Below are 169,928 nucleotides of genomic sequence, written 5' to 3' on the forward strand. Positions count from 1 at the left end.
ATCCTGCTGGCGCGCCAGGTGGGTGTGGGCTACATCATCGTGTTCCTGAACAAGTGCGACATGGTCGACGACAAGGAACTGCTCGAGCTGGTCGAAATGGAAGTGCGCGAACTCCTCGACAAGTACGAGTTCCCTGGCGACGACACCCCGATCATCCATGGCTCGGCCAAGCTCGCCCTCGAAGGCGACAAGGGCGAACTGGGCGAGGGCGCCATCATGAAGCTGGCCGAAGCGCTGGACAACTACATCCCGACGCCCGAGCGCGCTGTGGACGGTACCTTCCTGATGCCCGTCGAAGACGTGTTCTCGATCTCGGGCCGCGGCACGGTCGTGACCGGCGCTGTCGAGCGCGGCGTGATCAAGGTCGGCGAGGAAATCGAGATCGTCGGCATCCGTCCGACCGTCAAGACCACCTGCACCGGCGTGGAAATGTTCCGCAAGCTGCTCGACCAGGGCCAGGCCGGCGACAACGTGGGCGTGCTGCTGCGCGGCACGAAGCGCGAAGAAGTCGAGCGCGGCCAGGTGCTGTGCAAGCCCGGCTCGATCAAGCCGCACGTGCACTTCACCGCCGAGGTGTATGTGCTGTCGAAGGACGAGGGCGGCCGTCACACGCCGTTCTTCAACAACTACCGTCCGCAGTTCTACTTCCGCACGACGGACGTGACCGGCGCCATCGAGCTGCCCACGGACAAGGAAATGGTCATGCCTGGCGACAACGTCAGCATCACCGTGAAGCTGATCAACCCGATTGCGATGGAAGAAGGCCTGCGCTTCGCCATCCGTGAAGGCGGCCGCACCGTGGGTTCGGGCGTCGTGGCAAAGATCCTCGACATCTAAGCCGGGCACAAAGAGTTCCGGAGGGGTATAGCTCAATTGGCAGAGCGTCGGTCTCCAAAACCGAAGGTTGTAGGTTCGATTCCTACTGCCCCTGCCACCTAGGTGGCATCCCGCAGAGCCTGCCGCACACCGGTGGGAAGCTCGAAAAAGCCCATCGTGACCCGATGGGCTTCGGCGTCTCAAGAGGCGCATTGAATTGAAGGCCGCAGGGCCACAGGAAACCAGCCGAACATGGCCACTTCTCAAATCGAAACCGTGAGCACGGGCGCCGACAAGGCCAAGCTGGCTGCGGCAGTGCTGCTGGCAGTGGGCGCCATCGTTGCGTTCTACCTGCTTGCGCGCCACGGCTCGCTGGTGCAATGGGGCGCGCTGCTGCTCGGTCTGGCCGCCGCTGTGGGCGCCTTCGGCAGTTCGGAGAATGGGCGCCAGCTGTGGGCTTTTGGCCGCGACTCCTGGCGCGAAGTCAAGAAGGTCGTCTGGCCGACCCGCAAGGAAGCGATACAGATGACGGCCTATGTGTTCGCCTTCGTGGCGGTCATGTCCGTCTTCCTCTGGCTCACCGACAAGACGCTCGAATGGGTGTTTTTCGACCTCATTCTGGGCTGGAGAAAATAAATGACAGACGACGCAGTTGAAGAAACCACGCCGGGCGGCGCCGAAGAGGCGCCTGCCTCGTTGCTGCCTCCCGCCGCCAACCCCGACCTGCGTTGGTACGTGGTGCATGCCTATTCGGGCATGGAAAAGGCCGTCGAGCGCAACATCACCGAGCGCATCAACCGCGCCGGCATGCAGGACAAGTTCGGCCGCATCCTGGTTCCGACCGAAGAAGTGGTCGAGATCAAGAACGGCCAGAAGCGCACTACCGAGCGCCGCTTCTTCCCGGGCTATGTGCTGGTCGAGATGATCATGGACGACGAGAGTTGGCACCTGGTGAAGCACACCAACAAGGTGACGGGTTTTGTCGGTGGCGCCAAGAACCGCCCGGCCCCGATCTCGCAGAAAGAGGTCGAGGACATCGTTAGCCAGATGCAGCAGGGCACCGAGAAGCCGCGCCACAAGGTCGAGTTCACCGTGGGTGAGTTCGTGCGCGTCAAGGAAGGCCCGTTCACCGACTTCAACGGCACCGTCGAAGACGTCAACTACGAGAAGAGCAAGGTCAGCGTGTCGGTCATGATCTTCGGCCGTGCGACGCCCGTGGAGCTCGAATTCAGCCAGGTCGAAAAGACCTGAGTCCCTGCTGGCCTGCGGGCCAGAACCGTTTTCCGGCTGCGCGCTTGTCCGACTCGGCGCGCGGCCTTGACAGAAGAGTCGTTCAACCCCGGGGAGCCGCGGCCGATGCCGAGGCGATATCACCCGCAAGGAGCAAAGCATGGCGAAAAAAATCGTCGGCTTCATCAAGCTGCAAGTGCCAGCTGGTAAGGCCAACCCGTCACCACCGATCGGTCCCGCACTGGGCCAGCGTGGTCTGAACATCATGGAGTTCTGCAAGGCGTTCAACGCGCAGACCCAGAGCTACGAGCCGGGTCTGGCGCTGCCGGTGGTCATCACCGCCTTCGCCGACAAGAGCTTCACCTTCATCATCAAGTCGCCGCCGGCCGGCGTCCTGATCAAGAAGGCGATCAAGCTCGACAAGGGCTCGGCACGTCCGCACACCGACAAGGTCGGCAAGATCACGCGCGCGCAGCTCGAAGAAATCGCAACGACCAAGATGAAAGACCTGACCGCGGCCGACATGGACGCAGCAGTTCGCACCATCGCCGGTACGGCCCGCTCGATGGGCGTGAATGTGGAGGGCGTGTAATGGCCAAGAACACCAAGAAGCAGAAGTCGCTCGAAGGCAAGGTCGACAGCACCAAGCTGTACCCGTTCGGTGACGCGATCATCCTCGTCAAGGAAGCCGCCACCGCCAAGTTCGACGAATCGATCGATGTGGCCGTGCAGCTCGGCATCGACGCGAAGAAGTCGGACCAGGTCGTGCGTGGCGCCGTCGTGCTGCCCAACGGCACCGGCAAGACCAAGCGCGTGGCCGTGTTCGCCCAGGGCGCCAAGGCCGATGAAGCCAAGGCCGCCGGCGCCGACATCGTCGGCATGGACGACCTGGCTGCGATGGTCAAGGCGGGCGACATGCCTTTCGACGTCGTGATCGCCGCGCCTGACGCGATGCGCGTGGTCGGTACGCTCGGCCAGATCCTCGGCCCGCGCGGCCTGATGCCCAACCCGAAGGTCGGCACCGTGACCCCGGACGTCGCCACGGCCGTGAAGAACGCCAAGGCCGGCCAGGTCCAGTTCCGCGTCGACAAGGCCGGTATCGTGCACGGCACGATCGGCCGCCGCTCGTTCGACAACGACAAGCTGCAAGGCAACCTTGCAGCGCTGATCGACGCGCTGGTCAAGGCCAAGCCCGCGACCAGCAAGGGCGTGTACCTGCGCAAGGTGGCTGTGTCGTCGACCATGGGCCTGGGTGTCCGCGTGGACACGCAGACCATCTCGGCGAGCTGATGAGATTGGCTCCGCCCCTGGCCTGACGGCGAGGGGCGGGGCGAATGTGGTGGGTCGCGGCGGCTTCGGTTGCCGTGGGCCATCCAAGACCGCTGGCGTGCAGGGTGCCTGCACTTAATGGCCGGACCTTTTGTCCGGCGGCCAGCGCAGATGGCGATCCCGCTGCAAGGATTTGTTCCGAAACAGTTGGTCGCTGCATGTAGCGCGATCCGAGGCCCCGGCCGAAGGTCGCATTAAAAGGAGTAGACCTTGAGTCTGAATCGCAGTGAGAAAGAAGCGGTCGTCAGTGACGTGACCAGCCTCGCCGCTAAAGCTCAAACGCTCGTGATGGCGGAATACCGTGGCATCACGGTGGCCGATATGACCAAACTGCGCAGCGAAGCTCGCAGCAAGGGTGTGACCCTCAGCGTGTTGAAGAACACGCTGGCACGCCGTGCTGTCGCTGGTAGCGCATTCGAAGTCATCGGCGACCAGATGACCGGCCCGCTGATCTATGGCTTTTCCGAAGACGCAGTGGCCGCCGCCAAGGTGGTGGCCGATTTCGCGAAGACCAACGACAAGTTGGTGATTCGCGGTGGCGCATTCGGCGGCAAGGCCCTGGACGTCGACGGCGTGAAGCAACTGGCCAACATCCCTTCCAAGGAAGTGCTGCTGGCGCAATTGCTGGGCTTGATGCAATCCCCGATTTCCCGGACCGCCCGCGTGCTCGCGGCACTGGCCGAGAAGCGTGGTGGTGGCGAAGCTGCACCCGTTGCCGATGCACCGGCAGAAGCGCAAGCGGCGTAAGCCTTGCGTTTGAAAAATTCAACCCAATTGTTAGGAAACAAAAATGGCATTCGATAAAGACGCATTTCTGACCGCGCTCGACAGCATGACGGTCCTGGAACTCAACGACCTGGTGAAAGCCATCGAAGAGAAGTTCGGCGTGAGCGCCGCTGCAATGGCCGCTCCGGCCGCTGCGGGTGGCGGTGCTGCCGCTGCTGCCGCCGAAGAGCAGACCGAATTCAACGTTGTGCTCGCCGAAGTCGGCGCGAACAAGGTGTCGGTCATCAAGGCCGTGCGCGAAATCACCGGCCTGGGCCTCAAGGAAGCCAAGGATCTGGTGGAAGCCGCTCCCAAGGCTGTCAAGGAAAGCCTGTCGAAGGCTGACGCCGAAGCTGCCAAGAAGAAGCTGGAAGAAGCCGGCGCCAAGGTGGAACTGAAGTAATTCAGTCCCCCTAGAGGGCTGGAGGCGCCTGGAAAGGCCCTCCAGCCTTTGCCGCTTTCAGAGCGCACTCAAAAACCGCCCCTCAAGGCGATTTTTGAGTGTTTTCTGACCCCGACTGCAGAAGACCCCTTGGTTCGGGCGATGTGCAACGCATCGCCGTCCGCCAACGGCTGGTAGTGGCCAGCCGCCAAGCAGTGGTGCCTCGGCACCGCTGACAAGTCGCTGAAGATCTCAAGCTCCGGAGCTCTCATGGCCCAATCGTCCGCGTACAGTTACACCGAACGCAAGCGCATCCGAAAAAGTTTCGGTAACCGCGATAGCGTCGTCGAAATCCCCTACCTGCTGCAGATGCAGAAAGACGCGTACACCGCGTTCCTGCAAGCCGGCATCGCCCCCAAACAACGCACCGTCGAAGGCTTGCAGGCCGCGTTCGACGCCGCGTTCCCGATCGTCTCGCACAATGGTTTTGTCGAGATGAAGTTCCTCGAGTACAACCTCGCGAAACCCGCCTTCGACGTGCGCGAGTGCCAGACCCGCGGCCTGACCTTCGCCTCGGCCGTGCGCGCCAAGGTTCAGCTGATCATCTATGACCGCGAGTCGTCGACTTCGCAGTCGAAGGTGGTCAAGGAAGTGAAGGAACAAGAGGTCTACATGGGCGAAGTGCCGCTCATGACCGACAAGGGTTCGTTCATCATCAACGGCACCGAGCGCGTGATCGTCTCGCAGCTGCACCGTTCGCCCGGCGTGTTCTTCGAACACGACAAGGGCAAGACGCACAGCTCGGGCAAGCTGCTGTTCTCGGCTCGCGTGATTCCCTACCGCGGCTCGTGGCTCGACTTCGAATTCGACCCGAAGGACATGCTGTACTTCCGCGTCGACCGCCGCCGCAAGATGCCGGTGACGATCCTGCTGAAGGCCATCGGCCTGAACCCGGAATCGATCCTCGCGAACTTCTTCGTGAACGACAACTTCCGCCTGATGGACAGCGGCGCGCAGATGGAATTCGTTCCCGAGCGCCTGCGCGGCGAAGTCGCGCGCTTCGACATCACCGACAAGTCGGGCAAGGTCGTGGTCGCCAAGGACAAGCGCGTCACCGCGCGCCACACGCGTGAACTCGAGCAGTCGGAAACCACGCACATCAGCGTGCCTGAAGACTTCCTGATCGGCCGCGTGATCGCACGCAACATCGTCGACGCCGATTCCGGCGAGATCCTGTCCAAGGCCAACGACGAACTGACCGAAGCGCTGCTGAAGAAGCTGCGCACGGCCGGCGTGCAGGACATCCAGGTGATCTATACCAACGAACTCGACCAGGGCGCGTACATCTCGCAGACCCTGCGCATCGACGAGACGGTCGACGAATTCGCCGCGCGCGTGGCCATCTACCGCATGATGCGCCCCGGCGAGCCGCCGACGGAAGACGCGGTGCAGGCCCTGTTCCAGCGCCTGTTCTACAACCCGGACACGTACGACCTGTCGCGCGTGGGCCGCATGAAGTTCAACGCCAAGGTCGGCCGCGACGAATCGACCGGCCCGATGGTGCTGACCAACGAGGACATCCTGGCCGTGGTCAAGATCCTCGTCGACCTGCGCAACGGCAACGGCGAAGTGGACGACATCGACCACCTCGGCAACCGCCGCGTGCGCTGCGTCGGCGAACTGGCCGAGAACCAGTACCGCACCGGCCTCGCGCGTATCGAGAAGGCCGTCAAGGAACGTCTGGGCCAGGCCGAGCAAGAGCCGCTCATGCCGCACGATCTGATCAACAGCAAGCCGATCTCGGCCGCGCTGAAGGAATTCTTCGGCGCCTCGCAGCTGTCGCAGTTCATGGACCAGACGAATCCGCTGTCCGAAATCACCCACAAGCGCCGCGTGTCGGCCCTTGGCCCGGGCGGTCTGACGCGCGAGCGTGCCGGCTTCGAAGTGCGCGACGTGCACGTCACCCACTACGGCCGCGTGTGCCCGATCGAAACGCCCGAAGGCCCGAACATCGGCCTGATCAACTCGCTGGCCCTGTACGCCCGCCTGAACGAATACGGCTTCATCGAGACGCCGTACCGCCGCGTGGCCGACAGCAAGGTCACCAACGAGATCGACTACCTGTCGGCCATCGAGGAAGGCAAGTACGTGATTGCCCAGGCCAATGCGGCCCTGGACAAGGACGGCAAGCTGACCGGTGACCTCGTGTCGGCGCGTGAAGCCGGCGAATCGATCCTGGTCGGTGCAGAGCGCGTCCAGTACATGGATGTGTCGCCCGCGCAGATCGTGTCGGTGGCCGCATCGCTGGTGCCGTTCCTCGAGCACGACGATGCGAACCGCGCGCTGATGGGCGCCAACATGCAGCGCCAGGCCGTGCCCGTGCTGCGCCCCGAAAAGCCGATGGTCGGTACCGGTATCGAACGCGTCTCCGCGGTCGACTCGGGCACCGTGGTCACGGCAACCCGTGGCGGTATCGTCGACTACGTCGATGCGACCCGTGTCGTGGTGCGCGTGAACGACGCCGAAGCGGCTGCCGGTGAAGTCGGTGTGGACATCTACAACCTGATCAAGTATCAGCGTTCGAACCAGAACACCAACATCCACCAGCGTCCGATCGTCAAGCGCGGCGACAAGATCGCCAAGGGCGACGTGATCGCCGACGGCGCATCGACCGACCTCGGCGAACTGGCCCTCGGTCAGAACATGCTGATCGCGTTCATGCCCTGGAACGGCTACAACTTCGAAGACTCGATCCTGATCTCGGAACGCGTCGTGGCTGAAGACCGCTACACCTCGATCCACATCGAGGAACTGGTGGTGATGGCGCGCGACACCAAGCTCGGTGCCGAGGAAATCACGCGCGACATCCCGAACCTGGCCGAGCAGCAGCTCAACCGCCTCGACGAGTCCGGCATCATCTATGTCGGCGCCGAAGTGCAACCGGGCGACACGCTCGTGGGCAAGGTCACGCCGAAGGGCGAGACCACGCTGACGCCTGAAGAGAAGCTGCTTCGCGCCATCTTCGGCGAGAAGGCTTCCGATGTGAAGGACACCTCGCTGCGTGTGGACCAGGGCTCGCAAGGCACCGTGATCGACGTGCAGGTGTTCACCCGCGAAGGCATCACGCGCGACAAGCGCGCCCAGCAGATCATCGACGACGAACTCAAGCGCTTCCGCCTCGACCTGAACGATCAGCTTCGCATCGTCGAAGCCGACGCGTTCGATCGTATCGAGAAGCTGCTGACGGGCAAGGTCGCCAACGGCGGCCCGAACAAGCTGGCCAAGGGCACCAAGCTCGACAAGGCTTACCTGTCGTCGGTCGAGAAGTTCCACTGGTTCGACATCCGCCCGGCGGACGACGAAGTGGCGTCGCAGCTCGAGTCGATCAAGAACTCGCTCGAGCAGACGCGCCATAGCTTCGACCTCGCCTTCGAGGAAAAGCGCAAGAAGCTCACGCAGGGCGACGAGCTGCCCGCGGGCGTGCTCAAGATGGTCAAGGTCTACCTGGCCGTCAAGCGCCGCCTGCAGCCCGGCGACAAGATGGCCGGCCGCCACGGCAACAAGGGTGTTGTCTCCAAGATCGTTCCGGTCGAGGACATGCCCCACATGGCCGACGGCACGCCGTGCGACATCTGCCTGAATCCGCTGGGCGTGCCTTCGCGGATGAACGTGGGCCAGGTGCTCGAAGTGCACCTGGGCTGGGCCGGCAAGGGCATCGGCCAGCGCATCGGCGACATGCTGCAGCAGGAGGCCAAGGTGGCCGAGCTGCGCAAGTTCATGGAGCAGCTCTACAACGGCTCGGGCCGCAAGGAAGACCTCAGCCAGCTGAGCGACGGCGACGTGCTGGAGATGGCGGCCAATCTGCAGACCGGCGCGACCTTCGCGACGCCGGTGTTCGACGGTGCCTCGGAAGAGGAAATCCGCGGCATGCTGAAGCTCGCCTACCCGGACGATATCGCCAAGCTCAAGGGCCTGACCGACACGCGCACGCAGGCCTACCTGTTCGACGGCCGCTCCGGCGACCAGTTCGAGCGTCCCGTCACCATCGGCTACATGCACTTCCTGAAGCTGCATCACCTGGTGGACGACAAGATGCACGCGCGCTCGACCGGTCCGTACTCGCTCGTCACGCAGCAGCCGCTCGGCGGCAAGGCGCAGTTCGGCGGCCAGCGCTTCGGTGAGATGGAAGTGTGGGCGCTCGAAGCCTACGGCGCCGCTTACGTGCTGCAGGAAATGCTGACCGTGAAGTCCGACGACGTGCAAGGCCGTACCAAGGTGTACGAAAGCATCGTCAAGGGCGAGCACACCATCGAAGCCGGCATGCCGGAGTCGTTCAATGTGCTGGTCAAGGAAATCCGTTCGCTGGGCCTCGACATCGAGCTCGAGCGTTCGTAATCAGAAGAGGAAAGAGTCACATGAAATCGCTACTCGACCTGTTCAAGCAGTTCACACCCGATGAGCATTTCGATGCCATCAAGATCGGCATGGCTTCGCCCGAGAAGATCCGTTCGTGGTCTTTCGGCGAGGTGAAGAAGCCCGAGACGATCAACTACCGCACGTTCAAGCCCGAGCGCGACGGCCTCTTCTGCGCCAAGATCTTCGGCCCCATCAAGGACTACGAGTGCCTGTGCGGCAAGTACAAGCGCCTGAAGCACCGCGGCGTGATCTGCGAGAAGTGCGGCGTCGAAGTCACGCAGACCAAGGTGCGCCGCGAGCGCATGGGCCACATCGACCTGGCCGCGCCCTGCGCGCACATCTGGTTCCTGAAGTCGCTGCCGTCGCGCCTGGGCCTCGTGCTCGACATGACGCTGCGCGACATCGAACGCGTGCTGTACTTCGAAGCCTACGTGGTGACCGACCCCGGCATGACCCCGCTGAAGAAGTTCAGCATCATGTCCGAGGACGACTTCGATGCGAAGCGCAAGGAATACGGTGACGAGTTCATCGCCAAAATGGGCGCCGAAGGCATCAAGGACCTGCTGGAGGGCATCGAGCTCGACAGCGAGATCGAGAAGCTGCGCGGCGACCTGACCGGCTCCGAAGTCAAGGTCAAGAAGAACTCCAAGCGCCTGAAGGTGCTCGAGGCCTTCCGCAAGTCGGGCATCAAGCCCAACTGGATGGTGCTCGAAGTGCTGCCCGTGCTGCCACCGGACCTGCGTCCGCTGGTGCCGCTGGACGGCGGCCGCTTCGCGACCTCCGACCTGAACGACCTGTACCGCCGCGTCATCAACCGCAACTCGCGTCTGCGCCGCCTGCTGGAGCTCAAGGCTCCGGAAATCATCGCGCGCAACGAAAAGCGGATGCTGCAGGAAGCAGTCGACTCGCTGCTCGACAACGGCCGCCGTGGCAAGGCCATGACGGGCGCCAACAAGCGCGCGCTCAAGTCGCTGGCCGACATGATCAAGGGCAAGAGCGGCCGCTTCCGCCAGAATCTGCTGGGCAAGCGCGTCGACTACTCGGGCCGTTCGGTCATCGTGGTGGGCCCGACGCTCAAGCTGCACCAGTGCGGCCTGCCCAAGCTGATGGCGCTCGAGCTGTTCAAACCCTTCATCTTCTCGCGCCTCGAAGCCATGGGTATCGCCACCACCATCAAGGCGGCGAAGAAGGAAGTCGAATCCGGCACGCCGGTGGTCTGGGACATCCTGGAAGAGGTCATCAAGGAGCACCCGGTCATGCTGAACCGTGCTCCGACGCTGCACCGCCTGGGCATCCAGGCCTTCGAGCCGATCCTGATCGAAGGCAAGGCGATCCAGCTGCACCCGCTGGTTTGCGCGGCGTTCAACGCCGACTTCGACGGCGACCAGATGGCCGTTCACGTGCCGCTGTCGGTGGAAGCGCAGATGGAAGCCCGCACGCTGATGCTGGCCTCCAACAACGTGCTGTTCCCGGCCTCGGGCGAGCCCTCGATCGTGCCTTCGCAGGACGTGGTGCTGGGCCTCTACTACACGACCCGCGACCGCATCAACGGCAAGGGCGAGGGCCTGATCTTCTCCGACATCGGTGAAGTTCAGCGCGCACTCGACGCCAACGAGGTCGAGCTGACCGCCAAGGTCGCTGTGCGCATCACCGAGTACACCAAGAACAAGGAAACCGGCGAATTCACGCCGTCGACCTCGCTCGTGGACACCACGGTGGGCCGTGCGCTGCTGTCCGAGATCCTGCCCAAGGGGCTGCCGTTCTCGAACATCAACAAGGCGTTGAAGAAGAAGGAAATCTCCAAGCTCATCAACATCTCGTTCCGCAAGTGTGGCCTGAAGGAAACCGTGGTGTTCGCAGACAAGCTGCTGCAGAACGGCTTCCGCCTGGCGACCAAGGCCGGCATCTCGATCGCCATCGACGACATGCTCGTGCCTGCCGAGAAGCACGGCATCATCGAGCGCTCCGCCAAGGAAGTGAAGGAGATCGAGCAGCAGTACGTCTCGGGCCTGGTGACCTCCGGCGAGCGCTACAACAAGGTGGTGGACATCTGGGGCAAGGCCGGCGACGAAGTGTCGAAGGTGATGATGGCCAAGCTCTCGAAAGAGAAGGTCATCGACCGCCACGGCAAGGAAGTCGAGCAGGAGTCCTTCAACTCCATCTACATGATGGCCGACTCGGGCGCTCGCGGTTCCGCTGCGCAGATCCGCCAGGTGGCCGGCATGCGGGGCCTGATGGCCAAGCCCGACGGTTCGATCATCGAGACGCCCATCACCGCGAACTTCCGCGAAGGCCTGAACGTGCTGGAGTACTTCATCTCCACCCACGGCGCCCGGAAGGGCCTGGCCGACACGGCACTGAAGACCGCGAACTCGGGCTACCTGACGCGTCGCCTGGTCGACGTGACGCAAGACCTGGTGGTCACCGAGCAGGACTGCGGCACGCACGGCGGCTACCTGATGCGCGCCATCGTCGAAGGCGGTGAAGTGATCGAGTCGCTGCGCGACCGAATCCTGGGCCGCTCGGCTGCGGACGATGTGCTGCATCCGGAAAACCGTTCGGTGCTGCTGAAGGCCGGCGAGATGTTCGACGAAGACAACATCGAGGTCCTGGAGGCCGAGGGCGTCGACGAAGTCAAGGTCCGTACCGCGCTGACCTGCGAAACCCGCTTCGGCATCTGCGCGACCTGCTACGGCCGGGACCTGGGCCGCGGCGGCCTGATCAACATCGGCGAAGCCGTCGGTGTGATCGCGGCGCAGTCGATCGGCGAACCGGGCACGCAGCTGACGATGCGTACGTTCCACATCGGTGGCGCGGCATCGCGTGCGGCGGTGGCCTCGAGCGTCGAAGCCAAGTCCAACGGCGTGATCGGCTTCAACGCCACGATGCGCTACGTGACCAACAGCAAGAACGAACTGGTGGTGATTGCACGTTCGGGCGAGATCGTCATCCATGACGAACACGGCCGCGAGCGCGAGCGCCACAAGGTGCCGTACGGCGCGACCCTGGCCGTCAAGGCCGACCAGCAGATCAAGGCCGGCCACGTGCTCGCCAACTGGGATCCGCTGACGCGCCCGATCATCACCGAGTTCGCCGGCAAGACGCAGTTCGAGAACGTCGAGGAAGGCCTCACGGTCGCCAAGCAGGTGGACGAAGTGACCGGTCTGTCGACCCTGGTCGTGATCGACCCGAAGCGCCGCGGCGCTGCCAAGGTCGTGCGCCCGCAGGTGAAGCTCATCGACGCCTCCGGCGCCGAAGTGAAGATTCCGGGCACCGACCACTCGGTGACGATCGGCTTCCCGATCGGCTCGCTGGTGCAGATCCGCGACGGCCAGGACGTGGGCCCCGGCGAAGTGCTGGCGCGTATTCCGGTCGAAGGCCAGAAGACGCGCGACATCACCGGCGGTCTGCCGCGCGTTGCCGAGCTGTTCGAAGCCCGTTCGCCGAAGGACAAGGGCATGCTGGCCGAGATGACCGGTACCGTGTCGTTCGGCAAGGAAACCAAGGGCAAGATTCGCCTGCAGATCACCGACCCCGAAGGCGGCGTCTACGAAGAGCTCGTGCCGAAGGAAAAGAACATCCTGGTGCACGAAGGCCAGGTGGTGAACAAGGGCGAGAGCGTGGTGGACGGTCCGGCGGACCCGCAGGACATCCTGCGCCTCTTGGGTTCGGAAGAGCTCGCGCGCTACATCGTGGACGAAGTGCAGGATGTGTACCGCTTGCAGGGTGTGAAGATCAACGACAAGCACATCGAGGTGATCGTTCGCCAGATGCTGCGCCGCGTCGTGGTCGACAACATCGGCGAGACCAGCTACATCTCCGGCGAACAGGTCGAACGCAGCGAAATGCTCAACACCAACGACGCCCTGCGCGCCGAAGGCAAGATCCCCGCGACGTTCACGAACCTGCTGCTCGGTATCACGAAGGCGTCGCTCTCGACCGACTCGTTCATCTCGGCTGCGTCGTTCCAGGAAACGACGCGCGTGCTGACCGAGGCCGCGATCATGGGCAAGCGCGACGAACTGCGCGGCCTGAAGGAAAACGTCATCGTCGGCCGCCTGATTCCCGCAGGCACCGGCATGGCCTACCACCAGGCACGCCGGGCCAAGGACGCGATGGATGACGCCGAGCGCCGCGCCATCGCCGAGTCCGAGGCCGCCGAGCTGGCGGGTTCGACGAGCGATGAGTCCACCACGGCCGACGCCAGCGAAGGCGCCGCGTCCGAATAACGGGTTAGCATCGCCGGCATGACCGGTATCCGACGCCCCCCGACCGATCCGGCCGGGGGGCGTTTTCATTTGTTGAGCACCTTGCTTGTTGTTGCTGTTGCTGTCGTGAAGCGTCGTTGTCGATGAGCCTCCTGCCCGATTCATTCGCTGCCTGGGTCGTGCTCGCTGTGCTGCTGTTCTGGTTCGTGGGTGCCTACAACCGGCTCGTGCGCCAGCGCTCGGCCGTGCTGCAGGCCTATGCCACGCTCGATGCGGCGCTGCGCCGGCAGCTCGACTTCGTCCAGGCCCGCATCACCGAAGGCGCGCACGAGAGCGCGCACCCGGGCGCTTCGTCGGGCTCTTCTTCGTCTTCTCCTTCTTCTTCCGCGCCGCCGGCCTTTTCAGCCGCCGTGGCGCCGCTGCAGGCCGCCACCACCCAGCTCGCGACCTTGCTCGGCGCGACCCGCGTGCGGCCGCTCGATCCCGGCGGCATGGCGGCGCTCGGCACTGCGCTGCAGGTGCTGATCGGCGCCTGGCAGCGTCAGTATCCGGACGCGGTGACCGTCTTCGATGCCGACGGCACGCTCTCGCGGCCCGTGCCGCTGTTGCAGGACGGCGCGGCCGCGGTTTCCGTCACCGCCGCGGAGCCGATGGCCTGGCCCGAGCCGTCGGCCGCGGCCGAGATTGCGCGCGGCCAGTTCAACCTGGCGGTGGCGCAGTACAACGCCGCGATCATGCAGTTCCCGGCCGTGCTCGTGGCCTGGATGGTGCGGCTGCGTCCGGCCGCGCCGCTGCTCTGAGGTCGCAGCCGCCCGCACCGCGTGGAACTCCGTATCCTTTCCTTCTTCTATTGATTCGCGGGGCGCAGCGCTTTCAGCGCCGTGCGCCCGCCCGTTACGATCGCTCCAACTTGGCAGACCTACCTTCCGACCTTTCAGCCGATGCGGTCCCGCCGGGGCAGCAGCCCCCGCTGTGGCGCCAGCTGCAATTGACCGCAGCCGCGCTCGCGTCGATCCGCGCCGGCAGCTCGGGCACCGTCGCGTTCGAGTCCGTCGAGCCGGCCCTGCGCCCGGGCGTGCAGGCGCTCGGCTTCCAGGTGCTGCGCTGGCTCGGCCGCGCCGAGGCGCTGCGCCGCCATCTGGCCAAGCGCACACCGCCGCCGTTGCCCGACGCGCTGTTGTGCACCGCGCTGGCGCTGGCCTGGGATGCGCAGCATTCGCCCTACGAACCCTTCACCCTGGTCGACCAGGCCGTTGAGGCCGCCAAGCGCAACCCTGCCACGCGCGCACAGGCGAGCTTCATCAATGCCTGCCTGCGGCGTTTTCTGCGCGAGCGCGACGAGCTCGTCACCGCCACCGACCATGAGCCCGTGGCGCAGTGGAACCATCCGCGCTGGTGGATCGAGCGTCTCAAGCGCGACCATCCGCGCGAGTGGCAGCGCGTGCTCGCGGCCGACAACGCGCAGCCGCCGATGACCTTGCGCGTCAACCTGCTGAAGACCAGCGTGGCCGCGTACCAGCTGGCCCTGGAGGCGGTCGGCCTGTCGGCCGTGCCGGTGGGCGCCGCCGGCCTGCAGCTCGCGCGCGCGCGGCCCGTGCACCAGCTGCCGGGCTTTGCTGCTGGCGAATGCTCGGTGCAGGACGCGGCCGCGCAGCTCGCCGCGCCGCTGCTGCTCGAAGGCATGCTGCCCCCGGCCGGTGCTTCCAGTGCTGCCGCACCGCTGCGCGTGCTCGACGCCTGCGCCGCCCCCGGCGGCAAGACCGCGCACCTGCTCGAGCTGGCCGGCCCCGTGGCCGTCGAGGTCACCGCGCTCGAGGTCGACGCGGCGCGCGCGCGCCGCATCGACGACACCCTCGGCCGGCTCGGCCTCTGCGCCAACGTCGTCGTGGCCGACGCCTCGCGCCCCGCCGCCTGGTGGGACGGCACGCCCTTCGATGCGATCCTGCTCGACGCCCCCTGCACCGCCTCGGGCATCGTGCGGCGCCATCCCGACGTGCGCTGGCTGCGCCGCGAGAGCGACACCGCGCAGCTCGCTGCGCAGCAGGCTGCCTTGCTTGCCGCGCTCTGGCCCCTCGTCCGGCCCGGCGGCCGGCTGCTCTATTGCACCTGTTCGGTGTTCAGGGAAGAGGGTTCGCAACAAATCGATGCGTTCCTTGCGCACAACACCAACGCCCGATTGGCGGGTTCGCCCGGCCATTTGCTCCCCCAAAGCGGGGCGATTGCCCGCGCCGTCCCGGACAATCCCTCAGGTGACCACGACGGCTTCTTCTACGCCCTGCTTGAAAAACAACGCCCGCGCTGAAGTCCGCGGCCGGCGGCGTGCACTGGCGCCCCTGGCCGCGCTGTTCCTGGCCTGGGCGCTGCTGGCGCTGCCGGGCTGGTTGCCGCTCGACGCGGCCGCGCAGGTTCGCGCCGCCCCGACCGTCACGCAGATGCGCCTCGAACAGGCCGACGACGGCGTCTACCTGACCGCCGCGGTGCAGTTCGAGCTGCCCGCGCTGGTCGAGGAGGTGCTCGACAAGGGCATCGCGATCTACTTCCTCGCCGAGGCCGAGGTCGTCCAGGAGCGCTGGTACTGGACCGACCGCAAGGTCGCCCAGGTCACGCGCCACATGCGGCTCGCATACCAGCCGCTCACGCGCCGCTGGCGGCTCAATGTGTCGCCTGTGCCGATCAACGGCACCGCGGGCTTCGGCGTCTCGCTGAACCAGAACTTCGACAGCCTCGCCGACGCCATGGAGGCCGTCAAGCGCGTCGGCCGCCTGCGGCTCGGCGATGTCGCCGACATCGGCGATGAGGCGGCGCACCAGGTCATGTTCCGTTTCCGGCTCGACACCTCGCAGCTGCCGCGTCCGTTCCAGATTGGCGTGGTCGGCCAGGCCGACTGGAACATCGTGGCCGAGCGCAGCGCCCGGCTGCCGGTGGAGAAGCAGCGGTGAGCATCGGCAAGCCGCGCAGCGCCGCAGCGGACACGCCCGCCGCGCGCCGCTCCCGCGCCCTGCGCTGGGCCGTCAGCGTCGGTGCCGCGCTCGTCACCGCCATCGGGCTCGTGCTGATGTTCCTGCTCGCGCAGGCCACCAACAACCGTGCGCTCTACGAGCGCTACTACGTGCGGCTGTTCGGCATCAACGTCGTCGTCGCGGTGCTGCTGGTGCTCGTGATCGGCTGGGTCGCGTTCCGCCTGCTGCGGCGGCTGCAGCAGGGCAAGTTCGGCAGTCGGCTGCTCATCAAGCTCGCGGCCATCTTCGCGCTCGTGGGCGTGGTGCCGGGCGCACTGGTCTACGTGGTGTCCTACCAGTTCGTCGCGCGTTCGATCGAGAGCTGGTTCGACGTCAAGGTCGAAGGCGCGCTCGATGCCGGCCTCAACCTCGGGCGCGCCACGCTCGATTCGCTCTCGGACGACCTCGCCGCCAAGACCCGCGTGGCGAGCGCCCAGCTGGTGGAGGTGCCCGACGCCAGCGCCGGCCTCGCGCTCGAGCGCATCCGCAACCAGCTCCAGGCCAGCGACGTCGCGCTCTGGACGCAGACAGGCCAGCTGGTGGCCAGCGCCGGTACCTCGCGCTTCCAGCTCAGCCCTGAGCGGCCGACCATTCAGCAACTGCGGCAGGTGCGCGCCGACCGTGTCGTCGCGCGCATCGAAGGGCTCGACGAAACCGCCGCACCCGGCGCCAGCCTGCCGCCGGCCAGCGTGCGCGTGCTTGCGATGGTGCAGCGCCCCGGCTTCGACTTCGACACCGCGCCGCGCTTCCTGCAGGTCACGCAGCCGCTGCCGCCCGCGGTGGTCGCCAATGCGCTCGCCGTGCAGGAGGCCAACCGCGAATACCAGGAGCGTGCGCTTGCGCGCGAGGGCCTGCGTCGGATGTACATCGGCACCCTCACGCTGAGCCTCTTTCTGGCGGTGTTCGGCGCCGTGCTGCTCGCGGTGCTGTTCGGCAACCAGCTCGCGCGGCCGCTGCTCGTGCTGGCCGACGGCGTGCGGCAGGTGGCCGCCGGCGACTTGCGCCCCACCGCCGTGCTGCAGGGCAAGGACGAGCTCGGCGGCCTCACGCGCTCGTTCGCCGTCATGACCCAGCAGCTGTCCGACGCGCGCGGCGCCGTCGAGAAGACCATGGGCCAGCTCGACGCCGCACGCGCCAACCTGCAGACCATCCTCGACAACCTCACTTCGGGCGTCATCGTGCTCGACGCCAGCGGCACCATCCTGTCGACCAATCCCGGCGCCACGCGCGTGCTGCGGGCGCCGCTGGCTGCCTATGAAGGCATGCCGCTCGCCGGCGTGCCGGGCCTCGCCGAATTCGGCCAGAGCGTGCAGCAGCAGTTCGACGAGTTCCAGGTCGAGCGCCTGCAGCACGGCCTCGACCACTGGCAGCATGCGTTCGAGCTGCATGCCTCCGGCAACGACCTGCCGCCGCACCAGGACAGCGCGATCAACATCGTCGCGCGCGGCGCCGAGCTGCCGGGCGCTGCGCGGCTGCTCGTGTTCGACGACATCTCCGAGATCGTCTCGGCCCAGCGCGCCCAGGCCTGGGGCGAGGTCGCGCGTCGCCTGGCCCACGAGATCAAGAACCCCCTCACCCCGATCCAGCTCTCGGCCGAGCGGCTCGAGATGAAGCTTTCGGGCAAGGTCGCGCCGCCCGAGCAGGCCGTGCTCGTCAAGTCGGTCAAGACCATCGTCGACCAGGTCGACGCCATGAAGCGGCTCGTCAACGAGTTCCGCGATTACGCGCGTCTGCCGGCGGCCGACCTCAAGCCGGTCGACCTCAACGCGCTGCTCGTCGACGTGCTCCAGCTCTACCACGCCGAGAACGCCTCGGTCGCGCTGCATTCCGAGCTCGACGAGCGCTGCCCGCCCGTTCGCGGCGACGCACAGCAGATCCGCCAAGTCATCCACAACCTGCTGCAGAACGCGCAGGACGCCGCCGAGTCCGCCGCCAGCACCGCCGGCCGCGCCGGCGAGGTCGTCATCCGCACCCGCGTCGGCGATTCGGGCCAGCGCGTGCGCCTCACCGTGCAGGACAGCGGCCCCGGTTTTGCCGAGCACATCCTCAAGCGCGCCTTCGAGCCTTACGTCACGACGAAAACTAAAGGTACAGGTCTTGGCCTCGCCGTCGTCAAGAAGATCGCCGACGAGCACGGCGCGCGCATCGAGCTTTCCAACCGCATTGTCGATGGGGCTGTAGCGGGGGCCCAAGTCTCGCTATCATTCGCAATGGCAAGCGGCTCGCAAACAGCGGTCGCTCACACCGAAGATCCGAATTCTTCCGCCACCTGAGCGCCCGCGAACGCCGCCGCGCGCAGGCGGTGGACGATGAACCGATCGACGGGCGTACCGACACACCTTGCAGATACCGGCGCAGACAACAAGCAGCACTCATGGCAAACATTCTCGTGGTCGACGACGAGCTGGGCATCAGAGACCTGCTCTTCGAAATTCTCAATGACGAGGGCCACAACGTGGAGTTGGCGGAAAACGCCTCCGAAGCGCGCGCAGCGCGCCAGCGCGCCCGGCCCGACCTGGTGCTGCTCGACATCTGGATGCCCGACACCGATGGCGTGACGCTGCTCAAGGAATGGTCGGCCGCCGGCCTGCTGACCATGCCCGTCATCATGATGAGCGGCCACGCCACCATCGACACGGCGGTCGACGCCACGCGTATCGGCGCCTTCGCGTTCCTCGAAAAGCCGATCACCATGCAGAAGCTGCTCAAGAACGTGGAGCAGGGCCTCGCGCGCGAGAACGCCCGGCGCGTGGCCGCCGGCATCGTACCGCCCGCCAGCGGCACCAGCCAGCCGGTCGCGATCACCACCACCGGCGACAGCCTGCTGATGGCCTCGCTCGCATCGGTTCCCGTGCCCGACGCCGGACCGCAGTCGACCCAGAGCTTCGACCTCGACCGCCCGCTGCGCGACGCGCGCGACGGCTTCGAGAAGGCCTACTTCGAGTTCCATCTCGCGATGGAGAACGGCTCCATGACCCGCGTCGCCGAGAAGACCGGCCTCGAGCGCACCCATCTGTACCGCAAGCTCAAACAACTTGGGGTCGATCTTTCAAGAGGCCGCAGAAGCGCTGTATAATTTAGGGCTGCACACCAAGGCCCGGTAGCTCAGTTGGTAGAGCAGCGGATTGAAAATCCGCGTGTCGGTGGTTCGATTCCGCCCCAGGCCACCACTCTTCTAAGCCCTTGATTCTTAACGGAATCAGGGGCTTTTCAGTTTGTGGTGCTTCGTCGGCCCCGCGCTACGCCCGCGTCATGCTCGCCGACAGCGCCGCCTGCGGCAGATACGCTCCCGCCCCACGCAGCGTCTCCACCAGCACCCGCGTGTCGAGGTCGCAGGCCGGCTGCCCGGTCGCGATCGCCTGTGCCGCGGCGGTGCCCACCGCCTGGCCCATCATGTAGGCGGCCGACTGGGCGCGGATCGAGCCGTGCACCTTGGTGTCGCTCGAATGGCAGCGCCCCGCGACCCAGAGGTTCTCCGAGCCGCGCGGCACGAGGATGCTGTACGGAATGCCGACGCAGCCGCCGAGGCCGAGATTGTCCTTGCCGTGAAAGTCCTTCATGAAGCGCTCGTACTCGGCCTTCGAGGTGTCGGTCGGATGCACGTCGGTCGGGCGGTTGTACACGGCGATCTGGTCGGCGAACTGGCGGCGGTTGCGAAAGTCTTCGATGCCGAGCTCGAACTCCCCGACGATGCGGCGCGAGTCGCGCACGCCCATCACGGGCGCGGTGGTCAACAGCTCGATGTCGGCGCAGCCCGGCACGTACTTGCGATAGAAGTCGAGGTACTCCACCGCCAGCTTGCGGCCGAACACCATGCCGTCCGACAGGCTGCGGTTCGACAGCGGATTGAGGTTGAAGACATGGCCGGCGTTGAGCGTGGCGGTGCGCTCGCCGATCTTGTTCATGCCGGGCATGAAGCGGTCTTCCTGGGTGAACTGGCCGTCGTCGATGGCCTGCGGCAGCAACTCGCTCTTGGTGCGGTTCTTCACCGCGTCGATGCCGCGCCAGTCGGTGCCGTAGGCCGGGTCGTCCCAGTGCATGCCGCCGATCAGCGAGCACAGCGTGCTCGGCGCGACCGAGTCGGTGTCGCGCAGCACCACCTTGCATTCGACACCCGCAAGCGCGGCGAGTGCGGCATCGCCGGTGGCATCGACGAAGGCCTTGGCCTTCACGTAGCGCAGCCCTTCGACGTTGCTGAGCACCACGCCTTCGATGCGCCTGCTGTCGCCATCACTCGCCTGCATCTCGGCCTCGACCACGCGCGTGAAGAAGCGCAGTTCCACGCCGGCCTGCAGCGCGAAGTCGTCGAGGATGCGCTTGAGGTGCTCGGGCTTGAAAGGCACCCAGCGGTTGAGCTGCGCATTCAGGAACTCCGGCACCACGTGCGGGCCGAAGGCCTTCTGCGTCCACATGGTCTCGAGCAGTTCTTTCATGAAGCCGCCGACCAGCATGCGCTCGCCGTCCGCCACCGGCCCGAACGACGCCACCAACCCCGAGGTGCCCATGCCGCCCAGGCAGCCGGTCGCTTCGACCAGCAGCGTGCGCAGGCCGAGCCGCGCGCCGCACACGGCGGCTGCGGTGCCCGCGGGGCCGCCGCCCGCCACCACGAGGTCGTACTCGGCGTCATCGACCGGGATGCGGCGGGCAAAGGAATGGGTCTTGCTGTCGTTCATGGAAAAAAAGGAGGAAGGATGGAAGGAAATCAGTTGACCGGCGCGCCGAGCGGCTTGGTGATCGCGGCAAAGCGCCGGATCTCGTCCTGGATGAAGGCCTTGAACGCGTCGGGTCCCTGGGGCGCGACGTCGATGCCCATTTCGGCGAGCGCCTTTGCGATGTCGGGCATCGCGAGCACCGCGCCGATATCGCTGGCGAGCCGCTCGGCGATGGCGCGCGGCACGCCGGCCGGCGCGACGAAGCCGGCCCAGTTGACCGCCTCGTAGCCCGGCAGCGTCTCGGCGATGGTCGGCCAATCGGGGAAGAGCGGGCTGCGCTTGGCGCTGGTCACGCCAAGCACCTTGAGCTGGCCGGCCTTGATGAAGATGTCGGCCGAACTCGCGACCGAGAAGCCCATCGGAATCTGTTTGCCGATGATCTCGGTGTACATCTTGGCCGCGCCGTTGTAGGGCACGTGCTGCAGCTGGATGCCGGCCATGTGGTTGAGCATTTCTCCCGCGAGCTGCGCCGAGGTGCCGATGCCGTTCGAGCCGAAGGAAATGCCATCCGCAGGTGACTTCTTCGCGAGCGCGATCAGCTCGCGGATGTTGCTGGCCGGAAAGTCCGCCGCGGCGACGAGCGCCACGGTGTAGTAGCCCACGCGCGCAATCGGCTGCAGGTCGCGCACGCTGTCGTAGGGCAGGTCCTTGCGCTGCACCGCATTGATGCTGAGCGAACTGCCGAGCAGGCCCAGCGTGTGGCCGTCGGGTGCGGCGCGCACGGTCGCCTGGGTGCCGATCACCACGCCGCCGCCGGGCTTGTTCTCGACCAGCACCGACTGCTTCCAGCGCGCCTCGAGCTTCTCGGCGAACAGGCGCGCCAGCCGGTCGGCCGCGCCGCCGGGTGGCTGCGGCAGGTAGATGCGCACCGGTTTGCTCGGAAATCCCTGGGTTGGTTGTTGCTGTTGCTGCTGTGCGTGCAGCGTGGGTGCGAGCGCGAGCATCGCTGCGGCCTGCAGCAGGCTGCGCCGCGTCGCGCCGTGGCGGGGGGGCATCGTCCTGTCCATTCGTCTTGTCTCCGGCTTGTTCTTCGAGCGAGACCATTGTTCTGCCGCGTTTCCCGCGCCACAAATGAAAAGACGTGTCCAGGCCTTAACCTTCGGTTATGTCCTTCAACGAGCCTTTGCAATGAACCTGCGCCACATGGAAGTCTTTCGCGCCGTGATGCTGACGGGCAGCGTCAACGGCGCGGCCGAGCTGCTGCATGTGTCGCAGCCCGCGGTGAGCAAGCTGCTCGCGCATGCGGCGCGGCAAGTGGGGCTCACGCTGTTCGAGCGCGTCAAGGGCCGGCTCGTGCCCACGCCCGAGGCGCAGCAGCTCTACCAGGAGATCGAAAGCCTCTGGCGCGGCGTGGAGCGCGTGCGCGACGTGTCGCGCGCGCTGGCCGAACCCGAGACGGGAACGCTGCGCCTCGCGGTGTCGGCCAGTCTCGCGTCGTGGCTCGCGCCGCGCGCGGTCGCGCTGCTGTACGAGCGCTTTCCGCGGCTCCGGAGCCGCATCGAGGTGCTGGTCTCGCCGATCATGGTCGATGCGCTGCTCGAGCATTCGGCCGACCTGGCGATCGGGCTGCTGCCCAATGCGCATCCCAACCTGGTGACGGTCAAGAGCTATCAATGCGGCCTGGCCTGTGCGATGCGCGACGACCATCCGCTTGCCGCCAAGGCGGTGATCACGCCGGCCGACCTGCGCGGCCATCGCGTGATCACCTCGCCGGCCGGCACGCCCTATGGTCAGAGCCTGCACCGGGCCTACGGCAAGTCCGCGCCGCAGCTGCGGCTCGACATCGAGGTGCGCTCCGCCACCACGGCCTGCTGGTTCGCCCAGGCCGGTGCGGGCATCGCCGTGGTCGACCGCACCGCGGTGGCGGGCCAGTCGTTCAGCGGGCTGGCGGTGCGCCCGTTCAAGAGCAGCGAAAAGCTCGAGGTGCGCATCATCCGCAACCGCTACCGGCCGATGTCGGTGGTGCAGGCGGCGTTCTGCGCCGCGTTCGAGCGCGTGTGGAGCGAGGCCTTCAAGCCGCAGGCCCCGGCGCCGCGCGCAACGGCACCGGTGCGCTAACCGGCCTGCAAGACCTCGGCCGCGGCGTCCAGCAGGTCGTCGGGATGCAGCATCGACTCGCGGGCCAGCCGTGCGGTCTCGTACTGGTGCAGCGTGGCGCGCAGCCGCGGCGTGGTGGCCAATGCCTTCCATACCGGTGCGAGCGATGTGTGCGGCGGCGCCGGTTCGCCGCGCCCGATGCGCTGCGCAAACGCGAGGCTCGCGGGCTCGCCCAGCAGCACGGCCTTGCTTGCCGCGCTCAGCAGGGCCTGCGGCTGCGGCTCGGCCTGCGCGGGGCAGCAATAGATCACGTGCGGCGGCAGCGCATGGCCGTGCGGACGGAGACGGCGCAGCGAGGCGCCGACGATGTGCGTGGCGCCATCGTCCGACGCGAAGGCATAGGCCGTGCCAGGATCCGCCTGCGCGAGCCGCTGCAGTCCGCGCAAGAGGCGCGGCAGGTCGGCGCTGACGGCCGCGGGCGAGGCCTTGATCTCGGCCAGCAGCACGAGCTCCGCGGCGCCCTGCTGCGCATCGGCGCTGCGCACGATCGCGGCGTCCCATTCTTCCTTGGCCTTGCTCGCTGCGCCCGGAAAGCCGCCCGGCGTGCGCAGGCTGCGGACCACGCGGAAGCTGCCGCTGTCGCCGGCTGCAACGCGTTGGTTCATCAGGTCGGCGATGCCGCGCAGCGCCTGCACGCCGGCATGCTCGGCCATCTCGCCTTCGCGCGCCGAGGCGCGGCCCTGGGCCGCGGCCGCATCGCTGCCGGCCAGCGGGCCGCGCCGCTCGCACAGCGCACGGTAGCGCTGCACGGCGTCGACGCGCAGCAGTTCGTCGCCGCGCACCAGTCGCTGCAGCGCGGCGTTCGCTGCCCGGAGCTCATCGGGCGCGGGCAGGGCCGCCATCGCCTGCGCGAGCTGCGCCCAGTCGCCGGCACCGGCCAGGGCATGCAGCTGCGCCAGCGCGTCGCGCGAGGCACCGGCCGGCATGCGCTGCAGCTTGCCGGGATGGGCCACGGCATCCACGGCGCTGCGCACCGTGCGCAGGTCGGCCGCGCGCTGCCCTGACAGCCGCACATGGTCGCGCACGTCGCGGTCCTGCGCCTGCAACACCGCTGCCTTGAATGCCGGGTCGCCGCGGTCGGGCGCAAGCGCCTCTTCGATGAGGCGGGCCAGCGCGCGTGTGAAGAGCGCCTCGGCCTGCGCGGGCGAGGGCAGCTGGCTTTCGCTCGCGGTGCGCACGGCCGCGATCGCAAAGGCCAACGCCGTTGCGGGGCCGGCCGCCTCGGCGGCTTCGGCATTGGCCGGCAGCGGCGGCAGGCGGAACCTGCGCGGTGCCGCCGCCAGCGCGGCCAGCAGAAGGGTGTCGAGTGGCTGCTCCAAGATCGGTCCGGAAGGGCTGAGGGCTGGCAGGCCGGGAAGAAAAAATCCCGGAACCGGAAGCATCGCACGCGCGGTGGGCCCGGCAACGCGGGGGGCTTCCGTTGCTGCTTCAAACAGACACTTTTTGGTTACACTTCGGCCTCCCATGCGCGCACGCCGCTCCTTCCTCCATCGCCAGGCCACCATGCTCCTCATGGTGTTCTCGCTGCTGTTCGCACAGCTGGCGCTGGCGGGCTATGCCTGTCCGACCGAGGCCGAGGCTGCGGCAGCGATGGAACTGGCGATGGCCTCGGGCGAACCCTGCCAGGGCACCGACACGGCGCAGCCGGTGCTGTGCCACCAGTACGACGCCGACATGTCGCTGTCCTTCGAACCGGTGAAGGTCGCCACGCCGTCGCTGCCGGCCATCGTGCAGGTGCTGGCGCTGCCGCTCGTGCTGGCCGCCGAAGGCGATGCGCTGCCGGCACAGGCGCGGCCCGAGGCGCAACATCCACCGCCCGACCCCGTCTTTCTCGCGACCCGCAGACTGCGGGTCTGACACCTCCGTCGACTGACCGTTGCCGGCGCGGCATGTTCGCGCGCCGGCGAATGCCTCGTTCGTCCACGGAGTTTTCATGTCCTTTTCTCTTTCGCGCGCGGCCGTCCTGGCCGTGGCGCTGCTGCCGGGCATTGCGCCGGCCGCACCCTTGTCGCTCGAGGCTGCGCTGCAGCTCGCGAGCCGGCGCTCCGAAACCGCCCGCGCCGCCGAGGCCGGCCTTCAGAGCGCCACCGAGTCCGCGCATGCCGCGGCCCAATTGCCCGATCCCACGCTGAGCCTGTCGCTGCAGAACCTGCCCACCGAGGGCGACAGCCGTTTCCACACGGCGCGCGAGCCGATGACGATGAAGCGCATCGGCATCCGCCAGGAGTGGGTGTCCGCCGACAAGCGCGCCGCGCGGCAGGCTGCCGCCGATGCCTCGGTCGGGCGCGAACGGGTGCAGTTGCGGGCGGCCGCCGCCGCTACCCGGCTGCAGACCGCGCTCGCGTATGTCGATGCCTTCTATGCCGGCGAGACGCTGAAGCTCGCGATGCTGGCCCAGCACCACGCCCATGAAGCCGTCGAGGCCTCGCGCGCGCGCCTCGCCTCGGCCGCGGCAAGCAGCCAGGAGGTGCTGGCGCTCGCGGTGGCGAGCGGCGGGGCGGAAGACGGCGTGGCCGAAGTCCGGCAGCGGCAGGACGCCGCGCGCATCGCGCTGCAGCGCTGGACCGGCGTGCCGCCCGATGCGCTGGCGGCGCCGGGCGTCCTGCCGACCCTCGCCGAAGAGGCCTATGTGGCGCGGCACCCGGCCGTGGCCGCGATGCGGCGCGAGGCCGAGGTGGCCGCGCGCAAGGCGGCGGCCACCGCTTCGGAGCGCGCACCCAACTGGACCTGGGAACTCGCCTACGGCCAGCGTTCCGGACGCGCCGACATGGTGTCGGTGGGCGTGAACATTCCGCTGCGCCTCGCGCCCGCCGAGCGCCAGGACCGCGACACCGCGGCCAAGCTGGCACTGGCTGGCAAGGCCGAGGCCGAACTGGCCGAAGCGGTGCGCGCGGCGCGTACCGAATACCGCACGCTGCAGGCCGATGCCGAGCGCCTGCGGCAGCGCATCGCGCGTTACCGCACGGCCGCGCTGGCTCCGGCGCAGCAGCGCATCGCCGCGGCCACCGCGGCCTACGGGGGCGCCCAGGGCAGCCTCGCGGCGCTGTTCGAGGCGCGCCATGCCGAGGTCGAGGCCGGGCGCCGGCTGCTTGCGCTCGAGCGCGAACTCGCGAGAACCCAGGTCCAACTGGCCTTCTGGCCGATCGATGCCGAGGAGGCGCAATGAACACCCAAGACAACCAGAACCAACCCAACGGCAAGCGCAACCGCGTCGTGGGCCTGTCGCTCGTCGGCGTGCTGCTGCTGGCATCGGGCGGCGCCTTCTACCTGGGCCGCCGCACCGCCCCGCCCGCGGAGGCGCCGATGGCCGCTGCCGCAGCGCCCGAAGCCGCTGCCATGCCGGACGAACGCAAGGTGCTCTATTGGCACGACCCGATGGTGCCCGGCCCGCGCTTCGACAAGCCCGGCCCGTCGCCGTTCATGGACATGCAGCTGGTGCCCATGTATGCCGACAACGGCGACGCGGAGGGCGGCGTGAAGATCAGCGCCGCCGTGCAGCAGAACCTCGGCATCCGGGTGGCCGAGGTGCGGCGCGTCAAGCAGGCGTCGACCTTCGATGCCGTGGGCACGGTGCAGTTCGACGAGCGCCTTGTCGCCGCGGTGCAGACCCGGGTGGCCGGCTATGTCGAGCGGCTTTCGGTGCGCGCGCCGATGGAGCGCGTGCGAAAGGGCCAGGCGCTCGCGACGGTGTTCGCGCCCGACTGGCTCGCGCCGCAGAACGAGTGGCTCGCGCTGCGTCGCGCGGGTGCACCGGCCGAGTTGGTCGCGGCGGCCCGCGAGCGCCTGCAGGCCCTGTCGATCCCGGCCGACCTGGTCCGGCAGAGCGAGAAGGCCGGCACCGCGCAGGCGCGCTACGTGATCGCCGCGCCGGTCGACGGTGTGGTGGCCGAGCTCGGCGTGCGTGAAGGTGCCGCGGTCACGCCCGGCATGACGCTGTTCCGCATTGCCGGCCTCGGCAAGGTGTGGGCGGTGGCCGAGATTCCCGAAGCGCAGGCGGTGCGCCTCGCGCGTGGCCAGAAGGCCACCGCCACGCTGCAGGCCGACGCATCGCAGTCTTTCGAGGGCACGCTCGACGAGATCCTGCCCGAGATCCAGCCGGCCTCGCGCACCCTGAAAGCGCGCTTCGAGGTCGCCAACACCAGCGGGCGCCTGGTGCCCGGCATGCTGCTGCGGCTTGCGCTGTCGGGGCCGTCCGTCAGCCGGCTCGTGGTGCCGACCGAAGCGGTGATCCGCACCGGGCGGCGCGCGGTCGTGATCGTGCGCAATGCGAGCGGCGCCTTCGCGCCGCGCGAGGTGACGCTGGGCATGGAGGCGGGCGATGACACCGAGGTGCTGTCGGGCCTGGCCGAGGGCGACCAGGCGGTGGCCAGCGGCCAGTTCCTGATCGACTCCGAGGCGCGGCTGCGTTCGGTGCTTGGCAACATGGCGGCGCCCGCCGCTTCGCCGCCCGAGGGAGAGAAGCGATGATCGCGGCCCTGATCCGCTGGTCGGTCGGCAACCGCTTCCTGGTGCTGATCGCCACCGCCTTCCTCGTCGCGGCCGGCTGGTGGTCGGTGGTGCACACGCCGCTCGACGCGCTGCCCGACCTGTCGGACACGCAGGTGATCATCCGCACGCCGTACCCCGGCAAGGCACCGCAGGTGGTCGAAGACCTCGTCACCTATCCGCTGACCACCACCATGCTCAGCGTGCCCGGCGCCAAGACGGTGCGCGGCTATTCGTTCTTCGGAGACTCCTTCGTCTACGTGCTGTTCGACGACGACACCGATCCCTATTGGGCGCGCTCGCGCGTGGTGGAATATTTGAACCAGGTGCAGAGCCGGCTGCCCGCGGGCGCGAACGCGGCGCTCGGCCCCGACGCCACGGGCGTGGGCTGGATCTACGAGTACGCGCTGGTCGACCGCAGCGGCACGCGCGACATCGGCCAGCTGCGTGCGCTCAACGACTGGTTCCTGCGCTTCGAGCTCAAGACGGTGCCCGACGTGGCCGAGGTCGCGAGCATCGGCGGCATGGTGCGCCAGTACCAGGTGGTGCTCGACCCCGACCGCATGCGCGCGTTCGGCATCGCGCAGCAGACCGTGGTCGAGGCGCTGCAGAAGGCCAACCAGGCCGCGGGCGGCTCGGTGGTGGAGGCGGCCGAGGCCGAGTACATGGTGCGTTCGCGCGGCTACCTGCGCTCGCTCGACGACTTCCGCACCATCCCGATCGCACTGGCCGGCAGCACGCCGGTGCTGCTGCGCGACGTGGCGAGCGTGCAGGTCGGCCCCGAGATGCGCCGCGGCATCGCCGAGCTCGACGGCGAGGGCGAAGTCGCAGGCGGCGTGGTGATCATGCGCTCGGGCAAGAACGCGCGCTCGACCATCGAGGCCGTGAAGGCGCGGCTCGAAGCGCTCAAGCCGGGCCTGCCGCCCGGCGTGGAGATCGTCACCACCTACGACCGCTCGCTCCTGATCGACCGTGCCGTCGACAACCTGCGCGGCAAGCTGGTCGAAGAGTTCATCGTCGTCGCGCTGGTCTGCGCGGTGTTCCTGTTCCACCTGCGTTCGGCGCTGGTGGCGGTGGTGGCGCTGCCGATCGGCGTGCTGGCCGCGGCCATCGTCATGCACTGGCAGGGCGTCAATGCCAACATCATGTCGCTCGGCGGCATCGCGATCGCGATCGGCGCCATGGTCGACGGCGCGATCGTGATGGTCGAGAACCTGCACAAGCACATCGAGGCCTTCGAGGCCGCCGAGGGGCGCGTGCCCGACGCGGCCGAGCGTTGGCGGCTCGTGGCGGATTCTTCGGTCGAGGTGGGGCCGGCGCTGTTCTTCTCGCTGCTGGTGATCACGCTGTCGTTCGTGCCGGTGTTCTCGCTCGAAGCGCAGGAGGGGCGGCTGTTCTCGCCGCTGGCCTTCACCAAGACCTACGCCATGGCGGCGGCCGCGGGCCTGTCGGTCACGCTGATCCCGGTGCTCATGGGCTACCTTGTGCGCGGTCGCATTCCGCACGAGGCCTCGAACCCGGTGAACCGTGTGCTCATGGCCGCCTACCGGCCCGTGCTCGAACTCGTGCTGCGCTTTCCCAAGGGCACGCTCGTGATGGCTGCGCTGCTGCTGGCCTCGACGGCGGTGCCGCTGTCGCGGCTCGGCGGCGAGTTCATGCCGCCGCTCGATGAGGGCGACCTGCTCTACATGCCGTCGGCGCTGCCGGGGCTGTCGGTCTCGAAGGCGGCCACGCTGCTGCAGCAGACCGACCGGCTCATCAAGACCGTGCCCGAGGTCGAGCGCGTGTTCGGCAAGGCCGGCCGCGCCGACACCGCCACCGACCCGGCGCCGCTCGAGATGTTCGAGACCACGATCCGCTTCAAGCCGCGCTCGGAATGGCGCGCAGGCATGACGCCCGAGCGGCTGGTGGAAGAGCTCGACCGTGCGGTGAAGGTGCCGGGGCTCACCAACGTCTGGGTGCCGCCGATCCGCAACCGCATCGACATGCTGGCCACCGGCATCAAGAGTCCCGTCGGCATCAAGGTGGCGGGCACCGACCTGGCCACCATCGACGCGATCGCCACGCAGATCGAGGCCGCGGTGAAAGACGTGCCCGGCGTGTCGTCGGCGCTGGCCGAGCGGCTCATCGGCGGGCGCTACATCGACGTCGAGGTCGACCGGCTCGCGGCCGCGCGCCACGGGCTCTCGGTGGCCGACGTGCAGGCCGTGGTCGCCACCGCGGTCGGCGGCGACAACGTCGGCGAGGTCGTGCAGGGGCGCGAGCGCTATCCGATCAACGTGCGCTACCCGCGCGAATTCCGCGATTCGCTCGAGCGCCTGCGCGACCTGCCCTTCGTGACGCCGCGCGGCGCGCAGCTGCTGCTCGGCGACGTCGCGAAGATCGAGGTCACCCAGGGCCCGCCGATGCTGCGCAGCGAGAACGCGCGGCTCTCGGGCTGGGTGTACGTGGACGTGCGCGGCCGCGACCTGCGCTCCGTCGTCGGCGCGATGCAGGCCGCGGTCGACAAGGCGGTCCAATTGCCCGCGGGCTATTCGGTGTCGTGGTCGGGCCAGTTCGAGTACCTCGAGCGCGCGACCGAGCGGCTCCAGCTCGTCGTTCCCCTGACGCTCGCGGTGATCTTCGTGCTGCTCTATCTGCTGTTCCGCTCGTTCGGCGATGCCGCGCTCGTGATGGCGGCGGTGCCGTTCTCGCTGGTCGGCGGCTTCTGGCTGGTGTGGGCCATGGGCCACGCGGTCTCGGTGGCCACGGCGGTGGGCTTCATCGCGCTCGCGGGCGTGGCGGCCGAGTTCGGCGTGGTGATGCTGGTCTACCTGCAGAACGCGCTCGCGCGGCGCCTCGAGGCCGGCGAACCGATGAACCGCGACACGCTGCTCGAGGCGATCCGCGAGGGCGCCGTGCAGCGCGTACGGCCCAAGGCGATGACGGTTGCGGTGCTGATGGCGGGGCTGCTGCCGATCCTCTGGGGCAGTGGCACCGGCTCCGAGGTGATGACGCGCATCGCGGCGCCGATGGTGGGCGGCATGGTCACCGCGCCGCTGCTGAGCATGCTCGTGGTGCCGGCGGCGTGGTACCTCATGCGCTCCCGCGGCCTGCGCGCGGCGCGCCTGGACCGGGCCTTGAAACTGCACGCGCCCGTCATGGAGTGAGTCGATTTGTCCCTTGCGCGATCCGCGCAGGGGGCGAAGAATCGCGTCCATCCGGAGCCGGAGCGGACGCGACCTTCGCCTACGCCGCCTTCCGGTGAACCCGCGCCCTGCGCGGCCGCGTGCGATGTTGTTGTCGTGGCGGCCGTCGGGGTTCACGGAAAGGTACAGCTGCATGGATGCCCTCCTGCTCGCGCGGATCCAGTTCGGTTTCACGATCTCGTTCCACATCATCTTTCCGGCGCTCACCATCGGGCTGGCCAGCTACCTGGCGGTGCTCGAGGCGTTGTGGCTGCGCACCAAGCGCGAGGTCTACATCGACCTCTACCAGTTCTGGATCAAGGTCTTCGCCGTGGCCTTCGGCATGGGCGTGGTGTCGGGGCTGGTGATGGCCTACCAGTTCGGCACCAACTGGAGCAACTTCTCGCGCTTTGCAGGCGGCGTCACCGGGCCGCTGCTCGCCTACGAGGTGCTCACGGCCTTCTTCCTCGAAGCGGGCTTCCTCGGCGTGATGCTGTTCGGGCGCGAGCGCGTGGGGCCGGCGCTGCACTTCGTCTCCACGCTCGCGGTGGCGGTCGGCACGCTGGTCTCCGCGACCTGGATCCTGGCCTCCAACAGCTGGATGCACACGCCCCAGGGCCACGAGATCATCGACGGGCGCGTGGTGCCGGTCGACTGGTTCATGGTGATCTTCAATCCCTCGTTCCCGTACCGGCTCGCGCACACGGTGGTCGCCTCGTACATCGCGACCGCGCTCATGGTGGCGGGCGCCGCGGCCTGGCACCTGCTGCGCGGCAACGACAACACGCGCGTGCGCACCATGCTGTCGATGGCGCTGTGGATGCTGCTCGCCGCGGCGCCACTGCAGGCGGTCATCGGCGACCAGCATGGGCTCAACACGCTCGAGTACCAGCCCGCCAAGCTGGCCGCCATCGAGGGGCATTGGGAGCGCACGCCCGAAGGCGAGGGCGTGCCGCTGATCCTCTTCGGCTGGCCCGACATGGCGGCCGAGACCACGCGCTACGCGATCGAGATACCGCGCGCGGGCAGCCTGCTGCTCGCGCACAGCTGGGACGGGCAGATTCCCGCGCTGAAAGACTTCGCGCCCGAGGACCGGCCCAATTCCACCATCGTGTTCTGGACCTTCCGCGTCATGGTCGGCCTGGGCGTGCTGATGATCGCGCTGGCGTTCTGGGGCCTCTGGCTGCGGCGCGGCGCGCGCGTCTATGCAAAGCGGGGCTTCCTTCGCTTCGCGCTCGCGCTGTCGCCGGCCGGGCTGGTGGCGATCCTCGCGGGCTGGTACACGACCGAGATCGGGCGTCAGCCCTGGATCGTCTACGGCCTCATGCGCACGGCCGATGCGGTGTCGCCGCAGCATTCGACGGCGCAGGTCGGCTTCACGCTGCTGCTGTTCGTGGTGGTGTACTTCGTGGTGTTCGGCGCGGGCACGGCCTACGGCCTGCGGCTGATCGCCAAGGGCCCCGCCGGCGACGAGGCCGAGCGACCGCCGCGCGGCGGACCGGGCGCACCGCGCACCCCCGCGCGACCGCTGTCGGCCGCAGCCGAGGAAGAAGACCACGCCGCCGCCAGCGCGGCGCACACCACCGAGGACGGCCGCCATGGGCATTGATCTCCCCCTCATCTGGGCCGTCATCATCCTGTTCGGCATCATGATGTACGTCGTGATGGACGGCTTCGACCTCGGCATCGGCATCCTCTTTCCGTTCCTGCCCGCCAAGGAAGACCGCGACGTTCTGATGAACACCGTGGCGCCGGTCTGGGACGGCAACGAGACCTGGCTCGTGCTCGGCGGCGCGGGGCTGCTGGCGGCCTTTCCGCTCGCGTACGCGGTGATCCTCAGCGCCTTCTACCTGCCGCTGATCCTGATGCTCGTCGGGCTGGTGTTCCGCGGCGTGGCCTTCGAGTTCCGCTTCAAGGCGCGCCCCGGGCGGCGGCGCTGGTGGGACCATGCCTTCATCGGCGGCTCGGTCACCGCGGCCTTCTTCCAGGGCGTGACGCTCGGCGCCTTTCTCGACGGGCTGCCGGTGGTCGACGGCAACTATGCGGGCGGTCCGTTCGATTGGGTCTCGCCGTTCTCGTTCTTCACCGGCGCCGCGCTGGTGGCGGCCTATGCGCTGCTCGGCGCGACCTGGCTCGTGATGAAGACCGAGGGCCGGCTGCAGACGCGCATGCGCACGCTCGCGCGGCCGCTGGCCTGGCTCATGCTGGCCGTGATCGTCGCGATCAGCATCTGGACCCCGCTCGCGCACGAGGCGATCGCGGCGCGCTGGTTCAGCTTTCCGAACCTGCTGTGGTTCGCGCCGGTGCCGACGCTGGTGGCGCTCGTCACATGGCAGTTGCTGCGCACGCTGCGCGGCGAAGGTCATGCGGCGCCGTTCGTGCTCACGCTGGCGCTGCTGTTCCTCGGCTACACCGGGCTCGGCATCAGCCTGTGGCCCAACGTGATCCCGCCCGACATCAGCATCTGGCAGGCCGCGGGCCCACCGCAGAGCCTGGGCTTCGCATTGGTCGGCGCCTTGCTGATCATTCCCGTGATCCTGATGTACACCGCGTGGAGCTATTGGGTGTTCCGCGGCAAGGTGCGCCACGGCGATGGCTACCACTGAGCGCCGCTGGCTGCGCCGCTTCGGTTGGCTGTTCGCGATCTGGCTCGCGAGCGTGGGCAGCCTCGCGCTCGTCGCGCTGGCCTTTCGCTGGGTGATGCGCGCCGTCGGGTTGACGGCGTAGCCGCCTAGCCGGAGTGCGCTGGCGCGGTGCGGCGACGGATCTCGCTCTGCAGTGCGCGCTGTCCCGCGGCGAGCGCGGCTTCGTAGGTGTCCGCGGGATCGAAGGCGTCGCGGAGCACCCGGGGGTTGCCTCCGTTTGCATCCGTTTCGAGCAGGCGCCAGACATAGGAGCCGACAGCCGGCTCCTCGACGATGAGTTCGATGGGCTGTGTCATGGCGTCAACATGCACCGAACGGCGCCCCCTGTCTGTAGGCCGGGTTCGACGGCTGCGTGCGCGGTCACCCTGGACGCCTCGCACCGCGCAGGCGCAGCGCGTTCGCGATCACCGAGGCCGAACTCAGGCTCATCGCAAGCGCCGCCACCATCGGTGACAGAAGCCAGCCCGTGAACGGAAACAGCACGCCCGCGGCCAGCGGAATGCCGAGCGCGTTGTAGAGGAACGCGAAGCCGAGGTTCTGCTTCATGTTGGCGATGGTCTGCTCCGAGATGCTGCGCGCCTCGGCGATGCCGCGCAGGTCGCCCTTGACCAGCGTGACCTGGGCGCTGTTCATCGCCACGTCGGTGCCGGTGCCCATGGCCACGCCGACGTCGGCCCGGGCGAGCGCGGGCGCATCGTTGATGCCGTCGCCCGCCATCGCGACGATGCGTCCCTCGCGCTGCAGCCGCTCGACCAGCGCCAGCTTGTCGGCCGGCTTGACTTCGCCGTGCACCTCGCCGATGCCCAGCTTCGACGCCACCGCGCGCGCCGTGGTGAGCCCGTCGCCCGTCGCCATGATCACGCGCAGGCCCGAGGCCTGCAGCGCCGCGAGCGCCTCCGCGGTGGTGGCCTTGACCGGGTCGGACACCGCGAGCAGGCCGGCGAGGCGATCGTCGACCGCGAGGAACATCACGCTCGCGCCTTCGCGGCGCAGCGTTTCGGCCTGCGGCTCGAGCGCATCGACCGCCACCCCGAGCCGGTCCATCAGCGCCGTGTTGCCGAGCGCGAGCCGGCGGCCCTCGACGCTGCCGCTCACGCCGATGCCGCTTTCGGAATCGAAGCCGTCGGGCGCGGTGAGCCGCAGGCCGCGCTCGCGCGCCGCCGCCACGATGGCATGCGCAAGCGGATGCTCGCTGCCCTGGTCGAGGCTGGCCGCGAGGTGCAGCACCTCGTCGTCGCCGAAGCCGGCAGCCGCCGCCGTGCGTTCGAAGCGCGGCCGGCCTTCGGTTAGCGTGCCGGTCTTGTCGACGATGAGCACATCGACCCGGCGGAAGTTCTCGATCGCGGCCGCGTCGCGGAACAGCACGCCACGGGTGGCCGCCTTGCCCGTGGCCACCATGATCGACATCGGCGTGGCCAGGCCGAGCGCGCAGGGGCAGGCGATGATGAGCACCGACACCGCATTGATGAGCCCGTGGGTCCAGCTCGGCGCCGGCCCGAGGAAGCCCCAGGCGAAGAAGGTCGCCACCGCGATGCCGATCACGGCCATCACGAACCAGCCCGCCACGTGGTCGGCCATGCGCTGCATTGGCGCGCGCGAGCGCTGGGCCTGCGCCACCATCTGCACGATGCCCGCGAGCACCGTCTGCGAGCCGACCTTTTCCGTCTGCATCACGAGCGCGCCGTGGGTGTTGAGCGTGGCGCCGATGAGCTTGTCGCCGGCGCGCTTGCCTACCGGCAGCGGTTCGCCGGTCAGCATCGATTCGTCGACCGCGCTCTCGCCCTCGACCACCACGCCGTCCACCGGCACCTTCTCGCCGGGGCGAACGCGCAGGCGGTCGCCGACATGCACATGCGCGATCGGGATGTCTTCCTCGGTGCCGTCGGCACCGATGCGCCGCGCCGTGCGGGGTGCGAGCCCGAGCAGCGACTTGATTGCGGCCGAGGTCTGCGAGCGCGCCTTGAGTTCGAGGATCTGGCCCAGCAGCGTGAGCGAGACGATCACCGCCGCTGCCTCGAAGTACACCGCCACACGGCCCATCGACATGAACGACGCGGGAAACACCTGCGGCGCCATCGTGGCCACCACGCTGTAGGCGAAGGCCGCAGCGGTACCCAGGCCGATGAGCGTCCACATGTTGGGGCTGCGGTGCGCCACCGACTGCGCGGCCCGCACGAAGAAGGGCCAACCCGCCCACAGCACGATCGGCACCGAGAGCACCAGCTCGATCCAGCTCTGCGTGGCCATGTCGAACCACTGCAGGCGGTGCCCGGCCATCGCGAGCACCGCCACCGCGACCGTGAGCGGCAGCGTCCAGAAGAAGCGGCGCTGGAAGTCGCGCAGTTCCGGGTCGCCCTTGCCGTCGCCGTCCTCGTCCAGGCTCGGCATCTCGGGTTCGAGCGTCATGCCGCACTTTGGGCAGTTGCCCGGGTGATCCTGGCGGACCTCGGGGTGCATGGGGCAGGTGTAGACCGTCCCCTCGGCCGCGGCCTCGGCCGGCGCTTCGCGGTGTGCTTGCGGGCCGTGGTGGCGATGATCGTGGTGATCGTGGTGGTGCGTACCGTTCATTCGAGTGCTCCTGCTGCGGAAGAACGCCAGTCTCCACCTTGACATGGTGTGAATGTCAAGCGCCCGAAGGGCCTCCGCGCGAGGTCCGCAGCGCGCGTGCGCTACACTCCGCGCCGCTTGCAGCCGTGTCCAGCGCTGCGCCGTCATTGGCAACATGACGAGAACAAACCAAAGGAAATTTCAAGTGAACCGTATCGAACTGGTCGAAAAGATCGCCACCGCCCACAACGTCAGCAAGGCAGAAGCCGCCCGCATCCTGGAGACCGTCACCGGTTCCATCATCGCCGCCGTGAAGAAGGGCGACCCCGTGCAGCTCATCGGCTTCGGCACCTTCAAGCAAGTGGCCCGTGCCGCACGCACCGGCTTCAACCCGCAAGCCGGCGCCAAGATCAAGATCGCCGCGCAAAAGGTGCCGAAGTTCGTGCCGGGCGCTGCCTTCAAGGCCGCGATCGACCCGAAGGCTGCGAAGCGCAAGGCCGAGAAGGCTGCGGCCAAGCCCGTCGCCAAGAAGGCCGCACCGGCCAAGAAGGCTGTCGCACCGGCCAAGAAGGCTGCCGCGCCCGCCAAGAAGGCCAAGAAGTAATTGGCACGAACGCAGCCGCTGCTGGCTGCGCGCCAAAGAAAACGGCCCCTCGGGGCCGTTTCTTTTTTGGCCGCGCCTCAGCCGAGGCTGGACATGCGCGCGAGGATCAGGTCGTGCAGCGTCTGCGCCGCCACCGACAGGCTGCCTTCGCGGCGCTGCACGAGGTAGATGGTTCGCGTCAGGCCGGGCAGCGGCAGCGGCCGGGTCACGAGCGTGTCGCGCCGGAAGTGGAACAGCGTGAGCGCAGGCACCACGCTGATGCCGATGCCGGCCTCCACCAGGCCCATGACGGTGGCCAGGTGCTCGACCTCGAACACCGCGTTGAGCCTGAGCGGATGCAGCGCGGCATCGAGCGACTGGCGCACGCTGCTGTTGCGTGCCATCTGGATGAAGGGCCACGGCGCCAGCTGCCTGGCGGTGAGCCGCGACACCGTGGCGAGCGGATGGTCCTTGCGGCACACCAGGTGGAAGCGGTCGTCGCAGAGCTTGCGCCCGCGCAGGTCGCTCGCCGCGGCCGCGCCGGCACCGGTGGCGGCGAGCGCGAAGTCGGCCTGGTGGTTGCGCAATTGGGCGATGCAGGCGTCCGACAGCGCATCGTGCAGCTCGACCGTGATGCCCGGCCAGGCCTGCATGAACTCCGACAGCACGGCCGGCAGCCAGCCCGCCGCGAGCGAGGGCAGGGCCGCGATGCTCACGCGGCCCTTGCGCCGCTCGGCATGGTCGGCCAGGTCGCCGATCGCGTCCTGCATGTCGTCGAGCAGCCGGCGCGCCGAGGGCTCGAACAGGCGGCCCTCGGGCGTGAGCTGCACGCTGCGGGTGTCGCGGTCGAACAGGCGCGCGCCCAGGGTTTGCTCGAGCGTGCGGATCAGGGCGCTGAACGCAGGCTGCGACAGGTGGCAGGTCTGCGCCGCGCGCGTGAAGTTGCGCTGGTCGGCCAGCGCCATGAAGGCGCGCAGCTGGCGGGAAGAAAGGTCGGGCGCGGACATCGGCGTGCGTGCGTGCGGGGGATCGGAAGGGGGGCGGTGCGCAACGGAAATTCAGGCCTGTCGATGGTAGGCCCGTGCCCTGGACGCAACATGCATTTGTGCGTGTCGACCGCCGCTGGCGGAAAATCGGTGATTCTGTAAAAAAATTGTGACTTGAAGCACTTTTCGGCATCATGATCCGGGCGATGAAGTCCGGCGCAGCACCTCTGGCCTGGCGGCATACCCTCGGGGTGCATGTTGCCGCTCTCTTTCTGGCTATCGCGGCGACGAGCAGCGGGGCGCAGCCGTCTGCGCCCGCGCCTGTGCCGGCATCCGCGTCCGCCCCTGTGCGGCTGCGCATCGTCGGCGGCTTGGGCGGCCTGAACCAGTACACGCGCCACGAGGCGCGCTTCTGGAACGAGGATCTGCGGCGGCTGAGCAACGGCAAATACGACGCGTCCATCGTTGCGTTCAACCAGGCCGGCGTCCCGGGGCAGGAGATGCTCAATCTCATCCGGATCGGTGTGATCCCGTTCGGCACCGCGCTGCTGAGTCAGGTCAGCAACGAGTACCCCGAGCTGGGGGCACCCGACATCGCGGGCCTGAATCCCGACATGGGCACGCTGCGCCGGGTCGTCGCTGCTTTCCGGCCGTACCTCGAACGCACGCTGCGCGAACGGCACGGCGTCGAGTTGCTGGCCGTGTACGCCTATCCGGCCCAGGTGATCTTCTGCAGGCAGCCCGTGAAGCAGCTGTCCGACCTGGCGGGACGGCGCGTGCGCGTCTCGGGCAACACCCAGGCCGACTTCGTCCGCGCGCTCGGTGCGGTGCCGGTGTTCACCGAATTCACCGAGGTCATCGCCAACATCCAGTCGGAGAACACCCAGTGCGCCATCACGGGCGCGATGTCAGGCAATGCGCTGGGGCTGCACAAGGTGACCCAGTCGCTCTACACCATGCCCCTCAGCTGGGGCATCGCGGTGTTCGGCGCCAACGCCGACGCATGGAGCACGCTGCCGCCCGAGCTGCAGGCGCTGCTGCGGCGAGAACTGCCGAAGCTCGAGGCGGAAGTCTGGCGCGAGTCGGAGCGCGACACCGGCCACGGCATCGCCTGCAACACGGGCGCGGACGCCTGCACCTCGGGCAGCAAGGGGGCGATGGTCGAGGCCCGCCCGTCGGCCGAGGACGACAAGCGTCGGCGCGAGATCTTTGCCGGCACCGTGCTGCCGAAATGGCTGCAGCGCTGTGGCGGGACCTGCGTCGAGGTCTGGCAGCAGACCATCGGCCCCCTGGTCGGCATCAAGGCGCCAGTCGGCCAGTGAACAAGCCGCTGCCCAGCCGCATCACCAGTTTCGTCGTCGGCGTGGCGGGGCTGTTCCTCATGGCCGTCGTAGCGGTGGCGGGCTTCATGACCTGGCAGCTGCGCGAAAGGGCGATCGGCGAGGCCGAGGCGCATGCGGTGCAGTTCATCAACGCCTCGGAAGCGGCGCTCAATCGCGGGCTGCTCGGGGTGGACGTGCTGCTCGCGGGATTCGGGCAGTTCCTGCGCAAGTCGAACGAGGCCACCGTGGCGCGCGACATCGCCCAGCCGGAAACTGCGCAGCTGATCGAGAACGTGGTGCGCCAGAGCCTGCTGGTGCGGTACGTCGCTTTTCTGACGCCGGAGGGCTCGGTGGTGGGTTCGTCCGACCGCCGGGGCGCGGGGTTGACCGTGCATCTGCCGGAGCGCTTTCTGAAGGAGATCCTAGACCGGCCCGGCTCGATGCTCGCCATCAGCACGCCCACGGTGAGCCCGACGACCTCGCAGCAGGTGCTGTTCTTTGCGCGCGTGCTTCGCCTGGACGACGGCAGCAGGCTGGTCGCGGTGGCCGAGGTGCAGGTCTCCATGCTCACCACCGTGCTTGCGCAGGGCGCCAGCATCCGGGGGCTCGAGGTCACGCTGGAGCGCGAGGGCGGCCGGCTGCTCGCCAGCATTCCGCCGCGCGACGACCTGGCCGGCCGGACACTGATGCCGATCCTCACCGAGCAGGCGAGCGACGGGCACCCCCGGCGCATGACGTCGCGGCTCGGCGGCAAGCCGGCCATCGTGGCGGCGCGTCCCGGGCTCTACCGGAACCTGGTGATCGTCGCGAGCATTCCGCTCGACGCGGCGCTCGAGGGCTGGCGCCGGGAGCGCAACGTGATCATGAGCGCAGCGCTGGCCTTTGCGCTGCTGATCCTCGGCATCGGCTATTTCGCCATGACGCAGCTGCGGCGCCAGTGGCGCGCCCGCACGGAGCTGGTGCGCTCGAAGGCAACGCTCGACCAGGCGCTCGAATCGATGGTCGACGGCTTCGTGCTGCTCGACCCGCAGGACCGCGTCGTCACCTGGAACCGCCGCTTCGTCGACTACTTCCCGTGGGCCGAGCCCCAGCTCGCGCCGCTCGTGCCGTTCGAACGCATCGACGAGGAGAACGCCCGTCACCTGCTCGCGCAGAACGACCAGGAGCTCACGATGCTCAACGGCCAGGTGATCCTCGAGGTGAAGAGCCCCACGCCTGACGGCGGTATGGTGTGCGTCTACCGCGACGTCACCGAGAAGAAGCGCCACGTCGCCGACATCCTCGAGGGCAAGGCACAGCTGCAGGCCACGCTCGACGCGCTGCCCGACGTGCTGCTCGAAGCCGGCATCGACGGCCGCTGCTACCGCTTCCATTCGCCGCGCCGCCCCAAGCCGTCGATCAAGGTGCGCGAGCCGGTGGGCAAGCTGATGTCGGACCTGCTGCCGAAGAATGCCGCCGCCGAGGTGATGGTGGCGCTGCGCGATGCCTTCGAAACCGGCTTCTCGTCGGGGCGGCAGTTCGAGAACCGCGCGGCACGCGGCACCACCTGGTTCGAGATTTCGGTCTCGCGCAAGCTGATCGGCGAGGGCGCCGCCGCGCGATTCATCGTCATCCTGCGCGACATCACCGAGGCCAAGCTGGCCGCACGCGAGATCGAGCACCTGGCCTTCTACGACATTCTTACCGGCCTGCCGAACCGCCGGCTGCTGCTGCACAGGCTGCAGTCCACGGTCGACGCGAACGTCCGGCGGTCGCGCCATGGTGCGCTGCTGTTCCTTGACCTGGACGACTTCAAGACGCTCAACGATGCGCTCGGCCACGCCACCGGCGATGCGCTGCTCAAGCAGGTGGCCGTGCGGCTGCAGGACTGCCTGAGCGAAGGCGGCACGGTCGCGCGGCTCGGCGGCGACGAGTTCGTGGTGCTGCTCGAGAACCTGAGCGACGATGGCGCCGTGGCGGCCATGCAGGCCAATGCGGTCGGCGAGGCCGTGCTCGCGAGCATCAACCGCATGTTCCAGCTCGACGACCACCAGTACCACAGCACCTGCAGCATCGGCGCCGTGGTCTTCAGCGGCGCGAACCAGTCGCTCGAAGACCTGCTCAAGCAGGCCGACATCGCGATGTACTACGCCAAGTCCGCGGGCGGCAATGCGCTGCGCTTCTTCGAGACGGCGATGCAGACGGCGATCACCGCGCGCGCGACGCTCGAGAGCGAGCTGCATGCGGCCATCCAGGGCGAGCAGTTCGTGCTGCACTACCAGAGCCAGGTCGCGGCCGACGGCCGCATCGTGGGCGCCGAGGTGCTGATTCGCTGGGAGCATCCGGCACGCGGCCTGGTGCAGCCCGGCGGGTTCATCGAACTCGCGGAGGAGACCGGCCTCATCGTGCCGATCGGCATGTGGGTGCTCGAGACCGCCTGCAGGCAGCTCGAGTGCTGGCGCCACGACCCCAAGCGCAGCCACCTGCGGCTCGCGGTGAACGTGAGCGCGCGCCAGTTCCGCACCGACGATTTCGTCGACCGCGTGCGCGACGTGCTGCACCGCACCGGCGCCGACCCGACGCGGCTGGAGCTCGAGCTCACCGAGACCCTGCTGCAGGAGAAGGTGGCCGACACCATCGAGAAGATGCAGGCGCTCGCGGCGCTGGGCGTGCGCTTCTCGATGGACGACTTCGGCACCGGCTATTCGTCGCTCTCGTACATGACGCAGCTGCCGCTCAACCAGATCAAGATCGACAAGTTCTTCGTGCAGAAGGTCGGCGTCGACCCGAAGGTGCAGATGATCATCCAGGCCATCATCGGCATGGCGCGCAACCTCGACCTCGAGATCGTCGCGGAAGGCGTCGAGACCGAGGCGCAGTTCGCGTTCCTTCAGGCTGCGCATGTCGAGATGTTGTGCCAGGGCTACCTGTTCAGCAGGCCGGTGCCGCTCGCGCAGTTCGAAGCGCTGCTTGACGTCGAGATGGCGGGCTGAAGGCCGCCGCCCCAGCACATCGAAGCCCCGACCATGCCCGCCCGCCGCTTCCACCTGCCCCGGCTCAGCCTGCGCGCGCGCATGTCGGCGGGCGTGGCGGCGTTCGTCTTCCTCACGGCGGTGGGGGTCACCGCGGCGGCGCTGTACCTGGTCAAGCGCAGCATGCAGGCTGCCATCGTCGACGAGGAGTTCGAGCGCATCTCGCAGATCGCCGATGCAGTGGACCAGAAGTTCCGCGCCCGGCGCACTCTGCTGAAGACCTTCGGCGACAGCATCGAGACCCACCGCCTCCAGGGCGCCGCAGGGCTGCAGGATCTCCTCGTGCAGCACAGGGCGCTGAAGGAGACCTTCGACAACATCGCGATCGCCGACCGCGCGGGGGAGATCGTGGCCAACTTCAACGGCGCGCACCAGATCGGCAAGGCCAACGTGGCCGACCGCGAGTACTTCGAGCGCACCGTGGCGGGCAAGGCCGGCGTGATCTCGAAGCCCTTTCGCAACCGCATCAACGGCCTGCCGCAGATCGCGATGACCGAGCCCGTGCTCGACGCGGCGGGGGAGGTGGCCTTCGTCATCTCGGCCTTCGTCAACCTCAGCGCGACGAACTTCCTCGGCGAGCTCGCGAACGTGCGCTTCGGCGGCAGCGGCTACATGTTCATCACGAGTCTCGACGGCATCGTCATCGACGACCCCGACGAGTCCCGGCTCCTGCAGCATGCGGTGGACGGCGGCGCCGACAGCGAGGCGCTCGGGCGCGCGCTCGCGGGCTTCGAGGGCACCTTCGAGGCGCCCGACCGCGGCGGTACACCCGGGCTCTATGCCTTCAAGCGCATCCGCGAGACCGACTGGGTGCTCGGCGCGATGTATCCGCGCGAGGAGGCGTTCTCTCGCATTGCGCAGGTCGAGCGCTTCGCCTGGCTCGGCACCTTCCTGCTGACGCTGCTGGCCGGCGGTTTCGCGTTCGCCGCCTCGCGCGCGCAGCTTGCGCCTCTCGCGCGGCTGCGCCAGCACATGCAGGTCTCGCGCACCGCCGACGACTACGCGCCGATGAAGGACGCGCCGCCGAAGGACGAGGTCGGCGACCTGTCGCGCACCTTCGACCTGCTGATGCAGGAGCGCCAGGCCTCGCAGCAGAAGCTGGCCGAGAGCGAGCGCTTCCTGCGCGACGTGACCGACCACCTGCCGGCGGTGGTGGCCTACTTCGACCGCGATGACCGCTGCCTGTTCGCCAATGCGGCCGGGCTCGCGATGCGCGGCCGCACGCACGCCGACATCGGCCGCATGACGATGCGCGATGCGCTGCCCGACGCGGTCTACCGCCAGCTCGAGCCGCAGATCGCGAAAGTGCTCCAGGGCACCCCGTCGCGCACCGAGGGCACCTACGAGCGGCGTGGCAGGGAGGGCTTCTTCGAATGCCACCTGGTGCCCGACCTGCGCGACGGCGGCGAACTCGCCGGCTACTACGTGATGACCTTCGACGTCACGCAACGCAAGCTGGCCGAGATGCGCAGCGCCGAAAGCGAGCGGCGCCTGCGCGGCCTCACCGACGGCGTTCCGGCGCTGCTGACCGAAGTCGACCGCGACGAGCGCGTGGTGTTCTGCAACGGCAGGTACCGGACCTGGCTCGGCGTGGAGCCCGACGCGCAGGTGGGCCGCCCCTTGCGCGATGCGCTCGGCGAGGCGCAGTACCTGCAGCGCAAGCCGTTCCTCGTGCGCGCCTTTGCGGGCGAGGTGGTGAGCTTCGAGCAGCCCGCCAGCCTGCTGATCGGCGAGCGCATCCTGCAGACCACCTACCTGCCGCACATGGACGCCGAAGGCGCGGTGGTCGGCCTGTACATCCTGGCCAACGACGTGACCGAACTCAAGCGCCAGCAGATGCAGCTCGACGCACTGGCGCGCGAGGATGCGCTCACGGCGCTGCCGAACCGCCGCTCGTTCGAGGAGCACCTGCGCGATGCCATTGCGCGCTCGCGGCGCTCGGGGCTGCCGGTCTGCCTGCTGTTCCTCGACGTCGACTACTTCAAGACCATCAACGATTCGCTGGGCCATGCAGCCGGCGACGCGGTGCTGAAGGAGTTCGGCCGGCGACTGCGCCAGAGCGTGCGCGAGACCGACATGGCGGCGCGCTATGCGGGCGACGAGTTCGTGATTCTGCTCGAGGCGGTGTCCGATCCGGCCGACGGGCCACTCGTGGCGGGCAAGGTGCTGGCGGCGATGCGGCCGGCGTTCGAGCTGCCGAGCCGAAGCCTGCAGGTCACGACCAGCATCGGCATCGCGGTGTCGGAGCCCGAGGAAGACTTCGTCTCGCTGCTGGCGCGCGCCGACACGGCGCTGTATGTGGCCAAGAAAGAAGGGCGCAACCGCTTCATGCTGGCCGCGCCCCGGTCGCCTTCGCCCGACGGCACCCCACGGTGGCCGCGCCAGGAGTCGACGGGCGCATGAAGCGCGTGGAGAGCGATTTGCGCCTTGTCCTACGCCGAAAGCATCGGTGCCTGCCTAAATTGACGCCACCGTTGCACGATGGCGAGCAGGATGCCTGTCGCCCCGACGCACGGACCCTGGAGGAGAAAGCGCAATGACGGATTTCGGCGGCGGGAGTGCCCCCTTGAGCCAACGCACTCTGACCGACGCCGACTTCCGGCTGATGGTCGATACGGTCGTCGACTATGCCATCGCCGTGCTGGACCCCGGCGGCATCGTCATCAGCTGGAACGACGGCGCCCGCCTGCTTAACGGCTACGAGGCGACCGAGGTGCTCGGACGCCATTTCTCGCTCATCTACCCGAGCGAGATGCTCGACCAGAATCTGCCCGAGCAAGAACTCGAGACCGCGCGCGAGGCCGGCCGCGTCGAGCAGGAAGGCTGGCGCCTGCGCAAGGACGGCACGCGCTTCTGGGCCAGCGTCGTCATCACGCGCATGAACGGCAGCAACGGCGAGGTGCGCGGCTTCTCGTTGATCTGCCGCGACCTGAGCGAGCGCCGCCGGCAGGACGAGATGCTGCGGCTGAGCGAGGAGCGCTTTCGGCTGCTGGTGGAGGGCGTGAAGGACTATGCGATCTTCATGCTCGACCCGGGCGGCCACGTCGTGAGCTGGAACCTCGGCGCGCAGAAGAACAAGGGCTACGAGGCCGCGGAGATCATCGGTCAGCATTTCTCCAAGTTCTATCCGCCCGAAGTCGCTGCCACCGGCTGGCCTGAACTCGAATTGCGAAATGCGCTGCGCGACGGCCGCTTCGAGGACGAGGGCTGGCGCGTGCGCAAGGACGGCAGCCGCTTCTGGGCCAGCGTGGTGATCACCGCGCTGCACGACGCGAGCGGCCGGCATCGCGGCTTCGCCAAGGTCACGCGCGACCTGACCGAGCGGCGCCGCGTGACCGCGCTCGAGGATGAAGGGCGGCGCGTCACGAACTTTCTCGCGATGCTCGGGCACGAACTGCGCAACCCGCTCGCGCCGATCTCGAACGCGCTCGAACTGCTCAAGCGTGAGAAGACCGAATCGGCCGTGGTGCTCCACACCCGCGACATCATCGGGCGGCAGCTGCGCCAGATGACCCGCCTCGTCGACGACCTGCTCGACGTGGGGCGCATCACCAGCGGAAAGGTCCATCTCGAGAGCAAGCCGCTCCGGCTGCGCGACGCTGTCGCGCAGGCCATCGAGGCGGTGCGGCCACTGATCACGAGCAAGTCGCAGACCCTGCATTTCCCCCGCGGCGAGGCCGACCCGTGGATCGCCGGCGACAGCGCGCGCGTCATCCAGATCGTGAGCAACCTGATCCACAACGCGGCCAAGTTCACCCAGAGCGGCGGCAACATCCATGTGTCGCTGACCCAGGCCGGGAGCGATGCCGACATCAGCGTGCGCGACGACGGCCCGGGCATCCAGCCCAAGGACCTGCAGCGCATCTTCGACCTGTTCGTGCAGGGCGAGCAGGACGTGGCCCGGTCGCAGGGCGGTCTGGGCCTGGGGCTCAGCCTGGTGCAGCAGCTGGTCACGCTGCACGGCGGGCGCGTCAGCGCGTTCAGCACCGGCCGGGCCGGCGAGGGCAGCGAGTTCGTGGTGCAGTTCCCCGCCACGCCCGCTCCGGCGACCACGCTCGAATCCGAGCCGCGGCCCGTGGGCGAGCAGCGGGTGCTGGTGGTGGACGACAACAAGGACGCCGCGGAGACCATGGCGCTGCTGCTGGAGGCACTGGGCTACCGGTCGAGCATCGCGCACGATGGGCTCAGCGCCATCGAAGCGGTGAAGGCGCAGGACCCCGACGTGGTGCTGCTGGACATCGGCCTGCCCGATCTGAGCGGCCACGAAGTGGCGCGGCGGCTGCGCGCCGAGCTGGTCAATCCGCCGGCGCTGATCGCGATCACCGGCTATGGGCAGGCGAGCGACCGCGACACCAGCCTCGAGGTGGGCTTCAAGGCCCACATGACGAAGCCGGTCGACGTCGACCGGCTTTCGGCGCTGCTCGAGCGCCTGCTGGCGCCCAAGGCAGGCGGCGCGGGCGGGTAGCCGGGCTCAGCCCGCGTGCGGCGGCTCGACCGGCAGTGCGCGCTTGTGTGCGCTCTTGCGGTGCGTGGCCAGGATGATGTCGCGCGCCGCGGCCGCCACGGGCTTGCCTTCGAGGAAATCGTCGATCTGCTCGTAGCTGACGCCGAAAGCGTCTTCGTCGGGCTTCTGCGGCACCAGCGATTCCAGGTCGGCCGTGGGCACCTTGAAGACCAGTTCCTGCGGCGCACCGAGCTGCTGCGCGAGCGCGCGCACGCGGCGCTTGTTGAGCCCGCTGAGCGGCGTCACGTCGGCCGCGCCGTCGCCGAACTTGGTGAAGAAGCCCATCAGCGCCTCGGCCGCGTGGTCGGTGCCGACGACGATGCCGTCGTGCGCGCCGGCCACCGCGAACTGCGCGATCATGCGCTGGCGCGCCTTGATGTTGCCGAGCACGAAGTCCTCGTGCCCGGGGTCGCGGAACCCGAGCTCGCCGGCCTTCACCGCCGCGAGCATGGCGTCGGCCGCGGGCCGGATGTCGACCGTGAGCGTGCGGTCGGGCGCGATCACCGCGAGCGAGCGCTGCGCCTCGGCTTCGTCCTTCTGCACGCCGTAGGGCAGGCGCATCGCGATGAACGTGGCCGCATGGCCCTCGGCGCGCAGGCGCTCGACCGTGCGCTGTGCGAGGCAGCCCGCGACCAGCGAATCGACGCCGCCGCTGATGCCGAGCACCAGCGCCTTCAGGCCCGTGCCGCGCAGGTAGTCGGCCAGAAACGTCACGCGCCGCTCGACTTCGGCCGCGGCATCGAACACCGGCACCACGTTCAGCGCCGCGATGATCTCGCGCTGCCTGGCGTCCACGGCAGCAAGTTCGCCATCACTCATGATCTGCTCCTTCGTCTGTGTGCAAGCGATTAGAAATCCACCAGGCTCAGGCCGATGCTCAGCACGGTGCGCCGGCGGTTGTAGTCCACCAGCGTATCGCCGTAGCCGTGGAACAGCTGCGTGTGGAAGCGCAGGTTGCTCTTGGTCGGGTCGCCGATGGCCTTGAGCCATTCGAGCCGCACCGAGCCGCGGCCGCTGTCGCGCAGGTTGTGGCGCACGGTGATGCCGAGCGTGTTGTCGCGGTCGAGGTTCCAGCGGCCCGTGACCTCGGCGCGGCCGATGTAGCTCGAGATGTCGGGGTTGTCGTCCTTCTCGGCACCCTCGGAGAGACGCTGCCAGATGCGTCCCGTGATGTTGAAGCGGTCGCCGAGCTCGGCGCCGCCCATCAGGTAGACGCGGTTCCAGCTGCGCGACAGCGGCAGGCTCTGGCCGTTCGACTGGTGCACCAGGCCCACGCCCGCATAGCGCCAGCGCCAGCCGCCGGGCAAGGCGAAGTCGAGCGGGTACACGTACATCAGCTCGGGTTCGTGGTCGGTGGTGCGGAACGGGCGCGAGAGCTCGCCGTTGAAGAGCTGCCAGGTCGACTGCTGCGAGTAGGCGAACCACAGCGAGTCCTTCCGGGCCGGGTCGTTCTGCGTGAGCAGGCCCTGCGCGAGCTTGGTGCGCACCGACAGGCCGATGCGCATCTCGTGGGCCTGGTAGGCCACGGGCGTGCCGGTGTGGCCTTCGGACGGCGAGGTGGGCACGTCGGGCTTGCTGGTGGCGGCCGAGGCGGACACGTTGAGCGGGCGGTAGCCGCGGAACACGAAGGTGCCGCAATCGCTGCCGGTCTCGAGCTCCCAGAAGCGCGACAGGATCGAGTACTGGCGGTCGCGGCAGCCCTCGCTGGTGGCGACCGAGACCACGCGCGTCGCCGGCATCGAGGCATCCACCGGGGTTCCCGGCTGGGTGCTGGCCAGCACCGGCGGTGCCACCGGCACCGACACCGCCGGCAGCGTCTGCTGCTGCGCCCAGCGGTCGAAGCAGGCCAGGCGCGCCTCGTTGTTGGTGCCGAGCGCGGTGCACTGCTGCCAGGTCAGCTGCGCATCGGCGAGCGGGCTCGCCGGCTTGTCGACGGCCTGCGCGCCGGCAAGCGTTGCCGCGAAGAGGCCGGGCACCAGCAGCAGGCCGGCGGTGAAGGGGGGGCGGTGGCGATGGGGGAGGGGTTTCATTTTTTCTCTGCGGTCCGTTCCGTCTTGGTGAGCGTGAAGGGATGGGTGCTGTCGTCGTCGGCGTTGCGCCATGTGCCGGTGAACTCGCGGCCGCACGAGGCTGGCCGGAGCGTGCCCGACCAGACGCCCGTGATGCGGCGGCCGTCGCGCGATTCGTCGATCGCGAGCGTGCCTTCGTCGTCGACGTCGCCCGCGAGCTGGGCCACCGAGGCGTCGGCGCGCGTGACGGTGCCGCGCACGCCGGCGTATTCGGGATGGCGGTCGAGCCGCACCGAGGCCGTGCCGGCCTGGCCGTCGAAGCGGGCCTGCCAATCGCCGTAGAGGGCGTCGACCGGCAGTTCGCGCGCGGTCGCGGGGCAGCCGGGCGGCGCTCCTGGCGCGGCGCAGCCCGCTGCGAGTGCGGCCGCGGCCAACAGCGCAAGCATCCGCTGCGGCTTCATGGCGCGGCGGCAGCGGCCGCGGCGGCCGCTGCGCTGTCCTGGGCCTTGCGCGCGAACTCGGCGCGCAGTGCCTTGAGCTTCTCGCGCGGGTCCTCGCGCGTGGTGGCCTTGTCCAGGCCCATCTCGGCGATGAAGCGGCTCGGCACGCAGGGCACCATCTCGCGGCCTTGCTTGCGCTTCTTGGTCCAGCTTACCGCCAGGCTGTGCTGCGCGCGCGTGATGCCCACGTACATGAGGCGGCGCTCTTCCTGCAGCCGCTGCAGTGTCTCGTCGCTGACCTTCAGCTGGCGGCCGTTGTCGTCCTCGAGCTTGAACGGCAGCAGCCCCTCGGTCACGCCGATCAGCATCACGTGCGGCCATTCGAGGCCCTTGGAGGCGTGCAGCGTCGAGAGCGTGACCACGTTCTGGTCCTGCTCGCGCTCGCTGATGGTCGACAGCAGCGAGATGGTCTGCGCCACCTCGAGCAGGCTCTTGCGCTCGGTCTCGATGTTGCTGTCGGCGCCCGAGGTGTCGTCGATCGTGCCGCCCGCACGCAGCGACATCCAGTCGACGAACTCCATCACGTTGGTCCAGCGCGCGGCCGCGGCCTGCTCGCTGTCTTCGCCGTCGTAGAGGTGCTGCTCGTAGCCGATCTCCTTGAGCCACTCGAGCATGAAGGTGCGCGAGTCCTCGGCGCCCATGGTGCGGCGCGCGCGGTATTCGAGGTCGTTGATGTAGCGGCCGAACTCGTGCAGGCCATCGAGCGCGCGCTTGGGCACCACGCTCGGCAGCGACGGGCTGAACAGCGCCGCGAACAGGCTCAGCTTGTACTGGCTCGCGAATGTGCCCAGGCTCGCGATCGTGGTGTGGCCGATGCCGCGCTTGGGCGTGGTGATGGCGCGCAGGAACGCCGGGTCGTCGTCGTTGTTGACCCAGAGGCGGAACCAGCCGCAGAGGTCCTTGATCTCGGCGCGGTCGAAGAAGCTCTGGCCGCCCGAGACCTTGTAGGGGATCTGCGCGCGGCGCAGCGCCTGTTCGAGCACGCGCGCCTGGTGGTTGGCGCGGTAGAGGATCGCGAAGTCGCGGAACTCCTTGTACTGCTTGCCCTGCGTGGTCGCATCACCCGCGCGCAGGCTCACGATGCGTGCCACCGCGCGCTCGGCCTCGTGCGCCTCGGAGTCGGCATCGACGATGCGCACCGGCTCGCCTTCGCCGAGCTCGGAGAACAGCGTCTTCGGGAACAGCTTCGGGTTCGGGCCGATCACGTTGTTGGCCGCGCGCAGGATCGCGCTGGTCGAGCGGTAGTTCTGTTCGAGCTTGATGACCTTGAGCGTCGGGTAGTCGACCGGCAGCCGGCGCAGGTTGTCGAGCGTGGCACCGCGCCAGCCGTAGATCGACTGGTCGTCGTCGCCCACCGCGGTGAAGCGGCCGCGCTCGCCGGCCAGCGCCTTGAGCACTTCGTACTGCGTGGCGTTGGTGTCCTGGTATTCGTCCACCAGGACGTGGCCCAGCGCGGCCTGCCACTTGGCGCGCACTTCATCGAAGTCGCGCAGGAGCTTGAGCGGCATGCCGATCAGGTCGTCGAAGTCGACGCTCTGGTAGGCCGTGAGCCGCTCTTCGTAGCGCCCCATGATGCGCGCGGTGATGCGCTCGTTGTCGTCGGCCGCGGCGGCCTCGGCCTGGGCCGCGGTCAGGCCCATGTTCTTCCACTTGCTGATGGTCCATTGCCAGATGCGTGCGGTGGCCGCATCGGTGGTGCCGCCCGCATCCTTGAGGATCTTCGTCACGTCGTCGCTGTCGAGGATGCTGAACGCCGGCTTCAGCCCGAGCACGGCGCCGTCTTCGCGCATCATGCGCACGCCGAGCGCGTGGAAGGTGCAGATCACCACCTTCCGCGCGTCGCGCCCGATCAGCTCCTTGGCGCGCTCGCGCATTTCGCTCGCAGCCTTGTTCGTGAAGGTGATCGCCGCGATGCGCTTGGGTTCGAGCCCGGCCTGGATCAGCCGCCCGATCTTGTGCGTGATCACGCGCGTCTTGCCCGAGCCCGCCCCCGCCAGCACGAGGCAGGGGCCGTGCATGTAGTTGACAGCTTCTTGTTGGGCGAGGTTGAGACCGGAGGACATGGAGCGTGGGAACCGACGAAAGGCCGCAACGGGAATGGCGGCGCGAAAGCGGGCAATGATACGGGCCGGCGCCATCCGCCACAGCGTCCGGAGTTCACCATGCGGGACGCGGCGACAATCGCCTCCGTGCTGCAGATCTTTCTCGTTACCTTTCCTTTCTTCGCCCTGATCGCGGCAGGCTATGGCGCTGCCCGAGCAAGAATCCTGCCGCTCGACGCGATTCCAGGCCTCAACACCTTCGTGCTGTATTTCGCACTGCCGTGCATGCTGCTGCGCTTCGGCGCGGACACGCCGATCGGGCAATTGCTCGACGGCAGTGTGGCACTGGTCTGGGGCGTGAGCGCGCTGGCGGTGGTGGCCGGCGTGGTGCTCTTCACGCGCAACACCCGCATCGGCTGGAACGACGCCTCCTTCGGCGCGCTGGTCGCGGCCTTTCCCAACACCGGCTTCATGGGCGTGCCACTGCTGGTGGCGCTGCTCGGCGCCCAGGCCGCGGGCCCGATGATCATCACCATCGCCTTCGACCTGGTCGTGACCTCGTCGCTGTGCATCGCGCTCTCGCGCCTGGACGGCGCCGGTGCCGGGCACCACGGGCCCCGGCCGGCGGCGCGGCAGGCGCTGCGCGGGGTGCTGGTCAATCCGATGCCATGGTCGATCCTGCTCGGCGTGCTGCTGTCGGCCGCGGAGTGGCGCCTGCCGGGGCCGGTCGACCGCACCGTGGCCATGCCGGCGGATGCGGCGTCGCCGGTGGCGCTCTTCACCATCGGCGCGGTGCTGGCGCGCTCGGCGCTGCTGGCGCGCGAGCATGGCGCGAGCGCGGCCGTGGCGGCGGCCATGGGCACGCGGTCCGCGCCGCGGGCCGAGGCGCCGCTGGCCGATGTGGCGCCGGTGGTGCTGGTCAAGCTGATCGTGCACCCAGTGCTGGTCTGGCTGGTCGCGCAGGGCGCCGTCGCGCTCGGGTTGCCGCTCTCGCAGCCGGCGCTGATGGTGATCGTGCTCGTGGCGGCGCTGCCGAGCGCGAGCAACGTGTCGATGCTGGCCGAGCGCTTCGGCGCCGACAACGGCCGCATCGCGCGGATCATTCTCTGGACGACGGTCGCCACCTTCTTCAGCTTTCCGCTCGCGGTGAGCCTGCTGCGCTGAGCCGCCCCGCGCCGCCGCGTCGGCCATTCGGCCGGGCTGTTGTTACCACTTCGGATGAATACTTGAGTTTGCTAATGTGCTGATAGAGTGGTGGCGAATCAATGGATGAATGGGTAGCAACATGGCCGTACTTGTTCGAATCCTGCTTTGGCTGGCCTGGGCCGGCGCTGCCGGATGGGCGTGGCATGCCGGGGTGCTCGGCGCCGGCACCGCGCTGGCGCTGGGCGCTTTGAGCCTGGTGGTGTTCGCCTGGCCGGGCAGCATCGTTCGGCGCCGCGGCGGCGGCGAACTGCGCTACGTCGACATGGGAAAGCACTAGCGGACGCTCAGATGCTGTGCGGATCGACGTCCACCAGCCAGCGGATCACGCCCTTGCCCTGCGGCGTGCGTCTGAGCGCATGCAGCAACGGCTGCCATTGCGCGAGCAGGCGCTGCAGCGCGGCGCGTGACGGGCTCTCGATCAGCATCTGCGCCCTTTCCACATTGGCGACGCGCTGTATCGCGAGCGGCACTGCGGGGTAGCGCACCACGCGATCGGCGCCCTCTAGCGCCTCGGCGGCTTCGTTTGCGGCATTCAGGAAGGCCTGCGCGGCTTCCTGCGTGCGCGCGTCGGCGCGCAGCAGCGCCTGGAAGGCGAACGGCGGCATGGCGGCGGCGGCGCGCTCCTCGAGCTGCTGCGCCGCGAAGGCCGCGTAGTCGTGCCGGCGCAGCGCGGCAAAAAGCGGATGCTGCGCATGGTGCGTCTGGATCCACATCTCGGCCGTGCTGCCCTGCGCTGCAAGGTAGGCGGCGTCGCGGCCGGCGCGTCCCCCCGACTGCATCAGCAGGCTGAACAGCCGCTCGGGCGCGCGGAAGTCGCTCGAGAACAGCGCGCCATCGGGGTTCACGGCCGCCACCAGCGTGATGCGCCGGAAGTCGTGCCCCTTGGCGATCATCTGCGTGCCGACCAGCACGTCGACCTCGCCCGCATGCACGGCCGCGAGCTGCGATTCGAGCGCGCCCTGCTTGCGCGTGCTGTCGGCGTCGATGCGCGCGATGCGGACAGGGCTGCCGTCGGGCCGCCGCACCGCGGCGAACAGTTCGGCCAGGTGCTCCTCGAGCCGCTCGGTGCCGCGTCCGACCGGCGCGATGTCGGGATTTCCGCAGGACGGGCAGGCGTGCGGCACGCGTTCGGTGAAGCCGCAGTGGTGGCAGCGCAGCGTGCGGTCGATCTTGTGGAACACGCGGTAGGCGCTGCAGTGCGGGCATTCGCTCTTCCAGCCGCAGTCGGCGCAGGCCAGCACCGGCGCATAGCCGCGCCGGTTGAGGAACACCATGCTCTGCTCGCCGCGCGCAATGCGCTGGCCGATGGCGTCGAGCAGCGCGGCCGAGAGCACGGTCTTCGGCGGCTGCAGGTTCATGTCGACCAGCCGCACCGCGGGTAGCTCGCCGGTGCCGATGCGCGACGGCATCGCCAGCCGCACATAGCGCCCGCCCGGGTCGTCGGCCGCGGCGGGCCGGCTCTGGTGCCAGCTTTCGAGCGAGGGCGTGGCCGAGCCGAGGATCACCTTCGCGCCCTCTCGCTGCCCGCGCCATACGGCGAGGTCGCGCGCCGAGTAGCGCGCGCCTTCCTGCTGCTTGTAGCTCGGGTCGTGCTCCTCGTCGACGACGATGAGCTTCAGGCCGGGCATCGACGCGAACACCGCCATGCGCGTCCCGAGCACGATGCGCGCGGCCCCGCCGTGCGCCGCGAGCCAGCTCGCGAGCCGCTGCGGATGCGTCATGCCGCTGTGCATCGACACCACGGCCTCGTCGCCGAAGCGGGCCTTGAAGCGGGCCTCGAGCTGAGGCGTGAGGTTGATCTCGGGCACCATCACGAGCGCCTGCGCGGCGGGGTCGGCCGCCAGCAGGTCGGCCACGCAGCGCAGGTAGACCTCGGTCTTGCCGCTGCCGGTGCTGCCGACCAGCAGGAAGGTGCCGCTGCCTTCCGCGAGGCGGGCCAGCGCCGCCGCCTGCTCGGCGCTCAGCGCGACCGGGTGGGCGGATTCGGCCGTGCTGGCCACCGGGCCGGCCGCGCTCCGGCGCTTGAGCCGGCGGGCCAGCTGCGTGGTGCTCAGGTCGCGCAACTGCGGCGGCAGCGCCGCCAGTGCGATTTCGCCGATCGAGCGCTGGTAGTAGCGCGCCGCGAAGCCGACCAGGTCGCGCCAGGCATCGCCGAGCGGCGCCAGCCCGTCGAGCGCGGCGCCGACGGGCTTGAGCGCCATGCCGCTGTCGCCGTCGCGCGCGGCGGCCGCCTCCCAGACCACGCCGAGCACTTCGCGCCGGCCGAGCGGCACCCGGACCAGCGTGCCGGGCACGAGCGGCGCGGCGCTGGCGTAGCTCAGCACATCGCCGAGCGCGCTGTGCGCCGGCGTCTGCACTGCGACGCCGACCTGCCACTGCAGCGGCCCGTCCGCCGTGGCCGTCGTCATCGTCGAATCCCGCTCCGGGGGTGGGCTGGCGTTGGAGATAGGCCGTTCTCTCTGCGTAAGTTTGTTAAGGCTACTTGGAGCAATGCTGCTTAAGTGATTGATTTTTCAGTGCTTTGGCAGTCATCCAGAGTTTCTGTGGATAACTTTGTTGACAACCGGGCTCAACACGTCGCCGAGCCTTGCAGATCAAGGCTCCGGCTGGAATGCCCGTAAAAAAAGCAAAACTCGAAACCTATATGAATCAACCACTTAGAGGCACTATCCGCTGGAGGCAAAGTAGAAGCCGGCCCAAAAAATCTTGCGCAGTGCAACACGCGTTTTGTGCATAAGTCAGGTCCGCCGACCGCTTTTTTTGCTTGACAAACCGCGTCGGGCAGGCTTTTCGGGCGGTCCCGCGCGGCCCCTCGGCATCGCCTGGGAGCGCGTGGTTCCGGGATTGTTACTTGCGCAGGGCGCGCGACTGGCTGTGGACCGCCTGCACCAGCGCGGACACATGCTCGGGCGGCGTGAACTGGCTGATGCCGTGGCCCAGGTTGAAGATGTGCGTCGGGCCCGGCTGCCGGCGGTCGGCGTGCGGTTGGCCGAAGGCCTGCAGCACCTTGGCCACCTCGGCCTCGATCTGGGCGGGCGGCGCGAAGAGCACGTTGGGGTCGATGTTGCCCTGCAGGGCCTTGGCCTTGCCGTCGTTGTCCTCGCCGACCTGCCGGCGCGCGGCCGAGAGGTTGACGGTCCAGTCGACGCCGAGCACTTCGCAGTCGAGCGCGCGCATGGCGTCGAGCCAGAGCCCGCCGCCCTTGGTGAAGACGATGCGCGGGACGGGCTGGCCGTCGGCGCCGTTGCGCTTCAGCCCGGCGAGCACGCGCGCGGTGTAGGCCAGGCTGAACTCCTGGAACGCGCCGTCGGCGAGCACGCCGCCCCAGCTGTCGAAGACCATCACGGCCTGGGCGCCGGCGTCGATCTGGGCATTGAGGTAGGCGGCCACGGCGTCGGCGTTGACCGCGAGCACGCGGTGCATCAGGTCGGGCCGCCCGTAGAGCATGCTCTTCACGAGCCGGTAGTCGCTCGAGCCCGCGCCCTCGACCATGTAGCAGGCGAGCGTCCAGGGGCTGCCCGAGAAGCCGATCAGCGGCACGCGGCCGTCGAGCGCCTTGCGGATCGAGGCCACGGCATCGAACACGTAGCGCAGCTTCTGCAGGTCGGGCACCTCGAGCGCCGCCACGGCGGCTTCGTCGCGCACGGGGCGCGCGAAGCGCGGGCCTTCGCCCGCCTCGAACGACAGGCCGAGGCCCATCGCGTCGGGCACGGTGAGGATGTCCGAAAAAAGGATGGCGGCGTCGAGCGGATAGCGCGCGAGCGGCTGCAGCGTGACCTCGGTGGCGTAGTCGACGTTGGTCGCCAGCCCCATGAAGCTGCCGGCCTTCGCGCGGGTGGCGACGTATTCGGGCAGATAGCGCCCGGCCTGGCGCATGAGCCAGATGGGCGTGTGGTCGGTGGCCTGGCGCCAGCAGGCTCGCAGGAAAGTATCGTTTTGCAATGGGGCGAAAGGCATGCCCCGATTGTCGCAGGGGCGGCAGGCCCGGCCCGCCCGGGGCGGATCAGGTCTTGTACTTGACCGAGCAGCCGTAGGGCCGCGTCGAGGCCATGGAGATCGGCTTGCCGCCGAAGACCTCGCCGAGCGCCTGGTTCACATAGTTCGTGGCGGTCTTGATGTCGTCGGGCCGTGCCGACGCGATGCTGTCGATGCCGCCCGCATACACCAGCATGCCCTTCGGATCGATGATGAAGATGTGCGGCGTCGTGCGCGCGCCGTAGGCCTGGCCGATCACCCCGTCCTCGTCCATCAGCACCGCGGTCGGCGCTGCCTTCTGCGACTTCATCCAGGCGTCGAGCGCCGCGGGCTGCAAATAGTCGCTGGCGGCGCGTTCGGTGGAATTCACGGCCAGCCAGACCACGCCCTTGTCGGTCGCCGCCTTCTGGGTGGCGGGCATGTTGCCGCCGCCGTAGTGCTTGCGCACGAAGGGGCAGCCCGGATTGGTCCACTCGAGCACCACGAACTTGCCCGCGAAATCCGACAGCTTGTGCTTGTTGCCCGCGGTGTCGACGGCGACGAAGTCGGGCGCCTGCTGTCCCACGGCGGGCGCGGCGAAGGCGTGGTTGCCCATCAGGAAGGTGGCGCCCAGCGCAACCGCGGCGGCCACGACGGCGCGCCGCGAAGCGCGGCTCAATGCGGCACGGGCCTGGCGCGCGGCGCGCAGGGAGCGAGAGTCGGACGATGGCGAAGGGGACATGGCCAGCTTGAACTCCATATGAAAAAACGAAACGACGGCGACAGCTTAGAGCGCTTTGCTCATGTGCATGTGACAACCCATGTCAGTGGCGCCCGGCCGCCCGAAGGCACTGACGCGCCCCCTCGGGGGGCAGCGGACCGCGCGAAGCGGGGGAGCGTGGGGGCGTTTCATCATGCACCGGGTCATCAAAGTGCGGCGAGTGCGGCGCGCACCTCGTCCTTGCCGAGGATCTCGGTCAGGATGACCGGCGGCCGGCCCGGCGCCTGCAACACGTAGAGCGGCACGCCGCTGCGCCCGAGCGCGGTCAGCGCGGCCGTGATGGCGGGGTCGCGGCGCGTCCAGTCGGCGCGCAGCATCGCCACGTTGCGGCGGTCGAAGTCGGCCAGCACCTCGGTATCTGCGAGCGTGGTCTTCTTGTTGTACTGGCAGGTCACGCACCATGCGGCAGTGAAGTCGATGAACACCGGCTGGCCCGCCCCGTTGAGCGCCGCCACGCGATCGGCCGACCACGGCTGCCAGCGCTGGCCCTCGCCGGCCGACGCCAACTGCTTCGCGGGCTCCACCGTCTGCAGCACGTTGGGTCCGATCGCCGCGGCGAGTGCGGCCGTCAAGGCGACGAGCACCGTGGCGATCACCATCCGAGTGCGGCCGCGCAGCGTGAGCGCCCAGACGACTGCTGCCAGGCACACCAGCAGCGCGAGCAGCGTGCCGGCGCCGTCGATGCCGCTTTGCTGCCCCAGCACCCAGACCAGCCAGGCCACGGTCGCGAACATCGGAAACGCGAGCAGCCGGCGCAGCGTGTCCATCCAGGGGCCGGGCGCCGGCAGCAGGCGCGCCACGGCCGGCACGAAACCCGCCACCAGGTACGGCAGCGCGAGCCCCAGGCCCAGCACCGCGAACAGCAGCAGCGCCTGCGCCGCCGGCAGGCCGATCGCGAAGCCGAGCGAGGCGCCCATGAAGGGCGCGGTGCACGGCGAGGCGATCACCACGGCCAGCACGCCCGAGAGAAAGTCGTTCATGACCGGGTGCCTGGCCTGGGCCGTGCACAGCGACGACGGCGCGACATGGCCGAACTCGAACACGCCCGCGAGGTTGAGCCCGAGCAGCGTGAACAGCGCGGCCAGCGCCGCCACCACGGCCGGCGACTGCAGCTGGAAGCCCCAGCCGAGCTGGGCGCCCGCGGCGCGCAGCGCCAGCATCGCTCCGCCGAGCGCCAGGAACGAGAGCATCACGCCCGCGGTGTAGGCCAGGCCCGCGGTGCGGTGCGCGCTGCGGTTGCCGGCCTGCCGCGTGAAGCCCAGCACCTTGATGGCCAGGATCGGGAACACGCAGGGCATGAGGTTCAGCAGCAGGCCGCCGAGCAGCGCGCCGAGCAGCGCGACCGCGAACGTGGCGGCGGGCTGCGGCGCCGGGCCGGTCGGTGCCGCGACCGTACTGCTGCGGGATGCCGCGTCGGCCGCGTTGGCGGCGAGCGCGGCCTGAAGCGCCGGCGAAACCTCGGCGCGCGGCGCGACCGCCGCAGGCCAACTGCCGCTGACGGGGGCCTCGGTGCGCCAGGCGACGGGCTGGCCCGCCGTGCGGTCGGACTCGGCGAGCGCCACCACCAGCGGCAGCGTCGAGGGGCTGGCGCTGCGCTGCTCGGCGAGCGGCACGGTCGCGGTCCAGCTGCCGTCGTCCTGCCAGCGCTGGGTCCAGTCCTTGCCCTCGACCGCGGCGGTGTGGATCAGTTCGGGCGTCTCGGGAAAGAACGCCAGCGTCTTGCCCCGCACCGCGGCGGGCAGGCCTTCGAGGCGCACTTGCAGGGTGTTGCCGCGGACCTCGACGGCACCCTGTTGGGCCAGAGGCCGCGGCTCGGCGGCGCGGGCGGCATCGAACGCGGGCTTGTTCAGCGCGGTCGAGCCGCGCAGCGGCAGCGCCAGGCTGAACTCGCCTTCCTCGGGAATGCACTCCTTGCGGCAGACCAGCCAGCTGGCCTTGAGCCGGATGTCCATGGCCTGCGCCTGGCTGCCGAAGGCCAGCGGCGGCTGGAAGGTGCTTGCCACCTCGAGCGGCACCGGCAGCAACACCGTGCCTTCGTAGCCGTAGTTGGCCAGCGTGCCGATCGGGATCTTGCGCGGCACCGGCCAGGCGATGTCACCGGCCGAGACGCCGGCTGGCAAGGTCCAGTTCAGTTCGGTGGGCAGGCCCGAATCGCCGGCGTTCTTCCAGTAGGTGTGCCACTCGGGCTGGTGCGTGATCTGCAGCCCGATCCAGACCGGCGCGCCGGGCGACACGCCGTCGGGCGCATGCGCGACCAGTTCGGCACGCACGTGCGGGGTGGTGACGACGGGGCCGGGGTTGGATGCCAGCTGCGCCGCGGCCGGCAGCCAGGCTGCGGCTGCCGCGATCAGGAATGCAGCGGAACGGAAGAAACGGGGAAGGATCATGCCGTCAGTCGGAGCGGGCCGGGGGTGCGAAGTTCCGGAGACCGGCGCCGGGTGGCGGTTTCAGCGTCATGCGGCCCAGCCCAGCACCACGCGGCGGCTGTTGGCGCTCTTCTTCTCGATCTTGGTCACCACCACCGCGCCGATCTCGGCGGTGTTTGCCACGTGCGTGCCGCCGCAAGGCTGGAAATCGATCTGCGCCTCGGCCTCTCCGCCGATGCGGATGGTGCGCACCGTGCCGGTACCGCGCGGCGGCTGCACGCTCATGCTCTTGACCAGCGCCGGGTTGGCGTCGAGTTCGGCGTCGGTGATGGCCCCCACGGCGAGCGGATGCGCCGCGGCCACGAGCCGTGCGAGGCCGGCGGTCAGCGCTTCCTTGTCGAGCGGGTCGGTCATGTGGAAGTCGATGCGCGCGTAGTCGGGCGTGATCGAGCAGCCGTTCACCGGCACCGGCACGAGGTGGCAGAGCAAGTGGCTCGCTGTGTGGAAGCGCATCAGCCGGTGGCGGCGCGCCCAGTCGAGGCGGGCGGTCACCGTGTCGCCGGGCTTCAGCGCGGCCAGCAGGCCGGCCTGTTCCGGCGCGGGCACGTGGACGATCTCGCGCGTGGGCTGGCCCTCCGCGTCCTTGCCCTTGCGGGTGTCGGCGATCGCGAGTTCGCGGCCGTCGGCCAGCACCAGCACGCCGGCGTCGCCAGCCTGCCCGCCGCCCAGGGGGTAGAACACGGTGCGGTCGAGCACGATGCCGGCCTCGTCGATGCGCAGGATGCGGGCGTCGCAGGCGCGCAGGTAGGCGTCGGCTCGGAACAGGTCGTCGGTCATGCGGCCGATGGTAGCGGCGATGCGCGCATGGGGTGCGCCCACGCCAGAAAGCGCCCACGGCCGACAGCCGGCGGCGAAGTCGTCCGCATGATCGGGCGGCATGCGGCCATGGTGCCGAGACAACCGAGGATCGCGTATGCGCATGACGAAAAAGCTACCGAAGAACATCGCCCTCGCCCCCGCCTGCGTGGCTTCGCTGGCCGCGGTGCTGGCACTGGCCGGCTGCGGCGAGGCCGCCAAGCTGCCGCCCGAAGCCACCGTCGGCGCGCAGCCGAAGCTGGCGGAGCCCAACAAGACGCTGATTCCCACCGTCAACGTGGCCGAGGCGATCGGCTGGACCGACACCGCCGCCCCCAAGCCCGCCGCCGGCCTGCGTGTCGCCGCGTTCGCGCGCGGGCTCGAGCATCCGCGCTGGGTCTACACGCTGCCCAACGGCGACGTACTGGTGGCCGAGAGCAACAAGCCGCCCAAGCCCGAAGGCAGCGATGCCGGGGGCCCGATGGACAAAATCCGCAAGTGGGTGATGGGAAAGGTCATGGGCCGCGCGGGCGCCAACGTGCCGAGCCCGAACCGCATCACGCTGCTGCGCGATGCCGACGGCGACGGCGCGGCCGAGGTGCGGCAGGTGTTCTTGTCGAACCTCAAGTCGCCCTTCGGCATGGCGCTGGTGGGCAGTGAACTCTTCATCGCCAATGCCGACGCGCTCGTGAAGGTGCCCTACACCGAGGGCCAGACCGCCGCCGGCGGCACGCCCACCGAGGTGACGCCGCTGCCCGCGGGCATCAACCACCACTGGACCAAGAACGTGATCGCCAACGCCGAGGGCACCAAGCTCTACGTCACGGTCGGCTCGAACAGCAACATCGGCGAGAACGGGCTGGACGCCGAAGAGGGCCGCGCGGCGATCTGGGAGGTCGATGCGAAGACGGGCGAGAAGCGGCTCTTCGCGACCGGCCTGCGCAACCCCAACGGGCTGGCGTGGGAGCCTTCGACGAAGGCGCTCTGGACCGTGGTCAACGAGCGCGACGAGATCGGCAGCGACCTCGTGCCCGACTACCTGACCTCGGTGAAGGAGGGCGCCTTCTACGGCTGGCCGTGGAGCTACTTCGGCAACACCGTGGATGCGCGCGTCGAGCCGCCGAACCCCGAGATGGTCGCCAAGGCCATCGCGCCCGACTATGCGCTCGGTTCGCACGTGGCCCCGCTCGGGCTGGTGTTCTCCGACGCGCGCGGCATGCCGCCCGCGTTCGCGAGCGGCGCCTTCATCGGCGAGCACGGCTCCTGGAACCGCAAGCCGAAGTCGGGCTACAAGGTGGTGTTCGTGCCGTTCGCCGACGGCAAGCCGAGCGGGCCGCCGGTCGACGTGCTCACGGGCTTTCTGTCGGCCGACGAGAAGGCGCAGGGCCGGCCGGTGGGCGTGGCGCTCGACAAGGGCGGCGCGCTGCTGGTGGCCGACGACGTGGGCAACGCGGTCTGGCGCGTGTCGCCCGCCAACTAGGGCTGGCGGCGCGCGGAAGACAGGCGCGGCACCAGCTGCGCCTCGGGCCCGTCGACGCGGCGCTGGCCGGTGTCGCCGCGCAGGTGGTCGAACAGCAGCGCAATGGCCTGCTGCGCCACCTGGTCCAGGTGCAGGTCCACGGCCGTGAGCGGCGGCACGCAGGTGCGCGCGCGCAGGCCGTCGTAGCGCGTGGCGACCATCACGTCGTCGGGAATGCGCCGGCCGGACGCCAATACCGCCTCGACCGTGCCCGTGGCGAAGGCGTCCACCGGCACGCAGAAGGCATCGATGTCGGGATCGGCCGCGAGCAGCGCCAGCGCGGCCTCGCGGCCGCCGTTCTCGCCTTCGGCCTCGTCGACCAGCGACAGCAGCGGCACCTGCCCCTGCGCGGCGGCGAACGCCAGGTACGCCGCGCGGCCCTCGAGGTACGAGTTGCGCTGCGCCGAACCCAGGATCATCGCGACCTTGCGTGCGCCCTGCGCGTGCAGGTGGTCGAGCAGCAGCGCCGTGGTGCGGCCCGAATGGATGTCGACGTAGGGCGGCAATGCCGGCGCGCTGTCGTCCTCGGCATCGCCGGCGGCCGGCTTGCCGATGGCCACCACCGGCAGGCCACGCCGCTGCAGGTAAGCCAGGTTCGGGTCGCCCGCCGAGGGCTCGATGACCAGTGCGCCATCCACATCGAGCAGCTCCATCGGCACGCGCCCTTTCTCCATCGGCGGCGCCAGCACCAGCGCCAGCCGGCGGTCGAGCGCCTCGGCCGCCGCGACGGCCGCCACCTCCATCAAAAAGCCGAGCCGCGACGGCCCCCCCGCCACCGCGAACGGCATCGACGACAGCAGCACGATCATGTGCGCCTCGCCGGTGCGCAGCCGCTGCGCATTGCGGTTGGGCCGGTAACCGAGCTTCAGCGCCGCCTGCTCGACGCGCGCCCGCGTTTCCGCGTCGACCTGGCCCCGCGCGTTGAGCGCATGCGAAACGGTCGTCGGCGACACGCCCGCTTCGCGCGCCACGTCCTTGATGTTGGCGCGCGGCGATGGATGGGTATTCATCCCGTTGACCTTTTCAAAAAGCGGTGATTCAATTCCCAAATCGTTTTGGGGCGCGTTGCCACCGGAATGTACTTCACCCGCTTCGGCGGCTTTTTTTGCCAGTGCACCCAAATCGATTTGGGCGCGGTCCAGGTTCAAGGATTCCGTCATGTCCCGTGTTCCCGATGCCTCTGCTGTGCTTCCCGCCGCGCCCGCGGCCGCTCCGGCCGCCATGGTCCCTGCCACCCCAGCCCCTGTGGATGCGATGTTGCCGTTGTCCCAATTGCTGCTGTTCGGCCTGCAGCACGTGCTGGTGATGGCGGCCGTGCCGATCACCTCGGTGTTCCTGGTGGCCAAGGCGCTCGGCCTCGACGCGGCGCTGACGGTGAACCTGATCAGCGCCACCTTCCTGCTGTGCGGCATCGGCACGCTGCTGCAGTCGTTCGGGCCGTGGAAGTTCGGCGCCCGGCTGCCCTTCGTGATGGTGCCCGGCGGTGCACCGATCGTGATGTTCGTGACCATCGCCCAGCAGCGCGACCTGCAGACCGCCTCGGGCGCGGTGATCCTCACGGCGCTGTTCTACTTTCTGGTGCTGCCGGTGTTCGCGCGCTGCCTGCGCTACTTTCCGAAGATCGTGATCGGCACCTTGCTGCTGCTGGTGTCGATCAACCTCGTGAAGGTCTACGGCGGCATCATCGCGGGCAAGGCGGGCTCGGCCACCTTCGCTGATCCGGTGAACATCGGCCTGGCGCTCGCGACCATCGGCTTCACGGTGCTGTTCGCACGGGTGTTCAAGGGCACGCTCGGCCAGCTCGCGGTGCTGCTCGGGCTCTTGGCAGGCACGCTGCTGGCGGCCGCCTTCGGGCTGATGGATGCCAGCAGCGTGGCGACGGGGCCCCTCTGGAGCGCGCCGACCCTGCTGCCGTTCGGCATGCCGCGCTTCGACATCGTGGCGGCCGTGCCGCTCCTGATCTTCAGCATCATCTCGATGGTCGAGGCCACCGGGCAGACGGTGGCGGTGGCCGACGTGGTGGGCCGCAAGATCGACCCGCGCGACGTGGTGCCGCGCACCATCCGCGGCGATGCCGTGGTGTCGCTCGCGGGCGGGTTCTTCGGCACCTCGATGATCATCACCAGCGGCGAGAACATCGGCATCGTGCGCGCCACCAACGTGCGTTCGCGCTACGTGACGGCGGCTGCGGGCGTGATCCTGATCCTCATCGCGCTGTCGGCGCCGCTCGGCCGGCTGGCCGCCGCCATTCCATCGGCCGTGGTGGGCGGCACCGCGATGGTGGTGTTCGCGATCATCGGCACCATGGGCATCGACATGCTGCGCAAGGTCGACTTGCACGAGCGCGGCAACATGTTCGTGCTGGCCGGCGCGCTGACCATGGGGCTGCTGCCGATCCTGGTGCCGGGCCTGTACAGCCGCTTTCCCGACACGCTGCAGCTGGTGCTCGGCAATGGCCTGGCGATGGGCTCGCTGACGGCAGTGGTGCTCAACATGGTGTTCAACCGCGTGCATGCCGACGGCGTCGAAAGCCCCGCGGAAGCGCCCGCGCCGCGCTGAGATGAACCCACCCCGTCCCTCGCGCACTTCGTGTCGCTCGACTCCCCCTCAAGGGGCGCACCCGGCGGCCCGGCAGAGCCGGTTCCACGGGTGCCCTGGCATCGGGCCTTTTAATTTTTCCGTTACTGCCTCTTCCCCACCATGTCTCCTGAACTCGACGCCGCGCTCTTCGCGGCCGACGAGCTGCTGCTCGTTCCCGACCACCTGATGCTGCGCGAGGGCCCGACGACCGGCCATGCCGTGCGCATCGAAGGCGGCCGCTTTCGCGATGTCGGCCTCGCCGACGCGCTCATCGCGCGCCATCCACAGCTCACGCCGCTGCACCTGCCCGGCAAGCTGCTGATGCCCGGCATGATCGACGCGCACCACCACCTCACGCAGTCCTTCGGCAAGTCGCTGGCCTATGGCGAGCCGTCCGAGATCTTCCGGCGCGTGTGGGTGCCGCTCGAGGCCAGCCTGGACGACGAGTTCGTCTACATGGCGTCCAAGCTCGCGGCGCTCGAGTCGCTGCGCGGCGGCTTCACCACCGTGTGCGATGCGGGCACGCGCGCGCCGGGCGACATCGGCGCCGTGGCCACTGCCGTGCAGGAGGCCGGGCTGCGCTGCGTGCTGGGCCTGATCTGCAACGACGGCGGCAACGACAGCAGCGCGGCCGACCGGCAGGCGATCCGCGCGCAGGCCGCGCAGTTCCTGCAGCGCTGGTCCGATGCGCCGCTGGTGCATCCCTCGCTCGCGATCTCGGTGCCCGAGGCCGCCTCCGACGAGATGCTGGTGGCGGTGTCGGCCCTGTGCGCCGAAGCCAGCACCGTGTTCCAGACCCACGTGAACGAACACCTCGCCTCGGTCGAGCGCTCGGTGGTGCAGCGCGGCCGGCGCCCCCTCGAACTGCTGGCGCAGTTGGGCGCGCTCGGGCCGCAGGTGCTCATCGCGCACGGCACGCTGGTCACGCCCGCCGAGCTCATGCTGCTGCGCGACACCGACACCGCCGTGAGCTACAACCCGGTCGCGAGCCAGTGGAAGGGCAACGCCGTGGCACCGGCCAACCTGATGGCCGCCCTGGGCATCCGCTTCGGGCTGGGCACCGATGCCACGCGCAGCGACGCCTTCCGGCTGATGGACGCGGCCGAGGCGGCGCAGAAGCTGGCGTTCGGCATGGCGATCGGCGATGCGTCGAGCGGCGGTGGCTGGACCTGGTTCGACCATGCGACGCACGAAGGCGCGCGCGCAGTCGGCCTGGGCCACCTGACCGGCGAGATCGCCGTCGGCAAGGCGGCCGATTTCCTGGTCATCGATGTCGACACGCCCGAGATGTGCACCTCCGTCGACCTGACCTGGGACCTCGTGCGCCTGGGCAACCGCGACCAGATCACGGCCGTGTTCGTCGACGGGCGCCTGCGCCTGTGGCAAGGCTGGCCGCCCGACTGGGACGCGCGCGCGCTGCAGCGGGAGCTGGCGCGCGTGGCCCATGCGGCCATGGACCGCGCGCCCATCGTGCGCCTGCATCCGCCGGCGGCCGAGCACCGGCGCCTGGCGGCGGCTGCCGGCATGGGACGGAATCCACAGTGAGCACGCAGCATCTCGTCCTCGTTTCGCTTGCCGTGCTGTTCGCCGCCTTCGTGCAGGGCGCGACCGGCGTGGGCTTTGCGTTGATCGCCGCGCCGGTGATCGGCATCGTGCGGCCCGACCTGCTGCCCGTGTGCGTGCTGGTGCTGATGCTGCCGCTCAACCTCTACGTGCTGTGGCGCGAGCGCGGCGCCGTCGACCGCATCGGCGCGGGCTGGATCAGCGGCGGGCGCGTGGTCGGCACGGCCGGCGGGCTCTGGGTGCTGGCGGCGCTGAGCGCGACGCACCTGTCGCTCTTCGTCGGCATCTCGACCATCGCGGCGGCACTGGTCACCTTGATGATGCCGGCCTTCTCGCCGGGCCGCACCGCTTTCGTGTCAGCGGGCCTCATCACCGGCGTGACCGAGACCGCGACCGGCATCGGCGGCCCGCCACTGGCGCTGGTCTACCAGCACCAGCCGCCGCCCACGATGCGATCGACCATCGCGCTGTGCTTCCTGGTCGGCGAACTGGTGTCGCTGGCCACGCTGATGGCGATGGACCGCATCGACGGTGCGCAGCTCGAGGCGGCGGCGCTGCTGTTGCCCGCACTCGTCGTCGGCGCGGTGCTCAGCCGCATGGTGCACCGGCGGATCAATGGCCGCCTGCTGCGGATCTTCGTGCAGGTGTTCGCGATCGTCTCGGGCGCCGCGCTGCTGCTGCATTCAATCTGAGGCGATGCGCGCGACACGCGCGATGCGGTAGAGCCGGTGGCGGCGCTGCGCATGGCCTTCGGGCACGCCGGGGTGGTCGAAGGCGCCGACCCGGTCCTCGTGCATGCCGATGCGCTCCATCACCGCGGCCGAGCGGACATTGCCGGCGGCCGTGAACGCGATGATCTCGTCGAAGCCCAGGCGATCGAAGCCCACCTGCAGTGCGCCGCGCGCGGCTTCGGTCGCGAAGCCCTGGCCCCAGGCATGGCGCGCGAGCCGCCAGCCGATCTCGACGCAGGGCGAGAAGGGCAGCGTCGCCAGCGGTCGGTTGAGGCCGGTGAAGCCGATGAATTCGCCCGTGGCTTTTTGTTCGACCGCCCAGAAGCCCCAGCCCTGCTCGGCGATGCGTGCCGCGATGCGAGCAGCCATCGCATCGCTGTCGGCGCGCGTGGGCAGCGGCAACAGGAAGGCCATCACCTGCGGATCGGCCGCCATGGCGGCGAACGGTGCGAGGTCGCTCTCCCGCCATTGGCGCAGCCGCAGCCGCTCGGTGTCGAATTCGATGATGGGGGGTCGGGTGAGCTCGGCCATGCGGCCGATTGTGCGCAGATCAGAACCCGGCCAGCACCACCTTGCCCTGCGCCTTGCCGCTTTCGATCAGCGCATGCGCGCGTTGAAGGTTCGCGGCGTTGATGGTGCCGAAGCTCGCATTCGCCGTGGTGCGGATGCGGCCCGCGTCGACCAGCGCGGCCACCTCGGCCAGCAGTGCGCCTTGCGCGGCCATGTCGGGCGTCTCGAAGCGCGAGCGCGCGAACATCATTTCCCAGTGCAGCGAGATCGACTTGGTCTTGAGCGGCATCGCGTCGAGCAGCTTCATGTCGTCGATCACCGCGAGCTGGCCCTGGGGCTTGAGGCTTTCGATGATCTGCGCGTAGTGCTGCTCGGTCTGGGTCAGGCTCGCGACCATGTCGACCTGGCCGATGCCCGCGGCCTGCAGCTCCGCGGCGAGCGGCTTCGAATGGTCGATGACGGCATGGGCGCCGAGCGCCAGGCACCAGGCGCGGGTCTCGGTGCGCGAGGCGGTGGCGACCACGCGCAGCTGCGTCAGCTGGCGCGCCAGCTGGATCAGGATCGACCCCACGCCGCCGGCGCCGCCCGTGACCAGCAGCGTCTGGCCGGCACCGCCGCCCCTGGGCACGCGCAGGCGGTCGAACAGCAGTTCGTAGGCGGTGATGGTGGTCAGCGGCAACGCGGCGGCCTGGGCGTCGTCGAGGCTCTTCGGCGCGAGGGCGACGATGCGTTCGTCCACCGTGTGCAGCTCCGAATTGGCGCCGGGCCGCACGATCGAGCCCGCGTAATACACGCGGTCGCCGGGCTGGAAGTTCTTCACCTGCGCGCCGACGGCCTCGACGGTGCCGGCGGCGTCCCAGCCGAGCACTTTGGCCTGGCCTGCCTCCGGCGCGCTGTTCTTGCGGACCTTGGTGTCAACGGGGTTGACCGACACCGCCGCCACGCGCACCAGCAGGTCGCGCGGGCCGGGCACGGGTGCGGGCAGTTCGATGTCCTGCAGGGCGTCGGGATGGTCGATGGGAAGGGGTTGGTGGTAGCCGATGGCTTTCATGGGAGGACCTTTTTTGTGCGTGAACAAACGATGCCTCGACTGTAGGATCGCAATCCTGCTTTGATAAGCAGGGTGGAACTACCAACACTTTCAAATGAAGATTGAAAATCTGTCGGACTTGCAGGTGCTTGTGCAGACCGCGCGCGGCGGCACGCTCACCGCCGCCGCCCATGCGCTCGGCATGACGCCCGCGGCGGCCAGCGCCACGCTCAAGCGGCTCGAGACGCAGCTCGGCGCGCGCCTGTTCGAGCGCTCGACACGCGCCATGCGGCTCACGCCGCAGGGCCAGACGCTGCTCGACTATGCGGTGCGCGCCTTCGAGCTGCTCGACGAGGGCGAGTCGCTGGTCACGGCCGACCGCGGCGAGCTGGTCGGCACTTTGCGCGTGGCCGCGCCGTCCGACCTCACGCGCAGCACGCTGCTGGCCTGGTTCGACGAATTCCTTGCGCTGCACCCGGGGCTGCAGCTCTCGCTGTCGGTCGGCGACCGGCTGCTCGACGTGATGCGCGACGAGGTCGACGTGGCGCTGCGCTACGGCACGCTGGCCGATTCGCGGCTGGTGGCGCGGCCCTTTGCCCAGACCAGCCCGCTGCTGACCGCTTCGCCCGACTACCTTCGGCGCCATGGCGCGCCGGCGACGCCGCACGACCTGGTGCACCACAACTGCTTGACCTTCGACCGCGGCGGGCGCCGCCATCGGATCTGGCGCTTCGTGCAGAACGGGCAGTGGACCGAGGTGCGCGTGAAGGGCGACCGCAGCGCCGACGATGCCTCGCTCGCGCGCGAATGGGCCGTGGCGGGGCGCGGCGTCACGCTGAAGTCGGCGCTCGACGTGCGCGACGACATCGCAAGCGGCCGGCTGGTGCACCTGCTGCCCGACTGGGGCACCGAGCCCTATCCGCTGCATGCGCTGCTGCCGAGCGGGCGCTTCGTGCCGGCGCGCGTGCGGGCGCTGGTCGACTTTCTCGCGCTGAAGTTCGAGGCGCTGCCGCCCGTCAGATCATCGGCGTGACGGCCCCGTCCATCGCGAGGATCGCGCCCGTGATGTAGCTCGCCTTCGGCGAAGCGAGAAAGACCACCGCGTTGGCGATCTCCTCGGGCGTCGCGATGCGGCCGAGCGGCAGCCGGCCGGTGGCGCGCTGCAGCGCTTCGTCACTGTCGATGCCCTGCAGCCTGGCGTCGGCCTTCATGCCTTCCTGCAGGCGCTCGGTCAGCGTCAGGCCGGGGTTCACCGCGTTCACGCGCACGCCCTTGGCCGCATAGGCCGCGGCCATGCCGGCGCTCACGAGCATCAGCGCCGCGTTCGCCGCGCCGCCGGCCATGTGCACCGGGCTCGCGACCTTGCCGCCCTGGCCGATCACGTTGACGATCGCGCCGCGGCCACGCCGGCCCATGCGCTTCACGACCGGGTCGATCATGTGGATGTAAGTGAAGTACTTGGCGTCCATCGCGGCATGCCACGCGTCGGCGTCGAGCTCGTCGGGTGGCGTGCGGCGCGCGGCGCCGGCCGAGTTGACGAGCACGTCGACCGGACCGAAGGCCTGCTCGGCGGCGTCGAGCGCGGCCATGGCGCCTTGCGGGTCCTTGAGGTCGGCCGCATGCACCGAGATGCGGCCCTCGGCCTGCGCGAAGCCGTCGCCCAGCGTCCTGCGGCCCTGTTCGAGATTCTGCGGGTCGCGCGACACCAGGCTCACGCGCGCCCCCTCGCGCAGGAAGCCCAGCGCGCAGGCCAGGCCGATGCCCTTGCTGCCGCCGGTGATGAGAACGTGCTGGTCCTGTAGCTGGAGATCCATGGCGTCGGTCCTTGAGAATTGCGAGGAATGCCGGGCGATTGAATCACCACCGCGAGATTCCTGCAGGCCCGCGGCTCGGCACCGGCCCGGCCTAAGATCGCGGCATGAACGCTTCCACCGTTTCCCTGCCCCGCTTCTGGGCCCAGCTCACCACGCGCGACTTCGCGGCGCTCGATGCGGCGTCCACGGTCGCCGTGCTGCCGCTCGGCGCGACCGAGCAGCACGGCCCCCACCTGCCGCTGGGCGTGGACACCGTGCTGGCCGACGGCATCGTGGCCGCGGCGCTGCCGCTGCTGGCGCCGGCGCTGCCGGTGCTGTTCCTGCCGACGCAGCAGGTCGGCCTGAGCCCCGAGCACGCCCGCTTCGCGGGCACGCTCACGCTCTCGGCCGAAACGCTGATCCGGGTGTGGAACGAAATCGGCGCCGGCGTGGCGCGCGCCGGCGTGAAGAAGCTGGTGCTGTTCAACGCGCACGGCGGCCACGTCGGCGCGATGGACATGGTGGCACGCGAGCTGCGCGCTGCGCATGGCCTCATCGTCTACAGCGTGAGCTGGTTCAACCTGCCGCTCGGCGATGCGGGCGCGCAGTTCAGTGCCGCGGAGCATCGCTTCGGCGTGCATGCCGGTGAGATCGAAACCTCGATGATGCTGGCGCTCGCGCCGCAGTCGGTGCGCATGCAAGAGGCGAAGGACTTCGGCTCCACATCGGCCGAGCGCGCCGCGGGCTACGCGATCCTGGGCAACGGCAAGAGCGCCAAGCTCGGTTGGGCGATGGAAGACTACAACGCCGAGGGCGCGGCGGGCAATGCCGCCGCGGCCACGGCGGCCAAGGGGCAGCAGGTGGTCGAAGCGGCCGCGCAGCAGTTGGCCTTGCTGCTCGCGGAGGTGTCGCGGCTGCCGCTGGACACCGCGAACACGGGGCCGCTGCCTTAGCGCGCCTGCAGCACCTCGGCGAACATGTCCGAGTCGACATTGCCGCCGGTCAGGCAGATCCCCACCCTTTTGCCGCGCCAGCGTTCTTGCTGCTGCAGTGCGCCCGCGAGCGCCGCGGCCCCCGCGCCTTCGGCCACGTTGTGCGTGTCGCTGAAGAGGATGCGCATCGCCGCGGCGACTTCATCGTCGCTCACGGTGATCACGTCGTCGGCTTCGCGCAGGATCACGTCGACGGACTCGGGCACGGGCGTGCGGCAGGCCATGCCGTCGGCCAGCCGCGTCGTCACCGGCGACTCGAGCGGCCGGCCCGCGCGGAACGAGTCGCGGTAGGCCGTGGCATGCGCGGACACCACGCCGATGAGCTTGGTCGGCACGCCGCAGTGGGCCCGCGCCGCCGCCGCCCCCGCAAAGCCCGAGCCGAGGCCGATGGGCACGAACAGCACGTCGGGCGGCGCATCGGCCAGCGCGCTGAAGAATTCGACGTACGCGGTCGCGACGCCGCGCACCAGCTCGCGGTGGAACGAGGGCACGCGGTGCAGGCGGTCGCGCTCGGCGAGCAGGGCCGCGTGTTCGGCCGCGGCCTGGAAGTCGTCGCCGTGCTCGACCAGCTGCACGCCGAGCGCGCGCATGGCGGCGTTCTTCTCGCGCGAGTTGCCGTGCGGCACCACGATGGTGGCGGCGATGCCATGGCGCCGCGCGGCGAAGCCGACCGACTGGCCGTGGTTGCCGCGCGTGGCGCTGATCGCATGGCGCACGTCGGGCTGCTCGCGCGCGAGGGTCTCGAAGTAGGTGAGGCCGCCGCGGATCTTGAAGGCGCCGGCCGGCGTGTGGTTCTCGTGCTTGGCCCAGACGGTGCAGCCGAGGCGCTCGGCGAGCAGCGGCCAGGCGTACTGCGGCGTGGGTGGCATGGCGGTGCGCACGGTGCCGAGCGCGGCCTCGATCTCTTCGCGGGTGAACCTCATCGTGCGGACCGTCTTTCTTTCTTTTCGGCTACTTGCGTTCGGTCAGCGCCACGCGCACGGCCATGGCCGCCAGCACGCTGCCCATGATGTAGCGCTGCGCTCGCAGCCAGCCCGCGCTTTGCGACAGCACGGCCGTGATGCCCGCGGCGCCGAGGATCATGAGCGTGTTGACCGCCGCGCTGCTCGCGATTTGCGCCGCGCCGAGCTGCAGGCTCTGCAGCAGCACCGAGCCGCGCTCGGGATGGAGGAACTGCGGAAAGAACGAGAGGTAGAACATCGCCACCTTCGGGTTCAGCAGGTTGGTGAGAAAACCCATGCGGAACAGCTTGCCCGGCGAATCGGCCGGCAGCGCGCGCGCCGCGAAAGGCGCATGGCCGCCGGGCCGGACGGCCTGCCACGCGAGCCACAGCAGGTAGGCCGCGCCCGCGAGCCGGATCGCGTCGAACGCGAGCGGCACGGCGAGCAGCAGCGCGGTGAGGCCGAGCGCGGCCGCGAACAGGTGCGCGAGGAACGCCAGCAGCACGCCGCCGAGCGAGATCAGCCCCGCACGGCGGCCCTGCACCAGCGTGCGCGACACGCAATAGATCATGTTCGGCCCGGGCGTGAGCGCCAGCACCGTCGAGGCCAGCGCGAACCAGGCGATTTCGGTCAGGGTCAGCATCTCAGGTTCCTTCCGATCGAAGCGTGACTGCGCCACGCGGGGTGTCGAGCACGGCCACCAGGTCGGGCGCGCCGGGCTGCACGGCGAACCCTTGCATGCCGATGGCCGCGAGCGCCGCGGCAAGATCGGCCGCGCGCGGATGCGTGGCCGCGAGCGAGCGCATCGCCAGGCCTGAAGCGGGCATCGCGTCGGTGGGGTGAACCGACCCCCACTCGATCAGCGTGGGCAGCGCGCCATAGAAGAGCCGCTGGCCGTCGTCGCGCACGGTGATCTGCCATTCGAGCCGCCCAGCGGGCGTGTCGCGCGAGGCCGCGAGCAGCGGGCCGCGATCGATCGGCAGGCGCTCGTTGTGGGCCAGCGCCTGCAAGGCGAGGCGTGCGTCGGGCACGCTCGCGACGAAGTGCACGAGCCGCGGCCCGTGCTGCACCAGCGCGGCCTGCAGCACCGGATCGTCGAGGTCGAACCAGCGCCGCGTGCCGCGCCGCGAGGGCTTCTTGTCGGGCTCGATGGCGATGATCTCGAGGTAGGCCCGCGGGAAAGCGTCGCTCGCGATGTTCAGCAGCCGGTTGTGCGTGCCCATGAGCGGGTGCGAACCGCCCGGCCCGGGCGTGACGCCGAGCGTCGCTTCGCACCAGGCCACGCCCTCGGCCAGCGAGGCGGCGGCGATCACGAGATGGTCGAGGCGGGCTTGCATGATGGAGATAGCGCCTAGAGCGTGACCTGCCCGTCGATGCAGGTCACGGCGTCGCCGCCGACCCACACCGTGCCGTCGGCGTCGCGCTCGATGTGCACCCGGCCCGCACGGCCCAGGCACTGCCCCTGCGCGGCGAGGTAGCGCGCGGGCATGAGGCCGTCGGCGATCAGCCATTCGGCCAGGCCCGCGTTGAGGCTGCCGGTCACCGGGTCTTCTTCCACGCCGAGGGGCGCGGCGAAGGCGCGCACCTCGAGATCGATCTTCGCGCCGTCGTCCGCATCGGCCCGCGCCGGTTGCCCCGCATCGCGCCGGCCGCCGAAGGCACGTGCCTCGCGGTTGGAGCGGCCGATCAGCATGGCCTCCTCTTGCCCGGCAGGCACGCCCGCCACGCCGACCTTCACGCCCAGCTCCTTGAGCAGGCGGTGGTCGGGCGCGAGGCCGAGCACGGTGTCGGCGTCGTTGAGCAGCAGGCCGAACCAGACCGGCCCGTTGTCGAGCACCTGGGCCGCCACGATCTGCTGTGCCTTCAGGCCGAGCGCCCCCGCCACCTTGGCCAGAAGGCTCGGGCTCGGCGCGCTGCGCGCAAGCGGCGGCGCCGCGAAGGCCAGGCGCTCGCCCTCGTGGCGCAGCGGCACCAGGCCCACCGCGCATTGCTGCACGATGCGCCCCGCCGCGCGCGGCTTGCCACCGGCCTGCAGCCAGGCGTGGCAACTGCCGATGGTGGGATGGCCCGCGAACGGCAGCTCGCCGCCGGGCGTGAAGATGCGCACGCGGTAGTCGGCCGTGGGCTCGGTGGGCGGCAGCAGGAAGGTGGTTTCGGACAGGTTCGTCCACTGCGCGAAGCGCTGCATCGCGGCGTCGTCCAGGCCGCTGCCGTCGAGCACCACCGCAAGGGGGTTGCCGCGCAAGGGCTTTGCCGTGAAGACGTCGACTTGCTTGAAGGGGCGGGATTTCATCGTCGGATCCGAAGGGGGCATGTCATTCGAGGCCCAGGTCGAGCACGCCGCGCGCGCCTGGCCGGGAGAGCAATTCGCCGTACCAGCGTTCGAGGTTCGGCCAGGCCGGCCGCTGGTAGTCGAGCGGCGGCAGGCCGAACCAGCGGTGGGCCTCGCAGCCGATCGGGATGTCGGCCATGGTGAAGCGCTCGCCCGTCATGTAGGGCTGGCGCGCCAGGTGCGCGTCGAGCCGCGCGAACAGCGCCTCGCTCGCGTACACCGAGGCCGCGATCAGCGCCGGGTCGCGCTCTGCCGGCGGCGTACGCACCCATTGCACGAAGGCATCGCGGCTCGCGCGGTTGAGCATGGTCTGCTGCCAGTCCATCCAGCGTTCGGCGTCGAAGCGCGCCGGCAGTTCGCTGGGGTAGAGCGTGCCGTGCGAGTGCTTGGCGCAGAGATAGCGCACGATGACGTTCGATTCCCAGAGCGTCACGCGCTCCGCGCCCTCGCCGTCGTCGATGGTGGGCACCGTGGCATTGGGATTGATCGCGAGGTATTCGGGCGTCTGCACCACGCCGGACAGGCCACCGGCCTCGGTGCGCTGGAAGTCGAGCCCGAGCTCCTGTGCGCACCAGACGACTTTGCGCACGTTGATCGAACTGATGCGGCCCCAGATATTGAGCATGGTGTTCAGCTTCCTTGGACAGGTGTGGCGGACAGGGAGGAGGGCATGGAAGGACGCTCGAGCAGCAGCAGGCGAATGGCCAGGCCGACCATCACGAGCGCAAGCAGGACGCGCTGGAATTTTTCAGCCCCCGGACGGCGCTGCAGCCATCGGCCAACCTGCCCGCTGCATGCGCCGAGCAGCGTGTTGAATGCGAGCGCGGCAGCCGAGAGCATGACGCCGAGCTGCACCAGTTGCAAGGACACGCTGCCGCGCGCCGGGTCGACGAACTGCGGCAGGAACACCATGAAGAACAGCAGCGCCTTCGGATTGACCAGGTTGTTGAAAAAGGCCATGCGCACGATGCGTGCGAAGGCGGAGGTCCGCACGCGCGTGCCGGCGGGCAATCCGCGGTCGTTGTTGCTGCTGCTGCGCAGCGACTGCAGCGCCAGCCACAACAGGTACAGCACACCCGCATAGCGCAGCAGGTCGAACGAAGGCGGCCATGCCGCCACCAGCGCGGTGACGCCGGTGGCGGCAAAGAGCGTGTGCACCAGGTCGGCCGACGAAATGCCGAGCGCCGCCGCAAATCCGCCGCGCGGCCCGTGCGCCACGGCGTGCGAGAGCACGAAGGCCATGTTCGGCCCGGGCGACAGGAACAGCGCGAGCACGGCCAGGAGGAAGAGCGCGAGCGTGGCGAGGCTGATCATGGCGTGACCTGCAGCAATGCGTCTCTCAGGCCGCTGCGGCTGCGGTTGTCGCAGCCTGCGGCAGGTACGGCGCGATGTTGCGCATGGCCTGCGCCACGTAGTCGTCCTTCTCGCCCACCGGCGCGACATAGTGCAACGCGCTTCTTGCCGCCTCGACGCCTTCGCTGCGCGCGATGAGCCAGGCCGCGAGGTAGGGCGCCGACAGGCATCCGCCCGCGGTTGCCACGTTGCCGCTCGCAAAGAAAGGCTGGTTGAGCACCTCGACGCCAGCTTCCTGCACCCACGGCTTGGTCGTGAGGTCGGTGCAGGCAGGCACCGTGCCCAGCAGCCCCAGCTTGGCGAGCAGCAGCGTGCCGGAGCACTGCGCGCCGATCAGCTGCCGCGTGGTGTCGAGCCGGCGCAGCACGCCCATGATGGCGGGATCGGCGGCGATTTCGCGCGTGCGGATGCCGCTGCCCACGAGCACCGCCTCGGCCTCGCAGGCGGCCTCGAGTGTCGAGGTCGCGTGCAGCGTCACGCCGTTCATCGAGGTGACCGTGGCCGAGGGGGAGGCCAGCGTCACACGCCAGCCCGGGCGCTTCACGCGGTTGAGCACGCCAAGCGCGATCAGCGAGTCGAGTTCGTTGAAGCCGTCGAAGGTCAGGATGGCGATGTGCATGGCTCTCAGACCGGTTCGGGCGCCAGCGTGCGTTGGGTGCCGAGCGCGGCGAGTTCTTCGCGCAGCACGGCAGCGAGCGCGGCGATCGCGGTGTCGATCTCCTCGACGCTCGCGGTCACGAACGACAGCCGCAGCGTGCGCGGATCGCCCTGGCCCGCATAGAACGGCGCGCCCGGCACGAAGGCCACGTTGCGCTCCACCGCCTTGGGCAGGAGCGCCACGGTGTCGATGCCCTCGGGCATGCGGGCCCAGAGGAACATGCCGCCCAGCGGGGCGTTGAACTTCACATCCAACCCCGCCATCTCGCGCGTGAGCGCGGCCAGCATCGCATCGCGCTGGCGCTTGTAGAGCGCGCGGATGGTCGGCACGTGGCGATCGAGAAAACCATCCTTCATCACTTCGCAGACCATGCGCTGCGTGAAGATCGGCGTGTGCAGGTCGACCGCCTGCTTGGCCTGCAGCAGCTTCGGGTAGATGGCCTTCGGTGCCACCAAAAAGCCGAGCCGCAGCCCGGGCGCGAGCACCTTCGAGAACGAGCCGAGGTAGATGCAGCCTTCGGGATTGCGCGCGGTCAGCGGCAGCGGCGGCGCCTCGTCGAACCAGAGTTCGCCATAAGGGTTGTCTTCGACGATCGGCAAGCCCGCCGCGGCAGCCGCGGCCGACACGGCCGCACGCCGCGCCTCGGTCATGGTGCGACCCGTCGGGTTCTGGAAGTTGGGCAGCAGGTAGACGAAGCGCGCCGCATCGTCGGCACCCGGGCGCGCTTTGGCGATCAGGTCGTCGACCACTACGCCGTCGTCGTCGCTCGCCACGCTCACCGGCGTCGGCTCCATCGGGCCGAAGGCCTGCAGCGCACCGAGGTAGGTGGGCGTTTCCACCAGCACGCGGCTGCCCGGGTCGATGAGCGCCTTGGCCACCAGGTCGAGGCCCTGCTGCGAACCGGTGGTGATGAGCACCTGCGCGGGATCGACGTTCCACGGCAGCATGTCGGCCACCGCCTGGCGCAGCGGCGCATAGCCTTCGCTCGCGGCATATTGCAGCGCCGCCTGGCCGTCGTTGTGCAGCACCTCGGCGCAGGCATCGGCAAAGGCCTGGATCGGGAAGGTCTTGGGCGAAGGCAGGCCGCCGGCCAGGCTGATGATGCCGGGGCGCTCGGTGACCTTGAGGATTTCACGCAGCACCGAGGGGTTCATCTTGGCGGCGCGGGCGGCGAGTTTCCAGTCCATGGGGTTCTTCTTTCAGGCAGAGGGTATGCGGTGCGGATTCAGGGTGTGGCGGTGCGCGCCGGGCTGGCGATGGCGGGCTGCGGCTGCGACAGCCGCTTGCCGAGCACGACGGTGCAGACCACGGCGGCGGCGAAGCCGAGGGTGACCACGTCGAGCGGTTCGCCCAAGAGCGGGATGGCCGCGAGGATCGAGAGGAAGGGCTGCAGCAGCTGGGTCTGGCTCACGCGCAGCGCGCCGCCGAGCGCGAGCCCGCGGTACCACGCGAAGAAGCCGATCCACATCGAGAACACGCCGACGTAGACGAAGCCGGCCCAGGACGACGCGGCGATCGGGGTCTGCGGCCACAGCACCAGCGTGGCCGGCAGCGTGACCGGCAGTGCCATCACGCAGACCCAGCAGATCACGCGCTCGGCGCCGAGCGAGGGCGTCACCTGGGCGCCGTAGATGTAGCCGACCGATGCCGCGATGACGGCGCCCACCAGCAGCAGGTCGGCCCATTCGAAGCCGAAGCCGTGGCCCTGCTGGGCTGCACGCAGCAGCGAGAACAGCACCACCAGGACGCTGCCAGCGATGGCGCAGAGCCAGAAGCCCAGCCGTGCGCGCTGGTGCAGCACCCAGGCCGCGACGGCCGCGGTCACGAGCGGCAGCAGCGCCGTGACCACCGCCGCGTGGCTGGCCGTGACCACGCGCAGCGCATAGCCCAGCAGCAGCGGATAGCCGATCACGTTGCCGAGCACGGCCATGCCGAGCGGCTTCCACTGGTGCGGCGCCGGCCGCGGCGAGCGCGTGGCAAGCAGGAACACCGTCGAGAGCAGGCCCGCGAGCGCGGCCCGCCCGAGCGTGACGAACCAGGGCGACAGCTGGGGCGCCTCCTGCGTGCCGGTGGCAAGCCGCGTCATCGGCAGCGTGACCGCGAACAGCGCCACGCCGATCACGCCGAGCCACATGCCGAGCGTCTCGTCCTTGATGGCGGGCCGCTTCATACGCCGAGCATCCACCCGGCGGTGAGCACCAGCACCAGCGCCATCGCGCGGTTGAACCACAGCAGGCGCCGGCCCTTGGCAAGCCAGCCGCGCAGCAGCGCACCGGCGAGCGCATAGACGAAGTTGCTGGCGAAGGCGTAGACCACCATCACTGGCGCCACGATCGCGAAGCGGCCGAGCGGATCGGGCTGGCCCGCGATCCAGCCGGCCACGAGCGTGAGCGCGAGCAGCCAGGCCTTGATGTTGACGAACTGCAGCATCACGCCCTGGCCGAAGCCGATCGACAGGCTCTGGCCGTCGGCCTTGCCGAGGGTGGCGCTGCCGCTGAGCTTGTAGGCGAGCCACAGCAGGTAGCCGATGCCGAGCGCCTTGATGGCGAGCCGCAGTGACGGCACCGCGACCACCAGCGCGCCGATGCCGGCTGCCGACAGCACCAGCAGCAGCGTCCAGCCGACCGGCACCGCGATCACGAAGCGCATGGCGCGCGGCAGGCCGCCGTTGGCTGCGAGCGCGGTGGAGAGCGTGGTGTTGGGCCCCGGCGAAAAACTCATCGCGGTGGCCAGCACCAGCAATGCGGTGAATTCTTGCCAGTTCATTTCTTACACTCTAAACTTTGGGACCATTACAGTTCCAATACAGTTATGCACACATGCGCTGACACTGTATTGGTCTTCCCATCGACACAGGCGCCGCGCAGATGTTGACACGAACCCCCACCCAGTCGCTGACAGGGCAATTGGCCGACCGGCTGGCGGAGCGCATCCGCACACGGCTGCTGCCGCCCGGTGCGCGCCTGCCTTCGGTGCGCGAATGCGCGCGCCAGCAGGGCGTGAGCCCCTACACCGTGGTCGCCGCCTACGACCAGCTGCTGGCGCAGGGGCTGATCGAGGCGCGCCGCCAGCGCGGCTTCTATGTGCGCGATGCGGGGCCCGCCCAGGACGCCCGCTCGGCCAGCGTGGCGCCGAGGGTCATGCAGATGATGGGATCGCGCGTGCCGGCCGACGCGAGCTCGCTGATCCGCAGCATGTTCCACCGGCCGAGCGACAAGCCGCAGCCCGGCATGGGCGTGTTTCCGCCCGACTGGATGGCCTCGACCTTCATGCCGACGGCAGTGCGCCGCATGACCAACACCGCGGCGCTGCAGGAACTCTCGCTGCAATACGGCGAACCGTCGGGCGATGCCGCGCTGCGACGCAGCCTGTCGAACCGGCTCGTCGGCATCAACGTGCCCGCGGCGCCCGACCAGATCGTGACGACGGTGGGCGCCACGCATGCGCTCGACATCGTGAGCCGCACTCTGCTGCGCGCGGGCGATCCGGTGATGGTCGAGGAGCCCGGATGGGCGCTCGAGTTTGCGCGGCTCGAGGCGATGGGCATGCGCATTCTTCCGGTGCCGCGCCGCGCCGACGGGCCCGACCTCGAGGTGATGGCCCAGTACTGCGCGCTGCACAGCCCCAAGCTCTTCGTGAGCGTGAGCGTGCTGCACAACCCGACCGGCTACAGCCTCACGCCGGGCAGCGCGCACCGGATTCTGAAGCTCGCCAACGAGCACGACTTCCACATCGTCGAGGACGACACCTACAGCCACCTCGCGCCCGAGCATGCGACGCGGCTCTGCGCGCTAGACGGGTTGCAGCGCACCATCTACGTCAGCGGCTTCGCGAAGATCCTCGCGCCCAACTGGCGCATCGGCTATCTCGCGGCCTCGGCCGAGCTGAAGGATCGGCTGCTCGAGACCAAGCTGCTGGCCACGCTGACCACGCCCACGCTGTTCGAGCGGGCCTTGTCGTGGTGCATCGACCAGGGCCAGCTGCGTCGGCATTCGGAGCGTGTGCGCATCCGTCTCGACGGGGCACGCGGGCGCGCGGTGAAGCTTGCGATGGCGCACGGCTGCCGCTTCGCGTCGGAGCCCGCGGGGCTGTTCGGCTGGGTCGACACGGGCGTCGACACCGACGCGCTCACGCAGCGCATGCTCGACCAAGGCTACCTGCTGGCGCCGGGTTCGCTGTTCCATGCGCGGCGTCCCCCGAGCACGCTGATGCGCATCAATTTCGCGACCTCGCAGGATGCGGCCTTCTGGAAGGTGTTCAGCAAGGTGCGCGCGGAGCTTTGACCCGTGCGCAACGCTTGTCCGCGCGGGCGAAAAGGCCGTGCGTTGGAGTAAGCTGGCACCACAGGACAACCCCTTCGGAGACCGCCTCATGAGCAACGCCAGCCAGCCCTTCGATTTCAGCCAGTTCGTCCCCGGGTTCGACTTTCTGAAGAACCTCGCCGGGGGCGGCGCAAACCCGGCGGCCGCCCCCGGGCTGCCGAGCCTGGCGAGCTGGGTGGCGCCCACGCTGAGCGTGGAAGAACTCGACAAGCGCATCCAGGAACTCAAGACGGTGCAGTACTGGCTCGAGCAGAACGGCCATGCGCTGAAGGCCACGGTCCAGGCGCTGGAGGTGCAGAAGATGACGCTCTCGACTCTGCGCGGCATGAACGTGCGCATGGAGGACATCGCGAGCGCCTTCTCGAAACAGGCGGCCGCGGAACCCGCTGCCGCCGTGCCCCGGTCGGTAGCGGCAGAGCCTGCGGCGGGGGCCGATGAAGCGCCGGCGCCCGGCGTGGTCGATCCGATGCAGTGGTGGGGCTCGCTGACCGAGCAGTTCCAGCAGATCGCGAACTCGGCGCTGCAGGACGCGGCCCAGCTCAAGGTGCCCGCCATGGCGCAACCGATGGCCGATGCGGTCGGCAAGGCCATGCGCGGCAGCCCGTCCGCAACAACGCAGAAACCCGCCGCCAGGACGGCCGCTGCGAAGAAAACCCCACCCAAAAAGACGCCCACCGCCACGCGCAAGCGAACCACCGGCGGGCGTTGATCTCTTACATGCTCTCCTTCGAGAAAAAGAACGGAAGGCACGCACCATGAAACTGTTTCCTTCCGGCCACGCCACCCATCCGCAATGGCGCATGGCCGCCGGCCTCGTGCTGGCGCAGCTGCGCGCGCAGATGGCGCTGCCCGAATACGCCCCGTCGCCGACGCTCGGCCTGCTCTACATCACCGATCACTACGCCTCGGACGCGCAGGAGATCCTCGATCACCTGAGTGCCGAGCTGCCCGAAGTGACCGACTGGTCGGGCACGGTCGGCGTCGGCGTGGCGGCCAACAACGCCGAGTACTTCGACGAGCCCGGCCTGAGCCTCATGCTGTGCGCGCTGCCGAGCGACCAGTACCGCGTGTTCTCGGGCGTCGCGCCGCTCGGCAGCTCGGAAATGAGCGGTTTCGAGGCCCATACCGCGCTCGTGCATGCAGACCCCGCGACACCCGACTTGCCCGAACTGATCGGTGAAATGGCGGGCCGCACCGACACCGGCTACCTGTTCGGCGGGCTGTCGTCGGGCCGGGCCGGCGCGCTGCAGTTCGCGGTCGGCGGCAACGGCAACATCCGCGGCCATGGCGCCGCGGGCGGCGTGTTCTCGGGCGGGATGTCGGGCGTGGTGTTCGGCGAGGGCGTGCGGCTGGTGTCGCGCGTCACGCAGGGCTGCCAGCCGCTGCGCGCGGGGGCCGGGCGCGAGCGCGTGATCACCGAGGCCGACGGCAACCTGCTGCTCAAACTCGACGGCGAGCCGGCGCTCGACGTGCTGCTGGCGGAGCTGCAGGTGTCGCTCGAACGGCCGCAGGAGGCCATCGACGCGGTGCGCAACACGCTGGTGGGCCTGGCCGATGCGGGCAGCGACGGCATCCGCCGTACCGGCGACCTGGGCGCCGACGTGCTGGTGCGTCACATCATCGGGCTCGATCCGACGCGCCGCGGCGTGGCGATCGCCGACGTGGCCGAAGCCGGCATGCGGCTGAGCTTCTGCCGCCGCAACGCGCAGGCCGCGCGTGCGGACCTGATGCGCATCTGCGCCGAGATCCGCGAAGAGCTCGAGCCCGAGGAGCAGACGCTGGCCACCGCGCGCGCCGTGGCGGCCGGGGAGGCCGAGGCCGCGCCGCATCCGGCACGCCGCATCGCCGGCGCGGTGTACGTGAGCTGCTCGGGGCGCGGCGGTCCGCATTTCGGCGCACCCGGCGCCGAGCTGCAGATCGTGCGGCATGCGCTCGGCGACGTGCCGCTGGTCGGTTTCTTCGCGGCCGGCGAGATCGCGCGGCACCGGCTGTATGGGTACACCGGCGTGCTGACGGTGTTTGCGGCCGCCGACTGAACGCCGAAGTCCGTGTTCGGTCGGCCCTGGCTCAGCCCACGGCCGCCGCCATGACCCCGTGCGCCGGCCGCGGCATTCCCGTGAACGCGAAATCGACTTCGGGCGCGAGCCCGGTCACGATGCGCGCGATCGATTTGCCCGATCCGCAGGCATGCGTCCAGCCCAGCGTGCCGTGGCCGGTGTTGAGGTACAGGTTCGGCAGCTTCGTCTTGCCGATCATCGGTACGTTGCTCGGCGTCGCGGGGCGCAGGCCGGTCCAGAACTGCGCTTGTGTGGTGTCGCCGGCGCCGGGGAACAGTTCTTCGACGCGCCGCACGATGGCCTCGCAGCGCACGCGGTTCAGGTCGCGGTCGTAGCCGTTGAGTTCGGCCGTGCCCGCAATGCGCAGGCGGTCGCCCCCCTCGGCGCCCGGCGAGGTGTAGCGCGAGAACACGAGCTTGAATTCGTCGTCGGTGAGCGAGACCTGGTGCGCCTTCGAGGCGTCCTTGACCGGCAGCGTCACCGAGTAGCCCTTGGCCGGATAGATCGGCAGGCGGATGCCGAGCGGTGCCGCGACGAGCGGGCTCAGCGAGCCCATCGCGAGCACGAACGCATCGCCGCCGATGCGCTGGAAGCGGCCTTCGGGGTCGGTCGCCTCGACATGGTCGAGCCGGCCGCCGGCCTCGCGCAGCGCGGTCACCGTGTGGCTCATGAGGAACTTCACCCCGGCCGCTGCGGCGAGCCTGGCGAGTTCGCGCGCAAAGAGGTTCGCATCGCCCGACTCGTCTTCCGCGGTGTAGGTGGCGCCGGCCAGCTTCGGCCGGATGTGCGCGAGCGCGGGCTCGATGGCCACGGCCTCGTCGGCCGAGATCACCTGCCGCTCGCAGCCCAGCGCGCGCATCTGCTTGGCCGGCGCGAGGGCGGCATCGAACTCCTTCTGGGTCGTGTAGAAGTGCAGGATGCCTTGCGTGCGCTGGTCGTACGCCAGACTGGTGTCGCGGCGCAGCTGCTGCAGCACCTCGCGGCTGTAGGTGCCCAGCCGCACGATCTGCTCGATGTTGTGCCGGGTGCGCGCCGGTGTGCATTCGCGCAGGAACTGCAGGCCCCAGAGCCACTGGCGCATGTCGGCGCGCACGCGGAACAGCAGCGGTGCGTCTTCCTTGCCGAGCCACTGCAGCACCTTGAGCGGGGCGCCCGGATTGGCCCACGGTTCGGCATGGCTGACGGAGATCTGCCCGCCATTGGCGAAGCTGGTTTCTGCGGCCGGCGTGGCCTGCCGGTCGATCACGGTCACATCGTGGCCGAGCTGTTGAAGGTAATAAGCCGAGGTCACGCCGAGCAGGCCGGCGCCAAGAACGATCACGCGCATTTCAGGTACTTCTTTCGAGGTGCGCTTGGATGGCGGCGGGGTCGCTGTGCTTTGCATAGCGAGCAACCGGACGATCGCCGTCCAAGTTGCCGCTCCCCCTGTCCTCGGTACCTGAGAGATTCACCCGCTGCGCCCGCAGCGGGTTTGCTCCTTCGGCGCGTCACGCGGGGTGACGTCTCTCCAGACGGCGTGTCAGTTGGTGCAGTACAGGCCTCTTCGGCCGACCTGAGCGTTTATGGGAGTTTGCGCCTTCGGTGGGACAACGCATGTTGTCCGCTCTCCTGCAGTGGCGCGATTGTATGCGGGCGGCATGATCGCCCTGGCCCGATGGGATAATCGCCTGTTCAATCGCCGGGTGGCGATCGTTCCATTTCAGCAGGGGACTCCATGATCCTGGTAACCGGCGGCGCCGGCTTCATCGGCGCCAATTTCGTACTCGACTGGCTCGCGCAGAGCGATGAACCGGTCGTCAACCTCGACAAGCTGACCTACGCGGGCAACCTCGAGACGCTCGCCTCCCTCAAGGGCGATGCCCGGCACATCTTCGTGCAGGGCGACATCGGCGACAGCGCGCTCCTCGATCGCCTGCTGGCCGAACACAAGGTCCGCGCGGTGGTCAACTTCGCCGCCGAATCGCATGTGGACCGCTCGATCCACGGCCCCGAGGACTTCGTGCAGACCAACGTGCTCGGCACCTTCCGGCTGCTCGAGTCGGTGCGCGGCCATTGGAACGCGCTGCCGGCCGACCAGAAGGCCGCGTTCCGCTTCCTGCACGTGTCGACCGACGAGGTCTATGGCTCGCTCTCGAAGACCGATCCCGCCTTCACCGAAGACAACAAGTACGAGCCCAACAGCCCGTATTCGGCCAGCAAGGCCGCGAGCGACCACCTTGTGCGCGCCTGGCACCATACCTACGGCCTGCCGGTGGTCACCACCAACTGCTCGAACAACTACGGGCCGTTCCACTTTCCCGAGAAGCTGATCCCGCTGATGATCGTCAATGCACTCGCCGGCAAGCCGCTGCCGGTGTATGGCGACGGCATGCAGGTACGCGACTGGCTCTACGTGAAAGACCACTGCAGCGCCATCCGCCGCGTGCTCGAAGCCGGCCGACTCGGCGAGACCTACAACGTAGGCGGCTGGAACGAGAAGCCCAACATCGAGATCGTCAACACGGTGTGTGCGCTGCTCGACGAACTGCGCCCGCGCGCGGACGGCAAGCCCTACAAGGAGCAGATCAGCTACGTCACCGACCGTCCCGGCCATGACCGGCGCTATGCCATCGACGCGCGCAAGCTCGAGCGCGAGCTCGGCTGGAAGCCGGCCGAGACCTTCGACACCGGCATCCGCAAGACCGTCGAGTGGTACCTGGCCAACGGCGAATGGGTGCGCAACGTGCAAAGCGGCGCCTACCGCGAATGGGTCGAGAAGCAGTACGACACGAAGGACGCTGCATGAAGCTGCTGTTGCTGGGCAAGGGCGGACAGGTCGGCTGGGAGCTGCAGCGCAGCCTGGCGCCGCTGGGCGAACTCGTCGCGCTCGACTTCGACAGCACCGAGCTTCACGCCGACTTCAGCCGGCCCGAGCAACTCGCCGAGACGGTGCGCAAGGTGCGACCCGATGTCATAGTGAATGCGGCGGCGCACACGGCCGTCGACAAGGCCGAAAGCGAGCCCGAGTTCGCGCGCAAGCTCAACGCCACCTCGCCGGGCGTCGTGGCTGAGGCGGCGCAACAGGTTGGGGCGCTGATGGTGCATTACTCGACCGACTACGTCTTCGACGGCAGCGGCAGCACGCCCTGGAAGGAAGACGATGCGACCGGCCCCTTGAGCGTGTATGGCCGCACCAAGCTCGAAGGCGAGCAGCTGGTGGCCGCACACTGCGCGAGGCACCTGATCTTCCGCACCAGTTGGGTGTATGCGGCGCGCGGCGGCAACTTTGCCAAGACCATGCTGCGCCTGGCCAAGGAGCGCGACAAGCTGACCGTCATCGACGACCAGTTCGGCGCGCCGACCGGCGCGGAGCTGCTGGCCGACCTGACCGCGCATGCGATCCGCGCGACCTTGCAGGACCCCGCCAAGGCGGGCCTCTATCACGCGGTGGCTGGTGGCGTCACCACCTGGCATGGCTATGCGCGTTTCGTCATCGAGCAAGCGAAGGCGGCCGGCGTCGAGCTGAAGGCGGGGCCCGATGCGGTCGACCCCGTGCCCACGAGCGCCTTCCCCACGCCCGCCAGGCGTCCGCACAACTCGCGCCTCGACACCACGAAGCTGCAATCGACCTTCGGCCTGCGGCTGCCGCCATGGCAGGACGGCGTGGCACGCATGCTGCGCGAGACGCTCTGAACACAAGAAAAGGGAAAGAAGACCCAACAATGACCACGACGACAAAACGCAAGGGCATCATCCTGGCCGGCGGCTCCGGCACCCGCCTGCATCCCGCCACGCTCGCGATGAGCAAGCAGCTGCTGCCGGTGTACGACAAGCCGATGATCTACTACCCGCTGAGCACGCTGATGCTCGGCGGCATGCGCGACATCCTCATCATCAGCACGCCGCAGGACACGCCTCGTTTCCAGCAGTTGCTGGGCGACGGCAGCCAATGGGGCCTGAACCTGCAGTACGCGGTGCAGCCCAGCCCCGATGGTCTGGCGCAGGCGTTCATCATCGGCGAGAAGTTCGTGGCCAACGAGGCGAGCGCGCTGGTGCTGGGCGACAACATCTTCTACGGGCATGACCTCGCGCATCTGCTCTCCGGTGCCGATGCCAAGGACAAGGGCGCGACCGTCTTCGCCTACCACGTGCAGGATCCTGAGCGGTACGGCGTGGTGGCCTTCGACGCCGAGGGCAAGGCCAGCAGCATCGAAGAGAAGCCGGCCAAGCCCAAGAGCAGCTACGCCGTGACGGGCCTGTACTTCTACGACAACCAGGTGGTTGACATCGCCAAGGCCGTGAAGCCGAGCGCGCGCGGCGAGCTGGAGATCACGGCGGTCAACCAGGCCTACCTCGACATTGGCCAGCTCAACGTGCAGATCATGCAGCGCGGCTATGCCTGGCTCGATACCGGCACGCACGAGAGCTTGCTGGAGGCGGGGCAGTTCATCGCGACGCTCGAGCATCGGCAGGGGTTGAAGATCGCGTGCCCCGAAGAGATCGCCTGGCGCAACGGGTTCATCGACCGCGAGCAGCTCGCGCGACTCGCAGCGCCGCTGCAGAAGAATGGCTACGGCAAATACCTGAACCACCTGTTGGCCGAGGAGGTGCGCTCGTGAAAGCAACGCCCACCGCGATTCCGGAGGTGCTGGTCATCGAGCCGAAGGTGTTCGGCGATGCGCGCGGCTTCTTCTACGAGAGCTTCAACGGCAAGGCGTTCGACGAGGCCGTCGGGCGGCACGTCGAGTTCGTCCAGGACAACCATTCGCGCTCGGCCAAGGGGGTGCTGCGCGGGTTGCACTACCAGATCCAGCAGCCGCAGGGAAAGCTGGTGCGTGTGGTTCGGGGCGCGGTGTTCGATGTGGCGGTGGACATCCGCAAGTCGTCGCCGACCTTCGGCAAGTGGGTGGGTGTGGAGCTCAGCGAAGACAACCACAGGCAGTTGTGGGTGCCTGAGGGGTTCGCACACGGGTTCCTGGTGCTGAGCGAGACGGCGGAGTTTCTGTACAAGACCACGGATTACTACGCACCGGCGCATGAGCGTGCGATCGTCTGGAACGATCCGGACCTGGCAATCGAGTGGCCCGACGTCGGCCTCGCCCCGCAACTCTCGGCCAAGGATCAGGCCGCATCGAGGTTCGAGCGGGCCGAAGTCTTCAGCTGACGACAGCGTTTGCCGCGCTGGCCTTTGCCGCCAGAAGCATTCGCGCGAGCGTTTCTTCGAGTTCCGGCTCTTCCAGCGAAGCCCCGTGTCGGGCCAGCAAAGCTTGCAATTTGGAAGGGTCGCCGCAAAGGCGGTGGACTTCGTTGGCTCTGACGAACGCTGGATTGACCTCGAGACGGGGATTGTGCGAAGTCATCCGGGCAAGGGTCTCGACCACCTGCCGCAGAGAATGTGGGCGACCGGAGCAGATGTTGTAGGCCTCCCCGGGCTCACCGTAAGCGATCAGCAGCAAGTAGGCGTCGCAGACCATCTGTACGTCGTTGAACTCGCGCTCCACATCGAGATTGCCCAAGGCGATCGACGGCGAGCGTGCGGCAAAGTGCAGTGCCAGCTTCGGAATCAGGAAGTGGTCGTCTTGTCCCGGGCCGGTGTAGTTGAAGGGGCGCGTGATCACCAGATTCAGGCGATCACGATACGTCCTCGCCATGCACTCCATGGCCAGCTTGCTCGTGCCATAGTGGTTCACCGGTGCCGGCAACTGCTCTTCGCGAATGGGCGACTGCGCCGTGTTGCCGTAGATGTTGGCACTGCTGGCCAGAAGAACCCGGGTCGGAGGTGCCGGCAACTGCACCAGCGCATTCAACAAGTTGGTGGTGCCGACGACATTGACCGCGTAGAAGGCGGCATCGTTGGCGTGCCCGACGAAGCTGATGGCAGCCAGATGCACGACGGCTTCGGGCGCAATCTGCAGCACTTCCTCAAGCACGGAGTCACTCTGCGTCAGGTCGGATTCCAGAGGGCAGATCGTGTGGCCCGCTGCAACGGCCCGTTCGGCAAAAAGGCGGCCGGTGAATCCGTGGGCGCCGGTCAGCAGGATTCTCAAAACGAGAAGCCCTGGGTGTTGCGGCGGATGTCGGCCTCGACCATCATCTGGCAGAGTTGCTCGAGCGTGGTGGCCGGCTCCCATCCGAGTTTGGCCTTCGCCTTGGCGGGGTTGCCGATCAGCAGTTCCACTTCGGCCGGGCGATAGAACTTGGGATTGATGCGCATCGCGGTCTTGCCCGTGGAGACGTCGACGGCCGTCTCGGCTTCCCCGCTACCCTTGAATTCCACCGTGATACCTGCGCCCTTGAACGCCATCTGCACGAAGTCCCGCACCGTCTCGGTGCGATTGGTGGCGAGCACGTAGGTGTCGGGTTCGTCGATCTGCAGCATGCGCCACATGCCTTCGACGTATTCCTTGGCAAAACCCCAATCGCGCTTGGCGTCGAGGTTGCCCAGTTCGAGCACGTCGAGTTTGCCGAGCTTGATCTTCGCTACGCTGTCGGTGATCTTGCGCGTCACGAACTCTCGTCCGCGCAGCGGGCTTTCGTGGTTGAACAGAATGCCGCTGCAGCCGAAGATGTCGTAGCTCTCGCGGTAGTTGATCGTCATCCAGTGTGCGTACAGCTTGGCAACGCCGTAGGGGCTGCGTGGATAGAAAGGCGTTTCTTCCACCTGGGGGATAGCTTGAACTTTCCCGAACATTTCGGAAGTCGATGCCTGGTAGAAGCGTATCTTGGGGTTGACCAAGCGAATGGCTTCCAGCAGATGCAGTGCGCCGATACCCGTGATATGCGCGGTTGCGGCTGGTTGGTTAAAGCTCACCCCCACGAAGCTCTGCGCTGCGAGGTTGTAGACCTCATCCGGGTTGGCATCTTTTAGCAGCGTGATCGAGCTGCCCAGGTCCGTGAGATCGTATTCAACGAGATGCAGATCCGGATTGTCCTGAACTCCAAGCTCTTCGAGCCGCCAGAAGTTGACGGAACTCGTGCGACGGTAGGTGCCGTAGACCACATAGCCCTTGGACAACAATAGTTCTGCCAAATAGGCTCCGTCCTGGCCGGTTACGCCCGTGACAACTGCGCGTTTTTTCATCGGGATTCTCTTTCTACTGAATGACTGGACGGCGCAGATCGCTCTTGCGGTGCGCATATAGGGTTGGTTTCATTAGCTGCCCAAGAGCGCAGACTTGAATTCTTCGGCACTCTGTTGCCACGTCAAATACGGCATTGTCTCCGAGCGCGGGTGCCGATCCTGCCTGAAGAGCGCGAGCCATTGGATCAGGGCAGCAGCAAGATCCTCACTCGTCATGCCATCAAAGTAGAACGCATGATCCGCCGCGACCTCCCTGAAGACTGGCAAGTCTCGCACCACGATGGGAAGTTTGTGCATCGCTGCTTCGATCAAAGGCAAGCCGAATCCTTCACCCTCGGATGCAAGAAGCAGGCAGTCGCAAGTGTTGTAAAGCTGCTCCAAGTGAGCGTCACTGAGGCTCTCGAGCCAAAACAACTGCTTATCGCGCTGGGGGTGCTGTCTCAGGCGTGTGACGAGCGCGTCGACCATCCACCCTTTCTTGCCGACGATGACGAGGTTGGCTTGATGTCCCTCACGCCAAAGCTGCTCGAAGGCGCCAAGGGCTTGTTCGTGGCCCTTGCGAGGCTCGATCGTGCCCACCATTAGAAAGCTCGGAGACGATGTTGTAATCGAGGCGAGTGGCGGGGGTTGCTCGGTCACAGGCATGTCCGTAGGGAGCGATGAAGAAGAAATGTCTGCACCGAGGCGGAACGTGCGCACCTTGAGCCCTGCGGCGAGTCGTTCGGGCGAATGCGCCGACAGCCATGCAGTGAACTCAGCAGCCACAGCCTTCGAGATGGCAAGCACCCCATCGCTCTGCGCGACGGCGGTCAACCAGCGTTCGTGCACCTCCTTGGCGCCTTGGAGGAACCGGTGCTCCAGCAACATCGGCAAGAGGTCGTAGATCACAAATTTCACTTGGACGCCGATTTGCCGCAGTTCCTGGAAAAAACTGGTCTGCTCCGGGACGATGTGCGGCTGCAGGTCGAGGCCGACGAAGACATCACATTCTCTGGCGTCGATGGGCGCATCTTGCAGGGGCTCGTGCGAACAGCCCAGGAGCCGCAGCGAGAAATTGCGAGCGTAGCTGTAGCCGCGCTGGCCTCTCAAGGCGTAAACCGGCTCGATGCGGTATCCCTCTGGCGGACTCTCGAACAGTGCTCGCAATAAAGACTTCACCAAACGCTGAATGCCGCTTTGCCGGTCCTTTTGCGCCAGCTCCGACACATCGATGAAGAGTTGGCGTTTGGGCGCGGGAAGCGGCAAAGCGCGCGCGATGCTGCGAGCTGATTCAATCAGGCTACTTTCGGAAAGAGCGGGATCAGCGGCAATGGACCTGATCAAGCCCGCGCGCCCATTTGCGGCTTCGACAGCGAATACTTCAATGGCTTCGCAATAGGCGCGCGCGCAAGAAGCCGGCGCATGGGCCGTTTCGATCTGGCGCCGAGCGTTCGTGCCGAGCGTTCTCGCAAGGCCGGGTGAATGGCGTAGCTTTTCCAGCGCCTCAACAAGCGCTGCGTCGGAAAACTCGTCATTCAACATCATGACTGCGTCATTTGGTAGAAATGCCATTGACCCGTTGGCATTCACCACAGTCGGAACTCCCCGGCTCATCGCATCTAGCACGGTGCCCGAGGTTTCGCCGCGCGACAAGGTGCGCAGTTGCACCGCAGCATCGGCCGCGCTCAGATAGCGCTGAAAAGTTTCAGAGTCGGCCCATCCGGTAATGCTGATCCTGGCCCCTGCGGCGCTGGCGATCGCCTGTGCCAGCCTTTGGCCATATGGCTCCTTGTTGTTTTCTCCCACAAATACAAGCCTGCAGTTGGGATCTGCCGCCAACGAAGACATCTTCCATGCGTCGAGCAAGCGGTCGTTCATTTTCGTTGGTCCGAGGAGGCCAAACGCGCAGACCAGGAACTCTTCGGGCGCCAAGCTCAGTTCCGCACGGGATCGAGCTCTTGCAATTTCAATCGAGCCAGGTGCTACCCGCAGATGCGGGATAAGCGCCCACTTGCTGGCGAGCTGACTTCCGAACCATTCATTCGCCAACTGGATCGAGTACGGGGAGTGAACAATCACGCCGTTCGCATGACGAAGGACATCGAAATTGCATGGGTATTTGAAGACGACATCTCCAGGGTCGCGCGCGTTCTGCCGGTCGGCCACTGCGCCGTAGCCGTGCGATTCGTACAGCGCGCGCGTCCAAGCGAAGGCCTCACCGCCTGCAATTTCGCGGTGCGCTTGAACGCCGCTCAGGTAAAAATCGTGCAGCACGACCACGCCCGGGATATCTTGAAGCAGCCCGAACATGTGTTGGTGAAACTCCGAGTTTCCGAAGTGATAAAGAACGCGATCAAAATTCGGCGCATGGTCGCGAAACGACGCGACGCTACGAACTGGAAATGCAGTAGGCATCTCGCGCCTGTCCACAGCAGGGAGGTCTGTGATGAGCTCGATGTCGTAAAACTCCGCGAGCGCAGGCAGCAGCTCGGCGCTGTAGGCCGCGATGCCGCTGCGTTCCGGCGGTAGTGGCGATACATAAGCCAGGCGCGGACGAGACTTGCCGGTCGAGCGGTGCGCGTTCCTCGCGATATCTGCCTTGGACTCGTGCAATTCTTCGAGAGCTGCGATTGCACGCCTTGCGGACTCGTCCCACGAGAATTTCTTGGCTTGCTGCTTCCCATGCTCGATGAGCGCATTTCGAAAACTTGCGTCGCTGAGCGCCTGTGCCATCTTTGCGGCGATGGCTGCGTCGTCGCGTGGATCAAACAACGCGTCGCTCCACCCGATGACTTCCGGCAAGCTCGACGTATTGGCCCCGATCACGGGGGCGCCACAGAGCATCGCCTCCAGCGCGGGCAGACCGAACCCTTCGTGCCATGACGGAAAAACGAAGAGCGCGCAAAGGTTGTAAAGATCGACCAGGTCCCTCTCAGACACGAACCCCGTGACTGCAACGTCATCGTCGGTCAGGCCTTGTCGTCTAGCAAGATCAAGGAGTGCTGCGCGATCCTCTTGGCGGGCGGAGCACACGATGGCGAGTTGATGGGTCGAACGCACTGCCGGGGGTAGCATGCCGAATGCGCGGATCAGACCTTCGATGTTCTTCCGATGGTCAATCCCACCGGTGTACATCACAAAGGGCTTGTAGAGGCGGTACTGCGAGCGCAGTTGCTCGTTGCGTTCCTGCGGGACAGCGATCTTCGTGAAATGGTCGCTTGCTGCTGTCGACACATTGACGCATGCATCGGGATCCAAGCCCAAGTGCGCGATGCCTTCCTGCCTTGAAGACTCTGAGATGGCGAGCCAAAGGCTCGCTCTCTTCATTGCCTCCACTTTTCGCATGTACCACTCGCGTACCGATGGGTTGTCGAGGTACGGGTGTGGGTTGATCAGCGGAATGAGGTCATAGAGGGTGACACTTGCCGGGGTCTTCGCGAATCGGCCAATACTGGTAACTGATGCATCGCCCAGCCCCTCGAAGAGGCTCGAGACGTGCACCGTGTCCGGCCTCAGGCTGGCAATAAAAGCTTCATAGAGCTTCTCGTTGGCGATGACGTCACCCGAGGTCTTGGCAGCTGGTGCTGGTTGTGCAGCCGGGAACCATGTTTTGATGCGTGCAGGCTCCATCAGCCCTGCGAAGGCCGCCTTGATGTCCTCTGTAGCCTCTGGAAAGCCGCCATTCAGTGCAATCAGGAGCTCATGGGTACCTGCTTGGCGTGCCATTGCCTGAGCCAGCGACAGAGAATACCGTCCGATACCGCGATGGCGACTGCCGGTCGATTGAGCCCCTTGAAGGTCTATGACGATACGCATCAGATGGACTCCGATCGTTGTGTTCGCTGCTGGATTCGAAGTTGCCGAAAAATCAGCGCCGTGTCTGGAGACATTGAAAGGGGGGGGGCCATGGACGTCGGCTGCGCAGAATTTGGCGGGGCCAGCATCGCTCGCAGGCGGTTCCGCAGCGAAGGAGTCCAACGTAAGACGAACATGGCGCATCGCTTCAGTGACGGATGCCGTCTGGCAGCAATTGCCGCAATACGCACCGCGGTCTTGATGCGACGCTTGATTCCGCTGCGTAGCCGGCCTTCGGCAATGGCTGTCGCGAGTCGGCGAAGCGAGGTGTTCGCAGCGGCAAGAGCCCTCGCTTCCGCCTGGGTCGCGCGGTCGCTTGCATGATTCGCCATGGTTTCCGCGAAGCTGGCGCGCTCTTCTGCACGAATGGCGCGGGCCTCATTCCGGGCGGCCTCGGCATGAGCTTCGGAGGCACGCGCTGCCGATCGGAGGGAATTTGCTTCGGCCTCTGAGGCGCGCGCCTGCACTCGAGCAAGCTCGGCCCGGGCCGCTTCGAGTTGTGCCGCATGGCCTTCCTGCGCGACCCGGTATTCAGCGACCAATGCGGCACACCAGACACTCGAGCGACTGAGTTGCACGTTGTCGAAGACGTTTGGAGGTGTTTGCAGCACAGGAACCAGCTCAGCATGTTCCCTGGCGACATAAAAACGATTGAGCCCGTCGAAATAGGCAAACTGATAGCCTGCGTCCGTCAGTATCCGGTCTGAGGCTTCGTACCGGAGTTCTGTCGATAGGGGGACCGTCGCTTCGATGAGGATGATCCAAGGTCTGAACGCAGCATGATCCCAGCCCCGGAGCACGTTCTCCTCGAACCCTTCCACATCAATCTTGAGCCAATGCACTTGCTTCCCAGTGAGAGAGGCCAATGCCGTGCGCATGGGCAGCATGGGAGTCTGGATGGTCTGGCTGGTGAACCCGTGCTGCACTTGGAGCTTCTTCGCGTGGGCTTCCACGCCGGTGCTGAGGCCCGTACCCGGAACCACGTAGAGATCGAGAATCCCTGCTTCGTCCCCGAGTGCGACCTGCAGCACGACTTCGTCAGGCCGGTCCTGCCTGAGCAATTCCGCATAGTGCGGAACCGGCTCCACATGTACACCCCGCCAGCCTTGCTCATAGAAGGCCTTGCTGACCGAGTCCACCACGGGATGCTGGGCCCCGACGTCGACGTAGACGCCGGATTGAACATGCTTCAACGCCCGCCAGAGCATGACGTCTTCGAAATTCTGCGCGTATGAGGTGAAGGACTGGGGGCTGTTTTTTTGATTCATGTACTACTTGCGACTCCATCGCTCTCCGCTAGCGAGAAGACTCGCGCGCCGCGCTTACCTTCATATTTTATGTGGTGGGAAGACTGATTTTTGGCATGATTGCGCGCCCACCAACAAAGCGCCCCACGATGAGTTACGTTTTCATGAATGCCTTCCGTGATGCAAGGCCTTGATTCGCTGCGTGGTCTCGCGCGCCGGGGGCTCAAAGCCGTTTTTTGGCTAGTGACCCCGTGGCGCCTGCGCCAGAGGCTGCAGTTCTTGCGCGGAAGGAGGGCCGGTGAAAAGAGAGTTCAGGCACTGGCGAACCTAATCAACCAAGAGCGACAGCGATTGGAAGCGCTGCAGCAAGGCGGCGCGACGAGCTGTCGTTCTGCACTGAATGTCTACGACATCCAGGATGTATTCGACGCCTCGGGATTGCCGCGCGAGCAGGTGTTGTGGCCTCCGGTTGACGCGACATCCATACGGGACCGGTACGTTGCGGCACGTTTTCTCATTGATGCTTTCCGTCGCCGCAAAGATCTGCGGGAGCGGTTCCCCTACGCATTTTCCGACGCGACCAGCGGAGGCTTCGCGGCATGGCTGGCTGGTGCTGAAGCACGCCGGGACCTGGGACTTGTGCCTGAAAGCGCCGAGCACTTTGTTGCACTTTTTTCCGATGACTTCGCTGCGAGGGCGAGACAGATTTTTCTGGCAAGCGGTGAAGTTCGTGCGGCGTTGCCGCATGGGCTGCTCCCGTCGGGCAGTCGCACGCTCTTTCGATGGTTCATGCAGCACGGGTTGCCTGCCAGTGCACTGGAGCCCGAGGAAGTCTGGTGGCTGTTCCTGCAGGCACAAGAAAATCCGCAGGCAGAGGTGCTGCGCGCCTTCTTGTTTACACCAGACTGGCAACGACGCTTTCCCGATGCGTTGACCGTTTTCGGGTGGCCTCGCTTCGCGGAGTGGCTCAACAGAACCTATGGCGACGGCAGTGTCTCACTGCCTCTGTCCGCCATATCCAGTCTTCCCGAGCCGGCCGCGCAGATTCTGGTTGCATACCAGGCGCGCGCCGAATGGCAGAGCGCTCACCCTGAGGCGATGTCCAACAAAGCATCTGCAATGGCGCTGCTGGAGTGGCTCGCTTCCAGTGACGGTGCGCGCGTGGAGCCTCCGGCGCGCGAGTGGTGCGCTGGTTTGGACAAGGAGGCGCTGGCCTCTCGTTTGCTGGAAAGCCGTGTCACGGTGATCGGGCACTTCTGCTACCCCTCGGGACTGCGCGTGTCGGTGGAGGCCATGGTCGGGGCCATGGCGTCGGCCGGCGTTCGAACATCTCTTCGGGATATTAGGACCGACGCCCGGGATGACCCTCATCACGTTCAGTTCGATGGGCTTGAGTCGGGCGATATCACGATCATCCACGCGCAGCCCGAGCCCTTTTTTGCTGAAGCCTATGTGAGAGCGGATCTTGCAGAGCGCACGCCTCGAACGTATCGCATCGCCTACTGGTATTGGGAGTTCGACTCGATCCCCGAAGCCTGGTGTGACCAGGCCAGGAATGTCGACGAGGTTTGGACCGCGACCGAGTTCATCGCGCGGGGATTGCGCCAACGCTTGTCGGTCCCGGTGCGAACGCTTTTTCCAGGCGTCGCACTCGCTCCGTTTCAGGTTCGTGATCGGTCGCATTTCAATCTGGAGGCAAATCGCTTCACGTTCCTGTTCACCTTTCATATGGTGAGCGTGATGGAACGCAAGAATCCGTTGGGGCTCATTCAGGCATTCAAGATGGCTTTTCGCGCCCATGAGCCTGTCGCCCTGATGCTCAAGACCTCTTTCGGAGATCGACACCCTGAACAGTTCAATGAACTGTGCAAAGCGGCGGCCGACATGCCATCCATCACCATCATCGATCAAGTTCTCAGTTCCGACGAGGTCCTATCGCTCATGCATGTGTGCGACGCCTACGTCTCGCTACATCGCAGTGAGGGTCTCGGGTTGACGATGGCAGAGGCGATGCTGATGGGAAAACCGGTGGTCGCGACAGGCTTTTCCGGCAACATGGATTTCATGACAAACGACAACAGCCTCCTCGTGCCCTATGAGCGAGTGAAGCTCGGCCGACCCATTCCTCCCTACAGCGCGGATCTGGAATGGGCTGAGCCGTCCGTGGAGGAAGCGGCCCGCTTGATGCGACGCTTGTATGAGGATCAGGAGTGGGCGCGTGAGCTTGGCGCGCGCGGCAGATCGTCGGCGGAAACCAATCTGTCTCTCCGGGCCGCGGGCGAGCGTTTTGCCGCCCGTGTGGAGGAAATCAGGACGCTACGGCGTTTTCGGAACTGAAGCTCGCCATATCGTCCGTGGCTCGGACGATCCTTCCGTGCTCCATGTAGATCACACGATTGCATTCCTTGGCGATCAACGCGGGCGAATGGGAAGCAAGGACCAGGATGCCCGATTTGGCCACCACGTCCTTCATGCGTTTTTCCGCCTTCTCCGTAAACTCCGCATCGCCTACCGACAGCCACTCGTCCATCAGCAGGATATCGGCCTCGACACTGGTCGAGATCGAGAACGCGAGGCGCATCAGCATGCCGGTGGAGTATGTGCGCACGGGCATGTTGACGTATTGGCCAAGTCCGCTGAACTCGCAGATCTCGGGGATGAGCCGGTCGATCTGTGCCTTGCTCATGCCCATCACAAGTCCGCGCAACATGATGTTCTCGACGCCCGTGGCGTCTACCTCAATGCCAAGTGCAGGATCAATAAGGCTTGCAACCGTGCCCTGGCGCGTGAGTTCGCCCGCGGATGGCTCATAGACGCCCGCGAGCGTGCGCAGCAGGGTCGACTTGCCAGCGCCGTTGTGGCCCACCAGGCCCAGTCGGTCACCGCTCTTGAGTTCAAGTGTGATCCCGCTGAGTGCTTGCACCACGGTAACGCCCGTCTCCTTGCCGAAGCGTCCACCAGTGACCGAAGCTGCAAGGGTCTTCTTGAGCGATGCAGCACCTGCGCCGTAGATGGGGAAATTGACGGCGACGTTTTTGAGGGAGATAGATGCCATGGATCAGAGCCAGTAGACAACCCGGCGACGGTATTTGGAGAACAGCGTCATGGAGCCCACGAGGCACACGGCCGTCCATACAAAGATTCCCAACCAGCTGTGAAGTTCAGCCATGCCGCCCATCAGCGGGGTCCGCAGGAGGTCCAGCATCTGCGCGAAAGGATTCCAGAGGATGTACTGAGCACGATCCGGCAGACTTTCCGGCAACCAGAAAACCGGCGTGAGAAACATCAGCATCTGCATCACGCTGGTCACGATCTGAGTGACGTCCCGGTAGCGCGTGCAAATGAGGCCGAGCAGCAATCCCAGCGCGTGCGCATTGATGATCATGATCACGAAGGCGGGCAGCACGAGCAACGCAGACCAGGACAGCGAAATACCGGCCCAGAGAGCGACCGGAATGTAGAGCACGATGTGGTGAGCGAACTGGATGAGGTTGCGCGCGATGCTGCGCCAGACGAAAAGGCTGACCGGAAAGTAACCTTGCTTGAGATAGTTCGCGGAGCCCACGAAGGCATTGCACGCATCCGTCACCATGCTCGAGAAAAAGCCCCAGAAGATGATACCGAGCGCAAGGTGGGGGAAAAACTTGGACAGTTCCGTGCCGAAGAGTGAGCTGTACAGCGGCCCCATGCCGCCGATCATGGCGCCCATGCTCAGCGTCAGCCAGAGCGGCCCCAGCATCGAGCGGCGGTAGCGCAGCACGATGTCGAACCAGGCCAGGGTCCACCAGATATCGGTTCGGCGGGTACCTTCCCACCAGTCGGAGAGAGCGCTGCGATGAAGATTGGATTGAACTTGACTCATGCGCGTCCGTAAGTGTCCGCGAGGCGCACGATGTCGTCCTCGCCAAGATAGGCGCCGCATTGGACTTCGATGAGCACAAGCTCTTCGTCGCCGTTGTTGATGAGGCGGTGCTTCTCTTTCAATGGGATGTAGCGGTACTGGCCGGGAAGCGTCACATGTTCGGTGTCGCCGATCTGCACGATGCCGCGCCCTTGCACGACAACCCAGTGCTCCGCACGGTGATGATGGTACTGCAAGGACAGCGACTCTCCCGGCTTGACGGTGATCCGCTTAACCTTGTAACCCTCTTCTTCCTTCAGCGACGCATACGTGCCCCACGGCCGATGAACCACCGCCGGCAGCTGCACGGACTCGTGGCCACGCGACTTGAGGATGTCGACGGCTCGCTTGACTTCCTGCGCGCTGTTCTTGTGCGCGACCAGCAACGCGTCGGGGGTGTCGACGATCACGAGATCGCGCACGCCCAGCGTGGCGACCAGCTTGGGAATGTGGCTGTCGACCTGCACGTGGGTACCGGTGGTGTCGATGGCCACCACATCGTCCGGCAGGAAGGTGTTGCCGTTCGCGTCCGGCGTGTGGGCCAGGGCCACTGCCGGCCAAGAGCCGACATCGCTCCAGCCGAACTTGGCCGGCACCACGTGGACATTGTCCGCGGGTTCCATGACGGCGTAGTCGATGCTGATGTCCGGCTGCAGGCCGAAGGCGTGCAGATCGAAGTCGATCGTGCGCTCGGCGCTGGAGGTTGAGGATTTCAACGCGTTCCGGGCCGCTGCAAGCAATTCGGGGGCATGTCGCTCGAAAGCCGAGACGATCGCGTCCGCGGTGAAGCAGAACATTCCGCTATTCCAGTAGTACCGGCCCGTGGCGAGGTACTCCTGCGCCGTGGCGAGGTCCGGCTTCTCTACAAAGCGTTTGGCTGGCTGGCTCTCTCGGGAAACCTTCGCCACCTCGACGTAGCCGAAGCCGGTTTCCGGTGCGGTCGGGCTGATGCCGAAAACCACCAGCGCGCCCTGGGTGGCCAGGCGGAATGCCTGGCGGGCGCTGGCGACGAAGGCCTCGACGTCGGGGACGAGGTGATCGGCCGAGAGCACCAGCATCACGGTATCGCCACCGAATTGCTCGATGCATCGCAGTGCTGCCAGCGCGATCGCCGGGCCTGTGTTGCGCCCCTTCGGCTCGAGCAGCAGGGTGGCCTCGGGTGGGTCCGGCATCTGCCGCAGAACGTCCTTCGTGAGAAAGAGATGATCCTTGTTGGTGACGATCATCAAGTCACCGGTGCCGCAGGCCTGCCCTCGCTCGATCGCTTGCTGCAGCAGCGTCGATCCGCCCAACTGCATGAAGGGCTTCGGGAACGTCTGTCGCGACGCCGGCCAGAGCCGGGAGCCCGCTCCCCCTGAGAGCACAACGGAAAGGACGCGCATTTGTTCTTGGTGGGGTGTGAAGAAGCGATAATTTTACCGGCCCCGTCCTGGAGCCCTCGTAACCTTTGGAAGCCGTTGATCGCCCGTCATGCCCAGTAAGCCCGTGCTGCCTTCGGCGCCGTCCCGTCAACGGCGAGGTGAGGCTGCCACGGCGTCGAGCAATGCCCAGCTGCAACGGCAGATCAGCTTGCTGGAGGTGAAGGCCACGGCCCTCGAGGACGAGTTGCAGGCCATGCGGCGGTCGACGAGTTGGCGCCTCACCGCTCCGTTGCGGTGGCTCGGCGGCCTTCGTCGGCGCATGCGGGGGCAGGCGGATGCGCCGCCCGTGCAGCGTGGCACCTACGCCGACTGGATCGCCCGCTACGACACCCCCAACACAGTGCGGATGTCCGCGCAGGTGGCATCGTTGTCGATGCAGCCACGCCTGGCAGTGCTGGTCGGCCACAGCCCGGGCGACACGGCCATGCTGCGCGCCACCTTGGGCTCCCTGGACGCGCAGGTGTATCCCGCGTGGGATTGGCACCTGGTTTCGCCTGCCCCCGTCGGCGAAGAAGCGCAGATGCTTGCCATCTCCTCCTCTCGCTTCAAGCCGGGCGCGCCCGCCGGCAGCGATTGGATCGTCTGGCTCGAGCCCGGTTGTGTGTTGCCGCCGCATGCGTTGTTCTGCCTGGCAAGCGACATCTGCGCGCATCCCGACGTACGCTTGCGCTATGCCGATGCCGACGCCATCGATCTCGGTACCCGGGAGCGAAGCCGACCCGAATTCAAGCCCGACTGGAATACCGACCTGTTCCTCGCGCGCAACCTGCTCTCGCCGATGGGCGCGGTCGACGCAGCCCTGTTCGAGGAGGCCGGCGGCATCACCGACAAGCTCGATGCGGTGCATGCGTTCGACTTGGCGCTGCGTTGCGTCGAGCGCATCGTGCCGGCGCAGATTCGCCACATTCCGCGCATCCTGAGCCATTCGGCCGCGCCTTACGTGCCGCCCGACGTGGCGCCGCTCGCCGCGTTCCTCGCGCGCACCGGCATCGCGGCCGTCGCAGAGCCCACGCCGCACGGCTTGCGCACGCGCTACACGCTGCCCGTGCCGGCGCCGCTCGTTTCGATCATTGTTCCCACGCGCAATGCGGTGGCGCTGGTGCGCCAGTGCGTCGAGAGCATCGTGCTCGAGACGGCTTATCCCAACTACGAGATTTTGCTGGTCGACAACGGCTCGGACGATGCCGAGGCGCTCGCCTACTTCGCCCAACTCGCGAGCCAGCCGGGCTTCACGGTGATCCGCGACGAGCGGCCGTTCAACTATTCGGCGCTCAACAACGCTGCGGTTGCGCATGCGCGCGGGGATCTGGTCGCGCTGCTCAACAACGACATCGAGGTCATATCGCCACACTGGCTGCATGAAATGGCGTCTCTGGCCATGCAGCCCGGGGTGGGGGCGGTAGGCGCAAAGCTGCTCTACCCGGACCTGACGATCCAGCATGGCGGCATCGTGCTGGGCGTTGGCGGCATCGCGGGTCATGCGCACAAGCATTTGCCTTCAACGGTGCCCGGTCACGGCGGCCGGGCGCAGCTCGCGCAGGCTTTCTCCGCGGTCACCGCCGCCTGCATGGTGGTGCGCAAGGCGCTCTATGAGCAGTTGGGCGGCCTTGACGAACGGAATCTCGGCGTCGCTTACAACGACGTCGACTTCTGCCTTCGTCTGCAAGAGGCGGGTTACCGAAACGTCTGGACGCCATATGCAGAACTGCTTCACCACGAGTCTGCAACGCGGGGGCTCGAATCCGCCGCCTCGCAGGAGCGGCTCGCGCGGGAATCGACGTGGATGCGCTCGCGGTGGCCCGCGCTCATTGCCGCCGATCCGGCCTACAACCCCAACCTGTCCCTCGATACGGAGGACTTCGACCTCGCATGGCCTCCACGGAACGATATGCTGCCGACCAGCCCATGACAGTGCCCGCTCCGCTCTCCGTTTCCGTCGCGCTGTGCACCCACAACGGCGCGCGCTTCCTGCGCGAGCAGGTGCGCAGTATCTGCCTTCAGACCCTGCCACCGGTGGAAATCGTGCTGTCCGACGATGCCTCGACCGATGGTTCGGTGGACGTGGTGCGCGCGGCAGTGGCCGAATGCGCCGCCGAACGCCCCGGCCAGCCTGTGGTGCTGCGGATCTTCGAGAACCGACCCGCGCTGCGCGTCGTGAAGAACTTCGAGCAGGCGATCGGTGCTTGCACCGGCGACCTGATCGCACTGAGCGACCAGGACGACGTCTGGGTGCCCGACCGGCTGGCGCAGATGGCCGCCAGCTTCGCGCAGGACGAGCGCCTGGTGCTGCTGCACACCGATGCGCGCCTCGTCGATTCGCAACGCCGCGACCTCGGCCAGACGCTTTTCCATGCGCTCGAGGTCACGCCCTCGGAGATCGAGGGCGTGCACACCGGCCGCGCCTTCGACGTGCTGCTGCGGCGCAACCTCGTGACCGGCGCCACCACCGTCTTTCGCCGTTCGCTGCTGGCCGACGCGCTGCCGCTGCCGGTGGAATGGGTGCACGATGAATGGCTGGGTATCATCGCCTCGGTCACGGGACGCGTCGAGCTGCTCGAGCAGCCGCTCATCGAGTACCGCCAGCACGAATCCAACCAGATCGGTGCGCGCCGCGATACCTTCGCGGAGAAGGTCCGCAAGGCGCTGGGCTCCAGGGGCACTCTTCATGTCGAGCGGGCGGTCAAGGCCGAACTTTTGCTGGCGCGACTGCTGCAGTTCGGTGACCGCATTCCCCCCGAGATCATCGAGAAGGTACGCGGCAAGATCGTGCATCAGCGCTTTCGCGCCGCGCTGCCGGCTTCGCGGCTGGCTCGCTGCGGTCCGATCTTCCGCGAAGCCATGACCGGGCGGTACGACAAGTTCGGCCGCGGCGTGCGTGGCGTGGTGCGCGACCTTTTCGAATCCGTATAGCCGCCATCAAGACCGCGTCAGTCGCAAAAACAATGACTCCCACGAACCCTTCTCCCACTCCAACCGCTAGCGGCCAGGCCACTTTGCCCACTGTGGTGGTGGTCATCCCGTTCTACAACGGCGCCGACTTCATCGAACGCTCGGTCCGAAGCGTCTTCGAGCAATCGGTCCCTGCGAACGAAGTCATCGTCGTCAACGACGGGTCCCGGCCGGAGGAACGCGCGGTGCTGGACGGGCTCGCGTTGCGCTACCCGTTCCGCATCATCGACAAGGAAAACGGTGGCCAGGGCTCGGCCCGGAACGCGGGAGTCCAAGCCTCGACTTCCGACTACATCTGCTTCCTTGATCAAGATGATTTCTACCTGCCCAACCACATCGAGACACTGGCGTCGTCGATCCCGCCTGGCGACCGGCTGTTTGGCTTCGTCTATGCCGACCTTTACGAGGCCGATGCCGACGGGAACGTGATCCGCACGGGCGTGGTCAAGGAGCACGCGACGCATCCGAAGCGCAACATCAATGACTTGCTGCGCCATGACATGTTCGTGCTTCCATCGGCTACGCTGGTGAGTCGCAAGGCCTTCGAGGCGGTGGAGGGGTTCGACCCGCAGTTCATGGGGTTCGAGGACGACGATCTGTTTCTTCGCATCTTCCGCGCCGGCTACAGCAACTATTTCGTCGACAAGGCGGTCACCGTGTGGTGCATCCATACCGCGAGCACGTCCTTCGGCATCCGGATGATCCGCAGCCGCTTCAAGTACTTCAAGAAGCTTGTCGCGATGTTTCCCGACGAGCACCAGCGCGGCCGCTACTACTTCCGCGACTTCCTGATCCCGAGATTCCAGCCGTACTTCGTCAACCATGCGATCGAATCGATCAAGAACGACGACCAGTACCGAGAGGAAATGAGCGCGATCCTCAACGAGTACGGCGCGATGGTGCTGGCCAATCCCTACGTCGGGCGCAAGAAGAAGCTGCGGCTGCGGCTCACGCTGTTCCTGCTTGCGCACTGCCCGCCCGCCGCAGTGCGCCTTGTCGGCGCCGTCACGCGCCTGCCGGTCATTCGCAGCCTGCGGCGCCTGTACGCCTAGCGGGCCGGGGCCGTTGCCGCGGGGCTCGGCTTGGGGGGCGTCGTTATCGCCGGATCGATGTAGGTCGCAAACCGGCGCACATACTCGGCCCGCAGATGGCCCGCGTCCTTGTAGATCGGCGTCGCATCGGCGTCCGCCCGCGTACACCAGTCCTTCTGGCAAAGCGTCGGGATAGGGTCGATCACGGTCACGCCGGCGCGCAGCGCCATCTGGCGCATCCGTTCGTGCAGCGCTTTCTGGGCCGAGACCCATGGCGCAGTGGGCGTCATGCGTCCCACGCGCATGCTGCCGAGCCGGCCGCCCTGGATGAACTCCTCGGGACCGAAGCCTTCGCCGACAGGGTTGTCCAGCACCAGGTACACCTGCTTGTGCTTGGCCAGGTTCGTCATCACCGCCTCGAGCATGTTGAGCGCAAAGTCCGCGCCGCCGCCGCCCATGAAGCGGCGCTTGGTCGTGCCGTCGAAGTAGTAGTAGCGGTCGGCCTCGGCGTTCGCCGCATTCGGCTTTCCGGTTTCCGAGAAATAGCAGTTCCAGCAGCCGCCGAAGACGACCGCGTCGAACCTGTCGCTGATGGCCAGGCGCATGCCGCCGTCGCGACGCTCGGCGCAGAGCTTGTTCTGCTCGTCGATGACGTTCGGGATCGGCGGGCATGCACCCCATGTCATGAACGACAGCGAATCCAGCGTCTCCGGCGCCATCTTGCTGAGCGCCACCGCGCGCGGCCCGTACTGCTCGATGTGGCTGTCGCCGAACAGCAGCACGCGGCGCTTGCCGCTGCCGATCTGCTGCAGCACCTCGCCGTCGACCTTGATCGGGCTGAGGCCGTCCGGATAGGCCCAGTCCTTCGCCGCCGCCGCGGTCTTGTTGAAGTAGGGGTCACTGTGCCGTCCGACGTAGTAGCGCGTGGTGGCAAGCAGGCCAAGCACCACGAAGCCCGCCATCGCGGCGACCAGGGCGGCGGTCACCACCGGGTTCTCGGTCTTGCGGGTGTGGCGCTCGACGAAGCGGTAGGTCAGCCAGGCCAGCACGAAGGACGCCACCAGCATGAGCGCGCGGATGCCGTCGGACGGCAGCTTGCCTTCGAGAATGCGCGCGTAGGCCAAGAGTGGCCAATGCCACAGGTAGAGCGGATAGCTGATGAGGCCGATCCACACCATCGGCCTGGAGGCGAGCACGTAGCGGTTGATCACCCCCGTCGGCCCGGCCGCGATGCAATAGAAGGCGCCCAGCGTCGGCAGGATCGCCCAGAAGCCTGGAAACGCCTTGCCGCCGCGGATGTAGACGAGCCCCAGCACGATCAGCACCACGCCGGCGATCGACTGCGCATGCCGGCCCCAGCCCGGTTTCGGCGGTGGCCGGTGCAGGCGCATGTAGGCGAGCATGCCGCCGATCATCAGTTCCCAGAAGCGCGACAGCGGCGAATAGAACGCGGCCGTGCGGTGGCTGTGGATGGTCGTGACGTTCAGCAGGAACGACGCCGCCGCCACCGCGCCCACGACCCAGAGCACGCGCCATTTGCGCTTCCAGGCCAGGCCCAGCAGCACGGGCCAGAAGATGTAGAACTGCTCCTCGATCGCGAGCGACCACAGGTGCAAGAGCGGCTTGGTCTCGGCCGCGTTGTCGAAGTAGCCGGCCTCGCTCCAGAACGCGAAGTTCGACACGAAGCCCGCGCCCGCGGCCACGTGCTTGCCGAGCTGCTCCCACTCGTGCGGCAGCAGCGAATACCAGCCGAAGGCGAAGCTGGCCGCCAGCACCAGCACCAGCGCCGGGAAGATGCGCTTCACGCGCCGGGCATAGAACTCGCGGTAGCTGAAGCCCTCGCCCTCGAAGCTGCCCAGGATGATCGTCGTGATCAGGAAGCCCGAGATGACGAAGAAGATGTCGACGCCGATGAAGCCGCCCTTGATCCACTGCGGGAACGCGTGGTAGCCGAGCACCGAGAGCACTGCTACGGCGCGCAGGCCGTCGATGTCGGGCCGGTATTTGGGATGCAGCAGGTGCGGTTGCGCCTGCGGGAAAGTCGGGCTGCTCGTGGTCGTCATCGTCGGTCGGTGGGAGGGAGAAGCGCCACGGATCGGGGCTTTCCTGCCCCGGATTGTCTTCGCAAACGCGAGATGTGTTTTTTTGTCAGCCCTGGCGCGGCCGGGCGCGCAGGTAGCGCCAGAACGCCGCCGAGGTCCAGACCTTGAGCAGGCTGGTCACGTGCCAGTAGAGGTGCTTCCTGCTGCGGCGGCTCGCGCGCTGCGCTTCGTGGCGCGCGAGCAGGTCTTCGCCGACCTGCAACCGCCAGCCGGCCAGCTGGGTGCGTGCGCAGATGTCGAAATCTTCCCCGTACATGAAGAAGCGCTCGTCGAAACCGCCGATCTGCCGGTAGGCGTCGCTGCGGAACAGCATGAACAGGCCCGGAATCCACGCCGGCACCGCCGGTCGCACGTAGCCCGGGCGGCGCCGCGTGAGGATCTCGCGCGGTGTGATGATCGCGCGGTGCTGCTCGGGGGCGTCGTTGCCGGGCTCGAGGATGCGCGGCGTCAGGAGGCCGGCGTCGGGCGCGGCCTGCGCGAGCAGCGGAGCGAGCACGTCGGCGTCGAAGCGGATGTCGGGGTTGAGCACCAGGAACCAGGGCGTTCGGCAGCGTTCGAAGGCCTGGTTGTGGTTGGCGCCGAAGCCCAGCCGTTGCGCATTCTCGATGCGCTCGAGCGGAAATCCCCAGTCCAGCCCCGCGAGCAGGTCGGGCTCGGGGATGTTGAGCGTGAGCACCACCTTGGCAATCGAGCCCTGGCTGAAGCGGTCGAGCTGGTCGAGCAGCGGACGCACCAGCGCGAGCTGGCCGTGGCTGACGATCGAAATGGTGATCGGGGGGGAGGGGGAGGAGGGCGCTGGCATGGTCTAATTTCGCTCGGGAATTCTAGGGTTCCCTCCACACCCCCATGATTGCCCTGATCGTCATCAGTTTCTTCGTCTCCGCCATCGCGGTCCAGCTGTTCATGCGCCGCGCGCGCCGGCATGCGCGGCTGTATGGCGCCGACATGCCCCAGCGCTTCCACAAGGGCCATGTCCCGCGGCTCGGTGGCGCGGGCATCTTGTTCGGCATGGGCGTGGCATGGCTGGCCGCAGGCATCACCGGAACCGATCCGTTCAACGTCGCCTGGCCCGTCAAGGTCTCGATGCTGACGCTGCTGTGCATCCTGCCCGCGGTCATCGGCGGCATCGTCGAGGACGTCACGCAGAACGTGAAGGTGCGCTACCGGCTCGCGCTCACCATTGGGTCCGCGCTGCTGGCCTGCTGGGTGCTGGGTCTGGGCCTGGCGCGCACCGGCATCGAGGCCGTCGACCAGGGGCTTGCACTGGTGCCGTACGGTGCGGTGCTGTTCGCGGCGCTGGCCATCGGCGGGCTGCCGCATGCCTTCAACATCATCGACGGCTACAACGGGCTCGCCGGCACCGTGGCGGTGCTGGTGTGCCTGGCCATCTCGCACGTGGCGCTGCAGGTGGGGGACAGGCAGCTCGCGGCCATGGTGATCTGCCTCGTCGGCGCGACCTTCGGCTTCCTGATCTGGAACTATCCGCGCGGCAAGATATTCGCCGGCGACGGCGGCGCCTACGTCTGGGGCATGGTGATCGCCGTGGCCTGCGTGACGCTGGTGCAGCGCCACCCCGTCGTCTCGCCATGGTTCCCGATGCTGCTGCTCATCTATCCGGTGTGGGAGACGCTGTTCTCGATCTACCGCAAGCTCGCGCGCGGCCAGTCGCCCGGCACCGCCGATGCGCTGCATTTCCATCAGCTGATTTTCCGCCGCATCGTGCGCGTGGCTTTCGCCGACGACGAGGCCCGGCAGCTGCTCGCCCGCAACAACCGAACCTCACCGTACCTGTGGATGTTCGCCGCGCTCTCGGTGGTGCCGGCGGTGCTGTTCTGGAACAACACGGTCGTGCTGATGGCGTTCTGCCTGCTGTTCGTCACCACCTACGTGGGTGCGTACCTCATGATCGTGCGATTCAAGGTGCCGCGCTGGCTCAGGCCGTGAGCGAAGCGGCCGCGGCCAGCGGCGCGCCGGTTTGCGCGAGAATTTGAAACCTCTTCGTCTTCCTCTTCTTCATCGACCCCCGTTTTGGAGCCTGCCCGCCCATGACCGATCCCGTCCTCAACATCCCCCCGCGCGACAAGGCGGAGATCCTGGCGCAGGCGCTGCCGTACATCCGCAAGTTCCACGGCAAGACCATCGTCATCAAGTACGGCGGCAACGCCATGACCGACCCCGCGCTGCAGGCCGATTTCGCCGAGGACGTGGTGCTGCTGAAGCTGGTGGGCATGAACCCGGTGGTGGTGCATGGCGGTGGGCCGCAGATCGAGGCGGCGCTCAACCGCCTGGGCAAGAAGGGCAGCTTCATCCAGGGCATGCGCGTGACCGATGCCGAGACCATGGAAGTGGTCGAGTGGGTGCTGGCCGGCGAGGTGCAGCAGGACATCGTGGGCCTGATCAACCAGGCCGGCGGCAAGGCCGTGGGCCTCACCGGGCGCGACGGCGGCATGATCCGCGCGCAGAAGCTCAAGATGGCCGACCGCACCGATCCCAACCTGCAGCATGACGTGGGCCAGGTCGGCGACATCGTCGCGATCGACCCCAGCGTGGTCAAGGCGCTGCAGGACGATGCTTTCATTCCGGTCGTGAGCCCGATCGGTTTCGGCGAAGAGAACGAGAGCTACAACATCAACGCCGACGTCGTCGCCGGCAAGCTCGCCATCGTGCTCAAGGCCGAGAAGCTCATGCTGCTGACCAACACGCCCGGCGTGCTCGACAAGAATGGCAAGCTGCTCACCAACCTGAGCGCGCGCGAGATCGACGAGCTGTTTGCCGACGGCACCATCTCGGGCGGCATGCTGCCCAAGATCGAAGGCGCGCTCGATGCCGCCAAGAGCGGCGTGAACGCGGTGCATATCATCGACGGCCGCGTGCCGCACGCGATGCTGCTCGAGATCCTGACCGACCAAGCCTACGGCACGATGATCCGCGCACGCTGATCCGCGTGCGCGCCCGCTGCCGGCTGTTCAGGCCCCGGCAGCAGCGGCGGGCTTGCGGCCCAAGAACTCGAAGCCTGCGGCGCCCACCTCCTGGGCCGACTGCGGCAGCTTCTCGAAGTCGGTCCAGAGCGGCGTCTCGCGCCGCGACGGGTCGCGCCACAGGTCCACCAGCTCGCCCGCGGGGGCGCTGCGGAAGCGCTCGGCGGCTTCGTCGGACAGGTTGGCGCGCAGCGCCTGCTCGCATTCCGAGGCCAGCCAGCTGATCGAATGGTTGGGGCAGAAATTCTCCGACACCTTGATCCGTTCGGCCTCGAACGCCTGGAACCACTGCGCCAGTCCATAGCGGGTGCAGTTGAAGAAGTGCCACGGTCTTTCGTGCAGCGGCTGCATGAACGCGGTGCGAACCAGCACTTGGCCGCCCGGCTTCAGCACGCGCAGGAGTTCCGCGGCCACCTTCTGCGGCTCGCGGTAGTGCTCGAAGGCGTTCATGACGATGGCAGCGTCGAAGACCTCGTCGTCGAACGGCAGCGCATGGGCGTCTGCCACCACGTCCGTGTGCCTGAACAGGCTGTATTCGACCTCGACCACGTTGCCGAGCTTGTTCTGCGAACCTCCGCCGCTCAGGTTCAGGACCCAGCCCCGGGTGTTTTTTGCCAGCGCCAAGGCCTCGCTTGGCAACGCGTTGCTGACATGGTCCGCAGGCTTCACCTCGGGCTCGCCGATCTCTTCGCACAGAACCGGACGCCCCTCGACGATGGGCCAGGTCCTCCAGCCGTCCACGGTCACCAGTGCGCCTTGTCCGGCGTCGAGGGCCAGCTTGAGCCCCGTCTTGGGACAGCGAAGGATCGGCAACAGCGTTTGAAGCCGCGTCTTCGCGGCGTCGTCGCTCAGCGCCACCTGCAGCGCCGGTGGTTTGCGCGCAAGCCGCTCGTCGATCAGCGACACCCAGGGATGCTCGGCCTTGAAGTTCTCGATCAGCCGCTGGTAGTTCTGCGGGACCGTCGTCTCGGCCCGGAGCATCGAGCCCGCATGCACGCGGTAGTCCGCGAGCGTCTGCGGCTCCCAGAACCCACGCTGGCCCTGCTCTGCGAGCCGACACCAGAAGTCGTAGTCCTCCCACCCGTGGCGAACGTGGTTGTAGCCACCGACGATCGCCCACGCTTCCTTCGAGACGAGCGCCATCGCATCGACATAGTTGCCGGCCACGAAGCGCTGCGGTTCGTAGCTGGCGTCGCCGAGCAACGCGCTGGAGGCGCCGAAATGCTGGATCGTCGGATAGACGAACGCGACCCGCTCGGCGCGGATGGCGCGGCGCAGTTCCTCGCAGCATTTGGGCCGCAGCCGGTTGTCCGCGTCCAGCGGCAGCACATAGGGGCTGTCCGCCAGTTGAAAACCCGCATTGCGCGTCAGCCCCAGGCCGCTGTTCGAGGCATGCCGGGCGACCACCACGCGGTTGAAGCGCGCAGCGTGCTGCCGGACCCATGCCAGCGCGATTTGCAGCGAATCGTCGGTCGAACAGTCGTCCACCACCACCAGGTCCAGCACGGCCAGCGTCTGGGCCCGGACGGACTCCAGCGCCTCGACGATGAACTGCGCGTAGTTGTAGAGCGGAATGACGACTGAGACCTCGGAAGTCTCGATCTCGTCGGCCCTGTGCTCGAACACCACGTCGAGCGGCATCAGCACGGGCCGGCGAACTGGCGTGGAGCGAATGTGCGCATCGAGCGCGAAGGCCCGCGCGGCCAGCGCATCGCCCTGCAGCTGGTCGAGCACGCGGCCGAACTGTGCGGCGCGCTGCAGCGGTCCGTACGAGGCCATGGCCCGCAGGAAGGCCGCCGAGCTCACCTTGGCGCGCAGCGCTTCGTCTGAAACCAGGGTCGAGAGGCAGTGGTACCAATCGTCGGCGGTGGCAGCCAGGAAGCCCGTCGCGCCGTGTTCGATCGCTCGCCTGAAGGGCCCGGTCGGCGATGCGATGGTCGGAACATCGACCAGCGCCGCCTCGAAGAATTTCAGTTCGCTCTTGGCTTCGCAGAACGGGTTGCCGAACTCCAGCGGCGCGATGTTGATGTCGAAGCGCGCGATCTCGCACGGCAGCGTTTCCAGCGTCTGGAAAGGTCGCCATTCGATGCGGTGCTCGAGGCCCACCATCGCGGGGTATTCCTCCACGTCGACCAGGCGCATGCCCGAAGCGGTCTGGAAGAGCACCAGGCGGCACCGTTCGTTCTCCCGCAGCACGCGTGCAATGGCCTCGATGGCCAGCCCCAGGTCGCGCTGGTGCGTTCGCGATCCGCCGGCATAGCCGATCCGCACTAGATCGTCGATCCGTGCGCTGCGCCACTGCCGTGCGCTGCGCCGGGACAGCGCCAGGGTCTGGTCATCGAAACCGTTGGCCAGCACATGGGTGGTCTTGCCGGCCCAGCGCATGTGGTAAGCCAATTCCTGGGTGCTCGCCGTGCACACGTCGGCCGCGAGCATGGCCCGGCGCACGCTTGCAAAAAGCTCGCGCACCGCGGCTTCCGGATGGGCGTTCGACCGGATGCCGTCGATTACCTTGGTGTCGGCCAGGTCCGGTTCGATCATCAGGTCGTCGATGTCGAACACCACCTTCTTGCCTTGGGCGTGCATCAGCTCGACGGCTTTCTCGAGGGCGGGGCTCCACGGGGTGCGCCAGAGGATCATCACGTCGTGCCGCGAGGTCAGCTCGAGCCGCGACGCGAGCTCATCCTGCCGGACCCACTCGGCCGGGACCCCGTTCATGCGTGCCGCATCGACATGCCGCGCGACGCGGTACAGGTGCCCGGGCGTGTCCGCCTCACCCGACACATAGAAGATCGAGAACACCCGGCTGGGCAGCGGCGCACGCGCCGGCTCGGCTTCTTCGACGCCGAGCAGACCGGCACGCCGCCCCTCCTTTGCACCGACCAGCGTGTAGTGGAGCAGCGGATTGAAACCTGCGGCGTCCGGGTAACGGGCCGCGTATTCAGTGCCCGAGAACCACGGGCCGGGGTTGCGCCCTTCGGCCGCGCCGTGGGTCGCGTAGTGCTCCGCGGGGTCGGTGCCGGCCGATGCGACATCGGGGTAGGTCTGCAGGTACCAGTCGCGGTCGAAGTAGGGCGAGAACCGGATGATTTCCACCGCGCCGAGATCGACGGGTCGGCCCGAAAGCCGGCGGGCCAGCAACCGCAGGCGCCTGCGCATCTTGGCCTTCACGCTCAGTGCGGGGTCGCCCCGCAGGCGTGCGAAATGCCTCGTCAGCGATTCGATCCGGTCTTCCTTCAGGTCGGCGAGGTGCTTCCAGGCCAGGGCGGTGCGCTGCTGCAGGCTCTTTGCTTCGCTGCTTTCCTTCAGCTCGCTCGCCAATTGCGCCACGAGGTTCCGCAACTCGGCCACGCGCCGGTTCGCCTGCTCGTGCGCGAAGCCCGTCGCGCGGGCGGCGGCTTCCGCCTGGGCGGCCTTCGCCTCCGCGTCGCTGGCCTGCCTGTTCAGGGCCTCCAGCCGCGCGGCCTTGTCTGCGACTTCCTGGGACAGGGCGTCCAGCTGGCCTTCGGCGCTGGCGCGGGCTTCGGCCTCGGCGAGACGGGCAGCCGCCACCTGGGCCAACTCCGCTTCGATCGGCGCGCGCTGGGCATTGGCCTCATGCAGGCGCTGATGCAGTTCGGCCGAACCGAGCTGCTCGCGGGTGGCGACGAACCAGCGCGTCCCGAGGTGCGAGAAGCGGGTTCGGGCAGCGTCCGCGCGTTCGCGGTCGAGGTTGCACAGCGCCATGGCCGCGGCCGGTGCGCGATCGCCGACCGCGAGCACGCCGAGCCCGTGGCCGTGCAGGAACTCGAAGGAGGGATAGTGCCGCGCCTGTTCGGCAAAGAAGCGGAAGACGCCGAAATTGCCGCTGCGCACATTGGTGTCGTGGAACAGCACGACGGCCTTGTCCGACAGCTTGGGAAGCCAGGTCTCGAAGTCGTGCCTGACCGCCTCGTAGGTATGGAAGCCGTCGATGTGCAGCAGGTCGACGGAGCCATCGGCGAAGTACGGCAGCGCATCATCGAAGGTGGACTTGAGCAGCTCGGAGAAGGCGCTGAAATGCTTGTCGTGAAAGTCGCGAAGCTCGTGGTAGACCTGCGCATCGAAGTGCCCGGCATGTGCGTCGCCGGCCCAGGTGTCCACGGCGTAGCAGCGCGTGGCCGACTTGAGCCGGGCCACGGCCTCGCAGAATGCCGCATACGACACCCCGTTGTGCGTGCCCAGTTCCACCAGCAGGCCCGGCTTGCATGCGGCCACGATCCAGAACGCGAACGGCGTGTGGGTCCACCAGGCGCTCGCCTTGCCGAGCAGGTGGGGTGTCCAGAAGAGCGGGTCGAGCACCGGATGGGTCAGCACGTCGAGCGACTTGTCGACCGTGGGAAGGATGAGGGTGGGTTCTTTCATTTTTCTGCCGGACGCATCCGGACCTCCGCGAGAGAATCAATCGATGAAGCCGCTGCGCGCCGCTACGTCAGCGCGCGAGCTGCCACGGCTGGCCGACACTGGTGGCGAGGTGCGCACCCGTGAGCCAGTCGAGCTGGACGTTCGGGTTGTGATACGGGTCGTGCTCGAAGCGATCGATCCATTTGGTGCCGGCGTGCGCCTGCTCGGATCGCGCCCGGCGCTGCCTTTCCTCGGACACGTGGTCATGCCCGCGCGAGGCGCTTTCCAGGTGCAGCAGCGAGGCAAACGGCGTGCAGATGTTGCGGTAGCCCGCGTCGCTCACCTTCAGGCACAGGTCGATGTCGTTGTAGGCGACCGGCAGGTGCTCGCTGTCGAATCCGCCCACCTGCTCGAACACCGTTCGACGCACCGCCAGGCAGGCCCCGGTGACCGCCAGGTAGTTGCGCGTGCCCGCGAGCCGCCCTTCCATGCCGGTCTCGGTGGCGCCGTCGGTACGGCAGACGTGCATCGCCAGCGGGCCGCGCTGCAGGATGACGCCGGCGTGCTGCACCGTGCCGTCGCCATAGAGGAGCTTCGCGCCCACGCAGCCGATGTCCGGGCGCATGACCTCGCCAACCATCTCCCTGAGCCATCCACCCTCCAGTATCTCGATGTCGTTGTTCAGGAAGAGCAGCACCTCGCCCGTCGCGTCTTGCACGCCCGCGTTGTTGATCGACGAGAAATTGAACGGGCCGGGCACGCGAAGCACGCGCACACGCGGGTCGGCGCGGAGTTCGGCGAAGAGCGCAAAGGTCGCCGGCTCGACGCTGTCGTTGTCCAGGATGATGACTTCGAAATCGGGATAGTCGGTCTTGCCCAACAGGCCGTCCATGCAGGCTCTCACCAGAGAGGCGCGGTCGCGTGTCGGGACCAGGACGCTCACGCGCGGGGCGGGCTCCGGCAAGGGGCGGCGCACATGGTTGACGAATTGCGCGATCGGCGAGGGCAGCACCTCGACCGCCACGCCGGCCTGCGCGAACGCTGCCTGCGCCGCCACCTGCCGGGCCGCGGCGGCATAGGCCTCGACGGCGCGATGGGCTTCGGCCGCATCGGCCACCGGCGGCACGCGCCGGTGATACAGCACCGACGGAATGTGGCGGACCTGGCTGCAGTGCAGCGGGAGGGCCACACGGCAATGGAGGTCGTAGCGGGCGGCCGGTTCGAATTCGGCGCGAAACCCACCGGCCTCGAGGATGTGGGCGCGCTTCATCACGCACAGCCCGTCCAGCAGATCGAAACCGAGCTGGGCCTCGGGATCCCAGGCCGACTTGAAGCGCGGCTTGCATCGCGCTCCGTCATGGCCGCTCCAGTCCTCGTCCGCATAGACGACGGCGGCATCGGGCCATTTCGCGAGCGTGAGCTGCAGCGACGACACCGCGTGCGGGGCGAGCTGGTCGCCGGCGGCGATCACCCCGAACCAGGTCTGGACCGCATCCGCGAGTGCGCGCTGCTGCAACGCCAGGGCGCTTGGCGGCTCGCTCGCAGCGACGATGCGGACAGGGACCGCATCGCGAACGAACGACAGCGCGCGGGCGACTGCGGCGCTGCGCGACGCCGCGCACGCTACCACCACGTCGAACTGGCGACAGGCCTGCGCGGCAAGCGAAGCCATCGTCTCGCGCAGCGCCTCGTCGCTGCCACTGTCGGCGATGGCGAAGGTCATGCCGTCCCCGTACGCAAGCCTTTCCAGGTCTGCGCGCAGCGCTGGCTGTTCGGTCTCGTGGCGGGATGCCTCTGCATCAGTCCATGCGCGGTAGGCGGCGTCGGTGAACGGTGAGAACCGGCACGCCGCGGCCCAATGGGCGTATCGCGCTTGATCGATCGGCAAGATTCCCCCTAACGCTGCAAGAGATGGCAAGACAGGGGCCCCGGCGTGCGCACCCCCTTAATGCAGGATAGCGACGCGGAGGAGGCGGAAGCGTAACAAGCCATGCAACAGTCGTTGCGCAGCGGTTCCATTCGTTACTTGAACGGGGGAGTTTGCCGGCCCCCGTGCGGCCGGACGCTCAGCCGGGCGCGGACGGCGAGTCGTACCCGTTCGGATTGCCCTGCTGCCAGCGCCAACTGTCGGCGCACATCTGGTCGAGCCCGCGCTGCGCGCGCCAGCCCAGCGTGGCCTCCGCGCGCGACGGATCGCCCCAGTAGGCGGGCACGTCGCCAGGCCGGCGCGGCCCGATCTCGTGGGCCAGTGCGCGACCGCTCGCGCGCTCGAAGGCGTGCACCACCTCCAGCACCGAGGCACCGCGGCCGGTGCCGAGGTTCAGCGTGACCAGGCCGGCACCGCGTTCGGCGTGCCGCAGCGCCGCGACATGGCCTTCGGCGAGGTCCATCACATGCACATAGTCGCGCACCCCGGTGCCATCGGGCGTCGGATAGTCGTTGCCGTGGATCACCAGCTGGTCGCGCCGCCCCACCGCCACCTGGCACACGAAGGGCATCAGGTTGTTCGGCTTTCCTTGCGGATGCTCGCCGATCAGGCCGCTCTCGTGTGCGCCCACGGGATTGAAGTAGCGCAGCAGCGCAATGCGCCAATCGGGCTCCGCCTGATGCAGGTCGATCAGCGCCTCTTCCACCATGCGCTTCGAGCGTCCGTAGGGATTGGCGGGCCTGCAGGCAGCGTCCTCGGGGATCGGCGATTGGTCGGGCTCGCCGTAAACGGTGGCGGACGACGAGAAGACCAAGGTCCGCACGCCGGCCTGCCGCATCGCCGCGGCGAGCACGAGGCTGCCGTGCACGTTGTTGTCGTAGTAGGTGAGCGGGTCGGCGACCGAGTCGCCCACCGCCTTGAGCCCGGCAAAGTGAATCACGGCCGAGAAGTCCCTCCCGGCCAGTACCCGGTCGAGCAGCGCGCGGTCGCGCACGTCGCCCTCGATCAGCTCCGGCCGCGTGCCCGTGATGCGCTGCAGCCGGTCGAGCACGCGGATGTCGCTGTTGCCCAGGTTGTCGAGGATCACCGGCACGTACCCCGCCGCAGCGAGCGCCACGCAGGTGTGGCTGCCGATGAAACCCGCGCCGCCGGTGACCAGAACGTGGTGGGTGGAAGCCATGAGAACCTTTTACGGAATATGGATGGCGCCGATTCTCTACGAGCTTTCCCCGAGCCGGTTGGCACGCGCTCACTGCGCGCCCGTGTGCGAGAATCAATTGATTACATCTTTGCCGTGCTCCCATGCAAAACGAAGAGACAAGCTACCCGGGCATCGATGCCCCCGCCGAGGCGCCCGCGACCGTGACCGCCGCCCCCACCGCGCCGGTGCGCAAGCGGCCCAAGCCCGGCGAGCGGCGCGTGCAGATCCTGCAGGCGCTCGCGGCCATGCTCGAGCAGCCCGGCGCCGAACGCGTGACCACGGCAGCGCTGGCGGCGCGGCTCGATGTCAGCGAGGCCGCGCTCTACCGCCACTTCGCGAGCAAGGCGCAGATGTTCGAAGGCCTGATCGACTTCATCGAGCAGAGCGTCTTCACCTTGGTCAACCAGGTGCTCGAGCGCGAGGGCGTTTCGGGCGCGCAGCAGGCCGCGCGCATCCTCACGCTCGTGGTGCAGTTCGCCGAGCGCAACCCGGGCATGACGCGCGTCATGGTCGGCGACGCGCTGGTGTTCGAGAACGAGCGGCTGCAGCAGCGCATGAACCAGTTCTTCGACAAGATCGAGGCCACGCTGCGACAGGTGCTGCGCGGCGCGGCGGCGGCAGAGGGCTCGGCCACGCCGAGCGTCGATGCGCAGGTGCGCGCCGCAGCGCTCACCGCCTTCGTCGTCGGCCAGCTGCAGCGCTTTGCGCGCTCGGGCTTCCGCCGCTCGCCGTCTGATCACCTCGAAGCCACGATCGCGCTGATCGTCTGATGCTGCCTGGCCTATCGAGGCGATAGCCGAATGTAAACAAGCGGGGCCATGTTCATTGGCAGAATCGATCGGGTCGCTACAAACCCAGAGAGGAAGCCCACATGACCCATCCCCGCACGCTCACGACCGAGAACGGCGCGCCCGTCGAGAACAACCAGCAATCGCAGACCGCCGGCCCCACGGGCCCGGTGCTGATGCAGGACCAACACCTGATCGAGAAGCTCGCGCGCTTCGACCGCGAGCGCATTCCCGAGCGCGTGGTGCATGCGCGCGGCTCGGGCGCCTTCGGCCACTTCGAGGTCACGGCCGATGTGTCGAAATGGACCAAGGCCAAGTTTCTCGCAGGGGTCGGCAAGAAGACCGAAGTGCTGGTGCGTTTCTCGACCGTCGCGCTCGAGCTCGGCTCGGCCGACACGGTTCGCGATCCGCGCGGCTTCGCTGTCAAGTTCTACACCGAAGAAGGCAACTACGACCTCGTCGGCAACAACACGCCGATCTTCTTCATCCGCGATCCGCTGAAGTTCCCCGACTTCATCCACTCGCAGAAGCGCGATCCCTACAGCCACGTGCAGGAGCCCAACAACGCCTGGGACTTCTTCTCGCATTCGCCCGAGGCCACGCACCAGTTCACGTGGCTGTTCGGTGACCGCGGCATCCCGAAGAGCTACCGCCACATGGACGGCTTCGGCTCGCACACCTTCCAGTGGGTCAATGCGCAGGGCGAGGCCTTCTGGATCAAGTACCACTTCAAGACCCACCAGGGCATCGAGACCTTCGTCGCCGAAGAGGCGCAGCGCGTGGGTGGCGAGAACCCGAACCACCACCACCTCGACCTGCTGCATTCCATCGAGCGCGGCGAGTTCCCGAGCTGGCGCGTGCAGGTGCAGATCATGCCGGTGGCCGAGGCGCGCACTTACCGCTTCAATCCCTTCGACCTGACCAAGGTCTGGTCGCACAAGGACTATCCGAAGATCGACATCGGCGTGCTCACGCTCGACCGCAACCCCGACAACTACTTCGCCGAGATCGAGCAGGCCGCGTTCAACCCCGCCAACTTCGTGCCCGGCATCGGCCCCTCGCCCGACAAGATGCTGCAGGGGCGCCTGTTCAGCTACGGCGACACGCAGCGCTACCGGCTCGGCATCAACCACACGCAGTTGCCGGTGAACCGCCCGCGCGCCACCACCGCGCAGAACTACGGCCGCGACGGCGCGATGCGCGGCGACGGCAATGGCGGCCGCGGCCCGAACTACGAACCCAACAGCTTCAGCGACGCGCCCAAGCAGAGCAACGAGTCGGTGTATGCGCCGCTCGAAATCCATGGCTGGACCGGCAGCCACGCCTGGCAGCAGCACCCCGCCGACAACGACTTCGTGCAGGCCGGCGACCTTTATCGCCTGATGGACGAAACCGCCAAGGAGCGACTCGTGAACAACATCGCTGGCGGCCTTGGCGCGGTGACGCGGCAGGACATCATCGACCGCGCCGTGAGCTACTTCCGACAGGCGGATGCCGACTACGGCGCGCGCCTCGAGAAGGCCATCCGTGCGGTGCAGGCGAAGATCAAGGGCGACGAAGTCAGTGTGCAGGTCGGCAAGCCCGCGCACGACAGCAGCAACAGCTGAGCGCGCAGGTGCGTTGCTCTCTCCCCCGCTGGGGGAGGGCGGGGGTGGGGGCCAGCGGCGTCACCACAGGGCGCATCGCTGTGCCCCCATCCCAACCTTCCCCCAGCGGGGGAAGGAGCAAGACATCAATCGCTGACCGCCACGCCCACCTTGGCGCCCGCAGCCACGATCTCGCCCCAGGTCGCATCGTCCAGCCAGATGCCGTCGCGCTCGCGTGCCACGCGCGCGGCGCGTTCGGGTTCGCCGGCGATCTGCACCTGGTCGAAACCTGCCCCGGGCGGGCTCTGGCGCAGCCAGTCGACGAACGCCGTCGCTTCCTGCGCGAAGCTTTGCTGGGTGCCGAGCCGGGTCGGGTCGATCAGGATGGTGAGCATGCCGTTGAGCACCGTGCGCGCGGCATCGGCCGGCCGGTGCCAGGTGCCGCCGCCGCTGAGCGCACCGCCCAGCAGCTCGCAGGCCATCGCCATGCCGTAGCCCTTGTGCTCGCCGAAGGTCATCAGCGCGCCGAACAGGCCGTTGGACTGCGGCACCACCACCACGCCCGGGTTGTTGGTCGGTGCGCCGCGTTCGTCGATCAGGTAGCCGTCGGGCACCTGTTCGCCCTTGTTGTGGGCGACGCGCATCTTGCCCTGGGCAACGCGGCTGGTCGCGAAGTCGAGCAGGAACGGCTCAGCGCCCGCGAGCGGAATGCCGATGCAGCATGGGTTGGTGCCGAAGCGCCCGTCGCCGCCACCCCAGGGCGCCACCACGGGCCGCGAGAGCACGTTGACGAAGTGCATCGACACCAGCCCTTCGGCCGTCGCCATTTCCGCGAAATGCCCGATGCGGCCCAGGTGGTGCGCATTCGCGAGCGTGAAGATGCAGCTGCCGTGCTGCTTAGCGCGCTCGATGCCCAGCGCCATGGCCTGCACGCCGACCACTTGGCCGTAGCCATGCAGGCCGTCGAGCGCGAGCAGGGTGCCGATGTCCGCATTGACCTTCACGGCCGCGTTCGGCACCAGCCCGCCCTCGGCCACCGCATCGACATAGCGCGGCAGCATGCCCACGCCGTGCGAGTCATGGCCGCTCAGGTTGGCGAGCACCAGGTTGGCGGCCACCTGTTGAGCTTCGGCCGGCGTGCTGCCGGCGGCTTCGAGGATGCGCGCGCAGTCCGCACGCAGCGAAGAGGCTTGGAGAGTTCGAGGCATGAGATCAGCTTATGTGCAGTGGGTTGATTCAAGGCCCCGCGCCAGCGAGGGCTGTTCGGGAAACACCGCGGAACCGGCTTTGCCGGGCCGCTGGTGTTGCCCCCTTGAGGGGGAGGCGGCGACACGAAGTGCGCCGCTTCGGGGGTGGGCTACATCACGGCGCCGACTTGCCATGGGACGAATTCGTTTTGGCCGTAGCCGTGTTTTTCGCTCTTCGACGGTTCACCGGATGCCGTCGCCAGCACCAGTTCGAAGATCCGCTGGCCCATCGCCTGGATCGAGCTCGTGCCGTCGACGATCTCGCCGCAGTTGATGTCCATGTCTTCTTCCTGCCGCTGCCACAGCGCCGAGTTGGTCGCGAGCTTTAGCGACGGCGAGGGCGCGCAGCCGTAGGCCGACCCGCGCCCCGTGGTGAAGCAGATGACGTTCGCGCCGCCCGCCACCTGGCCGGTGGCGCTTACCGGGTCGTAGCCGGGCGTGTCCATGTAGACGAAGCCGTGCGCCGTGACCGGCTCCGCGTATTCGTATACCGCCTCGAGGTTGCTGGTGCCGCCCTTGGCCACGGCGCCGAGCGACTTCTCGAGAATGGTCGTGAGGCCGCCTGCCTTGTTGCCCGGCGAGGGGTTGTTGTTCATCTCGCCCTGGTTGATCTCGGTGTAGTGCTCCCACCACTTGATGCGGTCGACGAGCTTTTGCCCCACTTCGCGCCGCACCGCGCGGCGCGTGAGCAGGTGCTCGGCGCCGTAGACCTCGGGCGTTTCGCTCAGGATGGCCGTACCGCCATGCGCCACCAGCAGGTCGACCGCGGCGCCCAGCGCGGGGTTGGCGCTGATGCCCGAATAACCGTCGGAGCCGCCGCACTGCAGACCGATCGTGATGTGCGCCGCGCTGCAGGGCTCTCGCTTCACCGCGTTGGCGCGCGGCAGCATCTCGTTGATCAGCGCAATGCCCTTCTCGACCGTCTTGCGCGTGCCGCCGGTGTCCTGGATGTTGAAAGTGCGAAAGTTCTCGCCCTCGGCCAGGTGGCCGGTCGCGAGCCAGGCATTGATCTGGTTCGCCTCGCAGCCCAGGCCCACCACCAGCACGCCCGAGAAGTTCGGGTGCGTGGCATAGCCCGTGAGCGTGCGCTCGAGGATCTGCATGCCCATGCCCTGCGTGTCCATGCCGCAGCCCGTGCCGTGCGTGAGGGCTACCACGCCATCGACGTTCGGGTAGTCTGCCAGCGCCGCGGGGTTGGTCCGGCGCGAGAAATGGTCGGCGATGGCGCGGGCCGCGGTGGCCGAGCAGTTCACGCTCGTGAGCACGCCGATGTAGTTGCGCGTGGCCACGCGGCCGTCCGCACGCCGGATGCCCATGAACGTCGCCTCGCGCTGCGCGGGCGCGGGCTTCACGTCGGCGCCGAAGGCGTAGTCGCGTTCGAAGTCGCCCTTGTCGGGGCCCATGTCGAGGTTGTGTGTGTGCACATGCTCGCCGGGGGCGATGGGCTTGCTCGCGAAGCCGATGATCTGGTTGTAGCGGCGAACCGGCTCGCCGGCGCCGATGGCGCGCGTCGCTACCTTGTGGCCCGCCGGAATCAGGCCGCGCACCGCCAGGCCCTCGACCGTGGCGCCGCCGACCAGCTGGCTGCGCGCGATCACGACGTCGTCGGCCTCATGAAGGCGAATGAAGGGATTCATCGTGGAACTCGTTGTGATGTCGTTGTGGTGTGGGGATCAGAAGAACATTCTCGGCAGCCAGAGAACCATCGACGGCATGTAGGTGATCGCCGCCAGTGCCAGCAGCAGCGGGATCAGCCACGGCAGGATCGCCATCGTCGTGCGCTCGAAGCTCAGGCCCGCGACGCGCGCCAGCACGAACAGCACCATGCCCATCGGCGGATGCAGCAGCCCGATCATCAGGTTCAGCACCATCACCAGGCCGAAGTGGATCGGGTCGACGCCCAGCTGGAGGGCGATGGGCAGCAGGATCGGCACCAGGATGGTGATCGCGGCCGTGGGCTCGAGGAAGCAGCCCACGAACAGCATCAGCAGGTTGGCCAGCAGCAGGAACACCCAGGCTTCCTTGGTGAAGCCCAGCACCCAGCTCGCGATGTCGGTGGTCACGCCGGTGGCGGTGAGCATCCAGCCGAAGATCGACGCGGCCGCCACGATGAACAGCACGGTCGACGTGGTCTCGACGGTGTCGAGGCAGACCTTGACGAACATCTTCCACGACAGCGTCTTGTACCAGGCGAAGCCGAGGATCATGGCCCACACGCAGGCCGCGATGGCGCCCTCGGTGGGCGTGAACAGGCCCGTGCTCATCCCGCCGATCAGCAGCACGGGGGTCATGATCGGAAGCAGCGCCTCGAAGCGGAAGATGCGGTCGAGCACGAACAGCGACGCCAGGCCCGCAAACACCGTGAGCTGCGGCGGCGTGCCCAGCTTGGCCACCAGCAGCCACAGCATGAGCGGCCAGCCGACCACCACGGCCATCTCGCACATCGCCTTGAAGAAACGCGTGCTCGAGAACTTGATGTCGCCGCCCCAGCCGTTGCGGTGCGCGAAGTAGGCCACCGTCAGCATCATCAGGATGGCCAGCAGCACGCCCGGCAGGATGCCCGCGAGGAACAGCGCGCCCACCGACACGTTGGCCATCATTCCGTAGATCACGAACGGCAGGCTCGGCGGAATGATCGGCCCGAGCGTGGCCGACGCCGCGGTCACGCCGACCGCGAACTCGGTCGAGTAGCCGTGCTCCTTCATCGCCTTGATCTCGATCGTGCCGAGGCCCGCGGCATCGGCAATGGCCGTGCCGCTCATGCCCGCGAAGATCACCGAGCCCAGCACGTTCACATGGCCCAAGCCGCCCTTGAGCCAGCCCACGAGCGCGAGCGCGAAGTTGTAGATGCGGGTCGTGATGCCCGCGTTGTTCATCAGGTTGCCCGCCAGGATGAAGAAGGGCACGGCGAGCAGCGGAAAGCTGTCGATGCCGCTCACCATGCGGTGGATCACCACGAACGGCGGCAGGTTGCCGCTCACGAGGATGTAGGCCAGCGAGGCGCCGGCCATGGCCACGGCCACCGGAATGCCGCCCGCCATGAAGATCAGGAAGAAGATTTTCAGCATGCGCTTGTTCTTGTTGGAAGTTTCACCGGTCCGCGAGCGTGGACTCGGGGCGTTCGAGCACGCTGTAGCCGCGCTTCCAGTGCAGGCGCATCACCTGGACCGAGCGCCAGGTCATCGCCGCAAATCCGAACAGGCACAGCGCGTAGACGATGTTCATCGGCGCATCGACGATGGTCATGCGCGTGTTGTTGCCGATCTTCAGCATCATCTGCACCGTCATGACGACCGCGGCCGCGAAGAAGGCCGTGCGCAGCACATCGACCGCGCGCGAGAGCCAGCGTCCCATCGCCGCGGGCATGTGGCGGTAGAAGAAGTCGACCTGGATCTGGTTGTTCTTCGCCACCCCGATTGCCGCGCCGACGAACACCACGCCGATCAGCATGTAGCGCGCCACCTCCTCGGTCCAGGCGGCCGAGTCGTTCAGCACGTAGCGCGTGACGAACTGGTAGAACACGGTGAGCCCGAGCGCCCAGAAGATCGCCAGGGCGATCCAGCCCTCTGCGATCGTGTCGGAAAGATCGACGACCTCGTCTTCCGCATGGAAGTGGCCGTCGTCGTCGATGATCTTCTGTTCGGTCAACACAGTCTCCTAAGCGCCCGGCGAGCGGAGCGAGGTCTTTTCGGGAGACACCGCGGAACCGGCTTTGCCGGGCCGCTGGTGTCGCCCCCTCGAGGGGGAGGCGGCTACACGCAGTGAGCCGCTTCGGGGGTGTTACTTGATTGCAGTGATGCGGTCGTAGTCCTGCTGGCGGTAGCCGTGGTCGGTCGGCTTGGTGTTCTTCAGCACGGCTTCGCGGAACGCGGCCTTGTCGACCGTGATCACGTTGAGGCCCTTCTTCTTGAACTCGTCCACCAGGCGGGCTTCCGAGGCGATGACCTCGCGGCCCGTCTTCTCGGCGGCCTCCTGCATCACGTCGGTGAAGATCTTTTTCTCGTCGGCCGACAGCTTGCCCCAGAGCTGGCCCGAGACAATGGTCAGGAGCGAGTCGACGATGTGGCCCGTCAGCGAGATGTTCTTCTGCACCTCGAAGAACTTCTTGGCCTCGATGGTGGGCAGCGGGTTCTCCTGCGCGTCGACCGTGTTGTTCTGCAGCGCGAGGTAGACCTCGGCAAACGCGATCGGCGTGGCGTTGGCGCCCAGCGCCTTGGGGAAGGCGAGGTAGGCAGGCGCATCGGGCACGCGGATCTTCAGGCCCTTCATGTCTTCGGGCTTGGCCACCGGGCGGGCCGCGTTCGAGGTGACGTGGCGCGCGCCGTAGTAGTTGAGCGCCGTGATGTGGTTGCCTGTCTTGTCGTCGTAGCCCTTGGCGAGTTCCTTGAAGACGTCGCTCTTGGCGTACTTCAGCTGGTGCTCGGCGTCGCGGAAGATAAACGGAAAGTACGACACGGCCAGCGGCGGATAGCTGCGGCCCGCGAAGCTCGCGCCCGACAGGATGATGTCGACCGTGCCGAGCGTCAGGCCCTGGTTGATGTCGGCTTCCTTGCCCAGGCTCGAGGCGGGGAACACCTGGATGTCGTACTTGCCGTTGGTGCGCTTCTTGATCTCTTCGGCGGCCCAGACCGAGTACTTGTGGAAAGGCTCCGAGGTTTCGTACACGTGGGCCCACTTGAGCTTGGTCTGCGCGGCGGCGATGCCGGCCGTGCCCAGCGCGGTGGCGGCCAGGGCACAGGCGGCAATGGCTTTGAGGATGTGGCGTTTGCTGTTCATCGGTTTGTCTCCGTTGTGTGGATGAGAAAGAAATGCTGGCGGGTCAGGAGGCTTTCGCGCGGCGCCAGCTCGCGCTGAATCGGTGGTGGGAGTTGTCCATGTGGGCGTGCATCGCGGCGCGCGCGGCCTCGGCGTCGCGGGCGGCGATCGCGTCGCGGATCGCCTCGTGCTCGGCGATCGCCGAGCGCCACGAGGCCACCGTCTCGAAATACCCGCCCAGCCGCGTGAAGATCGGGCCGTTGCGCGAGTCCCAGAAGCTCTGCACCGTTTCGACCAGCACCGCATTGCCGCTGGCGCCGACGATGGCCAGGTGGAACGCACGGTCGCCATCGAGCGGCAGCACCTCGCGATCGGCAAGCTCGCACATCGTCCTGATGGCGCGGCTCATTGCATCGACATCCTTGCGCTTGCCCTGGACGGCAGCGATGGCGGCGGTCTCGCCCTCGATCACGCGGCGCGCGCGGATCAGCTCGAGCGGGCCCCATTCGGTGGGCGCCACCGGCTTGCTCGCGCGGTGCGTGCGGTCGAGCACATAGACGCCCGAACCGGTGCGCACCTCGACCCAGCCCTCGACCTCGAGCGCGATCAGCGCCTCGCGCACCGACGGCCGGCTCACGCCCAACTGCTTGGCCAGGTCGCGCTCGGCCGGTAGCCGCGCGCCCACGGCAAACTCGCCCTGCCCGATCAGCGCGCGGAGCTGGTCGGCAATCTGGCGGTACAGGCGCTGGGGTTCGACGGTCTGGAGCGGCACGGCGGACGGTTAAGGGTTGTCCTGAATTGGACAAGTGGTAAGGCCAATTCAGAATACGATCCGCACCGCGCCGTCGCCATCGGGCCAAACCCTGAACACCGCCTTGCAGGTGCCCCACTTTTTCCATTCAAGGAGACATGCATGAGACTCAAGGGCAAGACCGCGCTGGTCACGGCCGCCGGGCAGGGCATCGGCCACGCGAGCGTGCTCGCGATGGCGGCCGAAGGCGCGGAAGTCTGGGCGACCGACGTCAACGAGCAGCTGCTCGAACGCTATGCGGGCGTTGCCAACGTGCGCACCGCCCGCCTCGACGTGCTCGACCGGACGGCGATCGACGCCTTCTTCGCACGCGTGCCCACGCTCGACGTGCTGTTCAACTGCGCGGGCGTGGTGCACAACGGCACCGTGCTCGACGCTACCGACCGCGACCTGGAATTCGCGTTCAGCCTCAATGTGCGCGCGCAGTTCTGGACCATCCAGGCGGCGCTGCCCGGCATGCTGGCGGCCGGCCGCGGCAGCATCATCAACATGGCGAGCGTCTGCTCGAGCATGAAGGGCCTGCCCAACCGCTTCGTCTACGGCACCACCAAGGCCGCGGTGCTCGGCCTCACCAAGAGCGTGGCGGCCGACTTCGTGGCGCGCGGCATCCGCTGCAATGCCGTGTGCCCCGGCACGGTCGACACGCCCTCGCTCGGCGAGCGCATCAACGCCAATGCCGATCCCGACGCCGCGCGCCTGGCATTCATCGCGCGCCAGCCGATGGGCCGGCTCGCGCAGGCCGAGGAGATCGCGCCCGTGGTGGTGTTCCTCGCGAGCGACGAGTCGGTGTTCGCCACCGGCCAGGCCTTCACCGTCGACGGCGGCATCACGATATGAACCGGCTCGACTTCGACGGCCGCCATGCGGTGGTGACCGGCGGCGCCACTGGCCTGGGCTACGGCATCGCCGAACGGCTCATCGCCTCGGGCGGCAGCGTCACGCTGTGGGACCGCGACGAAGCCGCCGCCGCCAAGGCTGCCGCTGCGCTGGGCCCCAATGCCTTTGCCGTGCAGGTCGACGTGGCCCAGCACGATTCCGTGGTTCGGGCGCTGGCCGACACGCTCGCGCAGTCGCCGCGCATCGACGCGCTGGTCAACAGCGCCGGCATCACCGGCCCCAACACCAAGCTGTGGGACTATCCCGTGGACGACTGGCGCCAGGTGATGGAAGTCAACATCAACGGCGTGTTCCTCTGCTGCCGCGAAGTGGTCGCGCAGATGCGCACACAGGGCTACGGCCGCATCGTCAACATCGCTTCGGTGGCCGGCAAGGAGGGCAACCCCAATGCCAGCGCCTACAGCGCGAGCAAGGCCGCGGTGATCGCGCTCACCAAGTCGCTCGGCAAGGAACTGGCCGACACCGGCATCCGCGTCAACTGCGTGACGCCCGCTGCGGTCAAGACCGCCATCTTCGACCAGATGACGCCCGAGCACATCGCGTTCATGCTGTCGAAGATCCCGATGGGCCGCTTCGGCACCGTGGAGGAAGTGGCCGCGATGGTCGGCTGGCTTTGCACCGAAGATTGCGCGTTCGCCACCGGTGCGGTCTTCGACCTTTCCGGCGGCCGTTCGACCTATTGAGTATTTTTTCGATTCCCCAAGAAAGGACAGCATGAAACTCGTTCGCTATGGCAACCCCGGCAAGGAGAAGCCCGGTCTCATCGACGACGAAGGCCGCCTGCGCGACCTGAGCGCCCTGGTCGCCGACATCGGGCCCGACCAGCTCGGCGACGCCGCGCTGGCAAAGCTGCGCCGGCAGAAGATCGACAAGCTGCCGCTGGTGCGCGGCAAGCCGCGCTTCGGCTGCCCGGTTGCCAACGTCGGCAAGTTCATCGCCATCGGCCTGAACTACGCCGACCACGCCGCCGAGTCGGGCCTGCCGATCCCGAAGGAGCCCGTGGTCTTCATGAAGGCCACCAGCTGCATCCAGGGCCCGAACGATCCGGTCATGCTGCCGAAGAACTCGGTCAAGAGCGATTGGGAGGTGGAGCTCGGCGTGGTCATCGGCGCGCGCGCCAGCTACGTGTCGCAGAAGGACGCGCTCGACTACGTGGCCGGCTACTGCACCATCAACGACGTGAGCGAACGCGAGTTCCAGATCGAGCGCGGCGGCACGTGGGACAAGGGCAAGGGTTGCGACACCTTCGGCCCGATCGGCCCTTGGCTCGTCACGCGCGACGAAGTGCCCAACCCGCAGAAGCTGTCGATGTGGCTCGACCTCAACGGCAAGCGCATGCAGACCGGCAGCACCAAGACCATGATCTTCAGCATCGCCAAGATCGTGAGCTACCTGAGCCAGTTCATGACGCTGATGCCCGGCGACGTCATCACCACCGGCACGCCGCCCGGCGTGGGCCTGGGCATGAAGCCGCCGCTCTACCTGAAGAAGGGCGACGTGATGACGCTGGGCATCGAAGGGTTGGGCGACCAGCGGCAGGACGTGATTCCGTTCAAGCGCTGACGCACGACACGCTGCGCGCGCCTCAGCGCAGCGCGCGCAGCAGCGCGTCGTACACCAGCCGCACGCGCGCCGGCACCGGCGCGCGCTGCGAGCGGTAGACATGGATCGGCCAGGGCTCGGGCGCCTCGGCCTCGAGCACCGCCACCAGCTCGCCCGATGCCAGCAGCGGTTCGGCCAGCGGCGCCACGAGCTGGCCGAAGCCCAGGCCCGCGCGCACCGCGGCGCATTCGGCATCGACGTCGTCGGTCACGAACGCGGGCGCGGTGATCGGCATCTGCCGCCCCTTGCTGAAGAACCATGACCATGGACGGCCCGCACTGCGGTCGATCAACCCCGTGAGCGGCAGCCGCGACAGGGCTTCGAGGGTTTCGGGCACGCCGGTGCGCGCCACCAGGGCCGGCGCCGCCACCACGTAGAGCGCCATCTTTCCCACCACGCGTGTGACGAAGCGCGCATCGCGCACCGGGCCGGCGCGCACACCGATGTCGATCTGTTCGTCCACCACGTCGGCATGCTGCTCGGACAGTCGCAGGTCGAGCACCAGCCCCGGATGCTCGGCGAGCATCGGCGCCAGCGCCTCGGGGATCAGCCGGCGGCCGAACACGTTGGGCGCCGTCACGCGCACCGTGCCCGCATGCTGCGAGAGCGCGCGCCGGTCGGTGCGGTGGAACAGCGCATCGACGCCGCCGACCGCCGCGCGCGCGCGCTGCGCGAGCTGGCGGCCGAAGTCGGTGAGCTGCACGCCGCGCGTGCTGCGATGGAACAGCGGCTCGCCGAGCTCGTCCTCCAGCTCGCGCACCGCGCGCGTGACGACCTGCGGCGACACCGACAGCCGCACCGCGGCCTCGCGGAAATTGGCGGCGTCGGCGGCGGCGCAGAACACGCGGAGGGCTTCGAGGCGGTTGCTCATGAGTATTCCTGATTTCGGAATTTTGAAGTCGTGCAAGTTTCATTTACGGGAACACGTGGATTTTCCACACTGCATGCACCTCTTCAACTTCCTCAAGGAAATTCCCATGACATCCGTTCAAGACAACATCCGCGGCAAGGTCGCCATCGTCACCGGCGCGAGCAGCGGGCTCGGCGAATCCACCGCACGCCATCTCGCGCAGCGCGGCGCCAGGGTGGTGCTCGCGGCGCGCCGCGTCGACCGGCTCGACAAGGTCGTGGCCGAGATCCGCGAGGCCGGCGGCGAGGCGATCGCGGTGGCGACCGACGTGTCGAAGCGCGACGATCTCGAGCGGCTGGCCGCCGCCACGGTCGAGGCCTTCGGCCGTATCGACGTGCTGGTCAACAACGCGGGCGTGATGCCGCTGTCGCCGATCGAGCGGCTGAAGGTCGACGAATGGAACCGCACCATCGACGTCAACATCAAGGGCGTGCTCTACGGCATTGCCGCGGTGCTGCCGCGCATGCAGGCGCAGGGCAGCGGCCACATCGTCAACATCTCGTCGATCGCGGGGCTCAAGGTGTTCACGCCGATCGGCACGGTCTACAGCGCCACCAAGCATGCGGTGCGTGCGATCTCCGAGGGGCTGCGCGTCGAGGTGGGCGACAGCGGCATCCGCGTGACCATCGTCTCGCCCGGCGCGATCGAGTCGGAGCTGAAGTTCGGCACCACCGATGCCGAGACCGCCGCCGGCGTGCAGGCCTTCTACGAGGCGAGCCAGATCCCGGCCGATTCGGTGGCGCGCGCGGTGGTCTACGCCGTCGAGCAGCCTGCCGACGTGGACATCAACGAAGTGGTGCTGCGGCCGGTATCGCAGGCGTTCTGAGCGGCGCGGGCCACCGCCCGCCGGCCACTGCGATTAACCTAGGAAAACCGAAGGTTAATCGGCCTCAAATCCGGGAAGCCCCTGCAAAATAGAACGACCGTTCGTTTTATTTGAGGTTCCCGATGTCCGTCACCGCAGTCTCCGCCAAGCCACGCGCCGCCCAGAAGGGCCAGCAGACCAAGGCCGTGATCGTCGACGCCGCGCTCGCGCTGGCGGCCCAGATCGGGCTCGAGGGCCTCTCGATCGGCGCGGTGGCCGAAATCACCAAGATGAGCAAGTCGGGCGTGTTCGCCCACTTCGGCTCGCGCGAGGAGCTGCAGATCTCGGTGGTGCGCGAGTATCACGCACGTTTCGAGCAAGAGGTGTTCTATCCCGCGCTCGAGGCGCCGCGCGGCCTGCCCCGGCTGCGCGCGATGTTCGCCAACTGGATGAAGCGCACCTCGGCCGAGATCGACTCGGGCTGCATCTACATCAGCGGCGCCTCCGAGTTCGACGATCGCCCGGGCCCCGTGCGCGATGCCCTCGTGGAGTCCGTCAGCATCTGGCAGGCCGCCGTGCTGCGCGCCATCGTGCAGGCCAAGAGCGAAGGCCACCTGCGCGCCGATGCCGACGAGCGGCAGATCGCCTTCGAGATCCACGGCCTGATCCTCGCGCTGCACTACGAAGCGCGCTTTCTGCAGGTGCCCGGCTCGATCGCGCGCGCCAACGTCGGCTTCGACAACATCCTCGCGCGCGCGGCCACGCCCGAAGCGCCGCCCGCTGCTGCTGCCGCCAAGCCTGCCGCACGCCGCCTCAAGACGGTGCGCTGAGCGGCCACGATTTCGCTTTCTCGCTTTCCCCCTTCTTTTTTTACCCAGCTTCGACCAGGAGAGTCCCGGATGCCGACCTATACCCCACCCGTGCGCGACATGCAGTTCGTGCTGCACGAGATGCTGAACGTTTCCGACGAGCTCAAGGCACTCCCGGCCCATGCCGAGACCGACGCCGACACCATCAACGCGGTGATCGAGGAAGCCGGCAAGTTCGCGGCCGAGGTGACCTTTCCGCTCAACATCAGCGGCGATGAAGAGGGCTGCACGCTCGACAAGGCGACGCACGAGGTGAAGACGCCCACCGGCTTCAAGGAGGCCTATGCCAAGTTCGTCGAAGGCGGCTGGCCGGCGCTCTCGTGCGACCCTGAACATGGCGGTCAGGGCCTGCCCTACGTGGTCAACCAGTGCCTGTATGAAATGCTCAACAGCGCCAACCAGGCCTGGACCATGTACCCGGGCCTCTCGCACGGCGCCTACGAGGCGCTGCATGCCTACGGCACGCCCGAACAGAAGAAGACCTACCTGCCCAAGCTCACGAGCGGCGAGTGGACCGGCACCATGTGCCTGACCGAGCCCCATTGCGGCACCGACCTGGGCCTGCTGCGCACCAAGGCCGAGCCCCAGCCCGATGGCACCTACCGCATCACCGGCAGCAAGATCTTCATCTCGGCCGGCGAGCACGACATGGCCGAGAACATCATCCACCTGGTGCTGGCCCGCCTGCCCGACGCGCCCAAGGGCAGCAAGGGCATCAGCCTGTTCGTGGTGCCGAAATTCCACGTCAAGGCCGACGGCGCGCTCGGTGATCGCAACCCGATCTTCTGCGCCGGCCTGGAGCACAAGATGGGCATCCACGGCAACGCCACGGCGCAGATCGTGATCGAAGGCGCCACCGGCACGCTGGTGGGCGAACCGCACAAGGGCCTGGCCGCGATGTTCGTGATGATGAACGCCGCGCGCCTTGGCGTGGGCAACCAGTCGCTGGGCCTGACCGAAGTGGCCTACCAGAACGCACTGGCCTACGCCAAGGACCGCCTGCAGATGCGCTCGCTCTCGGGCGTGAAGGCCAAGGACAAGGAAGCCGACCCGATCATCGTGCACCCCGATGTGCGCAAGATGCTGCTCACCGCCAAGGCCTACGCCGAGGGCGGCCGCGCGCTGCAGATCTTCTGCACGCTGCTGCTCGACAAGGCGCACCACCATCCCGACGAGAAGGTGCGCAAGGACTCCGACGAGATCGTGGCGCTGCTCACGCCGATCGTGAAGGCCTTCATCACCGACAACGGCCACATCGCGACCAACGCCTGCATGCAGGTGTTCGGCGGCCATGGCTTCATCAAGGAATGGGGCATGGAGCAGTTCGTGCGCGACAACCGCATCAACATGATCTACGAAGGCACCAACACCGTGCAGTCGCTGGACCTGCTGGGCCGCAAGATCCTCGGCAACAACGGCGCGTCGCTCAAGAAGTTCGGCAAGCTCGTGGCGAAGCTGGTCGAGGAAGAGGGCGTGAACGAGAAGATGGCCGAATTCATCAATCCGATCGCGGGCCTCGGCGACCAGCTCACCAAGTTCACGACCGAGATCGGCTTCAAGGGCTTTCAGAACCCCGACGAAGTGGGCGCCGCCGCGGTGGACTACCTGCGCGTGGCCGGGCATTTCGTGTTCGGCTACCTGTTCGCGCGCATGGCGCAGGTCGCGCTGCGCGAGATCGCCGCAGGCAATGCTGATCCCTTCTACGTCGCCAAGCTGCAGACCGCGCGCTTCTACTTCGCCAAGCTGTTCCCCGAGACCGCGACGCTGATGCGCACCGCGCGTGCCGGCAGCAAGGTGCTGATGGACACCGACGCCGCGCTGGCCTGAGCCGACCATGAAAAAAGCAATGCTCGCAGCCCTCGTGCTCGCCGCGGTCTCGTCCGCGGCCATGGCCCAGGCCACGCCCGTGGGCCTGTGGCGCAACGTCGACGACAAGACCGGTGAGGCCAAAGCCGAGATCCGAATCGCCGAAGCCAACGGCGCACTCGTCGGGCGCATCGAGAAGTCGTTGAAGAAGGATGCGAAGCCCGACGCGGTCTGCGACGAATGCAGCGACGACCGCAAGGGCAAGCCGATCGCGGGTCTCGAGATCGTCCGCGGCGGCAAGAAGGCCGAGGGCAAGGACGTCTGGGAAGGCGGCCGGATCCTCGACCCCGAGAACGGCAAGGAATACCGCGCGAGCTTCACGCCCATCGATGGTGGCAAGAAGCTCGAGGTGCGCGGCTACCTCGGTCCGTTCTGGCGCACCCAGACCTGGAACCGCGTGCAGTAAGCCTGCTGCACGCAACCCATCCAAGAAATACGAAGCAACATGTCCCGATTTCAAGTGAAAAAGGTCGCCGTGCTCGGCGCCGGCGTGATGGGCGCGCAGATCGCCGCCCACCTCGTCAACGTGCGCGTGCCCGTCGTGCTGTTCGACCTGGCCGCTAAAGAAGGCCCGAAGAATGGCATCGTCACGCGCGCCATCGACAACCTCAAGAAGCTCAAGCCCGCGCCGCTCGGCGACGTCGGCGACGCGGTGCTGATCGAACAGGCCAACTACGACGACGACCTTGCCAAGCTCGGCGAGTGCGACCTCATCATCGAAGCGATTGCAGAGCGCATGGACTGGAAGCTCGATCTCTACAGGAAGATCGCGCCGCACGTGGCCAAGCATTCGATCCTGGCCTCGAACACCTCGGGGCTGTCGATCACCAAGCTCAGCGAGGCATTGCCCGAGGCGTTGAAGCCACGCTTCTGCGGCATCCACTTCTTCAACCCGCCGCGCTACATGTTCCTGGTGGAGCTGATCAACACGCCCACCACCGAGCCGCAGGTGCTCGACGACCTCGAGGCCTTCGTCACCAGCACGCTCGGCAAGGGCGTGGTGCGGGCGCACGACACACCCAACTTCATCGCCAACCGCGTCGGCATCGCCGGCATGCTGGCCACGCTGAAGGAAGTCGAGAAGTTCGGCCTCACGCCCGACGTGGTGGACGACCTCACGGGCAAGAAGCTGGGCCGCGCAAGTTCGGGCACCTTCCGCACGGCCGACGTGGTGGGCCTGGACACCATGGCCCACGTCGTCAAGACGCTGCAGGACAACCTGAGCGCCGAGACCGATCCGTTCTACGCCAACTTCGCGACGCCGCCGGTGCTCGCCAAGCTGCTCGAACTCGGCCACCTGGGCCAGAAGACCAAGGCCGGCTTCTTCAAGAAGGTCGGCCGCGACATCCTGCGCTTCGACCAGGCCAGTGGCGAGTACGTGCCCGCGGGCGCCAAGGCCGACGAGGTCTACGGCCGCATGCTCAAGAAGCCCGCGGGCCAGCGCCTGAAGCTGCTGCGCGAGGCCGAAGGGCCGCAGGGCCAGTTCCTCTGGGCGATCCTGCGCGACAGCTTCCACTATGCCGCCGTGCACCTGGCCGAGATCGCCGAGAGCGCGCGCGACATCGACTTCGCGATGCGCTGGGGCTTCGGCATGAAGCAGGGCCCGTTCGAGCTCTGGCAGGAAGCCGGCTGGACCCAGGTCGCGCGCTGGATCCAGGACGACATCGATGCGGGCAAGGCATTGAGCACCGCGCCGCTGCCGAAATGGGTGTTCGAGGGCCCGGTCGCCGAGGCCGGCGGCGTGCACACGCCCGAAGGTTCGTGGAGCGCGTCGCAAGGCAAGTTCGTGCCCCAACGCAAGCTGCCGGTGCATGCGCGCCAGCTGTTCCCCGAGAGCGTGCTCGGCGCCGACGCGACCGATGCGAACACCGCGGGCACCACGATCAGCGAAGAGGGCGACGTGCGCGTCTGGACGCTCGACGGCGAGGTGCTGATTGCCAGCATCCAGTCGAAGATGCATGCGATCAGTCCCGACGTGGCCGAGGCGCTCGGCGCCGCGGTCGAACTGGCCGAAGCCGAATACAAGGGCCTCGTGATCTGGTCGCCCGACGAGATGTTCTCGGTCGGCGCCGACCTGCAGGCGATGCTGCCGGCCTTCGTCGTCGCCGGGATCGGTGCGGTCGAAGGGGCCGAGGAAGAGCTGCAGAACGTGATGCTCAAGATCCGCTACGCCAGCGTGCCGGTGGTGTCGGCCGTGCGCGGCATGGCGCTCGGCGGCGGCTGCGAGCTGGCGGTGTATTCGGCCAGGCGCGTGGCGGCGATGGAAAGCTACATCGGCCTGGTCGAAGTGGGCGTGGGCCTGATCCCGGGCGCAGGCGGCCTGACCTACATCGCGCGCCGCGCGGCCGAGAACGCCGCGGCCTCGACCGGCAGTGACCTGCTGCCGTTCCTGACCGAAGGCTTCACCGCCGCCGCGATGGCCAAGGTCGGCACCGGCGCGCTCGATTCGAAAAAACTCGGCTACCTGCTCGACAGCGACGTGATCGTGCCCAACAAGGACGAGCTGCTGTACGTGGCGCTGCAGCAGGCCAAGGCCATGGCCGATGCCGGCTGGCGCCCGCCGCTGCGCCGCAGCTTCCGCGTGGCGGGCCGCAGCGGCGCCGCGACGATCAAGGGCCAGCTCGTGAACATGCGCGACGGCGGCTTCATCAGCGCGCACGACTTCCACATCGCGAGCCTGATCGCGCACGTGGTCACCGGCGGCGACGTGGATGCCGGTTCGCTCGTGACCGAGGAATATGTGATGGCGCTGGAGCGCAAGGCGTTCTGCTCTCTGATCGTGCATCCCAAGACGCAGGAGCGGATCATGGGGATGCTGAGCACGGGGAAGCCGGTGCGCAACTGAGCCGGCGAAGACCATGAGCGAAGACCTCGATCCGTCCGGTTCCCTCTCCCGCTTGCGGGAAAGGGCCAGGGTGAGGGCGAGAGCGCTTCGCGGAGCCCCGACCGACGCCGAATCGCTACTCTGGTTTCATTTGCGCGATCGCCGCCTCGGCGGCTTCAAATTCCGTCGCCAACGACCTATCGGCCCTTACTTTGCCGACTTCGCATGCCTCGAAACGAAGTTGGTCGTCGAACTGGATGGCGGACAGCATGCAGAAGCTGCCGTCTACGACGAGCGTCGTACACGCTTCATCGAAGCGAAAGGCTGTCGTGTTCTTCGCTTCTGGAACAACGAAGTGCTGACGCAGACAGATGCTGCTCTCGAACGGATCCTGCTGGCGCTCCAAGACGGCAACCCTCACCCCAGCCCTCTCCCGCAAGCGGGAGAGGGGGCAAGACAAGATACAAGGACTGAAAAGCCATGAAACAAACCCAAGACGCCTACATCGTCGCCGCCACCCGCACCCCCATCGGCAAGTCCCACCGCGGCTACTTCCGCAACCACCGCCCCGACGACCTGCTCGCGACCACGCTCAAGGCCGCACTCGCCGCGGTGCCCAGCCTCGACCCGCAGGCCATCGAAGACATCATCTGCGGTTGCGCTATTCCAGAAGCGCAGCAGGGCCTCAACGTCGCGCGCATCGGCGCGGTTCTGGCGGGCCTGCCGACCAGCGTCGGCGGCATCACCGTCAACCGCTTCTGCGCCTCGGGGCTGTCGGCCGTGCAGATGGCGGCCGACCGCATCCGCGTGGGCGAGGCCGACGTGATGATCGCGGCCGGCGTCGAGAGCATGAGCATGGTGCCGATGATGGGCAACGCGCCGTCGCTTTCGCCGTCGATCTTCGAACGCGACGGCGACGTCGGCATTGCCTACGGCATGGGCCTCACGGCCGAGAAGGTCGCGCAGCAGTGGAAGGTCGGCCGCGAGGCGCAGGACGCGTTTGCGCTCGCCTCGCACCAGAAGGCACTGGCAGCGCAGAAGGCCGGCAAGTTCGCCGACGAGATCACGCCGATCGAGGTGACCGACCGGGTGCCGAACCTCGAGACCGGCGAGTCGGTCGCGACCACGCGCACGGTGACGCTCGACGAAGGCGCGCGCCCCGACACCAGCCTCGAAGGCCTGGCGAAGCTGCGCACCGTGTTCGCCGCGCGCGGCACGGTCACGGCCGGCAACAGCTCGCAGACGTCCGACGGCGCAGGCGCGCTGATCCTCGCGAGCGAGAAGGCGGTCAAGCAGTTCGGACTCGTGCCGCTCGCGCGCTTCGTGAGCTTCGCGAGCAAGGGCGTGCCGCCGCACATCATGGGCATCGGCCCGATCGAAGCCATTCCGGCCGCGCTGCGCTATGCCGGCCTGAAGCACGAGGACATCGACTGGTTCGAGCTCAACGAGGCCTTTGCGGCGCAGTCGCTCGCGGTGATCGATACGCTGGGGCTCGACCCGTCGAAGGTCAACCCGATGGGCGGCGCGATCGCGCTTGGGCATCCGCTCGGTGCGACCGGGGCGATCCGCTCGGCGACGGTGGTGCATGCGCTGCAGCGCGAGAAGCTCAAGTACGGCATGGTCACGATGTGCGTGGGCATGGGCCAGGGCGCCGCGGGCATCTTCGAACGCGTCTGACGGCCATGCAGGCACACCCGCACAAGCTCCCGGTCGACGGCGGCAGGCAGCAGATCGCGGTGCGCCACTACGCGCCCACGGCCGCGGCCGAGGCGCGCGCGAGCATCGTCATCGGCGGTGCGATGGGCGTGCGCCAGTCGTTCTACGAGCCGTTCGCGCGCTGGCTCGCCGCGCAGGGGTTCAGCGTTTGGACCTTCGACTACCGGGGCTCGGGCGATTCGCGCGCGGGTGCTTCGCTGCGGGGCTTCGACGCCGACCTCTTCGACTGGGCGCGCGACTACGAAGCGGTGGTCGATGCCGCCAATGCCGCGCTGCCTTCGCAGCCGCTCTACCTGCTCGGCCACAGCCTCGGCGCGCAGCTGCCGGGCTTGCTGCAGCGGCCAGAGCAGGTCGACGGCCTGGTGAGCATTGCCGCGGGCAGCGGCTACTGGCGCGAGAACGCGCCGCGCCTGAAGCGCAGCATCCTGTATTTCTGGTTCGTGCTGGTGCCGCTGGCGACCCGGCTCTGGGGCTACTTTCCGGGCCGCCGGCTGCGCAAGGTGGGCGACCTGCCGCGCGGCGTGATCCTGCAATGGCGCCGCTGGTGCCTCGACCCGCGCTACAGCGTGGGCGCCGAGGGCGAGCGCGCGGCGCGCAGCTACAGCCGCGTGCGCTTCCCGGTGCTGGCGCTGTCGATGACCGACGACGAACTGATGACGCTGGCCGGCACGCGCAGCCTGCTGAGCTTCTACGACCAGGCGCCGCGGGCGATGGAGCGCATCGCGCCGGCCGACGTGCAGGCGTCGCGCATCGGCCATTTCGGCTTCTTCCGCGAGCAGTTCAGCGCCACCCTCTGGCCGAGCACGGTCGACAAGCTGCACCGGCTCGCGGCGATCACTGCGCCGTCGCTGGCGGGCGTCCCGCAGACGACTGCATGAGTCCACCCACCGGAGGCACACTGCGACCATGACGAGCACCCATCCCTTCGACAAGGCCCTGGCGCTGCAGCACAGCGACCTGCGTGCCGGCCACTTCACAGGCGCCACGAGCGCCGAATACTGGAACATGGTGGGGCCCTTCGGTGGCGCCACCGCGGCGATCGCGCTGCAGTCGGTGCTGCAGCATCCCGACCTGCTTGGCACCCCGCTCGCGCTGACGGTCAACTTCGCGGCCGCCCTCGTGGCCGGACCGTTCGACGTGCAGGCCACGGCCGTGCGCACCAACCGCTCGACGCAACACTGGACGGTGCAGATCACGCAGCCCGGTGCCGACGGCACGCCGAACATGACGACCACCGCCACCGTGGTCACGGCCGCGCGGCGCGAGACCTGGAGCCAAAGCGACCTGCCAATGCCCAAAGATGTGCCGCAGCCCGAGTCGGTCGAGCGCTTCAGCATCGGCCCGGCCGGCGTCGCCTGGCTCGATCGGTACGAGATGCGTCCGGTCAGCGGCTTCATCCCCACGCAGTGGGACGGCAGCGAGCAGCACAGCGAAAGCCTCTACTGGCTGCGCGAGGCCGAGCCGCGGCCGCTCGACTTCGCCTCGCTCGCGGCGATGAGCGATGTGTTCTATCCGCGCGTGTGGCTGCGCCGCGCGAAGCATGTGCCCGCGGGCACGGTGTCGATCACCACCTACTTCCATGCCGGTGACGCGCAGTTTGCCGAGGTCGGCACCGGCTACCTGCTGGGCCGCGCGACGGGCCAGCAGTTCTTCAACGGCTTCTTCGACCAGGCCGCGCAGCTCTGGAGCCAGAATGGCGTGCTGCTTGCCACCTCGAACCAGATCGTCTACTACAAGGAATAGACACCGCCCATGACGAAATCCGTCGACTTCTATTTCGACTTCGGCAGCCCCGCCGCCTACCTCGCCGCCACGCAGCTGCCGCACGTGTGCGCCGACACCGGCGCCGCACTGGTGTGGAAGCCGATCCTGCTCGGCGGTGTGTTCCAGGCCACCGGTAACCGCTCGCCGGCCGAGGTCAGGCCCAAGGGGCCCTACATGACGACCGACCTGCAGCGCTTTGCGAAGCGCTATGGGGTGCCTTTCGTCCACAACCCGCACTTCCCCGTCAATACGCTGCTGCTGATGCGTGGCGCCACGGGCGTGCAGATGAAGAACCCCGAGCGTTTCGGGGCCTACGTCGATGCCGTGTTCCACGCCATGTGGGTTGCACCGCAGAACATGAACGACCCGGCCACCGTGGGTGCGGTCCTGCAGAACGCCGGATTCGACGCCCAGCAACTGCTCGCGCTGGCCGGCGCGCAGGAAACCAAGGACCGGCTGAAGGCCGTCACGCAGGAAGCTGTCGAGCGCGGCGTGTTCGGTGCACCGACCATGTTCGTCGGCAGCGAGATGTTCTGGGGCCAGGACCGGCTCGATTTCGTGCGCGAGGCGCTCTCGGCCTGAGCGGCCCGGTCGCCCATTCCTTCCAGTTCTCTCCTCCAAGGATCCATTCCATGAGCGACATCCTCGTCCACACCGAAGCCGGCGTGATGACCCTGACCTTCAACCGTGTCGAGAAGAAGAACTCGATCACCAGCGGCATGTACGCCGAGCTGGCCGACGCGCTCGCCACGGCCGAGGGCGATGCCGCGGTGCGCTGCGTGCTGATCCAGGGCGACCCGACGATCTTCAGCGCCGGCAATGACATCGGCGACTTCCTCAATGCGCCGCCGGCCGGCGAGAACTCGCCCGTATTCCGTTTCCTGCGCGGCATCGCGGCCTTTCCGAAGCCGATCGTCGCCTCCGTCTGCGGCCCGGCCGTGGGCATCGGCACCACGATGCTGTTCCATTGCGACCTGGTCTATGCCGGCGACAACGCAGCCTTCTCGATGCCTTTCGTGAACCTGGGGCTGTGTCCCGAGGCGGCGTCGAGCCTGCTGGTGCCGCAGATGTTCGGCCATCACCGCGCCGCCGAGGCGCTGCTGCTCGGCGAGCCCTTCATGGCCGAAGCCGCGCTCGAGGTCGGGCTGGTGAACCGCATCGTGCCGCCGACCGAGGCCAATGCCATCGCGCAGGGACAGGCCCGCAAGCTCGCGGCCAAGCCGCTCTCCGCACTCGTCGAGACCAAGCGCCTGCTCAAGAAGGCGCAGTTGCCCGCGGTGATCGAGCGCATGGACGAGGAGGGCGCGAGCTTCGGCCGGATGCTGCGCGAACCCGCTGCGCGCGAGGCCTTCCGCGCTTTCATGGAGAAGCGCAAGCCAGACTTTTCGAAGGTCTGATCGTAGTTCCACGCATTGCCCCGCCCTGGTGCATGCGTACACTGGGCGGCGTGCACATCTTCCAGTCAGGATCGGTCGCAGCCCCCGGCCAGCATGTCGGTACAGCTACTGAAAAAGTAGCAACCGGCGTCACGCGCCGGCGTACTTTCGGCTTGCTCGCGGGGGCGCTGGTGGCGTCGCCCGCGGTGGTCCGGGCCCGCGTGCGTCCGTTGCGCATCGGGCTCATCGGCTCGTGGTCCGGGCCCTATGCGGGGGGCGGGCGGCAGTTCGATGCCGGCATGTCGGCCTGGCTGGCCGCGCACAACCAGGCCATCGCGGGGCGTCCGGTCGAACTGCTGCGGCGCGACGTGCCGGGCAGCGCACCCGAGCAGGCGCGGCGCCACGCACAAGACCTCGTCGAGGGCGAGCGCGTGGACCTGCTGGCGGGACTCGACTTCAGTTCCAACGCCTATGCCGTCGGTGCCGTCGCCACGCAGGCCAAGGTGCCGCTCCTGGTGATGAACGCGGCTTCCTCGGGCATCACGGCGCGCTGCCCGTTCGCGGTGCGGCTGTCGTTCACCATCTCGCAGGTCACGATGCCGCTCGCGCGCTGGGCGCTGCAGCAGGGGCTGCGCGATGTCTGCACGGTGGTGGCCGACTATGCCGCGGGCGTCGACGCCGAGGCCGCGTTCGTCTCGGGCATCACCGCGGGCGGTGGGCGCGTGGGCGCGATGCTGCGCGTGCCGCTCGCCACGCTCGACTATTCGGCCTACATGCTGCGGCTGCGCGAGCTCAAGCCGCAGGCGGTGTTCTTCTTCCTGCCCTCGGGACAGATGCCCGCGACCTTCCTCAAGTTCTGGCGCGACCGCGGCATGGCCGGCACCGGCATCCGCCTGCTCGCCACGGGCGACGCGACCGACGACCATTACCTCGAGGGCATCGGCGAACTGGCGGACGGCCTCGTGACCAGCCACCACTATTCGTTCGCGCATGATTCCGCGGCCAATCGGGCCTTCACCGGCGCCTTCGAGGCCGAGTACGGCAGCCACCTGCGGCCCGGCTACTTCGCGGTGGCGGCGCACGACGCGCTGGCGGCCACCGACGCCGCGATGCGCTCGGCACGCGGCAGCAATGCCCGCGGCGAGAAGCTCGTCGACGCCTTCCGCGGGCTCAAGCTCAAGAGCCCGCGCGGGCCGATCGAGATCGACGCCTACACCCGCGACATCGTGCAGGCGGTGTACATCCGCCGCACCGAGCGGCAGGACGGGCGCTGGATCAACCGCGAATTCGAACGCTTCGACAGGGTGCGGGACGCCGCCGGCTGAGCCGCCGCGGCGGGGCCCGTTCGGCCTTCAGGCTGCCGGCTGCTCGATCGGCCGCGGCCGGCCGTTGTCGTCGATGGCCACGTAGGTGAAGGTGGCCTGCGTCACCTTGATGTACTCGCCCTGCGCGCGAAAGCGCTCGGCAAAGACCTCGACCGTCACGGTGACCGAGGTGCGCCCGATGCGCACCAGCTTCGAATAGAACGAGAGGATGTCGCCGAGCCGCACCGGCTGCTTGAAGATGAATTCGTTGACCGCCACCGTGGCCTGCCGGCCCTTGGCATAGCGCGCCGGAATGACCGAACCGGCCAGGTCGCACTGCGCCATGACCCAGCCGCCGAAGATGTCGCCGTTGGCATTGCAGTCGGCGGGCATCGGAATGACCTTGAGCACCAGCTCCATGTCGGTGGGCAGGCTTTTCAACGGGGCGGCAGCGGCGCTGCTGGAAATATCGGACATGGGCACAATCGGGAGCAAATAAGCAACCACGATTGTCCTTCATGCGCCGCAGCGGCGAAGCCCTCCCACCCCCTTCTCATTCCGCACACGCCCCGGGCCACGCGCCGGCGCGCAGCGACCGTTCCGACTGGGCCACGCTGCGGCGGCTGTTCCCCTACCTGTGGCAATACAAGTGGCGGGTGGCCGCGGCGCTGGCCTTCATGGTGGGCGCCAAGGTGGCCAACGTCAGCGTGCCGGTGCTGCTGAAGGACCTGGTCGACACCATGACGCCCAAGCCCGACGTGGCCGCGGCGATCCTCGTGGTTCCCATCGGGCTGCTGGTGGCCTATGGCCTGCTGCGCTTCTCGACCTCGCTGTTCGGCGAGCTGCGCGAGCTGATCTTCGCCAAGGCCACCGAGGGCACGGCGCGGCAGATCGCGCTCGAAGTGTTTCGGCACCTGCATTCGTTGAGCCTGCGCTTTCACCTGGAGCGCCAGACCGGCGGCATGACGCGCGACATCGAGCGCGGCACGCGCGGCGTGCACTCGCTGGTCTCGATGTCGCTCTACAGCATCGTGCCGACGTTCATCGAACTGGTGCTGGTGCTCACCATCCTGGGCGTCAAGTTCGACGCCGCGTTCGTCTGGATCACGCTGGCCGCGCTGGTGCTGTACATCGGCTTCACGGTCACCGTGACCGAATGGCGCACCCAGTTCCGCAAGATCATGAACGAGCTCGACTCGGTCGCGCAGAGCCGCGCGGTCGATTCGCTGCTGAACTACGAAACCGTCAAGTACTTCAACAACGAAGACTTCGAGGCCGGCCGCTACGACGCGAGCCTCGACCGCTACCGCAAGGCTGCGATCAAGAGCCAGCGCACGCTGAGCATGCTCAACATCGGCCAGCAAATGCTGATCGCCGTGAGCCTGGTGCTGATGCTGTGGCGTGCCACCGCGGGCGTGGTCGAGGGGCGCATGACGCTCGGCGACCTGGTCATGGTCAACGCCTTCATGATCCAACTCTACATCCCGCTCAACTTCCTGGGCGTGATCTACCGCGAGATCAAGCAGAGCCTGACCGATCTCGACAAGATGTTCGTGCTGATGGAAAAAGACCGCGAGGTGCGCGACGCACCGGACGCACAGCCGCTCGGCGGCGCCGATTCGGCGGTGCGCTTCGAGGACGTGAGCTTCGCCTACGAGCCCGCGCGGCCGATCCTCAAGCATGTGAGCTTCGAGATACCGGCCGGCAAGACGGTGGCGGTGGTCGGCCCGTCGGGTTCGGGCAAGTCGACGCTCGCGCGCCTGCTCTACCGCTTCTACGACGTTCAGGATGGGCATATCACCATCGGCGGCCAGGACATCCGCGAGGTGCAGCAGTCGAGCCTGCGCCGCGCCATCGGCATCGTGCCGCAGGACACGGTGCTGTTCAACGACACCATCGAATACAACATCGCCTACGGCCGCCCCGGCGCGTCGCGCGAAGAAGTCGAGACGGCTGCGCGCGCGGCGCGCATCCACGACTTCATCTCGGCCACGCCGAAGGGCTACGAGACCACGGTCGGCGAGCGCGGGCTCAAGCTCTCGGGCGGCGAGAAGCAGCGCGTGGCCATTGCGCGCACGCTGCTCAAGAACCCGCCCATCGTGATCTTCGATGAAGCCACCTCGGCGCTCGATTCGGCCAACGAGCGCGCGATCCAGTCGGAACTCAAGAGCGCCGCGCAGGACAAGACCACGCTGGTCATCGCGCACCGGCTGTCGACGGTGGTCGACGCGCACGAGATCCTGGTGCTCGATGCCGGCACGATCATCGAGCGCGGCACGCATGCCGAACTGCTCGCGAAGCAGGGCCGCTATGCGCAGATGTGGGCCTTGCAGAAAAGCGAAGCCGCACCGCTGCTGTAGCGGCTGATCACCTATTTTTATTGATTCTCCCAGGAGTTCAGACGTGTCGACGAAGATTCCCCTGCTGGTGCTCAACAGCCTCTCGAGCGCACACCAGGCCCAGATTGCCCAGGTCTACGACATGACCTATGCCCCCGGCGAGGCCGAGCGTGCCGCCGCGATCGCGACGCACGGCAAGCAATTTCGCGCCGTGCTGACCATCGGCGTGATAGGCATCACGCCCGAGGAGATCGCGGCCATGCCGGCGCTCGAGCTGATCTGCTGCATGGGCGCGGGCTACGAAGGCCTGCCGCTCGAGGTCACGCGCGCACGCGGCATTGCCACGGCCAATGGCGCGGGCACCAACGACGACTGCGTGGCTGATCATGCCTTCGGCCTCCTGATCGGCATCGTGCGCGAGTTCCGCAAGCTCGATCGGCTGTGCCGCGAAGGTGTGTGGCGCGAGGCGATCCCGCAGGCGCCGAACGTCTCGGGCAAGAAGCTCGGCATCCTCGGGCTCGGCACCATCGGCCAGAAGATCGCGAAGCGCGCAGCCGGCTTCGACATGGAAGTCGGCTACCACAACCGCAACCCCAAGGAAGGCGTGCCGCACCGCTACTTCGGCGACCTGAAGTCGCTCGCCGCCTGGGCCGACTTCCTGATCCTGGCGGCGCCGGGCGGCGCCGCGACGAAGCACCTGGTGAATGCCGAGGTGCTCGACGCGCTCGGGCCGCAGGGCTACCTGGTGAACATCGGCCGCGGCAGCGTGGTCGACACCGAGGCGCTGGCCGCGGCGCTGCGCGAGAACCGCATTGCGGGCGCGGGGCTCGACGTGTACGAAAGCGAACCGAAGCGGCCCGAGCTGCTGGTCGGCCTGGACAACGTGCTGCTCACGCCGCACATGGCGGGCTGGTCGCCCGAGGCGACGCAGAAGTCGGTCGACCATTTCCTTGCGAATGCCGAAGGGCACTTCGCGGGGCGCGGCGTTCTCACCCCGGTCTGACGCCGGTCTGACGTGCCTCAGCGGCGCCAGAACTGCGGCGTCAGCAGCACCAGCAGCGACAGCAGTTCGAGCCGCCCAAGCGGCATGGCGAAACTCAGCACCCAGGTCTGGAAGTTGGTGAGCCCCGCGTAGTTCACGGCCGGCCCGACGTCGCCGAGGCCCGGGCCGATGTTGTTCAGGCAGGCAATCACGGCGGTAAAAGCCGTCACCACGTCCAGCCCGCTGAACAGCATCACCATGGTCAACGCGACGATGGTCATGCCGTAGAGCATCATGAAGGCGATCACGCTGTGCATCACGCGCGGCGGCACGGTGACGCCGCCGAGCACCACCGGGTTGACCACGTTCGGATGGATGATGCGCACCAGCTCGCGCTGCGACTGCTTGAGCAGCAGCAGCACGCGCAGCATCTTGACGCCGCCGCCGGTCGATCCCGCGCAGGTGGCAAAGCAGCCCAGCAGCATCATCAGGAACGGCACGAAGGTCGGCCACAGCGCGTAGTCGTGGGTGGCGTAGCCGGTGGTGGTGGCAACCGAGACCACATGGAACAGGGTGCGCCGCAGCGTGCGCAGCACGTCGCCGTCCGGCGCGTTGGCCAGCAGGTAGCCGGTGATCAGCGCCACGCTGCCCGCCAGCACCAGCACGTAGGTGCGCAGTTCGGCGTCGCGCCACAGCACGGTGAGCGAGCGGCGCTTCCAGGCCAGGAAGTAGAGCGCAAAGTTGACGCCGGCCAGCAGCATGAAGACCACCGCCACCATCTCCACCTGCGGCGAGTTGAAGTAGCCGAGGCTCGCGTCGTGGGAGGAGAAGCCGCCCAGGCTCATCGTCGAGCACATGTGCATGAAGGCGTCGGCCCAGCTCATGCCGGCCCAGCGGTAGGCCAGCAGGCAGGCGCTCGAGGCGAGAAAGTAGACCGTCCACAACCCGCGGGCCGTGTCCGAGATGCGCGGCGTGAGTTTCTGGTCCTTCATCGGGCCCGTGATCTCGGTGCGAAACAATTGCGAGCCGCCCACGCCGAGCATCGGCAGCACGGCCACGGCCAGCACCACGATGCCGAGCCCACCGACCAGGTTGAGCAGGCAGCGCCACACGTTCACTGCCATCGGCATGTGGTCGAGGCCGACCAGCACGGTCGCGCCGGTGGCGGTGAAGCCGCTCATGGCTTCGAAGTAGGCGTCGGTCACGCTCAGGCCGGGAATGGCCAGCAGCAGCGGCACGGCGGCAAAGGTCGGCAGCAGGAACCAGATCACGCCGACCATCACGAAGCCATCCCGCGGGCGAAGTTCGCCCAGATGGCCGCGCGTCAGGACAACCATCGCGAGGCCGCTGGCCAGCGTGGCGAGCAGCGACCATGAAAAAGCCTGCAGCGCGCGGCCACCGTCGAGCCAGCTGGCAAAAAGCGGCGCCAGCATCAGCAGTGAGAACAGGACGACGAGGCGTCCGACCAGGGCAACGATGGCCTGCGGTGAAGACATGGATGGCGGCGCCTGGCGGCGTTCAGAACAGGAAGATCGCGCTGACTTGGAACAGCCGCTCGATGTCGCGGATCATGCCCTTGTGCGGCACGAAGACGACGACGTGGTCGTTGCTGGCGATCACCGTGTCGCGGTGCGGAATGATCACCTCGCGCGGTCCCTCGTCGGGGCCGCGCACGATGGCACCGATCTGCGCGCCGTCGGGCAGCTTGATCTCGCCGACGGTCCGCGTCGCCACCTTGCTGGTCTTGCGGTCGCCGCGCACCACCAGCTCCAGCGCTTCGGCGGCGCCGCGGCGCAGGCTGTGCACCACCTCGATGTCGCCGCGCCGCACGAAGGCCAGCAGTTCCCCGATGATGGTGTGTGCCGGCGAGATGGCGATGTCGATCTGCGTGCCCTGCACCAGGTCGGCGTAGGCGCGGCGGTTGATCAGGGCCAGCACGCGGCGCGCGCCAAGGCGCTTGGCCAGCAGGCAGGCCATGATGTTGTCTTCGTCGTCGTTGGTGACGGCCATGAAAAGGTCCATGCCGGCCACCTGCTCGGTGGCCATCAGGTCGGCATCGGTGGCGTCGCCGTTGAGCACCAGCACATCGCTGGGCAGGCTCTCTGCCAGCAGCGCGCAGCGGGGCAGGTCGCGCTCGATCAGCTTGATGGCGCAGTTGCCGTGCAGCTCCCGCGCCAGCCGCATGCCGACCCGGCCGCCGCCGGCCATCATGATGCGGGCCACCGGCCGGTCCATCTGGCGCAGCCCGCCCAGCACGCCGCGGATGTGCTGCGTGGCGGCGAGCACGAAGACTTCGTCGCCGGCGCGGATGCGGGTTTCGCCGTGGAGCACGCCCAGCGCGCGGTCGTTGCGGTAGATCGCCACGATGCGCATGTCGGCATTGGGCACCAGGCTCGGAATCTCAGCCAGGCTGTGGCCCACCAGCGAGCCGCCCTCGATCGCGCGCACCGCGATCAGGCTGACCAGCCCCTGCGCGAACTGGATCACCTGCAACGCCTCGGGGTATTCAACCAGCTTGTGGATGTAGTTGGTCACCGAGCGCTCGGGGCAGATCACCTGGTCCACCGCGAAGCCGGTCTTTTCCAGCAGTGCGTTGTCGTGGAAGGCGGTCGAGCGCACGCGCGCCACGGTGGTCTGCACGTTGAAGAGATCGCGTGCGAACTTGCAGGCCAGCAGGTTGGTCTCGTCGAGCGGCGCGCAGGCGATCAGCATGTCGGCGTCAGGAGCGCCGGCCTCGCGCAGCACCTCGGGCTCGATGCCGCTGCCGAGCACGCCGCGCAGGTCGAACTGCTCCTGCAGCCGGGCCAGGCGGCCGGCGTCGGTGTCGATGACGGTGATGTCGTTGCGCTCCGACAGCAGGCTCTCTGCCGCGCTTTCCCCGACGCGGCCGGCTCCCACGATGATCATTTTCATGCGCGCATTCTGCATGCGTCGCAGGGGTTGCGCACCGGGCGGCGATCAGCCTGCGCTCAGCAGCGCCGGCGGACGCACCGCCGACCAGGCGCATGCGCGGTCGTAGGCATGCCCGGCGCGCAGCACGGCAAGGTCGGCATTCACCGGCCCCGCGAGCGAGATGCCCATCGGCAGGCCGCCTTCGCCGAAGCCGGCGCGCAGATTGAGCGTCGGCAGCCCTGCCAGCGTGAACGGCGTGACGATCTCCATCCAGCGGTGGTAGGTGTCGCTTGCGACGCCGTTCACCTCGGCGGGCCAGTGCAGTTCGGCGTCGAACGGAAACACCTGCGCACTCGGCGCCACCACGAAATCGAAGCGCTCGAACAGGCGTGCGAACGCGCGGTACACGTTCGAGCGGTAGAGCGAGGCCTGGTAGAGCGAGGCTGCGTCGAGCTGCCGGCTCTGTTCGACCTCCCACTGTGCCTCGGGCTTGAGCTGGGCGAACAGCTTCGGATCGTTCATGAAGGCGCCGAGCTTGCCGCCCACAAGCAGCTGGCGCAGGCGCAGCCAGGCGCTCCAGTTCTGCTCGCGCGGCACGTCGAGCGTGCAGGCTTCGACCTCGCAGCCGAGGCTGCGGAAGATGCCGAGCGCCTGCTCCCCGAGCGCGCGGATGCCGGGCGCGAGCGGCAGGTCGGGCCAGATGCTGCCGAGCCAGCCGATGCGCAGGCCGCGTGCCTCGCCTTCGAGTTGCAGCGCGTCGGGCGAGGGCAGCGCGTCGGGCGACGAGAGCGGCACGCGCGCATCGAAGCCCGCCTGCACCGCGAGCAGCCGCGCGGCGTCTTCCACGGTGCGCGCCATCGGGCCTTCGATGCCGAGCTGCTGGAAGAACAGCTCCTGCTCCGGATCGCCCGGCACACGCCCGCGCGAGGGCCGCATGCCGATGACGTTGTTGAACGCGGCCGGGTTGCGCAGCGACCCCATCATGTCGCTGCCGTCGGCCACCGGCAGCATGCCGAGCGCCAGGGCCACGGCCGCGCCGCCGCTGCTGCCGCCGGCGCTGCGCTCGGGCGCATGGGCGTTGCGCGTGATGCCGAACACCGTGTTGTAGGTGTGCGAGCCGAGGCCGAATTCGGGCGTGTTGGTCTTGCCGATCACGATGGCGCCGGCCGCGCGCATGCGCGCGACGTGCAGGCTGTCGGTGCGCACCGGCGAGCGCGGCGACAGCGGCGAGCCCATCGAGGTCGGCAAGCCGGCTGCATGGCTCAGGTCCTTCACCGCGAGCGGGAAGCCATGCATCCAGCCACGCCGCTCGCCGCGCGCCAGTTCGGCGTCGCGTTCGCGTGCATCGGCCAGCAGGTCCTCGGGCGGGCGCAGCGACACGATGGCATTGAAGCGGGGGTTGAGCGCCTCGATGCGGGCCAGTGCGGCCTGCATCAGTTCATGGCAGGACACGCCGCGCGCGGCGATCCGGCGCGAGAGTTCCGTGGCACTGAGGTCGAGGATATCGGTGGGCGTCATGGCGGTCCGGGGCGGAATGGCGGCGGACACAGTATCGACCAGGAGCCCGCAGCGGGCGGCGCGCGCACATAATCGCCGCGTATGGAAACCAAGTGGCTCGAAGACTTCATCAGCCTGGCGGAAACGCGCAGCTTCAGCCGCTCGGCCCAACTGAGGCATGTCACACAGCCTGCGTTCTCGCGGCGCATCCAGGCGCTCGAGGGCTGGGCCGGCACCGACCTGGTCGACCGCAGTTCGTACCCGACGCGGCTCACGCCAGCGGGCCAGACGCTCTACAGCCAGGCCATCGAGATGCTGCAGGCGCTGCAGAGCACCCGCGCCATGCTGCGCGGCCACTCGGCCGCCGGGCAGGACGTGATCGAGATCGCGGTGCCGCACACGCTGGCGTTTACGTTTTTCCCCTCGTGGGTGACCAGCCTGCGCGAGCACTTCGGGCCGATCAAGAGCCGGCTCATCGCACTCAATGTGCACGACGCGGTGCTGCGCCTCGTCGAAGGCAGCTGCGACCTGCTGATCGCCTACCACCACCCCTCGCAGCCGCTGCAGCTCGACGCCAACAAATACGAGATGGTCAGCCTGGGCGAGGAGGTCGTGAGCGCGTGGGTCCGGCCCGATGCCGACGGCGCGCCGCGCTTCCGGCTGCCGGGGCGTCCGGGCCAGCCGCTGCCTTACCTGGGCTATGCACCCGGCGCCTACCTGGGGCGCGTGGTCGACCAGCTGCTCAAGGAATCGGGCACCGCCATCCACCTCGACCGGGTCTACGAGACCGACATGGCCGAAGGCCTCAAGGTGATGGCGCTCGAAGGCCACGGCATCGCCTTTCTGCCGCAGAGCGCGGTGCGCAAGGAGATCAAGGCCCGCAAGCTCGTGAGCGCGCTGCCGCCCGAGATCGACAGCCTCGAAGCGACGATGGAGATCCGCGCCTACCGCGAGCGGCCTGGCGCGCCGGTTCCGGCGAAGCCCGCCGGCAGCCGCTCGGCCAAGGCGCTGGCCTCGGAAGGCCTACAGCCCAAGCGCACGGCCGACGCCTTGTGGTCGTACCTGGTCAGCGCCGAGCCGCTGCGTTGAGGCGGAATTTGTGCGATGCACAATCTATGAACCCGATGCATAACCGGCGCCGCAAACGGCATTGGCGTGCTGGCCGGGGGTTCTCTACAGTCGCGGCAGTTTTCCAACGCTGCCACACGAACCGACGAAGCCCAGACCGTGCAATTCTCCACATGCGCGTGTCCACGGCGAGAGAACAGGCACAAAGGCTGCTTAGCTTCAGTCCGACAATGCCGCTGCACCGGGATGGCCCGGGTATTCCCGGCCTGCCAACTGTCTAGAATTTCGTTTGGTTTCCAATTTCCCCTTTCTGTCACCATCAGGAGTCTCTGTATGAAAAAACAAGTGTTGGCATTGGCCGTTGCAGTGGTCGCTACCGGCAGCGCTTTCGCCCAGGATGGCACGCTGGCCAAGATCAAGAACAGCGGCGCCATCAGCCTCGGCGTGCGCGATTCGTCGGCGCTGTCGTTCTCCGTCGGCGGCGGCAAGTACGGCGGCTTCCACACTGAAATGGCCGAACGCATCGCTGAAGACCTCGGCAAGACTGCCGGCAAGAAGCTGGCGGTCAACTACACCCCGGTCACCTCGCAGAACCGCATTCCGCTGGTGCAGAACGGCACGGTCGACCTGGAGTGCGGCTCCACCACCAACAACGCCACGCGCCAGAAGGACGTCGATTTCGCCCACACCACCTACGTGGAAGTGGTGCGCATGGTCATCAAGAAGAATTCGGGCATCAAGGACCTGAAGGACCTCAACGGCAAGACCATCGCCACCACCACGGGCACGACCTCGGTGCAGACCCTGCGCAAGAACGAGCGCGCCCAAGGTATCGACTTCAAGGAAGTGCTGGGCAAGGACCACGCCGACAGCTTCCTGCTGCTCGAGTCCGGCCGTGCCGACGCCTTCGTGATGGACGGTTCGATCCTGGCGGCCAACGTCGCCAAGTCGAAGAACCCGGCTGATTTCGCCATCGTCGGTCCCGAGCTGTCGGTCGAGCCGATCGCCTGCATGGTGCGCAAGGGCGACGACGCGTTCCTGAAAGCCGTCAATGCCAGCATCGAGCGCCAGATCAAGGACGGCTCGCTCGCCAAGCTGTACGACAAGTGGTTCATGCAGCCGGTGCCGCCAGCCAACGTGAACATGAACCTGCCGCTGTCGGAGGCCACCAAGGCCGCCTGGGCCAGCCCCAACAACAAGCCGATGGAAGACTACGCCAAGAAGTAATCTGCATGGATGAACGACAGACGCCCGCCCATCGAGGCGGGCGTTTGTTTGGTGCGTAGTCAAAGCAAACAGACCGAGGAGTGCCCGATGGGAAATTGGGATTGGCAGGTGTTCTGCAAGGACACCATCGACGGCACGGTGGTGCCGTCGTGTTACGGAACGGGCGGTGCGTACACCTACCTGAACTGGATGATCGACGCCTGGGGGTGGACGGTGGCCGTCGCGCTCGTGGCGTTGCTCGTCGCACTGGTGTTCGGCTCGATCATCGGCATCCTGCGCACGCTGCCCGACAGCCCGTGGCTGGTGCGTTTCGGCAACGCGTGGGTAGAGCTGTTCCGCAATATCCCGCTGCTGGTGCAGATTTTCCTGTGGTACTTCGTGGTGCCCGCGCTCGTGCCGCCGATGCGCGACTTTCCGCCCTTCGTGCTGGTGGTGCTGGCGCTGGGCCTGTTCACCTCGGCACGTATCGCGGAGCAGTTGCGCTCAGGCATCCAGGCGCTGCCACGCGGCCAACGCTATGCCGGCATGGCCGTGGGCTTCACCACGGTCCAGTACTACCGCTACGTGCTGCTGCCCATGGCCTACCGCATCATCCTGCCGCCGCTGACCAGCGAGTCGATGAACATCTTCAAGAACTCCTCGGTGGCATTCGCGGTGTCCATCTCCGAACTGACCCAGTTCTACCTGCAGGCCGGCGAAGAGACGGCGCGCAACCCGGAGATCTACATCGCCGTGGTGGTGCTCTACGTCATCTCGGCCATGGTGATCAACCGCCTGATGGCCTTCATCGAGAAACGGGCGCGCGTCCCGGGCTTTGTCGTTGCCGGCGGAACGGGAGGACACTGACATGGATCTCCAATTCTCCGTCTACACCTGGGACGTCATTCGGAACTATGTTCTCAATGGTCTGTACTTCAGCATCTTCCTGACCGTCGTCGCAACCCTGGGTGGCATCTTCTTCGGCACCATCCTCGCGCTGATGCGCCTGTCGGGAAAGAAGTGGCTGGACATGCCGGCCGCGTTCTACGTCAACGGCATGCGCTCCGTTCCGCTGGTGATGGTCATCCTGGGCTTCTTCCTGCTGGTGCCGTTCGTCATCGGACGGCCCATCGGGCCGGAGTATTCGGCGGTGATCACCTTCATCGCCTTCGAGGCGGCGTACTTCAGCGAGATCATGCGGGCCGGCATCCAGTCGATTCCGCGCGGCCAGGTCTCGGCCGGGCTGGCGGTGGGCATGACCTACGGCCAGAACATGAAGCTGGTGATCCTGCCGCAGGCGTTCCGCAACATGCTGCCGGTGCTGCTCACGCAGACCATCATCCTGTTCCAGGACACCTCGCTGGTGTACGCCATCGGTGCATACGACCTGCTCAAGGGTTTCGACAACGTCGCCAAGAATTTCGGGCGGCCTTACGAGTCGTACCTGCTGGCAGCGGTCGTCTACTTCGTGATCTGCTATTCGCTGTCGTATCTCGTCAAGCGTCTGCACAAGAAGATCGCCATCATTCGCTAGTGAAAGAATCGAAGAGGAAAAGCCATGGCTGAACAAATGATCAGTATCAACAACGTCTCCAAGTGGTACGGACCCGTGCAGGTGCTCAACGACTGCTCGGTCAGCATCGCCAAGGGCGACGTGGTGGTGGTGTGCGGCCCGTCGGGTTCGGGCAAATCCACCCTCATCAAGACCGTCAACGCGCTCGAGCCTTTCCAGAAAGGCGAGATCATCGTCAACGGCATTCCGCTGCACGACCCCAAGACCAACCTGCCCAAATTGCGTTCCAAGGTCGGCATGGTGTTCCAGCACTTCGAGCTGTTCCCGCACCTGTCGGTCACCGAAAATCTGACCATCGCGCAGATCAAGGTGCTGGGCCGTTCGCAGGACGAAGCCAAGGTGCGTGGGCTCAAGATGCTCGACCGCGTGGGCCTGATGGCACACAAGGACAAGTTCCCGGGCCAGCTCTCGGGTGGCCAGCAGCAGCGCGTGGCGATCGCCCGCGCGCTCAGCATGGACCCGGTGGTGATGCTGTTCGACGAACCGACCTCGGCACTCGACCCCGAAATGGTCGGCGAGGTGCTCGACGTGATGGTCGCGCTCGCCAAGGAAGGCATGACCATGATGGTGGTCACGCACGAGATGGGCTTCGCGCGCAAGGTCGCCAGCCGCGTGATCTTCATCGACGTGGGCGGCCGCATCCTGGAAGACTGCTCCAAGGACGAGTTCTTCAACCACCCCGAGAACCGTCAGCCGCGCACCAAGGACTTCCTGGACAAGATCCTGCAGCACTGACGGCGGGCTGCCCCTGCGGGCAGCATCAGCACTGCCCCGGCCCGCGTCGTCAGGGTAGTCGCGCCACGTGCGCCGTCAGCAGGTCGAAAAAGCCTGCTGCATCCCCCTCCACGATCCAGTTCACGTTCGCCGGCCGGCCCAGGCTGCCGTGCCAGTCGGCCACGGTCTGCCCGAAGCCCATGCCTTCGCGGCTGTCGACCTGGACGTGGATTTGCCGTCCCTTGAACAGCGCGGGCGCGAGCAGGTAGCCGATCACGGTGGCGTCGTGCACCGGCCCGCCCGGCAGGCCGTAGTGCGCCATTTCCTGCGGCGCATAGGCGTCGAGGATGTCGGCCACGGTGCGGCCGGCGCGGTTGCCGATGCCGCGCAGCCGCGCGATGCGTTCCTCGCTCGTGAGGATCCGGTGCGTCACGTCGAGCGGCAGCATCGTGATCGGCACGCCGCTGGCGCCGCATTTGTCGAGCACCAGTTCGGCCGCGTGCGGATCGGCAAACACGTTGAACTCGGCGACCGGCGTGATGTTGCCGCCGTTGAAGTGCGCGCCGGCCATCAGCACCAGTTCGCGCAGGCCGCCGACGATGTCGGGCGCCCGCTCGAGCGCCAGCGCCAGGTTGGTCTGCGGGCCGAGCATGGCGAGCGTCACGCTGCGGGCGGGCGCGGCGCGCAGCCTACGCACCAGGTGGTCGACGGCATGGCCTTCGGCGAGCGGCGCGGCGGGCTCGTGCACTGCTACGCCCGTGATGCCTTCCTCGCCGTGGACATGGGCGGCGTGGATCGGCGCACGGCGCAGCGGGCGCTCGGCGCCGGCGTACACCGGAATGCCGGGCCGGCCGGCCCATTCGCAGGCGAGGCGCGCATTGCGCGCGGTCTTGGCCAGCGGCACGTTGCCGGCCACCACGGTCAGCGCCTCGATGCCGAGTTGCTCGGGCGCCGCCATCGCGAACAGCAGCGCGATCACGTCGTCCGCGCCGGGGTCGGTGTCGATGATCAGGGTGTGCATCGCACCATTGTCGCGGCGGGCGCGGCTGCCCGCCGCCTCGCTGCTTCGCCTACTTCTTGCGCGCCGCGATCGCCTTCTCGGCCTTCGCCACGAGGTCGGCACCCACGGTCGACTTCCACTTCTCGTAGACCGGCCGGGTGGCCTTGACGAAGGCCTCGCGCTCGGTCGGCGTGAGCTGCGTGACGGTCACGCCCATCGCGGCGATGTCCTTGAGCACGGGCTTGTCGGCTTCGACCAGGCCCTTGCGCGCGATCTCGATCTCCTGCTTGCCAGCGTCGATGGCGGCTTGCCGCACGATCGCTTGGTCGGCCGGCGTCCACGAGGCCCAGATTTCCTTGTTGACCACGAACACCAGCGGGTCGGCCACGTAGCCCCAGGTGGTGACGAACTTCTGGCCCACGTTCTGCATCTTGAGCACGGTGAACAGGAACAGCGGGTTCTCCTGGCCGTCGACGGCGCCACTCGAGAGTGCCGGCTGCGCATCGGCCCAGCTCATCTGCGTCGGGTTGGCGCCGAGCGCGGTGAGCATGTCGGAGTAGATGGGCGAGCCGACCACGCGGATCTTCATGCCCTTCAGGTCGTCGGGCGACTTGATCGGCTTCTTGGAATTGGTGATCTCGCGGAAGCCGTTCTCGCCCCATGCGAGCGGCACCACGCCGGCCTTGTCGAGCGTCTTGAAGATGTCCTTGCCGACCTCGCCCTGCGTGAGCGCGTCGATGGCCGCGTAGTCGGGCATCAGGAAGGGCATCGAGAACAGGTTGAGCTGCTTGACCTGCGGCGACCAGTTGATGGTCGAACCCACGGCCATGTCGATCACGCCCTGGCGCAGTGCGCTGAACTCGCGCGTCTGGTCGCCCTGGATCAGCGACACGCCCGGGTACAGCTTGATGTTGATGCGGCCCTGGGTGCGCTCCTTCACGAGGTCGGCCCAGATCTTCCCGGCCTGGCCCCAGGGGGTCGGCGGGCCGAGCACGAGCGACATCTTGTATTCGGCCTTGTAGGCGGCCTGCGCCATGGCGCCGGTCGAGAACATGCCCAGGGCGGTGGCGACGGCGGCAAGGCCGAGAAGGGTGCGACGGAATTTCATTTTGTCTAGTCTCCAGTTGTCAAAGTCAATAGCCGAGCTTGCGCGGCAGCCACAGCGCCAGCTCGGGGAACGCGATCACGAGCACCATCACGATGAACATCGAGAACAGCAGCCAGCCGACCCAGCGCACGGTTTCCTCCATGCGCACCTTCGCGATGCGGCAGGAGACCATGAGGTTGACCGCGAGCGGCGGCGTGAACTGCCCCAGCGCGACCTTCAGCGTGAGGATCACGCCGAACCAGACCGGGTCCCACTTGTAGTGCTGAACGATCGGCAGCAGGAGCGGCACGAAGATCAGGAAGATCGAGACGCCGTCGAGGAACATGCCGACCGTGATGAGCAGCAGGATCAAGAGCGCCAGGATGCCGTATTCGCCGAGGCCCGAGTCCACGATCGCGCGCGTCACCGGGTCGATCACGCCCAGCGTCGAGAGCGAGTACGCGAAGATGCCCGCGAGCGACACCACGAGCAGGATCACCGCCGAGAGCTCGCCCGATTCGCGCAGGATGACGAACAGGTCGCGGACCTTGATGGTCCTGTGCACGCACATGCCAACGAACAGGCCGTAGAACACCGCCACCACCGCGGCCTCGGTCGGCGTGAACCAGCCGGCGCGCATGCCGCCCAGAATGAGCACCGGCGCCGCGAGTCCCCAGCTCGCGTCGCGCAGGCTGGCCCAGAACGGCGGGCGCGGCAGCGTGGATTCGAGCGCGCCCATGTTGTGGCGGCGCGCCATCAGCACGGCCGGGATCATCAGCGCCAGGCCGGCCATCACGCCCGGGATCATGCCGGCCGCGAACAGCGCCGGCACCGAGGCGCCGGGCACCAGCACCGAATACACGATGAAGGCCACCGACGGCGGGATCAGGATGTCGGTGGCCGCGGCGGCGCCCACCACGCTGGCCGAGAAGGCGGGCGGGTAGCCGGCGCGCGACATCGCCGCGATCATCACCGCGCCCACGGCGGCGGCATTGGCCGGGCCCGAGCCCGAGATGCCGCCGAGGAACATGGCGACCGCAATGGCGACCAGCGGCAGCATGCCCGGGCCGCGGCCGACGATCGCCACCGCGAAGTTCACCAGCCGGAGCGCCACGCCCGAGCGGTCGAAGATCGAGCCGACCAGCACGAACATCGGAATCGCGAGCAGCGGGTACTTGCCCAGGCCGGCATAGAAGTTCTGCGGCACGGCCAGGAGGCCGAACCACTGCGCGTCGGCGTTGGCGAGCGCGATGCAGGCGGCGCCCGCCAGCCCCAGCGCCGCGCCGATGGGCACGCCCACCAGCATCATCGCCACGAAGGCGACGAAGAGCAGCGTCGCGATCACAGGGCGCCGCCCTGGCCATTGGCCGTGTCGTCATCGCTGCGCGCGTTCTTGCGGCCGCGCCGGATCATCAAGCCCACCGCGCGCAGCGCGATCGCGAACGACACGATCGGCAGCCAGATCGAATACCACCAGGCCGGCAGCCCGATGCCGGGCGTGGTCTCCTCATAGCGGTAGTCGTCCCAGACCATGCGGATGCTCAGTGTGCCGATCAGCGCGAAGAGGATCGCGATCATCAGCGCGCCGAACTGCGCGAGCCGCCGGCGCCGCGCCATGCTGCCGCTCTCGGAAAAGAACTCGATGCGGATGTGCCGGTCGCGCGCAACGGCGGCCGAGCCGGCCACGAGCGCGAGCATGATCATCAGGAAGACCGAGAACTCCTCGGTCCAGGCGAACGACGAATCGGTGAAGTAGCGCACCAGCACGTTCGCGAACGTGATGAGCGCGAGCGCGCCCATGATGATCACGGTGAGCCAGTCCTCGATGGCGAGCGGCACCTTCGCGGGCTCGTCGGCGGCTTCGATGTCTGGGGGGAGGGGGCTGGCAGCGTCCAGCACCGGGCCGGACTCGTTGGGAGTGGTCATCGAAGGGGAAAGGGGAAGCGGCGACAGATGTTACCGGTGCATGCCCTTTCCTCCATCGGGGTTTTCCTATGCGATCCGCGCGCGCGACGCGGTCTCCCGAACCGGCGCTATTCGAGCTTGGCGCCCGACGCCTTGATCAGGCGTTCCCAGACCGGGGCTTCCTTCTTGACGACGGCCGCGAACGCCTCGGGCGAGCTGTCCTGCAGGTCGAAGCCCATGGCGGCCACGCGCGTCTGCACGTCGGGCTGCCGCGTGGCCTTGCGCACTTCCTCGGCGATGCGCGCCACGATCGGCTTCGGCGTGCCGGCCGGCATGGCGATGGCCAGCCAGCCCGCCACGCGGTAGGCCTCGTCGTCCAGGCCCTGCTCGGCCAGCGTGGGCACGTCGGGCAGCGTGGCCATGCGCCGCTCGCCCGTCACGCCGAGCGCCCTGAGCTTTCCCGCCTCGATGTGGGGCTTGGCCACCAGCGCGCTCGCGAACGACATCTGGATCTGGCCGCCGATCAGGTCCTGCAGCATCGGCGACTCGCCCTTGTAGGCGACGTGGTTCATTTCGGCGTTCTGCGCCAGGCTCATGTGCGCGCCCGCGAGGTGCGGATAGGCGCCGACGCCGTACGAACCGTAGGCCATCTTGCCCTTGTTGGCGGCGACGTACTTCAAGAGCTCGGGCCCGGTCTTGACCGGCACGCTCGGATGCACCACCAGCACCAGCGGCGCCACCGCGATCTGGTAGACCAGCGCAAGGTCGCGCTGCGTGTCGTAGGGCAGCTTCTGGTAGAGGAACTGGTTGGTGAGCAGCGAATTGGAGAGCGCCAGCACCATCGTGTAGCCATCGGCCGGCGCCTTGGCCACTGCGTCGGTGCCGATGATGCCGGCCGCGCCGGGCTTGTTGTCGACGATGACCGGCTGGCCCAGCCCCGCGGCCATCTTCTCGCCGATGATGCGGGCCAGCACGTCGGTCGCGCCGCCCGCGGCGAAGGGCACCACCATGCGGATCGGCTTGCTGGGGTAGGCCGGCTGCGCCCAGCCGGCGGTGGAAGTGGCGGCGAGCGCGAGCGTGGCGACGGCGCCTTGCAGGGTGCGGCGGCGGGTGGGGAATGCGGCGTTCATGATTTCTCTTTGTCTCCGAGGGTTGATTGTTCTTGGGTGTGCAAGGGGCTGCCGCCGCCGGCGCTATGCCGACAGCACGCGGGTCTTGAATGGCAGCGGCAGGAGGTCGGCCTCGATCCGCTGCTGCAGCGGCACGGCGAGCGAACCGGCCGCGGCGGCATCGATGCGCACCTCGATCAGGCGCTCGCCCTCGTGCGCCACGTGCGGCCGGGCGGCCGGCGCCACGCCGAGTTCGCCGCACGCCTGTTCGACCATGGCCGCCACAACGCGGCTCGCCGCCATCGCGCGCAGCTCGGGCTTGTAGATCTTGCCCACGTTGGTCACCGGCATCTGCTCGATCACCACCACAGAGCGCGGCTTGGCGGGCGCCTCGTCCACGCGCTCGGCCGTGAAGGCCAGCAGTTCCTCCTCGGTGGCCGAGGCGCCGGGCACCAGCGTCGCGAACACCACCGGCAGTTCGCCCGCGTAGGCGTCGGGCGCGCCCACGGCCGCACACAGCTGCACGGCCGGATGGGCGCCGATCGCGTCCTCGATCACCTTCGGGTCGATGTTGTGGCCGCTGCGGATGATCAGGTCCTTCGAACGGCCGCTGAGGTTGAGCCGGCCTTCGCCATCGATCCAGCCCAGGTCGCCGGTCGCGAGCCAGCCGTCGGGCGTGAAGGCCTTCGCGTTGTCGGCCGGATCGACGAAGCCCGAGAACAGGTTCGGCGACTTGAACAGCACCATGCCCTGTTCGCCCGCCGGCAGGTCGCGGTCGCTCGCATTGCCGTTCTCGTCGAGCGCCACGATGCGCATCTGCATGTAGGGCAGCGCAAAGCCGACGCAGCCCGCGGGCCCGTCGACGCCCGGCGGCGTGATGGTCGAGATGCCCGCCATCTCGGTCATGCCGAGGCTCTCGTGCACGTGCAGCCCGAACAGGCGCTCGAAGCGCGCTGCGAGCTCGGGCGACAGCACCGCCGCACCCGTGCGGCAGTACACGATCGACGAGATGTCGGCGCCTTCCAGCGGCACGTTGGCCAGCGCCGCGAGCACCGTCGGCACCGCCGACAGCGAGGTCGGCCGGTACTGCTCGACCAGCTTCCAGTAATTGGCGATCACCTCCTTGTTGCGCAGCAGCGAAGGCGTCGGAACGATCACTTCCACCCCGGCCGACAGCGAGGCCAGCGAGGCCGGCAGCACGCCTGCCACATGGAACAGCGGATAGCCGTTGATCGAGATGCCGTTCTCGTTCATGCCCGCCACCTGCACGCTGGCCCAGGCCGTGAACACCTGCGCGCCGTGGCTGTGGCGGGCGAGCTTGGGCGCACCCGTGGTGCCGCCGGTGTGAAAGTAGGCCGCGATGTCGCCGGGCGCGATGTCGCGGCCGCTCACGAGGCGGTCCGAGGGCTGGGCCGCGCGCAGCACGTCGAACTCGGCCACGCCGTCGGGCAGCGTGCCCGGGCCCCCGGGTGGCTCGTCGTGCGGTGCCACGCGCAGCACGGTCGTGAGCGTCGGCACCTGGCCGCGCAGCCGCATCGCCTTCGACCACATGCCCGATTCGGCGTCGGAGCCGTAGGCGATCAGCACCTTGGCGCGCGCCGCGGTCATCAGCGCCACGAGCTTCTCGTCGGTCAGGAGCGGATTGAGCGGTTGCACGATGCCGGCCGCCTCGCCGCCCCAGAGCGCCAGGTGGTACTCGAGGCAGCCCGGCAGCAGCACCGCCACCGCGTCGTCGGGACCGACGCCGAGCGCATGCAGCATGTTCGCCGTCTGGTGGATGCGCGCGAGCAGCTCGGCGTACGACCAGCGGATCGGTTCGTCGGCCGGATTGCCGGTGCGCAGGAAGGTCAGCGCGGTCTTGCTGCCGAAGGCATGCCCCGCGCTGCGGAAGATTTCGTAGGTGCTGCGCACCGAGAGCGCCTGTTCGAGCGGCGTCTCTTCGAGCCGGCGGATGTCGGCCAGGCTGCGGACCGGGAACCGGGGGCGGAACGGGGCGCCGCCCGCGTTCTGCGTGTTGTTGTGGTCGTCGCCTGTCATGTCGTCTCCTGAGGTTTTTTTTGATCGCCGGCGGGCGCGGTGCGCGCCCTGTTTTTACTGGTTCGTGATCTTGTTGTCGCGAATGACCTTGCCCCAGCGCTCGAAGTCCTGGCGCATGCGCTCGCCGGTCTTTGCGGGCGTGCCGTAGGCCGCGAACGAGCCCACGCCCTGCAGCTTGTCCTGCACCTCCTTGTCGGCCAGCGCGGTCTTGAGCTCGGCGCTCATGCGCTCGACCACGTCCTTCGGCGTGCCGGCTGGCGCGAGCAGGCCGCCCCACGAGGTGGCGTCGAAGCCTGCAAAGCCCTGCTCGGCCACCGTCTTCACGTCGGGCAGCAGGCTCACGCGCTTGCCCGAGCCGACCGCGATGGCCCGCAGCGTGCCCGCGCGGATGTGCGAAATCACCGCCACCAGGTCCGAGAACATCGCGGGCACCTGGCCGCCGATCAGATCGGTCACCGCGGGCGCGCTGCCGCGGTAGGGCACGTGCTGCATCTCGAACTTGCCGATGTTCTTGAGCTGCTCGGTCGTCAGGTGGCCGAAGCTGCCCGCGCCCGCCGTCGTGTAGTTGAGCTTGCCGCCTTCGGCCTTGGCCTTGGCGATCAGGCCCTGCAGGTCCGTGACCTCAGGCAGCGACTTCGGGTTGACCACCATCACGATCGGCAGGTCGTACACCGTGCCCACGGGCGTAAAGCTCTTGAAGATGTCGTAGGGCGTCTTGCCGTACAGGTGGTCGGCCAAAAGCGTCGGCGTGGCCAGCATCACGAAGGTGTAGCCGTCGGGCGCGGCCTTGGCCGCCACGGCCGCGCCGATGGTGCCCGAGGCGCCGCTGCGGTTGTCGATCAGGATGTTCTGCTTCAGGCTCTGCGACATCTTCTGCGCCACGATGCGCGTCGCGACGTCGGTCGGGCCGCCCGGCGGGAACGGCACGACGATGGTGATGGGCTTGGTCGGCCAGGCCTGCTGGGCGAAGGCGGTGCCGGCCACGAGCGGGAGGGCGGCCAGTGCGAGCAGCGCGCGGCGCGAGGGGTTGCGAAGGGAAGCGAAAGAGGAGAAAGCCATGGGGTTCTGTTTCAGGGGATCAGGATGTACGGAAAGGCGTCGTTCGCGAGCTTCTCAGACGACGCCGCTGGATTTCAGCGCGGCGAGTCGTTCTTCCGACAGGCCGAGCAGGGACGTGAGCACGTCGCGCGTGCCTTCGCCCAGGGTGGGCGGCGCGCTGCGCACCGGCAGGCGCTCGCCATCGAAACGGTAGGGCGGCGCAAGCACGTCGACTGTGCCGGCCACCGGGTGCGGCTGCTGGGTGACCAGCCCGGCCTCGGTCGCGCGCTTGCTGCGCAGCGCCTCGTGCAGGCCCAGCACTTCGCCGCAGGGAATGCCCGCCGCCGTGAGCTTCTCGAGCAGCAGCGCGCGCGGGCGCTTCGCCAGCTCGGCGTGAAGTTCGGGCAGCAGCACCGCGCGGTTTGCCGAGCGCAGGATGTTGGTCTTGAAGCGCTCGTCGGCCGCGAGGTCGGGCCGCTCGATCACCTCGGTGCAGAAGCGCGCGAACTGCGCGTTGTTGCCCACGGTGATCACCACCGGGCCGTCGGCCGCGTCGAACACGCCGTAGGGCACGATCGACGGATGCGAGTTGCCGAAGCGCGGCGGGTCCTCGCCCATCAGGAGCGCCTCGAGGCCGTAGTAGGCCGTGATCATCAGCCCGCAGTCGAACAGCGCCATCTCGACGTGGCGGCCGCGGCCCGTCTTCTCGCGCTGGTAGAGCGCCGCGAGCACGGCCTGCGCCGAGTACATGCCGGTGAACAGGTCCACCGCGGCCACGCCGAACTTCAGCGGCGGCTGGTTCGCCTCGCCGTTGATCGCCATCAGGCCGGCCTCGCCCTGCACCACGAGGTCGTAGCCCGGGCGTGCCGCCTCGGGGCCGGTGCGGTCGTAGCCCGAGATCGAGCAGTAGATGAGGCGCGGGTCCTCCTGGCTGAGCTGCGCGTAGCCGAGGCCGAGCTTGTCGATGCCGCCGTACTTGAAGTTCTGCAGCACCACGTCGCATTGCTTTGCGAGGTCGCGCGCGATCTGCTGCCCCTCGGGCGTCTGCAGGTCGAGCGTGACCGAGCGCTTGTTGCGGTTCACGCTGTTGAAGTAGGCCGTCTCGGTGTCGCCGACGCGCAGGCCCCAGTCGCGCGTGTCGTCGCCGCGGCCCGGGTGCTCGACCTTGATGACCTCGGCGCCCATGTCGGCCAGCACCATGCCGCACCAGGGGCCGGCCAGGATGCGTGACAGATCGAGCACGCGCACGCCGGCCAGCGGCAGGGATGAATTCAGTGAAGCCATGGCAGAGAAGATGTCTTTCGGAAAACAGGAAAGCCCCGCACGGCGTGCGAGGCAGGCATGAGGAACGGTGGGAGTCTTGGCGTCAGCTGGCGTTCCCGCCGCCGCGGCGCAGCGCCACGAAATCGGCCTTTCGCTTGCCCAGGAAGGCACCGATGCCTTCGGCCGCTTCGGCATCGCCCTGCGACTCGACCATGAACACCGCCTCGGCATCGAGCTGTTCCTCGAGCGTGGCATGGTGCGCCTGGCGGCACAGCGCCTTGATGCGCGTGGTGGCCCGCTGCGGACCGGTGGCGATGCGCGCCGCCAGCGCGACGGCCTCGGCCAGCGCCGCGCCCTTGTCGGTCAGCCGGTTGACCGCGCCGAGCTCGTTCAGGCGCTCGGCCGTCATGCGGTCGCCGGTCAGGCACAGCTCGGTCAGCACCTGGCGCGAGACGAACTCGGCCAGGAACGCCGTGGCGCCGCCGTCGGGCGTGAGGCCGACCTTGACATAGGCCACGGTGAAGAAGGCATCGCGCGCCGACACCAGCATGTCGCAGGCCAGCGCCATCGACAGCCCCGCGCCCGCGGCACCGCCTTCGACGGCCGCGATCACCGGCTTCTTGCAGTCGCGCAGCGCACGGATCAGGTTGTTGAGGCCTTCGAGAATCTTGCGCCGCTCGGCGACCGGCAGTTCGCGCCGCGTGGCGAGCAGATTCAGGTCGCCGCCCGAGCAGAAGAAATCGCCCGCGCCGGTGAACACCACCGCGCCCACTTCGGGGTCGCGCTCGGCGTCGGTCAGCGCGGCCGACAGCTCGGCATACAGCGTCGGCGTGATCGCGTTGCGCGCGCCGGGGTTGCTGTTGGTCAGGATGCGCACGGCGCCTTCCTGCGAGACGAGGACGGTCTTGGGGGGGGTCATGCCGGTTCCTTTGCGAGTGCGATGTAGCGCTGCAGGTGGTGGTCTTCGTCGCCGAGCTGGTGATCGATCATCACGAGGCGCTTGGCGTAGTGGGGCAGCGGCAGCTCCCAGGTCATGCCGATGCCGCCGTGCATCTGGATGCTCTCTTCGGCCACCAGCGCGCCGATGCGGCCGATGCTGAACTTCGCTGACGACAGTGCGCGCTCGCGCGCCAGGCGGTCGCTGCCGTCGATGGCGGCGGCGGCATTGATGACCGCCGAGCGCGCCTGCTCGATCTCGAGCAGCAGGTCGGCCATGCGGTGCTGCAGGGCCTGGAAGCTGCCGATCAGCAGGCCGAACTGCTTGCGCGTGCGCAGGTACTCGAGCGTGGCCGTCTTGGCCGCTTCCATCGCGCCCAGCGCCTCGGCCGAGAGCGCAAGCACGCCGCGGCCGATCGCGCGTTCGAGCACCGCATGGCCCTGGCCTTCGCTGCCGAGCAGTGCATCGGTGCCGAGCTTCACGCCGTCGAACGTGATCTCCGCGACCCGGCCGCCGTCGATGGCGGGGCAGCCGCGCACCGCGACGCCGGCGGTCTTCGCAGGCACGAGGAACAGCGAGATGCCGGCCGCGTCGTCTACATCGCCCGCGGTGCGCGCCGAAACCAGCAGCAGGTCGGCCTGCTCGCCCTGCGGCACCACGGCCTTGGCGCCGTGGAGCACCCAGCCGTCGCCGATCTTTTCGGCGCGGGTCGCGACGCGCGTGCGCTCGTGGTGCGTGTCGGCCTCGTCGTGCGCAAAGGCCGCGACGAGGGCGCCATTGATGATGTCGCCGAGCTTCTCCTTCTGCGTGCCGCTGCCGGCGGCGCTGATCGCCTCGCCGACCATCAGCGCGCCGAGCAGCGGCTCGACCACGAGGCCGCGGCCGAGCGCCTCGAAGACCACGGCGATGTCGAAGCCGCTGCCGCCGAAGCCGCCATCGGCCTCGCTGAACAGCGCGCCGATCACGCCGAGTTCGGCGAACTGCTGGAAGATCTCCTTGCTGAACCCGTGCTCGGATTGCGCGATGCGGTCGCGCGCATCGAAGGCGTACTGCTCGGCGATGAAGCGGTTCAGGCTGTCGGCGAGCATGCGCCGGTCTTCGGTGTGTTCGAAGTTCATGCCGTTCCTTTAAAGACCGAGGATCATCTTCGAGATGATGTTCTTCTGGATTTCGTTCGAGCCGCCGAAGATCGACAGCTTGCGGTTGTTGAAGTAGCGCGAGGCGGCGGCCGATGCGTAGTCCGGGCCGAAGGCCTCGCCGTCATGGCCGTCCTTCAGTGCCTCGGCCACGAAGGGCCGGCCGTACACGCCCATCGCGCGGCGCGCGAGCGACGAGATCTCCTGGCGGATCTCGGTGCCGCGGATCTTCAGCATCGAGCTCTCGGCGCCCGGCACGCCGCCGCCGGCCACCGCCGCGATCACGCGCAGGTTGGTGGTCTTCATGTTCTCGAGGTCGATCTCCACGCGCGCCAGGCGCGCCGCGAAGGCCGGGTCGTCGGCCAGCGGCCGGCCGTTCTTCGTGCGCGCCGCCGCGATGCCCTTGAGCTGTTCGAGCGCGGCCACCGAGAAGCCCACGCCCGCGATGTTGGTGCGCTCGTAGGTCAGCAGGTACTTGGCGCAGGTCCAGCCCTTGTTCTCCTCGCCGACCAGGTTCTCGGCCGGCACGCGCACGTCGGAGAAGAACACCTCGTTCACCTCATGCTCGCCGTCGAGCGTGATGATCGGGCGCACTTCCACGCCGGGCGAGGCCATGTCGATCAGCAGGAAGCTGATGCCTTCCTGCTTCTTCGCCTCGCGGTTCGTGCGCACCAGGCAGAAGATCATGTTGGCGTGCTGGCCCAGCGTGGTCCAGGTCTTCTGGCCATTCACGATGAAGTGGTCGCCCTGGGCGTCGATGCCGCGCACGGCCGAGGTCTTGACCGCGGCGAGGTCGGAGCCCGCGCCGGGTTCCGAATAGCCCTGGCACCACCAGTCGTCGCCGTTCAGGATGCGCGGCAGCCAATGGCGCTTCTGCGCCTCGTTGCCGTACTTGATGAGCACCGGGCCCAGCATGTTCACGCCGAAGGGCACGATGCGCGGCGCGAAGGCGAGCGCGCATTCGTTCTCGAAGATGAATTTCTCGACCGCGCTCCAGCCCGGGCCGCCGTACTGCTCGGGCCAGTGGTTGGCAAGCCAGCCGCGCGCATTGAGGATGGCGTGCCACTCGGCCATGTCGGCCTTCTCGAGGATCTTGCCGCTCTTCACCTTGTCGGAAAGGCGCGCGGGCAGCTTGTCGGCGAGGAAGGCGCGCACTTCGGCGCGGAAGGCTTCTTCTTCGGGGGTGAAGTTCAGGTCCATGAATTCTCGGTCTCAGTAAATCTCGAAGAGGCCCGCCGCGCCCATGCCGCCCGCGATGCACATCGTGACCACGGCGTACTTCGCGCCGCGGCGCTTGCCTTCGATCAGCACATGGCCCGTGAGGCGCGCGCCGGTCATGCCGAAGGGGTGGCCGATCGAGATCGCACCGCCGTTCACGTTCAGCCGCTCCGAGGGGATGCCGAGCTTGTCCTGGCAGTAGATCGACTGCGAGGCGAAGGCTTCGTTGAGCTCCCAGAGGTCGATGTCCTCGACCTTGAGGCCGTGGCGCGCGAGCAGCTTGGGCACCGCGAACACCGGGCCAATGCCCATCTCGTCGGGCTCGCAGCCCGCCACTGCGAGGCCGCGGAAGACGCCCAGCGGCTGGAGGTTGGCGCGCTCCGCGTCCTTGGCTTCCATCAGCACGCAGGCCGAGGCGCCGTCGGACAGCTGCGAGGCGTTGCCCGCGGTGATGAACTTGTCGTCGCCCATCACGGGCTTGAGCTTGGCGAGCGCCTCGTAGGTGGTGCCGCGGCGGTTGCAGTTGTCTTCGGTGGCGGTGACTTCGCGGTAGCTGACTTCCTTCGTTTCCTTGTCGGTCACCGCCATGGTGGTGGTGCAGGCCACGATCTCGTCCTTGTAGCGCCCGGCGAGCTGCGCCTCTTCGGTGCGGCGCTGGCTCTCGGCCGAGAAGCGGTCCTGCGCCTCGCGGCTGATGTCGTAGCGCTGGGCCACGATGTCGGCGGTCTCGATCATCGCCATGTAGAGCGCGGGCTTGTGCTCGACGATCCACGGGTCCATGCCGTTGTCGCCCGCATCGGTGGCGCTGCGGCCGCGGATCTGCGAGATGCTTTCGACGCCGCCCGCGATCATGGCCGGCGCGCCGTCCACCACGATGCGGCCCGCCGCCATCGCGATGGCCTGCAGGCCCGAAGCGCAGAAGCGGTTGACGGTGGTGCCGGCGATCGAGATCGGCAGGCCCGCGCGAATGATGGCCTGGCGCGCGATGTTGCGCCCGGTCGTGCCCTCGGGGTAGCCGCAGCCGAGGATCGCGTCCTCGATCAGCGCCGGGTCGAGGCCCGAGCGTTCGACCGCGGCCTTCACCGCGAAGGCCGCGAGCGTCGGGCCCGGGGTGATGTTGAACTCGCCGCGGTGCGCCTTGGTGAGCGGGGTGCGGGCGGTGGAAACGATGACGGCTTCGCGCATGGCGTTGTCCTTAGTTGGATTGATTCAGACTCGAAAAATCGGCACCGCGCTCGACCAGGTCGACCAAAAGCGGCGAGGGCTGCCAGAACAGCGGGTCTTCCTTGGCGAACTCGCGGATGTCGGCCAGCACCTTCGCGAGGCCCACCGTGTCGGCGTATTTCATCGGGCCGCCGCGATGGCGCGGGAAGCCGTAGCCGTAGAGGAAGGTCACGTCCACGTCGAGCGGGCGCAGTGCGATGCCCTGGTGCACCACGTTCGCGCCCTCGTTAACCATCGCGGCCATGTAGCGGCGCATGATTTCGTCCTTGGTGAAGGCGCGCGGCGTGACGCCCGCACGCTGGCGCTCGGCGTCGATGATGGCCAGCACTTCGGGGTCGGGCTGGCCGGTGCGTGCGCCCTCGGGGTAGAGGTAGTAGCCGCGCTGCGTCTTCTGGCCGAACCAGCCGCGCTCGCAGATGCGGTCGGCGATCTGCACGTAGCGCGCCTTCGGGTCGCGCGTGGCGGCCTTGCGCTTGCGCGTGGCCCAGCCGATGTCGCCGCCCGCCAGGTCCGACACCTGGAACGGCCCCATCGGGTAGCCGAAGTTGCGCACCGCCTCGTCGATCTGGTAGGGCGAGGCACCGTCTTCCATCATGTGGTCGGCCGCCTGGCGGTACACCGCGAGGATGCGGTTGCCGATGAAGCCGTCGCACACGCCCGCGCGCACCGGCACCTTCTTGAGCTTCTTGGCGAGCTCGAAGCCCGTCGCGACCACGTCGGCGCTGACCTTGGCGGGCACCACGATCTCGAGCAGCTTCATGATGTTGGCCGGCGAGAAGAAGTGCAGGCCCACCACGTCCTGAGGGCGCGAGATGCTGGCGGCGATCTCGTCGATGTCGAGGTACGAGGTGTTGGTGGCGAGCACCGCGCCGGGCTTGCAGACGCGGTCGAGTTCGGCGAAAACCGCCTTCTTGACCGCCATGTCCTCGAACACGGCCTCGACCACGATGTCGGCCTGGGCGAGCGCGTCGTAGCTGGTGGAGCCGTTGAAGCGTGCCATCACCGCCGCCTTGGCTTCGTCGGTCATGCGACCCTTCTTGATGAGGCCGTCGTAGACCTTCTCGACGTTGGCGCGGCCGCGCGCGAGCTGCGTGTCGTCGCGCTCGATCATGGTCACCGGCAGGCCGGCGTCGAGCATGGCCACCGCGATGCCCGCGCCCATGGTGCCGCCGCCAACGATGCCGGCAGCGTCGAGCGCGCGCGGCTTGGCAGCCTTGGTCTCGGGCGCCTTGAGCACTTCGCGTTCGGCGAAGAACGCATGGATCAGCCCGGCGCGCTGCGGGCTGTCGATGCACTGCATGAACAGCTTGCGCTCGAGCGCCATGCCTTCGTCGAAGGGCAGCGTGAGCGCGGCCTCGACGGCTTCGATGATCTTCATCGGCGAGAACAGGCCGCGGCTCTTCTTGGCGGTGTCGGCGCGCGCGGCGTCGAGCGCGGCCCGGCTGGCGTCCTTGTCGGCCAGGCCGGCGGCCTCGCGCGTGCGGCGCACCGGCGCGTTCGCGGCGGCCAGTTCCTTCGCGTAGGCCAGGCCCTCGGCGCGCGCATCGGCGTCGTTGCCGAGCTTGTCGACCAGGCCGAGCGACAGCGCTTCCTTCGCGCCCGCATGGCGGCCGCTGAGCATCAGGTCGAGCGCGGGCTTCACGCTGATGAGGCGCGGCGCGCGCTGCGTGCCGCCCGAGCCCGGCAGCAGGCCGAGCGCCACTTCGGGCAGGCCCAGCTTGGCGCTGGGCGAGGCGATGCGGTAGTGCGCCGCCAGCGCCACTTCGAGCCCGCCGCCGAGCGCGGCGCCGTGGATGGCGGCCACCACCGGCTTGCTGCAGTTCTCGATCGCCAGGCACACCTCGGGCAGCGAGGGCGGCTGCGGCGTCTTGCCGAATTCGCGGATGTCGGCGCCCGCGATGAAGTTGCGGCCCGCGCCCACGAGCAGCACGGCCTTGGCGGCGCTGTCGGCCTCGGCCGCCGCGATCGCGGCCACCAGACCACGGCGTACGTCCACGCCGAGCGCATTGACGGGCGGGTTGTCGATGGTCACGACGAACACGTCGCCCTCGCATGCGAAGGTGACGGGACCGAAAGGCGTGGAGGGGCTGGAGGGGGTTTGATTGGCCATTTGCTTTGTCTCTCGCGTGGCGGGCCCGCAGTGCGAAGCCCGAGGCTCTAGGAGGCTGCCGGGCTTGGGCATGGCCCCGCGTTGCGCGAGACAGGGCGCAGGCAAGGCGCCAAGCGCAAGCTGGACTGATGTCCAGCGAGCATTGGCAACGCCGCATGCGCC

138 protein-coding genes, 2 tRNA genes and 2 riboswitches are annotated in these 169,928 nt (G+C 67.9%); of the genes, 74 read left to right on the plus strand and 66 right to left on the minus strand.

Going from position 1 to position 169,928, the window contains the following annotated elements:
• The 16 genes from AC3A6R_RS19550 to AC3A6R_RS19625 form a co-directional block, all read left to right on the plus strand.
• Window positions 1-837, plus strand: an 837-nt coding sequence (locus AC3A6R_RS19550) for an elongation factor Tu (protein ID WP_487865306.1), incomplete at its 5' end; no start/stop codon positions are given.
• Between the two features lie 21 nt (window positions 838-858).
• Window positions 859-934 (plus strand) — tRNA-Trp (locus tag AC3A6R_RS19555).
• A 134-nt stretch (window positions 935-1,068) separates the two neighbouring features.
• Entirely contained in the window at window positions 1,069-1,452 is a 384-nt protein-coding gene (gene secE, locus AC3A6R_RS19560; RefSeq protein WP_487861888.1) for a preprotein translocase subunit SecE, read from the plus strand.
• Window positions 1,453-2,067 (plus strand): transcription termination/antitermination protein NusG, encoded by a 615-nt coding sequence (nusG, locus tag AC3A6R_RS19565; protein ID WP_487861887.1) that lies wholly within the window; start codon window positions 1,453-1,455, stop codon window positions 2,065-2,067.
• 139 nt (window positions 2,068-2,206) lie between these two features.
• The gene (gene rplK / locus AC3A6R_RS19570) at window positions 2,207-2,638 is read left to right on the plus strand and encodes a 50S ribosomal protein L11 (RefSeq protein WP_213958619.1); all 432 of its coding nucleotides are present in this window, start codon (window positions 2,207-2,209) and stop codon (window positions 2,636-2,638) included.
• Complete coding sequence (gene rplA, locus AC3A6R_RS19575; protein WP_487861886.1) at window positions 2,638-3,336, plus strand: 50S ribosomal protein L1; 699 nt, start codon at window positions 2,638-2,640, stop codon at window positions 3,334-3,336. Before rplK ends, rplA begins: the two co-directional genes overlap by 1 nt.
• Window positions 3,337-3,585: 249 nt before the next feature.
• Window positions 3,586-4,122 (plus strand): 50S ribosomal protein L10, encoded by a 537-nt coding sequence (gene rplJ, locus AC3A6R_RS19580; RefSeq protein WP_487861885.1) that lies wholly within the window; start codon window positions 3,586-3,588, stop codon window positions 4,120-4,122.
• Window positions 4,123-4,165: 43 nt separating this feature from the next.
• Window positions 4,166-4,543 carry a 50S ribosomal protein L7/L12 gene (gene rplL / locus AC3A6R_RS19585; protein ID WP_487861884.1) on the plus strand — a complete coding sequence of 126 codons (378 nt, stop codon included), beginning with the start codon at window positions 4,166-4,168 and terminating at the stop codon, window positions 4,541-4,543.
• Between the two features lie 249 nt (window positions 4,544-4,792).
• Entirely contained in the window at window positions 4,793-8,917 is a 4,125-nt protein-coding gene (gene rpoB, locus AC3A6R_RS19590; RefSeq protein WP_487861883.1) for a DNA-directed RNA polymerase subunit beta, read from the plus strand.
• Window positions 8,918-8,937: 20 nt separating this feature from the next.
• On the plus strand, window positions 8,938-13,167 hold the full coding sequence (gene rpoC / locus AC3A6R_RS19595; RefSeq protein ID WP_487861882.1) for a DNA-directed RNA polymerase subunit beta': 4,230 nt from the start codon (window positions 8,938-8,940) through the stop codon (window positions 13,165-13,167).
• A 122-nt stretch (window positions 13,168-13,289) separates the two neighbouring features.
• On the plus strand, window positions 13,290-13,946 hold the full coding sequence (locus AC3A6R_RS19600) for a LemA family protein (RefSeq protein ID WP_487861881.1): 657 nt from the start codon (window positions 13,290-13,292) through the stop codon (window positions 13,944-13,946).
• Between the two features lie 110 nt (window positions 13,947-14,056).
• Window positions 14,057-15,448, plus strand: coding sequence for a 16S rRNA (cytosine(967)-C(5))-methyltransferase RsmB (rsmB, locus tag AC3A6R_RS19605; protein ID WP_487865307.1), 1,392 nt, complete (start codon window positions 14,057-14,059; stop codon window positions 15,446-15,448).
• Window positions 15,426-16,085, plus strand: coding sequence for a DUF4390 domain-containing protein (locus AC3A6R_RS19610; RefSeq protein ID WP_487861879.1), 660 nt, complete (start codon window positions 15,426-15,428; stop codon window positions 16,083-16,085). Before rsmB ends, AC3A6R_RS19610 begins: the two co-directional genes overlap by 23 nt.
• Window positions 16,082-18,418: a sensor histidine kinase gene (locus AC3A6R_RS19615; RefSeq protein ID WP_487861878.1), complete on the plus strand. Its 2,337-nt coding sequence runs from the start codon at window positions 16,082-16,084 to the stop codon at window positions 18,416-18,418. The genes AC3A6R_RS19610 and AC3A6R_RS19615 overlap by 4 nt, the downstream gene beginning before the upstream one ends.
• A gap of 101 nt (window positions 18,419-18,519) precedes the next feature.
• Window positions 18,520-19,221, plus strand: coding sequence for a response regulator (locus AC3A6R_RS19620; RefSeq protein WP_487861877.1), 702 nt, complete (start codon window positions 18,520-18,522; stop codon window positions 19,219-19,221).
• A gap of 18 nt (window positions 19,222-19,239) precedes the next feature.
• Window positions 19,240-19,315: transfer RNA gene (locus AC3A6R_RS19625), tRNA-Phe, on the plus strand.
• Between the two features lie 69 nt (window positions 19,316-19,384).
• Here AC3A6R_RS19625 and AC3A6R_RS19630 read toward each other — a convergent pair.
• A complete protein-coding gene (locus AC3A6R_RS19630; RefSeq protein ID WP_487865308.1) occupies window positions 19,385-20,818 on the minus strand; it encodes an FAD-dependent oxidoreductase in 1,434 nt (477 codons plus the stop codon).
• A 29-nt stretch (window positions 20,819-20,847) separates the two neighbouring features.
• On the minus strand, window positions 20,848-21,852 hold the full coding sequence (locus tag AC3A6R_RS19635; protein ID WP_487865309.1) for a tripartite tricarboxylate transporter substrate binding protein: 1,005 nt from the start codon (window positions 21,850-21,852) through the stop codon (window positions 20,848-20,850).
• Between the two features lie 133 nt (window positions 21,853-21,985).
• Between AC3A6R_RS19635 and AC3A6R_RS19640 the strand changes: the two genes are divergently transcribed.
• Complete coding sequence (locus AC3A6R_RS19640; protein ID WP_487861874.1) at window positions 21,986-22,915, plus strand: LysR substrate-binding domain-containing protein; 930 nt, start codon at window positions 21,986-21,988, stop codon at window positions 22,913-22,915.
• Here the strand turns inward: AC3A6R_RS19640 and AC3A6R_RS19645 are convergent.
• Window positions 22,912-24,273, minus strand: coding sequence for a hypothetical protein (locus tag AC3A6R_RS19645; protein ID WP_487861873.1), 1,362 nt, complete (start codon window positions 24,271-24,273; stop codon window positions 22,912-22,914). The two genes, AC3A6R_RS19640 and AC3A6R_RS19645, sit on opposite strands and share 4 nt — an antisense overlap.
• 145 nt (window positions 24,274-24,418) lie before the next feature.
• Between AC3A6R_RS19645 and AC3A6R_RS19650 the strand changes: the two genes are divergently transcribed.
• The 7 genes from AC3A6R_RS19650 to AC3A6R_RS19680 all read left to right on the plus strand — a co-directional run bounded on the left by AC3A6R_RS19650 (window position 24,419) and on the right by AC3A6R_RS19680 (window position 33,333).
• A complete protein-coding gene (locus AC3A6R_RS19650; RefSeq protein ID WP_487861872.1) occupies window positions 24,419-24,811 on the plus strand; it encodes a hypothetical protein in 393 nt (130 codons plus the stop codon).
• Between the two features lie 76 nt (window positions 24,812-24,887).
• Complete coding sequence (locus tag AC3A6R_RS19655; protein ID WP_487865310.1) at window positions 24,888-26,120, plus strand: TolC family protein; 1,233 nt, start codon at window positions 24,888-24,890, stop codon at window positions 26,118-26,120.
• Window positions 26,117-27,421 (plus strand): efflux RND transporter periplasmic adaptor subunit, encoded by a 1,305-nt coding sequence (locus tag AC3A6R_RS19660; protein WP_487865311.1) that lies wholly within the window; start codon window positions 26,117-26,119, stop codon window positions 27,419-27,421. Before AC3A6R_RS19655 ends, AC3A6R_RS19660 begins: the two co-directional genes overlap by 4 nt.
• On the plus strand, window positions 27,418-30,588 hold the full coding sequence (locus tag AC3A6R_RS19665; RefSeq protein ID WP_487865312.1) for an efflux RND transporter permease subunit: 3,171 nt from the start codon (window positions 27,418-27,420) through the stop codon (window positions 30,586-30,588). Before AC3A6R_RS19660 ends, AC3A6R_RS19665 begins: the two co-directional genes overlap by 4 nt.
• A 172-nt stretch (window positions 30,589-30,760) precedes the next feature.
• Window positions 30,761-32,215 carry a cytochrome ubiquinol oxidase subunit I gene (locus tag AC3A6R_RS19670; RefSeq protein WP_487865313.1) on the plus strand — a complete coding sequence of 485 codons (1,455 nt, stop codon included), beginning with the start codon at window positions 30,761-30,763 and terminating at the stop codon, window positions 32,213-32,215.
• On the plus strand, window positions 32,205-33,212 hold the full coding sequence (gene cydB / locus AC3A6R_RS19675) for a cytochrome d ubiquinol oxidase subunit II (RefSeq protein WP_487861867.1): 1,008 nt from the start codon (window positions 32,205-32,207) through the stop codon (window positions 33,210-33,212). Before AC3A6R_RS19670 ends, cydB begins: the two co-directional genes overlap by 11 nt.
• Window positions 33,199-33,333 (plus strand): DUF2474 domain-containing protein, encoded by a 135-nt coding sequence (locus AC3A6R_RS19680; protein WP_487861866.1) that lies wholly within the window; start codon window positions 33,199-33,201, stop codon window positions 33,331-33,333. Before cydB ends, AC3A6R_RS19680 begins: the two co-directional genes overlap by 14 nt.
• Window positions 33,334-33,337: 4 nt before the next feature.
• On the opposite strand, the gene AC3A6R_RS19685 is transcribed toward AC3A6R_RS19680, so the two are convergent.
• Both AC3A6R_RS19685 and AC3A6R_RS19690 read right to left on the minus strand, forming a co-directional pair.
• Entirely contained in the window at window positions 33,338-33,547 is a 210-nt protein-coding gene (locus AC3A6R_RS19685) for a hypothetical protein (protein WP_487861865.1), read from the minus strand.
• Between the two features lie 64 nt (window positions 33,548-33,611).
• Window positions 33,612-35,819 (minus strand): copper-transporting P-type ATPase, encoded by a 2,208-nt coding sequence (locus AC3A6R_RS19690; protein WP_487865314.1) that lies wholly within the window; start codon window positions 35,817-35,819, stop codon window positions 33,612-33,614.
• Window positions 35,820-36,003: 184 nt separating this feature from the next.
• Here AC3A6R_RS19690 and AC3A6R_RS19695 point away from each other — a divergent pair, with 184 nt between their 5' ends.
• Window positions 36,004-36,402, plus strand: a complete 399-nt coding sequence (locus AC3A6R_RS19695) for an HU family DNA-binding protein (RefSeq protein WP_487861863.1) — start codon at window positions 36,004-36,006, stop codon at window positions 36,400-36,402.
• 77 nt (window positions 36,403-36,479) lie between these two features.
• Here the strand turns inward: AC3A6R_RS19695 and AC3A6R_RS19700 are convergent, their stop codons facing one another.
• Window positions 36,480-37,388, minus strand: coding sequence for a LysR substrate-binding domain-containing protein (locus AC3A6R_RS19700; protein WP_487861862.1), 909 nt, complete (start codon window positions 37,386-37,388; stop codon window positions 36,480-36,482).
• Between the two features lie 185 nt (window positions 37,389-37,573).
• Here AC3A6R_RS19700 and AC3A6R_RS19705 point away from each other — a divergent pair, with 185 nt between their 5' ends.
• The 4 genes from AC3A6R_RS19705 to AC3A6R_RS19720 all read left to right on the plus strand — a co-directional run bounded on the left by AC3A6R_RS19705 (window position 37,574) and on the right by AC3A6R_RS19720 (window position 46,165).
• Complete coding sequence (locus AC3A6R_RS19705) at window positions 37,574-38,689, plus strand: TRAP transporter substrate-binding protein (protein ID WP_487861861.1); 1,116 nt, start codon at window positions 37,574-37,576, stop codon at window positions 38,687-38,689.
• Window positions 38,686-41,661 carry a bifunctional diguanylate cyclase/phosphodiesterase gene (locus AC3A6R_RS19710; protein WP_487861860.1) on the plus strand — a complete coding sequence of 992 codons (2,976 nt, stop codon included), beginning with the start codon at window positions 38,686-38,688 and terminating at the stop codon, window positions 41,659-41,661. The genes AC3A6R_RS19705 and AC3A6R_RS19710 overlap by 4 nt, the downstream gene beginning before the upstream one ends.
• A 33-nt stretch (window positions 41,662-41,694) precedes the next feature.
• Window positions 41,695-44,103 carry a diguanylate cyclase domain-containing protein gene (locus AC3A6R_RS19715; protein WP_487865315.1) on the plus strand — a complete coding sequence of 803 codons (2,409 nt, stop codon included), beginning with the start codon at window positions 41,695-41,697 and terminating at the stop codon, window positions 44,101-44,103.
• A gap of 133 nt (window positions 44,104-44,236) precedes the next feature.
• Entirely contained in the window at window positions 44,237-46,165 is a 1,929-nt protein-coding gene (locus tag AC3A6R_RS19720; RefSeq protein WP_487865316.1) for a hybrid sensor histidine kinase/response regulator, read from the plus strand.
• A 6-nt stretch (window positions 46,166-46,171) separates the two neighbouring features.
• Here the strand turns inward: AC3A6R_RS19720 and nadE are convergent, their stop codons facing one another.
• The 4 genes from nadE to AC3A6R_RS19740 are packed head-to-tail and all read right to left on the minus strand — an operon-like array spanning window position 46,172 to window position 50,776.
• A complete protein-coding gene (gene nadE / locus AC3A6R_RS19725; protein WP_487865317.1) occupies window positions 46,172-47,023 on the minus strand; it encodes an NAD(+) synthase in 852 nt (283 codons plus the stop codon).
• A gap of 29 nt (window positions 47,024-47,052) precedes the next feature.
• Complete coding sequence (locus tag AC3A6R_RS19730) at window positions 47,053-48,234, minus strand: phospholipase A (RefSeq protein ID WP_487861856.1); 1,182 nt, start codon at window positions 48,232-48,234, stop codon at window positions 47,053-47,055.
• Window positions 48,231-48,674 carry a hypothetical protein gene (locus AC3A6R_RS19735; RefSeq protein ID WP_487861855.1) on the minus strand — a complete coding sequence of 148 codons (444 nt, stop codon included), beginning with the start codon at window positions 48,672-48,674 and terminating at the stop codon, window positions 48,231-48,233. The genes AC3A6R_RS19730 and AC3A6R_RS19735 overlap by 4 nt, the downstream gene beginning before the upstream one ends.
• On the minus strand, window positions 48,671-50,776 hold the full coding sequence (locus AC3A6R_RS19740; RefSeq protein WP_487865318.1) for an ATP-dependent helicase: 2,106 nt from the start codon (window positions 50,774-50,776) through the stop codon (window positions 48,671-48,673). Before AC3A6R_RS19740 ends, AC3A6R_RS19735 begins: the two co-directional genes overlap by 4 nt.
• A gap of 126 nt (window positions 50,777-50,902) precedes the next feature.
• Here AC3A6R_RS19740 and AC3A6R_RS19745 point away from each other — a divergent pair, with 126 nt between their 5' ends.
• Together AC3A6R_RS19745 and AC3A6R_RS19750 are read left to right on the plus strand one after the other, a co-directional pair.
• A complete protein-coding gene (locus AC3A6R_RS19745) occupies window positions 50,903-51,919 on the plus strand; it encodes an AEC family transporter (protein ID WP_487865319.1) in 1,017 nt (338 codons plus the stop codon).
• A 121-nt stretch (window positions 51,920-52,040) separates the two neighbouring features.
• Window positions 52,041-52,238: a hypothetical protein gene (locus AC3A6R_RS19750; protein ID WP_487861852.1), complete on the plus strand. Its 198-nt coding sequence runs from the start codon at window positions 52,041-52,043 to the stop codon at window positions 52,236-52,238.
• Window positions 52,239-52,245: 7 nt separating this feature from the next.
• On the opposite strand, the gene priA is transcribed toward AC3A6R_RS19750, so the two are convergent.
• The 5 genes from priA to AC3A6R_RS19775 form a co-directional block, all read right to left on the minus strand.
• Entirely contained in the window at window positions 52,246-54,369 is a 2,124-nt protein-coding gene (priA, locus tag AC3A6R_RS19755) for a replication restart helicase PriA (RefSeq protein ID WP_487865320.1), read from the minus strand.
• A gap of 439 nt (window positions 54,370-54,808) precedes the next feature.
• Window positions 54,809-55,918 (minus strand): uroporphyrinogen decarboxylase, encoded by a 1,110-nt coding sequence (gene hemE / locus AC3A6R_RS19760; protein WP_487865321.1) that lies wholly within the window; start codon window positions 55,916-55,918, stop codon window positions 54,809-54,811.
• A gap of 46 nt (window positions 55,919-55,964) precedes the next feature.
• The gene (locus AC3A6R_RS19765) at window positions 55,965-56,657 is read right to left on the minus strand and encodes a thioredoxin family protein (protein ID WP_487865322.1); all 693 of its coding nucleotides are present in this window, start codon (window positions 56,655-56,657) and stop codon (window positions 55,965-55,967) included.
• A 185-nt stretch (window positions 56,658-56,842) separates the two neighbouring features.
• Window positions 56,843-59,083, minus strand: coding sequence for a protein-disulfide reductase DsbD family protein (locus AC3A6R_RS19770; protein ID WP_487865323.1), 2,241 nt, complete (start codon window positions 59,081-59,083; stop codon window positions 56,843-56,845).
• A 66-nt stretch (window positions 59,084-59,149) separates the two neighbouring features.
• Complete coding sequence (locus tag AC3A6R_RS19775) at window positions 59,150-59,899, minus strand: alanyl-tRNA editing protein (protein WP_487861898.1); 750 nt, start codon at window positions 59,897-59,899, stop codon at window positions 59,150-59,152.
• 136 nt (window positions 59,900-60,035) lie between these two features.
• Here AC3A6R_RS19775 and AC3A6R_RS19780 point away from each other — a divergent pair, with 136 nt between their 5' ends.
• Window positions 60,036-61,397, plus strand: a complete 1,362-nt coding sequence (locus AC3A6R_RS19780) for a PQQ-dependent sugar dehydrogenase (RefSeq protein ID WP_487865324.1) — start codon at window positions 60,036-60,038, stop codon at window positions 61,395-61,397.
• Here the strand turns inward: AC3A6R_RS19780 and AC3A6R_RS19785 are convergent.
• Window positions 61,394-62,446: a LacI family DNA-binding transcriptional regulator gene (locus AC3A6R_RS19785; RefSeq protein ID WP_487865325.1), complete on the minus strand. Its 1,053-nt coding sequence runs from the start codon at window positions 62,444-62,446 to the stop codon at window positions 61,394-61,396. The genes AC3A6R_RS19780 and AC3A6R_RS19785 overlap by 4 nt on opposite strands.
• A gap of 211 nt (window positions 62,447-62,657) precedes the next feature.
• Here AC3A6R_RS19785 and AC3A6R_RS19790 point away from each other — a divergent pair, with 211 nt between their 5' ends.
• The 3 genes from AC3A6R_RS19790 (at window position 62,658) to AC3A6R_RS19800 (ending at window position 66,271) form a co-directional block, all read left to right on the plus strand.
• The gene (locus AC3A6R_RS19790; RefSeq protein WP_487865376.1) at window positions 62,658-63,995 is read left to right on the plus strand and encodes a uracil-xanthine permease family protein; all 1,338 of its coding nucleotides are present in this window, start codon (window positions 62,658-62,660) and stop codon (window positions 63,993-63,995) included.
• Between the two features lie 141 nt (window positions 63,996-64,136).
• Window positions 64,137-65,561, plus strand: a complete 1,425-nt coding sequence (locus tag AC3A6R_RS19795) for an amidohydrolase family protein (RefSeq protein ID WP_487865326.1) — start codon at window positions 64,137-64,139, stop codon at window positions 65,559-65,561.
• Window positions 65,558-66,271, plus strand: a complete 714-nt coding sequence (locus AC3A6R_RS19800) for a sulfite exporter TauE/SafE family protein (RefSeq protein WP_487865327.1) — start codon at window positions 65,558-65,560, stop codon at window positions 66,269-66,271. The genes AC3A6R_RS19795 and AC3A6R_RS19800 overlap by 4 nt, the downstream gene beginning before the upstream one ends.
• Here the strand turns inward: AC3A6R_RS19800 and AC3A6R_RS19805 are convergent.
• Together AC3A6R_RS19805 and AC3A6R_RS19810 are read right to left on the minus strand one after the other, a co-directional pair.
• A complete protein-coding gene (locus AC3A6R_RS19805; RefSeq protein WP_487865328.1) occupies window positions 66,263-66,841 on the minus strand; it encodes a GNAT family N-acetyltransferase in 579 nt (192 codons plus the stop codon). The two genes, AC3A6R_RS19800 and AC3A6R_RS19805, sit on opposite strands and share 9 nt — an antisense overlap.
• A 19-nt stretch (window positions 66,842-66,860) precedes the next feature.
• On the minus strand, window positions 66,861-67,871 hold the full coding sequence (locus AC3A6R_RS19810; RefSeq protein ID WP_487865329.1) for a zinc-binding alcohol dehydrogenase family protein: 1,011 nt from the start codon (window positions 67,869-67,871) through the stop codon (window positions 66,861-66,863).
• A gap of 94 nt (window positions 67,872-67,965) precedes the next feature.
• Between AC3A6R_RS19810 and AC3A6R_RS19815 the strand changes: the two genes are divergently transcribed.
• The gene (locus AC3A6R_RS19815) at window positions 67,966-68,883 is read left to right on the plus strand and encodes a LysR family transcriptional regulator (RefSeq protein WP_487865330.1); all 918 of its coding nucleotides are present in this window, start codon (window positions 67,966-67,968) and stop codon (window positions 68,881-68,883) included.
• Here AC3A6R_RS19815 and AC3A6R_RS19820 read toward each other — a convergent pair.
• Window positions 68,867-69,664, minus strand: coding sequence for an SDR family oxidoreductase (locus AC3A6R_RS19820; protein WP_487865331.1), 798 nt, complete (start codon window positions 69,662-69,664; stop codon window positions 68,867-68,869). The two genes, AC3A6R_RS19815 and AC3A6R_RS19820, sit on opposite strands and share 17 nt — an antisense overlap.
• A gap of 104 nt (window positions 69,665-69,768) precedes the next feature.
• Here AC3A6R_RS19820 and AC3A6R_RS19825 point away from each other — a divergent pair, with 104 nt between their 5' ends.
• Window positions 69,769-70,596, plus strand: a complete 828-nt coding sequence (locus tag AC3A6R_RS19825; protein ID WP_487865332.1) for a creatininase family protein — start codon at window positions 69,769-69,771, stop codon at window positions 70,594-70,596.
• On the opposite strand, the gene AC3A6R_RS19830 is transcribed toward AC3A6R_RS19825, so the two are convergent.
• Genes AC3A6R_RS19830 through AC3A6R_RS19875 form a run of 10 tightly spaced genes read right to left on the minus strand, consistent with a single transcriptional unit; the run spans window position 70,593 to window position 78,685 of the window.
• On the minus strand, window positions 70,593-71,558 hold the full coding sequence (locus AC3A6R_RS19830) for a threonine dehydratase (RefSeq protein ID WP_487865333.1): 966 nt from the start codon (window positions 71,556-71,558) through the stop codon (window positions 70,593-70,595). The genes AC3A6R_RS19825 and AC3A6R_RS19830 overlap by 4 nt on opposite strands.
• 28 nt (window positions 71,559-71,586) lie before the next feature.
• Window positions 71,587-72,219: a LysE family translocator gene (locus tag AC3A6R_RS19835; protein ID WP_487865334.1), complete on the minus strand. Its 633-nt coding sequence runs from the start codon at window positions 72,217-72,219 to the stop codon at window positions 71,587-71,589.
• A 1-nt stretch (window position 72,220) separates the two neighbouring features.
• On the minus strand, window positions 72,221-72,913 hold the full coding sequence (locus AC3A6R_RS19840) for a VOC family protein (protein WP_487865335.1): 693 nt from the start codon (window positions 72,911-72,913) through the stop codon (window positions 72,221-72,223).
• Between the two features lie 14 nt (window positions 72,914-72,927).
• On the minus strand, window positions 72,928-73,869 hold the full coding sequence (locus AC3A6R_RS19845) for a PhzF family phenazine biosynthesis protein (RefSeq protein ID WP_487861835.1): 942 nt from the start codon (window positions 73,867-73,869) through the stop codon (window positions 72,928-72,930).
• A 22-nt stretch (window positions 73,870-73,891) separates the two neighbouring features.
• Window positions 73,892-74,533, minus strand: a complete 642-nt coding sequence (locus AC3A6R_RS19850; protein ID WP_487865336.1) for a glutathione S-transferase family protein — start codon at window positions 74,531-74,533, stop codon at window positions 73,892-73,894.
• Between the two features lie 5 nt (window positions 74,534-74,538).
• Window positions 74,539-75,222 carry a LysE family translocator gene (locus tag AC3A6R_RS19855; RefSeq protein ID WP_487865337.1) on the minus strand — a complete coding sequence of 228 codons (684 nt, stop codon included), beginning with the start codon at window positions 75,220-75,222 and terminating at the stop codon, window positions 74,539-74,541.
• A 25-nt stretch (window positions 75,223-75,247) separates the two neighbouring features.
• On the minus strand, window positions 75,248-75,880 hold the full coding sequence (locus tag AC3A6R_RS19860; RefSeq protein WP_487865338.1) for a DJ-1/PfpI family protein: 633 nt from the start codon (window positions 75,878-75,880) through the stop codon (window positions 75,248-75,250).
• Window positions 75,881-75,885: 5 nt separating this feature from the next.
• The gene (locus AC3A6R_RS19865) at window positions 75,886-77,106 is read right to left on the minus strand and encodes an aminotransferase-like domain-containing protein (RefSeq protein ID WP_487865339.1); all 1,221 of its coding nucleotides are present in this window, start codon (window positions 77,104-77,106) and stop codon (window positions 75,886-75,888) included.
• 38 nt (window positions 77,107-77,144) lie between these two features.
• On the minus strand, window positions 77,145-78,089 hold the full coding sequence (locus AC3A6R_RS19870; RefSeq protein ID WP_487865340.1) for a DMT family transporter: 945 nt from the start codon (window positions 78,087-78,089) through the stop codon (window positions 77,145-77,147).
• Window positions 78,086-78,685, minus strand: a complete 600-nt coding sequence (locus AC3A6R_RS19875; protein WP_487865341.1) for a LysE family translocator — start codon at window positions 78,683-78,685, stop codon at window positions 78,086-78,088. The genes AC3A6R_RS19870 and AC3A6R_RS19875 overlap by 4 nt, the downstream gene beginning before the upstream one ends.
• 101 nt (window positions 78,686-78,786) lie before the next feature.
• Here AC3A6R_RS19875 and AC3A6R_RS19880 point away from each other — a divergent pair, with 101 nt between their 5' ends.
• From AC3A6R_RS19880 to AC3A6R_RS19890, 3 genes are all read left to right on the plus strand, one after another.
• Window positions 78,787-80,202, plus strand: coding sequence for an aminotransferase-like domain-containing protein (locus AC3A6R_RS19880; RefSeq protein WP_487865342.1), 1,416 nt, complete (start codon window positions 78,787-78,789; stop codon window positions 80,200-80,202).
• 88 nt (window positions 80,203-80,290) lie between these two features.
• The gene (locus AC3A6R_RS19885) at window positions 80,291-80,950 is read left to right on the plus strand and encodes a PhaM family polyhydroxyalkanoate granule multifunctional regulatory protein (protein WP_487865343.1); all 660 of its coding nucleotides are present in this window, start codon (window positions 80,291-80,293) and stop codon (window positions 80,948-80,950) included.
• Window positions 80,951-80,996: 46 nt separating this feature from the next.
• Window positions 80,997-82,277 carry an FIST signal transduction protein gene (locus tag AC3A6R_RS19890; RefSeq protein WP_487865344.1) on the plus strand — a complete coding sequence of 427 codons (1,281 nt, stop codon included), beginning with the start codon at window positions 80,997-80,999 and terminating at the stop codon, window positions 82,275-82,277.
• Window positions 82,278-82,308: 31 nt separating this feature from the next.
• On the opposite strand, the gene AC3A6R_RS19895 is transcribed toward AC3A6R_RS19890, so the two are convergent.
• A complete protein-coding gene (locus tag AC3A6R_RS19895; RefSeq protein WP_487865345.1) occupies window positions 82,309-83,625 on the minus strand; it encodes a D-amino acid dehydrogenase in 1,317 nt (438 codons plus the stop codon).
• Between the two features lie 88 nt (window positions 83,626-83,713).
• Window positions 83,714-83,819, minus strand: a riboswitch (glycine riboswitch).
• A gap of 3 nt (window positions 83,820-83,822) precedes the next feature.
• Window positions 83,823-83,919, minus strand: a riboswitch (glycine riboswitch).
• A 93-nt stretch (window positions 83,920-84,012) separates the two neighbouring features.
• On the opposite strand from AC3A6R_RS19895, the gene rfbB reads away from it, so the two are divergent.
• From rfbB to rfbC, 4 genes are read left to right on the plus strand one after another with little or no spacing between them, the layout of a single operon-like run.
• Window positions 84,013-85,083 (plus strand): dTDP-glucose 4,6-dehydratase, encoded by a 1,071-nt coding sequence (gene rfbB / locus AC3A6R_RS19900; RefSeq protein ID WP_487865346.1) that lies wholly within the window; start codon window positions 84,013-84,015, stop codon window positions 85,081-85,083.
• Window positions 85,080-85,970 (plus strand): dTDP-4-dehydrorhamnose reductase, encoded by an 891-nt coding sequence (gene rfbD / locus AC3A6R_RS19905; protein ID WP_487865347.1) that lies wholly within the window; start codon window positions 85,080-85,082, stop codon window positions 85,968-85,970. The genes rfbB and rfbD overlap by 4 nt, the downstream gene beginning before the upstream one ends.
• Before the next feature lie 29 nt (window positions 85,971-85,999).
• A complete protein-coding gene (rfbA, locus tag AC3A6R_RS19910; RefSeq protein ID WP_487861822.1) occupies window positions 86,000-86,896 on the plus strand; it encodes a glucose-1-phosphate thymidylyltransferase RfbA in 897 nt (298 codons plus the stop codon).
• A complete protein-coding gene (gene rfbC, locus AC3A6R_RS19915; RefSeq protein WP_487861821.1) occupies window positions 86,893-87,441 on the plus strand; it encodes a dTDP-4-dehydrorhamnose 3,5-epimerase in 549 nt (182 codons plus the stop codon). The genes rfbA and rfbC overlap by 4 nt, the downstream gene beginning before the upstream one ends.
• Here rfbC and AC3A6R_RS19920 read toward each other — a convergent pair.
• The 4 genes from AC3A6R_RS19920 to AC3A6R_RS19935 all read right to left on the minus strand — a co-directional run bounded on the left by AC3A6R_RS19920 (window position 87,434) and on the right by AC3A6R_RS19935 (window position 94,460).
• Window positions 87,434-88,324 (minus strand): GDP-mannose 4,6-dehydratase, encoded by an 891-nt coding sequence (locus tag AC3A6R_RS19920; RefSeq protein ID WP_487865348.1) that lies wholly within the window; start codon window positions 88,322-88,324, stop codon window positions 87,434-87,436. The two genes, rfbC and AC3A6R_RS19920, sit on opposite strands and share 8 nt — an antisense overlap.
• On the minus strand, window positions 88,321-89,358 hold the full coding sequence (gmd, locus tag AC3A6R_RS19925; protein ID WP_487865349.1) for a GDP-mannose 4,6-dehydratase: 1,038 nt from the start codon (window positions 89,356-89,358) through the stop codon (window positions 88,321-88,323). Before gmd ends, AC3A6R_RS19920 begins: the two co-directional genes overlap by 4 nt.
• Before the next feature lie 72 nt (window positions 89,359-89,430).
• On the minus strand, window positions 89,431-93,153 hold the full coding sequence (locus AC3A6R_RS19930) for a glycosyltransferase (protein ID WP_487865350.1): 3,723 nt from the start codon (window positions 93,151-93,153) through the stop codon (window positions 89,431-89,433).
• On the minus strand, window positions 93,153-94,460 hold the full coding sequence (locus AC3A6R_RS19935) for an FkbM family methyltransferase (protein ID WP_487865351.1): 1,308 nt from the start codon (window positions 94,458-94,460) through the stop codon (window positions 93,153-93,155). Before AC3A6R_RS19935 ends, AC3A6R_RS19930 begins: the two co-directional genes overlap by 1 nt.
• 330 nt (window positions 94,461-94,790) lie before the next feature.
• Between AC3A6R_RS19935 and AC3A6R_RS19940 the strand changes: the two genes are divergently transcribed.
• A complete protein-coding gene (locus AC3A6R_RS19940; RefSeq protein WP_487865352.1) occupies window positions 94,791-96,776 on the plus strand; it encodes a glycosyltransferase family 4 protein in 1,986 nt (661 codons plus the stop codon).
• On the opposite strand, the gene AC3A6R_RS19945 is transcribed toward AC3A6R_RS19940, so the two are convergent.
• The 3 genes from AC3A6R_RS19945 to AC3A6R_RS19955 are packed head-to-tail and all read right to left on the minus strand — an operon-like array spanning window position 96,748 to window position 99,722.
• Window positions 96,748-97,494, minus strand: a complete 747-nt coding sequence (locus AC3A6R_RS19945; protein ID WP_487861815.1) for an ABC transporter ATP-binding protein — start codon at window positions 97,492-97,494, stop codon at window positions 96,748-96,750. The genes AC3A6R_RS19940 and AC3A6R_RS19945 overlap by 29 nt on opposite strands.
• 3 nt (window positions 97,495-97,497) lie before the next feature.
• Window positions 97,498-98,301: an ABC transporter permease gene (locus tag AC3A6R_RS19950; protein ID WP_487861814.1), complete on the minus strand. Its 804-nt coding sequence runs from the start codon at window positions 98,299-98,301 to the stop codon at window positions 97,498-97,500.
• A complete protein-coding gene (locus AC3A6R_RS19955) occupies window positions 98,298-99,722 on the minus strand; it encodes a mannose-1-phosphate guanylyltransferase/mannose-6-phosphate isomerase (protein WP_487861813.1) in 1,425 nt (474 codons plus the stop codon). Before AC3A6R_RS19955 ends, AC3A6R_RS19950 begins: the two co-directional genes overlap by 4 nt.
• Window positions 99,723-99,810: 88 nt before the next feature.
• On the opposite strand from AC3A6R_RS19955, the gene AC3A6R_RS19960 reads away from it, so the two are divergent.
• The 3 genes from AC3A6R_RS19960 (at window position 99,811) to AC3A6R_RS19970 (ending at window position 103,762) form a co-directional block, all read left to right on the plus strand.
• Entirely contained in the window at window positions 99,811-101,670 is a 1,860-nt protein-coding gene (locus tag AC3A6R_RS19960; RefSeq protein WP_487865353.1) for a glycosyltransferase family 2 protein, read from the plus strand.
• Window positions 101,667-102,671 carry a glycosyltransferase family 2 protein gene (locus tag AC3A6R_RS19965; protein WP_487865354.1) on the plus strand — a complete coding sequence of 335 codons (1,005 nt, stop codon included), beginning with the start codon at window positions 101,667-101,669 and terminating at the stop codon, window positions 102,669-102,671. The genes AC3A6R_RS19960 and AC3A6R_RS19965 overlap by 4 nt, the downstream gene beginning before the upstream one ends.
• A 92-nt stretch (window positions 102,672-102,763) precedes the next feature.
• The gene (locus AC3A6R_RS19970; protein WP_487861896.1) at window positions 102,764-103,762 is read left to right on the plus strand and encodes a glycosyltransferase family 2 protein; all 999 of its coding nucleotides are present in this window, start codon (window positions 102,764-102,766) and stop codon (window positions 103,760-103,762) included.
• Here AC3A6R_RS19970 and AC3A6R_RS19975 read toward each other — a convergent pair.
• Complete coding sequence (locus AC3A6R_RS19975; protein WP_487865355.1) at window positions 103,759-105,804, minus strand: acyltransferase family protein; 2,046 nt, start codon at window positions 105,802-105,804, stop codon at window positions 103,759-103,761. The genes AC3A6R_RS19970 and AC3A6R_RS19975 overlap by 4 nt on opposite strands.
• Before the next feature lie 85 nt (window positions 105,805-105,889).
• Window positions 105,890-106,645, minus strand: coding sequence for a glycosyltransferase family 2 protein (locus tag AC3A6R_RS19980; RefSeq protein ID WP_487861809.1), 756 nt, complete (start codon window positions 106,643-106,645; stop codon window positions 105,890-105,892).
• Between the two features lie 44 nt (window positions 106,646-106,689).
• Between AC3A6R_RS19980 and AC3A6R_RS19985 the strand changes: the two genes are divergently transcribed.
• Window positions 106,690-107,787: a glycosyltransferase family 4 protein gene (locus AC3A6R_RS19985; protein WP_487861808.1), complete on the plus strand. Its 1,098-nt coding sequence runs from the start codon at window positions 106,690-106,692 to the stop codon at window positions 107,785-107,787.
• A gap of 101 nt (window positions 107,788-107,888) precedes the next feature.
• A complete protein-coding gene (gene argB / locus AC3A6R_RS19990) occupies window positions 107,889-108,782 on the plus strand; it encodes an acetylglutamate kinase (protein WP_487861807.1) in 894 nt (297 codons plus the stop codon).
• Between the two features lie 27 nt (window positions 108,783-108,809).
• On the opposite strand, the gene AC3A6R_RS19995 is transcribed toward argB, so the two are convergent.
• The 3 genes from AC3A6R_RS19995 to galE all read right to left on the minus strand — a co-directional run bounded on the left by AC3A6R_RS19995 (window position 108,810) and on the right by galE (window position 116,290).
• Window positions 108,810-113,204 (minus strand): glycosyltransferase, encoded by a 4,395-nt coding sequence (locus AC3A6R_RS19995; RefSeq protein ID WP_487865356.1) that lies wholly within the window; start codon window positions 113,202-113,204, stop codon window positions 108,810-108,812.
• 67 nt (window positions 113,205-113,271) lie between these two features.
• Window positions 113,272-114,906 (minus strand): glycosyltransferase family 2 protein, encoded by a 1,635-nt coding sequence (locus AC3A6R_RS20000; protein ID WP_487865357.1) that lies wholly within the window; start codon window positions 114,904-114,906, stop codon window positions 113,272-113,274.
• Between the two features lie 343 nt (window positions 114,907-115,249).
• Window positions 115,250-116,290: a UDP-glucose 4-epimerase GalE gene (gene galE / locus AC3A6R_RS20005; RefSeq protein WP_487865358.1), complete on the minus strand. Its 1,041-nt coding sequence runs from the start codon at window positions 116,288-116,290 to the stop codon at window positions 115,250-115,252.
• Window positions 116,291-116,412: 122 nt separating this feature from the next.
• Between galE and slmA the strand changes: the two genes are divergently transcribed.
• Together slmA and AC3A6R_RS20015 are read left to right on the plus strand one after the other, a co-directional pair.
• The gene (slmA, locus tag AC3A6R_RS20010; protein WP_487865359.1) at window positions 116,413-117,081 is read left to right on the plus strand and encodes a nucleoid occlusion factor SlmA; all 669 of its coding nucleotides are present in this window, start codon (window positions 116,413-116,415) and stop codon (window positions 117,079-117,081) included.
• A gap of 101 nt (window positions 117,082-117,182) precedes the next feature.
• Entirely contained in the window at window positions 117,183-118,706 is a 1,524-nt protein-coding gene (locus tag AC3A6R_RS20015; RefSeq protein ID WP_487865360.1) for a catalase, read from the plus strand.
• A gap of 125 nt (window positions 118,707-118,831) precedes the next feature.
• Here the strand turns inward: AC3A6R_RS20015 and AC3A6R_RS20020 are convergent, their stop codons facing one another.
• The 6 genes from AC3A6R_RS20020 to AC3A6R_RS20045 form a co-directional block, all read right to left on the minus strand.
• Window positions 118,832-119,893 (minus strand): malate/lactate/ureidoglycolate dehydrogenase, encoded by a 1,062-nt coding sequence (locus tag AC3A6R_RS20020; RefSeq protein WP_487865361.1) that lies wholly within the window; start codon window positions 119,891-119,893, stop codon window positions 118,832-118,834.
• Between the two features lie 149 nt (window positions 119,894-120,042).
• Window positions 120,043-121,569, minus strand: coding sequence for a UxaA family hydrolase (locus AC3A6R_RS20025; RefSeq protein ID WP_487865362.1), 1,527 nt, complete (start codon window positions 121,567-121,569; stop codon window positions 120,043-120,045).
• Window positions 121,570-121,605: 36 nt separating this feature from the next.
• Entirely contained in the window at window positions 121,606-123,000 is a 1,395-nt protein-coding gene (locus AC3A6R_RS20030; protein ID WP_487865363.1) for a TRAP transporter large permease, read from the minus strand.
• Window positions 123,001-123,022: 22 nt separating this feature from the next.
• The gene (locus AC3A6R_RS20035) at window positions 123,023-123,580 is read right to left on the minus strand and encodes a TRAP transporter small permease (protein WP_487865364.1); all 558 of its coding nucleotides are present in this window, start codon (window positions 123,578-123,580) and stop codon (window positions 123,023-123,025) included.
• Window positions 123,581-123,712: 132 nt separating this feature from the next.
• Entirely contained in the window at window positions 123,713-124,708 is a 996-nt protein-coding gene (locus AC3A6R_RS20040; RefSeq protein ID WP_487865365.1) for a sialic acid TRAP transporter substrate-binding protein SiaP, read from the minus strand.
• Between the two features lie 43 nt (window positions 124,709-124,751).
• Window positions 124,752-125,459, minus strand: a complete 708-nt coding sequence (locus AC3A6R_RS20045) for a FadR/GntR family transcriptional regulator (RefSeq protein WP_487865366.1) — start codon at window positions 125,457-125,459, stop codon at window positions 124,752-124,754.
• A gap of 141 nt (window positions 125,460-125,600) precedes the next feature.
• Here AC3A6R_RS20045 and AC3A6R_RS20050 point away from each other — a divergent pair, with 141 nt between their 5' ends.
• The 3 genes from AC3A6R_RS20050 to AC3A6R_RS20060 are packed head-to-tail and all read left to right on the plus strand — an operon-like array spanning window position 125,601 to window position 127,958.
• On the plus strand, window positions 125,601-126,335 hold the full coding sequence (locus tag AC3A6R_RS20050; RefSeq protein ID WP_487861795.1) for an SDR family oxidoreductase: 735 nt from the start codon (window positions 125,601-125,603) through the stop codon (window positions 126,333-126,335).
• On the plus strand, window positions 126,332-127,078 hold the full coding sequence (locus AC3A6R_RS20055; protein ID WP_487865367.1) for an SDR family NAD(P)-dependent oxidoreductase: 747 nt from the start codon (window positions 126,332-126,334) through the stop codon (window positions 127,076-127,078). The genes AC3A6R_RS20050 and AC3A6R_RS20055 overlap by 4 nt, the downstream gene beginning before the upstream one ends.
• 31 nt (window positions 127,079-127,109) lie before the next feature.
• A complete protein-coding gene (locus AC3A6R_RS20060; RefSeq protein WP_487861793.1) occupies window positions 127,110-127,958 on the plus strand; it encodes a fumarylacetoacetate hydrolase family protein in 849 nt (282 codons plus the stop codon).
• Between the two features lie 22 nt (window positions 127,959-127,980).
• Here AC3A6R_RS20060 and AC3A6R_RS20065 read toward each other — a convergent pair whose 3' ends face one another.
• Window positions 127,981-128,868, minus strand: coding sequence for a LysR family transcriptional regulator (locus AC3A6R_RS20065; RefSeq protein WP_487861792.1), 888 nt, complete (start codon window positions 128,866-128,868; stop codon window positions 127,981-127,983).
• A 106-nt stretch (window positions 128,869-128,974) separates the two neighbouring features.
• Here AC3A6R_RS20065 and AC3A6R_RS20070 point away from each other — a divergent pair, with 106 nt between their 5' ends.
• The 12 genes from AC3A6R_RS20070 to AC3A6R_RS20125 all read left to right on the plus strand — a co-directional run bounded on the left by AC3A6R_RS20070 (window position 128,975) and on the right by AC3A6R_RS20125 (window position 141,452).
• Complete coding sequence (locus tag AC3A6R_RS20070; protein WP_487865368.1) at window positions 128,975-129,733, plus strand: SDR family oxidoreductase; 759 nt, start codon at window positions 128,975-128,977, stop codon at window positions 129,731-129,733.
• A gap of 122 nt (window positions 129,734-129,855) precedes the next feature.
• Entirely contained in the window at window positions 129,856-130,542 is a 687-nt protein-coding gene (locus AC3A6R_RS20075; protein ID WP_487861790.1) for a TetR/AcrR family transcriptional regulator, read from the plus strand.
• Window positions 130,543-130,611: 69 nt separating this feature from the next.
• Window positions 130,612-132,408: an acyl-CoA dehydrogenase C-terminal domain-containing protein gene (locus AC3A6R_RS20080; RefSeq protein ID WP_487861789.1), complete on the plus strand. Its 1,797-nt coding sequence runs from the start codon at window positions 130,612-130,614 to the stop codon at window positions 132,406-132,408.
• Between the two features lie 7 nt (window positions 132,409-132,415).
• Window positions 132,416-132,853, plus strand: coding sequence for a DUF2147 domain-containing protein (locus AC3A6R_RS20085; protein WP_487865369.1), 438 nt, complete (start codon window positions 132,416-132,418; stop codon window positions 132,851-132,853).
• 39 nt (window positions 132,854-132,892) lie between these two features.
• Window positions 132,893-135,292, plus strand: coding sequence for a 3-hydroxyacyl-CoA dehydrogenase/enoyl-CoA hydratase family protein (locus AC3A6R_RS20090; RefSeq protein ID WP_487861787.1), 2,400 nt, complete (start codon window positions 132,893-132,895; stop codon window positions 135,290-135,292).
• A gap of 13 nt (window positions 135,293-135,305) precedes the next feature.
• Window positions 135,306-135,755: an endonuclease domain-containing protein gene (locus tag AC3A6R_RS20095; RefSeq protein ID WP_487861786.1), complete on the plus strand. Its 450-nt coding sequence runs from the start codon at window positions 135,306-135,308 to the stop codon at window positions 135,753-135,755.
• Window positions 135,752-136,948: an acetyl-CoA C-acyltransferase gene (locus AC3A6R_RS20100; protein ID WP_487861785.1), complete on the plus strand. Its 1,197-nt coding sequence runs from the start codon at window positions 135,752-135,754 to the stop codon at window positions 136,946-136,948. The genes AC3A6R_RS20095 and AC3A6R_RS20100 overlap by 4 nt, the downstream gene beginning before the upstream one ends.
• Window positions 136,949-136,953: 5 nt before the next feature.
• Window positions 136,954-137,865 (plus strand): alpha/beta hydrolase family protein, encoded by a 912-nt coding sequence (locus AC3A6R_RS20105; RefSeq protein WP_487861784.1) that lies wholly within the window; start codon window positions 136,954-136,956, stop codon window positions 137,863-137,865.
• A gap of 28 nt (window positions 137,866-137,893) precedes the next feature.
• Window positions 137,894-138,730, plus strand: coding sequence for an acyl-CoA thioesterase (locus AC3A6R_RS20110; protein WP_487861783.1), 837 nt, complete (start codon window positions 137,894-137,896; stop codon window positions 138,728-138,730).
• Between the two features lie 9 nt (window positions 138,731-138,739).
• The gene (locus AC3A6R_RS20115; protein ID WP_487861782.1) at window positions 138,740-139,333 is read left to right on the plus strand and encodes a DsbA family protein; all 594 of its coding nucleotides are present in this window, start codon (window positions 138,740-138,742) and stop codon (window positions 139,331-139,333) included.
• A 50-nt stretch (window positions 139,334-139,383) separates the two neighbouring features.
• Window positions 139,384-140,148, plus strand: a complete 765-nt coding sequence (locus tag AC3A6R_RS20120; RefSeq protein WP_487861781.1) for an enoyl-CoA hydratase — start codon at window positions 139,384-139,386, stop codon at window positions 140,146-140,148.
• Between the two features lie 200 nt (window positions 140,149-140,348).
• A complete protein-coding gene (locus AC3A6R_RS20125; RefSeq protein WP_487865377.1) occupies window positions 140,349-141,452 on the plus strand; it encodes an ABC transporter substrate-binding protein in 1,104 nt (367 codons plus the stop codon).
• Window positions 141,453-141,479: 27 nt separating this feature from the next.
• Here AC3A6R_RS20125 and AC3A6R_RS20130 read toward each other — a convergent pair whose 3' ends face one another.
• Entirely contained in the window at window positions 141,480-141,908 is a 429-nt protein-coding gene (locus AC3A6R_RS20130; RefSeq protein WP_487861780.1) for an acyl-CoA thioesterase, read from the minus strand.
• Window positions 141,909-141,949: 41 nt separating this feature from the next.
• On the opposite strand from AC3A6R_RS20130, the gene AC3A6R_RS20135 reads away from it, so the two are divergent.
• Both AC3A6R_RS20135 and AC3A6R_RS20140 read left to right on the plus strand, forming a co-directional pair.
• Complete coding sequence (locus AC3A6R_RS20135; protein WP_487861779.1) at window positions 141,950-143,791, plus strand: ABCB family ABC transporter ATP-binding protein/permease; 1,842 nt, start codon at window positions 141,950-141,952, stop codon at window positions 143,789-143,791.
• A gap of 43 nt (window positions 143,792-143,834) precedes the next feature.
• Complete coding sequence (locus tag AC3A6R_RS20140) at window positions 143,835-144,773, plus strand: 2-hydroxyacid dehydrogenase (protein WP_487861778.1); 939 nt, start codon at window positions 143,835-143,837, stop codon at window positions 144,771-144,773.
• Window positions 144,774-144,790: 17 nt separating this feature from the next.
• On the opposite strand, the gene AC3A6R_RS20145 is transcribed toward AC3A6R_RS20140, so the two are convergent.
• Genes AC3A6R_RS20145 through AC3A6R_RS20155 form a run of 3 tightly spaced genes read right to left on the minus strand, consistent with a single transcriptional unit; the run spans window position 144,791 to window position 149,162 of the window.
• The gene (locus AC3A6R_RS20145; protein WP_487861777.1) at window positions 144,791-146,248 is read right to left on the minus strand and encodes a TrkH family potassium uptake protein; all 1,458 of its coding nucleotides are present in this window, start codon (window positions 146,246-146,248) and stop codon (window positions 144,791-144,793) included.
• A gap of 22 nt (window positions 146,249-146,270) precedes the next feature.
• The gene (trkA, locus tag AC3A6R_RS20150) at window positions 146,271-147,665 is read right to left on the minus strand and encodes a Trk system potassium transporter TrkA (RefSeq protein WP_487861776.1); all 1,395 of its coding nucleotides are present in this window, start codon (window positions 147,663-147,665) and stop codon (window positions 146,271-146,273) included.
• 45 nt (window positions 147,666-147,710) lie between these two features.
• Window positions 147,711-149,162, minus strand: coding sequence for an amidase (locus AC3A6R_RS20155; RefSeq protein WP_487861775.1), 1,452 nt, complete (start codon window positions 149,160-149,162; stop codon window positions 147,711-147,713).
• Window positions 149,163-149,243: 81 nt separating this feature from the next.
• On the opposite strand from AC3A6R_RS20155, the gene AC3A6R_RS20160 reads away from it, so the two are divergent.
• The 5 genes from AC3A6R_RS20160 (at window position 149,244) to AC3A6R_RS20180 (ending at window position 153,723) form a co-directional block, all read left to right on the plus strand.
• Entirely contained in the window at window positions 149,244-150,230 is a 987-nt protein-coding gene (locus AC3A6R_RS20160; protein WP_487861774.1) for a LysR substrate-binding domain-containing protein, read from the plus strand.
• A 312-nt stretch (window positions 150,231-150,542) separates the two neighbouring features.
• Complete coding sequence (locus AC3A6R_RS20165) at window positions 150,543-151,436, plus strand: transporter substrate-binding domain-containing protein (protein WP_487861773.1); 894 nt, start codon at window positions 150,543-150,545, stop codon at window positions 151,434-151,436.
• Between the two features lie 87 nt (window positions 151,437-151,523).
• Complete coding sequence (locus tag AC3A6R_RS20170) at window positions 151,524-152,282, plus strand: amino acid ABC transporter permease (RefSeq protein WP_487861772.1); 759 nt, start codon at window positions 151,524-151,526, stop codon at window positions 152,280-152,282.
• 1 nt (window position 152,283) lies between these two features.
• Entirely contained in the window at window positions 152,284-152,949 is a 666-nt protein-coding gene (locus AC3A6R_RS20175; protein WP_487861771.1) for an amino acid ABC transporter permease, read from the plus strand.
• 36 nt (window positions 152,950-152,985) lie between these two features.
• Window positions 152,986-153,723 carry an amino acid ABC transporter ATP-binding protein gene (locus AC3A6R_RS20180; protein ID WP_487861894.1) on the plus strand — a complete coding sequence of 246 codons (738 nt, stop codon included), beginning with the start codon at window positions 152,986-152,988 and terminating at the stop codon, window positions 153,721-153,723.
• A 49-nt stretch (window positions 153,724-153,772) separates the two neighbouring features.
• Here AC3A6R_RS20180 and AC3A6R_RS20185 read toward each other — a convergent pair whose 3' ends face one another.
• The 13 genes from AC3A6R_RS20185 to AC3A6R_RS20245 all read right to left on the minus strand — a co-directional run bounded on the left by AC3A6R_RS20185 (window position 153,773) and on the right by AC3A6R_RS20245 (window position 169,766).
• Window positions 153,773-154,723, minus strand: coding sequence for a nucleoside hydrolase (locus tag AC3A6R_RS20185; RefSeq protein ID WP_487865370.1), 951 nt, complete (start codon window positions 154,721-154,723; stop codon window positions 153,773-153,775).
• Window positions 154,724-154,772: 49 nt separating this feature from the next.
• A complete protein-coding gene (locus AC3A6R_RS20190; protein WP_487861769.1) occupies window positions 154,773-155,810 on the minus strand; it encodes a DctP family TRAP transporter solute-binding subunit in 1,038 nt (345 codons plus the stop codon).
• Window positions 155,811-155,835: 25 nt separating this feature from the next.
• Window positions 155,836-157,134 carry a TRAP transporter large permease gene (locus AC3A6R_RS20195; protein WP_487865371.1) on the minus strand — a complete coding sequence of 433 codons (1,299 nt, stop codon included), beginning with the start codon at window positions 157,132-157,134 and terminating at the stop codon, window positions 155,836-155,838.
• The gene (locus AC3A6R_RS20200) at window positions 157,131-157,715 is read right to left on the minus strand and encodes a TRAP transporter small permease (protein WP_487861767.1); all 585 of its coding nucleotides are present in this window, start codon (window positions 157,713-157,715) and stop codon (window positions 157,131-157,133) included. Before AC3A6R_RS20200 ends, AC3A6R_RS20195 begins: the two co-directional genes overlap by 4 nt.
• A 107-nt stretch (window positions 157,716-157,822) precedes the next feature.
• Window positions 157,823-158,824 carry a Bug family tripartite tricarboxylate transporter substrate binding protein gene (locus tag AC3A6R_RS20205; RefSeq protein ID WP_487861766.1) on the minus strand — a complete coding sequence of 334 codons (1,002 nt, stop codon included), beginning with the start codon at window positions 158,822-158,824 and terminating at the stop codon, window positions 157,823-157,825.
• Between the two features lie 63 nt (window positions 158,825-158,887).
• Complete coding sequence (locus tag AC3A6R_RS20210; RefSeq protein WP_487865372.1) at window positions 158,888-160,840, minus strand: acyl-CoA synthetase; 1,953 nt, start codon at window positions 160,838-160,840, stop codon at window positions 158,888-158,890.
• Window positions 160,841-160,894: 54 nt separating this feature from the next.
• Entirely contained in the window at window positions 160,895-161,899 is a 1,005-nt protein-coding gene (locus AC3A6R_RS20215) for a Bug family tripartite tricarboxylate transporter substrate binding protein (protein WP_487861764.1), read from the minus strand.
• Window positions 161,900-161,953: 54 nt separating this feature from the next.
• A complete protein-coding gene (locus AC3A6R_RS20220; RefSeq protein ID WP_487861763.1) occupies window positions 161,954-163,162 on the minus strand; it encodes a CaiB/BaiF CoA transferase family protein in 1,209 nt (402 codons plus the stop codon).
• A gap of 82 nt (window positions 163,163-163,244) precedes the next feature.
• On the minus strand, window positions 163,245-164,060 hold the full coding sequence (locus AC3A6R_RS20225) for an oxepin-CoA hydrolase, alternative type (RefSeq protein WP_487861762.1): 816 nt from the start codon (window positions 164,058-164,060) through the stop codon (window positions 163,245-163,247).
• Window positions 164,057-165,196: an acyl-CoA dehydrogenase family protein gene (locus AC3A6R_RS20230; protein WP_487865373.1), complete on the minus strand. Its 1,140-nt coding sequence runs from the start codon at window positions 165,194-165,196 to the stop codon at window positions 164,057-164,059. The genes AC3A6R_RS20225 and AC3A6R_RS20230 overlap by 4 nt, the downstream gene beginning before the upstream one ends.
• A gap of 9 nt (window positions 165,197-165,205) precedes the next feature.
• Entirely contained in the window at window positions 165,206-166,414 is a 1,209-nt protein-coding gene (locus AC3A6R_RS20235) for an acyl-CoA dehydrogenase family protein (protein ID WP_487865374.1), read from the minus strand.
• 12 nt (window positions 166,415-166,426) lie between these two features.
• A complete protein-coding gene (locus AC3A6R_RS20240) occupies window positions 166,427-167,617 on the minus strand; it encodes an acetyl-CoA C-acyltransferase (RefSeq protein ID WP_487861759.1) in 1,191 nt (396 codons plus the stop codon).
• A gap of 10 nt (window positions 167,618-167,627) precedes the next feature.
• On the minus strand, window positions 167,628-169,766 hold the full coding sequence (locus tag AC3A6R_RS20245) for a 3-hydroxyacyl-CoA dehydrogenase NAD-binding domain-containing protein (RefSeq protein WP_487865375.1): 2,139 nt from the start codon (window positions 169,764-169,766) through the stop codon (window positions 167,628-167,630).
• Window positions 169,767-169,928: the final 162 nt, after the last annotated feature.

The organism is Variovorax sp. Soil_C_19, from assembly GCF_057657255.1.

Bases quoted from the DNA above. Each gene is read 5' to 3' on its own strand.
- AC3A6R_RS20200 (WP_487861767.1), bottom strand. From the start codon at position 157,715: ATGACCACTCCCAACGAGTCCGGCCCGGTGCTGGACGCTGCCAGCCCC.
- AC3A6R_RS20015 (WP_487865360.1), top strand. From the start codon at position 117,183: ATGACCCATCCCCGCACGCTCACGACCGAGAACGGCGCGCCCGTCGAG.
- AC3A6R_RS20050 (WP_487861795.1), top strand. From the start codon at position 125,601: ATGAGACTCAAGGGCAAGACCGCGCTGGTCACGGCCGCCGGGCAGGGC.
- AC3A6R_RS19635 (WP_487865309.1), bottom strand. From the start codon at position 21,852: ATGCCCCCCCGCCACGGCGCGACGCGGCGCAGCCTGCTGCAGGCCGCA.
- AC3A6R_RS19945 (WP_487861815.1), bottom strand. From the start codon at position 97,494: ATGGCATCTATCTCCCTCAAAAACGTCGCCGTCAATTTCCCCATCTAC.
- secE (WP_487861888.1), top strand. From the start codon at position 1,069: ATGGCCACTTCTCAAATCGAAACCGTGAGCACGGGCGCCGACAAGGCC.
- AC3A6R_RS19825 (WP_487865332.1), top strand. From the start codon at position 69,769: ATGAACGCTTCCACCGTTTCCCTGCCCCGCTTCTGGGCCCAGCTCACC.
- AC3A6R_RS20230 (WP_487865373.1), bottom strand. From the start codon at position 165,196: ATGAACTTCGAACACACCGAAGACCGGCGCATGCTCGCCGACAGCCTG.
- AC3A6R_RS19655 (WP_487865310.1), top strand. From the start codon at position 24,888: ATGTCCTTTTCTCTTTCGCGCGCGGCCGTCCTGGCCGTGGCGCTGCTG.
- AC3A6R_RS19960 (WP_487865353.1), top strand. From the start codon at position 99,811: ATGCCCAGTAAGCCCGTGCTGCCTTCGGCGCCGTCCCGTCAACGGCGA.
- AC3A6R_RS20055 (WP_487865367.1), top strand. From the start codon at position 126,332: ATGAACCGGCTCGACTTCGACGGCCGCCATGCGGTGGTGACCGGCGGC.
- AC3A6R_RS20020 (WP_487865361.1), bottom strand. From the start codon at position 119,893: ATGCCTCGAACTCTCCAAGCCTCTTCGCTGCGTGCGGACTGCGCGCGC.
- slmA (WP_487865359.1), top strand. From the start codon at position 116,413: ATGCAAAACGAAGAGACAAGCTACCCGGGCATCGATGCCCCCGCCGAG.
- AC3A6R_RS19630 (WP_487865308.1), bottom strand. From the start codon at position 20,818: ATGAACGACAGCAAGACCCATTCCTTTGCCCGCCGCATCCCGGTCGAT.
- AC3A6R_RS19875 (WP_487865341.1), bottom strand. From the start codon at position 78,685: ATGAACTGGCAAGAATTCACCGCATTGCTGGTGCTGGCCACCGCGATG.
- cydB (WP_487861867.1), top strand. From the start codon at position 32,205: ATGGGCATTGATCTCCCCCTCATCTGGGCCGTCATCATCCTGTTCGGC.
- AC3A6R_RS19685 (WP_487861865.1), bottom strand. From the start codon at position 33,547: ATGACACAGCCCATCGAACTCATCGTCGAGGAGCCGGCTGTCGGCTCC.
- AC3A6R_RS19620 (WP_487861877.1), top strand. From the start codon at position 18,520: ATGGCAAACATTCTCGTGGTCGACGACGAGCTGGGCATCAGAGACCTG.
- AC3A6R_RS19670 (WP_487865313.1), top strand. From the start codon at position 30,761: ATGGATGCCCTCCTGCTCGCGCGGATCCAGTTCGGTTTCACGATCTCG.
- AC3A6R_RS19840 (WP_487865335.1), bottom strand. From the start codon at position 72,913: ATGCAAGCCCGCCTCGACCATCTCGTGATCGCCGCCGCCTCGCTGGCC.
- rfbB (WP_487865346.1), top strand. From the start codon at position 84,013: ATGATCCTGGTAACCGGCGGCGCCGGCTTCATCGGCGCCAATTTCGTA.
- AC3A6R_RS20185 (WP_487865370.1), bottom strand. From the start codon at position 154,723: ATGCACACCCTGATCATCGACACCGACCCCGGCGCGGACGACGTGATC.
- AC3A6R_RS19740 (WP_487865318.1), bottom strand. From the start codon at position 50,776: ATGTCCTCCGGTCTCAACCTCGCCCAACAAGAAGCTGTCAACTACATG.
- AC3A6R_RS19780 (WP_487865324.1), top strand. From the start codon at position 60,036: ATGCGCATGACGAAAAAGCTACCGAAGAACATCGCCCTCGCCCCCGCC.
- AC3A6R_RS19935 (WP_487865351.1), bottom strand. From the start codon at position 94,460: ATGAATCAAAAAAACAGCCCCCAGTCCTTCACCTCATACGCGCAGAAT.
- AC3A6R_RS20030 (WP_487865363.1), bottom strand. From the start codon at position 123,000: ATGCTGAAAATCTTCTTCCTGATCTTCATGGCGGGCGGCATTCCGGTG.
- AC3A6R_RS19870 (WP_487865340.1), bottom strand. From the start codon at position 78,089: ATGAAGCGGCCCGCCATCAAGGACGAGACGCTCGGCATGTGGCTCGGC.
- AC3A6R_RS19890 (WP_487865344.1), top strand. From the start codon at position 80,997: ATGAAACTGTTTCCTTCCGGCCACGCCACCCATCCGCAATGGCGCATG.
- nadE (WP_487865317.1), bottom strand. From the start codon at position 47,023: ATGAGTGATGGCGAACTTGCTGCCGTGGACGCCAGGCAGCGCGAGATC.
- AC3A6R_RS20090 (WP_487861787.1), top strand. From the start codon at position 132,893: ATGTCCCGATTTCAAGTGAAAAAGGTCGCCGTGCTCGGCGCCGGCGTG.
- AC3A6R_RS19600 (WP_487861881.1), top strand. From the start codon at position 13,290: ATGAGCCTCCTGCCCGATTCATTCGCTGCCTGGGTCGTGCTCGCTGTG.
- AC3A6R_RS19770 (WP_487865323.1), bottom strand. From the start codon at position 59,083: ATGATCCTTCCCCGTTTCTTCCGTTCCGCTGCATTCCTGATCGCGGCA.
- AC3A6R_RS20025 (WP_487865362.1), bottom strand. From the start codon at position 121,569: ATGAATCCCTTCATTCGCCTTCATGAGGCCGACGACGTCGTGATCGCG.
- AC3A6R_RS20135 (WP_487861779.1), top strand. From the start codon at position 141,950: ATGCGCCGCAGCGGCGAAGCCCTCCCACCCCCTTCTCATTCCGCACAC.
- AC3A6R_RS19790 (WP_487865376.1), top strand. From the start codon at position 62,658: ATGGTCCCTGCCACCCCAGCCCCTGTGGATGCGATGTTGCCGTTGTCC.
- priA (WP_487865320.1), bottom strand. From the start codon at position 54,369: ATGACGACGGCCACGGCGGACGGGCCGCTGCAGTGGCAGGTCGGCGTC.
- rplL (WP_487861884.1), top strand. From the start codon at position 4,166: ATGGCATTCGATAAAGACGCATTTCTGACCGCGCTCGACAGCATGACG.
- AC3A6R_RS19985 (WP_487861808.1), top strand. From the start codon at position 106,690: ATGATTGCCCTGATCGTCATCAGTTTCTTCGTCTCCGCCATCGCGGTC.
- AC3A6R_RS20095 (WP_487861786.1), top strand. From the start codon at position 135,306: ATGAGCGAAGACCTCGATCCGTCCGGTTCCCTCTCCCGCTTGCGGGAA.
- AC3A6R_RS19965 (WP_487865354.1), top strand. From the start codon at position 101,667: ATGACAGTGCCCGCTCCGCTCTCCGTTTCCGTCGCGCTGTGCACCCAC.
- AC3A6R_RS19650 (WP_487861872.1), top strand. From the start codon at position 24,419: ATGCGCGCACGCCGCTCCTTCCTCCATCGCCAGGCCACCATGCTCCTC.
- AC3A6R_RS20225 (WP_487861762.1), bottom strand. From the start codon at position 164,060: ATGACCCCCCCCAAGACCGTCCTCGTCTCGCAGGAAGGCGCCGTGCGC.
- AC3A6R_RS19660 (WP_487865311.1), top strand. From the start codon at position 26,117: ATGAACACCCAAGACAACCAGAACCAACCCAACGGCAAGCGCAACCGC.
- AC3A6R_RS19750 (WP_487861852.1), top strand. From the start codon at position 52,041: ATGGCCGTACTTGTTCGAATCCTGCTTTGGCTGGCCTGGGCCGGCGCT.
- AC3A6R_RS19665 (WP_487865312.1), top strand. From the start codon at position 27,418: ATGATCGCGGCCCTGATCCGCTGGTCGGTCGGCAACCGCTTCCTGGTG.
- AC3A6R_RS19690 (WP_487865314.1), bottom strand. From the start codon at position 35,819: ATGAACGGTACGCACCACCACGATCACCACGATCATCGCCACCACGGC.
- AC3A6R_RS19975 (WP_487865355.1), bottom strand. From the start codon at position 105,804: ATGACGACCACGAGCAGCCCGACTTTCCCGCAGGCGCAACCGCACCTG.
- AC3A6R_RS20040 (WP_487865365.1), bottom strand. From the start codon at position 124,708: ATGAACAGCAAACGCCACATCCTCAAAGCCATTGCCGCCTGTGCCCTG.
- AC3A6R_RS19845 (WP_487861835.1), bottom strand. From the start codon at position 73,869: ATGAAATCCCGCCCCTTCAAGCAAGTCGACGTCTTCACGGCAAAGCCC.
- AC3A6R_RS20060 (WP_487861793.1), top strand. From the start codon at position 127,110: ATGAAACTCGTTCGCTATGGCAACCCCGGCAAGGAGAAGCCCGGTCTC.
- AC3A6R_RS19885 (WP_487865343.1), top strand. From the start codon at position 80,291: ATGAGCAACGCCAGCCAGCCCTTCGATTTCAGCCAGTTCGTCCCCGGG.
- AC3A6R_RS19880 (WP_487865342.1), top strand. From the start codon at position 78,787: ATGTTGACACGAACCCCCACCCAGTCGCTGACAGGGCAATTGGCCGAC.
- trkA (WP_487861776.1), bottom strand. From the start codon at position 147,665: ATGAAAATGATCATCGTGGGAGCCGGCCGCGTCGGGGAAAGCGCGGCA.
- AC3A6R_RS20075 (WP_487861790.1), top strand. From the start codon at position 129,856: ATGTCCGTCACCGCAGTCTCCGCCAAGCCACGCGCCGCCCAGAAGGGC.
- galE (WP_487865358.1), bottom strand. From the start codon at position 116,290: ATGGCTTCCACCCACCACGTTCTGGTCACCGGCGGCGCGGGTTTCATC.
- AC3A6R_RS19815 (WP_487865330.1), top strand. From the start codon at position 67,966: ATGAAGATTGAAAATCTGTCGGACTTGCAGGTGCTTGTGCAGACCGCG.
- AC3A6R_RS20155 (WP_487861775.1), bottom strand. From the start codon at position 149,162: ATGACGCCCACCGATATCCTCGACCTCAGTGCCACGGAACTCTCGCGC.
- AC3A6R_RS19830 (WP_487865333.1), bottom strand. From the start codon at position 71,558: ATGAGGTTCACCCGCGAAGAGATCGAGGCCGCGCTCGGCACCGTGCGC.
- AC3A6R_RS19765 (WP_487865322.1), bottom strand. From the start codon at position 56,657: ATGTCCCCTTCGCCATCGTCCGACTCTCGCTCCCTGCGCGCCGCGCGC.
- AC3A6R_RS20245 (WP_487865375.1), bottom strand. From the start codon at position 169,766: ATGGCCAATCAAACCCCCTCCAGCCCCTCCACGCCTTTCGGTCCCGTC.
- AC3A6R_RS20070 (WP_487865368.1), top strand. From the start codon at position 128,975: ATGACATCCGTTCAAGACAACATCCGCGGCAAGGTCGCCATCGTCACC.
- AC3A6R_RS19715 (WP_487865315.1), top strand. From the start codon at position 41,695: ATGCCCGCCCGCCGCTTCCACCTGCCCCGGCTCAGCCTGCGCGCGCGC.
- AC3A6R_RS19930 (WP_487865350.1), bottom strand. From the start codon at position 93,153: ATGCGTATCGTCATAGACCTTCAAGGGGCTCAATCGACCGGCAGTCGC.
- rfbD (WP_487865347.1), top strand. From the start codon at position 85,080: ATGAAGCTGCTGTTGCTGGGCAAGGGCGGACAGGTCGGCTGGGAGCTG.
- AC3A6R_RS20110 (WP_487861783.1), top strand. From the start codon at position 137,894: ATGACGAGCACCCATCCCTTCGACAAGGCCCTGGCGCTGCAGCACAGC.
- AC3A6R_RS19795 (WP_487865326.1), top strand. From the start codon at position 64,137: ATGTCTCCTGAACTCGACGCCGCGCTCTTCGCGGCCGACGAGCTGCTG.
- AC3A6R_RS19680 (WP_487861866.1), top strand. From the start codon at position 33,199: ATGGCTACCACTGAGCGCCGCTGGCTGCGCCGCTTCGGTTGGCTGTTC.
- AC3A6R_RS19855 (WP_487865337.1), bottom strand. From the start codon at position 75,222: ATGATCAGCCTCGCCACGCTCGCGCTCTTCCTCCTGGCCGTGCTCGCG.
- AC3A6R_RS20220 (WP_487861763.1), bottom strand. From the start codon at position 163,162: ATGGCTTCACTGAATTCATCCCTGCCGCTGGCCGGCGTGCGCGTGCTC.
- AC3A6R_RS20085 (WP_487865369.1), top strand. From the start codon at position 132,416: ATGAAAAAAGCAATGCTCGCAGCCCTCGTGCTCGCCGCGGTCTCGTCC.
- AC3A6R_RS19730 (WP_487861856.1), bottom strand. From the start codon at position 48,234: ATGAAACCCCTCCCCCATCGCCACCGCCCCCCCTTCACCGCCGGCCTG.
- AC3A6R_RS20175 (WP_487861771.1), top strand. From the start codon at position 152,284: ATGGATCTCCAATTCTCCGTCTACACCTGGGACGTCATTCGGAACTAT.
- AC3A6R_RS20065 (WP_487861792.1), bottom strand. From the start codon at position 128,868: ATGAGCAACCGCCTCGAAGCCCTCCGCGTGTTCTGCGCCGCCGCCGAC.
- AC3A6R_RS20000 (WP_487865357.1), bottom strand. From the start codon at position 114,906: ATGACCTTCGCCATCGCCGACAGTGGCAGCGACGAGGCGCTGCGCGAG.
- nusG (WP_487861887.1), top strand. From the start codon at position 1,453: ATGACAGACGACGCAGTTGAAGAAACCACGCCGGGCGGCGCCGAAGAG.
- AC3A6R_RS19865 (WP_487865339.1), bottom strand. From the start codon at position 77,106: ATGGACTGGAAACTCGCCGCCCGCGCCGCCAAGATGAACCCCTCGGTG.
- rplA (WP_487861886.1), top strand. From the start codon at position 2,638: ATGGCCAAGAACACCAAGAAGCAGAAGTCGCTCGAAGGCAAGGTCGAC.
- AC3A6R_RS19860 (WP_487865338.1), bottom strand. From the start codon at position 75,880: ATGCACATCGCCATCCTGACCTTCGACGGCTTCAACGAACTCGACTCG.
- AC3A6R_RS19950 (WP_487861814.1), bottom strand. From the start codon at position 98,301: ATGAGTCAAGTTCAATCCAATCTTCATCGCAGCGCTCTCTCCGACTGG.
- AC3A6R_RS19705 (WP_487861861.1), top strand. From the start codon at position 37,574: ATGAAGTCCGGCGCAGCACCTCTGGCCTGGCGGCATACCCTCGGGGTG.
- AC3A6R_RS20100 (WP_487861785.1), top strand. From the start codon at position 135,752: ATGAAACAAACCCAAGACGCCTACATCGTCGCCGCCACCCGCACCCCC.
- AC3A6R_RS19785 (WP_487865325.1), bottom strand. From the start codon at position 62,446: ATGAATACCCATCCATCGCCGCGCGCCAACATCAAGGACGTGGCGCGC.
- AC3A6R_RS20120 (WP_487861781.1), top strand. From the start codon at position 139,384: ATGAGCGACATCCTCGTCCACACCGAAGCCGGCGTGATGACCCTGACC.
- AC3A6R_RS20235 (WP_487865374.1), bottom strand. From the start codon at position 166,414: ATGGACCTGAACTTCACCCCCGAAGAAGAAGCCTTCCGCGCCGAAGTG.
- AC3A6R_RS19805 (WP_487865328.1), bottom strand. From the start codon at position 66,841: ATGGCCGAGCTCACCCGACCCCCCATCATCGAATTCGACACCGAGCGG.
- AC3A6R_RS19980 (WP_487861809.1), bottom strand. From the start codon at position 106,645: ATGCCAGCGCCCTCCTCCCCCTCCCCCCCGATCACCATTTCGATCGTC.
- AC3A6R_RS19775 (WP_487861898.1), bottom strand. From the start codon at position 59,899: ATGACCGACGACCTGTTCCGAGCCGACGCCTACCTGCGCGCCTGCGAC.
- AC3A6R_RS19955 (WP_487861813.1), bottom strand. From the start codon at position 99,722: ATGCGCGTCCTTTCCGTTGTGCTCTCAGGGGGAGCGGGCTCCCGGCTC.
- AC3A6R_RS20080 (WP_487861789.1), top strand. From the start codon at position 130,612: ATGCCGACCTATACCCCACCCGTGCGCGACATGCAGTTCGTGCTGCAC.
- argB (WP_487861807.1), top strand. From the start codon at position 107,889: ATGACCGATCCCGTCCTCAACATCCCCCCGCGCGACAAGGCGGAGATC.
- AC3A6R_RS20215 (WP_487861764.1), bottom strand. From the start codon at position 161,899: ATGGCTTTCTCCTCTTTCGCTTCCCTTCGCAACCCCTCGCGCCGCGCG.
- AC3A6R_RS20145 (WP_487861777.1), bottom strand. From the start codon at position 146,248: ATGTCTTCACCGCAGGCCATCGTTGCCCTGGTCGGACGCCTCGTCGTC.
- hemE (WP_487865321.1), bottom strand. From the start codon at position 55,918: ATGCCTTTCGCCCCATTGCAAAACGATACTTTCCTGCGAGCCTGCTGG.
- AC3A6R_RS19700 (WP_487861862.1), bottom strand. From the start codon at position 37,388: ATGTCCGCGCCCGACCTTTCTTCCCGCCAGCTGCGCGCCTTCATGGCG.
- AC3A6R_RS20180 (WP_487861894.1), top strand. From the start codon at position 152,986: ATGATCAGTATCAACAACGTCTCCAAGTGGTACGGACCCGTGCAGGTG.
- AC3A6R_RS19640 (WP_487861874.1), top strand. From the start codon at position 21,986: ATGAACCTGCGCCACATGGAAGTCTTTCGCGCCGTGATGCTGACGGGC.
- AC3A6R_RS19995 (WP_487865356.1), bottom strand. From the start codon at position 113,204: ATGAAAGAACCCACCCTCATCCTTCCCACGGTCGACAAGTCGCTCGAC.
- AC3A6R_RS19850 (WP_487865336.1), bottom strand. From the start codon at position 74,533: ATGCTCAATATCTGGGGCCGCATCAGTTCGATCAACGTGCGCAAAGTC.
- AC3A6R_RS20210 (WP_487865372.1), bottom strand. From the start codon at position 160,840: ATGACAGGCGACGACCACAACAACACGCAGAACGCGGGCGGCGCCCCG.
- AC3A6R_RS20240 (WP_487861759.1), bottom strand. From the start codon at position 167,617: ATGCGCGAAGCCGTCATCGTTTCCACCGCCCGCACCCCGCTCACCAAG.
- AC3A6R_RS20130 (WP_487861780.1), bottom strand. From the start codon at position 141,908: ATGTCCGATATTTCCAGCAGCGCCGCTGCCGCCCCGTTGAAAAGCCTG.
- AC3A6R_RS19820 (WP_487865331.1), bottom strand. From the start codon at position 69,664: ATGGATCTCCAGCTACAGGACCAGCACGTTCTCATCACCGGCGGCAGC.
- AC3A6R_RS19895 (WP_487865345.1), bottom strand. From the start codon at position 83,625: ATGCGCGTGATCGTTCTTGGCGCCGGCCTGCTCGGCGTGACCTCGGCT.
- AC3A6R_RS20115 (WP_487861782.1), top strand. From the start codon at position 138,740: ATGACGAAATCCGTCGACTTCTATTTCGACTTCGGCAGCCCCGCCGCC.
- AC3A6R_RS20190 (WP_487861769.1), bottom strand. From the start codon at position 155,810: ATGAAATTCCGTCGCACCCTTCTCGGCCTTGCCGCCGTCGCCACCGCC.
- AC3A6R_RS19735 (WP_487861855.1), bottom strand. From the start codon at position 48,674: ATGAAGCCGCAGCGGATGCTTGCGCTGTTGGCCGCGGCCGCACTCGCA.
- AC3A6R_RS20160 (WP_487861774.1), top strand. From the start codon at position 149,244: ATGGAAACCAAGTGGCTCGAAGACTTCATCAGCCTGGCGGAAACGCGC.
- rpoC (WP_487861882.1), top strand. From the start codon at position 8,938: ATGAAATCGCTACTCGACCTGTTCAAGCAGTTCACACCCGATGAGCAT.
- AC3A6R_RS20105 (WP_487861784.1), top strand. From the start codon at position 136,954: ATGCAGGCACACCCGCACAAGCTCCCGGTCGACGGCGGCAGGCAGCAG.
- AC3A6R_RS19810 (WP_487865329.1), bottom strand. From the start codon at position 67,871: ATGAAAGCCATCGGCTACCACCAACCCCTTCCCATCGACCATCCCGAC.
- AC3A6R_RS20170 (WP_487861772.1), top strand. From the start codon at position 151,524: ATGGGAAATTGGGATTGGCAGGTGTTCTGCAAGGACACCATCGACGGC.
- AC3A6R_RS19835 (WP_487865334.1), bottom strand. From the start codon at position 72,219: ATGCTGACCCTGACCGAAATCGCCTGGTTCGCGCTGGCCTCGACGGTG.
- rpoB (WP_487861883.1), top strand. From the start codon at position 4,793: ATGGCCCAATCGTCCGCGTACAGTTACACCGAACGCAAGCGCATCCGA.
- rplK (WP_213958619.1), top strand. From the start codon at position 2,207: ATGGCGAAAAAAATCGTCGGCTTCATCAAGCTGCAAGTGCCAGCTGGT.
- AC3A6R_RS20165 (WP_487861773.1), top strand. From the start codon at position 150,543: ATGAAAAAACAAGTGTTGGCATTGGCCGTTGCAGTGGTCGCTACCGGC.
- AC3A6R_RS19720 (WP_487865316.1), top strand. From the start codon at position 44,237: ATGACGGATTTCGGCGGCGGGAGTGCCCCCTTGAGCCAACGCACTCTG.
- AC3A6R_RS20205 (WP_487861766.1), bottom strand. From the start codon at position 158,824: ATGAACGCCGCATTCCCCACCCGCCGCCGCACCCTGCAAGGCGCCGTC.
- rfbA (WP_487861822.1), top strand. From the start codon at position 86,000: ATGACCACGACGACAAAACGCAAGGGCATCATCCTGGCCGGCGGCTCC.
- gmd (WP_487865349.1), bottom strand. From the start codon at position 89,358: ATGAAAAAACGCGCAGTTGTCACGGGCGTAACCGGCCAGGACGGAGCC.